Below are 226,944 nucleotides of genomic sequence, written 5' to 3' on the forward strand. Positions count from 1 at the left end.
CGTCGCCCATCAGCAGGCGGTTAAGGCGTTGCTTGGCGCGCTCCTGCAGGTAGCTTGAACGGAACGCGCGCCGCGCCTCGCTCTCGCCATGCCAGTGGTGGGTGGTGTAGGCCGTGCCCTCGCTCTTGTACAAGTGGTACACGGGAATGAGCAGTGGATGGAAAATGTCCCAGCCGCGGGTGAACGCACGCACCGCCAGGCTTTGCTCCTCGCCATGGAAGTACAGGTAAGGGTCGTACGGCACTTCCTCGACGAAGGCGCCGGCCGCGAACAGGAAGCCGGCCGACACGTGGCAGCCCAGCACCGGCTCGTCGGTGAACAGGTGGCGCGCCATGAAGCGCAGCACGGCGTCCTCGGCGGACGGGTTCTTTTCCGGGTGCGGACGCAGCACCAGCGCGGTGCGGCCTTCGTTTTTCATCGGCTGCGGCACGCCGTCCACGAAGTCGAAGCGGTACGGGTAGGTGCTGACCACCGGCTTGGCCGAGCGCATGCGCAGCTTGGCGTGCTGCGCCAGCAGTTTGCTGTCCCAGTCCTGCTCGAACAGCATGTGCGAATCGATCTGCAGCAGGTAGTCCTCGCCATCGTACAGCGAGAACGCCACGTTGCGTGCCCACGACACACCCAGCGTGTCCTCGGGGTGCAGGTGGACGTAGCGCACCTGGCGCGCGAACGGCAACGCCGCAATGGCCGCGCGCTGGTCCTCTGTGTTCTGGTCCACCACGGCGAATGCCAGCCGCTCGGGATGGCTGGCCTTGGCCACGGCATCGTTCAGGGTGAAAAACAGCATCGGGTCGAGGTAGGACGCGATGCTCAGGAAGATGGTCTCTTTCATGCTTGGTTCACTGCGTTGAAAGGGTCATGCAACATGCCGCTGGCCTCAGCCCAGCGACCTGGCCAGCGCCTCGTCCAGTTCGCGCGCGCGGGCAATGGCCGGGCGGCTGTTGACACGGCGGATGTATTCGTCGATTTCGGGCAGGTCCGGCACCAGTTTGAAGGCCGTGGTCCAGGCCAGTGCACCGCCCCACAGCACGTCGGCCGCGGTGAAGCGCTCGCCCAGCAGCCAGGGGCCGGCGCGCAATTGCCCGGTCAGCGCCGCCAGCATCGTGTCGTAGTCGCCGTACGGGCTGCTGCTGCGCTGGCCGCCCTCGCGCTGCATCGAACGGTCCATCACGGCCGGCTCGAAGCACGAGCCGTAGAACACCGTCCAGCGCAGGTAGGGGCCGCGCAGCGGGTCGCCGATGGCCGGCGCCAGGCCGGCGCTGGCGTACAGGTCGGCCAGGTACAGGAAGATCGCCGGCTGCTCGGTCACGATCGCGTCGCCGTGCCGGATCGCCGGCACCTTGCCCATCGGGTTGATCGCCAGGTAGGCCGGCTCGCGCTGCTGGTTCTTGTTCATGTCCAGCACGTGCAGGTCGTAGCTGGCGCCAAGCTCCTCGAGCAGGGCGCGTACGCCGCGGGAACGCGAACGGGGTGAATGGAACAGGGTGACATGTTGGTCCATCGGATGTCCTCCAGTGGCGGGTGGCCGGCCGCGGTGCAGCCCATCCGCGGATGGTAGCACGGCCGCTACCGCTGCGCGCACGGCTGCGCTAACTTCTAGTAAGGCATGCTCAAGGTGTGAGTTTCGGTGAGAAACGCAGGAGAGCGCGGCCGGCGGCGGCATGGCCACCGCAGGCGCTGCCACCGCGCCTAGTGCGCGGCGGACGGCGGCAGGGAGGTGAGCCGCACAGTCGCCACCGCGCCGCCCGCCGCCGGCGCCAGCTGGTACAGCCGGTCGTATTCGTCGTCCGCGATGTCGGCGCCCGGTGTGCCGCCGAACAGGCGCACCAGCTCGAGCACGGTGTTGGAATGCCCGACCACCAGCACCGCGCCGCTGAGCGCCCTGACCCTGTCCACCAGTGCCTTCGGCTCACGCGGGTCGTAGGTTTCCACTGCCAGGGCGTTGCGCTGCGCCAGCGGCTGGGCGGTCTGGCGTGTGCGCACGTAAGGCGTGCTGAACACGTGGGTGATGCCGGTGTGCTGCAGGATTGCCGCGATGTTGCGCGCCCGTGCCTGACCCTCGGCCGTCAGTTCCGGGTCCTTGCCGGTGGCCGCCTTTTCGGCGTGACGCACGAGGTAGATGGCGGACGGTTCGGCCAGCGCGGCCAGCGGCGCCAGCAGCGCGGCGGCCAGCGGAAGGGAGTGCAGCAAGCGTTTCATGACGGTCCTTTGCGGGTTCTCAAGCCGGCGATGCTACCACGGCCGAGCTGGGCCGCTGAATGCACGGCTCAGATCCCGGCGTACCACTCGTAGCCGAGATCTTCCCAGTACCCGCCCTTGCCGCCGCGGATGCCATCGAGCCGGTCCACCAGCACGATGCGCATCAGGTACTTGGCGTGCTTGTAGCCCAGCTGCCGCTCGACCCGCAGGCGCAGCGGGGCGCCGTTCGCGACCGGCAGGGGCTCGTCGTTCAGGCCGTAGGCGAGGATGGTTTGCGCATGCCGCGCCTCGCGCAGGTCCAGGCTTTCGTAGTAGGTGGACTGCGGCGCGGTGCGGTCCGAGCCATCCATCGGGTCGGCGCAGTGGAACACCACATAGCGCGCCTGCGGCAGCGGGGCGGCAAGGTCGAGCACGCGCGCCAGCGGCACGCCGGTCCACTTGGCGATTGCGCTCCAGCCCTCGACGCAGTCGTGCCGCGTGACTTGGGTGCGCGAGGGCAGCGTCTTCAATTGCGCCAGGCTGAGCTTGAGCGGCTGGCGCACCATCCCGCCCACTGCCAATGCCCAGTCGCGAAAGCCGCCGTTGGCCAGCTCGCGGTACAGCGCGCTGTCGGGCATCGATGTGCCGTTGCTGCGAAAGTCGGACGTGATGTCGTCCTCGGTAAACTCCTGCGCCAGCGCGTCCGGTCCAGTCAACAGATCTTGTGCCCAGCGGCTCAGGTACTGCGCCCGCCGCAGGAAGCCGGTGAAAGACGCGCTTTCGGACAAGCGGTCGCAGCCCGCCAGCGCGCCCGTCGCGAGCGTGCCGGCGGCCAGGCGCAGGAACTGGCGGCGCGGCGTGCTCACGGCGATGCCTCTTTGGGTAACTCGTAGGTGCCCGTGACCATCGAGCGCAGGTTGTTCCACAGCCCCGTGACGGCGACCTCGAAAAGGTGCACCACAAGGAAAGCCAGCAGCGTGAACGCGGCGATGAAATGCAGCGTGCGCGCCGACTGCCGCCCGCCCAGCAGGTCCACCCAGCCGGCGCCGACCAGCGTGTCTATGCGCGGCGACATCGCCAGTCCCGCCACCACGATCAACGGCAGCACCACGAAGATGACGAACAGGTAGGCCAGGTTCTGCAGCACGTTGTAGCGCCGCGCGGCCTCGCCGTGCGGATGGCGCAGGCGCAGGTGGTCGCGGATCGACGCGCCGATGCCGCGCAGCTCGCGCCGCGTGGGCAACAGGTCGCGCCGCAGGTGGCCGCTCGAGATCGCGTAGGTGACGTAGGCAATGCCATTGATAACGAAGACCCACGCGAAGAACAGGTGCCAGTTGCGCGCCGTGGCCAGGTACTGCGGCCCGGGGAGTGTGGCCCACGACGGGAATGCGCGCTCGACCTTGTTGCCGCTGCCGCCTACGCGCGAGGCGCCCAGCACGCCATCGGTGCCGAAGCGGTGGTCACCGACGAGCACCATGCCGTGCGGCTGGCCGTCCGCGCCGCGTTCGGCGGTAATCGAGAGCAGCGGCGCGTCGAAATCCGATTCTCGGCCCCAGTACAGGCTGGGATGCGCGTTGAAGATGCCCAGCCCGCTCATCAGCATGACGAAGAAGCAGATTGCGTTCGTCCAGTGCATGATCCGCACGGGCAGGCGATGGCGGTAAATCCGTTGCCTGCTGTCGGATGGGGGGCGTGACATAAAGACTCCGAATCGAGGTTCAGAGCCTTGGACTGCGAAAACTTGGGGATGTTGCGTTGCCCGGCCGAGGCCGGGCAGGGATCAGCGGCGCTGCAGCGAGATCGTATTGGTCTCCGGCGTTGAGCACGGCTCCTCGTCGAACGCGATGTCGCCGTTGGGATTGGCCACTCCGTCGGCCTTGATGTCGATAAAGCCGAACAGCGAGCGGTCCATCAGGTGCGACGGCACCACGGTGGACAGCGCCGAGAAGATGTTCTCCACGCGCCCCGGATGCTTCTTCTCCCACTCGCGCATCAGGTTCTTGATTTGCTTCCTCTGCAGGTTCTCCTGCGAGCCGCACAGGTCGCACGGGATGATCGGGAACTGCTTGACCTCGGCGTAGCGCGCGGTGTCCTCTTCCTTCACGTAGGCCATCGGGCGGATCACCATGTGCTTGCCGTCATCCGACACTAGTTTGGCCGGCATGCCCTTGAGCTTGCCGCCGAAGAACATGTTGAGGAAGAAGGTCTCGAGGATGTCGTCGCGGTGGTGGCCCAGCGCGATCTTGTTGCAGCCTAGTTCATCGGCCACGCGGTACAGGATGCCGCGGCGCAGGCGCGAGCACAGCGAGCAGGTGGTCTTGCCTTCCGGGATCAGGCGCTTGACGATGCTGTATGTGTCCTGGTTCTCGATGTGGAACGGGATGCCCAGCTTGCTCAGGTAGCCCGGCAGCACGTCGGCCGGAAAGCCCGGCTGCTTCTGGTCCAGGTTCACGGCCACGATGTCGAAGTGGATCGGCGCGCGCTCGCGCAGCGTCATCAAGATGTCGAGCAGGGCGTAGCTGTCCTTGCCGCCGGACAGGCACACCATCACCTTGTCGCCGTCCTCGATCATGTTGAAGTCGCCGATGGCCTGGCCCACCAGGCGGCACAGCCGCTTGTGCAGCTTGTTGTTCTCGTGCGCGATCTTGTCGATCTGCTTGGCGGACAGTTCCGCGCTCAGTGCTTCAGTCATGCTCAATCCTTGATCTGGAAAACTTCGACGCCCACGCCCTCGCAGTCGGGATACACGTCCGGCTTCATGGTCGACACGCGCACCGCGCGCACCAGCGGGTGCGACAGCATCGAGCGCGCGACGTCGTCGCACAAGGTCTCCTGCAGGTGCACGTGGCCCTGGGCCATGCGGCGCGCGATGGTCTCGCGCATGAAGTCGTAGTCCACCACTTCCGACAGCTGGTCGGCTTTCGGCGTGGACTGCGCCAGCGGGATGTACAGGTCGACGTTGATCAGCACGCGCTGCTCGCCTTTCTTTTCGAAGTCGTGCACGCCAATGTTGACCATGACTTCGTAATTGCGCAGGAACAGCCGGCGGCAATCGCGCAGGCTGGGGTGGAACAGGGCGGACATCATAAAAGGTGGTCTCTTGAGGTTGTGCCGGACAGCCGGCGCTTCAATTGGTCAGGAACATCACGTCACGCGCCAGCGGCACCAGGTGCTGGCCGCCATCGACCAGCAGGGTGGTGCCGGTCAGCGCGCGTGCCGTGGCCGCGTACACCACGGCGTCGGCGACGTCGTCAAGGGTCGAGGAACGGCCCAGCGGCGTTTGCTGGTGCGCCTTGGCGAAGCCTTCCTCGGTCTGGTCGCCCGACACCATCGTGATGCCGGGCGCCACGCCGACCACGCGCACCGTGGGCGCCAGCGCCTGGGCCAGCATCGTGGTGGCGGTGTGCAGCGCCGACTTCGACAGCGTGTACGACAGAAAATCGGGGTTGAGATTGTACAGTTTCTGGTCGAGCAGGTTAATCACCACGGCCTGGCTGCCCTGCGGCGTGGCCGCGTGCAGCGCCTGCGCCAGCAGCAGCGGCGCGGCCAGGTTGGCCTGCATGTGCGCGGCCAGCAGGGCGGGCGAGAAGGTGGTCGCGCTGTCGTACTCGAACAGCGATGCATTGTTGACCACGCAGGTGACCCGGCCCAGCGCCGCGGCCGCGCGCGCGGGCAGGGCGCGCACCTCGTCTTCCTGCGCAAGGTCGGCCGCCAGCAGGTGCGCGCGGCGGCCCAGCGCGCGGATCGCTTCGGCGGTTTCCTCGGCTTCGCGTGCCGAGGCGCGGTAGTGCACCGCCACGTCCCAGCCGGCGCGCGCCAGCGCGAGCGCGATCGCGCGCCCGATGCGCTTGCCGGCGCCCGTCACCAGCGCCACCTGCGGTTTGTCGTCGTGTTGGTTCATCAGCTGTGCATGCGTCATCTGTCGGCAGCAGTCGATTCTCGTTACAATGCCGGCATGTCCCTACCTGCACCAGATCCCGACGCGCTGGCCGCGTCCTCGGCCTTGCATCGCCTGATCGGCGAGGAAATCGAACAGCAAGGCGGCGCCATTGCCTTCTCGCGCTTCATGGAGCTGGCCCTGTACGCGCCGCGCCTGGGCTACTACAGCGGCGGCGCCGCCAAGCTTGGAGCCGAGGGCGACTTCACCACCGCGCCCGAGATCACGCCGCTGTTCGGCGCGGCCCTGGGGCGCGTGGCAGCCGCTATTATCGCCCAAAGCGCGCCCAACATCATCGAATTCGGCGCCGGCACCGGCAAGCTGGCGCGCGACGTGCTCACCAGCCTGGCACAGCAAGGCGTGCAGGTGGACAGCTACACCATCATCGACCTGTCCGGCGAACTGCGCGCGCGCCAGCAGGACCTGCTGCGCGACTTTCCGATGGTGGCATGGGCCGACACGCTGCCCGAGGGCTTTTCCGGCGTCGTGCTGGCCAACGAGGTGCTCGACGCGATGCCGGTGGAGCTGGTGGTCAAGGCGCAGCACGGCTGGCGCCGCCGCATGGTCACGCTGCAAGACGGCGCCTTCGCCTGGGTCGATGCCGAGCCCGACGGTGCGCTGGCCGCACAGGTCCTGCGCCAGGTGCCGGACGCGGACAGCCTGCCCGACGGCTACGTGACCGAGGTGCATCCGGTCGCGTGCGGCTTCATGGCCTCGCTCGCGCGGCTGTTCGAGGGCGGCCGCGGCGCCGCCATCCTCATCGACTACGGTTTCCCGGCCCACGAGTATTACCACCCGCAGCGCGACACCGGCACCGTGATGTGCCACTACCGCCACCACGCCCACCCCGAGCCGTTCTACCTGCCGGGCCTGCAGGACATCACGGCGCACGTGGACTTCACCGCCATGGCGCTGGCCGCCCAGGATGCGGGGCTGGATGTGCTGGCCTACATGCCGCAGGCCGCGTTCCTGCTTGCCGCCGGCATTGGCGAGCTGCTGCTGCAGACCGACCCGGCCGACGCGCTGCGCTACCTGCCGCAGGCGCGCGCGCTGCAAAAGCTGGTTGCCCCCAGCGAAATGGGCGAATTGTTCAAGGTGCTGGCGGTGGGCCGCGGGGTAAGCCTGCCCGACACAATCGTGCGCGCCGACCGCAGCTACAAGTTGTAGACTTGCCAACACATTGCGCAGCGGATAGCCGTCCGGCAGCGCTGGACGGTGGCGTGGGGATCAGGATCGGCTATCATAAAGTCAAGAATGATGGCGCACGCCCCCCGCACAGCTGGATAATCCATGGCCAAGATCCACACCCACTATGACAACCTGAAGGTGTCGCGCCAGGCGCCGCAGGAGGTCATTCGTGCGGCGTACAAGGCCCTGAGCCAGAAATACCATCCCGACAAGAATCCCGGCGACGAAAAGGCCGCGCGCATCATGGCCATCGTCAACACCGCCTACAACACGCTGTCCGACCCGGTGCGCCGCAAGGAGCACGACGAATGGATCGCGGCCGAGGAGTGGGAAGTCGAGTGGCTGGAAAGCACCAGAACCGAGGAGGGGCGCGAGCGCGCCAGGCACGAAGCCTGGGAAGCGCAGCCGGTGCCGAGCCACCCGCGCCGGCGCCTGCTGCGCGACGCGCGCTGGTGGCTGGGGATGTCGGTGTGCTTCGTGGCCGGCGCCGCGACTTCGCTGCTGCTGGCCCCTCCGTCGAGCCTGCTGCCGTCGGCCCTGGCCTGGGGCGGCAAGGCGATCGGGGTGCCGGTCCAGCGGCCCGACCCGGTGTCCGACCCGGGGCGCGACGGCTGGGCGATCCCCTACGGCGCCGACGCGCGCGACCCGGCGCCGGACATCAAGGCGCTGGCCGTGACCCAGCTGGTGGTGCCGGCGCGCGCGCCGGACTGCGAAACCGACCTGCAAAGCCTGGTCGCGCCCAACGGCGACCCCTGGCCGGTCCAGTCCGGCTACCTGACCGGCTACCCGGTGGGCAACATGGGCGACGAGATGCAGGTGGTGGTGGACAACAGCGCCAATCCGTCCCCGGTGTTCGTCAAGATCTACGACCTGGACCGGCGCGCCAACGTGCGCCATGCCTACGTGCAGGGCAGGGGGCGCCTCGTCATCGACAAGCTGGCCGCCGGCAAGTACGAAGTGCGCTACCAGAACATCCTTTCCGGCAGCGTCCACGGCGAGTGCGTCAACGGCCGCCGCACGGCCCAGCGCCAGGCTCCAGCCGCCTCCTGAACCGGTTTTCCGGCCCCGACTGTCGTTTTTCTCCACGGTTTTCGCTTAGTTTTGCGTTTTGTCCAGCCGGATTGAATATTTTCTTGTCTCCGTCGTAATATACTTGCTCCGAGACAAACAAACGCGGCTGCGGCCGCCCGAACGCCCCGGCAGGGGCGGCCTCACATCGGAATGAACTGGACATGAACCAACTGGACGGACTGTCGGCCCTGATCATCGATCCCAACGCTGGCATGCGCACCAGCGTCCAGAACATGCTGACCATGATTGGCCTGTCCACCATCACTGGGGTGGCCAGTTCCAACCAGGCGATCAAGCAGGTGGCCGCCAAGCCATATGACCTGATCCTGTGCGAGTATGAACTGGGCGGCGGGCAGGATGGCCAGCAGCTGCTGGAAGACCTGCGCCACCACCGCCTGATCCCGCTGTCGACCATGTTCTTCATGGTCACGGCCGAGGGCGATTACGGGCGCGTGGTCAGCGCCGCCGAGCTGGCGCCCACCGACTACATCCTCAAGCCGTTCAATGCCGACCGCCTGCTCGAGCGCATCACGCGCGCGCTGGAGCGCCGCCGCGCCTTCATGCCGGCGCACACCCTGATCGACGCCGGCCACCAGCGTGAGGCGATCGCCGCCTGCCTGGAGGCCGAGCAGGCGTTCCCGCGCTACGCGCTCGAGTTCCAGCGCCTGCGCGCCGAGCAGCTGATGCTGCAGGGCGAATTCGACCAGGCCGAGCCGATCTACCGCGCGCTGGCCGAGGAAAAGCAGATCCCGTGGGCGCGCCTTGGCCTGGCCAAGACCCTGTTCGAGCGCGCCCGCTACGACGAGGCGCAGGCCATCCTGGAGGAGCTGGTCGCCTCCAACAAGAACTTCGTCGACGCCTACGACTGGCTGGCGCGCACCCACGCCGCGCTGGGCGCGCTGGACAAGTCGCAGGGCGTGCTGGCCGACGCGGTCGCGGTGTCGCCGCACGTGGTGCGCCGCCTGCGCACGCTGGGCGAGACCGCGCTGGCCGCGGGCGACGCCGACACCGCCGAAAAGTCACTGCGCCAGGTCGTCACCAAGGCCAAGTATTCGGAATTCCGCGATCCCGAGGATCACGTCAAGCTGGTGCGCGCGCTGGTGACCAAGAACGAGCCCGACCAGGCCGCCGCCGTGATCCGCGACCTGGACCGTTCGCTCGGCGGACAGAAGAACGCCAGCGCCTGCAGCGCGATCTCTTCCATGATGCTGCACCAGCACACCGGCAACACCGACCGCCTGAACGAATCGCTCAAGGCCGCGATGGCCGCCTGCAAGGACGCGCCCGAGCTGTCGCCCGAGCTGAAGCTGGAGCTGGCGCGCACCTGCCTGGCCAACGGCATGGAGGAGGGTGCGGCCGAAGTAGTGCGCGACGTGATGCGCAACGCCAGCGGCGACGCGGCGATGGCCAAGGCGATGGACGTGCTGCAGCAGGCCGGCCACGGCGAGATGGCGGCGCGCCTGGCGCAGGAGACCCGCCAGCAGGTGGTCGACCTGGTCGCGTCCGGCGCGGCCAAGGCGCGTGCCGGCGACTACCTCGGCGCGGTCGAACTGATGCAGGAAGCGGCCGCCAAAATGCCGGGCAACCCGGCGGTGGCGTTCAACGCGGCGCTGGCCATCCTGCGCTGCCTCGAGCACGCCGGCTGGGACGACAAGCTCGCTGCCAGCGTGCCGGGCCTGGTGGACAGCGTGCGCCGCCTGGACGGGCGCAATCCCAAGCTGCCGGCGCTGGTCGCGTTGCACCAGCAGGTCCTCAGGAAGTACAACAAAGGCCCGCGCATCCGCAAAGCAGGGTAAGCATTCATGGCAGAGGGTATCCACAAGGAGCCGGCCGGCGGCGCACGCGACGTGCGGGGCAAGCTGCTGGCCAAAGTGAGCGGCGACGACGAGATGTTCGCGCTCGGCAGCTCGGTCGCGCGCGTGGTCCAGATGGCCACCTCGGACGACCAGGGCACGCACGACCTGGCCTACTACGTGCTGTCGGACGTGGCGCTGACCCAGCGTATCCTGCGCCTGTCGAACACGGTCACCTACCGCACCGCGTCCGGGCTGCCGGTGACCACGGTCTCGCGCGCCATTTCGCTGCTGGGCTTTGACACCGTCAAGACCGCCGCGCTGGCCATGATGCTGGTCGATGCGCTGGGCGCGAGCGCCCATGCCAACAGCGTGCGCGTCGAGCTCGAGGCCTCGCTGTGCGCCAGCCTGGTGGGCCGCGAGCTGGCCAAGAAGAGCCACTTCCAGGGCGCCGAGGAAGCCGCCATCGCGGCGCTGTTCAAGAACCTCGGCCCGCTGCTGGTGGCCTCGCACGCGCATGACAGCTACCGCGAGATCAACAAGCTGGCCGCGACCGGCAAGCACACCCTCGGCCAGGCCGCGCAGATGGTGCTGGGCTGCAGCTACGACGCGCTGTCCGAAGCGGTGCTGGGCGAATGGCAGATCCCCGACGTGATCGTGCGCGCGCTGACTGCGCCGCCGTCCGGCGTGCTCAAGGTGCCCGCCAACCGTGGCGACTGGATGCGCCAGGTGGCCGCGTTCGGCCTGGACGTGGCGCGCCTGGTCGCGCGCGCGGCCGAGCCGGGCGAGACCCCGGAGGCGCAGGCGCTGGTGGCGCGCTACGGCCAGGCGCTGGGCATCGGCAGGGGCGAACTGGAAGGGCTGTTCGCCACCGTGCGCGGCGAGATGGACAGCCTGCTCGAGAGCATGAACATGTCGCGCGCGCCCAAGGCCGACGAAGCGGCGCACGACGCGCCGGGCCTGCCCAGCGTGCTGCAGCAGGCCACGCTGGACGATGGCGGCGAACAGGAAGGCCGCCACGCCAGCGGCAAGCCGAAGAACGCGCGCGAGCAGCTGCTGTCCGGCCTGCAGGACGTGACCCAGATGCGCGCGGCCGGGAAGGCCAAGGTCAACGACGTCATCTTTGCGGTGCTCGAGACGCTGTACCTGTCGATGGGCTTTCGCTTTGCCACGGTGGTGCTCAAGGACCTGCGCCAGGGCCAGTACCGGGCGCGCGTTTCGTTCGGCGAGGAGCATGCGGCGCGCCAGGCCGGCTTTGCGTTCCCGCTCGAATCGCGGCGCGAGCTGTTCCACCTGGCGATGGAGAACGACGCCGACCTGATGATCGCCGACGCGGCCTCGCCCAAGATCCGCGAGCTGCTGCCGTCCTGGCACCGCGCGCTGCTGCCCGATGCCAGGAGCTTCATCGTGCTGCCGCTGGTGGTGAACAAGGTGCAGGTCGGCCTGTTCTACGGCGACCGCACGCGCACCGCGCCGGAAGGCGTGCCGCCCGACGAAACCGCGCTGATCAAGGCGCTCAAGAGCCAGGTACTGGCTGCGCTTGGGTCCTGAGGAACTCGCGGAACTCGCGCGCCGGCATCGGGCGCGCGAACAAAAAGCCCTGTCCCTCGTCACCGCGCTTGTCGCGTAAAAAGCCCCACTGCGCGTGGGTCTCGACCCCTTCCGCGATCACCGACAGCCCCAGCGAATGGGCCAGGCCAATGGTGGCCGCGACGATTACCGCGTCGTTCGGGTTGGTCTCGATGTCCTTGACGAAGCCGCGGTCGATCTTGATGCGGTCGATCGAGAACAGCTTCAGGTAGGCCAGCGACGAATAGCCGGTGCCGAAGTCGTCGATCGCCAGCTTGAAGCCGCGCGCGCGCAGCTGGCGCAGCAGGTGGCGCGTGCTTTCGGGGTCGCGCATCGCCGCCGTCTCGGTGATCTCCAGCTCCATGCGCGAGGGGTCGATGCGGTGCTGCGCCAGCAGCTGGTCCAGGCGGCTGAGCAGGGCGTCGCCCCCGAACTGGCGCGCCGACAGGTTCACCGCCAGGCGCATCCCGGCCAGGCCGTCGCGCTGCCAGTCGGCCAGCAGCTGCATCGAGCGCGACAGCACCCAGTCGCCCAGCGGCAGGATCAGGCCGCACTCCTCGGCGATCGGGATGAAGCGGCTCGGCTCGATCGCGCCCAGTTCCGGGTCGTGCCAGCGCAGCAGCGCTTCGGCGCCGATCACGCGGCCGGTGTCCAGCGCCACCTGGGCCTGCAGGTGCAGCTCGAAGCCTTCGCGCTCGAGCGCGGTCCACATGCGGTTTTCCAGCAGCAGGTGCTCATGGGTGGCGGCGTTCATCGCCTCGGAGAAGAACTGGAAGTTGCCGCGGCCCTCGCGCTTGGCCGCGTACATGGCGGTGTCGGCGTGGCGCAGCAGCGTGGCGCTGTCGTCGCCGTCGTCCGGGAACAGCGCCACGCCCACGCTGGCGCCGCTGTGCACCGTCACGCCATTGAGCTGGTAGGGCTCGGACAGTGACTGCACCACCCGCACCGCCACCAGCGACACGCTGTCCGGCGTCAGCGGTCCGCCCAGCACGATGACGAACTCGTCGCCGCCCAGGCGCCCGATCGCGTCCACGTTGCGCAGCAGGTCCTTCATGCGCGCGCTGGCCGCCACCAGCAGCTGGTCGCCGGCATGGTGGCCGTAGGAGTCGTTGATCTTCTTGAAGTGGTCCAGGTCGATGAACAGCAACGCCAGCGGCTCGCCGGAGCGGCGCGCGTGCGCGAGCTCTTCGTCCAGGCGCTTGCGCAGCGCGAAGCGATTCTCCAGTCCGGTCAGGCCATCGAAGTGGGCCAGCCGGTAGATCTTTTCCTGCGAGCGGTACTGCTCCGACAGGTCGTGCACGATGCACACGAACAGGTGCTCGGCCGCCAGCAGCACGCGCGACACCGAGATGGTGACCGGGAACGCTTCGCCGCGCGCGTTCACGGCCTTCAGGTCGCGCTCTTCCGGTGGCGCGCCGGCCAGCCGCGCCAGCAGCGCCGGGGCCGGTGCGCCTTCCGGCATCGCTACCAGCGCGCTGAACGGCAGGCCCGGCAGGTGCTGCGGCGGGTAGCCGAACAGCTTGGCGGTGGCGGCATTGCCGGATACCAGCCGCCCCTCGCGATCCACGGTGACAATGGCATCGCCCGCGTTGTCGAGGATCGCCTGCAGGCGCGCCTCGCGGTCGCGCAGGCGGGTGGTGCGGTCGCTGACGACGGCCTCGATGCGCGCGCGCTCGCCGCTGATGAGCAGCATCAGCGCGCCCAGCAGGCCGGTCATCAGGAGCCCCGCGGTGATCACGATCCAGCTGGCCACGCCGTACTGCGGCCCCGGCGTCAACTGGGTGAAGCGCAGCGCGTAGCGGCGCCCGGCAAACGACAGCGCGACCAGGAAGTCATCCGAGGTGGCGCGGCGCCCCACGCCCGTCACCGGCATGCTGACGCGATCGGTCACGTCGCGAAAGTCGAGCGCATAGCCGGACAGCCCGGCGGCGGCGGCGGCGCGCTGCTCCATGAACCGCGCATTAATGACCAGCACCAGCAAGCCGACCGGTGGCTCGCCCGGCTGGCCGACCGCCTTGAACAGGTCGATGCCGGGCATTGCGTTGATGACCAGTTTGATCGGCGCGGTGGCGGCAGGCGCGGGCGAGGCCAGCGCGCGGCGCACGGCCTGCGCCCGGTCCGGGTCGCTCAGGAAGTCGAGCCCGAGCGCCGACTTGTTGGACATCGGCGTGGTGTACAGGGCCGGGAAATACACCGGCCGGATGCCTGCCGGCCGGGTCGCGGTGCCAGGCCCGAGGTCGAGGATCGAGAAGCGCGGATCGACATTGTTGCGAGCCCAGTTCTCGAACACGGCGCGCTCGGACAGCTGCACCCGCACCGCCCAGTCGATGGCCTGCAGCTCGGGGCGGCCGTCCACGTAATTGCGGGCGATCACCAGGAATTTGTCGCGCGACAGCATGCGGCGCACGTCGCCGAGCGCCAGCGCGAAGGTCTGCACGAAGCGCACGTGCTCGTTGAACTCGGCCTGCAACAGGTCGGCCGTCTGCTGCGCGCGCAGGCGGAACGCGTGCTGGGCCTGGTCGTGCTCCCAGCGCACCGCCTGCTCGTAGGTGACCAGCACGGCGCAAGCGGCAACCACCAGCGGGAGCGCGACCACGCCCGAGCGCCGCCGCCACAGCGAGCGCGGCAGCGCGCACACGATCCACGTCAGCGGCGCGGCCAGCAGCACGCCCAGGGTGTCGCCGGCCCACCAGTTGACCCAGGTGGCCAGCCGCGCATTCGGGGCGACCAGGCCGATGGCAGCCAGCACGCCGACATTGACGGTGGCGCTGATGACGCACGAGAGCGGCGCCATCAGCAGGAAGCGCAGCACGTCGCGCCCGGAGTCGATCGCCGGATCGACCCAGTGCCGGAACGCGCGCGCTCCGGCCCATGCCTGCAGCGTGGCCCCGGCCATGGTGCCGCCCACCGCCAGCGCGGCGCTGGCCCCGGCGGTGGCGCTGCCGGGCCAGCCGTCGGCCAGGTAGTAGGCCAGCAGCGGCCCCAGCGCCACCCCGGGCAGCACGCGCCAGCCGGCCAGCACTGTCAGCGCCAGGCTGACCCCGGCCGGCGGGAACACCGGGCTCGGGTAGCTAGGCGCCAGCGCGATCAGGCTGCCGAGCAGGGCCGTGGCCAGGTACATCGCCGCCGCCGCGGCATTGGCCAGCAGCAGCTGCGGCCAGCGCCACTGCGGGTATTGCGCTGGGGTCATCCACGCCCTCCGAATGTTGCTAAATCGTTACACCCCGCGGCGGCCGTGAAAAAGCGTGAAAAATTCGCGGGCAAACAGTCCTTGCACTCTTGCAGGACGAGCGGTTACAATCACGCCCCGAAGCGCAGCAGCTGTTTGAGTTGGATCAGCACCGGCGAAAATAGTTGACAGCATTTTGTGCTTGCTTCATACTCTGCGGTTCTTCGCGGGTGGGGTGGCCGAGTGGTTAAAGGCAGCAGACTGTAAATCTGCCCTCTTACGAGTACGCTGGTTCGAATCCAGCCCCCACCACCAAGTTGATTGCGGAATTTGCAGTTGCGGTTGCAGGAGTTGGCCTCGCGGGTGTAGCTCAATGGTAGAGCAGAAGCCTTCCAAGCTTACGACGAGGGTTCGATTCCCTTCACCCGCTCCAGTTAATTCGTGCAATGCATGAATATCGCCCTTGTAGCTCAGTGGTAGAGCACTCCCTTGGTAAGGGAGAGGCCACGTGTTCAATCCACGTCAAGGGCACCAGAATTTTAGTAGTAACAAAAAACCGACGGCAGGGCGCGTGCCCGGCTTCTTCAAAATCGTTAGGATCGTTAGGAGTCTAAAATGGCAAAGGAAAAATTCGAACGGACCAAGCCGCACGTGAACGTCGGCACCATCGGCCACGTTGACCACGGCAAGACCACCCTGACGGCGGCGATTGCAACCGTTCTGTCGAAGAAATTCGGCGGCGAAGCAAAAGCGTACGACCAGATCGACGCTGCTCCGGAAGAGAAAGCACGCGGCATCACCATCAACACCGCGCACGTCGAGTACGAAACCGCAAACCGTCACTACGCCCACGTTGACTGCCCGGGCCACGCTGACTACATCAAGAACATGATCACCGGCGCAGCGCAGATGGACGGCGCGATCCTGGTTTGCTCCGCTGCTGACGGCCCGATGCCGCAGACCCGCGAGCACATCCTGCTGGCTCGCCAGGTGGGTGTTCCGTACATCATCGTGTTCCTGAACAAGTGCGACCTGGTTGACGACGCAGAACTGCTGGAACTGGTCGAAATGGAAGTGCGCGAGCTGCTGTCGAAGTACGAGTTCCCGGGCGACGACCTGCCGATCATCAAGGGTTCGGCACGTATGGCGCTGGAAGGCGACACCGGCGAGCTGGGCGAGCAGGCCATCATGAAGCTGGCCGACGCACTGGACACCTACATCCCGACCCCGGAACGTGCCGTTGACGGCGCCTTCCTGATGCCGGTGGAAGACGTGTTCTCGATTTCGGGCCGCGGTACCGTGGTGACCGGTCGTGTCGAGCGCGGCATCATCAAGGTCGGCGAAGAGATCGAAATCGTCGGTATCAAGGACACCGTGAAGACCACCGTGACCGGCGTCGAAATGTTCCGCAAGCTGCTGGACCAGGGTCAAGCTGGCGACAACGTCGGCCTGCTGCTGCGCGGCACCAAGCGTGAAGAAGTCGAGCGTGGCCAAGTGCTGGCCAAGCCGGGTTCGATCAAGCCGCACACCAACTTCACCGGCGAAGTGTACGTGCTGTCGAAGGAAGAGGGCGGTCGTCACACCCCGTTCTTCAACAACTACCGTCCGCAGTTCTACTTCCGTACCACTGACGTGACCGGTTCGATCGAACTGCCGGCCGACAAGGAAATGGTCATGCCGGGCGACAACGTGTCGATCACCGTCAAGCTGATCGCTCCGATCGCGATGGAAGAAGGCCTGCGCTTCGCAATCCGCGAAGGTGGCCGTACCGTCGGCGCCGGCGTGGTGGCCAAGATCCTCGCCTAAGACGGTCTGCAATACCGAGGCAGGACTCCAACCGGTCCTGCCTCGTCAACAAAGGCTTGCCACGAAGCGCGCGCTTGGTGGTAGAATTGCCGGTTCAACTGAGAAGTTTTCGTAGGGGCGTAGCTCAATTGGCAGAGCGTCGGTCTCCAAAACCGAAGGTTGGGGGTTCGATGCCCTCCGCCCCTGCCACCGAATCTGGTGCGGGGCACCGAAAGTAAAACTAGTATGTCTAATCAATCCGTGCAAACCGTCGGCAACCCGGGCGACAAGCTGAAGGTTGCGCTGGCGGTGGTTGCTACGATTGCAGGGCTCGTCGGGTTCTTTTACCTGAAAGGCCAAAACAAACCAGCCCTGGTCGCCGCAGGCGCCCTCGTGGCTGGTTTGGCTTTTGCCGTCCTGCTTTTGTGGACCTCCACCTCCGGCCGTGACTTCCTGGGCTTTGCCAAGGAAGCGGTCCGCGAGACCAAGAAGGTTGTTTGGCCGACCCGCAAGGAAGCCACCCAGATCACTGGCATCGTGTTTGCCTTTGTGCTGGTGATGGCGATTTTCCTGTGGGGCACGGATAAGATTCTCGAATTCACGCTGTACGACGTCATACTGGGCTGGAAACAATAATGAGCGAAAACGTGCAAGATAGCGTGCCGGGCGATGTCCCGGCATCTGACGCTGGCGCCACGCCGGCGGGCGCTCCCGTGAGTGTCCCGGTCAGCAACAAGCGCTGGTACGTCGTTCACGTCTATTCCGGCATGGAAAAGAGCGTGATGCGCGCGCTGATCGAGCGCATCGCCCGCGCCGGCATGACCGAACAGTTCGGCCAGATCCTGGTTCCGACCGAAGAAGTGGTCGAAGTCAAGAACGGCCAGAAATCCGTCTCCGAGCGCCGCTTCTTCCCTGGCTACGTGCTGGTCGAGATGGACATGACCGACGAGACCTGGCACCTGGTGAAGAACACCCCCAAGGTCACCGGCTTCATCGGCGGCAAGAGCAACAAGCCGACCCCGATCCCGGCGCGCGAAATCGACAAGATCATGCAGCAGGTGCAGGAGGGCGTCGAGAAGCCCCGGCCCAAGGTGCTGTACGAAGTGGGCGAGCAGGTCCGCATCAAGGACGGCCCGTTCACCGACTTCAACGGCAATGTCGAGGAAGTCAACTACGAGAAATCGAAAGTGCGCGTCTCGGTCACCATCTTCGGTCGCGCCACCCCAGTCGAGCTCGAGTTCGGGCAGGTCGAAAAAGTGTAATCGGCGCCACGCCGATTACATCTCCGCGAAGGCGGAGATCCAGGTTTTATTCAACGCCCGAATCGGAGCGTCGCAGCAATCAGGCGGAATCCGATAAGAGGAGCCCCGCCTGGCAAGTAGTAGCACGGCGGGGCGCTACTACTCAGATCCAACATAGGAGCCATCATGGCCAAGAAAATCGTTGGTTTTATCAAGCTGCAAGTGCCGGCTGGTAAAGCAAACCCGTCCCCCCCGATCGGCCCGGCGCTGGGTCAGCGCGGTCTGAACATCATGGAATTCTGCAAGGCGTTCAACGCCAAGACCCAGGGCATGGAACCTGGCATGCCGATTCCGGTGGTGATCACCGCCTTCGCGGACAAGTCGTTCACCTTCGAGATGAAGACCCCGCCGGCGACCTACCTGATCAAGAAATTCGCTGGCATCACCAAGGGCTCGGCCAAGCCGCACACCGACAAGGTGGGCTCGCTGACCCGCGCGCAAGCGGAAGAAATCGCCAAGCTCAAACAGCCTGACCTGACCGCCGCCGACATGGACGCTGCTGTGCGCGTCGTGGCTGGCTCGGCTCGTTCGATGGGCATCACGGTGGAGGGTATCTAATGGCTAAGCTGTCCAAACGCGTCAAGGCCATGAAGGCCGCTGTTGACCGCAACAAAGTGCACGGCTTCGACGAAGCAGTTGCCCTGATCAAGAAGTTCGCCACCGCCAAGTTTAACGAGTCGATCGACGTCGCCGTGCAACTGGGCGTGGATCCGAAGAAATCGGACCAGGTGGTGCGTGGTTCCGTGGTGCTGCCGGCTGGTACCGGCAAGACCGTGCGCGTGGCTGTGTTCGCCCAGGGCGAAAAAGCCGAGCAGGCCAAAGCCGCCGGCGCTGACATCGTCGGCATGGAAGACCTGGCAGAGCGCGTGAAGGCCGGCGACATGCCGTTCGACATCGTGATCGCTTCGCCGGACACCATGCGTATCGTCGGTACCCTGGGCCAGATCCTGGGCCCGCGCGGCCTGATGCCGAACCCGAAGGTTGGCACCGTGACCCCGGACGTGGCTGGCGCCGTCAAGAACGCCAAGGCCGGCCAGGTCCAGTACCGCACCGACAAGGCAGGTATCGTGCACGCGACCATCGGCCGCAAGTCGTTCAGCGACGAAGATCTGAAGAGCAACCTGGTTGCCCTGATCGACGCCCTGAACCGCGCCAAGCCGGCAACGTCGAAAGGCGTGTACCTGCGCAAAGTGGCAATCTCGTCGACCATGGGCGCTGGCGTGCGCGTTGACCACGCCACCCTGACCGGCGCTGCTGCTTAAGGCGACGCCGTCTTCCTCGGCACTGCCGAGGAAGACTCCCCGCGAAGGCGGGGATCCAGGTGTTGGTTTTGAATTGAATTAAGTCCCCGTCCGCAAGGATGGGGCGCATCTTTGGGCTGGCGGGATTTCCCGCCAGGTTATCAAAGACCGTTGGGCCGAATGCAGCAAGCAGGCAAGAGGTTAATAGACCACCCAACGCAGATGGCGAACCCGAACAAGTTTTGTAGCTCATGCCGCGTGAATTCATCCGCGTTGGTTTGACTTCTTAACTTCGGACGCCGTGTTCGAACCGATGGAAGGCGACTAGCCATCCATCATTTAAGGAGGTTGACCGTGGGTCTTAATCTGAATGACAAAAAGGCCGTCGTCGCCGAAGTTTCCGCAAAAGTAGCAACTGCGCAAACGATCGTCGTGGCCGAGTACCGTGGCATTCAGGTGTCTCACTTGACGCAACTCCGTGCAAAAGCGCGTGCCCAAGGCGTGTACCTGCGTGTTCTGAAGAACACCCTGGCGCGCCGTGCTGTCGAAGGTACGCAGTTTGCCCCGCTGGCTGACGCCATGACCGGCCCGCTGATCTACTCGATCTCGGACGACGCCGTTGCAGCAGCAAAAGTCATCAGTGACTTTGCTAAAACCAACGACAAGCTGGTCCTGAAAGCCGGTAACTACGCAGGCAAGCAACTTGACGTTGCTGGCGTGACTGCGTTGGCAAGCATTCCGAGCCGTGAAGTCCTCATCGCCCAGCTGCTGGGCGTCATGCAGGCACCGGTGTCGGGCTTTGCACGTGTTCTGGCTGCGGTTGCAGCGAAAAAAGGCGAAACCGAAGCCGCTTAAGGCTCGCGTCTTTTTCTCAAGTACACATCTGAACTACATTCAATAAAATCTGGAGTTACAAATGGCAATTAGCAAAGAAGAGTTCCTGGACGCAGTTGGCGCAATGTCGGTCATGGAACTGAACGACCTGGTCAAGGCATTCGAAGAGAAATTCGGCGTGTCGGCAGCTGCAATGGCAGCTCCGGCAGCTGGCGGCGCCGCTGCTGGTGGCGCAGCTGCTGCTGAAGAGCAGACCGAGTTCAACGTCGTGCTGGCTGAAGTCGGCGCGAACAAGGTCGGCGTCATCAAGGCCGTCCGCGAAATCACCGGCCTGGGCCTGAAAGAAGCCAAAGACCTGGTCGATGGCGCACCGAAGACCGTCAAGGAAGCCCTGCCGAAAGCCGACGCTGAAGCCGCTAAGAAGAAGCTGGAAGAAGCTGGCGCGAAAGCCGAGCTCAAGTAATAAAAATAAGCAATGGGTGCCAACCGGCACCCTGCGCCGGAGTCAAAGCCCGAAACCCCGCCGTGAAGGTGGGGTATGCGGCTTTGGCTCTTTTGTCGTCTCTGCTACCGCAACAACAGCAGGGCCGGTAGGGTGGGCACTCGTGCCCACGCGTTCAACCGGCGGTAAAGCAGTGGCAGCACCAGCAGTACCAAAAGTACCAGAGTCACCGGCAGTACGTAGCACGGTTGTCTAATTTACCTGGCGGGCAGTTCGAGACTTGAGGACTTGGTTGTGGGCCGCAAGGCCAGCACAGGCAAATCCTGAATTCTCATCCTTTCTGTCACTCACGGAGTGTCCATGCACTACTCATTCACTGAGAAGAAACGCATTCGCAAGTCGTTCGCGAAGCGCGCCAACGTTCACAACGTTCCCTATCTTCTGGCAACCCAGCTCGAGTCCTACGAGCAGTTCTTGCAAGCCGATACTCCTGTCACCGATCGCAAGAACGAAGGCCTGCAGTCGGCTTTTTCGTCGATTTTCCCGATCGTGTCGCACAACGGTTTCGCGCGCCTCGAGTTCCTGTCCTACGTGCTGGGCGACCCCGCCTTCGACGTCAAGGAATGCCAGCAGCGCGGCCTGACCTTTGCCTCGCCGCTGCGCGCCAAGGTGCGCCTGGTGATCCTGGACAAGGAATCGCCGACCAAGCCGGTCGTGAAAGAGATGAAAGAACAGGAAGTGTACATGGGCGAACTGCCGCTCATGACCGCCAACGGCTCGTTCGTCATCAACGGCACCGAGCGCGTGATCGTCTCGCAGCTGCACCGTTCGCCGGGCGTGTTCTTCGAGCACGACCGCGGCAAGACCCACTCGTCGGGCAAGCTGCTGTTCTCGGCACGCATCATTCCTTACCGCGGCTCGTGGCTGGACTTCGAGTTCGACCCGAAGGACATCCTGTTCTTCCGCGTCGACCGCCGCCGCAAGATGCCGGTGACGATCCTGCTGAAGGCAATCGGCATGACGCCGGAGCAGATCCTGGCCAACTTCTTTGTGTTCGACAACTTCATCCTGCGCCAGGATGGCGGCGAGATGGAATTCGTGCCGGAGCGCCTGCGCGGTGAAGTCGCGCGTTTCGACATCGTCGATCCGAAGTCGGGCAAGACCATCGTGACGAAGGACAAGCGCATCAATGCCAAGCATGTGCGCGACATCGAAAACGCCGGCATCAAGCACATCTCGGTGCCCGAGGACTACCTCGTGGGCCGCGTGCTGGCCAAGAACATCGTTGACCAGGAAACCGGCGAGATCATCGCCAACGCCAACGACGAGCTGACCGACGAGCTGCTGGGCAAACTGCGCGACGCCAACGTCAGCGAAATCCAGACCCTGTACACCAACGACCTGGACCAGGGCGCCTACATCTCGCAGACCCTGCGCACCGACGACACCGCCGACCAGATGGCTGCGCGCATCGCGATCTACCGCATGATGCGTCCGGGCGAACCGCCGACCGAAGAGTCGGTGGAAGCGCTGTTCAACGGCCTGTTCTACAGCCCGGAGCGCTATGACCTGTCGGCCGTGGGCCGCATGAAGTTCAACCGCCGCATCGGCCGCGACGAGCTGACCGGCGCGATGACGCTGTCGAACGAAGACATCCTGGCCGTGATCAAGATCCTGGTCGAACTGCGTAACGGCCGTGGCGAAGTGGACGACATCGACCACCTCGGCAACCGCCGCGTGCGCTGCGTGGGCGAGCTGGCCGAAAACCAGTTCCGCGCCGGCCTCGTGCGTGTCGAGCGCGCCGTCAAGGAACGCCTCGGCCAGGCCGAAGCGGACAACCTGATGCCGCATGACCTGATCAACAGCAAGCCGATCTCGGCCGCGATCCGCGAATTCTTCGGTTCGTCGCAGCTGTCGCAGTTCATGGACCAGACCAACCCGCTGTCGGAAATCACCCACAAGCGCCGCGTCTCGGCCCTTGGCCCGGGCGGCCTGACCCGCGAACGCGCCGGCTTCGAGGTGCGCGACGTGCACCCGACCCACTACGGCCGCGTGTGCCCGATCGAAACGCCTGAAGGCCCGAACATCGGCCTGATCAACTCGCTGGCACTGCACGCCCGCCTGAACGAGTACGGCTTCCTCGAGACCCCGTACCGCCGCGTGGAAGACGGCATTGCGACCGACAAGATCGACTACCTGTCGGCGATCGAAGAAGGCCGCTACATCATCGCCCAGGCGAACGCGACCCTGGACGAGAACGGCAAGCTGATCGACGAGCTGGTGTCGGCCCGTGAAGCTGGCGACCCGATCCTGGTCTCGCCGGAGCGCATCCAGTACATGGACGTGGCCCCGGGCCAGATCGTGTCGGTGGCGGCATCGCTGATCCCGTTCCTCGAGCACGACGACGCGAACCGCGCGCTGATGGGCGCCAACATGCAGCGCCAGGCCGTGCCTTGCCTGCGTCCGGAAAAGCCGTTCGTCGGCACCGGCATCGAGCGCACCGTGGCCGTTGACTCGGGCACCACCGTGCAGGCTTCGCGCGGCGGCGTGGTGGACTACGTCGACGCCGGCCGTGTGGTGATTCGCGTCAACGACGACGAGGCACAAGCGGGCGAGATCGGTGTGGACATCTACAACCTGATCAAGTACACCCGTTCGAACCAGAACACCAACATCAACCAGCGTCCGATCGTCAAAGTGGGCGACCGCGTGGCCCGTGGCGACGTGATCGCCGACGGCGCATCGACCGACCTGGGCGAACTGGCACTGGGCCAGAACATGCTGGTGGCGTTCATGCCGTGGAACGGCCTGAACTTCGAGGACTCGATCCTGATCTCGGAAAACGTCGTGAAAGACGACCGCTACACCTCGATCCACATCGAGGAACTGTCGGTGGTTGCGCGCGACACCAAGCTCGGGCCTGAGGAAATCACCCGCGACATCTCGAACCTGGCCGAAAACCAGCTGGCACGCCTGGACGAATCGGGCATCGTGTACATCGGCGCCGAAGTGCAAGCCGGCGACGTGCTGGTCGGTAAGGTGACCCCGAAGGGCGAGACCCAGCTGACCCCGGAAGAGAAGCTGCTGCGCGCGATCTTCGGCGAAAAAGCCTCGGACGTGAAGGACACCTCGCTGCGCGTGCCGTCGGGCATGGTCGGTACCGTGATCGACGTGCAAGTGTTCACCCGCGAAGGCATCCAGCGCGACAAGCGCGCCCAGCAGATCATCGACGATGAGCTCAAGCGCTTCCGCCTGGACCTGAACGACCAGCTGCGTATCGTGGAAGGCGACGCCTTCCAGCGTCTGGAGCGCATGCTCGTTGGCAAGACCGTCAATGGCGGTCCGAAGAAGCTGGCCAAGGGCGCGCAGATCACCAAGGAATACCTGGCCGACCTGGACAAGTTCCACTGGTTCGACATCCGTCCGGCCGACGACGAGACCGCCAACGCACTGGAAGCGATCAAGGAGTCGATCAACGAGAAGCGCCACCAGTTCGACCTGGCCTTCGAAGAGAAGCGCAAGAAGCTCACCCAGGGCGACGAGCTGCAGCCGGGCGTGCAGAAGATGGTCAAGGTCTACCTGGCCGTCAAGCGCCGCCTGCAGTCGGGCGACAAGATGGCAGGCCGCCACGGTAACAAGGGTGTGGTCTCGCGTATCGTGCCGGTGGAAGACATGCCGTTCATGGCCGATGGTACCCCGGCCGACGTCGTGCTGAACCCGCTGGGCGTGCCGTCGCGTATGAACGTCGGCCAGATCCTCGAAACCCACCTCGGTTGGGCAGCGAAGGGCCTGGGCCTGCGGATCGGCGAGATGCTGCGTGCCAAGGCGCAAGCCGACGAAGTGCGTGCCTTCCTGCAGAAGATCTACAACGAAACCGGCAAGTCGGAAGACCTGGACAGCTTCAGCGACAACGAGATCCTGGACCTGGCGAACAACCTGAAGAACGGCGTGCCGTTCGCGACCCCGGTGTTCGACGGTGCGCACGAGGAAGAAATCCGCCGCATGCTGGACCTGGCGTTCCCGGACAACATCGCCAAGCACCTGGGCATGACCCCGTCGAAGAACCAGGTGACGATGTTCGACGGCCGTACCGGCGAAGCGTTCGAGCGCAAGGTGACCGTGGGCTTCATGCACATGCTGAAACTGCACCACCTGGTCGACGACAAGATGCACGCCCGTTCGACCGGCCCGTACTCGCTGGTGACGCAGCAGCCGCTGGGTGGTAAAGCCCAGTTCGGTGGCCAGCGCTTCGGTGAGATGGAGGTGTGGGCACTGGAAGCGTACGGTGCCTCGTACGTGCTGCAGGAAATGCTGACCGTGAAGTCGGACGACGTGAACGGCCGTACCAAGGTGTACGAGAACCTGGTCAAGGGCGACCACGTGATCGACGCAGGCATGCCGGAATCGTTCAACGTGCTGGTGAAGGAAATCCGTTCGCTGGGTATCGATATCGACCTGGAACGCGGTTAATCCCGGCGCGTACCGCTAACGTATGCGCCGTCATCCCGGCGAAGGCCGGGATCCATGCTGAGGCTCCGAAGTAGCTTACTCAGTATGGGCCCCGGCCTTCGCCGGGGCGACGGCGCAAAGTGAGTGGTGAAGTAGTAAGTAAAGAATTCAATCACCTGGAGTGATCAATGAAAGCACTGCTCGATCTATTCAAGCAAGTTCAGCAAAACGAGAGCTTCGACGCCATCAAGATTGGCCTGGCGTCGCCTGAAAAAATCCGTTCGTGGTCGTACGGCGAAGTCAAGAAGCCCGAAACCATCAACTACCGCACCTTCAAGCCGGAGCGTGACGGCCTGTTCTGCGCCAAGATCTTCGGCCCGATCAAGGACTACGAGTGCCTGTGCGGCAAGTACAAGCGCCTGAAGCACCGCGGCGTGATCTGCGAGAAGTGCGGCGTGGAAGTGACCCTGGCCAAGGTGCGCCGTGAGCGCATGGGCCACATCGAGCTGGCTTCGCCGGTCGCCCACATCTGGTTCCTCAAATCGCTGCCGTCGCGCCTGGGCATGGTCCTGGACATGACGCTGCGCGACATCGAGCGCGTGCTGTACTTCGAAGCATACGTCGTGACCGATCCGGGCATGACCCCGCTGAAGAAGTGCCAGATCATGTCGGAAGACGACTACGCCGCCAAGTACGAAGAGTACGGCGACGACTTCACCGCATTCATGGGCGCCGAGGGCATCCGTGAACTGCTGCGCTCGATCGACATCAACCGCGAAGCCGAAGCGCTGCGCGTTGAACTGAAAGAGTCGAAGTCGGAAGCGAAGATCAAGAAATACGCCAAGCGCCTGAAAGTGCTCGAGGCGTTCCAGCGTTCGGGCATCAAGCCGGAGTGGATGATCATGGAAGTGCTGCCGGTGCTGCCGCCGGAACTGCGCCCGCTGGTCCCGCTGGACGGCGGCCGCTTTGCGACCTCCGACCTGAACGACCTGTATCGCCGCGTCATCAACCGTAACAACCGCCTGAAGCGCCTGATGGAACTGCGCGCTCCGGAGATCATCACGCGCAACGAAAAGCGCATGCTGCAAGAAGCAGTGGACTCGCTGCTGGACAACGGCCGTCGCGGCAAGGCGATGACCGGCGCCAACAAGCGTCCGCTGAAGTCGCTGGCAGAGATGATCAAGGGTAAAGGCGGCCGCTTCCGCCAGAACCTGCTGGGTAAGCGCGTGGACTACTCGGGCCGTTCGGTCATCGTGGTGGGCCCGCAGCTGAAACTGCACCAGTGCGGCCTGCCGAAGCTGATGGCCCTGGAACTGTTCAAGCCGTTCATCTTCAACAAGCTCGAACTGATGGGCCTGGCGACCACGATCAAGGCCGCCAAGAAACTCGTCGAGCAGCAAGAGCCGGTGGTGTGGGACATCCTGGAAGATGTGATCCGCGAACACCCGGTCATGCTGAACCGTGCGCCGACCCTGCACCGCCTTGGTATCCAGGCGTTCGAGCCGGTCCTGATCGAAGGCAAGGCCATCCAGCTGCACCCGCTGGTCTGCGCCGCGTTCAACGCCGACTTCGACGGTGACCAGATGGCAGTGCACGTCCCGCTGTCGATCGAGGCACAGATGGAAGCCCGCACCCTGATGCTGGCTTCGAACAACATCCTGTTCCCGTCGAACGGCGAGCCGTCGATCGTGCCGTCGCAGGACATCGTGCTGGGTCTGTACTACGCAACGCGCGAGGCGATCAACGCCAAGGGCGAGGGCATGATGTTCCCGGACGTGTCGGAAGTGATCCGCGCGTACGACAACAAGGAAGTCGAGCTGGCGACCCGCATCACGGTGCGTATTGTCGAGCATCCGAAGAACCTTGAGGGCGGCTTTGACCGTACCGTGACCCGCTACGAGACCACCGTCGGCCGCGCGATCCTGTCCGAGATCCTGCCGAATGGCCTGCCGTTCTCGGTGCTGAACCGCCCGCTGAAGAAGAAAGAGATCAGCAAGCTGATCAACACGTCGTTCCGCAAGTGCGGCCTGCGTGCCACCGTCGTGTTTGCCGACAAGCTGATGCAGTCGGGCTTCCGCCTGGCAACGCGCGCCGGTATCTCGATCGCCGTGGACGACATGCTGATCCCGGACGTGAAGAAGACCCTGATCTCGACCGCCGAATCGGAAGTCAAGCAGATCGAGCAGCAGTACGCATCGGGTCTGGTCACCGCCGGCGAGCGCTACAACAAGGTGGTGGACATCTGGGGCAAGACCTCGGACGAAGTCGGCAAGGCGATGATGGACCAGCTCAAGGTCGAGCCGGTGGTCAAGCGTGACGGCAGCAACGGCACCCAGGAATCGTTCAACGCGATTTACATGATGGCCGACTCGGGCGCCCGTGGTTCGGCAGCCCAGATTCGCCAGCTGGCCGGTATGCGCGGCCTGATGGCGAAACCGGACGGCTCGATCATTGAAACGCCGATTACCGCGAACTTCCGCGAAGGCCTGAACGTGCTGCAGTACTTCATCTCGACGCACGGCGCCCGTAAGGGTCTGGCCGACACCGCGCTGAAGACCGCAAACTCGGGTTACCTGACCCGCCGCCTGGTCGACGTGACCCAGGACCTGGTGGTGACCGAGGACGATTGCGGCACCAGCAACGGCACGCAGATGAAGGCGATGGTCGAGGGTGGTGAAGTGATCGAAGCCCTGCGCGACCGTATCCTGGGCCGCGTGGCAGGCACCGACATCGTCAACCCGGAAACCCAGGCGACGCTGTACGAAGCCGGCACGCTGCTCGACGAAGACATGGTCGAAGAGATCGAGCGCCTTGGCATCGACGAAGTGAAGGTCCGCACCCCGCTGAACTGCGAAACCCGCTACGGCCTGTGCGCCAAGTGCTACGGCCGTGACCTTGGCCGCGGCATGCTGGTGAACGCCGGCGAAGCAGTCGGTGTGGTGGCAGCGCAGTCGATCGGTGAGCCGGGTACCCAGCTGACCATGCGTACCTTCCACATCGGTGGTGCGGCATCGCGTGCGGCAGTGGCATCGTCGGTGGAAGCCAAGTCGAACGGCACCATCCGCTTTACCGCGACCATGCGTTACGTCACCAACGGCAAGGGCGCCCAGATCGTCATTTCGCGTTCCGGCGAAGTGCTGATCACGGACGACCACGGCCGCGAGCGCGAGCGCCACAAGGTGCCGTACGGCGCGACCCTGAGCGTCAAGGACGGCATGGCAGTCAAGGCCGGCACCGCCCTGGCAACCTGGGACCCGCTGACCCGTCCGATCATTACCGAGTACGCAGGTACGATCAAGTTCGAAAACGTGGAAGAGGGCGTGACCGTCGCTCGCCAGGTGGACGAAGTGACCGGCCTGTCGACCCTGGTGGCGATCGACGCCAAGCGCCGCGGTTCGGGCAAGGCCATGCGTCCGCAGGTCAAGCTGCTGAACGAAGCGAACGAAGAAGTGAAGATCGCCGGCACCGAGCACAGCGTGACCATCGGCTTCCAGGTCGGCGCGCTGATCATGGTGAAAGACGGCCAGCAAGTGTCGGTGGGTGAAGTGCTTGCACGTATCCCGACCGAGTCGCAGAAGACCCGTGACATTACCGGTGGTCTGCCGCGCGTTGCCGAGCTGTTCGAAGCCCGTTCGCCGAAAGATGCCGGCATGCTGGCGGAAGTCACCGGTACGGTCGCCTTCGGTAAAGAGACCAAGGGCAAGCAGCGCCTGGAAATCACCGACATGGACGGCAACAAGCACGAGTTCCTGATTACCAAGGACAAGCAAGTGCTGGTGCACGACGGCCAGGTGGTGAACAAGGGCGAGATGATCGTGGACGGCCCGGCCGATCCGCAAGACATCCTGCGCCTGTTGGGTATCGAAGCGCTGGCCCGCTACATCGTGGACGAAGTGCAGGACGTGTACCGTCTGCAGGGTGTGAAGATCAACGACAAGCACATCGAGGTGATCGTTCGCCAGATGCTGCGTCGTGTGCAGATCACCGATGCCGGCGACACCGACTACATCGTCGGCGAGCAGGTGGAGCGTTCGGAGCTGCTGGAAGAGAACGACCGCGTCACCGCCGTGGGCAAGCTGCCGGCCTCGTACGAGAACGTGCTGCTGGGTATTACCAAGGCATCGCTGTCGACCGACTCGTTCATCTCGGCCGCATCGTTCCAGGAAACCACCCGCGTGCTCACCGAAGCGGCGATCATGGGCAAGCGCGATGGTCTGCGCGGCCTGAAGGAAAACGTGATCGTCGGCCGCCTGATCCCGGGCGGTACGGGTCTGGCGTTCCACCGCGCCCGCAAGGAGAAAGAGCAGTGGGAGGCGGAAGAGCGCGCCCAGCTGCTGCAGCAGGAAAAGGCCAACATGGCCGCCGAGCTGCAAGCGATGGAAGACCAGGCCAACGCCGCCCAGCAGGAAGCGGAAACGCATCCGGGCGACGGCGAGTAATCCTCGTCAGCTCCAACGAAAACGGCACCTGCGGGTGCCGTTTTTTTTAAGAATCATTGTTGGCAGCCAGCTGCCGTTAGCGAAGCTCAACAACAAAAGCGCCTGAGCGGAGCACTTGGCGGAGATGGCTTTCTTGGTGGGCGAATGCGTCAAATAGCGCCGGACGTCGGCAGTTGCCGAGGCGTACCCACAGGACCTGAGGAGGTATCTGGGTCTGCCGTTGCGCAATCATTTGGAAGTCCTGATCCTTTGTTACGATGACGAGATTGTGGTCAGTCGCGTAACGCCAGATGACGCTGTCGGCTGAGCATTCGAGCCCAACATCGGAAACATGGATTGCGTCCCAGCCCCTGCTTTGGAGGTATCGGGCGAGCGCGGCTGGTAGCTGATTGTCGATCAGCAGCCTCAAGCGCGGCCTTGTACTGGCTGGTCAACGGTGAGGGCTGCATAGCCCAAGGCAGCGCGGATGTCGTCTTCCTCCAAGGCGGGAAAATCGGCGAGAATTTCTTCGTGTGAAGCGCCGGCCGCCAACAGCGAAATGATGTCTGAGACTCGAATTCGCATCCCGCGAATACAAGGCCTTCCTCCGCACTTGTCGGGCTCCGAGGTAATCCGTGGGATCAGAACGCTTTCCATGCTGAATCGGCCGAGTGGCAAATCGTTGGGGACTTAATGCTACATCATAAAAGCTAACGCCCCCATTGTTCCTCCGCGTTAGCTGATCGCGGCCAAAGAGCAGCATTGTGCAGGGCAGCTGCATTAGCCGCACGCTCCCGTTACCGTCGCCTGAAGACCGCCCAGAGCCGCTGAGCGCCCGGCGTACAGCGCAAAGCCATGTACCCGGCAAATCCTATCGCAGATCGACCAGCCGAGACCGCTGCCACTCTCGACGCTTCCGCTCTTCCGGTAAAACCGCAGGCCCAGATTGCCAAGCTCTTCGGTGCTCAGCCCTGCGCCGCTGTCATCAACCGACAAGGTAAAACGGTTGTCCGCTTCCACCAACCGGCAGACGATACGTGCGCCAGTGCCGGAATAACGGACCGCGTTGTCGACGAGATTTCGTACCAGCGCGCGGAGCAGGGGTTCATTTCCCGATACCTTGCAGTGGCTTGGCCCATCGAATTCCAGCTGCTGGTTGCGGCCTATTGTGGATGGCGCCAGTTCGGCCACGACGTCACGGCATATTGAGGCGAGGTCGGTCGGTGCGAGTTGTGGCGCTGTTCCCGATTCCAGCCGCGACAAGGTGAGGAGCTGATTGACCAGGTGGGTCGCGCGGTCGCAGCCCGCCAGCGTCTGGCGCAGCGCCTGATCACGCACGCTGCTGTCCGGTTCGCCAAGCGCCACCTGGGCCTGTGCGCGGATCGCAGCAATCGGGGTGCGCAATTCGTGGGCCGCATCCGAGGTGAAACGGCGTTCGCTTTCGATGAGCGTGGCGATCCTGTCGAACAAGCCGTTCAACGCGCTCACCATCGGCATCATTTCTTTTGGCAGATCCTGCACGGGCAAGGGTTCCAGTGCCGCCGGGCGCCGCTGCGCCAGCGCCTGGCCCAACCGTTGCAAGGGCAGGAGCCCGGTGCGGATGGCCCACCACAGCGCCAGGGCCAGCAGCGGCAGCATGACCGCAAGCGGCCACAGGGCGCTGCGCAAGACCGCCAGCGAGATGGCATAACGGGAGTCGAGCTGTTCGCCGACGTACACCTGCACGTCGTTTTCCGCTCCGTGCGTGGCAAACACGCGCCAGGTGGCACCCGCGAGCCGCACGGTCGTGAAGCCGTCGTTCCGATGCTCGCGCGAACCCGTCATGGGTTCTGCGGGAGCGTTGGCCGAGCGTGCCGCCAGGCGTCCTTCGTGATAAACCTGGAACGCCACTTTGGGCGCGTAGCGGTGCAGCAGTGGCGCGTCGGCTTGGTGACCTTCGTCGCCAAAGCTGGTGGACTGCTGCACCACCAGCAGCGCCGCTGCTTGCGCCAGGTGGCTGTCCAACAGTTCATCGAGTTCGTCCTGCGCGTCGCGCCAGGTGGCGGCCAGTGCGACCAGCCATGCGACTGCAACCACGCCAAGGACCAGCCGCAGCAGCCGGCCCTGGAGCGAGCCCTTTGCGTTCATGCGGCGCCGTCCTTGGCAAGCATGTAGCCCACGCCACGCACGGTGTGAATGAGCGTTGCCCCCAGCTTGCGGCGCAGGTTATGCACGTGCACCTCGACCGCGTTGCTGTCCACTTCCTGGCCCCAGCTGTACAGGTGCTGCTCCAGCTGGTCGCGCGTGAGCACGCGGCCGGCATTGAGCAGGAAGGTCTGGAGCAGGTCGAACTCCCTGCCGGACAGTGCGACCGGTGTGCCGCCTTTGGTGACCGTGCGGGCGGCCGGTTCAAGGACGATATCCTGCGCGGCCAGGCACTCCTGCGTCTGGCCATGCGCGCGTCGCACGAGTGCGCGCAGGCGTGCGGCCAGCTCGTCCAGGTCGATCGGCTTGACCACGTAGTCGTCGGCGCCGCTATCGAGGCCGCGAACCCGGTCCGGCACCGCATCGCGCGCGGTGAGCACCAGCACCGGCACCTTGACTCCCGCGCGCCGGATGGCCGCGAGCACGTCCATGCCGTCCTTGCCGGGCAGGCCCAGGTCCAGCACGGCGGCCCCGTACGGTTCGGCGCGCAATTCCTGTTCGGCGACATCCCCACTGCGCACCCAGTCCACCTGGAAGCCGCGCTGGCGAAGGCCCGCGCGCAGGCCGTCGCCGAGGAGTGCATCGTCTTCTGCAAGCAGTATTCGCATCAGGTCATTGTCGCACGAAGCGTGGCTCAGTCGTCATCGTCCTTGCCGCCGTGGTGCTGGGTCGCGACCGCATGCACCCCGATTTGCGCCGCAGGTTCGGCCTGCCACTGCCACCACCAGAATCCGAGCACCGCTGCCAGCACAACCGCTGCAATCCCGCGCCATGCCCTGCGGATGCCTTCGCCCGGCGTGCGCGGCTTGGTCCCGCTGATCATGCTGGCGACGAGGTTTTCGCGGTGCAGGACGCTGCTGAGCAGAACTGCGCCAACGTGCACTCCAACGAGGGCCACCATGGCGCCGGCAATCGCTTCGTGCACTTCTTCGGTCCAGTGGCCGGCGATGTCGTTATAGTTGGCCCAACCGCTCGCAACCAGCAGCACCGTGGTGCCGAGCAGGGCGATGATCGCCAGTGCGCCGGCCGGGTTGTGGCCGACGTGGTGCTCGGGATGGCGCGAGAACAATGAGCGCAGGTAGCGCAGCGCCGCGCCAGGCCCGCGTACGAATTGCGAAAAGCGCGCATAGCGGGTGCCCGCCAGGCCCCAGATCAGGCGAAAGCCGACCAGGCCCGCCATGGTGTAGCCCAGGGTGACGTGCACTGCGCGCAGCGAGTCGTTTTCGGCGGTGAGGTAAGCGCCGGCGAAGCACAGCGCCATCAGCCAGTGGACAACCCTGACCGGGGCGTCCCAGACCAGCATGCGGCTTTCCGCCGCGTCGCTGGCGGGAGCGTCAGCGTGGGAAACAGAGGTCGTGTTCATCGAAGACTCCTTGGTTGATTCGACAGAGAGCCAGCACTGTGTTGGCTCTTCTTGTCCACCATGCTCGGTTCGCGAGCTTAAGGAGTTCTTAACGATGGCTGCGTTACTTGTTCGATCTCAGTGGGCGCCGCATGTACACCGCCGTGCCGGGATAGGTTTGCAGGTTGGCCGCTTGCGTGGCGTCCGCCGCGTCGTGCAGGACGAAGCCGTGCTGCTCCCAGAATGGCTGCGAGCCCTGCACCGCGACCAGGGCCGCGTGCGTAAAGCCACGCGCGAGCGCGCTGGCGACGGCAAGCTCGACCAGGTTGGAACCCGCGCCAGACCGGGCGGCGCGCCGCGAGACGGCCAGGTCATGCAGGTAGAGCGTGTCGCCACCGGGCTGCACGTGGAACAGGCCGCCGAGCGGAGTGACTCGCCCAAGCGTGGACGGGTACGCGAACAGGTAAGCGAAGAGACCTTGTTCGTCATGCGCGACCCAGCAGAAATCGCGCGCGGCGGCGATGCGCTGCTCGACGGTCTGTCGGTCTTCGCGCAAGGCGGCGGGGTAGCATTCACGCTGGACGCCAAGGATCGCCGACACATCTGCCGGACCGGGGCTGCGATAGGCGCGCGTCATGGCGCAGCCCTTGTGGAGGTGAGGATGTCTGGTTTCATCTGTTCCCGTGGCCGCGCATGACGGCCGTTGAATTCGTGAAAAGGCGGCGTGCCGGTGCTTGCGCCGGCACCACCAATCCGTGTTTGGGAGGGGGCTCGGGAGTGCGGTCTCAGGCACTCGCCGAGCCTAGTGAAGCCAGGCGGAGCCTCGTGCGGACGAAGACGCGCGGCGCAGGTTCGATACGCGACCTTGACTGGACGCAGAACACTGCGGACGAGCGGGATGGACAGCTGCAATCGGGCGCATATCACCGTGCCGACGGGGCACGGGGGTGTTGTACGCGAGATCGAGGAACTTGGTCACCGGCATATGCAAAGCGTTAATGCAGTTGGGGCGAGTATAGGCCCTTGAAGCGCGGTGTCAACCTGCAGTGCCGCATGGATTTTCGAAACCCCGCTCGGGACCAACGGCGATTACTTGCCCTGCAAGCGGCGCGAAAACGAGACCGCATAAGCCGGCGAGCGGAAGGTCAGGATCGGGTCGCTGGTCGCCGCAATGCCGTCTGCCATCACCAACGGGTCGTAGTTGATCTTCTCGCAGGCGCCGCCTTTTTGCGGCATGGCGGACGACAAGGCCAATGTCCCGGCCTTGAATTCCTTGCGATCTTCCGGCCAGAGAACCGTGGGATCGGTTTCGGTGTCGCCGGGTTGGCCGATGGTCACCACCATGTCCCAGCGCACCGGGCCCTTTTTGATCCGCTCGATCAGCTCTTGCGCCAGGAAGTCACGCGGCATCGATCTGAGCTGCGCGTCGGTCAGGCGTTTTTCACCGTCCTGCGGCACAAAACGCCAGCGTACCAGCGTTGTCTTGTTGTTCTTGTCGATGTACTTGAAGGTGTGGACGCCGAAGTAGGCGCTGTTGGCAAAGCTGACCGGCGGGTGGTGCGTCGTGAGGAACTCGGACTGCGCGCGCGCATCGGGATGGCTGTCGAGGAAGGCCTTCACCTTTTTCGGGTCAGGCTTGCCGGTGGACGGATCGGGCTTGGTGGCGACCAGGTTGTCGAAGAAGGTTTTGGGCTGCGCCGCGCCGAACATCGGCGTGCTGATCATCGTGATGTGCTGCAGCTTGTCGTCCGGTAGCCGGAATTCGAGCGCCATGCCGCGCGCGTTCGGCGTTGTATCGGGCGCGTTCGGGTCGCCGCCTGCGATGGAGAAGCGCGCGACGACCGGAACGGGCTTGCCCGAAAAGAGGGCGGACCGGGAATAGGTGGCGGCCTGTTTGGTGCCGACGAATTCGCCGGCGGCGCACACGCCCTTGATGTGGTTGCGCCGCTCCCCGGCGTGCACGCCGAAGGTGTTTTCCAGCTGGTCCACCACTTGCGTTGCGTTGACCGCGGTTTGCGCGGACGCGGCTGCGCTCCATGCGAACAGGCCGAGCGCAAGCAGGAACAACCGCCGAACGGATCGTGTTTGAAAGCGCTGCATTGGTGCCTCCTCTTGGGTGCGCTGGCGCGCGGGCCGAACGTTCAGCGGCGGCGCCAGCATGACACACGGTCACGCGCCACGTATGAGCGCACGCAAAGGAAGCGCCGGTCTGGCTAGCGCGCCTTCGCCCGCAGCGTGTGGACGGTGTTGTGCACCAGTTCGCGCACCGGTGCGCATCCCAGCTTGGCCAGCTCCTGCACGCTGCGTGTCTTGCCCGCTTCCTGCGCGACGAGGTAGCCGAGGTAGTAGCCGCGCCGTGCCGGCAGAGCGGTCTTGTCGCCCGCGCGCAGGAACAGGCCGGAATAGCTTTCGCTGTCCTTGTTGTCCAGCACCTGCTCGAGCTGCTCCAGCGCGGCGGGCAGCACGGCCGCGGTGCGGTCTGCCATGTGGTCGGGGATCTCGAGCAGCAACTGGTCGTTGTCGGCGTCGGGGTTCAGCACCTTGGCCACGTACACCGCCAGCCCTTCGCGCCACAGCGACACCCAGTTCGCCTCATCGCATTCGGACATCGCGCTGTGATAGGTGTGGAACAGCTCATGGTGGAAGAACGGGCTGTCGCTGCCTGCGCCGTGGTACTTGACCATGCCGTCGATGCCGAAGATCAGGTAGTCCTTGCCGCCGATCTGGCGAATGCCGCCATCCATTTCGCCCAGCGAGTGCACGACATAGATTTCGTGGTTGGAAACGAAATCGGGGAAGGTGGCTTTGAAGCTGGCGATATTTTTCGGCAGCTCGGTTTCGAAATTGCGGGCCTTGACGAGGTAGCCCTCGCGAATCGCCGGGAAGTCGTCGATGGCGCGCTGGATCTTGGCGTCCTGCTTTTCCTGCGTGACGGAGCCGTTGAAACGCGCAATCTGGTAAAAGCCGGGAAAGCCGGGAGCGATACGGGCCTTGAATTGTGCCAGCTGCTCGGCTTTGGGCTTGTCCCTCACGGTGTCCCAGAACTGGACGAAATCCATCGACACGTTGTGCACGACCGGCTCGGCGGCGTGGGCAAGGGTGGACAGGGAGGCGGCAAGGGCAAGTAACGGACGGCGCATTCATTTCTCCGCAATGGTCAAGCCGGCAATGTTGCCATGCGCGAAGTCCGGGCCGCAAATGTGCGTTGCATGCATATTTGCTAATACGCCACACCGGCGCTGTCCTGGGCGTTTGGATAGCCGTTGCCCGCTGGCCAGATATCGCCGCCGTTGTGAAGTTTCAGCGCAGAAAAGTCGGCCAAATGTTTATTTAGCGGAAGATTGTGAATCGCCTGGGGCTATTCTTGCGGAAATGTTGACATTTCTACCGCTACCGATCAGTATGCCTCACTAACGTCGTTCAACTTCCCTACAAGTCGTGTCACGCAAAAAGAACAGTCGTCAATGGGCCAGGCTCCGGATCCTCTGCTCCACAGGGCTGCCGTTGATGACCATCGTGCCGGATGCGTTCGCGCTCGTGCGCGAGCTCATTCCCAACGCGGCCGCAACCTTGTTCCTGCGTGCCGAGGCGGGTGACGCGGCCAACGAGCCGCCGCTCGACGACGCGGCGACGACGGTCCTGCCGCCGCCCAACGGCTACTACTTCAGCGATGCCGTGAACTTTGGCCCGGTGCGGCGCCACGACTACGAGTTCGTGCTCGAACGCGCGCTCGACCGTGGCGGCGAGTCGCTGGGCTCGGTCACCCTGCTGCGCAACCAGGGGCCGGACTTCGACGCGCACGACGACGAAGACCTGGGACGCGTGGCCACCTATTTCGAGCATGCCCAACGCAATGCGCTGGCGCCTGCGACCGGCCTGTCCGGGGTCATCGAGGATGAGGCGATGCTGCTGGCCACGACCAGCGGCCAGATCCTGTTCCTGAGCGATTCGGCCGGTGCGCTGCTGGACCAGCTGGCGTCGCAGGAGCAGCAGGTCTTCGACCGCCGCATGCTGCCGCCGTTCTGCCAGCGGCTGGTGGAGTCGGTGGTGTACGGCGACCGCTACCCGTGGCGCCTGCCGTCCTGCACGCTGGCGCTGGCCGGCGGGGCGCTCGAGGCGCGCGCGCAGTGGATGGGGGCCGGCGGCGTGCCGCTGGCAACCGCGCTCGACCCGGCCCACAGCCGGACGGTCGGCATCTTCCTCAAGTTCGTCGTTCCCATGCCGCTGCGCATCTGGCGCGCCCTCAATACGGTCGAGCTGTCCCCGCAGCAGATGGAGGTCGCGTACTGGATGGGCGTAGGCGGCGGCCGCGAAGCCGCACGCGCGCGCATGGATGTGAGTGATGCCGTGCTGCGTGACTGTGTGAAAGCGGTCTACGAGAAATTCGGCTGCACATCGGAGGCAGGCTTGCTCGCCATCCTGCGCCCGGCCGTCTCGCGAATGTAAAACAAAGTCCCATTACTATCCCCCATTGATGGGGATAGATTACACAAAGTTAGAAAATTACTATTTCCTCTTCAATTGAGCGATGGAGGGGGATCTGATGAAGAAGCAATGGATTGCTGCTGCTACGGCATGGGTGTCGGCGCTGGCGGTGGCCGCATCGCCGGAGCTGCACGTGCCGATGTCCGTGCTGACCGACAGCGGCACCGGCGCCTCGGCCGGCAGCGTGACGATCACGGAAACGCCGCATGGCGTCGTGTTCACCCCGGCGCTGACCGGGCTGCCGCCGGGCATGCACGGCTTTCACGTGCACGAAGTGGGCAACTGCAGCGCTGGGATGAAGGATGGCAAGTCGGTGGCAGGCCTGGCCGCGGGCGGCCACTACGACCCGGCCGGCAGCAAGCACCACGGGTTGCCGTGGGGCGATGGCCACCTGGGTGACCTGCCGGCGCTGTACGTGGATGTATCGGGCAACGCCAACATGCCGGTGCTGGCGCCGCGCCTGAAGCTGGCGGACGTGAAGGGCCGCGCGCTGATGGTGCACGTGGGCGGCGACAACCACTCGGACCATCCGGCGGCGCTGGGCGGTGGCGGTGCGCGCCTGGTGTGCGGCGTGATCCAGTAAGCCTTCACCATCAGCTTCAACCCGTCGTCCCCGCGCAGGCGGGGACCCATAGGCCGCGTGAATGCACGCTCAGCATGGGTCCCCGCCTGCGCGGGGACGACGGGTTTAGGTTGCAGGCCGAAAGGACGCCGCGGGTCATGCGGGTGGCTTATTTGCCCTTGCACTCGTCCGTAATGGCCTGCTTGATTTCCTTGAGCATCACCGCCCGCTCTTCCGGGCCGCCGGCCGGTTGGCCCGACACGTAGGCCATCGGGCAGCCCATCTTGTCGGCATCGGCCACGTACTTCTCCAGCATCCTGATCGTCTGGCGCCACCCCGCGCATGCCTGCGGCGTGGCCTTCTCCGCCTTTTGCAGCTCGGCGGTCTTCGCCTCGATCGGCTTGGACAAGGCTTCGCATTGCGCCTGCTTCGGGGCAGCGGCGGCATAGGTCGAGGCGGTCATCATCAAGAGAGAAGCAATCAGCAGGCGCATCGGGAAACTCCAGTTCAGGTTGAAACCGCGATTTTCTCAGCCGGGAGTGGCGGAAAACAGCCCTCCCGAGGGGGGAACAACAAGCCCGGCACGGGGCCGGGCTGTGGATCAGTTCGAGCCGGCGCGCGCCTTCCCGAACGGGTCGCCCGCCTTCCAGGCCGGCATCTTCGGCGCATTGGCCACCGCCTGCCCCAGGTTCAGCGTGAACTGGGCCTGCTGCACCATGCCCGACAGGTCCCAGCTCGGGTCATACTCGTCGGTCACCTGGTGGTAGCGCGCGGCATAGGCCTTGGCCTTGGCGTTGTTCGCCTCCACGTCTTTCACCCAGGCGTGGCCGCCGCCCACCGAGAACGCCGGAATGCCCGCCTTGGCAAAGCTGAAGTGGTCGCTGCGGAAGTAGCCGCCCGACAGGTCCGGCTTGGCCGGCGCCGGCACCAGGCCCATCGCCTTGGCGGTGGCCGCTGCCATCGCGCCCAGGTCGGTGCGCTCGCTGCCCTGCACGCCGATGTCCTTGGCCGCGCCCACGAAATTCAGGCTGTCCAGGTTCAGGTTGGCCGCCGTCTTCGCGGCCGGCCACAGCGGGTTGGCCGCGTAGGCCGCGCTGCCCAACAGGCCCTGCTCTTCGGCCGCCACCCACAGGAACATCTGGCTGCGCTTGGCCGGCGTGCGCACGGCTTCTTGCGCCATCGCCAGCAGGCCGGCGGTGCCCGATGCGTTGTCCACCGCGCCGTTCCAGATGTTGTCCTTGGCGTCGCCGTATTTGCCCATGTGGTCCCAGTGCGCGCTGTAGATCACCACTTCGTTCTTGAGCTTGGGATCGGTGCCCGGCACGATGCCGGCCACGTTGTACTCGTCCAGCTTGCGCACTTCGGCGCGGGTCTCGCCCTTCACGCGCGCGCCCAGCGGCACGGGCTTGAACGACTTGTCTTCGGCTTGCGCGCGCAGCTTGTCCAGGTCGAAGCCGGAAGCGGCAAACAGCTTGCGCGCGGTGTCCTCGGTCATCCAGCCTTCCATGCCGGGCTCCGTCTCGCCCTCGGCCAGCTGGAAGCGCTCGGTCATCCAGCTGGTCTGCACCACGCTCCAGCCATACGAGGCCGATGCGGTGGTATGGATCAGCAGGACGCCTGCGCATTTGTGGCGCGCCGCTTCCTCGAACTTGTAGGTCCAGCGGCCGTAATAGGTCAGGCCCTTGCCATTGAAGCGGTTCGGCTCGGCGTCGGTTGGCTGCGGGTCGTTCACCATCACCACCAGCACCTTGTTGCTGCAGTCCAGACCCTTGAAATCGTCCCAGCCTTCTTCTTGGGCGGTGATGCCGTAGCCGGCGAACACCAGCTCGTGGTCCATCTGGTGCACCGGCTGCGTGTCGCCCGGCGCCCATACCCAGTCGGTGCCGAAGGTGAGCGGCAGCGCCTGGCCGCCCGCGACGATCGACACGTTGCTCTGCGCCGGCGACGATTTCACGCCCGCGATTTTCACCGGCTGGCGGTAGCTGCTGCCGTTGGCCGGTTGCAGCCCGATCGCCATCGCCTGCGCTTCCAGGTAGTTGACGGTCAGTTCGCCGCCGCGCTGGCCGGTGCCGCGGCCTTCGAGCGCGTCGGAAGCGAGGAAGGCGAGATGGGCGCGCAGCGGCGCTTCGTGGACGACCGGGCCGGCCGCGACCTTGGCGGCATGCGCCGGGAACGCCATCGCCAGGCTGGTGGCCAGGACGGCGGAGGTGAGCATCTTCTGCATGGGATCCTGCGGTAGTTGATGGTTGGTCTGGCGCACGGATGAGTGCGCCGGATCATTGTATTTCATTTCCCAATCGAAACCACAGGATGTCTCTCGTGACGGTTTGGCCCGTCATCGGGATGTAGGCTCGCTTCGGGCGCGCCGCCGGCAGCGCCTGTTCCGGCAGGCCGGGAATGCGTTCCTCCACGTGCACGCCCAGCAGTGGGTCGCCGATCAGGTCGAATGCGAAATGCAGGGTCTGGCCGCCCATGCCGTACATCGACAGTGACCAGCCGCGGATCTGGTCGTCGTTGGAGAGCTCGCGCCCGTTGACCAGCGCCCGCCACGGCTTGCCGCCCTGTAGCCGCATCTCGATGTTCGGCGCGCTGTTCTTCGAGGTGAGGTCGAACGCGATGTGCCGGGGCCTGGCTTCGTTCTTGAGCAGCAGCGCGTAGGGGAATTCGACGCTTGTGCGAGCCGCCCGCGCATACCACAGGTCGTCGCTGTCCCAGCCGAACACGTCGACCAGGCGCCGCGGTTTTGGCTGGTCCGGGAACATCCGGCGCGACCAGTCGTCGAGCTCGGGCACCGATGAGAGCCACCATTCGCTCCACGTCGGCATGTCTTTGTAATAGACCAGCGGGTTGGGGCGGGGCGGGTCGGGCGGCGGCGTGCTGGCACTGCCCGGCAGCGCGAGCGCGGCCGCACCCGCGAGCATGATCGCGCGCGCTGGCAGGCGCCGTGTGGCGACCGCAAGCAGCGGCAGCGCCAGGCCCAGGAAGATGGCGAGCAGCCACAGCGGAATGTGGACCCGGAATGGCGTGGGCATCGCATACGCGTCGCGCGCGGCGGGGACCAGCAGGGCTACCGCCGGCGCCAGCCCGGCCAGCAGCAACGCCACGCGCACCGAAGAGGGCAGGGCGCGCACCCAGGGCGCGTGCAGTGCGGCCAGCGCGAGTGCCGCGCCAATGACCGGCCACGCGAGCAGGTAGGTGGCGCCTGGCGCAGCCCAGCTGGCGACCACCAGCACGGCGGCCAGCCACGCGAGTGCGCCCAGCGAGGCAGCCATGGCGCCGATGCGTGCGCATAGCTTGCGCTGCAGTGCAATGAACACGGCCGCCGTCAGCGCCGCGGCAGCGCCCATGAAACGCAGAGCGCCGTTGCCCGGCCCCGCCAGCGCAACCATTTGGGCGAGCGCGCCGTGCAGGCCGTCCAGGTAGAACAGCGCGAGCGGGACACCAGCGGCGAGCGCATAGCCGAAGGCGCCCTTGACGATATCCACCGCCTCCACCTGCGACTGCTGCATCGCCAGCAGGCACACGCCGAACACCAGCAGGCAGGTGATGCGCGTGACCGGCCAGATGCTGCCCGCCGGGTAGTGCAGCATGCCCAGCAGGGGCAGCGAAAACCAGACCTGGTCCGGTTCGACCTTGGTGCTCGCCGGGCTGCCTGCCAGCGTGCGGACCAGTGCCAGCATGGTGTCGCCTTCGTGCTGCAGCGTGGCGCGGTCGAGCAATGCCGGTGTGTCGAACGTGCCGAGCTGTCCCGCCACAGCCGCGAACTGCAGGAGCGGCGCGGCGAGCGCGGCCAGCGAACTGGTGGCGGGCGCCATTGGCATCAGGCTGGATACCTCGCGCATGAACGACGATCCGCGCGAGTTCGGGCTCGCCGACCAGGCCGCGATGGCTACGCCAGCGTTGCCATGTACGTCCTGCAGGATGGCCGGGCCGAGGTTGCCAAGGTCGCGAAACCGCAGCGTCTGGCCCACCTGCCGCGCCAGCGGGTGCTGTTCGGCGAACGCCTGCTCGCCAAGCGCGCCGATATTGTCGCCATCGGCGAACAGGAACACGGTGTCGCCTGCCAGCGGCGGGCTGGCACGCAGTGCGCGCAAGGTCTCGAGCATGGCGGCACTCCCTGCCGCATCGGCCGCGCCGAAGGTATCGCCGGCGCTGTCGTAGTGCGACGCCACCAGCAGCGGCGCACGGCCGCGGGCCGCACCGGGCAGGCGCACGATGACGTTGTGGACGGTGGCAAGCGTGACGTGGACGTTGTGGTGGTTGTCCATGCTTTGCCGCTGGACGGTCGCGGTCTGCACTTGCGGGTCCAGGCCCATCGAGCGCAGTGTAGCGACGAGATAGGCGCGGGCACTGGCGTTCATGGCCGAGGCGACGGGGCGCGGGGTACGCGCCAGTTCGCGCACGTGGACGAAGGCGCGCTCCGCGGCAAAGCGTGCGGCTGGCGCGCTGGCGCTGGCGGGCGCTGGCAGGGCGGCCGTGACGAGGCACGACCAGGCGAGGGCGCACACGGCTGCCACGGCCGCAACGCACCCCGCCACGCCGGGGCATTCCGGCAGGGCTGAGTCGGTGGTCTCCAATTGTTTTTCTCTCTCTTTTTGTAGTGGTTCGGCTGGGACAGCGGGTGTTGGGTGTGCACCTCCTTCACGCAGGATTGGCTGCGCTATCACTGGTTGGAAGCGTGGGCAGGAAGACCTGCCCACCCTTCGGGGCAAACAAAAAAATGCCCGCCAGGCTGAGGGAGGGCGGGCAAAGAGGGGAAAGGTCGCGCGTTACACAGTTATTCGAGCTTCCAGTCGTAGGCGATCTGGGCCCAGCCGGCTTCGGCCTGGCCGCCGTTCATCGCCGCCTTGAATTTGCACAGGCTCAGCGCGTTCACCGCGGCGCGGTCCAGTTCACGGTGGCCGCTCGAATGTTCGATGCGCGACTGCTGCACCCGGCCGTCGGCGCCGATCAGCAGGGCCAGCGTGGTGGTGCCGGTGTCGCCGTTGCGCAGCGAGGTGGCGGGGTACTGCGGGGTGGCGCAACCGTCGGCCATCACCGCGGTGCGCATTGCGCCGGCGTTCTGCGACGGCTGGGCCGGCGGCGCTTCTGCCTGCTGGGCCGGGGCCGGCTCGGCTGGCACCGGGTCTGCCTGGGTGGTCGCCTGCATCGGTGGCGGGTCCTGCGGCGGTGGCGTCTCAACCTCCACGCGCGGCACCACCAGCTCCGGCGGCGCCACGCGCGGCATCGGCCGGGGCGGCTCGGGCGGCGGCGGCGGAGGTGGCACCTCCGGCTGGAGCATCACCATGATGTCCTCGGGGACGGTCGGCAGCTTGATGTGCCGCGTGTTGATGCTGTGGATGAAGACGGTCGCCACGAGGACGTGGAGGCCGGCGACAACGGCCATCTTGGTTGCCTTGCTGCCGGTACCGTTGTTCAGGTGCGAGAAGTGCATGGCGTTCTCCTTTTCTTGTTGTGCTCGGTGGCGGGCCTGGTGGGGCTTGAGCGTCTTTTTGTCGTCGGGGGAGCTACGTTTTCCTTTCGATGGAACCAATGTATTCCATGTCCTAGCAATTTGCAACTCCGATTCGTAGCAAATTTGTTTCTAATCGTAGTCGCCGCACGAGGAAATGGGGGCGGGAAACCCTGGGCCGGGCTACTCGCGCGCCAGCTCGTTGTATGAAATAATCACTCCAGGGCCGCCCTGGTTTCGGTGTGATGGCACACATAGCTTCCAGAGATTGGTAAGCGGATGTAACGGGCGGCGCGCCTCAGGAGAAAAACGTGCAAGCAGAGCAAAAACCGATCCGCGTGATGCTGGCGGACGACCATCCCATCGTCATGACCGGCTTTGCCATGTCGCTGTCCGGGCACGGCATGGACGTGGTCGGGCAGGCCAAAACGCCGGACGAGGCGGTGGCCATGTACGGCGAGCTCCAGCCGGACGTGCTGGTGCTCGACATTCGCTTTGGCACCGAGCTGACCGGGCTGGACGCGGCCCAGCAGATCCTGAAGGCGCACCCGGGCGCAAAGATCGTGTTCCTGTCGCAGTTCGACCAGGACAGCCTGATCAAGGAGACCTATCGCCTTGGCGCGCACGCCTTCGTCACCAAAGACTGCGACCCGGCCGACCTGGCCACGGCGGTGCGCCACGCGCATGAGGGCAAGCTGTACTTCCTGCCGCAGATCGCCGAACGGCTGGCCAGCCTGGCGGTGCGTGGCGACGTGTCGCCGCAGTCGCAGCTGGACGAGCGCGGGCTCGAGATCTTCAAGCTGATGGCCGAGGGCCTGACCAACGCCGAGATCGCGGAAAAACTGAACCTGTCCACCAAGACCATCAGCAACATCAGCCAGGCGGTCAAGGAAAAGCTGGGCGTGCACCGCCAGGCCTACATCACCAAGCTGGCCGTCAAGCACGGCCTGATCGAGCCGTAAGCGCCGATGGCCGGGGCGGCAGCCAGCGTGCGCAGCATCCTCGCCGCCTTCGCGCTGGCGCTGGCCGCCGGCGCGCAGGCCGCACCGCGTGATGAAGCCGTCAGCGGCTACCGCTTCCAGATCGTCACTGCCGACGACGGTGCGGTCACGCGGCGCATCGTGGATGACCTTTACAAGCGGCTGGTGCCTACCTTCGCCGTGTTTCGCACCGAGCTGGCTCAGCGGCGCCGCATGCTGGTCGTCACCGTGGGCCCGGCCGCGCTGCACGACATCGTCAAGCGCGACTGCGACTGCGCGGTGATCTCGGCGTTCACGTCGAGCCAGGTGTACCGCTCGGTGCTGTCCAGCGTGCCGGCCGCGCGCGCCGCCGCCATGACCGCCGTGTACGCCGAGCCGGCGCCGGCCGACCAGTTGCGCCTGGTCTCGCTGCTGTATGGCCGCCCGGTGCGCGTGTCTGCGATCCTCGGGCGCGACACCGGCTTTCTCAAGCCCGTTCTGGAAGGGCAGGCCGAGGTGCAGGACTTTGCGCCCGGCGACGACATCAACCGCATCCTGTCGCGCATCGCGCAGACCGAGGTGCTGCTGGCGCTGCCCGACAGCGAGGTGTACAACACCGAGAGCATCCGCAACATCCTGCTGTCGACCTATCGCCACAAGCAGGCGGTGATCGGTTTTTCGGCCGACATGGTCAAGGCCGGCGCGCTGGCCACCACGTATTCCGAGGTCGAAGACGTGAACGCGCAGGTGGCCGAGATGGCGGCGGCCTATGTGGCAACGGGCGTGCTGCCGCCGCCGCAGTTCCCGCGTTACTTCCGCACCGTCGTCAACGAGGGCGTGGCGCGCTCGCTCGACGTGCGCGTGTCCAGCGACGTGCGCAACTTCGCGCGCGCGGCGCCGCGCCAGCCATGAAGCTGATGTTCTGGCGCAGCTGGAGCATCGGCCGCCGCATGGCCGTCATCACCATGCTGCCGGTGGCGCTGCTGTTCACGTCGTTCGTGTGGTATTCGTGGTATTCGCACCGCGCCCAGGTGGCGGAGGAACTGGCCGAGCGCGGGCGCATCCTGGCAACGGCGCTGGCCGAAACCAGCGAGTACAACCTCATCTCGGGCAACCTGTCCGACCTGCGCCTGACCATCAACGGCCTGGTCCAGTCGGACAAAAGCGTGTACCGCATCGACGTGGTGGACGCCAGCGGCAAGCGCGCGGTGGGCGTGGTTTCGGAATCCGCGGCGGAAGCGGAACCGCGTTACTTTGAGGCGCCGATCAAGAAGCAGATCGTGTGGATCAACCTGTTCTCGGACAACGGCACGCCGCACGTGAGCGCGTCCAGCGATTCGCGCCCGCCCACGCTCACCACCGAAGTCGTTGGCTGGGTGCGGGTGACGATGTCGCCGTCGCTGATGATGGCCAAGCAGGCGCACCGCTTTCGCATCGAGCTGGCGATGGCGGCGCTCGGCCTGGCCGCGGCCGGTGCGCTCGCGTTCTTCCTGGCGCGCAGCCTGACCGTGCCGCTCAAGGAGGCGATCGGCACGCTGCGCCAGATCCGCGGCGGGAATTACCGTGTCAACCTGCCCGTCACCACGGGCGGCGAGGTGGGCGAGCTGCAGGCGTCGATCGGCGACATGTCGGTGGCGCTGGACGAATCGAAGAAGGACCTGGAAAATAAGGTGGCCGAGCGCACGCGCGACCTGGTCGCCTCGCGCAACGAGGCGCTGCGCGCCAACGACGAGAAGCGCAAGCTGATCCAGAAGGTCAATGCCATCATCGAGGAAGAGCGCAAGGGCATCGCGGTCGAGATCCACGACGAGCTCAATGCCTCGCTGATCGCTGTGCGGCTGGAAGCGCAGGCCATCGCAGCGGTGGCATCCAGGGCGCCTGCCGGCCCCGAGGTGGAGCAGATCAGGCACAAGGCGCAGGCGATCACCAAGCTGGCGCTGGACCTGTATGCCAACGGCCGGCGCATCGTGAGGCGCCTGCGGCCCGAGGTGCTGGACATGCTGGGCCTGCACGGCGCGGTGGAAGAGATGCTGCGTCATTACGACAGTTCGCACACCAGCTTCTCGTTCCACTCCGAAGGCGACTTTTCGCAACTGGGCAATGAGCTCGCGATCTCGGCCTACCGCATCGTGCAGGAGGCGCTGTCCAACGTGATGAAGCATTCGGGCGCGACCTCGGCGCAGGTGTCGCTCATCCTGTCCGAACCGAAGCATGAGCTGCACATCGAAGTGGCCGACAACGGCGCCGGCTTCGACACGAAGAGCGCGTCCGAGGGCATCGGCATCATCGGCATGCGCGAGCGCGTCGATGCGCTGGGCGGCAGCATCGTGGTGCATTCAAGCCCTGGCCAGGGCACCGTTGTTGCGATCTCGCTGCCACTGCAGGGCGCAACTGCGGTATCGTAGAGCCCTCGAAAATTTCCACCACCATCGACCATGTCCAACGCATTGACGACGCCTTTCGAGAAGGGCAACCAGAACCAGACCACCACCTGGGCCGATTGCATCGCCTGGTACGAGCAGCTGGCGCGCGACTACCCGCGCGTGCTGCGCTTTGGCGTGATCGGCACGTCGGACGCGGGCGTGCCGATCCACGCCGGCGTGGTGAGCAGCGACGGCGTGTTCGACCGCGACCAGATCAAAGAGGCCGGCCGCACGGTCTTCTTCAACAATAACGGCATCCACCCCGGCGAGCCGGAAGGCGTGGACGCCTGCATGGCGCTGGTGCGCGACTTCTGCACCCAGCCCGAGCGTCTGGCCGCGCTGGGCGAGACCGTGTTCCTGTTCGTCCCGCTGTACAACGTGGACGGCAGCCTGAATCGCAACAACACCTCGCGCGTGAACCAGGACGGGCCGGAGCAGTTCGGCTTTCGCGGCAACAGTCGCCACCTGGACCTGAACCGCGACTTCGTCAAGTGCGACACGCTGACCGCGCAGGTCTTCAACAAGTTCTTCACGTCGTGGGACCCGGACGTGATGGTCGACACCCACACCTCGAACGGCGCCGACTACTCGTACACCATGACCCTGATCCACACCCAGGCGGACAAGCTGGGCGGGGAGCTGGGCGGCTTTTTGCGCGATACCATGCTGCCTTTCATGTTCGGTGAAATGGAGCGCCGCGGCTGGCCGACCTGCCCGTATGTCAATCCGGTCAAGGACAGCCCCGACCACGGCATCGCCGAGTTCCTGGAGACGCCGCGCTTTTCGACCGGCTACGCGGCGCTGCACCACACGATCGGCTTCATGCCCGAAACGCACATGCTCAAGCCGTTCGCCGACCGCTACCACTCGATGCGTGCGCTGGTCGAAACCGCGCTCGACTTCACCGTTCGGAACGGCGCGCAGATCAAGGCGCTGCGCCGCGCCGCCAAGCAAGCGGGCCGCACGCGCGCCGAGTGGCCGGTGCACTGGTCGATGGACGAAGCCAATCCGTCCAGCTTCCGCTTCAAGGGGTACGAGGCGAAGTACAAGCCGAGCGTGCTCGGTGATTACACGCGCCTGTACTACGACCGCAGCAGCGCCTGGGAGCGCGACATCGCCTACTTCAACCGCTTCCCGGCCGACGTGACGGTGAAGGCACCGCGCGCCTACGTGGTGCCGCAGGCGTGGCGCGAGGCGATCGAGCGCCTGCAGTGGAATGGCGTGCAGATGGAGCGCGTGGACAGCGACCGGACCGTGGAAGCGTCGTACTACCACGTCGTGTCGGTGGGCTCGCGACCGAATGCGTACGAAGGCCACATGTTCCACGACGATGTGCAGCTCGAAAAGCGGCGCGGCACCGTCACGCTGCGCGCGGGCGACTACATCGTTCCGCTCGACCAGGACAACGCGCGCTATGCGGTCGAGACGCTCGAGCCGCTGGCACATGACAGCTTCTTCCGCTGGGGCTTCTTCAACAGCGTGCTGGAGAAGAAGGAAGCGTACTCGGACTATGTGTTCGAAGACCACGCCGAGGAGCTGCTGCGCGACGAGCCCGAACTCGCGGCCAAATTCGCGGACTGGAAGGCGGCCAATCCGTCGCTGCTCAAGGACCAGTCGGCGGTGCTCGACTTTATCTTTGCGAACTGCGCGCGCTACCGCGAGCCGGAATGGCGCCGCTATCCGGTGTTTATGGTGGAATAAGCAGTACCATCCCGGCCGGCTGATCACCGGCCGGACTACTAAATCTAGTGTGTTTTTGTCCTAGGTTAATATATTTAGTAGAAAAGCTTGATCCAGCCCAACCTCGCCTTCTATACTCGGTTCCGTTGTCGGTTCCTTTTTCTTGAGGGATTAAAAGGGAATCCGGTGCCGAGCCTGGCTCGAAATCCGGGGCTGCCCCCGCAACTGTCATCGGCGAGCGCTTCGCCGCCACATGCCACTGAACGTGTTCGGGAAGGCAGGTGAAGCGCGTTGATCCGAGAGCCAGGAGACCTGCCGCAACGCGATTTTTTCCTTTGAACGGGGCGGGGTGTCCCGGCGAGAAGTCGCGCCTGTTTTCCAGCTGCGTTCGCGTACCGATTGGCCGGCTTTGCCGCCGCTCGCCCGTGCGCGCCCGCTGGCGGCATGGCGCAGCGCCGATGCTCCACCCCCCAACGCGGAGCTCGGCCCATGCTGCACCCTCAGGTTTTGCCATCAACGCCCGCCAGTCCGGCGGCCGACAATAGCCGTACCCTGGTCGACGTTGTCGCCAGCGTCGACGAATACCTCGAGCGCGCCGACTGGCGCGTGCGCGCCAACGCCAACCAGGGCTATTCGCTCGGTGGCCTGATCCTCAACGTATCGGGCAAGGTGATCGCCAACTATTGGCTGTCGCAGGTGTACCCGCCCGAGATTGGCCAAGCGCACCGCGAAGCCGATTTCCACATCCATGACCTCGATATGCTGTCCGGCTACTGCGCGGGCTGGTCGCTGCGCCAGGTGCTGTACGAGGGCTTCAATGGCGTGCCGGGCAAGCCCGAGGCCGACCCGCCCAGGCACTTTTCCACCGCGCTGGGCCAGATGGTGAACTTCCTCGGCACCCTGCAGAACGAGTGGGCGGGGGCGCAGGCGTTCAGTTCGTTCGACACCTACCTGGCGCCGTTCGTGCGCAAGGACGCCCTGGCCTACGAGCAGGTGCGGCAGGGGATGCAGGAGTTCATCTACAACCTCAACGTGCCATCGCGCTGGGGCACGCAGACACCGTTCACCAACCTCACCTTCGACTGGGTGTGCCCGGAAGACCTGCGCGAGCAGGTGCCGGTCATCGGCGGCGCCGAGATGCCGTTCGCGTACGGCGACCTGCAAGAAGAGATGGACCTGATCAACCGCGCCTACATCGAGGTGATGAGCGCGGGCGACCGGCGCGGCCGCGCGTTCACCTTCCCGATCCCGACCTACAACATCACCAGCGACTTCCCGTGGGAGTCGCCCAACGCCGAGCGCCTGTTCGCGATGACGGCCAAGTACGGCCTGCCGTACTTCCAGAACTTCCTGAACTCGGACATGAAGCCGAACCAGATCCGCTCGATGTGCTGCCGCCTGCAGCTGGACCTGCGCGAGCTGCTCAAGCGCGGCAACGGGCTGTTCGGTTCGGCCGAGCAGACCGGGTCGATCGGGGTGGTGACGCTGAACTGCGCGCGCCTTGGCTACCTGTACGAAGGCGACGAGCAGGCCCTGATGGCGCAGGTGGACCGCCTGGCCGACCTTGCGCGCGACAGCCTGGAGATCAAGCGGCGCCTGGTGCAGCGCCTGATGGACGAGGGCCTGTTCCCGTACTCGAAGCGCTACCTGGGCACGCTGCGCAATCACTTCTCGACCATTGGCGTGAACGGCGTCAACGAGATGGTGCGCAACTTCAGCGGTGGCACGGCGGATATCAGCAGCGAACAAGGCCACGCGCTGGCGCTGCGCTTGCTGGAACGCCTGCGCGAGCGCATGCGTGCCTACCAGGAGGAGACGGGCAACCTGTACAACCTCGAAGCGACACCGGCCGAAGGCACCACCTACCGCTTCGCCAAGGAAGACCGCAAGCGCTGGGCCGACATCCTGCAGGCCGGCACCGCGGAACGCCCGTACTACACCAACTCGACCCAGCTGCCGGTCGGCTTCACCGACGATCCGTTCGAAGCGCTCGCGCGGCAGGACGAACTGCAGACCCGCTACACGGGCGGCACGGTGCTGCACCTGTACATGCGCGAGCGCATCTCATCGGTCGAGGCGTGCCGCAACCTGGTGCGCACCGCGCTGTCGCGCTTCCGTCTGCCGTACATCACGGTCACGCCGACGTTTTCGATTTGCCCGGTTCACGGCTACCTGGCCGGGGAACACGAGTTCTGCCCGCGCTGCGACGAGGAACTGCTCGCGCGCCGCGCTTCCTGATCACCCACCGAACCAAGAAAGGAAATCCCATGTCCGACAAACACCAACAACACCAGCTCGCCGAGAATGAACGCCAGCGCTGCGAGGTCTGGACCCGCGTGATGGGCTACCACCGCCCGGTATCGGAGTTCAACCCCGGCAAGCAGGGCGAGCACCACGAGCGCCGCCACTTCACCGAAGCGCGCGCGCTGCCGGCGATGGCGCATGCGTGAACAGAAGGAGGTGGCGGTCGGCGGACTGGCGCCGTTCACCACCATCGACTTCCCGGGACGGCTGGCCGCGGTCGTGTTCATGCAGGGCTGCCCGTGGCGCTGCGGCTACTGCCACAATCCGCACCTGCTGCCGCGCGCCCCGGCTGCGCCCGGCGCCCCGTCGTGGCAGCAGGTATTGGCGTGGCTGCACACAAGGCGTGGGCTGTTGGACGGCGTGGTGTTCAGCGGCGGCGAGCCGCTGTTGCAGCGCGGCCTGCCGGATGCGCTGGCCCAGGTGCGAGCGCTCGGTTTCGCCACCGCTCTGCACACGGGCGGCCCCTACCCTGAACGGCTGCAGGCCGCGCTGCCGCTGCTGGACTGGGTTGGTTTTGACGTGAAGGCGCCATTCGACCTTTACGAACGCATCACCGGCGTGGACAGCGGGGACGCCGCGCGCGAGTCGCTGCGGCTGTTGTTGGCCTCAGGCGTGCCGCATGAGGTGCGCTGCACGGTCGATCCGTCGATGCTGGATCCGGAAGAGGTGGAGAGGATGTCCCGGCAGGTGGCCGGGATGGGAGTGCGAAAGCTGGTATTACAGCCGGTCCGGCGCGACGGGCAGCGGATCAGTTTTCCCGCACGGACCATGACCGGGGCGGTGCAGGGTGCAGGGGTGCAGGTTGAACTGAGGGTTGGCTAACGTAGGGTGGGCACTTGTGCCCACGCGGTGATACGCAACGCGTGCGCCCTCTTGACGCGCCACGTGTCAAACGCGTGGGCTCGAGAGCCCACCCTACCGTCCCACCACTCCAGACTGCGCTTATTTGCTCGCTGCAATCCAGCGGTCCACCTTCGCCTCCAGCAGCGACAGCGGCAGCGTGCCCTCGTCCAGCACGATCTCGTGGAACTTCGGCAGGCTGAACTTCTGCCCAAGCGCCTTCTCCGCGCGCTGGCGCAGTTCCTGGATCTTGAGCGCGCCCACCTTGTAGCCCAGCGCTTGCGCCGGCCATGCCATGTAGCGTTCGGTCTCGCTGCGCGCCAGCGATTCCGGATAGCCCAGCGTCTCGCGCATGTACTTGATTGACTGCTCCCGCGTCCAGCCCTTGGCGTGCATGCCGGTGTCCACCACCAGCCGCACGGCGCGCAGCATCTCGTCGTTCAGGTGGCCGAACCAGTCCTCGGGCTTGTCGTACAGGCCCATCTCGGTGCCCAGCGTCTCGGCATACAGCGCCCAGCCTTCGGTGAACGCGTTGTTCCCGCCGAACTTGCGGAAGTTGGGCAGGTTCAGCTCCTGCATCAGCGCGATGTGGAAGTGGTGGCCTGGCTGGCCCTCGTGCAGGAACAGCGTCACCATGCCGGTGCTGCCGTACTGTTTTGGATCGTTCACCACCGACCAGAACACGCCGGGGCGCGTGCCGTCCACCGCCGGCGGCGTGTAGTGGTCGGAGGCGGTGGCGCGCGACAGCTCGGGCTCAAGGCGCAGGTCGAGCGGTGTCTTCGGCCGCAGTGAGAACAGCTTGGGCAGCTTCTGGCGCAGCTCGGCGTCGAGCTTGCGGTACACGTCGATCACTTCCTTGTCGGTCTTGAACGGCTTGTACTTGGCCTGCTCCGACACCCACCCCGGCAGGCCCGCGGCCGGGCCGTTGTAGCCCATCTTCGGCCCGATGCGCGCGTACTCACCCTGGATGCGCGCCACTTCGCGCAAGCCGGTCTGGTGGATCTGCTCGGGCGTGAGCGCGGTCGTGGTCTGGCTGGCCACGCGCGCCAGGTACCAGGCCTTCCCGTTCGGCAGGGCGCTCCAGCCGGTGCTGGTGCGGCAGTGCGGCAGGTATTCCTTTTCGATGAAGGTCGCAAGGCGCGCCAGTGCGGGGTTGAGCGTCTTGTCGATCGTGCCGCGATAGGCTTCGGTGAGCTCGCGCTTTTCCGCGTCCGTGAACTTGGCCGGGAAGTGCTTCACCGGCGTGTAGTAGATGTTCTCTTCCGGCTTGTTCGACACCAGCTGCTTGAACTGCGGCAGGGCCGACTTCATCAGCGCTTGCGGCTGCACGACCCCGGTCTTGATCCCTTCGCGCATGTTGGCAATCGCCTGGTCGATCCACGGACCGAGCTGGCGCAGGCGGTTCAGGTAGGCCTTGTAGTCGCGCACCGTGACCAGCGGCTGCGCGCCTTCGCCGCTGGCGTAGTTCGCGAGCATGACGGGCACGCTGTCCATCTGGCTGATCGGCAGCAGGTGCTCGGGGAAGGGCTCGAAGCGCAGCGCCGTCTTGAGCTCGTAATCGAGGATGTCGTAGCTGGTCCGGTCTGTGGCCGTCAGCTGCTCTCGGCGGATTGCGTGCAGCCGCTTGAGGTAGCCCTTGTACAGGCCGAATTGCTTCGCGCGCTCCGTGGGCGAGATCGACATGCCGATCTGGTCGTAGAAGCGGTTGTCGCCGCTTTCGCCCGCCGCCACAGGGTCGAAGCGCGCCAGCGCGTCATAGTATTCGTCGGCGAGCGCGCCAAGCTGCTTGGCCGCTTCGCTCACCTGGGCCGGATGCGCGGCGCTGGATGCGGCCGGTGCGGCCGTGTCGGCAGATGCGCCGGCGCATGCCAAGGCGGCGGCGATGGCGAGCGCGCCGAGTGCGAATTTGTTGTTCATGAATGGAGTCCTGAGATGGTGTTGGCTTCAAGCGGCGACAAGGATACCCCTTGCGCCGCCGAGCCGCCGGAACGCTTGCTGTTCAATAGCTCGCCAGTGGCGAAAGTGCGCCGTTCTTGAAGGTGTACACCGTGACGGTGGTCTTTTTCAGGTTGCCCGCCGGGTCGTAGGCATAGGTGCCCACCACGCCCTGGTAGCTGCCCGAACGCAGTGCCGCGTTCACCTTGGCCGGTTCGACCGAGTTGGCGGTCTTCATGGCCTGGGCGATGAACATGGTCTGGTCGTAGAACGAGGGTGCGTACACGTCCGGGTCGCGCTTGAAGCGCGCCTTGAATTTGGCGATGAAGGCCGGGCCGGCCGCTTGCTTCTCGAGGATCGCGCCGGCCTGCGCGCAGCGCACGTTGTCGGCCACGGCGTCGCCGCCCAGCTTGGCCATCTCGGGGCTGCACAGCGTGTCGCCGCCCAGGAGCTTGGCGCTCATGCCGAACTGCTTCATCTGGCGCGCCATCGGCGCGGCCTGCGGCGCGTAGCCGCCAAAGAAGATCGCGTCCACGCGCTTGGCCTTGAGCGCCGTGAGGATGGCCGAGAAGTCGCTCGCCTTGTCGTTGGTGAACTCGCGGCCCACCACGTTCATGCCGGCGGCCTTGGCGCGGCGCGTGAATTCGTCCGCGATGCCCTGGCCGAATGCGGTGCGGTCGTCGATCACGCCGATGTTCTTGATCTTCAGGTCCTTGGCCGCGTAGTTCGCCACCGAGCCGCCCACCTGGGTGTCGCTGGCGACGATGCGAAACACGGTGCCGTAGCCGCCCTGCGTGATCTTGGGATTGGTGCCGACCGTGGACATGAGCACGCCGGCGTCGTTGTAGATGCGCGAAGCGGGGATGGCCACGCCCGAGTTGTATGGCCCCAGCACGTACTTCACGCCCGCGTCCACGAATTTCTGCGCCACGTTCACGCCGGCCTTGGGGTCGCCCTGGTCGTCCTCGGACACGAGCTCGAAGCGCACCGTCTTGCCGCCCACCTTGAGCTTCTGCGCGTTGAGCTCCTCGACCGCGAGGCGCACGCCGTTTTCGTCGTCCTTGCCGGCGAAGGCGTTCGGGCCGGACAGCGGTCCGGACACGCCGATTTTCACTACCTGTTCATCCGCCGCAGTGGCGTGCGATGCGAGCAGCAGCGCGGCAAGCGCGAGCGGCGCCGCTTTCATGGTCGATGGCATTACGTTGTCTCCGTTGTTATCGAACGGCCGACATCATCGCAGATTTTTCGCCGATGCGGGTAGGCGCTCAGGCGGGCAGCCCGTGCGAGATCAGTTCGAGCGGCAGCGCGGTGGTGGACTTGATCTGCTCCATCGAGAACGCCGACGACACCCCGGTCAGCTGGGCGGTCTTGATCAGCTTCTTGTAGAAACGGTCGTAGCCGTCGATGTCGGTGGTGACGACCTTGAGCAGGTAGTCCACGTCGCCGCTCATGCGGTGGAACTCGAGCACCTCGGGCAGCGCCGTCACGGCCGAGGCGAAGCGCTCCAGCCATTTTTCGTCGTGCTCGCTGGTGCGCACGCTGACGAACACGGTCACCGGCAGCCCCACCTTCTGGCGGTTGACGATGCTGACGCGGCTTTCGATATAGCCCTCTTCCTCCAGCCGCTTGACCCTTTTCCAGCACGGGGTGCTGGACAGGCCGACCTTTTCGGACAGGCCGGAAATGGAAAGGGTGGCGTCGGCCTGGAGCGCAGCCAAAATCGCGCAATCAAACTTATCGAGTGAATTCATTTTCAATTTTTGTGATTATGAGAACACTTCTGCTTTATTTTGACCACAAATCAGAGATTTTGGAACGTCTTCTTCTGCGCAACTTTGTAACATATTACCCAACAATAACACGAACCGAGCCACTATTTTAGGTTTTTGGCAATTTTTTTATGAACAACGAGATTTACCTGGACGCGAACGCCACCTGTGCCACCCTGCCTGTCGCCATGGAGGCGGCCGTGGACGTGATGGCGGGGCGCTTCGGCAACCCGAGCAGCAGCCATGCGGCTGGCATACGCGCCCGCATGGTGCTGGACGAGGCGCGTGCCTGTGCCCGGCGCGTGATCGGCGCGGGCGGCGGCCGGCTGATGTTCACGAGCGGCGCAACCGAAGGCATCCAGACGGCGGTGGTGTCGGCCCTGGCGCAGGTGCGCGAACGGCAGCTGGCGGGCCAGCCCTGCGGCCGGCTGCTGGTGTACGGCGCGACCGACCACAAGGCGGTGCCGGAGAGCCTGGCGCACTGGAACCGGCTGCTCGGGACCAACCTGGAACTGGCCTGCCTGCCGGTCGATGGCAAGGGCCGCCACCGGCTGGACGTGCTGCGCGCGCTGGCGCCGGATGCCGCGCTGGTGTGCACCATGGCGGCGAACAACGAGACCGGCGTGGTCTCGGACCTGGCGGGCATCGAAGCGGTCATGCGCGAAGAAGGCCGCGAGGCGCTGTGGATGGTGGACTGCGTGCAGGCGCTCGGCAAGCTGCCGCTCGCGCTGGCGGACACCCGCATCGACTACGCGCCGTTTTCCGGCCATAAGCTGTCGGCCCCGAAGGGCATCGGCATGCTGTACGTGCGCGAAGGCGCGCCGTTCACACCGCTGATCGCCGGCGGCGGGCAGGAAGGGGCGCAGCGCTCGGGCACCGAGAACATGGCCGGCATTGCGGCCTTTGGCGCGGTGCTCAAGGCGCTGGAGCAGGGCGGCGTGTTCCGCAGCCACGGCGAGCTCGCGGCGTACCGCGAGCGCATCGTGCTGGCGCTGCGCGAAGCCTTTCCCGGCATCGTGTTCAATGCTCCTTTCGACCTGGCGCTGCCGACCACGATCAATTTTTCGGTGCCGGGGCTGGCCAGCCGCGAGGTGCTGGACTTGTTCGACGCGGCGGGCGTGCGCGTGAGCGCGGGCTCGGCCTGTTCGGCATCCAAGGCCCAGCCGAGCTACGTGCTGCAGGCCATGCAGCTGCCGGCGTGGCGCGCAACCTCCGCCGTGCGGCTGTCCTTTGGCCCGCAGGTGGACGACGCGTTCATCGACGCGGCCTGGGCGCGCATCGTCCGCTGCGGCGCTGCGCTGCGTGCCGACCCGCTTGCCTTGTCCGGCGAAGCGCGTGGCGCCGGCGTGCTGCAAATGAGCTGCAAGGGCCGCGCCGGCTGGCTGGTGTTCGAGCAGCGCGAAGAACTGTGCGTGGCGATCGACCCGCCTGCCGCGCTGGCGGCGCGCATCGCGGCGCTGGCGCGCTCGCGCGGCTATGCGGTGCGCGCGGTGCTGACGACGGAAGACGACGCGCAGGCGCGCGCCGGCTGCGACGCGCTGTGCAGCGCATTGGCCGAAAGCGGCGTGCTGTTCGAGGCCGGCTGGCCGCGCCAGGGCGCCAGCGTGCGGCTGGGCGACGGCAGCATCGCGCCGGCGATCAGGATCGGCGACCAGTGGCTGGCGCGCGTGGCACAGGGCGAGGACGCGTTTTACCTGCTCGGCGCCGCCAACGGCCCGGATCTTCCGGCATCCGATGTGCGCTTTGCCTTCATCGGCGGCGCCCAGGCGCCCGGTTGCGCCGAAGGTGTGCCGCTGGCGCGCATGCGCGGCGCGACCGAACGGCTTGCCTCGCTGGTGAACGCGGACACGGCCCTGTGCCGCAGCATCGAATCGGACACGCCTCCGTGGAGCACGCCGGCAGCACTGGCGCACGGCGGCGGCGTGCTCGGCTCGCTGCTGGCGGTGCAGCCGCTGCTGTGCCGTCCGGCGCTCGCTGGCGTGGCCGACGTCCTGCAGGTCGAGCAGCAGTCGCTGGAGCGCTTCCTGGCCACGCATCCGGATGCGGTGCTGGTCGACGTGCGCGAACCCGCCGAGCACGCCGCGGGCCCGGCAACGCTCTACGGCCGCGCGGCAGTGAACGTGCCGATGTCGCGGCTGGCCGAGCAGGCCGGACGCTGGCTGCGCGACGAATCGCGGCCGCTGGTGTTCGTCTGCCGCAGCGGCAACCGCAGCGCGCGCGCGGCCCTGCAGCTGCAGCGGATCGGCTATGCGCAGGCGTGGCACCTGTCCGGCGGGATGGCGCTGGCGTCGTAGCCGATGGGCTGGCGAACTATGGCGTAGATGAGACAGGGATGGGACGGATGGCACTGCTTGCGGCTACACTACGCGCGGGCACGCCGTCCAGCCAGGCTGGCGTGCGACAGGCCGCTTGCAGCGGGACATTACAAACAGCACCAACCCATCCATGAAAAAAACCATGAAACTCGCGGCTTGCGCCGCCCTCGCGCTGGTTTCCGGCATCAGCCAGGCCGCTGACTGGAGCGACACCGCCATCAGCTGGCGCCACGGCGAGACCTTCCGCGAACCGTTCAACCCCACCAACATCAGCAAGAACATCTTCGCGCTGACGCATTCGAGCGGCTACAAGTACGGCGTCAACTACTTCAACCTCGACCTGCTGCAGTCGGACCACAACGACCCGGGCTCGCTGACCCAGAAATCGGGCGCGCAGGAAGCCTACGTGGTGTACCGCCACACGCTCGACATCGGCAAGGTGATGGGCCAGGACCTGGCTTACGGCGCAGTCAAGGGCGTGGGCGCGACCGCCGGCTTCGACTGGAACACCAAGAACGACGTCGGCTACAACTCGCGCAAGCGCATGCTGGTGCTGGGCCCGACGCTGATGTGGGACGTGCCGGGCTACCTGAACACGAGCGTGCTGCTGCTGCGTGAAAGCAATGCCCCGTCCGGCGCCTTCCCGCCGATCTCGCAAGTGACCGACCGCTATACGTATGAGACCCACCCGATGCTGTCGGCCAACTGGGGCATCCCGGTGGCCGCGGTGGAGGGCCTGTCGTTCGAAGGCTACCTGAACTGGATCGCCGCCAAGGGCCGCGACGAAGTGGGCAATGGCACCGGCGCCGAAACCCACCTGGACATGCAGCTGATGTACGACGTGGGCCGCCACTTCAACCAGCCGAAGAACCGCTTCCGCGTGGGCTTCGAGTACGAACTGTGGAACAACAAGTTCGGCAATACCGAGCGGACCACCGGCAACAAGGGCCAGCGCGCCACCACCCCGATGGTGCGCGCCGAGTACCACTTCTGATCTCAGCGCCGCAGTAATTTCCGGCGGGAACACCAATTCCCGCCGGCTTGGCCTTTTGTCAATTTTAGTGATTGAAATGGCAACTTCGGCCCACGCCAGCGCAAGGTCTTCACTGATGTAATTGCAACAATTGCATCATGAAAACCTCAATCCTTTCCCCGATTCCCTTCGTCCTGTTCGCCGCTTGCGCCTGTGCCGTTGCCGCGCCCGCGCCGGTCGAACACGGCGAGTTCGAAGCCACGCTGTACGCGCCGTTCGCCGGTGACCCGGCCGCTCCGCCGGGCCATCGCGACGCGCGCAACTTCACGCTCACCTTCGACTTCCCCGGCCTGTCCCAGCCCAAGCAGGTGGACTGGCGGCTCGACCTGCTCGCGCCCGGCGGCAAGCCGGTCAAGTCCTGGCGCGGCATGCGTGTGATGCGCCACGTCCCGGTGAGCATCGACGTGCACTGGGACGGCACAGTGGCCGGCACGCGCGCCCGCGCCGGCGTGTACACGGCGCGCATGCGCGCCAGCGTGCGCGGCGCGCCGCCCGAGGAGGCGGTGGAGCAGGCCTGGCCGATGGAAGTGGGCCCGGTGGCGCCGCTGGCGATGCCGCGTTTCGACGCGCTGCCCTCGGCGCGCACCGTGCGCGAGCCGCAGGCCGCGCCGTCGACCGCATCGCTGCCGTACACGGTTTACCTGGGCAACCTGCACAGCCAGACCAACCACAGCGACGGCGGCGCCGACGTTGCCGCATGCAATGGCGCGCAGCAGCCGCAGGGCGGGCGCTACGGGCCGGCGGACGCCTATGCCTACGCGCGCGGCCGCGGGCTCGACATGTTGATGACGTCCGAGCACAACCACATGTACGACGGCTCCGACGGCAGCAACCCGAATGCCGACGCGGCCAAGGCCAGGGCGCTGTTCCATGGCGGGCTCGATGCGGCCAACGCGTTCTCGGGCGCGCATCCCGGCTTCCTCGCCATCTACGGGCTGGAGTGGGGTGTGATCAGCAACGGCGGCCACCTGAACATCTTCAATGCGACCGAGCTCCTGGGCTGGGAGAAGAACGCCGGCGGCGAGCTGGTGGGCGACACGTTCACCGCGCGCAGCGACTACGGCGCGCTGTACACGCTGATGAAGCAGCGCGGCTGGGTGGGGCAGTTCAATCATCCGTCGGTGAGCGGCCAGTTCGTCGTCAATGGCGTGGCGCTGGGTTACACGCCCGACGGCGACCAGGCGATGGCGTTGTGCGAGGTGTTGAACAGCACCGCGTTTTCGAACAACGACAGTGAAACCGAGACGCGCCGCAGCAGCTTCGAGATGGCCTGCAACAAGCTGCTGGAAGCGGGCTACCACGTCGCCTTCAGCAGCGACCAGGACAACCACTGTGCCAACTGGGGCGTCTCGTACACCAACCGTACCGGCGTGCTGGTGCCGGCCGGGACGCCGCTCACGCTGGACAGCTTTCTGGAGGCAGTGCGCGCGCGGCGCGTGTTTGCGACGATGGACAAGGGCTCGCAGCTGGTGCTGACCGCGAACGGGCACCTGATGGGCGAGCGCTTTGCGAGCAGCGGGCCGCTGACACTGGCCGCCAACTTCGCGAACGACGCCGGCAAGACGGTGGCGGCGGTGGCCATCATGGAGGGCGTCCCGGGCCGCAACGGGACGGTCACGCAGCTGTCCGCAACCGCCACCACCACGTTCACCCCAACGCCGGGCGAGCACTTCTACTATGCGAAGGTCACCCAATCCGACGGCAACGTGCTGTGGTCCGCGCCGGTCTGGGTGACACAGGCCGGACCGAAGCCCTAGCGTGCGATGCGCTCAAATACCAGCTGGTCGATCATGCGCCACGGCTTGTCGTCCGCGCGCACTTCGAAGACCATGCGAAAGCTGTTGTCCGACAGGCGGCTGAAGGTAAAGCGCTCTTCGCGCAGCGGTTCGCGCGACACGGTGCGCGCAAAGGCCAGCGCGCTGTCGGCCCAGCCGTCGCTGGTGAAGGTGCGCGCCGTGCCGCTGCTGTCGTTGAGCGTCATGACCAGCTTGTGCGAGGCCGTCTCGATCCCCCACATGCCGAGCGCCTTGTACTTGTTGGGCGCGCGGTCGGTGTGGCGGTACTGCAGCCACTGGCCGTCCAGCTCGGGGTGAAAGCTCACGTCGGCCTCGATCGGCCTGCCCGACGCGAACTGGCCGCGCCCGGACCACTCGCCGGTAAAGAAGCTTGCGATGTCGGCCGGTACGCGCACCGGCGGCTCGAACCTGGGCTGGGTGGCCGGGGCGGCGGCAGCCTGCGCAAGGCAGGCGCTCGTGGCGCCGGCCAGCAGGGCGGCCAGCAGCAGGCGGGGAAGGATCATGGGTTGCTCCCGTGAGATCAGAAACCGAACTGCGCGCCGGCCCCCAGCAGGGTAAGCACGCCCAGCACTGCGAAGATCAGCGCGGCCAGGCCGTGCACGAGCTTGAGCGGCACCTTGCCCGCGATACGCTCGCCGAAGTACACGGCAGGCACGTTCGCCAGCAGCATGCCGACCGTGGTGCCGGCCACCACCGCCGCCATGGACTGGAAGCGCGCTGCCAGCGCCACCGTCGCGATCTGGGTCTTGTCGCCCATCTCGGCCAGGAAGAACGCGATCAGCGTGGTCAGGAACACGCCGTAGCGCGCCAGCTTGGATTCCTCTTCGTCGATCTCGTCCGGCACCAGAATCCACGCCGCCATGGCGAGGAAGGACAGGCCCAGCACCCAGCGCATCACGTTCGGCCCGAGCAGCTCGCTGACCAGCGCGCCCACGGCCGCGGCGAACGCGTGGTTGGCGATGGTGGCCACCAAGATGCCGGCCACGATCGGCAGCGGGCGGCGAAAACGCGCGGCCAGCAGGAAGGCCAGCAGTTGGGTTTTGTCGCCGATTTCGGCAAGCGCGACGATGCCGGTTGAGATGAGGAACGCTTCCATGGAAGGTGGGGGCTGGAAAAGCCGCGATGATAGCAGAGGCGCCATGTGCGCGCTCGTCAATACCGGCGGCGGCTCGCTTTCGCGCGAAGGTTGAAAGTGCTATCCTGCCCGCGCCCGGCCGACTCAGCCATGCAGCCAACAACGCCAACAACGATAAGGAAGACCGCATGAAACGCCTCTCAGCAGCACTCATCCTCGCCTTTTCCGCCGCCGGCGTATTCGCACATGATGCGGCAACACCTAGCGCAGCACCCGTCGTCGCCAGCGCGTCGAGCCTGGAGGCCGACGTCAACCGCGTGATGAAAGCGTTCGACGTGCCAGGCATTGCGATCGCGGTGGTGAAGGACGGGCAGGTGGTGGCGGCGCAGGGCTTTGGCGTGCGCAAGCTGGGCGCGCCGGAAAAGGTCGATGCCAGGACGCTGTTCGAGATCGCCTCCAACTCCAAGGCATTCACCGCCGCCGCGCTGGCGATGCTGGTGGACGACGGCAAGCTGGCCTGGGACGACCCGGTGACCAAGCACCTGCCGGACTTCCAGATGTACGACGCCTACGTCACGCACGAGATGACGGTGCGCGACCTGCTCACCCACCGCAGCGGCCTGGGCCTGGGCGCGGGCGACCTGCTGTGGTGGCCGACCACCAACTTCAGCACCGACGAAATCATCCAGAAGCTGCGCTACATCCGTCCGTCGACGAGCTTTCGCAGCAGCTACGCGTATGACAACCTGCTGTACATCGTGGCCGGCAAGATCATCGCCGCCAAGTCGGGCAAGACCTGGGGCGAGACCGTGCGCGAGCGCATCCTCAAGCCGGTGGGCATGACCGGCACCACCACCAGCCTGGCCGAAAACGAAGGCAATCCGGACCTGGCCAACGCGCACAGCAAGATCGACGGCAAGATCGCCGCGGTCAAGTCGATGCCTGTGCCGAACGCGATCGGCGCCGTGGGCATCAACACCAACGCCGAGGACATCGCCAAGTGGATGAAGGTGCTGCTCGACGGCGGGCGCATCGGCGTGGACGCGAACGGCAAGGAGGTGCGCCTGTTCAGTGCCAAGCAGGCGCGCGAACTGTGGACTGCGCAAACGCCGATTCGCATTGGCGAGGCGCCGACCGCGATGGCGACCATCAAGCCGAACTTCTCGGCCTACGGCCTGGGCTTCCAGCTGCGCGACTATCGCGGCAAGCTGCTGGCCATGCACGGCGGAGCGCTGCAGGGCTTTTATTCCAAGGTGCTGCTGGTGCCGGAATCGAAGCTGGGGATTGCGATCCTGACCAACGCCGAAAGCGGCGGCTCGCTCAACGCGCTCACCTATGCGCTGCTGGACCGCTACCTGGGCGTGCAGGGCGGGCCTGACTGGATCAAGGTGGTGGCCGATCTGGACGAAGAGATGCACGCCAAGGAGATGGCGCGCCTGAAGAACGCCAGCGCCGCGCGCGCCGCCAAGTCGCAGCCGTCGCTGCCGCTGGCCGCGTACGACGGCGAGTACGAGGACGCATGGTATGGCAAGGCGCAGATCAGCCACGTGGGCAAGAAGCAGGTGCTCACCTTCACGCGCACGCCGGACCTGGTCGGCGAGCTAGAACACTTCCAGCACGACACCTTCATCGTGCGCTGGAAGGAGCGCAACTTCAATGCGGACGCCTACGTCACGTTCTCGCTCAACCCGGACGGCAGCATCGAGCGCATGAAGATGAAGCCGATCTCCACCGAGACCGACTTCAGCTACGACTTCCAGGACCTGACGTTCGTGCCGGTGAAAAAGGCCGGCTGAATGACGTAGGGTGGGCAGGTCTTCCTGCCCACGCGTTCAGCGATCGTGTGCATCACCACCATTGCGTCCAATGTCGCACTGGTTGAACGCGTGGGCAGGAAACCTGCCCACCCTACGTGACATCTTCGTTCAGGCCGACTTCCCGTTCCACACTTCCATCATGTCCGGCGAACCCTGCATACGGATCCCGTTGTCCTGCAGGATGCCGTCGGTCGCATCGAGCATGGCCTTGCGCGGCAGGACCATGGTCTCGCCGTAGCGCTGGTCAAAGCGCAGCACCACGTTCTCGTCCTTCAGGTCGCGCAGCACCTGCACCAGGTGGCGCAGGCTCTTCACGTGCACGCCGTTGACCGAATCGACCACCGACGCGAAGTGCGGTCCGTAGCCGTTCACCAGCTTGTGCGGGAAGAACGGCGCGGCGATCACGACCAGTTCATCGTGCTCGGCGTCGGGCTGGTCGCCGCGGCGCGTGACCAGCGGGTTGGCGTTGAAGCTGAACGCGTTCAGCGCCGGCGCATTCGCGCTCAGGAACGACAGGTACTCGGCCGTCGCGCGCGAGAACACGATCGGGCCGTACACGAAGTACGACGGGTAGCCGCCGTTCAGGTCCGGGATGAGCAGCTTGCGCGGGCCGCTCACCGGCACCTGCACCTGCATCGTCTTGCCGGCGCGGACGATCGTCAGCGGTACCTTGCCGTCCCTGGCCACGTGCTGCAGGTGGTACTGGAAGCGCACGCGCAGGTTCTGCCCCAGCTTGACCATGCCCTGGTTGTCGATCGGGTACTGGCCAATGTGCGTGACCACGTCCCATTCCTTCAGCGGATAGCCCGCGTCCTTGCCCGCCGGGTGGCTCACCACCAGGCCCTCGATGGACTTGTCGAGCTTGAGGAACTGGCGCAGCACCGGGTTTTCCAGCGTCTGCATGTCGTCGTGGATCGACAGCTTGTCGTTGGACTGGCCGGCGGCCACGTTCTTCAGGAACAGCTCGATCTCTTCGTTCGGGATGATGTAGCCGATGTTCTGTGCGTTCGTCACGCCCGAGAACGCAAGGCCGGCAAGCTTGTCGCCGACGACCACCGCGCCGCCGCTGTTGCCCGGGTTGATCGGCGCGTCCACCTGGATCCGCAGGCCCGAATTGCCATAGCCGTAGGGGACGAACTCGATGCGCGAAATGACGCCCTTGGTGGTGGACAGCGAGTTGCCGCCGATCGGGTAGCCGTACGCGAACACGGCCTCGCCCACGTCCGGCAGCGCTTTGGCGCGCGGCACGGGCGGGTGCGTGTCGAAGAACGATTCGTCATCGAGCTTGAGCAGCGCAAGGTCCATGCCGCGCGAGATCGCGACCACCGTGGCGGGCATCTTGTCGCCCGACTGGCTGGCCTGCACCTCGACCTGGCTGGCGTAGCCGACCACATGCGCGTTGGTGAGGATGCGCTTGCCCTCGATGACCACGCCCGAGCCGCTGACCGACGAGGGGGCGGCCTTGGTCCACGGCTTGAGCGGGTCCGGGCGGCGCAAGGTGCTGAAGACCTTGACCACCGAGTTGCTCACGACGGTTGCCAGTGCGGGCGGCTGGGCGGGCGGGATGTTTTCTGCGGCGTGCGCGCCAAGGCTGGCGGCGGCAAGGAGAGCAACGACGGTCAGGCGGACGAGGTTCATGGGCGGCATCGATGAGTTGGGGTCATGTTGTTGAGGAAATATACACGACCGTGTTTGCCTGCGGTATGCAAGGTCACGTTGCGCCTTTGCATATGCATACATACAAGAATTGTCCTTTTTGGATGTATTCCCCCAACTTGCTGCGGCGCGTCATCGAAAAACGATAAAAAAGTTGCGTGACCGCGACTCCGCTTGCCTATTCAAAATCTTGAGTTGCTGCTATGGTTCTTGGGTTTGCCGTTTCGCGCTGTAGGGCAAGCGGCACCCGTTGCGGATGTAAATACGAGAGCGGCCGACAAAGGCTGCTGCCAAGAAGAGATGGGTTGATTTCAGGAGACAGAATGGAACGTCGCACCTTCCTCAATATCAGCGGCCTGGCCTTCGGGTCGATGCTGGTCCCGGTCTTCGGTCGCGCGATTGCCGCCGAAGAGCTGCTTACCCCGATGGCCATCGGCCTGAAGAAAACGCTGGCCGACGTCGCGCTCAATGCCGCCACCAAGGCCGGCGCCAGCTACTGCGACGTGCGCATCGGCCGCTACCTCAACCAGTTCATCATCACGCGCGACCTGAACGTCGAAAACGTGGCCAACACCGAGTCGGCCGGCGTGGGCGTGCGCGTGGTGTGCAACGGCGCCTATGGCTTTGCCGCGACCTCGGACATGTCGCCGGACGGCGTGGCCGGCGCCGCGCGCCAGGCGGTGGCGATCGCCAAGGCCAACGCCAAGCTGCAATCGGAGCCGGTGCAGCTCGCGCCGGTCAAGGGTGTGGGCGAAGTGTCGTGGGCCACGCCGGTGAAGAAGGACTGGCGCGCCGTGCCGATCAAGGAAAAAGCCGAGCTGCTCATCGCCGCCAACAAGGCCGGCATGGATGGCGGCGCGAACTTCATGCAGTCGATGCTGTTCCAGGTGAACCAGCAGAAGTATTTCGCCTCGACCGACGGCTCCTACATCGACCAGGACATGCAGCGCCTGTGGGCGCCGCTCACCGCGACGGCGGTGGACAAATCGACCGGCAAGTTCCGTTCGCGCGCCGGACTGTCGGCGCCGGTGGGCATGGGCTACGAATACCTCGACGGCCGCCCCGAGGACAAGATCAAGGCTGCCGGCGGCGTGGCCACGCTGTACGGGAAATCGTACGACATCATCGAGGACGCGCGCGCCGCGGGCCGCGATGCCAGGGCCAAGCTGACCGCCAAGTCGGTCCTGCCGGGCAAATACGACCTGATGCTCTCGCCCGAGCACATCTGGCTGACCATCCACGAGTCGGTGGGCCACCCGACCGAGCTCGATCGCGTGCTCGGCTACGAGGCCAACTACGCGGGCACCAGCTTTGCCACGCTCGACAAGTGGAAGACCGGTAAATTCAACTACGGTTCGCCGCACGTGAACATCGTGGCCGACAAGACCACCCCGGGTTCGCTCGGCTGCGTGGGCTACGACGACGAAGGCGTGAAGACGAAGCGCTGGGACATCATCAAGGACGGCATCCTGGTCAGCTACCAGGCCACGCGCGACCAGGCCCACATCATCGGCAAGAAGGAGTCGGACGGCTGCTCGTACGCGGACAGCTGGAGCAGCGTGCAGTTCCAGCGCATGCCCAACGTGTCGCTCCAGGCGGGCAAGAAGAAGCTCACGCCGGACGAAATGGTCAAGGACATCAAGAAAGGCATCTACATCGTGGGCGACGGTTCGTTCTCGATCGACCAGCAGCGCTACAACTTCCAGTTCGGCGGCCAGCTGTTCTACGAGATCAAGGACGGCAAGATCGGCCAGATGCTCGAGGACGTGGCCTACCAGGCCAACACCCAGGAATTCTGGAACGCCTGCACGGCCGTGTGCGACGAGCGCGACTGGCGCATGGGCGGTTCCTTCTTCGACGGGAAGGGGCAGCCGCCGCAGATCTCGATCGTCTCGCATGGCGCATCGACCGCGCGCTTTAACGGCATCAACGTGATCAACACCGCCCGCAAGATCGGCTAAGGCAGGAACAGAACATGACCATTTTGACCCAGGACCAAACCAAACGTATCTGCGACCGCGTGCTGTCGTTCTCCAAGGCCGACGAGTGCACCGTGACTGTCAGCGGCGGCCGCAACGGCAATATCCGCTTCGCGCGCAATGCCGTGTCCACCGCGGGCCTTGCTGACGACACCAGCATCGCCGTGCAGGTCGCCTTCGGCAAGCGCCAGGGCACCGCCACCATCAACGAGTTCGACGACAAGTCGCTTGAAAAAGTGGTGCGCCGCGCCGAGGAGCTGGCACGCCTGGCGCCGGAGAACCCCGAGTTCATGCCGGCCGTGGGCAAGCAGGAGTACAAGGCTTCGCAAACCTTTGCCAAGCGTACCGCCGACATCGACCCGGAATACCGTGCGCAAGTGGCGGCGTACAGCATCGAGGCGTGCAAGAAGAATCACCTGGTGGCGGCCGGCTTCTTCACCGATAACGCCTCGTTCCAGGCAGTGGCCAACTCGAACGGCGTGTTCGGCCACCAGGAGACCACGCAACTGGACTACACCTGCACGGTGCGTACCGAAGACGGGCGCGGCTCGGGCTGGGTCAAGCGCAATGCGCGTGACGCCGCCAGGTTCGACGCGCGCGAAGCGATCGAAGTGGCGGTCGAAAAGGCGATGCGTTCGGTCGACGCCAAGGCGCTCGAGCCGGGCCGCTACACGGTCATCCTGGAGCCGGCCGCAACGTCCGACCTGCTCAGCTACATGTTCTTCGGCTTCGATGCGCGCAGCGCCGACGAAGGCCGCAGCTTCCTGTCCAAGAAGGGCGGCGCCAACCGCCTGGGCGACAAGCTGTTCGACGAGCAGGTGAACATCTGGTCCGACCCGTGGAACCCGGACGTGGCCGTGGTCCCGTGGGACAGCAACTCGATGCTGGCGCGCCAGCGCATGGACGTGATCAAGAACGGCAAGGTGGCCAACCTGGGCTACTCGCGCTACTGGGCCAAGAAGAAGGGCGTGGCCGCGACTGGCCTGCCGGGTAACTTCATCATGGCCGGCACCGACAAGTCCACCGCGGACCTGATCGCCAACACCAAGAAGGGCGTGCTGGTCACCCGCACCTGGTACATCCGCATGGTCGATCCGCAGTCGGTGCTGCTCACGGGCCTGACCCGCGACGGCACGTTCTATATCGAGAACGGCAAGATCAAGCATCCGATCAAGAACTTCCGCTTCAACGAGAGCCCTGTCACGATGCTCAACAATATCGAGGAGATCGGCAAGCCGGTCGTCATCGGTGGCGAAGAGTCGCCGTTCTCGATGATGCTGCCGGCGATGAAGGTGCGCGACTTTAACTTCACCTCGCTGTCGGATGCCGTGTAAGCCGTAGGGTGGGCTCTCGAGCCCACGCTGCGATACGAGGCACGTGAAGAACCGCGTGGGCACAAGTGCCCACCCTACGGAAGACAAGATGGAACGACGTACATTTTTGAAAATCGGCGCAGGCGCCGCCGGCTCCATGCTGGTGCCGGTGTTCGGCAATGCGATCGCGGCCGAAGAACTGCTCAACCCGATGGCCGCGAGCTTCAAGAAGTCGCTCGCGGACACCGCGATGAACGCTGCCACCAAGGCCGGCGCCAGCTACTGCGACGTGCGCATCGGCCGCTACCTGAACCAGTTCGTCACCACGCGCGACCTGCACGTGGAGAGCGTGACCAACACCGAGTCGAGCGGCGTGGGCGTGCGCGTGATCGCCAATGGCGCCTACGGCTTTGCGGCGACCAATTCGATGACGCCGGACGGCGTGGCCAACGCTGCGCGCCAGGCGGTGGCAATCGCCAAGGCCAACGCCAAGCTGCAGAGCGAACCGGTGCAACTGGCGCCGGTGAAGGGCGTGGGCGAGGTGAGCTGGGCGACGCCCTTTACGAAGGACTGGCGCGCGGTGCCGGTCAAGGACAAGGCCGAGATGCTGCTGGCCGCGAACAAGGCGGGCCTGGACGCGGGCGCGAGCTTCATGCGCTCGCAGCTGTTCCAGGTGAACCAGCAGAAGTACTTCGCGTCCACCGACGGCTCGTACATCGACCAGGACATCCACCGCCTGTGGGCGCCGCTGTCGGCCACCGCTGTGGACAAGGCCACCGGCAAGTTCCGCTCGCGTGACGGTCTGGGCGCGCCGGTGGGCATGGGCTACGAGTACTTCGACGCGCGCCCCGAGCACAAGGTGCAGGCGGCCGGCGGCGTCACCACGCTGTACACGAAGTCGTACGACCTGGTCGAGGAAGCCCGCGCGGCCGGCCGCCAGGCGCGCGAAAAGCTGTCGGCCAAGTCGGTCGAGCCGGGCAAGTACGACCTGGTGCTGGCGCCGGAAAACCTGTTCCTGACCATCCACGAGTCGGTGGGCCACCCGACCGAGCTCGATCGCGTGCTCGGCTACGAAGCCAACTACGCCGGCACCAGCTTCTGCACGCTGGACAAGTGGCAGTCGAAGAACTTCAAGTTCGGCTCCGAACACGTGAACATCATCGCCGACAAGACGCGCCCGGGCTCGCTCGGCTACGTGGCCTACGACGACGAAGGCGTCAAGTGCAAGGAGTGGGACATCATCAAGAACGGCGTCCTGGTCAACTACCAGGCCACGCGCGACCAGGCCCACATCATCGGCGAGAAGGAGTCGCACGGCTGCTCGTACGCGGACAGCTGGAGCCAGGTACAGTTCCAGCGCATGCCCAACGTGTCGCTCGCGCCGGGCAAGAAGCGCCTCACGCCGGACGAGATGGTCAAGGACGTCAAGAAGGGCATCTACATCCTCGGCCGCGGCTCGTACTCGATCGACCAGCAGCGCTACAACTTCCAGTTCGGCGGCCAGCTGTACTTCGAGATCAAGAACGGCAAGATCGTCGGCCCGCTCGAGGATGTGGCCTACCAGGCCAACACCCAGGAATTCTGGAACGCCTGCACTGCCACCTGCGATGAGCGCGACTGGCGCATGGGCGGTTCGTTCTTCGACGGGAAGGGCCAGCCGAGCCAGGTGAGCGCGGTGTCGCACGGATCGAGCACGACGCGCTTCAATGGCATCAACGTGATCAATACCGCCCGCAAGATCGGGTAAGGGAAGCCGCATGAAACAGCTTAACCAGGAAGAAGCAAAGCGCATCTGCGACCGCGTGATCGGGTTGTCCAAGGCCGACGAATGCAGCGTGCGCATCGACGGCAGGCGCGTGGGCAACGTGCGCTTTGCCCGCAACAGCGTGTCCACCGCCGGCCTTTCCGAAGACACCAGCATTGCCGTGACGGTCGCCTTCGGCAAGCGCCAGGGCACCGCCACGATCAACGAATTCGACGACAAATCGCTCGAACGCGCCGTGCGCCGCGCCGAGGACATTGCGCGCCTGGCGCCCGAAAACCCGGAGTTCATGCCGGCCCCCGGCAAGCAGGAGTTCAAGTCATCGCAAACCCTGGTGCGCGAGACCGCGGCCATCGACGCGGACTACCGCGCCGAGGTGGCGTCGCACGCGATCCTCGCCTGCCGCAAGAAGAACCTGGTCGCCGCCGGCTTTTTCACCGACACCACCGGCTTCGAGACCATCGCCAATTCCCAAGGCGTGTTCGGGCACCAGGAATATTCGGGCCTGGACTACACCTGCACCGTGCGCACAGAAGACGGGCGCGGCTCGGGCTGGGTGACCCGCTCGGCCAACGACGTGCGCCGCTTCGACGCGCGCGAGGCCTCCGACGTGGCGATCGAAAAGGCGCTGCGTTCGGTGGAAGCCAAGGCGCTGGAGCCGGGCCGCTACACCGTCATCCTGGAGCCGGCCGCGACTTCCGAACTGCTAGGCCGCATGTTCGGCGCGTTCGACGCACGCCGCGCGGACGAGGGCCGCAGCTTTTTGTCGAAGAAGGGCGGCGGCAACCGCCTGGGCGAGAAGCTGTTCGACGAACAGGTGAACGTGTGGACCGACCCGTGGAACCCGGACGTGCCGGTGCTGCCGTGGGATGCGGGCTCGATGCTGCCGCGCGAGCGCACCAACCTGATCAAGGACGGCAAGGTCGCCTCGCTCGAATACTCGCGCTACTGGGCCGAGAAGAAGGGCGCGCGCGCGATCGGCCGGCCGGGCAACATGATCATGTCGGGCGGGACCAAGTCGCTCGAGGAACTGATCGCCGATACCAAGAAGGGCGTGGTCGTCACGCGCACTTGGTACATCCGCATGGTGGACCCGCAGTCGCTGCTGCTGACGGGCCTCACCCGCGACGGCACCTTCTACGTCGAGAACGGCAAGATCAAGTACCCGATCAAGAACTTCCGCTTCAACGAAAGCCCGGTCGCGATGCTCAACAACGTCGAGGAGCTGGGCAAGCCGACCGTGATCGGCCCGGACGAGGTGCGGTACCAGATGGTGATTCCGCCCATGCGGCTCTCCGACTTTAACTTCACCTCGCTGTCCGACGCGGTGTAGATGGCGCATTACGATTTCTACTTCACGCGCCTGACCTACGAGTCGGGCGATTGGGATGTGGATATCCGCATGCCCAGCAACGTGCTCAATTCGCTGGTCGAATACACCACGTTGCGGGTCGATCCGGCCGAGCGCCTGGTCGCGCTGTCCGACCCGAAGATGCTCGAGGCGCCGTTCTGCTACCTGGCGGGCCACAAGCTGGTGCAGTTCACCCCAAGCGAGCGGCGCAACTTCGAGCGCTACGTCAAGGGCGGCGGCTTCGTGTTCGTCGATGACTGCAACCACGACATCGACGGACTGTTCGCCAAGTCGTTCGAGGCCGAGCTGGCGCGCATGTTCGGGCCAAAAGCTTTGAAGAAGATCCCGAATACGCACCCGCTGTATTCGTGCTTCTTCAAGTTCGACGGCCCGCCCAACACGGCAGTGGAGCTGAACGGCTGGGGCGACGACCTGGTGCACGAATACCTGCGCGCGATCGAGATCGACGGCCGCGTGCGGGTGCTGTACTCGAACAAGGACTACGGCTGCGAGTGGGACTATGACTTTCGCAACAAGCGCTGGCTTGCGGTGGACAATACCCGGTTCGCGGTCAACATCATTCAATACGCTTTGGGAGCTTGAGCTGTGTCGGAACGTGACGCGATAGCATGGAACGAAAACGAAGTCGCGGAGCTGGCGGCGAAAGTGGACGCGCTCAAGCGCAGCATGGCGCGCGTGATCATCGGCCAGGAGGACGTGGTCGATCTACTCATCACCTGCCTGCTGGGCGGGGGCCATGCCCTGGTTGAAGGCGTGCCGGGGCTGGGCAAGACGCTGCTGGTCAAGTCGCTGGCGCAGGCTACCGACATGGACTTCCGCCGCGTACAGTTTACGCCGGACCTCATGCCCTCCGATATCGTGGGCACCGAGATCCTGGAAGAAGACGTGGAAACGCACCAGCGCGTGTTCCGTTTCCAGCAGGGGCCGGTGTTCACGCAGGTGCTGCTGGCCGACGAAATCAACCGGGCGCCTCCCAAGACGCAGTCGGCGCTGCTGGAAGCGATGCAGGAGCGCGCAGTCACCTTCGCCGGCACCACGCACCGGCTGCCGCGACCGTTCTTCGTGCTCGCCACCCAGAACCCGATCGAGCAGGCCGGCACCTATCCGCTGCCCGAAGCCCAGCTCGACCGCTTCCTGCTGCGCATCGACGTCGGCTATCCGACCGAGGACGAAGAGGTGCTGATGGTCTCGCGCACCACGCACGCGGGCCTGGACGACGCCGAACCGGCGATGGACGTGGCCACGCTGCTGCGCCTGCAGCTTTTGGTGCGCGACATCGAGATCGGCGAGCACTTGCTGCGCTACGCCACGCGCCTGGTGCGCGCGACGCGTCCGCGCGAGAGCTCGGTCGAGGCGGTGCGCAAGCACATCGGCTGGGGCGCCGGCCCGCGTGCAGGGCAGGCGCTGGTGCTGGCCGCCAAGGCGCGCGCGCTGATGCACGCTCGCCTGGCGGTCACGCGCGAAGACATCGGCGCAATGCTGTTGCCAGTGCTGGCGCACCGCGTGCTGCGCAACTTCGAGGCCGAGGCGGATGGCATCGAGATTGCCGAGATCCTGCAGTCCCTGCGCCGCGAGATCAAGGTCGACTGAGTTGACGCTGGCAAGTTCGGCGCTGATCGCGCAAACGAAAGACCTCGACCTCGTGATCCGTCACGTGCTGGCGGGGCTCGGGCACGGCATTCACGCCGGGCGCGAGCGCGGCGCCGGCGTCGAGTTCTCGGAATACCGTGCGTACGCCCCGGGCGACGAATGGCGCCGCGTCGACTGGAAACTGCTCGCGCGCGCCGACCGCTATTACGTGCGCGAGGCCGAGCGCGACAGCCACGTGGCCGTGTGGCTGGTGCTCGATGCGACCGCATCGATGTCCGAGCCGAGCCGCAGCGTGGAAGGGCTGGACAAGATTGCATATGCGCGCGCGCTGCTCGGGTGCGTGGCGGCGATCGCCCAGCGGCAGGGAGACGCATTCGGCCTGGTCGTGCTGCGCGACGGCGCGGTGCAGTTCACGCCCGCCTCGCGCGGGCCGCGCCAGTTGCAGCGCGTGCTGGCGCAGCTCGCGCGTGCGGACGCTGCCGGTGCCCTGCCGGCTGCAGACGTGCTGCGCAGCTCGCTGCACTTTGCGCGCGCGCCCAGCGTGGTGTTCGCGGCCAGCGACTTGCTTGATTGGCCATCGCCCTTGTCCGAGGCATTGATTCGGCTTCGCCACATGCGCCACGACGTGCGCGTGCTGTGCCTGCAGACGCAGGCCGAATGCGAGGCCAGCTTCGAAGCCGGGCCGGCATACCGCGACCCGGAGCAGGAGGCCGGCGTGTTCGGCTTTGATGCCGTGGCGCGCGAGACCTACCGCCGCAACCGCGAGGCGCACTTTGCCAATGTGGCCGCGCAGTGCCGCCAGCACGACATTCTATTGACAGCAGCCCGGATCGAGCAGCCGCCGGGTGAAGTGCTGCGCATGTGGCTGCGCCGGCCGGGGCGGTCATGAACAGCTTGTGGTGGCTGGCACTTCCGGTATTGCTGCTGCCCGTGTGGTGGCATCGGCAGAAGCGCGAGCAGACGCGCACGCTGCCGCTGGCGAGCGCGCGCTTCGTGCCGCGCATCGAGCCCAACCAGGTACGCGTCTGGCGCTGGGTTGACGTGTTGCTGCTGGTGGTGCGCTGCCTGCTGCTCGCGGCCGTCGTCGCGTGGCTGGCCGATCCGGTGCTGCCGTGGCGGCCTGATACCGTGGTCGCGGTGCAGGGGACCGATGCGGCATGGGCACAACAGCAGGTCGCGGCCGCCGGCCTGAAGGACCCGCAGCGCATCGACTTGCCGGCTGCGCAGGTACTGGAGTGGGTGCGCACGCACCAGCGCGAGTGGCGGACCGATGCCCGTGTGCTCGTGCTGGGCGACGTGCCCATGCCCGCCAGCCTGCCCGCGTTCCGCCACCGCGTTCAACTGGTCACTGCCAGGGTAGCGCCGCAGGGCGCCGTACGCCATATCGTGATCGTGAGCGAGCGCGCGCAGGAATGGCGGCGGTTTTTCGCCGCGCTGGACGGCGCGGACCGTTACGTGATCGACACCGAGCCAGGCGCGAAGGCCGACCTGATCATCTGGGACGTGCCGCGAGCACCAAGCGCCGGCTTGCGCGCGCCGCTGTGGTGGGTGGCCGACGCCAGCGCATCCCCGGAGCTGCGCGATGCGCGCCAGGTGGACGGCATGCGCTACGCGGACAGCGCGTCGCGTGGCCGCCTGTGGAGCTCTGCGGCTTGGCCGCCGAAGGATGCGGACAGCGCGCGCCGCTTGTTCGAAACCTGGCAGCGCCTGCATTTTGCGCCGGCGCCGTACACCGCGCCCTCGCAAACGATCCAGACCCGCCGTGTGTGGCGGCCGGACGAAGCCGAAGGCGAGCTGCGCACCATGCTGGCGTGGCTGGTCGTGGCGCTGTTTGCTGTTGAAAGGATCCTGACCCATGCGCGCCGCCGCTGACATCGCATCGCGGATTCGCCGCGCGGCCCTGCTGCGACGCGCGCCAGTGTGGGCCGGGGGCCTGCTGCCATGGCTTGCGCTGCGCTCGGTGGCCGGTGCCGCGGTGTGGTCGGCATGGTGCGCGTGGGACGCATTCCGGCTGAACCGCGCGGCGGCAGCACACTGGCCGCGCTGGCTGGACGACGCGCTGCCCGAGCTGGAAGACAGCAGCGCCTTGCTCCTCGACGCGCAGACCCCGGTTGCGCGACTGCAGCGCGAACGGTTGCTGGCGCGGATCGACGCGGCGCTGACCGGATCCGCTGTGCGCGCGATCGCAAGCGAAAGGGTCAAGCCGGGCCTGCCCTGGCTCGGCCTGAGCGTGCTCGCTGCGGCTTCCTTGTGGCTTGCCGCCTCCCATCCCTTCGCCACGACCGCAAAGGTACCGGGCTTGCGCACGGTGCTGCCGCAAGCCGTGCCGCCGCGCCAGCAGCTGGTGCTGAAGGTCGTCCCGCCTGCCTACACCGGCGCCCCGGCCAGCGAAGGCGCGCCGCGTGACTTGCAGGTGCCGGAATCGAGCCAGGTGGAGTGGTGCGAGAAGGGCGGTGCGCCGCTGGATGCGCCGGTGGAACTGAGCTCGGGACAATCGCTCCCAACGGGCCAGCCGTGCGTGCGCTGGACGGCGAGCGAGTCCGTATTCTGGCGCTGGAAGGGCACGCGCTACAACCTGAAGGTGACGCTCGACCAGCCGCCGGAGATTGTCATCAGCGCGCCGTCCGAGATGGTGCACGAGCTGCGTGAAGGCGCGCAAACGGCGGCCATGGCGGTCAGCGTGCGCGACGACTACCGCGTCCAGCGCGCAACCGTGCACATGACGCTGGCGCGCGGCAGCGGCGAGAACATCCGTTTTTCCGACCGCGAGATGCCGCTGCCCGAGTCGCCGGACCCGCGCAAGCGCGACTGGTCCAGGACGTGGACGCTCAAGGACCTGGGCATGGAGCCGGGCGACGAGCTGTACTTCTTTGTGCGCGCCAGCGATAACGCGGCCAAACCCCACTCGGTGCAGTCGCCCACCTACACGCTGCGCCTGCCGGCGCCAAAGCAGGAAGCGGACACCGAAAGCGCCGCGCTGCCCACCCTGGTGAAACCGGAAAGCCTGCGCAGCCAGCGCCAGATCATCATCGACACCGAGCAGCTCATCGCCGACATGCGCGCCAGGCACATGGATGCGGACACGGTACGCGAGCGCAGCCAGACAATCGCGTCGGACCAGGGCGCGCTGCGGCGCCGCTACGGCCAGTTCCTGGGCGAGGAATCGACGCTGTTCGGCGGCGACGACCACGACGATGACCAGCCTGGCGCAAAGAAGGACGTGCTGCACGAATTTGGCCACGCCCACGACCAGGCCGAGAATGCCACGCTGTTCGACGACGCGACCAAGAAGGTCCTGCGGCGCGCGCTCTCGGCAATGTGGGATGCCGAAAAGGCGCTGCGCGCGATCTCGCCCAAGACCGCCCTGCCGCCGGAGTACAAGGCACTGGACGCGGTCAAGGAACTGCAGCAGGCCGACCGCATTTATCTTCACAAGACGGCCTTCGCGCCGCCGCCCATCAAGGAAGACAAGCGCATGACCGGCGATATGGCCGGCAGCGCGAGCAGCAAGCGGGTGCAGGACGAGGCGCCGGGCAAGGTGCCGCAGCAGTTGCGCGAACTGGTGCAGGCGCTGTCCACGGACGGGCCGCTGCCGGCGCTGTGGACGCGCACGGCGCAGGACTGGGTGCGTGAACGGATTACCGTTGACGAGCAGCGGCTGGCGGCGCAGCAAGCCATCCAGGACGTGGCCGACGGCTGCGCACCGTGCCGCGCAAACCTGCGCGCGTATCTGCGCGGCGGAATCGGCGCGCCCCAGCTGCTGCTGCAGGCAAAGCCGACGGTCGATACGCCATTCACCAGGGCCTGGCGCGCGGAGGAGAAGAAGTGATCTGGGCGATAGCATGCATTGGCCTGGCGGCGGTTGCTGCGAGCGTGTGGCGCCGCCAGTGGATCGACGCGGCGCTGGCCGCCGTTGCGGCGCTTGCGCTGGCACTGGTCTGCGGCGAGATTGCGCTGCCGGTCAAGCCAGCGGCAACGCTGGATATCGACGCCAAGAATCCGCCGCATTCGCTCGATGGCGTGGCCGCGCTGCGGCTGAAGGGCGATGGATTGCGTGCCGCGCAATGGGACGACCTGCCGGCGCGGCCGCTGGCATGGGACGGCGCCGGCGCAGGCGGCATCGCACTGGACTTCCCGCGCCAGCTCGCGCTTGGCCGCATGTTCGTGCTGACCGTACACCGGCCGCCCGGCACGCCGGCGCGCTTGCAGCTGGTGGCCGAGAACGGCTGGGTGCTGTCGGAGGCGAAGGGCGAGGGCGACCTCTCGGTGCAGTGGCTGCCGTCGGTCGCGGAACAGCTGGTGCTGCGCGCGCGCCTGCTTGCGAGCGATGGCAGCGTCATCGACGAGGGGCCGGTGCCGTTCCGGGTGAGCGAAACGCAGCCGCTGCGCGTGCAGGGCCGCTTTGGCGCGCCCTCGTTTGACCTGCGCGCGCTGGACGAACTGCTCGCGAGCAGCAACGCCTTGCTGGACTGGCAGATCTCGCTTGGCAAGGCGCTTACCCGCAGCGAAACCCCGCGCGAGGCGATCGGTGAGCCCAACCTGCTGCTGGTCGATGCCGCCTGGTTCGAGCATGCGACCCCGGCCCAGCGCAGCGCGATGCTGGCGCAGGCCGAGCACGGCGCGGCGCTGCTGATCCTCGGTGCGAACGCGGCCGATCCCGCCATCTGGTCGCGCACCCTGCAGCTGGACCTCAAGCCACAGCCGGACAAGGCCACCGAAGGCGCGCCGCTTGTCATGTCCGTGGCGCCGTTCAATCCATCGGAGCACGGCCCCTGGCAGGCGGCGGGCAATCTGCTTTGGACCCGCCAGTGGCACGCGGGCCGCATCGGCTGGCTAGGCGCGGCCGACTGGCACCGGTACGCGATCAGCGACCCGCATGCGCTTGCATTGTGGTGGCAGTCGACACTGGACGCGCTGGGCGTGGCGCGCGCGGAGCCGGTCGAGTGGCTGGCCCCGGACGAAATGCCCCTGCCACGCCAGCGGCTGGAGGTGTGCGCGCGCGGCGTGAAGGGCACGGCGGTGTTCCCCGGCCTGAGCCAGAAACTGGCCTGGCAGCGCCGGCCGGATCGCGTGGATGCCTCGTGCGTGGCAGTATGGCCTGAGAAGAGCGGCTGGCTCCAGGTCGAGAGCCCGGACAGCGACGCCAGCAGCGCCATCTATATTTTTGCGCCCACCGACTGGCAACAGTGGCAGGCGCAGGAGCGCCGCCACGCCACCGCACGCTATGCCGCGCGCACGCCGGTTGCGGCGCAGGGCCGGCCCGCAGCGCTGCCGCGCTGGCCCTTTGCCGTCGTGTTCGCGCTGGCGATGCTTGCGCTGTGGTGGCGCGAGCGCCGCTAGCCGGTCAGAAGCTGTAGTCGGCGCGCACGTACATGCTGCGGCCGTTGATGCCGAACGGGCAGCTCTCCCAGCAGTAGGTGAAGCCCAGCTGCGGGAACGGCGCCGCCTTCACCGGGTCCCAGCGCGTGGGATAGGTGTCGAACACGTTGTTGGCCCCGGCCGAGAAACTGAGCTGCCTGCTGAACGCGTAACGTGCCGACAGGTCCGCCAGCCATTTGCCTTCCCATGTCTGGATGTACGGCGCCGTGAAGCCCTGGCCCTCTACCTTCCCGTAGTAGTTGGCGCGCGCGTTCAGCTCCCACGGCCCGGTGCTGAAATCGGCCGCCACGACGTGGTGCTGGCGCGGCTGGCCGCGTTCGATCAGGGTCACCTGCGCGTCGTCGAACAGCTGCGCGCCGGAGAGCACGGGCGAGGACGAATGGCGTCCGGTCACCTCGGTGCGGTTCAGTCCCAGCTGGCCGGACAGCACCAGCTTGCCCGCGCTGCCGCGCAGCGTTTTCTCGAGCACGATGTCCAGCCCCCGCGTGGCGGTATCGATGGCGTTGGTGAAGAACTGCGCCTGGCCCACGCGCAGCGGCGCCAGGATCGCCTTGACCGGGCACGCCGCCGGCGTCAGGCAGGCGCCGGTCTCCGGTTCGATATTGCTGGAGAAGACGATGCGGTCGTAGATCAGCGTGCGATAGACGTCGGCGGTAAGCGTCAGGTCGCGCGCAGGCCGCAGCACGATGCCCGCGCTGTAGCTCCTCGATTGTTCCTGCTTGAGCGGCGCGATGCCGAACGCCCTGGTGACGGCGCTGCCTTCGCGCGCGGTGAGCGTATCGGTGAGCACACCCGCCGCGTTCAGGTTGGTCGATACCGAGCTGTAGAACTTCTGCTGCACGCCCGGCGCACGAAATCCCGTGGACGCGCTGCCGCGCAGGCCGAACTGCTGCAGCGGGTCCCAGCGCAGGGTCATCTTGCCGGTCGTGGTGTCGCCAAAATCGGAATAGCGCTCGCGCCGCAGCGCCGAGCCGATGGTCACGCTCTTGCCGAATTTCTGTTCCAGGTCGAGGTACAGCGCAACGTTGTGGCGCGACTCGTTCACTTCGGTGGACGGCGTGTAGCCGGGGAAGCCCTGGATGCCCGCCGCCGCGATGTGCCCGGTCTGGTCGAGGATCTTGATGGCGGTGTTGTTGGTGCGGCCGTACTGGTAGGACACCGGCTCGCCGGCGACGATCTGGTAGCCTTCGCGCCGGTACTCGGCGCCGATCGCGACGAATGTCTCGAAACCGAGCAGCATCATGGGCCCCTTGACGTCCAGGTTGACCGTGGTCTGCTTGAAGCGCAGCTTGCCGGTATCGGCCTCGCGCGGCGATTCGCCGTAGATGCTGCAGCTGCATTGGGGCTCGTACCAATAGCTCACGTTGATCGAGTTCCGCTCGTGGAAGGCGAGCTCGTTGCGGCCGTGGTTCACGCTCGCGTCGAAGTCCCACTGGCCGCCCAGGGCGTGCCGGTAACCCAGCGCGAGCGACGCGTCGCGCACGGTGGTCAGGATGTTCGGCAAAAAGCCATCCGGGTACACCGCAGGCACGTTGCGGCCGTCGCCCTTGGGACGGAAGAAGCCGCCCGCGTCACCACGGCGGCGCGAGACGCCGCCGAACGCATAGAACTCGCCCTCGGTGCTGGTCGGCAGCACGGAGTTCAGCCACAGGTAGGCATCCTTGGCCAGGCTGTCGCCGATGCGCTGGGTTACGCGCGGCGGCTGCACGCGCAGGCTGTCTGCGCCGGCCCGGTTGGTCTCGCCGCGCTTGCGTGCTTCCACGGCCAGGTCGATGTAGCCGTCGCCCAGCGCAAAGCCGCGCCATGCGCTGGCGCCGACCTGCTTGCCGTCGCCTTCGGACGTGGCGCCGCCGGTGGCGCTCAGCTGGCCCTTGCCGGCGCCCTTCTTCAGGACGATGTTGATCACGCCCGCAATCGCGTCCGACCCGTACTGGGCGGCCGCGCCGTCGCGCAGCACTTCGATGTGGTCGATGGCCGACAGCGGGATCGCGTTGATGTCGGTGCCCGCCGAGCCGCGCCCGATGGTCTGCTGCACGTTGACCAGCGCCTGCTGGTGCCGCCGCTTGCCGTTCACGAGCACCAGCAGCTGGTCCGGGCCGAGGCCGCGCAGCGTGGCCGGGCGGATGATGTCGGTGCCGTCGCTGATGAAGGTGGTGCTGAAGTTGAAGGACGGGTCAAGGTCCTGCAGCACCTTGCCCAGTTCGAGCATGCCGGTCGATTGCATGTCCTTCAGGCTCACCAGCCCCACCGGCACCGCCGTTTCGAGCGCGGTCTTGGCCGGCGCGCGCGAGCCCAGCACCACCACAGTAGGCGTAGCATCGCCCCCGGACTGGCCCCGCGCGGGGCCGAAGGCGGCAAGCAGCGCGGCGGCGATCAGCAAACGATGACAAGGTTTGGTCCGCATCATGGTCCCCCTTTAAGTGTTGTCATTGCCCGGCAATCTTGCTCGCCGTTACTGATCACTTATTGATGAGGGACAAATCTTGCGGAATTACAATGCTCCGCTGTGCTGTCCGGGCAACAGTCGGCCCTGCTAGCCCGCGTGGTCGCGCATCCAGTCCTTCAGGCCGTTGACCCACTGCTTGGCGGGCAGGTTGTAGCGGCGCTTGATCTCGCCGGCGCGCTCGTACAGCGCCGAAAAATCGACCTGGGGCGCGTCCTTGAACGCGATCGTCACGATGTTCGCGTCATGCACCTCGGGTAGCCACACGACGGCGTCGAACACCTGTTCCATCACCTGCAGGTTCTTGTCGTAGTTGGAAAAGTCGTCGCCGAACACGTTGGTGGTCATGATGCCGCCCGGCGCCAGGCAGTCCAGGCACGCCTGGTAGAACTCGGGGGTATCGAGCACCGGGCCGCGCGCCTCTTCGTCGTACAGGTCCACCTGCAGCACGTCGACCTTGCCGTGGTTGGCAGGGTCGAGCACGAAGTCGAGCGCGTTCATTTCGCGCACCGACAGGCGCGCGTCGTCCGGCGGCAGGCCGAACAGCGCGCGGCAGATCGCGATCACGTTCGGGTTCAGCTCGACCGCGGTGACGCGCGCATCGGGAAAGCGCAGGTAGCTGAACTTGGTCAGAGCGGCGCTGCCAAGGCCCAGCTGCACGATGTGGCGCGGCGATGGCTGGAACAGCATCCACGTCATCATCATCTGCACGTATTCGAGCTCGATCGCATCCGGGCGCGACAGGCGCATCGCGCCCTGCACCCAGGAAGTGCCGAGGTGAAGCGAGCGCACGCCCTCGAATTCGGTGATGGTGGCGGGCGGATGGCCGGGCTGGGAGAAGCGCGGGTCGGTGCGGGGATCGTTGGAAGACATGATGCGGTGATTCGGCGGTAAGGCGCCGATGTTACCAGATCGCGCGCGCGGGGCGGGTCAGGCGGGCACCGCGACCAGCGGCAGGACCAGGGTCACCGCCAGGCCGCCGCCTTCGCGGTTGGCGAGCGTGATGCGCCCGCCGTGCGCCTCGGCGATCTCGCGCGCGAGCGCCAGGCCCAGCCCCGTGCCGCTGCGCTTGGTGGAATAGAACGGCACCAGCGCGTTGGTCAGCACGGCGTCGCTCATGCCGCTGCCGCGATCCATCACGTCGATGCGCACCACGTCTTGCGCGCGCCGCACTTGCAGTTCCACCTGCTCGGGACGCGAACCCGATTCGTGCGCGTTCTTGAGCAGGTTGAGCAGCGCCTGCTCCAGCTGGGCCGGATCGAATTGCGCCGGATCGGCCGGCAGCGCGCCGACCAGCGAGAACCGCACCTGCGAGGCCAGCCGGGCCACGAACTCGCTCCACTCGCACGCTTCCAGCCTGGGCGTGGGCAGCTTGGCAAAGCGCGCGTAGCCGAGGATGAAACTCTCCAGGTGGCGCGTGCGCTCGCCGATCGTTTCGAGGATTTGCGGCAGGCGCTCGGGCTGGCCGCGCCGCACCAGCTCGGCCCCCGAATGCGCGAGCGACGCCAGCGGCGCCAGCGAGTTGTTCAGCTCATGGCTGATCACGCGTATCACCTTCTTCCAGGTCTGCACTTCCTGGCGCCGCAGTTCGGACGTCAGGTGGCGCAGCAGGAGCAGCTCGTGTTTGCGGCCGTTGAGGGTGAAGCTGCTGCGCGCAAGGTGATAGACCTCGTCCTCGCCGCCGTCGCTGCCGTCCACGCTGAACAGGCCGTCGCCGCCACGCGCGAGCGCATCGGACAAGGCCGGCGCCGCCGTCTGCAGCAGCTCGCCCAACTGCATGCCTTCGAGCTTGCGGCCCTTGGCCAGCAGCTGGCGCGCGGCCACGTTGGCGTACACGACCGGGCCCGAACGGCTGGCGTTGCCGGCCACCAGCAGCATTGCCACCGGCGTGTTCTGCACCATCGTGTCCAGCAACAGCTCGCGCTGCACCAGGTCCAGCCGCTGGTCGCGCAGCACGCTCCCAAGGTCGTTGTGCGAGGCCACCAGGTCCGCCAGCTCGTCGTTGTGCGGCCAGTGCAGGCTGAACGAAAAGTCGCCGTCGCGGTAGCTGGCCACCGTGCCTTCGAGCGCGCGGAACAGCGACAGGATCGGGCGGATCTCTGAGCGGATCGTGATGACTGCAATCGGCACCACGCACGCCAGGCAGATCGCCAGCACCAGCCAGGGCTGGCCCGGCAACAGCATGGTCAGGCCGAGCGCGGCGCCGATGCCCAGCGTGAGCAGGGTGCCGACCAGCGCCGACCAGCGCGTCACCAGCGAAAAGCGACGCCCGCGCGGCGGCCGGATGCCCTTGCGGCTCATGTGGTACGGGCGATGCCGAGGCGTTCCATGCGCCGGTACAGCGACTGGCGCGACAGGCCCAGCTCGGCGGCGGCTTGCGCCACCACGCCGCCCGCGCGCGCCAGCGCCTGCGCGATCGCGTCGCGGTCAGGTTCGTTGTCGGCGCTTGCCGCCGGCACCGGCGGCAAGCCCAGGTCCTCGGTCTTGATCACGTCGCCGCGCGCGAGCAGGCTGGCGCGCGCCATCACGTTCTTCAGTTCGCGCACGTTGCCGGGCCAGGCGTGGGCCTGCAGGGCCGCCTCGGCGCCCGGGTGCAGGGTCTTGCCGCTGGCAAGGAAGCTGTGCGCGAGCGGCACGATGTCGGCCGGGCGCGATGCCAGCGGCGGGATGCGCAGCTCGATCACGTTCAGGCGGTAGTACAGGTCTTCGCGGAAGGTGCCGGCCCGGATCATGGCCTGCAGGTCGGCGTTGGTGGCGCTGATCACGCGCACCTTGACCTGGCGTTCGCGGTTCGACCCCAGCCGCTCGAAGCGCCCGGTCTCGAGCACACGCAAGAGCTTCATCTGACCGGCCGGCGGCAGGTTGCCGATCTCGTCCAGGAACAGGGTGCCGCCGTCGGCCGCCTCGAACTTACCCTCGCGCGCCTTGGACGCGCCGGTGTAGGCGCCGGCCTCGGCGCCGAACAGCTCGGCCTCGATCAGCTCGGCGGGCAGGGCGCCGCAGTTGAGCACCACGAACGGGCCGCCGGCGACGGGCGAGTTGGCCTGGATGATCTCGGCGATGCGTTCCTTGCCGGTGCCGTTCGGCCCGGTGACCAGCACCGGCACGTCCGAGCGCGCGACCTGGCAGGCCAGGTGCAGCACGCGCTCGGTGGCCGGGTCGGCCCAGACCATGCCGCGCAGGTCGAAGCCCTGTTCCAGCTCGCGCCGCGCGCGCCGTTCCTGCTGCAGGCGCTGGCGCAGCGCGCGGTTGGCCTGCGACAGCTCGACCAGGTTGGTGACGGTGGCCAGCAGCCGGTCGTCATTCCACGGTTTGGACAGGTAGTCGGCCGCGCCGGACTTGACCAGCTCCACCGCCGCATCCAGGTGGGTCCACGCGGTCAAGAGGATCACCGGCAGGTCGGGGTGGCGCCGGCGGATCTCGCGAAACAGCGCGGTGCCTTCTTCGCCCGAAGTGGTGTCGGCACTGAAGTTCATGTCCTGGATGACCAGGTCGACCGGCTCGCGGTCGAGCAAGGCCAGCCCTTCCTCGGGCGAGGCCGCGCGCAGGGCCGCGATGTCGTGCAGGGAGAACAGCACTTCCAGCGCGATCGCGACCGCGGCGTTGTCGTCGATGATCAGTACGGTGGGCATGGCCGCTAGCATACCATCGTAAAGATGAGCTTACGCGGTGCGCGTGGCCATCGCCGGCGAGATCGACGCGGCGCGCCAGGCCGGCCCGTACACGGCCGCGATCCCGAGCGCCCAGAACAGGCCCCAGCCGGCCAGCAGGTAGCCGAATGGCAGGCGCGCCATCTCCAGCTTGGAGACCATCAGGTTGTTCAGGCCGATCGCCAGCAGCACCCCGGCCACCACGCCGGTGCTGGTGATCATCAGGTTCTCGGTGATGAAGTAGCGCAGGATGTCCACGCGCCGCGCGCCGAGCGCACGGCGCACGCCGATCTGCTTGCGGCGCTGCGTGACCCAGAGGCTCGCCATGCCGACGATGCCGCTGACGGTCACCAGCAGCAGCAGCGCGCACACGATGATCAGCATCCACGACAGGGTGCGGTCGCCCCGGTAGCAGTCGCGGCGCTCCGCCGACAGCTGCTTGCTGTCGATGATCTTCGGCACCGCCGAACCGCGCCGCAAGGCTTCCTCGGCCTCGCGCATCACGCGGTCGGCCTGGCCCGGTTCGACGCGCAGGGTGTACATCGCCGAGTTGGAGCCGACGAAGCGCAGCGGCCGGATTTCGGAGTACTCGACCGTGTCGTCGGTCTGCGCCCACGGCGTCTGCAGCCGCTCGACCACGCCGACCACGCGCATCTCGAACGCGCTTTCGCCGGTGCCGTTGTAGATCATCTTGCCGACCGCGTGCCCGTCGGGGAACAGCTTCTTGGCCATCGCCGAGGTGATGATGACGATGCGTGGTCCGTCGGTGTCCTTGTCCGGGTCGAAGTTCATGTATTCATCCGGGGTGAAGTCGCGGCCTTCGACCAGCTTCAGGCCCCAGGTCTTGATCAGCCCACCGGACGTATCGTAGGCGGCAGCACCGCCGGTCGGCTGCAGCTGGGTGCGGCTACCGGCGAAGGTGTTGCTGTTGCCGCTGTGGGAGAGCGGCACCTGGTTCACTTCGGCCACGCTGGTCACGCCCGGCACCGCGCGCAGCGTGGCCAGTTCGCGCTCGCGGTTGGCGATGATCTCTTCGGGGCCGCGCTTGTCCAGGTTACGCACCCGCATCGTGACCACCGACTGCTCGTCTTCGACGCCGCTCGGGCGCACGCTGATCTGCTGGCGCAGGTTCACCACGTGCAGGGCATTGGCCAGGATCGCCATCGACAGCGCGACCTGGATCGCCACCAGGACGGGGCCGGTCTTGTTGCGCATGAGCGCAGAGAGGATGGGACGGATTTCCATGTTGGCTTCCTTATTGGGATTTGAGTTGCAGCGCCGGGGTCACCTGGCAGGCGCGCCAGGTCGGCAACAGGCCCGCCACGATGGCCGCCGCGATCGACAGCACAAAGGTCAACGCAAGCATTTCCATGTCCATGTGCGCCAGGTTCTTCATCGATGGCGTGGACAGGCCCATCAGGGCGAGCGCGCCGTACGACAGCAAGAGGCCGAGCGTGCCGCCGACCAGGCCAACCACGGCGGTCTCGATCAGGAACTGGCTGAAAATCTCGCGGCGCGACGCGCCCAGCGCGCGGCGGATGCCCACTTCGGGGGCGCGCACCGAGAACTTCGCCAGCAGCAGGCCGATCGTGTTCACCAGGCACAGCGCCAGGAAGGCGAACGCCAGCCACACCGACAGCTTCTCGTCGCTGCCCACCACCTTGCGCTCTTCCAGCCATTCCATCACGTTGTACAGCTTGGCCGGCTGGTTGCGCTCCATGCGGCCCAGGCGGTGCTGTTCCTTCACGTAGCTGTCCAGGTAGGACTGGACGTCGGCGCGGTCGGCGGCCGACGCGGTCTCGAACCAGAACTGCAGCCAGGTGCAGTCGCCTTCCAGTCGGCCGGCAAAGCCCGGCTTGGGGTTACGCACGTTGCAGCTCATGCTGCCGGCATGGCCCATCTCGTGGCGGATCGCGGTGGCCAGCGGCAGGAAGAACGCTTCCTCGTCGCCGTACTCGCCGTTGCCCGAAATGATGTGGTAGTAGCGGGGCAGCGGCTTCCAGTGGTCGGCCACGCCCACCACCTGGTACGAATAGCGGCTCATGCGCACCTGCTTGCCGACCGGGTTGGTCTTGCCGAACAGGCGCTCGGCCAGGTCGGTGGACAGCACGATCACGTCGGCGGCCGCCTTGTCCTCGGCTTCGGTCCACGGCTGGCCGTACTTGAACGGCACTTCGAACATGGAGAAGAAATCGTGCGTCGCGGCCAGGCCCTGCTGCTGGAACGCGGCCAGGTCGGTGCGCGCCGGTTCCACCGCCAGGTTCACGCCGTACATGGCGGTGCGGCGCGCGCCCACCGGGGCCGCGAGGAGGTTCTTCACATCCGGGTAGGTGGACTGCACGTCGTCCGGCGGCGAGCCCGGGGTGTAGCCTTCCTTCGGGCCGACGTCGAGCACCGGCACCAGCAGCCGGTCGCTCTTGTGCGGGATCGGGTTCCCCGACATCATGTGCAGGATCGTGAGGGTGGACATCGACGCCGCCACGCCCACCGCGAGCGTGAGCACCATCAGCGCGGTCAGCGCCGGATTGCGGCGCAGGCTGCGCACGCCAAGCTTGAAGTAGTAGCCGAACATGGTCAGCTCCTTACGCGACCAGGGTCGGGGTGGTGCGCACCAGGTCCGACACACGGCCGTCGATGATGTGCACGTTGCGCTGGGTACGCACCGCCAGCTCGGGGTCGTGCGTGACCATCAGGATGGTGGTGCCCTGCGCGTTGATCTCTTCCAGCAGTTCCATCACGCCGCGCGCCATCTGGGTGTCCAGGTTGCCGGTCGGTTCGTCCGCCAGCAGCAGCTTGGGCGAGCCGGCCAGCGCGCGCGCGATCGCCACGCGCTGCTGCTGGCCGCCGGACAGCTCGGCCGGGTAGTGCTTCATGCGCGAGGCCAGGCCCACCTTGGACAGCGCGTCCTCGATGCGCTCGCGGCGCTCGGTGGCGTTAAAGCCGCGGTAGCGCAGCGGCACGTCGACGTTATCGAACAGGTTCAGGTCGGGGATCAGGTTAAAGCCCTGGAAGATGAAGCCGAGCTTTTCGTTGCGCAGCTTCGAGCGGGCGTTGTCGTCCATGCCTTTCACGTTCACGCCATCGAGGATGTACTCGCCGTCGTCGAAGGTCTCGAGCAGGCCGGCGATGTTCAGGAAGCTGGTCTTGCCCGAGCCGGACGGGCCGGTCACGGTCACGAACTCGCCCTGCTTGACGTCGATCTCGAAGCCACGCAGCGCATGGGTCTCGATCATGTGGGTACGGTACACCTTGGACAGGTTTTTCATGCGCAGCATGCTGGACTCCTTGTGTCGTTTTCGGTTAGTTGTTGATGGCCACACGTTGGGCGTTCTTGAAGGTGTCGGTGCCGGAGATGACGATCTTGTCGCCCGGCTTGGCGCCGGACAGGATCTCGACCGACGAGATCGAGGTCGCGCCGATCTGCACCGGCGTCCTCACCGCGATGCCGTCCTTGACGAGATAGGCGAAGCGCCCGCCTTCGCTTTCCACGAACGGGCCGCGCGCCACCATCACCACGTTCGGTTTTTCCTCGATCAACAGGCGCGCGCTCACGCGCTGGCTCTGGCGCAGGCCCTCGGGCTGCTTGCCCTCGAAGCGCACGCGCGCCAGCACGATGTTCTTGACCACCTCGGGCGAGAGCGCAGACAGCTTGCCCTTCACGGTGGCGTTGCCGATGGTGATCTCGGCGTTCATGCCGATGCCAAGGTCGGCGGCGAAGGTCTCGGGCACCTCGACCTCCACTTCCAGGCGCGACAGGTCCACCAGCGTCATGAGCGGCGCGTTGGCCGGCACCACCGCGCGGTCCTGCACGTTGAGGGTGCCGATGAAGCCGTCCACCGGCGCGCGCACGGTCAGCTCGTCCACGCGGCGCTGGGCCTCGGCCAGCGACAGCTTCTGCGTCTGCAGCTGGCTGGTCTTGGTCTTGAGCGCGAGCGCCACGTCGTCCTTTTCCAGCGCCGCGGCGGAGGCGGCGTGGCGGGCGCGGATCTCGGCCGAATTGAGCGCGTCCTTGGCCTTCTGGTAATCGATCTTGGCGATCACGCCCTCGTTGGCCACCGATTGGTAGCGCTCCAGCGTGCGCTGCGCGGACAGGCGCTCGATCTCGGCGGTGTCGGCCTCTTTTTGCGCCAGCAGCTTCTGCTTGCGCGACAGGATCTCCTGGCGCGCCACCTCGGCCTGCAGCTGCTCGTAGGCGGTCTGTTCGCGCTTGAGCGCGTCCGCCAGGTCGGGCGAGGTGAGCACTGCCAGCACCTGGCCCTTCTTGACCGTGTCGCCGGCCTGCACCTTGAGCGACACCGTGGCGGAGGCGGTGGAGAACAGGGTCGGACTGACCGCGGCCACGACCCGGCCGTTGACGGCGGCGTCGCGCACCAGCGTGCCGCGCGCGACTTCGGCAATGCGGATGCGCGCCGCGTTCACCGATTCGTCGCTGCTGCGGTAGGCCGACAGCAGCATGGCGCCGACGGCGGCGAGGGCGATCGCGCCGCCGATGACGAAGGCGCGTTTCTTGAATTTGCTCGCCGGATGCGAGGCGATCATGGCGTCCTGGGCTGAAGTATCGCGAATCATGGCTTTGCCTGTTGTATTGACCGCGATTCCTGTTGCACGAAGTGTGCCATGTGCTAAGTGACTGATTTGAAAGGAATGGCGGTGTGTCCGCGGCGTCCGGACAGCGTGCGGACGGACACTCGCGCGGACAGTGCCGCCACGCTTGCATATTCACGAGCAGGCTTTATATGATGGCAACGCATGCCGGCGCATGCGCCCAACCACCGAAAGGCGAGATGAGCCAAACCCTGACCGGCCTTGCCGGCCTTGCCCGCCACCTGTTCGCGTATGCGCGTGCCGTGGCCACGATTCCCGAGCCGGAACCGATCGACTATCCCTTCGCGCCCAGCGACGTCGCGCAGCTGCACCGCGTCACGCAGGCAGGCGGCGCGCCATCGCTGGACGACCAGACCTGGAACGACCTGCTGCTCGAGCGCTACCTGGGCGAGCTGTCGGCCGAGGCGAGCATCTTCGGCCGCCAGGAACTGTACCGGCGGCTGCGGGCGGGCGCGACGGACGACGCGCGGCACGCGCAGCGCGAGCGTGTCGAGGCACTGATGCGCGACCCGGCCGCGCTGCAGGACATCCACCGCCGCATGCGTTCGCAGCGCGCTGCCGAGACCGAGGTGGCCGAACTGCTGTTCGAGGGCGAGCGGCCGGCGATCCCGCGCTGGGCCGGGCGCACCTGGCCGCTGCCGCTGGGCCTTTTGGCCAGCCTGGCGGCGCTGGCGCTGTCGCCGCTCGCGTGGCTGGGCGTCGCCGCCGTCATGTACGTCCTGATCACGGCGCAGGTGCGTTACCACGAGCGCGTACAGGCATGGGAACGCAGCACCCACGCGTTGCAGCTGCTGCTGCGGTCCTGCACCGTGCTGGCCGACGTCCCCGGCCTGGCCGCGCGCGGCTTTCCGGGTTCGCGTGAACAGGCGGGGCGGATCAGCGGCGCCCTGTCGCGCTCCGCGCTGGCCAGGGTGATCCCCGGGGCGCAGGGGTATCGCGACTGGTTCATGCTCGCCAACCTGAACCATTATTTCAAGACCGTCGCGCTGGTGTTCGACAACCGCGCGTTCCTGCGCGACTGCCTGCTGCGCTGCGCGGCGCTCGAGGCCGATGTGGCGCTCGCGCGGCACTTACTGGGGCGCGGCGCCTGGTGCTGGGCGCAGGGCTGCGCCAGCCGTGAAACCGTGCTCGATGGCGCGCTGCACCCGCTGCTGCCGTCGCCCGCGCCGCTGTCGCTGGCGCTGGACGGGAAGGGCGCCTTCATCTCGGGGCAGAACGGGGTGGGCAAGAGTACCTTCCTGCGCACGCTCGGCGTGAACCTGGTGGCGGCCAATGCCTTCGGCTTTTGCTACGCCAGGCGCGCGCGCGTGCCGATGCTGCCGGTGTACGCCAGCATGCAGGGCGAGGATTCTCTCCTGGGCGGCGAAAGCCTGTACATGGCCGAGCTGCGGCGCGCGCGCGAACTGCTGGCCGCGCCGCAGTGCGCGATTTTCCTCGTTGACGAGATCTTCCGCGGCACCAACCACGTCGAGTCGGTGTCGGCCGCCGCCGCGGTGCTCGATACGCTGGCCGCTCGCTCGCTGGTCGTGGTGGCGTCGCATCACCTCGAGCTGGCCTCGCTGCTCGCGCAGCGGCTCGACCCGTACTGCATCAAGCGCGTGGGAACGGCGCTGGCGCTGGAGCGCGGCGTGCTGGCCGAAACGAACGGGATCGCGCTGCTGGCGGCGCAGGGCTTCGACGCTGGCGTGCAGCACAAGGCAGCGCGGGTTGCGCGCTGGCTGGAGCGCTACCTGGCCGAGCCGGAGGCGGGCAAGGCGGTGCTCGGGGTGGCCGGTGTTGTTTGAACCCGTGCCCGGCCGAACGAGCACCCTACGGGCCGGGCACCGGGTTTTCTGCGTCAGCGCTCAGCGCCGCGCCGGCTTTGTCCGGGCCACCACTTCGTGGCAGTCGCCCTTGATCACCGCGTTGTCGTAGTCGGTCCAGCCGTAGCTGTCCACGTAGCGCTTGTGCAGCTTGAAGCGGCTGTTCACGAAGCTCCACTCCAGCCGGTCGTTCGGGTAGCGGATGTCGCCCAGGTCCAGCAGCGTGTGGAACATGTTCTCGGTGGCCAGGTGGGCGCTGCGGTGGCGCAGCAGCTGCCCGATCTTGTCCGGAAAGCGCTCGCGGTAGCTGTCCGAGTACCAGACGAAGGCCGGCACATGGAATTCGTACTGGTGGTTATGGCCGTGGAACGCCACCTTGCAGCTGCCGTCGTATAGGGTCTGGCCGTGGTCGGCCACGTACACCATCGACGCCGCCGCGCCGCTGGCCTTGATGGTGCCGATCACGTGTGACAGGAACCAGTCGGTGTACAGGATCGAGCTGTCGTAGCTGTTGTTCAGCTGCTGCTTGATCTTCAGGTCGGTGTACACCGGCTTGTCCACGCCGTACAGCGATGGCAGCCACTTGTCGAAGCTGGCCGGGTAGCGGTGGCTGTAGTTCCAGTGGCTGCCCAGCGTGTGCAGCACCACCAGCTTCTTCGGCGCCGGGTCGGCCAGCGCGTTCTTCAAGGGATCGAGCATCACTTCGTCCAGGCTCGACTTGTCGTTGTAGCTGCCCAGGTTGAGGAACTCGATCACGTTCGCTTCCTTGGCGAACACCGACACGGGCGTATCGAATTTGCCGAACGAGATCTGGTTCGACAGCCAGAAGGTCTTGTAGCCGGCCTCCTTGAACGCGGTCAGCATCGACTTTTCGGCGAAGCCGTCCTTCAGGCTTTCGGTGGCGGGCTTTCTTGAGATGATGACCGGGACCGACAGGCGCGTGGCCGAGACCGAGGTGATCACGTCCGGCAGCATGACCAGGTTGGGCTCTTGCGCCAGCAGCGGGTTGGTGTCGCGCGCGTAGCCGTTCAGGCGCCAGCGGTCGTAGCGCGACGATTCGCCGATCACCAGCACCACCAGCTGCGGCGGGGCGTCGGCTTGCGCCGGGTGCGCGCCAAAGTGGAAGTTGGCGCTGGCCCGGTTCAGGTCGGCCAGGTACACCCGCTCGCGGTAGAAGTCCATCCCCCGCGCCACCAGCCCGAACGGCCAGGACTGGGCGAACGCTTCGCGGTCGAACGGCATCCTGGCCCAGTGCGGCAGGGCGGGCAGCGGCGTCGAGGCGCCCGGCGGTGGCGCGGCGGCCGGCTGGGCGCTCGCGGCCGCCGGGCCACTCGGCTTGAGCGCGACCATCCGCGCCGAGGCCTGCAGCGATGCCGCCGGCGCCACCACCGGCGGCGGGGCCACCCCGAATGCCGCGCCGTAACCCAGCAGCGCCGCGCCGAGCGCCAGCACCGCCGCCACCACCGGGCGCGATCCGTCGTGCCAGTCGAGGTCGCGCGTGACCCAGGCGGCGCGCCAGCTGCTCGCCCACCACGCCACCACGCCCACCAGCACGGCCAGCATCAGCCAGACCTTCTGCCCCAGGAATTCCATCGCCTCGACCGGGCTGGTCTCGAACATGATGCCCAGGTGGTGGGTCGAGATGCCCTTGCCGTAGAATTTGAACAGGTACACCTCGACCGGCAGCGCAAGGAAGGCCGGCAGCAGCAGCCAGTGGAAGCGCGCCGGGCGCCCGAACACGGCCCAGGCCGCGACCCAGCAGATGAATTCGATGCCGAGCACCTGCCCGGGCCGCTCGACCACGCCGCCGAACAGCTTCGGCACGAACGGCACCGCCGACAGCGCCAGGTAGGTGAGCGCGACATAGAGGTTGGCGGGGCGTAGCAAAAATCGCATCGGGCAGGGGCGGGACGGCAAAAAGTCAGCTATTATCCAACCATTGCCGTGAGAAAATCCATGGCGCCGGCGCTCCCTGCCGGCTGTCTCTCGTGCGCCACACCGCGGCCCGGTCAACCCGGCCGGAATGGCCGTCCGGGCCGGTCCGGGCAGCAAATCGGTTGACCGGTCCCTGCTTCGCGTCTATACTCGCGAGTTCTCGAATTTATTCTGCACATCGTATTGCCTTCGCAGCCGCTCCTTCGGAGAGTGGCTTTCGTCGCCTGTGTGCGTCCAAAGTCGGGACTAGGTTTCAGTCCCCGGATTCGCGTCCGGGTCATCAACGCAGTAATTTTGTTGGATTTATTTACGATGCCAACCATCAATCAACTGATTCGCAAGCCGCGCGTTGCCGCGGTTGTGAAGAGCAAGTCGCCGGCACTGGAGAACTGCCCGCAGAAGCGCGGCGTGTGCACCCGTGTCTACACGACGACCCCGAAGAAGCCGAACTCGGCACTGCGTAAGGTCGCCAAAGTTCGCCTGACCAACGGTTTCGAAGTCATTTCGTACATCGGCGGTGAAGGCCACAACCTGCAGGAACACTCGGTCGTGCTGCTGCGCGGCGGCCGTGTGAAGGACTTGCCGGGTGTGCGTTACCACATGGTTCGCGGCGCACTGGATACCCAGGGCGTGAAAGACCGTAAGCAGGCCCGTTCGAAGTACGGTGCCAAGCGCGCTAAAGCTGCCAAGAAGTAATCCCAAGCCGCTTTGGCTTTAATCTATTGAGTTGAGCCGGCCGGAAGGCCGAGTAAGTGAAGGGCTATGATGGCCTTTCGCGAGTGCGGAAAAAGCACTCAACTGAAGACAGGAAGGAATTGAAATGCCACGTCGTCGTGAAGTCCCCAAGCGCGAGATTCTGCCGGATCCGAAATTCGGCAACACCGATGTCGCCAAGTTCGTCAACGTTCTGATGCTGTCCGGCAAGAAGTCGGTCGCTGAGAACATCATCTATGGCGCGTTCGAGCACATCCAGCAAAAATCGGGCAAGGACCCGCTGGAAGTGTTCACGGCCGCGATCAACAACTGCAAGCCGATGGTCGAGGTGAAATCCCGCCGCGTCGGCGGCGCCAACTACCAGGTGCCAGTGGAAGTTCGTCCGGTCCGTCGCATGGCGCTGTCTATGCGTTGGTTGCGCGAAGCCGCAAACAAGCGCAGCGAAAAATCCATGCCGCAGCGCCTCGGTGGCGAGCTGATGGAAGCCGCGGAAGGCCGTGGCGGCGCAATGAAGCGCCGTGACGAGGTGCACCGCATGGCTGAAGCGAACAAGGCGTTCTCGCACTTCCGCTTCTAAGGCACGCGGCCGCCCCCGCGGGGGCGGTCCCAGTAGTATTCGTTGTTCAAGCCGGGCACATTTTGGCAATCAAAATGCTGCTCGGTTTTGTCCATTCAAAGATTTAGGAAAATTTATGGCACGCACTACCCCCATCGAGCGCTACCGTAACATCGGTATCTCCGCTCACATCGACGCCGGTAAGACGACCACCACCGAGCGTATCCTGTACTACACCGGCGTGAACCACAAGATTGGTGAAGTGCACGACGGCGCCGCTACCATGGACTGGATGGAGCAGGAGCAAGAGCGCGGCATCACCATTACCTCGGCAGCGACGACCTGCTTCTGGAAGGGCATGGCCAACAACTTCCAGCCGCACCGCTTCAACATCATCGACACCCCGGGCCACGTCGACTTCACCATCGAGGTGGAGCGTTCGATGCGCGTGCTGGACGGCGCCTGCATGGTCTACTGCGCCGTGGGCGGCGTGCAGCCGCAGTCGGAAACCGTGTGGCGCCAGGCTAACAAGTACAAGGTGCCGCGTCTGGCATTCGTGAACAAGATGGACCGTACCGGCGCCAACTTCTTCAAGGTGTACGAGCAGATGCGCGCCCGCCTGAAGGCCAACCCGGTGCCCATCCAGATCCCGATCGGCGCCGAAGACAACTTCGTCGGCGTGGTCGACCTGGTCAAGATGCAAGCCATCTACTGGGACGACGCGTCGCAGGGCATGAAGTTCGAGTACAAGGACGTGCCGGCCGAGCTGGCTGCAACCGCCGCCGAGTGGCGCGAGAAGCTGGTCGAGGCGGCTGCAGAGTCGTCCGAAGAGCTGATGAACAAGTACCTCGAAGAAGGCGACCTGCCGGAAGCGGACATGAAGAAGGCGCTGCGCGAGCGCACCATCAACGGCGAAATCGTGCCGATGATGTGCGGCACCGCGTTCAAGAACAAGGGTGTGCAGGCCATGCTCGACGCCGTGATCGAGTACCTGCCGTCGCCGGTCGACATTCCGCCGGTCAAGGGCACCACCGAAGAAGACGAGCCGACCGAGCGTAAAGCATCGGACGACGAGAAGTTCTCGGCGCTGGCATTCAAGATCATGACCGACCCGTTCGTCGGCCAGCTGATCTTCTTCCGCGTGTATTCGGGCGTGATCAACTCGGGCGACACCGTGTACAACCCGGTCAAGGGCAAGAAAGAGCGCGTCGGCCGTATCCTGCAGATGCACGCCAACCAGCGCGAAGAGATCAAGGAAGTGCGCGCAGGCGACATCGCCGCTGCCGTCGGCCTGAAGGAAGCGACCACCGGTGAAACCCTGTGCGACCCGGCCGCCCCGATCATCCTGGAAAAGATGGTGTTCCCGGAGCCGGTGATCCAGCAGGCAGTCGAGCCGAAGACCAAGGCCGACCAGGAGAAAATGGGCCTGGCGCTGAACCGCCTGGCACAGGAAGACCCGTCGTTCCGCGTGCGCACCGACGAAGAGTCGGGCCAGACCATCATCGGTGGTATGGGCGAGCTGCACCTGGAGATCATCGTTGACCGCATGAAGCGCGAATTCGGCGTGGAAGCGACCGTCGGCAAGCCGCAGGTGGCTTACCGCGAGACCATCCGCAAGGCCGTCACCGACGTCGAGGGCAAGTTCGTCAAGCAGTCGGGCGGCCGCGGCCAGTACGGCCACGCGGTGCTGTCGATCGAACCGCAGGAGCCGGGCAAAGGCTTCGAGTTCGTGGACGCCATCAAGGGCGGCGTGGTGCCGCGCGAGTACATCCCGGCAGTGGAAAAGGGTGTGCGCGAGACCCTGACCACCGGCGTGCTGGCTGGCTACCCGGTGGTGGACGTGAAGGTCACCCTGACCTTCGGTTCGTACCACGACGTGGACTCGAACGAGAACGCGTTCCGCATGGCTGGCTCGATGGCATTCAAGGAAGGCTGCCGTAAAGCCAACCCGGTCATCCTCGAGCCGATGATGGCCGTGGAAGTGGAAACGCCGGAAGACTACGCCGGTACCGTGATGGGCGACCTGTCGTCCCGCCGCGGCATGGTGCAGGGCATGGACGAAATCCCGGGCGGCGGCGGCAAGATCATCAAGGCCGAAGTCCCGCTGTCGGAAATGTTCGGCTACTCGACCTCGCTGCGTTCGGCGACCCAGGGCCGCGCGACCTACACGATGGAGTTCAAGCACTACGCCGAAGCTCCGAAGCACGTGATCGACGCGATCGTCACCGCGAAAGCCAAGTAATCAAATCGGGGGGCAGGACTGGCGTCCTGCCTCCTTTGAAAAACAACACCAAGTACATCGTCTTTTAAAGGAAGATCAAAATGGCAAAGGAAAAATTCGAGCGGACTAAGCCGCACGTCAACGTTGGCACCATCGGCCACGTCGACCACGGCAAGACCACGCTGACCGCAGCAATCGCAACCGTCCTGTCGAAGAAATTCGGCGGCGAAGCGAAAGCCTACGACCAGATCGACGCCGCTCCGGAAGAGAAGGCACGCGGCATCACCATCAACACCGCGCACGTCGAGTACGAAACCGCAAACCGTCACTACGCCCACGTTGACTGCCCGGGCCACGCTGACTACATCAAGAACATGATCACCGGTGCAGCGCAGATGGACGGCGCGATCCTGGTTTGCTCCGCTGCCGACGGCCCGATGCCGCAGACCCGCGAGCACATCCTGCTGGCTCGCCAGGTGGGTGTTCCGTACATCATCGTGTTCCTGAACAAGTGCGACCTGGTTGACGACGCAGAACTGCTGGAACTGGTCGAAATGGAAGTGCGCGAGCTGCTGTCGAAGTACGAGTTCCCGGGCGACGACCTGCCGATCATCAAGGGTTCGGCACGTATGGCGCTGGAAGGCGACACCGGCGAGCTGGGCGAGCAGGCCATCATGAAGCTGGCCGACGCACTGGACAGCTACATCCCGACCCCGGAGCGTGCTGTTGACGGCACCTTCCTGATGCCGGTGGAAGACGTGTTCTCGATCTCGGGCCGCGGTACCGTGGTCACCGGTCGTGTCGAGCGCGGCATCATCAAAGTCGGCGAAGAGATCGAAATCGTCGGTATCGTCGACACCGTGAAGACCACCGTGACCGGCGTCGAAATGTTCCGCAAGCTGCTGGACCAGGGCCAAGCTGGCGACAACGTCGGCCTGCTGCTGCGCGGCACCAAGCGTGAAGAAGTCCAGCGTGGCCAAGTGCTGGCCAAGCCGGGTTCGATCAAGCCGCACACCGAGTTCACCGGCGAAGTGTACGTGCTGTCGAAGGACGAGGGCGGCCGTCACACCCCGTTCTTCAACAACTACCGTCCGCAGTTCTACTTCCGTACCACTGACGTGACCGGTTCGATCGTGCTGCCGGCCGACAAGGAAATGGTCATGCCGGGCGACAACGTGTCGATCACCGTCAAGCTGATCGCTCCGATCGCAATGGAAGAAGGCCTGCGCTTCGCAATCCGCGAAGGTGGCCGTACCGTCGGCGCAGGTGTGGTCGCCAAGATCATCGCCTAAGACGATCCTGCACGGGCGGCGCACGCTGCCCGTTCTCTCAGCAAATGCCGGGCTTGCCCGGCATTTGTTTTTTGTGTTCCCCCCACCGGTGGGGCAAGTGTTCTCCCCACGGGCAAACGCCGTTGCCCGGCACAACCAAAAGCCCTATCCTTGGCGCCGACCTGTAGTTACAGCCGGACAAAGGAGGCTCTCTTGGCACACCGCTCGCTGACCCGCAACCGCATCGCCACGCTCGCCCTGGCGGGCGCGCTTGGCACGTTCGCCGCCTGTGGCGGACGCATCGCGCCGCCCATTTCGGTCGATGCCGGTGCCGCGGCCGGGCCGGAGATTCCGGTCGTGATCGCGCCAACCGTGTTGCGCCAGCGCTGGACCCCCTACGTCATTCCCGAGACCCAGGCCGAGCCCGTGCTGTTCGAGGCCCAGGTCAGCGGCAAGACCAGCGCGGCCACGCTGACCATCGATGGCAAGGTGTACCCGCTGCGCGACGACGGCGCCGGCGGCGACCTGGCGGCGGACGATGGCATCTGGACCGTGCAGCTGCCGGCCGCGACGGTGCTGGCGAAGAACAAGCCCGAGTGGGTCAACCGGCCGTATGTGGGCGCGCTGCGCGTGGCCGGGGCCGACGGCACCTACAACGTGTTCGCGGAGGTGTGGACCGCCGCGATCGGCAGCGCCCGGTTGTACCCGGTCGATCTGGGCCAGGAAACCGATTACGTGGTCAGCTACCTGGCGCGCGCCGACCAGCTGACCAGCCTGGACCCCGCGTTCTGGGCCAAGCGCTTCTACACCACCCATCCGGACCAGTTCGATTTCCTGAACATCGTGCTGGTGGACGGCGCGCGCGACAACCGCCACCACGGCACGGTCAGGAATGCGGTGTCGGGCATCGGCGCCCAGCGCATGGACGCGGGCGCCACGTTCGGCAGCGCCACCAGGCTGATGGGCTACAACGTGTTCCCGCTGTCCGCCTTCTTCGACCACGGCGGCGTCGGCTTCCTGCACGAAACCGGGCACCAGTGGATCAATTACCTGCCCATGGCGCCGCTGGCGGGCGGCACGCCGCACTGGCCGAAGGGCAGCGTGGCGATCAATGTGATGGGTTTCAGCATTCCGCCCAACGCGCAGGGTGGCCAGTACCCGTACAGTTTTGCGCCGGACAGCAAAGGCGGCTACGTCGTGGGAGAGCAGAACCCGGAGGACCTGACCACCTTCAACATGCTCGAGCTGTACCTGATGGGACTGGCAAGCGCTGCCGAGGTGCCCGAGTATTTCGCGCTGAAAGACCAGGCCATGGACCTGCGCGCAGGCCAGGTGCTGGGCGCCGCCGACATTGTGCCGGTCCGGGTGGCCGACATCGTCGCCGCCGCCGGCCCCAGGTTGCCGGACGCGGCCAGTTCCCAGAAGCAATTCCGCAGCGCGACCATCATCCTCTCGGAACGGCCGCTGGACGGCTACGCGATGGCGCTGTACGACTATTTCGCCCGCCGTGGCGAGGCCAGGACCGAGCTCGACTGTTCTGCCGGCATGGTCGCGGGGATGCGCTGCAAGCCGTGGTATCTGGCCACCGGCGGCCGTTCGACCATGAGCACCCGCATTCGCTGAGGCGGCGACCCGAACGCAACAGGGGCAGCGAGGCGGTATACCTCGGGCACAAAACTGTGTTACGATACTGACCCTGTTGCGCATCCGGTCCCCGGCTGCGTTTTTTTATTGCCGCGAGTCCCTGCTGCGCGGTTCGTTCTTTAAGGAATAGTAATGTCCGCTCCGAATCAAAAAATCCGCATCCGCCTGAAAGCGTTCGACTACAAGCTGATCGACCAGTCCGCCCTGGAAATCGTCGATACCGCCAAGCGCACCGGCGCAGTGGTCAAGGGCCCGGTCCCGCTGCCGACCCGCATCCAGCGTTTCGACGTGCTGCGTTCGCCGCACGTGAACAAGACCTCGCGCGACCAGTTCGAAATCCGTACGCACCAGCGCCTGATGGACATCGTGGACCCGACCGACAAGACCGTTGACGCGCTGATGAAGCTGGACCTGCCGGCTGGCGTGGACGTCGAAATCAAACTGCAGTAATCCGTCGCGGCCCAGCCGCCGACGCAAAAAAGCCGGATGCGCGTGAGCGATCCGGCTTTTTTCATGGTGGCGGGTGATGAGGCGCGGCCGCATCTGCAATTTCTTTCGTGCGGCAGTTGCGCAACCGGGCAATACCTATTTATAATGCCGGTCCCCGGGCGGTTAGTTCAGCTGGTTAGAATACTTGGTCGACATCCAAGGGGTCGCAGGTTCGAATCCTGCACCGCCCACCAGTTTCCTTCCTCATCGAGCACTTGCTCAGTTCCCCTGATGTTGTTGGCCATTCTTCCAGGCCTCGATCCTCGGTAGCAGCGCGGCCCTGCGCGCCAGGCTCTCGGCAGGCCAGTACTGGTCCCGGTCGTAATACTCGGCCATGACAGGGGCGCCTTGCGGCAGCACTACCCACGGCTGTTTCGACGCCGTATAGATGTGAATGTCCGGCGGCAGGGCGTCGGGGTTGTCGAGCGTTCCCACGCGCACGAAGCGCAGCAGCGGGCCGTTGCTCGAGTAATGGCTCCAGAGCGCAATCAGGCAGCGCGGGCAGCGTGAAATCATCTGGCCCTTGCCGCTGGCGGAAGGCGTGTTGACCTCCTGCGGCTCGCCGTGCAGCAACTCAACATGGTCGGCCTCGATCATGGCGTTGAGCACGAAGGCCGAGCCGGTCTCGCGCTGGCACCACCGGCAATGGCAGCAATGCACGAACAGTGGGCTTCGATGCATGCGGTAGCGGACATGGCCGCAATCGCAGCCGCCGTCGAGCGGGAAACCGGTATCGGAGCGCATGATCTTACTTGGCAAGCGGCAGCCCGAGCTTCTGGCGGCAGGCGTTGCGCATTGCCAGGTCGCGTTTGGTGGCCTCGTCGGCGGTGGGCGGCTTGGCTTTCGGGTCCACCTTCATGACGCCCTCGGCGAACTGGGCGCCGAAGCAGCCGCAGTAGGCATCCAGCTTGGGATTGCCCTTCAGGTCGTACTCGCCGTAGGGCTTAGGCATGCTGGCCGCCTGCATGCACATGTCCTTGTAGTCTTCGATTGCCTGTTTCTTGTCCTGGGCCTGGGCGGGCGCGGCCAGTGCGGCCGCGATGGTCAGCAGCGCTACGATGATCGGTTTCATTGGTGTGCGTGGGTGGTTGTGGGCAGGGGCCCGGGACTGTCAATCTAACACCATGCGTCCCCGCGATGGCGGACCCGGCCCCCGATTCCCCACCGGGTGGGGGGATTGCCCGGCCCGCTGTCGCCTGGCGCGCACGGCCGCCAGGCATTGCTGCGTTAACCCGACATACCTCCAAATTACTTGTTGCGTCAAGTCCTTCTGCGGGCTATACTAGCCGGCTTCGGTATGGATTCGTCTTTTTTTGGGTCCGTACGTTTTTAGTAGTTGAACTAGCCCCGCCCAATCGTAGGTGGGAATGGAGAAAAAATGAGCCTGGGCCTCCTCGGTCGCAAGGTTGGCATGATGCGCATCTTCACGGATGACGGGGATTCGATCCCTGTCACCGTGCTGGACGTGTCGAACAACCGTGTTGCGCAAGTAAAAACTCCTGAAACTGACGGCTACGCCGCTGTTCAGGTCGCATTCGGTCAGCGTCGCGCCTCGCGCGTGAACAAGGCCGCTGCGGGTCACTACGCCAAAGCTGGCGTCGAAGCCGGCACGATGCTGAAGGAATTCCGCGTCGACGCCGCTAAAGCTGCCGAACTCAAAACCGGCGACACCATCAACGTTTCGATGTTCGAAGTCGGCCAGAAAATCGACGTGCAAGGCACCTCGATCGGTAAAGGCTACGCCGGTACCATCAAGCGCTACAACTTCGCCTCCGGCCGTGCTACCCACGGTAACTCGCGTTCGCACAATGTGCCGGGCTCGATCGGTATGGCGCAGGATCCGGGCCGCGTGTTCCCGGGCAAGCGCATGACCGGTCACCTGGGTGACGTCACTGTCACCACCCAGAACCTGGAAATCGCTCGCATCGACGCCGAACGCCAGCTGCTGCTGGTCAAAGGCGCGGTCCCTGGCGCAAAGAACGGCCAAGTGGTCGTCAAGCCCGCCGTCAAAGCCAAAGCACAGAAAGGAGCGTAAACGATGGAACTGAAGCTCCTGAATGAGCAAGGCCAGGCTGGCGCCGCCGTCGCCGCCGCCGACACCGTGTTCGGCCGCGACTACAACGAAGCGCTGATCCACCAGATCGTGGTCGCCTACGCTGCCAACGCACGTAGCGGCAACCGCAAGCAGAAGGATCGCGAAGAAGTCTCGCACACCACCAAGAAGCCGTGGCGCCAAAAGGGCACCGGCCGTGCGCGTGCCGGTATGTCGAGCTCGCCGCTGTGGCGCGGCGGTGGCCGTATCTTCCCGAACTCGCCGGAAGAGAACTTCTCGCACAAGGTCAACAAGAAGATGTTCCGTGCAGGTATCTGCTCGATCCTCTCCCAGCTGGCCCGCGAAGACCGTCTGTCCGTGATCGAGAACCTGTCCGTGGAAGCCCCGAAGACCAAGCTGCTGTCGCAAAAGCTGCAGGGCATGGGCCTGGACTCGGTGCTGGTGATCACCGATAACCTCGACGAGAACCTGCTGCTGGCCTCGCGCAACCTGCCGAACGTGCTGGTTGTCGAGCCGAAGCACGCCGATCCGATGTCGCTGGTGTTCTACAAGAAAGTCCTGGTCACCAAGGGTGCGCTGGCCAAGATCGAGGAGATGTACGCATGAGCGCCGCAATCAAATTTAGCGAAGAGCGCCTGATGAAGGTGCTGCTGGCTCCGGTCATTTCCGAGAAGGCGACCTTCGTCGCTGAAAAGGCCGAGCAGATCGTGTTCAAGGTCCTGCCGGACGCGACCAAGCCGGAGATCAAAGCCGCCGTCGAACTGCTGTTCAAGGTGGAAGTGGAATCGGTGCAGACCGTGAACCGCGAAGGCAAGGTCAAGCGCTCGGGCCGTTTCATCGGCCGTCGCAACCACACCAAGCGTGCGTTCGTGTGCCTGAAGCCGGGCCAGGAAATCAATTTCGTCGAGGAGGCTAAATAATGGCACTCGTTAAGATGAAGCCGACCTCGCCAGGCCGCCGCGGCATGGTCAAGGTGGTCAACGCCGACCTGTACAAGGGTCGTCCGTTCGCCGCCCTGGTCGAGAAGAAATCGAAAACTGCTGGCCGTAACAACAACGGCCACATCACCACCCGCCACATCGGCGGTGGCCACAAGCAACACTATCGCGTGGTCGACTTCAAGCGCAACAAGGACGGGATCCCCGCCAAGGTCGAGCGCATCGAGTACGACCCGAACCGCAGCGCCCACATCGCGCTGGTGTGCTACGCCGACGGCGATCGCAAGTACATCATCGCCACCAAGGGCATGGCCGTCGGTGACGTGGTCCAGAACGGCTCGGAAGCGCCGATCAAGTCGGGCAACTGCCTGCCGATCCGCAACATCCCGGTCGGTACCACGATGCACTGCGTCGAAATGCTGCCTGGCAAGGGCGCGCAGATGGCGCGTACCGCCGGTGCCGGCGTCGTGCTGATGGCACGTGAAGGGACCTACGCCCAGGTGCGCCTGCGCTCGGGTGAAGTGCGCCGCGTGCACATCGAGTGCCGCGCCACGGTTGGCGAAGTCGGCAACGGCGAGCACAACCTGCGCAAGATTGGTAAGGCTGGTGCAATGCGCTGGCGCGGTGTCCGCCCGACCGTTCGCGGTGTGGTGATGAACCCGATCGACCACCCGCACGGTGGTGGTGAAGGTCGTACGGCTGCCGGTCGTCATCCTGTGTCGCCTTGGGGCCAGCAGACGAAGGGTAAGAAGACGCGTTCGAACAAGCGCACGTCTTCGATGATCGTCTCGCGCCGTGGTAAGAAATAAGGGGATCTAGATGACTCGTTCACTGAAAAAAGGGCCGTTCTGCGACGCCCACCTGATGAAAAAGGTCGAGACCGCTCAGGCTTCGAAAGACAAGAAGCCCATCAAGACCTGGTCGCGCCGTTCGACGATCATGCCGGACTTCATCGGCCTGACCATCGCTGTCCACAACGGCAAGGTGCACGTACCGGTGTACGTTTCCGAGAACATGGTTGGTCACAAGCTCGGCGAGTTCGCGCTGACCCGCACGTTCAAGGGCCACGCCGCTGACAAGAAGGCGAAGAAATAATGGAAACTAAAGCTATCCTCAAGGGCGTGCGCTTGTCGGAACAGAAGGGCCGCCTGGTTGCAGACCTGATCCGTGGCAAGAAAGTTGACGCTGCGCTCAACATTCTGCAGTTCAGCCCGAAGAAGGGCGCGGCCATCGTCAAGAAAGTGCTGGAGTCCGCCATCGCGAACGCCGAGCACAACGACGGCGCCGACATCGACGAGCTGAAAGTCACCCAGATCTACGTCGAAAAGGGTCCGATCCTGAAGCGCTTTACGGCACGTGCCAAAGGCCGCGGTGATCGCATTTCGAAACAATCCTGTCACATCTTCGTGACTGTCGGTAACTAAGGAGTCACACGATGGGACAGAAGATTCACCCGACTGGCTTTCGCCTGGCAGTAACCCGTAACTGGGCTTCGCGTTGGTACGCGGGCAACGGCAACTTCGCAGAAATGCTGAAGGAAGACCTGGAAGCCCGTGCCTTCCTGAAGAAGAAACTGAAGAACGCTTCGGTGGGCCGCATCGTCATCGAGCGTCCGGCCAAGAACGCGCGCTTCACCGTGTTCAGCTCGCGTCCGGGCGTCGTGATCGGCAAGAAAGGCGAGGACATCGAAGTTCTGAAGTCGTCGCTGACCAAGATCATGGGTGTTCCGGTGCACGTGAACATCGAAGAGATCCGCAAGCCGGAAATCGACGCGCAACTGATCGCCGACTCGATCTCGCAGCAGCTCGAGAAGCGCATCATGTTCCGCCGCGCCATGAAACGCGCGATGCAGAACGCGATGCGCCTGGGCGCCCAGGGCATCAAGATCATGTCGTCGGGCCGCCTGAACGGCATCGAGATCGCCCGTACCGAATGGTACCGCGAAGGCCGTGTGCCCCTGCACACCCTGCGCGCCGACATCGACTACGGCACCAGCGAAGCCTCGACCACCTACGGCATCATCGGCGTGAAGGTCTGGGTTTACAAGGGCGACCGCTCGGCCACCGGTGAAGCACCGGTGATCGAGACCCCGGCCGAAGAGAAGAAGCCGCGCGGCCCGCGCCGCGACGACGGCAAACCGGCTGGCCGTGGCCGCCCGGGCGCCAAGCCGGCAACCGCACCAGCAGGCCGCCGCGCTGCCAAGCCGGCTGCTGACAAAGCAGGAGAATAAAGATGCTGCAGCCATCCCGCAGAAAGTATCGTAAAGAGCAGAAAGGCCGTAACACTGGCATTTCGCACGACCGCGGCACCGCGGTCTCGTTCGGCGAGTTCGGCCTGAAGGCGACCGTCCGCGGCCGTATCACCGCACGCCAGATCGAGGCAGCGCGTCGCGCCATGACCCGTCACATCAAGCGTGGCGGCCGGATCTGGATCCGTATCTTCCCGGACAAGCCGATTTCGAACAAGCCGGCCGAAGTCCGTATGGGTAACGGTAAAGGTAACCCGGAGTACTACGTCGCCGAGATCCAGCCAGGCAAGGTCCTGTACGAGATGGACGGTGTCGCCGAAGAACTGGCGCGCGAAGCGTTCCGCCTGGCCGCTGCCAAACTGCCGCTGGCAACCACCTTCGTGGTGCGCCAGGTCGGCCAATAACAGGAGTTGAATATGAAAGCTAGTGAACTCCGCGGCAAAGGCGCAGACGAGCTGCAGAAAGAACTGAGCGACCTGCTCAAGGCCCAGTTCGGCCTGCGCATGCAGATCGCGACGCAGCAGCTGACCAACACCGCGCAGCTCAAGAAAGTCCGCCGCGACATCGCGCGTGTGAAGACTGTGATGAACCAGAAGGAAGCCAAATGAACGACACCACTAAAACGGCGCTGAAGCGCACGCTGGTCGGCAAGGTCGTGTCCGACAAGATGGACAAGACGGTGACCGTACTGGTTGAGCGTCACGTCAAGCACCCGCTGTACGGCAAGATCATCGTGCGCTCGAACAAGTACCACGCGCACGACGAGACCAACCAGGCCAAGACCGGCGACACGGTCGAGATCTCGGAAGGTCGCCCGATCTCGAAGACGAAGGCGTGGAGCGTGACCCGTGTTGTGCAGGTAGCACAGGTTATCTAAGCCGCCCAAAAATTAGTCTTGCGGGGCCCGCTGGTATGTGACATACTAGCGGGCTTCGTTCATGTGTTGCCGCAGTGGTCCCCGCGATCGCCGCGGCCTGCAACGAAGTTATTGGAAAGTCCAATCACCCAAACGGACGCGCTTGCAATGAGGGCGGACGGCGGGACCAAGACTGACCGCAGGCCCATGACGCTGTCGTGGGGTTTCTTCGGCTTAAGTTGGGAAAGAAAATACTATGATTCAAACTGAAAGCCGGCTCGAAGTGGCCGACAACACCGGTGCGAAAGAAGTTCTGTGCATCAAGGTGTTGGGCGGCTCCAAGCGCCGTTACGCGAGCATTGGCGACGTGATCAAGGTCACCGTGAAGGTGGCCCAGCCGCGCGGCCGTGTGAAAAAAGGTGAAATTTACAACGCCGTGGTTGTGCGTACCGCCAAGGGCGTGCGCCGCCAGGACGGCTCCCTGGTCAAGTTCGACGGCAACGCCGCTGTCCTGCTGAACAACAAGCTGGAGCCGATCGGTACCCGTATCTTTGGACCGGTCACGCGCGAACTGCGTACCGAGAAGTTCATGAAGATCGTGTCCCTGGCACCGGAAGTTCTGTAAGGGGATCGCAATGGATAAGATTCGTAAAAACGACGAAGTCGTCGTCCTGGCCGGCAAGGACAAGGGCAAGCGCGGTGTCGTGCAGCAGCGCGTGGACGCCGAGCACGTCATCGTCGAAGGCGTGAACGTGGCCAAGAAGGCCGTCAAGCCGAACCCGATGACCGGTGTTACTGGTGGTATCGTCGATAAGACCATGCCGATTCACGTGTCGAACGTTGCTCTGTTCAACGCTGCGACCGGCAAGGCAGACCGCGTGGGCTTCAAGATGGTGGACGGCAAGAAAGTCCGCGTCTTCAAGTCGAACGGCGAAGTAGTGAAAGGGTAATAAACAATGGCCCGTCTCCAACAACTGTATAAAGACAAAGTCGTCGGCGAACTGACCGAGAAATTCGGTTACAAGTCGATCATGGAAGTGCCGCGCCTGACCAAGATCACCCTGAACATGGGTCTGGGCGAAGCGGTGGCCGACAAGAAGGTCATCGAGCACGCCACCGGCGACCTGACCAAGATCGCTGGCCAGAAACCGGTCGTGACCAAGGCACGCAAGGCAATCGCCGGCTTCAAGATCCGTGAAGGCTACCCGATCGGTACGATGGTGACCCTGCGCGGCGCCCGTATGTACGAGTTCCTGGACCGCTTCATCACCGTGGCCCTGCCGCGCGTGCGTGACTTCCGTGGTGTCAACGGCCGTTCGTTCGATGGCCGCGGCAACTACAACATCGGCGTCAAAGAGCAGATCATCTTCCCGGAAATCGATTACGACAAAATCGATGCGCTGCGTGGCCTGAACATCTCGATCACCACGACCGCTAAGACCGACGAAGAAGCCAAAGCGCTGCTCGCCGCATTCAAATTCCCGTTCCGGAACTAAGAACATGGCAAAACTTGCACTGATTAACCGCGAACAGAAGCGTGCAGACCTGGTGGAGAAATTCGCCGCGAAGCGTGCCGCTCTGAAAGCGATCATCGACGACCAGACCAAGTCGGACGAAGAGCGTTACGAAGCCCGCCTGAAGCTGCAGGCGCTGCCGCGCAACGCCAACCCGACCCGCCAGCGCAACCGTTGCGCGCTGACCGGCCGTCCCCGTGGCACTTTCCGTAAATTCGGTCTGGCCCGTACCAAACTCCGTGAATTCGCTATGCGTGGCGAGATCCCGGGCATGACCAAAGCTAGCTGGTAATAGGAGAACAAGCAATGAGTATGAGCGATCCTATCGCCGATATGCTGACCCGTATCCGCAACGCACAAGGCGTGCAGAAGACCGCCGTGTCGATGCCGTCGTCGAAGCTGAAAGTTGCGATTGCCAACGTCCTGAAAGACGAGGGTTACATTGAAGATTTCGCCGTGTCCACCGAAGGTGGCAAGTCGGAACTGAAAATCGGTTTGAAATATTACGTTGGCCGTCCGGTCATCGAGCGCCTCGAGCGCGTGTCGCGTCCTGGCCTGCGCATCTACAAGGGCAAGGATGAGATCCCCTCGGTCATGAACGGCCTGGGCGTGGCAATCGTCTCGACCCCGCGTGGCGTGATGACCGACCGCAAAGCACGTGCTACCGGCGTCGGTGGCGAAGTGATTTGCTACGTGGCTTAAGGAGTAGACGATGTCTCGAGTAGCTAAGATGCCAATCGCCGTGCCGGCCGGTACGGACGTAGCGATCAGCGCCAGCGCGATCACGGTCAAGGGCCCGCTGGGCTCGCTGACCCAGCCGCTGAACGGCCTGGTCAAGGTGGAAAACAACAACGGCACGCTGACCTTCGACGTGGTCGACGAGTCGCGTGAATCGAACGCGATGAGCGGCACCCTGCGTGCCCTGGTCAGCAACATGGTGACCGGCGTGACCAAGGGCTTCGAGAAGAAGCTGACCCTGGTCGGCGTGGGCTACAAGGCAGCCGTGCAGGGCAACGCCCTGAACCTGTCGCTGGGCTTCTCGCACCCGGTGCTGCATGCGATGCCGGAAGGCGTGACCGCCGCTACCCCGACCCCGACCGAGATCGTGATCAAGGGTATCGACCGCCAGAAGGTGGGCCAGGTCGCCGCTGAAGTGCGCGCTTACCGCTCGCCTGAGCCTTACAAGGGCAAGGGTGTCCGCTATGCGGACGAAGTGGTGAAGCTGAAAGAAACCAAGAAGAAATAATCGGAGCTGACGATGGACAAGAAAGAATCGCGTCTGCGTCGTGGACGCCAAACCCGCATCAAGATTGCGCAGCTGGGCGTGAACCGCCTGCAGGTGCACCGCACCAACCTGCACATCTATGCGAACCTGATCAGCCCGGAAGCCAAGGTGCTGGTGTCGGCCTCGACGCTGGAAGCCGAAGTGCGTGCCGAGCTGGCTGGCCAGACCGGCAAGGGCGGCAACGCCGCTGCCGCTGCCCTGGTTGGCAAGCGCGTCGCAGAGAAAGCACTGAAAGCTGGAATCACCGAGGTAGCGTTCGACCGCTCCGGTTTCCGTTATCACGGCCGTGTCAAGGCGCTGGCGGAAGCCGCCCGTGAAGCCGGTCTGAAGTTCTAAGGAAGAATCGTCATGGCAAAAATGCAAGCGAAAATGGCAAGCGACAAGCCGGATGATGGCATGCGCGAAAAAATGATCGCGATCAACCGTGTGACCAAAGTGGTCAAGGGCGGTCGCATCATGGGTTTTGCAGCGCTGACCGTTGTCGGTGACGGCGATGGCCGCATCGGCATGGGCAAGGGCAAGTCGAAGGAAGTTCCGGTCGGCGTGCAGAAGGCAATGGAAGAAGCCCGCCGCAACCTGATCAAGGTGCCCCTGAAGAACGGCACCCTGCAGCACAGTGTCGAAGGCCGCCACGGCGCCTCGCGCGTGATGATGTCGCCGGCCAAGCCGGGTACCGGCGTGATCGCGGGCGGTGCAATGCGCGCGATCTTTGAAGTGATGGGCGTGACCGACGTGGTCGCCAAGTCGACCGGTTCGAGCAACCCGTACAACCTGGTGCGCGCAACCCTCGACGGCCTGTCGAAGATGAGCACCCCGGCCGACATCGCCGCCAAGCGTGGCAAGTCGGTCGAAGAGATCCTGGGCTAAGAGGAACCATCATGGCAAACACCGTCAAAGTTAAACTGGTCAAGGGCCTGATCGGCACCCGCCAGGACCACCGCGCTACCGTGCGTGGCCTGGGCCTGCGTCGCGTGAACTCGGTTTCCGAGCTGCAGGACACCCCGGCCGTGCGCGGCATGATCAACAAGGTCGCCTACCTGGTCAAGGTAATCGACTAAGCCGCGCGCATAAGGAGAAATCAATGGAACTGAATACCATTCAACCGGCAGAAGGCGCGAAGCACGCCAAGCGCCGCGTCGGCCGTGGCATCGGCTCGGGCCTGGGCAAGACCGCCGGCCGCGGCCACAAGGGCCAGAAGTCGCGTTCGGGCGGCTTCCACAAGGTCGGCTTCGAAGGCGGCCAGATGCCGCTGCAGCGTCGTCTGCCCAAGCGTGGCTTCAAGTCGCTCAACGCCACCTTCAAGGCCGAAGTGCGCCTGTCCGACCTGAACACCCTGGCCGTCGGCGACGTCGACATCCTGGTGCTCAAGCAAGCTGGCATCCTGTCGACCCTGGCACGTGACGTGCGCGTCATCCAGTCCGGCGAGATCACCCGTGCGGTGAACCTCAAGGGCCTGAAAGTGACCGCCGGCGCGAAAGCGGCGATCGAGGCAGCGGGCGGTTCGGTCGCGTAATTGCGACTAACCAGCCTGATCGGAGCACAAATTGGCGACTAATACACAACTTGGTAAAAGCGCCGCAGCCGGCTTCCCCTGGAACCGGCTGTGGTTCTTGCTTGGCGCGTTGGTCGTGTACCGCATCGGAGCTCACATCCCGGTCCCCGGGATTGACCCGGCAAGGCTTGCCGCTCTGTTCAAGCAGAACGAAGGCGGCCTCCTTGGCATGTTCAACATGTTCTCGGGCGGCGCCATGTCGCGCTTTGCCGTGTTCGCTCTTGGCATCACGCCTTACATTTCGGCTTCGATCATCATGCAGCTGGTGTCGATCGTCTCGCCGCAGATGGAAGCGCTGAAGAAGGAAGGCGAGGCAGGACGCCGGAAGATCACCCAGTACACCCGTTACTTCACGGTGGCACTGGCGCTGTTCCAGGCGTTCGGCATCGCGGTCGCGCTCGAGGCCCAGCAGGGCCTGGTGCTCGACCCCGGCTTCGGCTTCCGCTTCGTCACCGTCGTGACCCTGCTCACGGGCACGATGTTCCTGATGTGGCTGGGCGAGCAAATCACCGAGCGTGGCCTTGGAAACGGCATTTCGATCATCATCTTCGCCGGTATCGCGGCAGGTTTGCCGAGCGCCCTGGGTAGCCTGTTTACCCTGGTGTCGAACGGTTCGATCAGCTCGATCGCCGCAATCTTCATCGTGGCCCTGGTGGCCGTGGTGACCTACGCGGTGGTGTTTGTCGAGCGTGGCCAGCGCAAGATCCTCGTGAACTACGCCAAGCGCCAGGTCGGCAACAAGGTGTACGGTGGCCAAACCAGCCACCTGCCCCTGAAGCTGAACATGGCCGGCGTGATTCCGCCGATCTTTGCCTCGTCGATCATCCTGTTCCCGGCGACGATCGTCGACTGGTTCACCCGCGGCAAGGACACCACGAACCCGGTGATCGGGTTCCTGAAGGACCTGGCTGCGTCGCTGAGCCCTGGCGAGCCGATCAACATGCTGCTGTATGTGGTGGCGATCGTGTTTTTCTGCTTCTTCTATACCGCCCTGGTGTTCAACAGCCGGGAAACCGCGGACAACCTGAAGAAGAGCGGGGCGTTCGTGCCGGGCATCCGTCCGGGCGAGCAGACCGCGCGCTACATCGACAAGATCCTGATGCGCCTGACCCTAGCGGGTGCGGTGTACATCACCCTGGTGTGCCTGGTGCCGCAGTTCCTGCAAAGCCAGTGGAAAGTGCCTTTCTACTTTGGCGGCACGTCGCTGCTGATTATCGTGGTGGTGACGATGGACTTCATGGCCCAGGTTCAGAACTATGTGATGTCGCAGCAATATGAATCGCTGCTGCGCAAGGCAAACTTCAAGGGTGGTCTTCCGACCCGGTGATAGAGCGAATGGCAAAAGACGACGTCATCCAAATGCAGGGGGAGATTCTGGAGAATCTCCCGAACGCGACATTTCGCGTGAAGCTGGAAAACGGCCACGTGGTGCTGGGACATATCTCGGGTAAAATGCGGATGAACTACATCCGCATCCTCCCGGGCGACAAGGTGACGGTGGAGTTGACGCCGTACGATTTGTCGCGGGCCCGCATCGTGTTCCGCACCAAGTAAAACAATCAAGTAATCGAACCGAAAGAGAGTGCAAAATGAAAGTTAACGCTTCAGTTAAGCGCATCTGCCGCAACTGCAAGATCATCAAGCGCAAGGGTGTGGTCCGCGTCATCTGCGTGGAGCCGCGTCACAAGCAGCGTCAAGGTTAATTTCGAGGAAATAACGAATGGCACGTATTGCAGGGGTCAACATCCCCAACCATAAGCACGCCGTCATCGGCCTGACCGAGATCTACGGCATCGGCCGTCCGCGTTCGCAGAAGATCTGCGCTGCCGCTGGCGTCGCGACCGACAAGAAGGTCAAGGACCTGGACGACAACGAACTCGAGAAGCTGCGTGACGAAATCGCGAAGTTTGTCGTGGAAGGCGACCTGCGCCGCGAACTGTCCATGAACATCAAGCGCCTGATGGACCTGGGCTGCTACCGTGGCATGCGTCACCGCAAGGGCCTGCCGGTTCGTGGTCAGCGTACCCGTACCAATGCTCGTACCCGCAAGGGCCCGCGCAAGGCAGCACAAGCTCTCAAGAAATAATCTAGGAACCTGACATGGCCAAGCAACAAAGCAGCGCAGCAGCAGCTCGCGTACGCAAGAAAGTGAAGAAAAACGTGGCTGAGGGCATCGCCCACGTCCACGCTTCGTTCAACAACACCATCATCACCATCACCGACCGCCAGGGCAACGCCCTGTCGTGGGCGACCTCGGGTGGCGCAGGCTTCAAGGGCTCGCGCAAATCGACCCCGTTCGCCGCGCAGGTCGCTGCTGAAGCTGCCGGCAAGGTGGCCCAGGAGCAGGGCGTGAAGAACCTGGAAGTGCGTATCAAGGGCCCGGGCCCGGGCCGCGAGTCGGCTGTGCGCGCACTGAACAACCTCGGCATCAAGATCACCGAGATCCAGGACGTGACCCCGGTGCCGCACAACGGCTGCCGTCCGCCGAAGCGTCGCCGCATCTAAGTCGTTGCCGGCGCCCGTGCGCCGCGCATCGCCTGCGATGCATCACGGTTTCACAGCGAAACCGTCTTAATTGTGAGAGATCGCCGGTGCAGTGCCCTGCAAAATGGGTTATACTGCCCGGCTATTGTCGCCTGCGGGCCAACCGCGGGTGGTATTTTCAGCCACGTCCGGTCTCATCGAAGAACTGGACTAGCGCCTGTTATGGCTCGGCCATCTCTGGGGCGTGATTTTTAATTTATAAAGGTATCTAACGTGGCACGTTATATCGGACCAAAAGCAAAGCTGGCACGCCGTGAAGGCACCGACCTGTTCCTGAAGAGCGCACGCCGCTCGCTCGACTCCAAGTGCAAACTGGACGTCAAGCCGGGCCAGCACGGCGTCAAGTCGGGCGCCCGTACCTCGGACTACGGCAACCAGCTGCGCGAAAAGCAGAAAGTCAAGCGCATCTACGGCGTGCTCGAGCGCCAGTTCCGCCGCTACTTCGCAGAAGCCGCCCGCCGCAAGGGCAACACCGGTGAGACCCTGCTCAAGCTGCTGGAAGCTCGCCTGGACAACGTCGCCTACCGCATGGGCTTTGGCTCGACCCGCGCCGAAGCGCGCCAGCTGGTCAGCCACAAGGCCTTCACCGTGAACGGCAACGTCGTGAACATCGCTTCGTACTCGGTCAAGGCTGGCGACGTGGTCGCTGTGCGCGAAAAGGCCAAGAAGCAAACCCGTATCGTCGAGGCGCTGTCGCTGGCCGAGCAGGTTGGCTTCCCGAGCTGGGTCTCGGTCGATGCCAAGAAGATGGAAGGCACCTTCAAGTCGTTCCCGGAGCGTAACGAAATCGCTGCCGACGTCAACGAAGCCCTGATCGTCGAACTGTACTCGCGTTAATAGCTAGCAGTAACACGTCGTCCCCGCGCAGGCGGGGACCCATAGACAGCTGGCTAAGCCGGCTCAGCATGGGTTCCCGCCTCCGCGGGAACGACGGCGGTAGTCATGCCTGCCCCTGTGGCAGGCTTTATCACTTAATGCCATCAGCCTTATCGGTGTAACGAGCCGAGGGTATTGAAAAGGACATTTCATGCAAAATAGTTTGTTGAAGCCACGTATCATCGATGTAGAAGCCATCGGCCCCGGCCACGCCAAAGTCGTGATGGAGCCGTTCGAACGTGGTTATGGCCACACGCTGGGCAACGCGCTGCGCCGCGTGCTGCTGTCGTCGATGATCGGCTACGCGCCGACCGAAGTGACGATCGCCGGCGTCGTGCACGAGTATTCGTCGCTCGACGGCGTGCAGGAAGACGTCGTTGACCTGCTGCTGAACCTGAAGGGCGTGGTGTTCAAGGTGCACAACCGCGACTCCGTCACCCTGAGCCTGAAGAAGGAAGGCGAAGGCCCGGTGCTGGCATCGGACATCGACCTGCCGCATGATGTGGAACTGATCAACCCGGACCACGTGATCGCCCACCTGACCGCCGGTGGCAAGCTCGACATGCAGATCAAGGTCGAGAAGGGCCGCGGCTATGTGCCGGGCAACGTGCGCCGCCTGTCGGAAGACACCAACAAGACCATCGGCCGCATCATCCTGGACGCCTCGTTCTCGCCGGTGCGCCGTGTGTCGTACGCCGTGGAATCGGCCCGCGTCGAGCAGCGTACCGACCTGGACAAGCTGATCATCAACATCGAGACCAACGGCGTCATCACCCCGGAAGAGGCGATCCGCCAGTCGGCCCGCGTGCTGGTGGACCAGCTGAACGTGTTCGCCGCCCTGGAAGGCACCGAAGCGGCTGCGGAAGCCCCGTCGCGCGCTCCGCTGGTCGATCCGATCCTGCTGCGTCCGGTCGACGACCTGGAACTGACGGTACGTTCGGCCAACTGCCTGAAGGCCGAGAACATCTACTACATCGGCGACCTGATCCAGCGTTCGGAAAACGAGCTGCTCAAGACCCCGAACCTGGGCCGCAAGTCGCTCAACGAGATCAAGGAAGTGCTCGCTTCGCGCGGCCTGACCCTTGGCATGAAGCTCGAGAACTGGCCGCCGGCTGGTTTGGAAAAGTAAGACCGTTCACCCGAAAGTACAACCCTACTTTCGGGTGGGTACAGCCAAAAAGGACTGGCAGAGCCAGATCCTTTTTGGAGAAGTAAAAGCAGTAACTGCCCGCGCATGGTGCGCGGGCAGCTTCAACCCATAAAACCGGTCCGCGAGCTTATGCGTCTTGCATAAAATCGATCGAAGAACTGGATTGTAAACACTCGAAAGGAAGTACCATGCGTCACCGTCACGGCCTCCGTAAGCTGAACCGTACCTCGTCCCACCGTCTGGCCATGCTGCGCAACATGACCGTCTCGCTGCTGCGTCATGAAGCCATCAAGACCACGCTGCCGAAAGCCAAGGAACTGCGCCGCGTTGTCGAGCCGATCCTGACCCTGGGCAAGACCGACACCCTGGCCAACAAGCGCCTGGCATTCTCGCGCCTGCGCGACCGCGAAATGGTGCAAAAGCTGTTCGCCGAACTGGGCCCGCGCTACGCGACCCGCAACGGCGGCTACCTGCGCATCCTGAAGATGGGTTTCCGCGTCGGCGACAACGCTCCGATGGCCTTCGTCGAGCTGGTCGATCGTCCGGAAGTCACCACTGCCGAAGAAGCACCGACCGCTGAGTAATTGCTCAACGCTCTAAAGAAACCAGGCCTTTGCGCCTGGTTTTTTTTCGTGCCGAGCATTTGCTGTCAAAAAAGCAGGCCTTTGTGTGCGTCCCGACGGCCTGGTCCTCATGCTCGCTTAATGTTAATGCTCTACAGTCAGGCTTTGGGCGACCCTAACCCGGCTTGCCGCCACCGGTGTAAGATTCTATTAGGCAGTACAACCTCCCAGGAAGCCATGTCTCGATCGATGTCCAATTCCGCCTTCCGCTGGCTTGCCGGCGTGTTCCTGCTGCTTGCCGGGCTGATGCTCGCCGCAGGCGCCCGCGCTGACGACGACTTCCTCGATCCGCAGGTGGCCTTCAAGTTCTCGGCCCACATGGACGGCCCGAAGACGGCGGTGGTCAGCTACGTTATCGCGGATGGCTACTACATGTACCGCGAGCGCTTCAGCTTCAAGGCGCAAGGGGCCACGCTGGGTGCGCCGCAGATCCCGGCGGGCAAGGTCCACTTCGACGAGAACTTCGGCAAGGATGTCGAGACCTACCACCAGGGCGTGACGATCCGCATCCCGGTCGAGGGTAATGGTCCGTTCACCCTGACCGTCACGGGCCAGGGCTGCGCCGACAAGGGGCTGTGCTATCCGCCGCAGGAGGCGAGTGCACAACTGGTGGACGGCGGCGGTTCAGGCGGGGCTGCGCTGCAGACCACTCCGACCGCGCCCGGTAGCGCCAATGACAGCGCCGGCGGCGCAGCGCCCGTCTCGGCCGCGCCCCAGGCAAGCACGCCCGCGCCTTCCGCAGCGCTCGCACAGCCAGCCGCGCCAGCCGCCGCGCCGGCGCAGTCCGAGCTGTCGGGCATCTCGTCGATCCTGCAGGGCGGGCGCATGCTCGCCATTATCCCGGCCTTCATCCTGCTTGGCCTGGGCCTGGCGTTCACGCCCTGCGTGCTGCCGATGGTGCCGATCCTGTCGTCGATCATCGTGGGCGAGGGCGGCCAAATGCGCAAGGCGCGCGGCTTCGTCCTGTCGCTGTCGTATTCGCTGGGCATGGCGATCGTGTACACGCTGCTGGGCGTGGCGGCCGGCCTGGTCGGCGAAGGCCTGTCGGCCGCGCTGCAGAACCCGTGGGTGCTGGGTGGCTTTGCGCTGCTGATGGTCGCGATGGCGATGTCCATGTTCGGCTTTTACGAGCTGCAGATGCCTGCCGCGCTGCAGACCCGGCTGGCGGGCGCTTCCGGCCGCCAGAAGTCCGGCAAGCTGGCCGGCGTGTTCGCGATGGGCGCCATCTCCGCGCTGATCGTCGGCCCGTGCGTGGCCGCGCCGCTGGCCGGTGCGCTGGTGTACATCAGCCAGACCCGCGACGTGCTGATCGGCGGCGCCGCGCTGTTCTCGATGGCGATCGGCATGAGTATTCCGCTCATCCTGGTGGGCGTCTCGGCCGGTTCGCTGCTGCCGCGCGCCGGCATGTGGATGGAGTCGGTCAAGATCTTCTTTGGCGTGCTGATGCTTGCGATGGCGCTGTGGATGGTGACGCCCTTGCTGCCGGCCGTGGTGCAAATGCTGTTGTGGGCCGCGCTGCTGCTCGGCTACGGTTCCTGGCTGCTGCGCCGCAAGGGCAACTGGGCCAGCATTGCGGCGGGCCTGGTATTCGCGGTTCCGGGCGCGATGCAGGTTGTCGGCGTGGCCAGCGGCGGGCGGGATGCCCTCGACCCGCTCGCCGAGTTGCGCGGCAGCCATGTGCAGCGCCTGGTCTTCCAACGGGTTAAGTCCGTCGACCAGCTCGACACCATCCTCGCCAGCACTGGCGGCAAGACGGTCATGCTGGACTTTTACGCGGACTGGTGCGTGTCCTGCAAGGAAATGGAGCGCCTGACTTTCCCGGATGGGCGTGTGAAGGAAAAGCTGGCCAACACGATCCTGCTGCAGGCCGACGTGACGGCCAACGACGAGGCCGATAAGGCACTGCTCAAGCGCTTTGGCCTGTTCGGCCCGCCGGGCATCATCCTGTTCGACCACAACGGCAAGGAAATCGCCGACAGCCGCGTCATCGGCTACCAGGACGCCAACAAATTCCTGAGGTCGCTGCAAAAACTGAATTAAGACGACGATATGGGCCGTTCGCTTGACACCAACGATGGTCAGCCAGAAGATGGTCGCATGGAAGAGCGGCTGGACAAGGTTGAGCAACGACTCGCGGTGCTTGAGCGAGATGTGGCGGTTATTCGCTCAAACTACGTGACCCGAGAAGACCTGCATCGAGAAATCGGCACAGTACTGCGCGAAATGAACGCGCAGACATGGAAAATTCTTACGTTTGTCGCGGGCTTTGGAACAGTGCTGGTGAGCGCGACATATTTCATCGCCACCCACACGAAATAGGCGAGTTAGCCAGAAAAAAGGGACGCCGCAGCGTCCCTTTTTCGTTCGCGCAGGCGTTTCCGGTCAGCCGCGCATCATGCCCGGCCGGTGCTGGCCGTGCATGCCGTGGTGCTCGCCCATGGCGCGGCGAGTCTGCTCGTCGAATACCTTCTTCTGCTCCGGATTCAGGGTTGAGTAGAAGGTGTTCAGGGCCGCCTGGCGCGACTCCATGCGCGCGGTGCGCTGCTTCGAGAACTCGATCATTTTCTGCATGCGTTCCGGCGCCGACAGGTTGGCGAACGCGGCGCGGTCAGGATGCGCTGCCCGCTCGGCCGGCTTCATCGCAGCCACGAAGGTGTTCCAGGCCTGCTCCTGCGCGCTCGACAGCTTGAGCGCGTCGTGCAGCTGCTGCTGGCGCTGCGCGCGGTGCTCGGCCATCTTGGCCTGGAACTCGGCGCGCTTGGCCTGGCGCTGTTCCGGGCTCATTTGCTGGTGCTGGTGCGGGCCCTTGGGCGCCTGCGCCTGCTCTTCGGCAGCGAATGCGGCGCCACCCAGCGTCAGTGCCGCCAGCGCGATCAGGACGTTCTTGCGTACGTTGTTCATGGTGTTTCCTCTTTCAGTATGAGAGTCAGGTGGGTGTGCATCCAACAGCTCGCTGCACGGAACCTATGATTACTGAACGCTGTATCCGGGGCATTTCCGGTGTCCCATACTTTGTATCAATTTGTTTCGACCGCCACAGCATATACAAGCCGATACAAACCCGCTGTTCAGGCCCTTGTTTAATAAGGATAATTGAGGCTATGGACACTCCCTCTACCATCCTCATTGTCGACGACGACCGCGACATCCGCACGCTCCTGGCCGACTACCTGGAGTCGAACGGCTACCGCGCCCTGGCCGCTGCCGACGGTGGCGCGATGTGGAAGATCCTCGACGAGTCGCGCCCGGACCTGATCGTGCTCGACCTGAACCTGCCCGGCGACGACGGCCTGACCCTGTGCCGCAAGCTGCGCGCGCACTCGACCCTGCCGGTCATCATGCTCACCGCCCGTAACGAGCCGCTCGACCGCATCCTTGGCCTGGAAATGGGCGCGGACGACTACCTGCCCAAGCCGTTCGAGCCGCGCGAACTGCTGGCGCGCATCCGCAGCGTGTTGCGCCGCTCGCATGCGATGCCGCCCAACGCCGCCGCCGACAACGTGCAGCAAATGAAGTTTTCCGGCTGGACGCTCGACCTGACCGCGCGCCACCTGGTCAACCCGCAAGGCGTCGTCATCATGCTCTCGGGCGCCGAGTTCCGCCTGCTGCGTGTATTCCTCGAACATCCCAACCGCGTGCTCAACCGCGATCAATTGCTCAACCTCACCCAGGGCCGCGACGCCGACCCGTTCGACCGCTCGATCGACATCCAGATCAGCCGCTTGCGGCAGAAGCTGGGCGAAGACGCGCGCATGCCGCAGATTATCAAGACGGTGCGTAACGGCGGCTACGTGCTGGCCGGCCAGGTGACGGTGGAGCCGTCCGCGTGAAGGTGCGCGCGTTCTTCGGCTCGATGACGGGCCGGGTGTTCGCCACCTTGCTGCTGGGCGTGCTCAGTTCGGCCGCGCTGACCCAGCTCGCCGCCGACGCCGAGCGCCAGCGCGTGCTCGAGCAGCTGCGCTACAACAACCAGCTCGAACGGTCCGAGCAGCTGATCATGGCCACCGAGATCGTGCCGGCCTCCGCGCGCCGCGCCTATCTCGCCGTGGCCAACCGGCCCGGCCTGAAGCTGGACGTGGGCGGGCCGCTGCCGGCCGCGCCGCACCGCACCGAATTTGCCAGCACGCTCGCTTCGCGCCTGGGCAAGGGCTACCAGGTGGACTCGTCCACGACGCGCCCGCCCATGTGCGACCTGCCGCACCAGCAGCCGGCGCTGTATGGCCTCTTGAGCCTGGAGTGGCACGGCTCCTGCGAAAACATCAACGTGCGCCTGCGCGACGGCGAACAGCTGCGCCTGGCCGTGCTGCCGCCGCGCGCCCCGGCCGGGCCGCGCACCGAGTTCGGCTGGATCATCATCCTGTTCCTGGTGTCGATCGGCTTTCTCGCCTACCTCGTCGCGCGCATGACCACGCGCCCGCTCAAGCAGCTGGCGCAGGCCGCCAAGGACCTTGGCCAGGACATCAACCACGCTCCGCTCGAGCTAAGCGGCGCCAGCGAGATCCGCCAGGCCAGCGCCGCCTTCAACGCGATGCAGGCGCGCATTCGCCAGTACATCTTCCAGCGCACCCAGATGCTGGCGGCGATCACGCACGACCTGCAGACGCCGCTCACGCGCATGCGCCTGCGGCTGGAGAAGGTCGGCGACGCCGAGCTGCAGGAGCGCCTGATCGGCGACCTGTCGGCGATGCAGGAGATGGTGCGCGAGGGCCTGGTGCTCGCGCGCAGCATGGACACCACCGAGACCATGCAGATGCTCGACCTCGATTCGCTGCTCGATTCGGTGTGCTCGGACGCGGTCGACGCCAACCAGCGCGTCACCCTGTCCGGCCAGGCCGGCATGGCGCTCTTGGGCCGCCCGCTCGACCTGCGCCGCTGCCTGGTCAACCTGATCGACAACGCGGTCAAGTACGGCCAACAGGCCACCGTCACGGTCGACCGCGTGAAGGGCGCGGCGCGCATCCGCATCCGCGACAACGGTCCCGGCATCGATGCGGACCAGCTGGCGCGCGTGTTCGAGCCGTTCTACCGCATCGAAGGCTCGCGCTCGCGCGAGTCGGGCGGCACCGGCCTTGGGCTGACGATCGCCCGCAACATCGCCGAACAGCACGGCGGCAGCATCGCGCTGGCCAACGCCGCCGGCGGCGGGCTCGAGGCGACCCTCATGCTGCCGGAGTACTACCCCGGCAAATAACCAACAGAGAGAGCGGTGTGTGACAATGCCGGGCAGGCCCCGGTGTTGGCCGCACTGGACAGAAACATCAGAGAGAGACAAGGCAGGCATCCGCCGGCAGCGGCGGACCAGGGACAGGAATGAAAAAGAAAAACCTCGGACTCATCATCGGCGCCGCGTTTGTGGTCGGCTTCACCGGTTGGTACTTCAACCAGGGCTCGGGCGCGCATGCGCAGGGCGACATCCCGCCCAAAGGGGCGAAGGGCGTGCAGCCGCCGGTGACCGTCAACGTGGTCCCGGCACGGCGCCAGGACGTGGGCGTGGAGGTGGTCTCGAATGGCACCGTCACGCCGCTGCGCACCGTGGACCTGCACCCGCAGACCACCAGCACCATCCGCACCGTGCACATCAAGGAAGGCCAGTTCGTCAAGGGCGGCCAGCTGATGTTCTCGCTGGACGACCGCGCCGACCGCGCCAACGTCGACAAGGCGCAGGCCCAGGTCGCGCGCGACCAGGCATCGCTGGCCGACCTCGAGCGCCAGTACAAGCGCAGCCAGGAACTGTTCGCGCAGAAGTTCATCGCCCAGAGCGCGGTCGATTCGCTACACAGCCAGGTCGACGCGGCGCGCGCGCTGCTCAAGGCCGACATGGCCGCGGCCAAGGCCAGCCACGTGAGCGCCAGCTACACCGAGATCCGCGCGCCAATGGCCGGCCGCGTGGGCGCCATCAACGTGTTCCCGGGCAGCCTGGTGCAGCTGTCCACGTCGCTCACCACGGTCACCCAGCTCGACCCGATCACGGTCGCGTTCACGCTGCCGGAATCGAGCCTGGGCGCGCTGCTGGACGCGCAAAGGAACGGCAAGGTCGAGGTCGAGGCGCGCGCCGGCAGCGACGGCAAGCCGGTCAAGGGCCACCTGTCCTTCATCGACAACATGGTGGACCCGACTGCCGGCACGATCCGTGTGAAGGCGGAGTTCAGCAACGCCGACACCCAGCTTTGGCCGGGCCAGTACGTCAACACCCGCGTGACCGTGCGCACCCTGAAGGATGCGATCGTGGTGCCGCAAAACGCGATCATCACCAACGCCAAGGGCACGTTCGTGTACGTGGTCGAGCAGGACAGCACGGCGAAGATGGTCCCGGTGAGCCGCGTGTACGCGTTCGGCGTGAGTGCGGCGGTCACCGGCCTGGCCGGCACCGAGAAGGTCATCACCGAAGGCAAGCAGAACCTGCGCCCGGGCGGCAAGGTGCGCCTGGCAGGCGGCGCCGAGGGTGACGGCGGCGGCAAGGGCCGCGCGGCCAAACCGGCCGCCGGCAAGGGCGGGAAGGACCAGCAGGCATGAACCTGTCCGAACTGTGCATCCGGCGCCCGGTGATGGTGGTGCTGCTGTCGATCAGCCTGATCCTGGTCGGCATCCTGGCCTACGCCCACATCCCGGTCGCGGCGCTGCCGAGCTATAACACGCCGGTCATCAACGTCAACGCCAACCTCGCCGGCGCCAGCCCCGAGACCATGGCCTCGTCGGTCGCGCTGCCGCTGGAGAAGGCGTTTTCGACGATCGCCGGCATCAACATGATCACCTCCACCAGCACCCAGGGGAATACCTCGCTGACGCTGGAGTTCGACACCTCGATCGACGTCAACGCCGCCGCGGTGGACGTGCAGGCCGCGCTGCTCGGCGCGCAGCGCCAGCTGCCGCAGGAGATGACGGACGTGCCGTCCTACCGCAAGGTCAACCCGGCCGATGCGCCGGTGCTGTTCATGACGATGACCTCGCCGTCGATGAACCTGTCGGAGCTGGACGACTATGCCGAGAACCTGGTGGCGCCGGCCCTGTCCACGCTGCCCGGCGTGGCGCAGGTGTCGGTCAACGGCGGCAAGAAGTTCGCGGTGCGCGTGCGCGCCCGCACCGAGGAGATGAATGCCCGGAACATCACGATGGACGAGCTGGCCACCGCCCTGCGCTCGGCCAACTCGAACACGCCGCTGGGCATCCTCGACGGCCCCGAGCAGAGCCTGACCATCCAAGGCAACGCCCAGCTGCAGCACGCCGCCGACTTCGCCGACCTGATCATCGCCACCCGCAACGGCCAGCCGGTGCGCCTGAAGGACGTGGCCGACGTGCAGGACAGCTACCAGTCGGTGAAAGCGGCCGGCATGTACAACGGCGAGCGCTCGATCGTGTTGCTGCTGCAGCGCCAGCCCAACGCCAATACGGTGCAGGTGGTCGATGCGGTGCGCCAGCTCCTGCCGCGCTTCCAGTCGCAGCTGCCGTCGTCGATCAAGATCAACCTGGTCAACGACCGCTCGGTCTCGATCCGCGAGGCGATCCACGACGTGAACATGACGCTGGCGCTGACCGTGGCGCTGGTGGTGCTGGTGATCTTCCTGTTCCTGCACCGCGTGGCCGCGACCTTCATCCCGGCCATCACGATGCCGATTTCGCTGCTGGGCGCGCTGTCGCTGCTGTTCTGGCTCGGCTACAGCCTGGATAACATCTCGCTGCTGGGCATTACGCTGGCCGTGGGCCTGGTGGTGGACGACGCGATCGTGGTGCTGGAGAACATCGTGCGCCACATCGAGATGGGCAAGAAGCCGCTCAAGGCCGCGCTGGAAGGCTCGCGCGAGATGGGCTTTACCATCATCTCGATCTCGATCTCGCTGGTGGCGGTGTTCATCCCGATCTTCTTCATGCCGGGCGTGATCGGCCTGATGTTCCACGAGTTCGCCGTGATCGTCGGCCTGTCGATCCTGGTGTCGGCCGTGGTCTCGCTCACGCTGGTGCCAATGCTGGCCTCGCGCCTGCTGCCGGCGCACAGCGGGCACGAGGAGCAGCAGCTGTCCGTGGTCGGCCGCTGGTTCGAGGCTGCCTTCAACAAGCTGCGCGACGGCTACGCGCGCACGCTCGACGTGGCGCTCGCACACCGCAACGTGGTGCTGCTGCTGGCGCTGGGCACCTTTGCGCTGACGGTGGTGCTGTACACGACCATCCCGAAAGGTTTCTTCCCCGAGGAAGACCTTGGCCAGATCCGCGTGACCACCGAGGCCGCCGAGGATATCTCGTCGCGCGGCCTGCTGGCGCTGCAGGAGAAGGTGGCGGCCATCATCCAGGCCGACCCCGCGGTGCAGGACGTGACCTCGTTCACGGGCGGCGGCAACGGCGGGCGCATGTTCCTGGTGCTGAAGCCGCGCAGCCAGCGCGACAAGATGCCGCAGGTGCTCGACCGCCTGCGCAAGCAGACACGCAAGGTGGCCGGCATCTCGGTGTACCTGGCGCCGGTGCAGAACCTGCAGCTGGGCGGGCGCCCGTCCAAGAGCCGCTACCAGTACACGCTGCAGAGCGTGTCCGGCGGCGAGATCAGCGGCTGGGCCAACCAGTTCATGGAGCGCATGCGCAACAACCCGATCTTCCGCGACGTGACCAGCGACGCCCAGAACAAGGGCCTGCAGGCCTCGCTCGACATCGACCGCGACAAGGCCAACCTCCTGGGCGTGCAGATGTCCGACGTGCGCTCGGCGCTGTACGCCGCGTTCGGCGAGCGCCAGGTCTCGACCATCTACTCGACCGCGGCCAGCTACTACGTGATCCTGGAAGCGGCCGACGCCGACCGCCAGTTCGACGACGCGATCGCGCGCATCTCGGTGCGCTCGAAGAACGGCCAGCTGGTGCAGCTGTCGTCGCTGGCGACGATCAAGCGTACCGTCGGCCCGCTGGCGGTCAACCACCAGGGCCAGCTGCAGGCGATCACGCTGTCGTTCAACCTGGCGCCGGACGTGCCGCTGGGCGACGCGACGAAAGCGATCGAAGAGATGGGCCGCGACATGAAGCTGCCGGCCTCGATCATCACCAAGTACGGCGGCGACGCTGCGGTGTTCCAGGATTCGCAGTCGAGCCAGCTGATCCTGATCCTGGCCGCCGTCGGCGTCATCTACGTGCTGCTGGGCGTGCTGTACGAAAGCTTCATCCACCCGATCACGATCCTGGCCGGCCTGCCATCGGCCGCGGTGGGCGCGCTGCTTACCCTGCGCCTGTTCGGGCTGGACCTGACGATGATCGCCATCATCGGCATCCTGATGCTGATCGGGATCGTGAAGAAGAACGCGATCATGATGATCGACTTTGCGCTGGACGCGCAGCGTAACCAAGGGATGAAGCCGGCCGCGGCGATCCGCGAGGCCTGCGTGCTGCGCTTCAGGCCGATCCTGATGACGACCATGGCCGCGCTGATGGGCGCGCTGCCGATCGCGCTGGGCCTGGGCGCCGGCGCCGAGCTGCGCCAGCCGCTGGGCCTGGCCGTGTGCGGCGGCCTGATCTTCTCGCAGGTGATCACGCTGTACATCACGCCGGTGATCTACCTGTTCCTCGACCGCTACAGCGGGTCCGGCCCGATGACGGATGCGCAACTGGCAAAACTGGAACAGCCGGCGCCGCAGCCGCAGCCGGTCCTGCACGCGGCCGCGTGAGCCCGTGCCTGCCGCCCGTCCTTGTCGCGACGGGCGGCGCGCCGACACAAAACCGAAACAATCTGTAACAGTGGTCAAGACCGACTGCCGGTAAGCTTTGCGCTGCAACACAGCCGTGCACGTACGGTCTAAACCGTATAGACTGCCGCATTGGCCGTGGCACCTTGTTTTCCGGCCCTTTACAGACTGTAACCATTTTGCGCGATCATTCCCATTTCTCCGTCGATAACGGCGATGTCTGCTCGCATTGCGGCCAGCCGCTGCGCCCGGCGCAGCCCAGCTACGGGGAGCGCCGCACCAGCCGCACGGGCCTGATCGTCACCATCCTGTTGCACCTGCTGCTGGTCGTGATCTACCTGTACCAGCCCAAGACCTTCCTCAAGCGCGTGGGGTCGGCCGGCCAGCCCGAGATCATGTACATCACCCCGGCCAAGCCCAAGCCGCAAGAACAGGCGCCGCGCAAGACGCCGAAGGTCACCAAGCCCAAGTCCGCGCCCGAGCGCGTGCAGGTGCAGCGCCTGCCCAACACCATCACGCTGCCGCAGGAAAAGCCGAAGCCGGTGGAGACGCCCAAGCCCGAGGCCAAGCGCGAGCCGATCCCCGAGAACATGGACATGCAGGCCTTCATCGAAGCGCGCCGCAAGCAGCGCGGGGCGCAGGCGCCGAGCAATGCGACCGAGGAGAGCGACGACGCGCGCGGCATGCGCAATGCGCTGGCCAACATTGCCGCGGTCAACGGGCGTGGCTCGGACGACCGCAACGAGACCGGCGGGGTGTTCTCGGTCACCAACAAGACCTTTGCGAGCGCCACGGTCAAGTTCCGCGGCTGGAACCCCAACTTCAAGCGCCGCTGGCTGACGCAGGTGAACGTGGAGCTGGGCAGCGAGCGCGACATCGAGACGGCGATCGTCAAGAAGATGATCGAGCTGATCCGCAAGGAAAAGACCGGCGATTTCGAGTGGGACTCGCACCGCCTGAACCGGGTGGTGACGATGAGTGCACGGCCGCAGGATACCGAGGCGCTGATGGCCTTCCTGTACAAGGAAATGTTCCCGGATTACAAGCCGCCGAAGCAGAACTAGTACCGCTCACGCTTGATACGTCGTCCCCGCGAAGGCGGGGACCCATAGACCCGTTGAATAATCGCGCCGCATTCTGGGCCGCGGGCAAGGATAGTCAGCATGGGTTCCCGCCTTCGCGGGAACGACGTTTCGAAGGCTAACAATAAAAAAACCGCGCCTTGGCGCGGTTTTTTGTTGCATCAAACGGTCCGATCAGGCCGCTTTGAGCTTGCGCGCAATATCCAGCGCAAAGTAGGTCAACACGCCGTCCGCGCCGGCGCGCTTGAACGCCATCATGGACTCCATCATCACCTTGTCGTGATCGAGCCAGCCGTTCTGCGCGGCGGCCTTGAGCATCGCGTACTCGCCGCTGACCTGGTAGGCGTAGGTCGGCACCTTGAACTCGTCCTTCACGCGGCGCACCACGTCCAGGTAGGGCATGCCGGGCTTGACCATCACCATGTCCGCGCCTTCGGCCAGGTCCAGCGCCACTTCGCGCAGCGCTTCATTGCTGTTGGCCGGGTCCATCTGGTAGGTGTTCTTGTCGGCCTTGCCCAGGTTGGCCGCCGAGCCAACCGCATCGCGGAACGGGCCGTAGAAGGCCGACGCGTACTTGGCCGAGTAGGCCATGATGCGGGTGTGGATGAAGCCTTGCTGCTCCAGCGCGGTGCGGATGGTGCCGATGCGCCCGTCCATCATGTCCGACGGCGCCACCACGTCCACGCCGGCCTCGGCCTGCGCCAGCGCCTGGCGCGTCAGCATGGCCACGGTGCGCTCGTTCATGATGTAGCCGGTGGTCTCGTCCGGCAGGCCGTCCTGGCCGTGCGTGGTGTACGGGTCGAGCGCCACGTCGGTGAGGATGCCCAGCTCGGGGAAATTGCGCTTCAGTTCACGCACCGCGCGCGGCACCAGGCCGTTCGGGTTGGTGGCCTCGATGCCGTCGTAGGTCTTGAGCGACTGGTCGATGACCGGGAACAGCGCCAGCACCGGGATGCCCAGCGCCACGCATTCTTCTGCCACCTTCATCAACAGGTCCACCGACACGCGCTCCACGCCCGGCATCGAGGCAACCTGCTGGCGCTGGTTGGTGCCGTCGAGGATGAACACCGGATAAATCAGGTCGTGCGCGGTGACGACGTTCTCGCGCATCAGGTTGCGCGAGAAGGGATCGCGGCGCATGCGGCGCATGCGGGCAGCGGGAAAGGCGACTGGCGTGATGATGGTCATGTTCGTGTCCTGGAAAGTGATTAATTGGCCGGGTCAAGGTCCCCGCCCCGCGCAGCGGGCGGGGTGGCTTCGTCGGCCTCGTCGGCAGACAGGCCCAGCAGTTCGATGATCTTGTCGTTGGCTTGCTCCACCCCGATGCGCTTGAGCGAGGAGAACAGTTGCACGGTGAACGGAAAGCCTTCGCCTTCCTCGTCCACGTAGCTGTCGAGGATCTTTTGCGCCTGACGCAGCGTGTTGGCCTGTTCGTTGCGGTTGAGCTTGTCCGCCTTGGTCAGCAGGCAGTGGATCGGCTTGCCGGTGGGGGCGAACCATTCCAGCATCTGCACGTCCAGGTCGGTGAACGGGCGGCGCGAATCCATGATCAGCACCAGCGCGGCCAGCTGCTCGCGGCGCTGGACGTAGTCGCCCAGGAGCTTTTGCCAGTGCAGCTTGGCCGAGCCCGACACTTCGGCGTAGCCGTAGCCGGGCAGGTCCACCAGCATGGCCTCGATTTCGTCCACCCGCACCGGGTCGTGCCGGTGCTGGGCGACGTGGGCGCCGCCGATCGAGAAATAGTTGATGTGCTGGGTGCGGCCCGGCGTCTTGGACGCGAAGGCGAGGCGGTTTTGGTTGGTCAGGATGTTGATCGCCGTCGACTTGCCGGCGTTCGAGCGGCCCGCGAATGCAATCTCCGGCACATGCGTGTCCGGTAGGTCGCGCAGGTGGTTGACGGTGGTGAAAAAACGGGCTTGCCAGAGCTTGGACATGTGGGGACGAAAGAACAACAAAATGGAGCTACACGGAAACAAGCTATTGTACAATAAGGGGTTACTGACTGTTGCGACGCCTCGCGGGACGCCACGGCAAGGCCCATGCGCTGCTCAGGATTGCAGGTTTTTTGACTCTATTAGGGTGCTTGAATGAATCGTGTGTCGTTATCGTTTTTGAAATCGTTGGTGGTTGCATCCCTGGCTGTCTCCGGCTTTGCCTGCGCAGCAGACGCGCAGCATGCCGCCGCAGCCAAGGCCGACCCGGCCAAGGGTGCGACCCTGTTTGACTCGGGCGACGCGGCACGCGGCGTTCCGGCCTGCGCTTCCTGCCACGGCGCCGGCGGCAACTCGGCCATCGCCACCAATCCGAAGATCGGCGGCCAGTTCGAGCAGTACGTGTACAAGCAGCTGGTGGACTTCACCACGCCGAACCGCAACCAGGCCATCATGACGACCTACGCCAAGGCGCTGTCGGACGACGAGAAGAAAAACATCGCGGCCTACCTGGCAACCCAGAAGCCGACGGCCGGCGCAGCGCGCAACAAGGATAGCGTCGAGCTGGGCCGCAAGATCTACCGCGGCGGCATCGCCGACAAGGGCGTGGCCGCCTGCGCCAGCTGCCACGGCGCCACCGGCAGCGGCATCCCCGCCAAGTACCCGCGCCTGGCTGGCCAGCACCAGGACTACACCGTGGCCCAGCTCGAAGCATTCAAGGCTGGCGCCCGCAACAACAGCGTGGAAATGACCGCGCTGTCCAAGCGCCTGACCACCGACGAGATGAAGGCCGTGGCCGACTACGTCGCCGGCCTGAAGTAATAGCAACTCAGCGTAAATCGAGGGGCAGCAGCGTAAGCTGGCTGCCCTTTTTGCTGTATGCTCGCGTAGTCACGACGGGCAACTTGGATGTTTTAAAGAATGAGTACCACTGGGATTGAACTGAAAACGCGGCGCCGCGGCCTTGCCGAGACGGTCGAGCTGGTCTCGTCGATGCGTTTTGCGATCAGCCTGCTCGTGATCATCGCGATCGCGGCGATCATCGGCACCGTGATGAAGCAGAACGAGCCGATGCCCAACTACATCAACCAGTTTGGGCCATTCTGGTACGAAATCTTCGGCCGCCTGGGCCTGTACGCGCTGTACTCGGCCTGGTGGTTCCTGGCGATCATGGCGGTGCTGATCGTCTCGACCGGCCTGTGCGTGTTGCGCAATACGCCCAAGATGCTGCACGACATGCGCAGCTGGCGCGACAACGTGCGCGAGCAGTCGCTGCGCAACTTCCACCACAAGCTCGAGTGGAGCGCCGGGCAGGCGCCCGCCGCGCTGGCGCAGCAGGCGGCCGCGCGCCTGCAGCATGCCGGCTACGGCGTGAAGGTGGTGGAAAAGGATAACGGCCTGCTGGTCGCCGCCAAGAAGGGCGCGGGCAACAAGTTCGGCTATATCTTCGCGCACACCGCCATCATCATCATTTTGCTGGGCGGCATGCTCGACTCCGAACTGCCGATCCGCTTCCAGGAATGGTTCTTCGGCAAGACGCCGTTCAACGGGAGCGGCGTGCTGATCTCCGACGTGCCGGCCAAGCACCGCCTCGGGCTGTCGAACCCCACGTTCCGCGGCAACACCTTGATCGCCGAAGGGCAGTCGAGCCAGACCGCGATCATCCCGCAGGCGTCCGGCGTGCTGCTGCAGGACCTGCCGTTCACGATCCAGCTGAACAAGTTCATCATCGATTTCTACTCGACCGGCATGCCCAAGCTGTTCGCCAGCGAAGTGGTGATCCGCGATAACGAGACCGGCAAGACCTTCCCCGGCACGATCAAGGTCAACCAGCCGCTGATCTACAAGGGCGTGGCCATTTACCAGTCGAGCTTCGAGGACGGCGGCAGCAAGCTCAAGCTGACCGGCTACCCGATGGCGGGGCCGGATGCCAAGCCGTTCCAGCTGAACGGCGAAGTGGGCTCGTCCACCGACCTCAAGCGTGGCGACGTGTCGTATGCCGTGGAATGGTCGGGCTTCCGTCCGTTCAACGTCGAAAACATGGGCAGCAACGATGCCCGCGCCGTGTCCAAGGGCAAGTCGCTGGAGGAACAGCTCGCCGCCAGCCTGGACAAGCATTCCGGCTCGGCCGGCAAGAACGCCAACAACAAGGACCTGAAGAACGTGGGCCCGTCGGTGCAGTACAAGCTGCGCGACGCGACCGGGCAGGCGCGCGAGTTCATGAACTACATGCAGCCGGTCACGCTCGACGGCGCCGAGGTGTTCCTGTCCGGCGTGCGCGCCAACCCCGACGACAATTTCAGCTTCCTGCGCATCCCGGCCGACGACCAGCACACCGTGCACGAGTGGATGCTGCTGCGCGCCGCGCTGGCCGATCCGGCCCTGCGCGCCGAGGCAGCCCGGCGCTACGCCGCGCGCGCGATGTCCGGCGCCACGCCGGCCGGCCTGGCCGCGCAGCTGCAGGAATCGGCGCAGCGCTCGCTTGGCATCTTTGCCGGCGACGGCAGGCAGGGCGGTTTCGTGGCCGTCTCGCGCTTCCTGGAAAAGATTCCGCCGGCCGAGCAGGAGAAGGCCGCGACGATCTTCATGAAGATGCTCAACGGCACGATGTGGGAACTGTGGCAAGTTGCGCATGAGCACAACGGCCTGGCGCCGGTCGAGGCCAGCGAGCAGCACGGCCGCTTCCTGCAACTGGCCACCAATGCGCTGTCGGACAGCTTCTTTTACGGCGCCCCTGTCTACCTGCAGCTGGACGACTTCGTCGAGGTGAAGGCGTCGGTGCTGCAGGTGACGCGCTCGCCGGGCAAGAAAGTGGTGTACCTCGGCTGCCTGCTGCTGGTGGCCGGCGTGTTCGCGATGTTCTACATCCGCGAGCGCCGCCTGTGGATCTGGATCCGCGGCGACAATGGCGGCAGCACGGCCCTGATGGCGATGAGCACCCAGCGCAAGACGCTCGACTTTGAACGCGAGTTCGACGACCTGAAGACGAAGCTGCCACAATCGGCGTAAGCTGTCGGTCGCGGACCCAGGAGAACAAGATGGAAATTTCGCAAACCCAAGTGAGTACCTATACCCAGGAGCCGGGCTATTTCCGGCGCCTCAACGCCATTGACTGGCTCTACGGCATTGCGCTGCTCGCGGCGGCCGGCTTCGCGCTGCACCGCTACGGCGCCTACATGGACGTGTACGAGCAGGGCATCCTGCTGGCGGCCGCGCCCACGTTCGCCGCGCTGGGCTGGCACTGGAAGCCGGTGCGCTGGCTGATCCCGCTGGTGGCCCTGCTGGCGCTGGCCGCAATCGGCCTCTACGGCGGCGCGCTCGACGCTGCCAACCAGAAATTCCTCCTCAAGTACATGCTGTCGAGCCAGTCCGCGATCCTGTGGATGAGCGCGCTGTTCGTGTTCTCGACCGGCTTCTACTGGCTGGGCCTGGCCGCCCGCTCGCCGTTCGGCTTTGCGGTCGGCTCCAAGCTGTGCTGGGCCGCCGTCGTGATCGGCTTTACCGGCATGATGGTGCGCTGGTACGAGTCCTACCTGATCGGCAGCGACGTCGGCCACATCCCGGTCTCCAACCTGTACGAGGTGTTCATCCTGTTCTCGATGATCACCGCCATGTTCTACCTCTACTACGAGCAGCGCTACGGCACCGCCCAGCTCGGCCCGTTCGTGCTGCTGGTGATCGCGGCGGCGGTCGCATTCCTGCTCTGGTACACCGTCTCGCGCGATGCCGCCGAGATCCAGCCGCTGGTGCCTGCGCTGCAGAGCTGGTGGATGAAGATCCACGTGCCGGCCAACTTCATCGGCTACGGCACCTTTGCCCTGGCCGCCGGCGTGGGCGCGGCCTACCTGCTCAAGTCGCACGGCATCCTGGCCGACCGCCTGCCGTCGCTGGAGGTGCTGGACGACGTGATGTACAAGGCGATCTCGGTCGGCTTCGCGTTTTTCACCGTGGCCACCATCCTGGGCGCGCTGTGGGCGGCCGAGGCCTGGGGCGGCTACTGGTCGTGGGACCCGAAGGAGACCTGGGCCCTGATCGTCTGGCTCAACTACGCGGCCTGGCTGCACATGCGCCTGATGTCCGGGCTGCGCGGGCGCGCCGCGGCGTGGTGGGCGCTGGGCGGGCTGATCGTGACCACCTTCGCCTTCCTCGGCGTGAACATGTTCCTGTCGGGCCTGCATTCCTACGGCAAGCTCTGACGGGCCTGGCTGGCTTCCGGCACCACGGGCAAGAGTGGTGTAAAGTGAGCATTGTCCGTCCTGACAATGTTGCCGGAGCCAGCCATGCTGATCAAACCTAGCCCGGGCGCGAGTGAGCCGCCCGCCTCAAGCATCACGCCGCGCGAGGTGTACGAAGGCCGGCGCGAATTCATTGCCCGCGTGGCCGCCACCGCCGTGGCCGGGACCTCGATCTGGGAAATGGCCAACCGCCAGGCTTTCGCGCAAGGCGCTACGGCGCGGCTGGCGGCCAGGGCCAACCCGGCATTCTCGACGTCCGAAAAGCAGACCGCGTTCAAGGACGCGACCAGCTACAACAACTTCTACGAATTCGGCACCGACAAGGGCGACCCGGCGCAAAACGCGCACACCCTGCGCACCCGGCCATGGACGGTCGCCATCGAAGGCGAGGTCAAGAAACCTTTGACCATCGATATCGACAGCCTGCTCAAGCTGGCGCCGCTGGAAGAGCGCGTGTACCGGCTGCGCTGCGTGGAAGGCTGGTCGATGGTGATCCCGTGGATCGGCTATTCGCTGTCGAACCTTATCAAGCACGTCGAACCGCTGGGCAGCGCCAAGTACGTCGAATTCATCAGCCTGGCCGACCCCAAGCAGATGCCGGGCGTGCGCAGCGGCGTGCTCGACTGGCCGTACGTCGAGGGCCTGCGCATGGACGAGGCGATGCATCCGCTGGCCTTGCTGACCTTGGGCATGTACGGCCAGGTGCTGCCGAACCAGAACGGGGCGCCGGTGCGCGTGGTGCTGCCGTGGAAGTATGGCTTCAAGTCGGCCAAGTCGATCGTCAAGATCCGCTTCGTCAAGGAACAGCCGCGCACCTCGTGGATGGTGGCCGGGCCGAATGAGTACGGCTTTTATTCCAACGTGAACCCGAATGTGGACCACCCGCGCTGGTCGCAGGCGAGCGAGCGGCGCATTGGCGAGGATGGATTCTTCAAGCCCAAGCGCAAGACGCTGATGTTCAACGGTTACAACGAAGTCGCCTCGCTGTACACCGGCATGGACCTGCGCAAGTTCTTCTGACGATGGCTTTGAACCCCACGCCGAAGCAAACAACGCTGCTCAAGGCCGCCGTCTTCCTGCTGGCGCTGCTGCCCCTGGCGCGTATCGTGGTACAGGCAGGTGACCAGACCAATCCGCTGGAATTCATCACCCACGGCACCGGGGACTGGACTTTGTACCTGCTGTGCATCACGCTGGCGGTGACGCCGGTGCGACGCCTTACCGGGCTGAACTGGCTGGTAAAGCTGCGTCGCATGCTTGGCCTGTTTGCGTTTTTTTATGCCACGCTGCACTTCGTGACCTTCATCTGGTTCGACCATTTCTTCGACCTTGCCGCGATCTGGAAGGACGTGCGCAAGCGGCCGTTCATCACGGTCGGCTTTGCGGCCTTCGTGCTGCTGGTGCCGCTGGCGGCCACCAGCACCAACGCCATGGTGCGCCGGCTCGGCGGCAAGCGCTGGCAGGCGCTGCACCGGCTCATCTACCTGATCGCGCCGCTCGGCGTGCTGCACTACTGGTGGATGAAGGCGGCCAAGAATAATATCGGCAAGCCGATGCTGTTCGCGGTGATCGTCGCGTTGCTGCTGGCCGTGCGGCTGTACTGGAATCGCGCAAAAGTGCAGCCCGCGCGCGCTTGAGGGTTTGTAGGGTGGGCAGATTCTGCCCACGCGTTCAGACACACGCGAGGCTGCTGACACCGCGTGACAACATACGCCTGTTGAACGCGTGGGCGGGGAACCCGCCCACCCTGCGTCGCGGTCGCTCAACGCGTGTGATTGAGGTTTTTTAGGGTGGGCTCTCGAGCCCACGCGGCCGTTCACGCGGCGCGTGCCATCGCGTGGGCACAAGTGCCCACCCTACACGGCAAGCTATCGGATCATGGTCTCGAGCGCGTACAGTTCTTCCGGCTTCTCGCGGCGGCGCACCAGGTGCACCTTGTCGCCATCAACGATCACTTCGGCCGCGCGGCCGCGGGTGTTGTAGTTCGACGCCATCGACATGCCGTAGGCGCCGGCCGTCATCATCGCCAGCAGGTCGCCCGGCTGCACCGCCAGTTCGCGGCCGCGCGCCAGCCAGTCGCCGGATTCGCAGATCGGGCCGACCAGGTCGTAGCACAGCGCCTTGCCTTCGCGCGGGGTGACCGGCTGCACCGCCATCCAAGCTTCGTACAGGGTCGGGCGCATCATGTCGTTCATCGCCGCGTCCACCACGCAGAAGTTCTTTTCCTCGCCCGGCTTGAGGAACTCGATCGACATCAGCAGCGCGCCGGCGTTGGCCACGATCGAGCGGCCCGGCTCGAAGATCACCTTGATCGGCTTGCCGTCGTACTTGGCGGCGCGCCAGGCGTCGATGCGCTGGAACACGCGGCCGATGTACTCGCCCACCGGCACCGGCGGCTCGTCGCCCGCCGCGCCGTAGTTCACGCCGATGCCCCCGCCAATGTCCAGGTGGTGCAGATGGATGCCCTCGGCGGCGAGCGTGTCGATCAGGTCGATCAGCTTGTCCAGCGCTTCGAGCAGCGGGGCGTCGTCCAGCAGCTGCGAGCCGATGTGGCAGTCGATGCCCGCCACTTCCAGGTGCGGCAGGCGGGCGGCGGCGCGGTAGGTGTCCAGCGCATCCGAGAAGGCCACGCCGAACTTGTTCGCTTTCAGACCGGTGGAGATATAGGGGTGCGTCTTGGCGTCCACGTCCGGGTTCACGCGCAGCGACACCTTGGCGCGCTTGCCCATCTGGCCGGCGACCTCGTTCAGGCGATGCAACTCGGGGATCGACTCGACGTTAAAGCACAGGATGCCCTTGTCGAGCGCGAGCTTCATTTCCTCGACGGTTTTGCCCACGCCCGAGAAGATCACCTTGGCCGGGTCGGCCCCGGCGGCCAGCGCGCGCAGCAGTTCGCCGCCCGACACGATGTCAAAGCCCGCGCCTTCGCGCACCAAGAGGTCCAGCACCGCCAGGTTCGAGTTGGCCTTCATCGCATAGCACACCAGCGCATCGCGGCCACGGCAGGCGTCGGCGTAGGCGTGGAAGTTCTCCAGCAGCGCGGCCTTGGAGTAGACGTAGGTCGGGGTGCCAAACTGCTCGGCAATTTGGGACAAAGGGACGCTTTCGGCGTTCAGGACGCCGTTTTGGTACGAAAAGTGCGACATGGTTACTGTTGGGTGGGGGCAGGTGTCGAGGAAACAGGGGGCAGGGAACCGGACGGTGCCTGGCCGGTGGTGGTCACGGTCGCCGGCTGCGCGCTGCCCTGCGGCGCGGCGGTCGCCGGTGCGGTGGCGACGGGCGCGCTCTTGAGCGGCGGCGGCATGTACAGCGGACCGGGTTGGCCGCAACCGGCGAGCGCGGCGGCCAGCGCGGCGGCAAATGGGAGCGCAAATGCGGGCTTCACGATTGAATTAAAATCACGGTTTGATTAGCAGATCTTGGAGTGTAGCATGAGCGAAACCGAATTTTTGGACCTGGCCGATTCGACCCTGGATACGATCGAAACCGCGATGGACCGGCTGAACGACGAGGATGTGCTCGACGTCGAGTGCAAGCGCAGCGGCAATGTGCTTGAGATCGAATTCATCGCCAACGGTTCGAAAATCATCGTCAACAGCCAGGCGCCGCTGCAAGAGATGTGGGTTGCGGCGCGCGCCGGCGGCTACCACTACAAGCGCGTGGACGGCCAGTGGCGCAATACGCGCGACGATTCCGAGTTCTTTGCGTCGCTGTCGAAGCTGGCCAGCGAGCAGGGTGGGGCGCAGGTGACGATCGCCGGTTAAAACCTGTCGGCATCACACGTCGTCCCGGCGCAGGCGGGGACCCATGCTGAGCGAGCCGGACCCAGCCTCTTTGCAGTGATACCGGCTGTCTATGGGTCCCCGCCTGCGCGGGGACGACGTTTGGTGCTGCAGGACGCTCAGAACAGCTCGTTCCTCACCGCATCCTTCGCCTTCTGCTCGGCCTGCGTCGGCTGCGGGCCCACATCCAGCGACTGCACCCCCGACCCCGGCGGATTCTCGGCGTAGTAGTACTCGTCGCCCACCTGCACCAGCCCTTGCGGCACCGGCCGCTCTTCCACCGGCACCGTCTTGAGCGCCTTCTGCATGTAGCCGATCCAGATCGGCAGCGCCAGGCCGCCGCCGGTTTCCTTGTTGCCCAGGTTGCGCGGCTGGTCGTAGCCGATCCACGCGATCGCCACCAAATGCGGCTGGTAGCCGGCAAACCAGGCGTCGATCGAGTCGTTGGTGGTACCGGTCTTGCCCGCCAGGTCGGGGCGTTTGAGCACCTGGCCGGCCTTGGCCGCGGTGCCGTAGCGCACCACGTCACGCAGCATGCTGTCCATCAGGAAAGCGTTGCGCTCGTCGATCACGCGGTTCGACTCCACGCCCGCCTTTTCAGGCCGCGCCTCGGACAGCACCTTGCCGTCGGCATCCGTCACCTTGGCGATCAGGTAGGGGTTGACCCGGTAGCCGCCATTGGCGAACACCGAGTACGCGCCTGCCATCTGCAGCGGCGTGGTGGCGCCGGCACCCAGCGCCAGGGTCAGGTAGGCCGGGTTCTTGTCGGCCTCGAAGCCGAAGCGGGTCGCGTATTCCTGCCCGTAGCGCGCGCCGATCTTGTTCAGGATGCGGATCGAGACCATGTTCTTCGACTTGGTCAGCGCCCGGCGCATCGTCATCGGCCCTTCGTACTTGTTGTCGTAGTTCTTCGGCTCCCACGCCTGGCCGCCGGTCTGGCCTGCATCGAACGAGATCGGGGCGTCGTTGATGACGGTCGCCGGCGACAGGCCGCGCTCGAGCGAGGCCGAGTAGATGAACGGCTTGAACGACGAACCCGGCTGGCGCCAGGCCTGGGTCACGTGGTTGAACTTGCTGCGGTTGAAGTCGAAGCCGCCCACCAGCGCGCGGATCGCGCCGTCGTCCGGATCGGCGGCGATGAAGGCCGACTCGACTTCCGGCATCTGGGTGATGTTCCAGCTCGAGCCGCCGTCCTGCGTCACGCGGACCACCGCGCCACGGCGGATGCGCCGGTTCGGCTGGGCCTTGTCCGACAGCCAGCCCTGCGCGAACGCCAGCCCCGGCCCGCTGATCGTGATCTCCTCGCCCGAGGCGACCACCGCGCGCACCTGCTTGGGCGAGGCCTCGAGCACGACGGCGGCGATGATGTCGTCGCTGTCCGGGTGCTCGGCCAGCTCGGCTTCGATCGCTTCGTCCGCCTCGGCGCGTGACGAGGGCAGGTCGATGTAGGCTTCCGGCCCGCGGTACGGGTGGCGCCGCTCGTAGTCCATCACGCCGCGGCGCAGCGCCAGGTAGGCGGCATCCTGGTCGGCCTTGGTGATGGTGGTGAACACGTTCAGGCCGCGTGTGTAGGTGTCTTCCTTGAACTGCTCATAGACCAGCTGGCGCGCCATTTCGGCCACGTACTCGGCATGCACGCCGAACGCGGTGCTGTCGGACTTGATGTGCAGCTTCTCGTTCCTGGCCTGTTCGTACTGGGCGTCGGTGATGTAGCCGAGCGAGTGCATGCGCTGCAGGATGTACTGCTGGCGCGTCTTCGCGCGGGTCGGGTTGACCACCGGGTTATAGGCCGACGGCGCCTTGGGCAGGCCGGCCAGCATCGCCGCCTCGGCCACGCTGATGTCCTTCAGGTCCTTGCCGAAGTAGATCTGGGCCGCCGACTGGAAGCCGAAGGCGCGCTGGCCCAGGTAGATCTGGTTCATGTACAGCTCGAGGATCTGATCCTTGCTCAGGTTCTTCTCGATCTTCCATGCCAGCAGCGCCTCGTAGGCCTTGCGCTTCAGGGTTTGCTCGGACGACAGGAAGAAATTGCGCGCAACCTGCTGGGTGATGGTCGAGGCGCCCTGGCGCGCGCCGCCGGTGGCGTTGTGCAGCATGGCGCGCAGGATGCCCCAGTAATCGATGCCGCCGTGCTCGTAGAAGCGGTCGTCCTCGATCGCCAGCACGGCCTTCTTCATCACATCCGGAATGTCCTTGAAATGCACCAGGGTGCGGCGTTCCTCGCCGAATTCCCCGATCAGCACGTTGTCGGCAGTGAAGATGCGCAGCGGCATCTTGGGTCGGTAGTCGGTGATGGTGTCCAGCGCCGGCAGGTTGGGGTAGGCCATCGCCAGCGCGAACACGATCACCAGCGCGCCGACCACGCCCAGGCCGGCCAGGGCGGCGACGATCGACAGGATGATTCGTTTCGGCGTGTAACGTTTGGGCTGGCCCGGCTTGGGAGTCGGGGGCGTCGAAGCCGGTTCCGTTGATTTCATGCGTGAGGCTCTTTCGGCTTGTTGATGCGCTTCATTATAAGGCAGGGTTATCGCAGGCGGCGCGGGCTCAGCCGTTCAGGCGGCCGCGCCCGAGTGTTGTCCACAGCCTGCAATCGTAAAGTTCCAGTGAAGAAATTTCTTGTGCGCATACAACCTTATTGCTACGATCTCATGTAGTGCCTGATAAATGCGCACTAAATATCGGTTTTATAACGAACAAAATCCCGCGCGCGGGCGTTCAAAACAAGTCGTTCTGCGAAGAACAGATGTTGCTGGAGGAAATACGCTCGTGATCAATCTAGGTTCCTTGTTCGGCAAAGCCAACCCGCCGCTGGTCGGGGTGGACATCAGCACGTCCGGGGTGCGCCTGGTCGAGCTGGCCGACGCCGGCAAGGGCGAGCTGCGCCTGGAACGCTGCGCCAGCGAACCGCTCCCGCGCGGCGCCGTGGTTGACGGCAACATCGAGAACATCGAGGCGGTCACCGAGGCGGTGCGCCGCGTCGTCAAGAAGAGCGGCACCAAGGCCAGGAATGTGGCGCTGGGCATGCCGCCGGCCGCCGTGATCACCAAGAAAATCGTGCTCCCGGCCGGCATGACCGAAGACCAGCTCGAGGTCCAGGTGGAATCCGAGGCGAGCCAGTATATCCCGTTCGCGCTCGATGAGGTGAGCCTGGACTTTGACGTGATCGGCGTGGCGCCCAATGCACCGGACGACATCGAGGTGATGCTGGCCGCCGCGCGCCGCGAAAAGGTCGAGGACCGCGCTGCGATCGCCGAGGCGGCCGGCCTGGTGCCGACCGTGATGGACATCGAATCGTACGCCGCGCGCGCCGCGCTGGACCGCATCGTGGCGCAGATGCCGCAGGCGGGCAAGGACCAGATCGTGGCGCTGTTCCAGATCGGCGCCGGCGCCACCCACATCTCGGTGATGCTCGACGGCGAGACGATTTACGAGCGCGAGCAGCCGTTCGGCGGCAACCAGCTGACCCAGGACATCGTGCGCGCCTACGGCCTGTCGTTCGAGGAAGCCGACACCCGCAAGAAAAACGGCGACCTGCCCGAGAACTACCAGGCCGACCTGCTCGGCCCGTTCCTGGAGAACGCCGCGCTGGAAGTGACGCGCGCGATCCAGTTCTTCTACACCTCGACCCCGTACACCCGCATCGACCAGCTGTACCTGGCCGGCGGCTGCGCGCAGGTGCCGGGCCTCTTGGACATGATTGCCAGCCGCACCCGGATCGCCAGCGCGGTGATGTCGCCGTTCAAGGGCATGCAGCTGGGGCCGGAGGTGCGCGAGCAGCAGCTCAAGGCCGAGGCGCCGGCCTACCTGGTCGCGTGCGGGCTGGCGATGCGGAGGTTTGGCTGATGATCAGGATTAACCTGCTCCCGCACCGGGAAGCGAAGCGCAAGCAGAAACAGGCCGCGTTCATTGCGATGCTGGCCGCCGGCGGGGTTGCCGGCGTGGCGCTGGTGCTGCTGGTGGGCGGCTACAACGCCAGCCGCATCTCGATCCAGAACGAGCGCAACCTCGTGCTGGCCACCGCCAACGGCGAACTGGACAAGAAGATCGCGGCGATCGCCACCCTCAAGCAGGAAATCGAGGCGCTGCAGGCGCGCCAGCAGGCGGTCGAGGACCTGCAGGGCGACCGCAACCAGCCGGTGTACCTGCTCGACGAGCTGGTCAAGCAGACCCCGGAAGGGGTGTACCTGAAGATGCTCAAGCAGGACGGCCAGAAGGTGACGATCAACGGCATCGCCCAGTCGCAGGAGCGGGTGGCCGAGCTGCTGCGCAACCTGGCGTCCGGCTCGCCGTGGCTGGAACGGCCCGACCTGAACGAGGTGAAGGCGACCACCCTGGCCCAGAGCAAGGTGGGCAAGAAGGTGGTCGAGTTCACGCTGTCGGTCAACATCAAGCGCGCGCGTGACAAGGAAGAAGCCGCCAAGGCAGGCGGCAAGGGCGGCGCCGCCGGCGCCAAGGGCAACGGCAAAGCGGACGGGAAGATCGGATGAAAAGCGTGAATATCGATCTCAAACAACTTTCCGCCGACCTGTCCGCGCAATTCCAGGGACTGAAGGGGCGCCCGCCTGGCCTGTGGCCGCTGGCGCCGCGGCTCTTGTGCGCGGCCGGCGTCACCGTCGCGGTGGCGCTTGCCGGCTATTTCCTGTACTGGAGCGGCCAGTTCGAGGAGCAGGACCGCCTGGCCGCCGACGAGGTCCGGCTGCGCGGCGACTACCAGAGCAAGATGGCGCAGGCGATCAACCTGGACGCACTCAAGGCGCAGAAGGTGCAGGTGGACCAGTACGTCGAGCGCCTCGAGAAGCAGCTGCCGAGCAAGGCCGAGATGGCCGCGCTGCTGTCGGACATCAACCAGGCCGGCCTGGGGCGCGGCCTGCAGTTCGAGCTGTTCAAGCCGGGCCAGGTGGTGGTCAAGGACTACTACGCCGAACTGCCGATCGCGATCCGCGTCACCGGCAGCTACCACGACATCGGCTCGTTTGCGGCCGACATGGCGCACCTGCCGCGCATCGTCACACTGAACAACCTGGCGCTGGCAAGCCTGAAGGACAACCTGCTGTCGCTCGACGCGACCGCCAAGACCTTCCGCTACCTCGACCCGGATGAGGCGGCGGCGCAGCGCAAGGCGCGCGCCGACAAGAAGAAGGGCAAGGAGGACAAGAAATGAGCCGCAAACTCGTCCTTGCCTGTGCGCTCCTGCTGTCCGGCTGCGGCGACAGCGACGTGCGCGAGGTGCGCGACTGGATGGCGCAGGTGCAGAAGGACACCAAGCCGTCGGTCAAGCCGCTTTCGCCGCCCAAGGAATTCGTGCCATTCGCGTACAACGCGCGTGACGCGGTGGACCCGTTCTCCGCGCAAAAGCTGCTGGTTGAGCTGGCCAAGGCCGCCGAAACCTCGAACAACCCCAACCGGCCCGACATGAACCGGCCCAAGGAACTGCTCGAGAGCTATCCGCTGGACACCATGAAAATGGTCGGCTCGCTGCAAAAGAGCGGCATCGTGTACGCGCTGCTGCAGATCGACAAGAACGTGTACCAGGTGAAGAGCGGCATGCGCGTGGGCCAGAACTTTGGCCTGGTGACCCGCGTGACCGAAAACGCGATCGACATCCGCGAGGTGGTGCAGGACGCCGGTGGTGACTGGGTCGAGCGCATGGCGCGGCTGGAACTGCAGGAAAGTAAGTAAGGAGACTGGGAAGATGACCCGAGTTGCAAGGTATGGCCTGCCCGTGTGGCTGGCACAGTTCGCCGCGGCGCTGCTGCTGGCGCTGGCCGGCCCGGCCGCGCTGGCGCAGGACAACGCGATCGAATCGATCACCGCGAACCAGCAAGGTTCGAACGTGGTCGTCAACATCGCGATGAAGCATGCGCCGGCCAAGCTCCCGATCGGCTTTTCGATCACCAACCCGGCCCGCATCGCGCTCGACTTCGGCGCCACCGCCAACGCCACCGGCAAGAGCGCCCAGGACATCAACCTGGGCGACGTGCGCGGGGTGAACGTGGTGCAGGCCGGTGAACGCACCCGCCTGGTGCTGAACCTGAAACGCGCGCTCAACTACGCCACTGCGATCGACGGCAACTCGGTGATCGTGACGGTCGAAGGCTCGGGCGGGGTGGCGCAGGCGGTCAACGCTTCCGGCCTGCCGGTCGCCAAGCCGGATGCCGCGCAAGCGCCGCGCCAGGCCCTGCGCGACCTCGACTTTCGCCGTGGCGCCAATGGCGAAGGCCGCATCGTGGTCGACCTGCCCAACAGCCAGGTCGCAGTGGACGTGCGCCAGGTCGGCAACCAGGTGCTGGTCGACTTCCTGAACACCAGCCTGCCGCCGGCGCTGCGCCGCCGCCTGGACGTGACCGACTTCGGCACCCCGGTCACCCGCGTGACTACCGCGCCGCAGGGCGGGAACGTGCGCATGACGATCGACGCCCACGGCCTGTGGGAGCAGAGCGTGTACCAGAGCGACACCCAGCTGGTGGTGGACGTGCGCCCGGTCAAGGAAGACCCGAACAAGCTGGCCCAGGGCAGCGGCGGCTACCGCGGCGAGAAGGTGACCTTCAATTTCCAGAACGTCGAAGTGCGCGCGGTGCTGCAGGCGATCGCCGACATCTCCGGGATCAACATCATCACCAGCGACTCGGTCAGCGGCAACCTGACCCTGCGCCTGAAGGAAGTGCCGTGGGACCAGGCGCTCGACGTGGTGCTGCAGGCCAAGGGCCTGGACATGCGCAAGAACGGCAATGTGATGTGGATCGCGCCCAAGGATGAGCTGCTCACCAAGGAAAAGCTCGAGCTCGAGCAGCGCGCCCAGATTGCCGAACTGGAGCCGCTGCGCTCGGAGGTGTTCCAGCTGAACTACCAGAAAGTGGATGCGTTCCGCACCATGCTCGGGCTCGGCGCTGGCGGCGCGGCTGCCAACACCGGTACCGGCGGCAACAACAGCGTGCTGTCCAAGCGCGGCAGCGTGATCGCCGACGCGCGCACCAACCAGCTGTTCGTGACCGATATCGCGGCCAAGATCGAGGACCTGCGCAAGCTGATCCTGAAGGTGGACGTGCCGACCAAGCAGGTGCTGATCGAGGCGCGCCTGGTCGAGGCCAACGACGGCTTCTCGCGCACCCTTGGCGCCAAGCTTGGCTTTAATGACCTGCGCACGCTGCGCGGCGGCGACTCCGGCTACCAGCTCGGCAACACCAACAACCGCCTCGCCGTCGGCGGCAACTACGAGGGCGTGGGCCAGGTCACCGGCCAGGCCAAGGGCGCCGATTCCAATGGCTACACCAACGGCCAGTTCATCAACCTGCCCGCGGCCGGCATCAACGGCGTGGCCGCGCCCTCGCTCGCGTTCTCGCTGTTCTCGCCGAGCGCCAACCGGTTCCTGAACCTGGAACTGTCGGCGCTGGAGGCGGACGGCAAGGGCCAGATCATCTCCAGCCCGCGCGTGCTGACCGAGGACAAGCACGTGGCCACGATCGAGCAGGGCATCGAGCTGCCCTACCAGACCGCCACCAGCAGCGGCGCGACCGCGATCACGTTCAAGAAGGCCAACCTGCGGCTGGAAGTGACGCCGCAGATCACGCCTGACGGCAACGTGGTGCTGGACGTGGACGTGAGCAAGGATTCGAAGGGCGACCAGACCCCGGCCGGCTTTGCGATCAACAACCAGCACGTGAACACGCGCACCATGATCGAAAACGGCGGCACGGTGGTGCTGGGCGGCATCTACCAGCAGACCGACCGCAGTAACACCAACAAGGTGCCGCTGCTGGGCGACGTGCCGCTCCTGGGCTACCTGTTCAAGAACACCGGGCACGAAACGGCCAAAACCGAGCTGCTGATCTTCATCACGCCGAAGATCGTGGCGGACAAACTGGCGACGGCGCGCTGAACGGCGCTGTCGGACAAGAACCAACAAGAAACCTGTCAGACATGAATATTCACTTCCAACACAACGGCAAGCGCGCGGCGGTCCTCCTGCTGGCGCTGGTCCTGTCGGCATGCGGCGGCGGCGGCGGCAGCCCCGGCCTCACGGTCGGCACCGGCAACGGCGGCAGCGGCACCGGCAGCGGTGGCACGACAACCGCAGCGCCGACCGTTTCGGTCGCTTTCGTCAACAGCAGCGGCCAGGCCACCAACTCCTTGTCCGGCGCCAACCAGCTGACCGTCAATGCCACGGTGCGCGACAAGACCGGAAAGGCGGTGCCCAACGCCATCGTCACTTTCGGCACGGACGCCAACCTGGCCGTGTTCTCGCCGGCGATGGGGACTGCGCTGACGGATGCGAATGGCGTTGCTACGATCACCATGCGCGCGGCGAGCCTCGCGGCCGGTGGCGCGGGCACGGTGAAGGCAACCAGCACGGTGGCCGGCACCACGGCGAGCGGGGAAGCCAACTATTCGGTCGGCAGCACGGCCCTGTCGTTCGGCGCCCTGACCGCCAGCCCGACCAGCATCCAGGCCTATGGCTCGACCGTGCTGTCGGTCGATGTGCTCGCTGGCAGCAGCAAATACACCGACCAGCAGGTCAACGTCAGCTTCAGTTCCGCTTGCGTGACCGCGGGCAAGGCCACGCTGGCGTCGGTCGTCGCCACCAACAACGGCACCGCCCAGACCGTGTACCGCGACCAGGGCTGCGGCAACAACGACATGATCACCGTTTCCGCCGCAGGCGTGGTCAAGCCCGCAACCGTCCAGTTGTCGATCGCGCCGCCAGCCGCAGCGTCGGTGCAGTTCGTACTGGCGACCCCGACCGACCAGTCGATCGTCATCAAGGGACAGGGCGGCAGCGGGCGTACCGAGACCGCGGGCCTGAAATTCAAGGTGGTCGATATCTTCAACCACCCGCTCGCCGGCGCCGCCGTCGATTTCACCGCATCGACCGGCTCGGTCACCGTGAACAAGCTCAGCGACACGACCGACCAGAACGGCGAAGTGCTCACCACGGTCAACTCCGGCGCGGTCGCCACCAGTTTCCGCGTGAAGGCGGCCCTGCACAATAATCCCGCGGTCTATACCTGGTCCGATTCGATCGTGGTGACCAGCGGCCTGCCGGTCCAGCGCGCATTCTCGCTCAGCGCGGGAAAATACCAGGTCGACTCGACGATCGAAAGCAGCCCCACCGCGCCGGCGACCAACCTGAACGTGATGATCGCTGACGCGTTCGGCAACCCGGTCCCGGACGGCACCCCGGTCGTGTTCCAGACCAACATCGGTTCGGTCGGCTCCTCGGCCAAGGGCGGATGCCTCACGACCAACGGCGGCTGTTCGGTGGATTTCCGCATGCAGGATCCGCGCGTGGCGACCCCCGGCTTGCCGGCCACCCCATGCAATGCGGCCACACCGGATAACCCCCGCGTTGGCGTGGCGACCGTCTGCGCCAGCACGACCGACGGCACCAACACCGTGTTCTCCAAGATCGAGCTGTTCACCTCGTCCAGCCAGGTCGGCAATGTCTATCTGGATGGCGGCACCACGCCGCTTTCCGGCACCACCGACCTGGGTGTTGTGGCTTCCGACAAATCGAAAGTGTTCACGCTGCAGATCAATGACGTGAACAATAATCCGATGCCGACGGGAACGACCATCGCTGTCGTCAACGCCGTGAACGCAGCACCGGAAGCACCGCTCCCGGCCAAGGTGAGCAACATCACGCCTGCGGGCGTGACGTCGGCGGCTCCCATGGGCTCCTGGCACACGTTCACCATCGCCGGTAAGCAGGCGACCGGCTGCACCAAGGCGCAGGAGGCCACATTCAGCGTGGCGGTGACCACGCCGACTGTCACCGTGGGCACGGTCACCTTGGGCGGCCAGACGAGCTACATTCCGTTTAAACTAACGTTTAGCTGCCCGTAAAGGGTTTTGACGAACGTACAAGGGCGGCCAGTGATCGTACTGGCCGTTTTTCATTTTCAAACGTATCGCGTAACAAGTGCCGGACGCTAAGAACGACAATATTTTCCTGGTTGGCCTGATGGGGGCCGGCAAGACCACCATCGGGCGGCTGCTCGCGCGCAAGCTCGGCAAGCGCTTCGTCGATTCGGACCACGAGATCGAGGCGCGCACCGGGGCGTCGATCCCGTGGATCTTCGAGATCGAGGGCGAGGCCAGCTTCCGGCGGCGCGAGGCCGACATGATCCGCGAGCTCACCGGGCAGCACGGCATCGTGCTGGCCACCGGCGGCGGCGCGGTGCTGGACCCGGCCAACCGCAGGCTGCTGGCCGAGCGCGGCACCGTGATCTACCTGCGCGCCGGGATCAACAGCATCCTGCAGCGCACCGCCCACGACCGCAACCGGCCGCTGCTGCAGACGTCCGACCCGCGCAAGAAGCTCGAAGAACTGCTGGCCCAGCGCGAACCGCTGTACCGCGAAGTGGCCGACCTGGTGATCGACACCGGACGGCCTAACGTACAATCGATGGTTGGCACCATCCTCGAACAGATGGCCGCATGCGTGAAGGAGCGGCCAGGAACAGCAATGAACCAGACAAAACGCATCAACCTCGACGTGGCTCTCGGCAGCCGCAGCTATCCCATCGTGATCGGCAGCGCCGTGCTGGACGACGCCGCCCTCGTCGCGCGCCATCTCGGCAGCGGCAAGGCCGCCATCGTCACCAACGCCACCATCGCCCCCCTGTACCTGGAGCGCGTGGCCGCGCCGATCAGGGCCGCCGGGCACGAGGTGGTCGAGATCGTGCTGCCGGACGGCGAACAGTACAAGACCTGGGACTCGCTCAACCTGATCTTCGACGCGCTGCTGGCCAACAAGTGCGACCGCAAGACCACGCTGGTGGCGCTGGGCGGCGGCGTGATCGGCGACATGACCGGCTTTGCCGCCGCCACCTACATGCGCGGCGTCCCGTTCGTGCAGGTGCCGACCACGCTGCTGGCGCAGGTCGATTCCTCGGTGGGCGGCAAGACCGGCATCAACCACCCGCTGGGCAAGAACATGATCGGCGCGTTCTACCAGCCGCGCGCCGTGCTGGCCGATATCGGCACGCTGGACACGCTGCCGTCGCGCGAGCTGTCGGCGGGGCTGGCGGAGGTGATCAAGCATGGCGCGATCCTCGACGCCGGCTTCTTCGACTGGATCGAGCAGAACATCGGCAAGCTGGTCGCGCGCGACCCGGATGCGCTCGCCCACGCGATCGCGCGCTCGTGCGAGATCAAGGCCGAGGTGGTGCGCAAGGACGAGCGCGAAAGCGGCCTGCGCGCCGTGCTCAATTTCGGCCACACGTTCGGCCACGCGATCGAGGCTGGCCTTGGCTATGGCAACTGGCTGCACGGCGAGGCGGTGGGCTGCGGCATGGTGATGGCCGCCGATTTGTCGCAGCGCCTTGGCTACATCGACAGCGCCGCAGTGGAGCGCGTACGCGCGCTGGTCAAGGCCGCCGGGCTGCCGGTGGTCGCGCCCGACCTGGGCGCCGAGCGCTGGATCGAGCTCATGGAAGTGGACAAGAAAAACGAGGGCGGCCAGATCAAGTTCATCCTGCTCAAGCCGCTCGGCAGCCCGTGCGTGACCAGCGTGGCGCGCGAGACGCTGCTCGAGACGCTGGCCGCCTGCACCGCATGATCGACTTCGACGCCCACCTTGCGCCATACGCGGCGCATTCGTCCAGGTCGCGCGGGCGCCGTTACCAGGAGAGCGCGCCCGGCTCGCGCAGCGAATACCAGCGCGACCGCGACCGCATCATCCACTCGACCGCGTTCCGCCGGCTGGAATACAAGACGCAGGTGTTCCTCAACCACGAGGGTGACCTGTTCCGTACGCGCCTGACGCACTCGATCGAGGTGGCGCAGATCGGGCGCACGCTGGCGCGCAGCCTGCGCCTGAACGAAGACCTGGTGGAGGCGACCGCGCTCGCGCACGACCTGGGGCACACGCCGTTCGGCCACGTGGGCCAGGACGTGCTCAACGAGTGCATGAAGGACTACGGCGGTTTCGAGCACAACCTGCAGAGCCTGCGCGTGGTGGACGAGCTGGAAGAGCACTACGGCGCCTTCGACGGGCTGAACCTGACGTTCGAGACGCGCGAGGGCATCCTCAAGCACTGCTCGCTCACCAATGCCAGGGTGCTGGGCGAGCTGGGACAGCGCTTCATCGACCGTGCGCAGCCGAGCCTGGAGGCGCAGCTGACCAACCTGGCCGACGAGATCGCGTACAACAACCACGATATCGACGACGGCCTGCGTTCGGGCCTGCTGACGATGGCGCAAATGGAGGACGTGGCGTTCTTCGCGCGCCACCGGCACGAGGTGCGCGCGCAGTATCCGGGGCTGCAGGGACGGCGCGAACTGTACGAGACGATCCGCCTGATGATCACGACCATGACGGCCGACCTGGTGGAGACATCGGCACGGCTGATCGCGGACGCGGCGCCTGCCGACATTGACGCCGTGCGCAAGGCGCCGCCCTTGATCCGCTTTTCGGACAAGCTGCGCGCTGAGACGACCGAGCTCAAGAAATTCCTGTACGCGAACCTGTACCGCCACTTCCAGGTGAACCGCACGCGCGTGAAGGCAAGTCGCATCGTGCGCGAGCTGTTCGGCGCATTCATGGCCGATCCGGTGCTGCTGCCGCCGGACTACCAGGCGCCAGCGGGCGACACGCTCAGGCAGGCGCGCAAGATCGCCGACTACATCGCCGGCATGACCGACCGCTATGCGATCCGCGAGCACAAGCGGATCTATTCGATGGACGAGCTGTAGGGTGGGCACTTGTGCCCACGCGGTACCGTGTCTGGCAGCGTGGGCACGAGTGCCCACCCTACGTTAAAACAGCTTCGGTGCGGCCAGTTCGGCCAGCAGCTTTTTCACCGGCGCCGGTAGCGGCGCGTTTTCAATCTCCGACAGCTTCCACCACTGATAACCATCCGGCAGGCCAGCACGCGCCGACAGCGCGATGCGGTAGGGGATGATATGCAGCTTGTAGTGGGTGAACACATGCACCAGCGGCAGCAGTGCTTCCGTTTCCTCGACGTCGCCGAACGCTTTCGCTGCTGCCGCGACGGCGTCCGGTTGCGGCGCCGCTTCGTCAATCGGCAGGTGCCCATCCACCTCGGGCAGCGAACACAGGCCGCCCCAGATGCCGCTGGCCGGCCGCTGTTGCAGCACGACCTGCCCGCCGTCGATCACGGCCAGCATGACTGCGCGCTTTTCCGGTGTCGCCTTCTTCGGTTTGCGCACCGGGAGTTCGGCCGTGCGCCCGGTGGCAAAGGCTACGCAGCGCTCGCGCAAGGGGCAGCGCTCGCAGGCGGGACTCGCGCGCGTGCACAGCGTGGCGCCCAGGTCCATCAGCCCCTGCGTGTACGACTCGATGCCTTCGCCTTCCGGCAGCAGTGCCTGCGCACGCCGCCACAGCGCGTCTTCGGTGCGCTTTTCGCCCGGATAGCTGTCGATGCCGAACACGCGCGCAAAGACACGCTTGACGTTCCCGTCCAAAATGGCGGCACGCACGCCGCCGGAAAACGCCGCGATCGCCGCCGCGGTGGAGCGGCCGATGCCCGGCAGTTCAGCCAGTAGCAGAGGGTCGGGCGGGAATGCGCCGCCGTACTGGTCCACCACGCGCCGGGCGCAGGCGTGCAGGTTGCGCGCCCGGGTGTAGTAACCGAGCCCGCTCCAGTGCGCCATCACGTCCTCGATCGGCGCGGCCGCGAGCGCGTGCACGGTGGGGAAGCGTTCGAGGAAGCGCGCGTAGTAGCCGAGCACCGCCGCAACCTGGGTCTGCTGCAGCATGATCTCGGACAGCCACACGCGGTAGGCGTCGCGCGTGTTCTGCCACGGCAGGGCGTGGCGGCCGTGCGCGCGCTGCCACGCGATCACGGCACTGGAAAAGGACGGATCGGCAAGCTCGTCGAATTCGGTCAAGCGCTTCACGCCGCAGGCTCGGCCGACAGTTCGGCGGTCACGCCCTGCGCCAGCGCGACCAGGCGCGCGGCCAGCTGGTCGAGCTCTTCGCGCAGCGCTTCGAATGCGCGGATCTTCTGCTCCAGCGTGTCGGTGGCGTCGTGGATGCGCTGGATCGACGCCTGGCGGTGCTTGAGCTGCTCCTTGTGCTGGCGGATCTGCGCTTCCACCGGCGCCATGATCACTTTCAGCCAGGCGTCGGCGTCGGCGTTCGCGGCGCGGAAGGTGCGCCGCACGCGCGAGGCGATCGAGTCGAAGAAGCGCTGCAGCAGGGTGCCGCGGCTGGTGATGAGCAGGGTGGCGGTGCCGAACTGCTTGAGGTAGATGCCTTCGATGCGGTCGATCTCGGCCTGGTAGCGGTCGAGCGACAAGCCGATCGGCGGCGCCAGCGACAGGCCGTGTTCGTCCGCGAAGCGCTTGTACATCGTCTCGATCATCGCGGCGATCTCGGCGATCTTGGCGTTGGACGCGTACAGGTTGCCGCGCGCCTCTTCGAAGAATGCGCGCACCGGGGCGCGCGTGCCGGTGGCAAAGCGCGCGCTTTCCATCGCCGCGCGCACGGTGTCGATCTGGCGCTGCACCACCTCCATGCCCAGCGTGGTCTGCAGCTCGGCCGACAGGGTCGAGAACACGGCGCGCGTGCCCTGCAGCTTTTGCACGCTGGCGTCGAACTCCTTCTTTTCCTGTTCGATGCGCGCCATCATGTGGCCGATCACGCCCTGGTTCTTGCCGCGCAGGCTCACCAGCTCGTCGAGCTGCTCGACGATGCGGTGGCGGCGGGTGGCAATCGCGGCGTGGCGCGCTTGCCCGAGCGTGTCCAGCTCGGCGCCGAGCTGGCTGCGGATGATGCCGGTGCGCTGCGGGATCAGTTCGCCGTACAGCGCCGCCTCCAGTGCCGGCATGCGGCTCTTCGCGAGCAGCGCCTGGTTGCCGGTGACGCGCGCGACCAGCGCCTTCTTGGCCGAGACCGGGAACACCTTGCTCTCTTCCAGCCCGAGGTCGCGCGCCACGCTGGCCTGCTGGCGCGCGACGTCGGCGTCGTTGGCGGCGTCGCTCTTGAGCTCATCCCACATCGTGTCGATCTTGTTGAGCACGACCAGGCGTCCGCTGCCGGCGCCGATGTGGTTGCGCCAGACGTCGATGTCGCTCTTGGTCACGCCGGTCTCGGCGCCCAGCACGAACAGCACCGCGTGCGCGTTCGGGATCAGGTTCAGCGTCAGTTCGGGCTCGGTGCCGATCGCGTTCAGGCCCGGCGTGTCGAGGATCACGATGCCCTGCTTGAGCAGCGGGTGCGGGAAGTTGATGATCGCGTGGCGCCACAGCGGGATCTCGATCATCCCGTTTTCGACCGGGGCGCAGGCCAGGTCGGGGTCGTCGGGATCGTACAGGCCGTATGCCTGCGCCTGTTCCACCGGCACCTGGCGCGTCTTGCTGACCTGGCTGAAGGTCTCGAGCATTTTCTCGGGCGAAGACAGGTCGAGCGGGAACACGGTCCACGCGCCCTGGTCGTCGCGGAAGTCGCTGGTGGACAGGTGCTGGGCGCGCGTTTCGATCGGCAGCAGGCGGATGCAGGGCGCATAGCTGGCGTCGTACAGCAGCTCGGTCGGGCACATGGTGGTGCGGCCGGCGGAGGAGGGCAGGATGCGCTGGCCGTAGTCGGAAAAGAAGATCGCGTTGATCAGCTCCGATTTACCGCGCGAGAATTCGGCGACGAAGGCGATCGACAGCCGGTCGTCGGCCAGCCGCGCGAGCGCGCGCGCGAACTGCTGTTCGCTCGCCGGGTCGAGCAGGTCGGCCTGCCGCAAGCCGTCGCGGTACGCTGCGAGTGCTGCGGCGACGCGGGTGCGCCAGGCGCCATACTGTTGAAAATCGTGATCCATGTTTACCTGTGGGTTGCGTAGGGTGGGCTCTCGAGCCCACGCTGGTCCTCACGCTGCGCGTGCTCACGCGTGGGCTCAAGAGCCCACCCTACCTTCTACATTCTGTTCGTCACCGCTGGCAGTTCACGCAATAAAACGTGGAGCGCTGGCCCTGTTTGATCTGGCGAACCGGAGCGCCACAGTTGCGGCAAGGCACTCCTGCACGATCATAGACGAAATATGTCTGCTGGAAATAGCCCGACTGCCCGTTCACTGCAAGAAAATCACGCAAAGTGCTGCCTCCTTGCACAATCGCGGCCGCCAGGATCTCGCGGATCGCCGTTGCCAGCTTGTCATAGCGGGCGCGGCTGACGCGCGCGGCCGGGGTTTTGGGGTTGATCCCGGCCCGGAACAGGCTCTCGCAGGCGTAGATGTTGCCCACGCCGACCACGATGTCGCCGGCCAGCAGCACCTGCTTGATCGGCGCGCTGCGCCTGCGCGTTTCGCGGTGGAGCAGGGCGCCCGAGAAGGCCTCGCCGAGCGGCTCCACGCCGAGCCCGCGCAGCAGGATGTGCTGTTCCAGGTCGCCGTCGTCCAGGCCGTGCCACAGCACCGCGCCAAACCGGCGCGGGTCGTGCATGCGCAGCACTTGCTGGCCGCCGGGCCCCGCCACCACGAGGTCGAAATGGTCGTGCTTCTTCGGCTCGGTGCCGGGCGGCAGCACGCGCAGGTGGCCGGACATGCCCAGGTGGATGATCAGCGTGCCATGCTCGAAATGGATCAGCAGGTACTTGCCGCGCCGGCCGGTGCGCAGGATGCGGCGCCCGGCCAGCAGTTCGCCCAGCCGTGCGGGAAACGGCCAGCGCAGGCCGTCGCGGCGCAGCACGACGCCTTCCACCACCCGTCCTTCCAGGTGGGGCGCGACCCCGAGGCGAGTGACTTCGACTTCTGGAAGTTCAGGCATGAGTATTGATAATTTTGTAAATTCGTGTTGCAGTCGCGCACGCGCTCAAGAGCTTGGGCGTAGAATCGGTGCCATCTTCCGAGACCCTGGATTTGCCTTGAAAAACGCTTTCGCCATTGTAACCTTCTCCGGCCTGCTGACGGCGTGCGCCGTGACGCCCGGGCAGCATGCCGAGGCGCCGATGCAGGTCGCCGAACAGCATGCCGCCGCCGCGCCCGCCAAGGAGGGCGAGGACGCAGCCGCGCCTGCCGCGGAGAACCTGCCCAACGTCAACATGTCGAGCACGATGCTGTACCAGTTGATGAAGGCGGAGCTGGAGTTTCGCAAGGGCGACTGGCAGGGGCCGTACCTGACCATGCTGAGCCTGGCGCAGCAGACCAAGGACCCGCGCCTGGCGCGGCGTGCGGCCGAAATGGCGGTCGCGGCCAAGCAGGCCGATGACGCGCTGGCCGCCATCAAGCTGTGGCGCGAGCTCGACCCGAACTCGGAAGAGGCGAGCCAGTATTACCTGGGCCTGGTGGTCATGTCGGACAACATCGCGCCGGCCGAGGACATCCTCAAGCGCAAGATCGCCGAGGCCACGCCCGCGACGCGCCCGCTGATGCTGTTCCAGGCCGAGCAGCTGCTGCTGCGCGCGCCGGACAAGAAGGCCGGGGCCGACATGCTGCAGCGGCTGGTGGCGCCATACAGCAACATGATGGAAGCGCACGTGGTGCTGTCGCAGGCCGCCATGGCGCAGGGCGACAAGGCGGGCGCGCTGCGCGAGGCGCACGCCGCGCTGTCGATGAAGCCCGACTCCGAAATCGCCGCGCTGACGCTGGCCCAGGCGCTGGAAGACGACGACAAGGTGGCCGAGGTGCTGGAGCGCTTCTTGAGGGCGCATCCGGACGCGCGCGACGTGCGCATGGCGTATGCCCGCGTACTGGTCAACCGCAAGCAGTTCGATGCCGCGCGCGGCCAGTTCCTCACGCTGCTCAAGGCGCAGCCGGACAACCCGGCCACGCTGTATGCGCTGGGCATCCTGTCCACCCAGTTGAACGATTCGAAAGCGGCCGAGGGCTATTTCACCCGCTTCGTGGACCTGGTCGGCAACGACCCCGACGAAGAACGCGACCCCACGCGCGCGCTCTTGATCCTGTCGCAACTGGCCGAGGAGCGCGGCGACCTCAACGCCGCGCTGGGATGGCTCGACAAAGTGCAGACCGGCGAGCCGCAGGCGCAGCTGTCGGTGAGCTTGCGCCGCGCGCAGCTGTTGGGCAAGAAGGGCGACGTCGAGGGCGCGCGCAAGCTGCTCGCAACGCTCAAGCCCGAGGACCCGGCCGCGCAGGCGCAGGTGGTGATGACCGAATCGGAAGTGCTGCGCAACGCGGGCCGCGTGCTCGAGTCGTTCCAGTTGATGCAGGGCGCGGTGCAGCGCTTCCCGAAGAACACCGACCTGCTGTACGACTTTGCGCTGCTGGCCGAAAAGGTGGGCAAGCTGGACGTGATGGAAAAGTCCTTGCGCGCGGTGATTGCGCAGGCGCCGGACAACCATCACGCCTACAATGCGCTCGGCTATTCGCTGGCCGAACGCAACGTGCGCCTGCCGGAAGCGTACCAGCTGATCGACAAGGCGTTGAAGATGGCGCCAGGCGATCCGTTCATCATGGACAGCATGGGCTGGGTGCAGTATCGCATGGGCAACCTGAAGGAAGCGGAAGCGCAATTGCGCAAGGCGTATGCGCTGCGCAGTGATCCCGAGATTGCGGTGCACCTGGGCGAAGTGCTGTGGGCGCAGGGACGCAAGGCCGACGCGCAAACGTTGTGGCGCGAGGCCAAGGGCAAGGATCCGCAGAACGACACGCTCAAAAGCACGCTCGCGCGGCTGCACGTGGCGCTGTGAAATAATTCGCGCACTCTCTGCGTGCCGTCGTCCCGGCGAAGGCGGGGACCCATAGGCCGCGTGGGCGCACGCTCAGTATGGGTTCCCGCCTCCGCGGGAACGACGGTTTAATGCTAACGACTAGCGGTAACGCCGCATCTCGTGACAAGACCAATGCTACCAACCCGACACCTGACCATCCTCGCCTTCGCCGCCGCATTGAGCGGTTGCGCCACCAGCACCGCCAATCTCTCGCACGCGCCGGTCGCGGCTTACCGCGAGAGCATCGACCTGGACGGCCGCCTGTCCGTGAACTACCAGAAGGATGGCCAGCCGCAGTCGCTGACCGGCAACTTCAACTGGGTGCAGCGCCCCGGCCGCATCGACGTGAGCCTGGCGTCGCCGCTCGGGCAGACCATTGCGACCATCGCCGTGACACCGGGCGAAGCCACGCTGACCCAGGCCGGCCACGAGCCTGTGGTGGCCGCCGACATCGACGAGCTGACCGCGCGCACGCTGGGCTGGGAACTGCCGGTTTCCGGCCTGCGCGACTGGCTGCAGGGCTATGCCACAGATGCGCACGGCAAACGCTTCACCGCGTCGCCCGCCGCGAACACCGTGTTCACCAAGGACGGCTGGCGCCTGCGCTTTGTGTCGTGGCAGGACGAAAACGCGGCGCATCCGGTGCCCAGCCGCATCGACGCGCAGCGCAGCGCCTCGGCCACCAGCGACGAGCTGGAAATCCGCATCGTGATCTCGCCGGTGAGCTGATGGTCAAGCGTTCGTTGCACAACTGCCCGGCGCCGGCAAAACTGAACCTGTTCCTGCACGTGACCGGCCGCCGGCCGGACGGCTATCACCTGCTGCAAAGCGTGTTCCAGCTGATCGACCGCGCCGACACGCTGCATTTCGACCTGCGCGACGACGGCCGCATCGTGCGCACCACCGAGGTGCCGGGCGTGCCGCAGGAGCAGGACCTGATCGTGCGCGCGCTGCACCTGCTGGCCGATGAGTACCGGCGCCGCCACGGCCGCGCCGCGCCCGGCATGGACGTGGCGATCGACAAGATCCTGCCGATGGGCGGCGGCCTGGGCGGCGGTTCTTCCGACGCGGCCACGGCGCTGATGGTGGCCAACCACCTGTGGCAGGCCGGTTTGTCGCGCGACGAGCTGATGGCGCTGGGCCTGCCGCTTGGCGCAGACATTCCATTCTTCATCTTTGGCGAGACCGCATTTGCCGAGGGCGTGGGCGAGGCTTTGCAGAGCGTGCCGGGGCCGGATTGCTGGTACGTGGTGCTCGAGCCAGGGGTGTCGGTGCCGACCCCGGCGATTTTTGGTGCGGCAGATTTGACACGCGATTCAAAACCGGTCACAATATCGGACTTTTCCAGATGCCAGTCGGTCCACAACGAGCCCGTTGGTTTCGGAAAAAACGATCTGCAAGCAGTAGCAGCCCGCTTGTTCCCGCCGGTAGCCGAGGCGGTGGAATGGCTGGGTCGTTACGGGCGAGCCAGGATGACTGGCTCAGGGGCGTGTGTGTTCTGCGCGCTTTCCAGCGAAAGCAAAGCCGACGACGTGCTGGCGCAAGTGCCGGCAAAGTGGAAGGCATGGAAAGCGAAATCGCTGGCACAGCATCCGCTGAAATCGCTCTTGCAAGATCGGTGTGTTGTAGAATAAAATTTTGCCTGTCGTTGCAATCGACGAGAAATCTCACCGAAAGTAACGGCAAGCAGTTCAGTTGCGTAGGGGAATCGCCAAGTTGGTTAAGGCACCGGATTTTGATTCCGGCATTCCAAGGTTCGAATCCTTGTTCCCCTGCCATTCGTTTGGCCTGGCTGTCGATGCAGGATGCGTCCAACAGGCAAAACCCGGTGGAGCTACTCCCTGGTCCATCCTTTTAAATAGCATCAGCCGGTCCGCCGGCTGATGGCGTTTCAAGTGTCAACGAAATCTCTTAGGACTCCCCACATGGCTTACGAAAACCTGATGGTTTTTACCGGCAATGCCAATCCGGCGCTAGCAGAGGGGGTCGCAAAAAACCTCGGTATTCCTCTCGGTAAGGCAGTCGTCTCGAAGTTCTCGGACGGCGAAGTGATGGTCGAAATCAACGAGAACGTCCGCGGCAAGGACGTGTTCGTGCTGCAATCGACCTGCGCGCCGACCAACGACAACCTGATGGAAATCATGCTGATGGTCGACGCTCTCAAGCGCGCCTCGGCAGGGCGCATCACCGCCGCCATCCCTTACTTCGGCTACGCCCGCCAGGACCGCCGCCCGCGTTCGGCGCGTGTGGCGATCTCGGCCAAAGTCGTGGCCAACATGCTGGAAGAAGCCGGCGTCGAGCGCGTCCTGATCATGGACCTGCACGCCGACCAGATCCAGGGCTTCTTCGACATCCCGGTCGATAACATCTACGCTTCGCCGATCCTGCTGGGCGACCTGCAGCGCAAGAACTACGACGACCTGCTGGTGGTGTCGCCGGACGTCGGCGGCGTGGTGCGTGCCCGTGCGCTGGCCAAGCGCCTGGGCTGCGACCTGGCGATCATCGACAAGCGCCGCCCGAAGGCGAACGTGTCGGAAGTGATGAACATCATCGGTGAAGTCGAAGGCCGTAACTGCGTGATCATGGACGACATGGTCGACACCGCAGGCACGCTGACCAAGGCCGCCGAAGTGCTGAAAGAGCGCGGCGCCAAGAAGGTGGTGGCGTACTGCACGCATCCGGTGCTGTCGGGTCCGGCAATCGAGCGCATCTCGAACTCGCCGCTGGACGAGCTGGTCGTCACCGACACCATTCCGCTGACCGCTGCCGGCCAGGCCTGCAGCAAGATCCGCCAGCTGACCTGCGCACCGCTGCTGGCCGAAACCTTCAAGCGGATCGTGAAGGGCGACTCGGTGATGTCGCTGTTCTCCGAGTAAGCGGCACTGAAACAATCGCGCGGCGCGCAGGGTGTTGGCCTTGCGCGCCGTTGTAGTATCCGGATTTTCTTGAGCGCGTTGCGCTCGAGCCCTGGCAGTCCCTGGTCGCGGGGATTGCCGCAAACCCTGGGCCACGGGCCGCGGACACGGTGTCCCGGCAGTCGAGCCCGTTCATTTTTTTGGAGTGTTCCATGAAAGTAGTCGCATTTGCACGCACCCAGCAGGGCACCGGAGCGAGCCGCCGCCTGCGCAACGCCGGCCAGACCCCGGGCATCATCTACGGTGGCAAGGAAGCCCCGGAACTGATCACCCTGGATGGCAACGCGTTGTTCCACGCGCTCAAGAAAGAAGCTTTCCACGGTTCGATCCTGGACATGGAAGTTGATGGCAAGACCCAGCAAGTCCTGCTGCGCGACTTCCAGATGCACGCATTCAAGCCGATGGTCATGCACGCTGACTTCCAGCGCGTCGATGCATCGCAGAAGATCCACACCAAGGTCGCCCTGCACTTCGTCAACGCCGAAGCTTCGCCGGCCGTCAAGTTCGGTGGCGCGATCGTGTCGCACGTGCTGAACGAACTGGAAATCGAATGCCTGCCGGGCCAACTGCCGGAGTTCATCACCGTTGACCTGTCGAAGATGGAAGCCGGCGGCTCGATCCATACCGGCGACCTGGCACTGCCGACCGGCGTGAAAGCGCTGACCCACGGCCAGAACCTGACCGTCGCCACCGCATCGGTGCCGGCTGGTGCCGCTGCCGCGGAAGCTGCTGCTGCTGCCGAAGAGCAGAAGTAATCCTGCCGCCGCTTCGATGCGGCTTGCAGACGAAACCCGCCGCGCTGTGCCCGGCGGGTTTTTTTATGGTGCCCGTCGGCCTTTGCGATAATTACCTTTTTCAAGATTCATCTCGACCCATGTCCATTCGCCTGATCGTCGGCCTTGGCAATCCCGGCCCGGAATACGAACAAACCCGCCACAATGCCGGCTTCTGGCTGGTCGATAACCTGGCCAACACGCTGCCCGGCTGCCGCCTGCAGCGCGAAGCGCGCTTCAACGGCATGGTGGCCAAGACCTCGATTGCCGGCAACGAGGTGTGGCTGCTGGAGCCGCTGACCTTCATGAACCGCTCCGGCCAGTCGGTCGGCGCGCTGGCGCGCTTTTTCAAGATCAAGCCGGACGAAGTGCTGGTCGTGCACGACGAGCTCGACATTCCACCCGGCGTGGCCAAGCTCAAGAAGGGCGGCTCGTCGGGCGGACACAACGGCCTGAAGGACATCACGGCGGCGCTGGGCACGCAGGATTACTGGCGCCTGCGCCTGGGCATCGGGCATCCGCGCAGCATGAACCTGCAGCAGGCGGTCGCCGACTTCGTGCTGCACCGGCCGCGCCGCGAAGAGCAGGTGCTGATCGAGGAGTCGATCGACAAGAGCCTCTCCATCATTCCGCTCGCCGTGGAGGGCAAGTTCGACGTGGCGATGATGCAGTTGCATACCGCGTAGCGGGGCGCGGCATCGATCGGGCCAGTCTCGCGTAGGGTGGGCAGCTCGCTGCCCACGCGTTCAACTAACGGATGAACGTGCGGAAATGCGTGCGGGACTGAACGCGTGGGCAGGAAACCTGCCCACCCTACGAGTTCGGTTGGGGCGGCTTGTCAGGTGCCGGCCACCACGACCTGGCTGCGCAGGTCGCGCATCATGCGGTCCAGCAGGGGCTGCATGCGCTTGTATTCCGCCGCCGCGCAAACCAAGCCTTCGTGCGCGAAGCGCAGGCTGCGCTTGATGAGCACGGTGTTGCCCTTGCGGATGTAGGCGGCGCGGTAGGTGAAGTTGCGGTCGTTGATCGTCAGGTCCTTGGGCACGGCCACCACGCGCAAGCTTTTTGGAAAGCTGTAGCCCAGTTCGTCCTCGGCCTGCACCGGCGGGCACACGAAGTCCTGGCGCCGCTCTTTTTCCTGCGCCATCTCGAACAGCTTTTCGCCCAGCCCGCCCCAGAAGCTGAAACTGGTGGACAGCCCCACCGGACCCGGCAGGTTGATGAAGCTGTCGCTCTTGCCCGAGAACGACATGCTGTATTCGTCGGCGTTGCCGTCCGTAATGCCGGGATCGAACACGCCCGAACCCTTCTGGCCCAGACCCTGCAGCATGCGCTGCACGAACTGGTCGCGGTCGGCCTGGCGCGTGTCGCGCACCGCCTGCCGGTAGGGCTCGGCAATGGCGCCCGAGGTGGTCTTGCTGATCTTGAAGCGGCTGCCCCCGTCGGCCAGCACGTCGAACCAGGTGGCGGTGCGGTTGCTCTGCGGCTGGCGCGATGGCGTGCTGGCCAGCATGCCGCTGTGCACCAGCAGCACCGGCTTGCCAAGGTCGCTTGCTGGCAGGTAGCCGGCCGAGACCGATTCGGCCGTGGAATCGAGGTACAGGTCCAGGCCCGGCACGTAGTTGATCATGTGGTTGAAGATGCCCAGCGTGGGCGTGCGCGGCAGGCGATAGGCGTTGGCGCTGTTGATGAGCGCCGGTGTGCTGTCGATGCCGGCGGCGGCCAGCAGCGCCTGCAGCAGCACGGCGTGGTCCTTGCAGTCGCCGTAGCGGTTGCGCAGCACGGTGCTGGCGGGATGCGGCACGACGCCGCCGGGGCCGACATACACGCCCACGTAGCGGATGTTGTGGCGCACCCATTCGGACAGGGCGAGCGCTTTGGCGCGCGGGTCGGCCAGCCCTGCGGTGAGCTGGTGCGCAAGGGTGGTGATGCTGTCGTCGGCATCCGCCGTGCCGGCGGCCAGCTCGCGGAACGCCTGGGCAAAGGCTGCGTAGTCGCGGAAGGTGGAGACCGACAGCCGCTTGCCATAGTCGAAGTAGCTGACCGAGCTGGTTTCGATGCGCGCGTTCTCGCCGGGGACGTAACGCCAGCGGTAGCGCTTGCGGCCGGGCGGGTCTTCGGCGGGCAGCGGCACGAAGCCGACCGCGTCCGCGTACACCGGCATCGACGCCGGCATGTCGTAGATGAGCTCGAACTGTTCGTTCAGGTAGAACTCGGCCGCCGACAGGTCTTCGAACTGGCCGGGAAACAGGGGTGTGTGGCGGTGCACGACGTAGCGCACCACCAGCTGGTCGCCCTGCGCCACCTGCGGGAACACGACCACCTTGACCCGCGTGTCCTGGAACATGGGCGCGTCCGCCGATGCGCTCTCCTGCTGGTCGCGCACCTGTGACGGCTCGACCGCGATGCGCGAGCCGTCCGGCTTTTGCGTGTACGCCTGGACCGAGAGCACCTCGTCCAGCGTTTTGTTGTAGGTGATGTAGTACTGGCTGTGCGATTGCACCGCGCGCTGCTGCGCGATGGTGCGCGCATTGTCCACCGTGAGGGTGTAGCTGCCGTCCGGCTCGACCACGAAATGCTGGATGTATTGGTTGACGACCACCGCCGGGTCGGTGCCGGTGTCGTGCGCGAGCGCGCGGCCGCACAGTGCAAGGAGCACGAACAGCATCGCCGCCAGATGAGCTCGCATGGGACCCCCGGAACATGAACGGATGAGCAGAGCAAACCATGTTACGCAGCTCACGCATTTGACGCTTGAGCCGGCGCAAGCGCGGCCTTCCTGCGATAATTCCGGCCATGAGTGCCCTATCTTTCCACGCCGGGCCCGCCGCGCTGGCCCGGATTCGCGCGCATGGCTTGCGCGCGCAGGACGTCGCCATCATCCCGGCCGCCGCCGGCGGACCCAAGGGGCTGATCTTCCAGCACCTGGACCAGTGGGTGTTCGGCGACTGGCTGCCGTCCGCGCCGCGCGAGCGCATGCTGATCGGCTCGTCCATCGGCGCGTGGCGCATGGCCGCGGCCTGCCAGCGCGATCCGGCCAGGGCCTTCGCCCGGCTCGGCGAACTGTACAGCGGGCAGCGCTACAGCACCGCCAAGCCCACCCAGGACGAGATCGACAAGGTGGTGCAGGACCTGCTGCGCGAATTCGTCAGCGGCCACGAGGACGACATCGTCAACCACCCGCACCACCGGCTGCACCTCATCACCGTGCGCGGCAAGGGTTCGCTCGCCGCGGCCCGCCTTCCGCGCGCCCAGAAGCTGGGGTTCGCCGCAGCCGCCTTGCATAACCTGGCTTCGCGCGAACGGCTGGGCAACCTGCTCGAACGCGTCGTCATCGGCGACAAGCGCGCCCGCGCGCCGTGGCTGCGCGAGCGGTTCGACAGCTTCACCACCCATTTTCCGGACCTGACGCGGCAGAACCTCGCGTCCGCGCTGCTGGCTTCCGGCACGCTGCCGCTCATCATGAAACCGGTGAGCGACATCGCACAAGCGCCGCCGGGCTACTACTGGGACGGCGGCATCATCGACTACAACCTGGCCTTGCCCTACTCAAAAGCAGAGGAGGGCGCGATCGTGCTGTACCCGCACTTTAACGAGCACATCGTGCCTGGCTGGCTCGACAAGGCGATGCCCTGGCGCCGTGCCGCGCGCGGGCCCAACCGGGCCTGGCTGGACAACGTGCTGATCGTGGCGCCGTCGCCGGAATTCAAGCGCACGCTGCCGCGCGCCAAGCTGCCCGACAGGAGCGACTTCAAGTACTACGGCACCGACCAGGACGAGCGCATCCGCATCTGGCGCCAGGCGATCGGGCAGGGCGAGCGCCTGCGCGACGAGTTTGCCGCCTTCGTGGAAAAGCCGAACCTCTCCCTCATCCGGCGCATCTAAAGGTATTTCGCCGGTCGCGCCGTCATGCGACTCGCATGGCGCGCGCGACATTGCCATGAAGCGAATGAACACGGTCGTGCTTGCCGCGCTGCTGGCTTCCCTGCTGGCGGGATGCGGCACGGCGCGCCTGACGGTGGACGATGGGCGCCAGCTCGACCCGTACTTGCTGTCGGAGATGCGCACCTACGGCGCGGGCGCCCGGGCCGTCCGTCCCGCGATCGTGCGCTCCGCAGCCTTGCACGACAAGGGTTGCAGCCACCAGTACGAGTTGCCGTTCGAGGCGATGACCTCGTACGGGCTGGCGAACGAGGACCAGAAGGTGGCCTGGGCGCGCACGCTCGGCGTCAACGAGCGGCTGAGCGTGATTGCCGCCGACCGGTCGTCCGGGCTGGCCAGGGGCGACGTCATCGCCCAGGTGGATGGCTACACGAGCCGCAACTCGCTCAAGCTGCTGCAGGCCCTGCGCGACGCGCGCGACCAGGGCGATCCGTTCCGGCTGGTGCTGGCCGGCGGCAGGGCGGTGACGGTAGCGCCGCTGCGCGTGTGCCGTGGCCATGTCGTGCTGGCCTCGCCGTTCCGGCCGCAAGTGCAGAATTACCACTGGCGCTATGCAGTGCATCCGCTGGAAGTGTTCCAGCGCCCGCTCACCGGCGACGAAGCACAGTGGATCGTGCTCTGGACGCAAGGCTTGTCGGAGCGGGGCGGGGCGCGGATGAAGACGTATGCCTTCCTGATGGGCGGCCTGAAGTGGGCAACCGTGTTTGCCCTTGGCGCGACCGCCAGCAGCGCGGCGGCCTCGTCGCGCAGCGCCTCGGCCGCGGCCGGCAGTTCCTCGGCCGGGCAGGCCGCGGCGGCGCAGCTGGCGGGGCAGGCGGGCTCGATGGCGGCGCGCTCGGCGGCGGACCGGGCCACGCTGTCGGGCATCAGCCGGGTGGCGGCCGGGGTGTTCGACCGGGCCGACGCGTGGGCGTTCGAGAACATGATCAAGCTGGGCATGAATCCACGCGCGGGGCTGACCTTGCACGAAAAGCTGCTGGGCCAAGGGCTGTACGGCAACGCGTTCGTGCTCGATGACGAGCGCCTGGCGGCGATGCGCGTGCTGACCGAGCAGTTGCCCGAGGCGCCGCGCGCGGCGGCGGCGTCCCCTGGCCGGCGCTGACCGCTGCCTACGAGCGGGATCAGTTGCTATTTCGCGGCGAAAGCGGGTGGTTTTGCGGCGTTCGGCGCGGTCCCCGGTTACAATACGAGGTTTTCCAAATCGAGCCAGAAAGTCACCCATGAGTCTCAAATGCGGCATCGTCGGCCTGCCCAACGTCGGCAAGTCCACCCTGTTCAACGCCCTGACCAAGGCCGGCATCCCGGCTGAAAATTATCCGTTCTGCACCATCGAGCCGAACGTCGGCGTGGTCGAGGTGCCCGATCCGCGCATGGCCAAGCTGGCCGAGATCGTCAAGCCGGAGCGCATCGTCAACGCCATCGTCGAATTCGTCGACATCGCGGGCCTGGTGGCCGGCGCGTCCAAGGGCGAGGGCCTGGGCAACCAGTTCCTGTCGCACATCCGCGAAACCGACGCGATCGTCAACGTGGTGCGCTGCTTCGAAGACCCGAACGTGGTGCACGTGGCCGGCAAGGTCAGCCCGATCGACGACATCGAAGTGATCCAGACCGAGCTGGCGCTGGCCGACCTGGGCACCGTCGAGAAGGTGTACCACCGCGAGCTCAAGAAATCGCGTGCCGGCGACAAGGAGGCGATCAAGCTGTGCGCGCTGCTGGAGAAAATCACGCCGCACCTGAACGAAGGCAAGCCGGTGCGGACGCTGGGCCTGGACGCCGAACAGCTCGAACTGCTCAAGCCGCTGTGCCTGATCACCGCCAAGCCGGCCATGTACGTGGCCAACGTGTCGGACACGGGCTTTACCAACAACCCGCTGCTGGACCAGCTGACCGAGTACGCGAAGGCCCAGAACGCGCCGATCGTGGCGATCTGCGCGGCCATCGAGTCCGAAATCGCCGACCTCGAGGACGCCGACAAGGAAGCCTTCCTGGCCGACATGGGCATGGAAGAGCCGGGCCTGGACCGCCTGATCCGCGCGGCCTACAAGCTGCTGGGCCTGCAGACCTACTTCACCGCCGGCGTGAAGGAAGTGCGCGCCTGGACCATCCACATCGGCGACACCGCGCCCAAGGCCGCGGGCGTGATCCACACCGACTTCGAGCGCGGCTTCATCCGTGCACAGACGATTTCATATGAGGACTTCATCCAGTACAAGGGCGAGGCCGGCGCCAAGGAAGCGGGCAAGATGCGCGCGGAAGGCAAGGAGTATGTCGTCAAGGATGGCGACGTGCTGAACTTCCTGTTCAACGTCTAAGCGTCCGGGCCCGGCAGGGCCTGGCGAACCTCGCAAGCCCCGGCTGCCGCTTGGCGCCGGGGCTTGTTCGTTTCGGCCGGCGCCAAGGCTCACCGCGCTTTCGGGTTCCCCAGGCCATGGCCGCCGCTGCCGGCCAGCGCAGGCAGCTTGTCCTTCGGCTTGCCGGCCACCAGCAGGTGGCAGGCGCCGCGCGTCGTTGCGCTGTCCCACTCGATCGGCTCGGGCGCGTTCACCCATCGCGTCTGCGCCTGGAACGATGCGCTGGCCAGGCTGCGCGAGCGGTCCAGTTGCGGCGTGTCGATCTCGGCCAGGTCGAGCATGGTCGGCAGGATGGCTTCGGTGGTGATCGGCGCTGTCGCGTTCTTCGCCAGCCGTTCGAAGCGCCCGGGCCATTGTGCCTTGTATTGGCGCGAGACCCAGGCCATGGCCGCGACCGGGAACTCCTGCCGGCCTGAACTGCCATGGCCGGACCGCCCACAGGTGCCGTCGAACAGCGTCTCGCCGTGATCGGCAGCGTAGACCAGCGCCGAGACGGCATCCTGCCTGCCGAGGGTCTCGATGATGCTGGCCAGCACGTAGTCGGTGTAGTGCATCGCGTTGTCGTAGGAATTCTCGACAGCGAGCTTGTTGCGCCGGTCGTGGTGGTCCGGATCGTGCAGCGAACGCAGCGACGGCTGGAAGATGTCGAACGCGGCTGGATAGCGCCGTTGGTACGAGTCGTGCGAGCCGAGCATGTGCAGGACGAAGAACTGCTTCTGCTCATGCCGCGCGAGGAATTTGGCCAGCGGCGCGATCAAGTGTTCGTCGTACAAGCCGTCCATGTGCATCGTGCGGATCGACAGGTTCATGAAGACCGCTTCGTCGGCTTCGCGCGAAAAGTGCGAGACCTCGGTTTCGCGCATGCCGATCGGCTGCTGGTTCGAGATCCAGTAGGTCTTGAAGCCGGCTTCACGGAACGCGCTCACCAGCGACCTGGCGCGTTCGCGCTCCTGGTCTTGCGGCAGCGGCGGGGTGAGCATGGTGGGCACTGAGAGGTTGGTGTAGGTGAACGGCGTGATGATGTCGGGGATGGGGACGACGTTCTCCTGCCGGGCGAGGAAGGAAGGCAGGCCGCGGGTGTAGCCATTGAGCGCGAAGCGGTCGGCGCGCGCGGTTTCCCCAATCACGAGCACGTAGATCTGCCGCGCCGCCGGTGGTTGGAGCTGGCGCGCGTGGTAACGGAACAGCGCCCGGCTTTGCTCGGCGTGGCGCAGGTAGGTGCTCTCGCGGCAGAACTCGCCGAGCGAGACGAAGCGGCCAAGCGGGAAGATCGGGCGCACGTTGGCAAGCGGGGCAAGCAGGCCGTCGTCGGCCTTCTTGACTGCCGCGGCCAGCCCGGTGTGTCCGGCGTCGCGCAGCAGATGCTCCGCGGCCGGGGCAGTGGGAAACAGCACCACCAGTGCGGCCAGCAAGGCCAGGACGGCACGCGCGGGACGCCGTATGCCGCGCCGGTAGCAGCGCCAGTTTCGTCCCAGACCCCGGCGCGCGGCCCGTGCCGTCATCAGCCATATGCCGGCCGCAAACAACGTGCAGCACAGCAGGGTCGTGGCGCGCCCGCGCATGAAGTCCGCCGCTTCGATCATGTTGCTGTCGCCGATCGACAGCAACACCGGCGTGCCCGGGGGCTCCTGGTACACGAAAAAGAAAAACAGGTCGAACGGCAGCAGGACAAGGAGAAAGAAGGCCGAGTAGTACACGGCGCGCTCGAAACTGGCGAAGGCCAGGTGCCACACGCAGAAGAAGGCGAGCGCCAGCAGCACCTTTTCAACACTGATGAGCCTGAAGTCGGACAGCAGGAAGCAAATCGCCGGGGACAGCCACGCCAGCAGGTAGGCTGGAAGGACCTGCTTTGTCCACATGGCGGGCCAGGTCTTCATGATCGGTGCATGACACTCTCGGGCGACAGGGCGAAGCAAAGGTTATCCCTGTGCGGCCATGATCCGTTTGCGCGAGCCCAAGCTTGGTCCCGCTTGCCCGGGCTGCATATTCCCAGCTGCTGCAGACCGGCCTGGCGCCGTCGCTCAGGCGGCCAGGTGGCGGCGCAGCAAGCGCATCAGGGCGCCGATGCCGGGCAGTTTCTGGTAGAGCTCTTCGGCGGCGTCCCAGTAGTCGCGGTGGCTTGCCACCCTGCCGTCCGGCCTGAACACGAGGTGGGACATGCCACGTATCACTTCCTCCTTGCTGCTGCCCCATCCGCGCGTACGGTAGTGGAGCTCCCAGGCCAGCATTGCCTCGCCGGCGCCAGCCAGCGTACGTGTGACGATAAAGCGGGGTGCTTGCAGCTGCGTGAACATGTGCCTGAAAATGCGCTCGATCGCGGCCACGCCGCGCACCTCGTTGAAGGGATCCTTGAAGCAGGCATCGTCGCCGTAGAAGTCGGCGCAGCGGCCCACGCTGTCCGGGGACAGGGTTTCGTAGAATTCAATCAGGCCGGCAAGCTTCATGCGCCGGCCCCGGTGATGCGGCGAACCAGCGGAAAATACCAGCGGTAGGGCAGCAGCGCGAGCAGCTTGAGCACACGCGTGAAGCGTTGCGGGTAATGGATTTCGAAGTGCCCGCGGGCAAAGCCGTCCAGTGTTGCGGTCGCCGCCTGTTCGGGCGTGAGCAGGGCGGGCATCGGAAAGGTGTTGCCCGCCGTCAGGCGTGTGCGCACGAATCCGGGGTTGACGACCCACACCCCGACTTCCTGCGGCGCCAGCTCCAGGTGCAGGCATTCGGCAAAGTGGATCAGCGCCGCCTTGCCCGGTCCGTAGCACAGCGCGCGCGGCAGCCCGCGGTAGCCGGCAACGCTGGCGACAAAGGCGATGCCACCGCCCGGCGCCAGGCCAGGCAGCACGGTGGCGGCAAAGCGCAGCGCGCCATTGAAATTGACGTCGACGACTTGTTCGGCGCGGGCGAGATCGAAATCGGCAGCGCCCATCGGCGCGTAGTCGCCGGCGAGGTAGATCGCCACATCCACGCTCCCCCAGGCGGCGCACAGCGCGCGGTGGGCCATGGCGAGACTGGCGGCGTCGGCCACATCGCAGGGCAGCACCAGCGCGTCCGGCAGTGCCAGCGCGCGCAGTTGCCCGGCCGATCGCGCCGACAGCGCCAGCCGGGCGCCACGCCGGGCGAGCTCGGTGGCCAGGGCGGCGCCGATGCCACTGGATGCGCCGACCAGCCATACCTTGCGGCCGCGCCAGTCGCGTATGCGGGGATTCATCGCTTGACGAATGCCAGCGTGACCTCGCCCACCCGCACGCCCCACTTGGACATGGTGGAGCGGTTGAGCATGACCTGGTCGTCCATCAGGAACATCCAGTCGTCCACATCGACGTTATAGGTCCTGTCGCCCACCGGCAGCTGGAGCACGTAGCGCCAGTGCAGCGCGTTGCCCGCGAGCCGGCCGACCGCTTCGCCGGCGACATCGGCAGCGGTGCCCCGGTAGCTGCCGTCGGGCTGGCGGCGCAGGTTCCACACGCGGCGCGAGCGGGTTCCGTCGGACCATTCGAAGCGCTCGTCCAGCACGCCGGCATCGCCCTTCCAGCTGGCTTGCAGGGTGACGTGGAAGCGCTTCTTCACCCGGCCGAAGCGGTCCTGGAACATGCCCCACGCATCGAGCTTGCCATCGAGGTAGCGTTCCAGGTGCAGTGCCGGCTGCTCCTGCCGGTACTGGGCCAGGTCGTCCGAGGCGCACGCGGCCAGGCCGAGCGGGAGCAGGGCGCAAACCAGGCTTTTCATGGGCGTTCCTGGTCCAGGCTGGCGTGTTTCAGGCGGAACTGGACGACGTCGATGTTCCCGGCCAGGAAGCCCGCCTCGCAATAGCACAGGTACAGGCGCCACAGGCGGCGGAAGGTGTCGTCGAAGCCGAGCGCGGCGATCGCGGGCCAGTTGGCCTCGAAGCGGGTGCGCCAGGCCGCCAGCGTGCGCGCGTAATCGGCGCCGAAGGCGACTTCGCGCGTGACTTCCAGGCCCTGCCGGGCCGCCGCGCGCCGGAACGCCTCGCGCGAGGGCAGCATGCCGCCAGGGAAGATGTATTGCTGGATGAAGTCGGTGCCGCGCCGGTATTGCGGGAACAGGTGGTCGGCGATGGTAATGCTCTGCACGACCGCCTGCCCGCCCGGGCGCAGCACCCGGGCGAGGGTGGCGAAATAGGCGGGCCACCAGCGCTCGCCGACCGCCTCGAACATTTCGATCGACACCACGTGGTCGAAGCGCTGGCCGATGTCGCGGTAGTCCTGCAGGCGCAGGTCGGCCTGCGGCACGCGGCGTTGTGCCCAAGCGAGCTGGGACGGCGACAGCGTGACCCCGGTCAGCGCCAGTCCATGCTGGACCGCCAGCTCGGCAAAACCGCCCCATCCGCAACCGATCTCCAGCACGTGCTGGCCGGGGGCTGGCTGCAGCAGCGCGAGCACATGCTCGTACTTGGCGCGCTGGGCCTGTGCCAGGCTGGCGCCGGCCGCGCCCCACATGGCGGCCGAATAGCTCATGGTCTCGTCGAGCCACAGCGCGTAGAAGTCGTTGCCCAGGTCGTAATGGGCGAGGATGTTGCGGCGCGCGCCGGCCCGGCTGTTGCGGCGCAGCCAGTGGCGCAGGCGTGCGGCCAGCAGCTGCGGCCAGGAGCCGTAGACCGCGTCCGCCAGGGTGTCGCGGTTGCGCGCGAGCAGGGTGAGCAGGGCGGTGAGGTCGGGCGCATCCCACTGTCCGTCAAGGTAGGCTTCGGCCAGGCCGATGTCGCCGCGCGCGAGCACGCGGCCGAACACGGCCTCGTCATGCACGTGCATGCCAACGGCGGTGCTGCCGTGGCCGAACTGGCGGGTGGCGCCGTCCGGCAGGCGCACTTCGAGCAGGCCGCCGGCCAGCTTGTCGAGCAGCCCGAAGACGGTACGGGTATCGCGCCCCGGACGGGGGCAGCCGCCCAGGGACAGGGCGTCATCGATGGTGTGGGTCATGGGGAGGAATGGTTGGTGAAGCGCAGGCCGGGCTGGCCCCGTGGAACGGCACGCCCTTCAGCCAGAGCCTGAGTGCCTGCCAGTGGATACGTGCGGTCACGCCCAGGGTCAGGAAGGGCATGCGCAGGAACGCGGCGAGCAGCGCGCGGGCGGTCCACGGCCTGGCTGTGCCGGCGATGGCCGTGCGCAGCAGCTCGCCCGCGTTATCGTCGTAGTCGATGCGTACCAGCTGGCGCGCGGCGCCGGGCGCGAAGCGGAAGCGGTAGTGCCCTTCGACGCGGTTGAATGGCGATACGTGCAGGCGCTTTTCGGCAACCAGGGCGGCATCGGTGTCGAGCGCGGCGCCGCCCTGGTGCAGCAGGTAGTGGCAACGTTCGCCAAAGGTGTTGTTGACCTCGGCCAGCACGGCAACCAGGGTGCCGGCGCGGTCGTGGCAGTACCAGAAGCTGACCGGGTTGAACAGGTAGCCCAGCACACGCGGAAAGGTTTGCAGCAGCACCGGGCCGTCGCTGGGCAGCCCATGTTCTTGCAGGCGCGCTTCGATCCACGGCAGCAGCGCGCTGCCGTCGCGCGGGCCGTGGTCGCGGGAGTAAAAGCTGAGCAGGTTGGGGCGGTCGACCGAGAACACGCCGCAGGCCGCCGCCGCCAGGTCGCGCAGGGGCAGCAGCACGTAGAACACTGGATAGACGAAGCTGTTGGCGGCAGGACGCAGGCGCCGGTGCATGACGTGGCCGAGGTAGAGCCGGGGACGGGTGTCCATGCCGCCTCAGGCAACGAGTGCGCGCCGCATCGGCGCGGGCACCACGTCCTTTTGCCATGGCGCGCTCACGCCGAGGGCGTTGGCCACGTCCAGCGCGGCTTTCAGTCCGTCCTCGTGGAAGCCGTAGCCGCTCCAGGCGCCGGCCAGCCAGATGCCGCCATCCCCTTGCAGCGATGCGAGGCGCTGCTGGGCCGCGACGGCGGCGCCATCGAAGAGCGGGTGGGCGTAATCGAACTCGGCCAGCACGTGGGCCGGGTCGGGTTCGCGCGCAGGGTTCAGGCTGACCACGACCGGCGTTGAAAACGGCAGCGGCTGCAGCTTGTTGATCAGGTAGGACACGCCCACGGCCGTGTTGCCGGGACCGCCTTGCCCCGCCATGTAGTTCCAGGCCGACCACAGCTTGCGCGCGCGCGGCAGCAGGCGCGCGTCGGTGTGCAGCACGGCCCGGTTCTTCTGGTAACGGATCGACGACAGCAGCGCATGCTGGGCCGCGCTGGCCGAGCGGCCGAGAATCGTGCGCGCCTGGTCGGTATGGCAGGCCAGCACCACTTCGTCGAAGAGCTCGCTGCCGCCTTCGTAGTCCACCCGCACGCCGGCCAGCCCGCGCCGCACCGACCGTACCGGGCAGCGCAGGCGCACGTCGTCAAGCCAGGCGGCCAGCTTGTGCACGTAGCTGCGGCCGCCGTTGCGCACGGTGGACCATTGCGGGCGCTCGAGGACTTGCAGCAGGCCATGGTTGGCGCAAAAGCGCAGGAAGGTCGCGACCGGCATGTCGAGCACGGCGCCGGTCGGGCAGGACCAGATCGCGGCGGCCATCGGCAACAGGTACCAGTGCGCGAGCGCGGGGCCATAGCCGCCCTCGTCGAGGAAGTCGCGCAAGGTGCGGCCGCGGTCGCCAACCCGGGCCAGCTCGGCGGCGCTGGCCCGGTGGAAACGCAGGATATCGGCGAGCATGCCCCAGAAGGCGGGGCGCAGCAGGTTGCGCTTCTGGCCGAACAGCGTTGCCAGGCTGGTGCCGGCCCATTCCAGGTCGGGCTGCTCGAGGCTGACGGCAAAGCTCATCTCGGTCTCGACGGTCTCGACCCCGAGCAGGTCGAACAGGGCAGTCAGGTTGGGGTAGGTCCGCTCGTTGAACACCAGAAAGCCGGTGTCCACCGGATGGGTGTGGCCGTCGAGCGTCACGTCGACCGTGTTGGTGTGGCCGCCCAGATAATCGTTGGCTTCGAACAGCGTGACCCGGTAGTGCCGCGACAGCAGCCAGGCGCTGGCCAGGCCGGTGATGCCGGCGCCTACCACGGCAATGCGCGGCGTGGTCATGTCGTGCTTAATCATTGCTGCCCCACAGCTCAGCGTAGGCGGAATGATTGTGGATCGATTCGAAATTTTCCGAAGTCACCTTCCAGCTGCGGATGCGTGGCTCTTCCATGAGCTGCAGGGCGATGTCGCGCACCAGGTCTTCGACGAATTTCGGGTTGTCGTAGGCGCGCTCGGTCACCCACTTCTCGTCGGGCCGCTTGAGCAGGCCGAACACCTCGCATGAGGCTTGTTCCTCGGCCAGGCGCACCAATTCCTCGATGTCGAGCGGGGCGCGCAACACCGCTTCGATGGTGATGGTCGAGCGCTGGTTGTGGGCGCCGTAGGCCGAGATCTGCTTCGAGCACGGGCACAGGCTGGTGACCGGCGCGGCAACGCGCAGGGTGAGCTGCGGCTGGACACCGGGCAGGTGTTCGGCGATCATCGTGACCTCGACATCGAGCAGGCTGCCGATGCCGGACACCGGCGCGCTTTTGCGGATGAAGTAGGGAAATGCCACTTCGATCCGGCCGCTGTCGGCCTCCAGCCTGGCAAGCATCTGGCCGAGGCAGAGCAGCAGGCCGGAGTGTGTCAGCGCTTCTTCTTGCGCCTCCAGCAACTCAACAAAGCGTGACATGTGGGTGCCCTTGGCGTGGGGCGCCAGGCCGACCGTCAGTTGCAGGGTGCCGACGGTGCGCACGATCCCGCTGGCGCCAGCCACGGCAATCGGGTAGCGCAAGTCCTTGACGCCGACGCGCTGGATGGGCAGGCGGCGACCATCGGAAGACGATTGCACGTCGGGCAGGAGCAGGGATTCGCGAGCATTCATTGGGTAATGGTCCTCAAGGCGATGGGGGTGGGACGGCGAAGCGGCTTCCCGCTCCCTTGTTTTGTCATGGACAAACCGATGGGTTGCGCATAAGATACTTAGCGGAAACATGGTTGTCAAACGTTTTTTCGCATTTTGTCTAGGACATTTATGAGTGTGCCCAGCTTTACCATCGCCGCCGTCGAGCGCGATACCGGGTTATCGAAGGACGTGCTGCGCGTGTGGGAACGGCGCTACGGCTTTCCGGTGCCGACGCGCGACGCCAATGGCGAGCGCGTCTACACCACGGCCCAGGTGAACCACCTGCGACTGATCAAGCGCCTGATGGACCAGGGGCACCGGCCGGGCAAGCTGATGCAGCTCGACGCCGAGCAGCTGGCTGCGCTGGCGCCGCGCCGCGCGCTGCCCCCCGGCGCGACCGGGGAGGCCCATGATGCCGTGGCCGGGCTGCTGGAACTGGTGCGCCAACATGATGCCGACGGCTTGGTGCGGGCCTTGCAGCAACGTTTGGGACGGCAAGGCTTGCAGCGGTTTGTCATGGACACAGTTGCTCCCTTGACGCAGGCGGTGGGGCAGGCATGGGAGCGCGGCCAGCTCGAAGTGTTCGAGGAGCATTTGTTCAGCGAGCTGACGAAGCGGGTCCTGCGCCAGGCGATCGCCAGCTTGCCGCGCGGCACCACGCGGGCGCGGGTGCTGCTCACCACCGTGCCGGACGAGCAACATATTCTCGGGCTGCTGATGGTCGAGGCAGTGCTGGCGCTGGAGGGTGCCGAGTGCATCCCGCTCGGCACCCAGATGCCGCTGGGCGACATCGACCGTGCCGCGCGCGCGCATCAGGCCGACATCGTGGCCCTGTCGTTCTCGCAGGCCTTCGCCACGCGGCAGATACCCGAATTGCTGCGCCAGTTGCGCGCGCTGCTGCCCGAGAGCGTGGCCCTGTGGGTGGGCGGGGCCGGGGTGCTCGGGGCGACCGTTCCGGAAGGGGTGGTCCGCCTGGCCAGCCTGGACGACGCCCTGCGCGCCCTGGCCGCCTGGCGTCTACCGGGCGACCAGCAGCGGCCTGCGGCAGGCGCCGGGGCCGGGCCCGCGTGAGCAGCCAGACGGCACCCGCACTCGGGTGCTGCGTCAGGCGCATCGTGAAGATATCTTGAAGCAGTTTCGCGCGTTCGCAAATTCGTTCGAGGTTGCGTTTGCATTTCTGGTGCCTGTACAAGCGCGGGCGTACTATCGAGCCATGTAAAGGACAGGGCCGCCGGGCCGATGCATCACTTTGGAAGGATTGACGATGATTCAGGCATTTGACGAGCAGGCACCCATGCAATTCATCCAGCAGGCGCCGCGCCATCTCTTCTTCACCGGCAAAGGGGGTGTTGGCAAGACCTCGATCGCCTGCGCTACCGCGGTTCAATTCGCCGCGCAAGGCAAGCGGGTGCTGCTCGTCAGCACGGACCCGGCGTCGAATGTGGGGCAGGTGTTTGGGGAACAAATCGGCAACCGGATCACCGCGATTGCCGCCGTGCCAAACCTGTTCGCGCTCGAAATTGATCCGCAGGCGGCCGCGCAAGTTTATCGCGACCGCATCGTGGGTCCGGCGCGCGGGGTGCTGCCGGAGGACGTCGTCAAGGGCATGGAGGAGCAGCTGTCCGGCGCCTGTACCACGGAAATCGCGGCGTTCGACGAGTTCACCGCCCTGCTGATCGACTCGGCGCTGACCGCAGCATACGATCACATCATTTTCGACACCGCCCCGACCGGCCACACCATCCGCCTGCTCCAATTGCCCGGCGCGTGGAGCGGTTTTCTTGAGGAAGGCAAGGGCGACGCGTCTTGCCTTGGGCCTTTGGCCGGGCTGGAAAAGCAGCGTGCCCAATACAAGGCAGCCGTCGACGCCCTGGCAGATCCGCTCAGCACGCGACTGGTCCTGGTTGCCCGTGCCCAGCGCAGCGCACTGCGGGAGGTCGCGCGCACCCACGAAGAGCTGGCCGCCATCGGGATCTCACAGCAGTACCTCGTCATCAACGGCGTGCTCCCATCGCACGAGGCCGAGCACGATGAGCTGGCTGCCGCGATCCAACGGCAGGAGCAAGCGGCACTGGCCGCCATGCCGGATGTGCTCAAGGCATTGCCTCCGGACCAGATCCCTTTGAAGCCGTTCAACCTGGTTGGACTGGACGCCCTGCGCCACCTGCTGGTGGACAGCGCCAGTGCCGGCGCGCCCGCAGCCACCGAACTCCCAGCTAAACTCGACGCGCCGGACCTGGCATCCCTGGTGGATGACATCGCCGTCGATGGGCATGGCCTGGTCATGCTCATGGGTAAGGGCGGCGTGGGCAAGACGACCCTGGCAGCCGCGGTTGCCGTGGAGCTGGCCCAGCGTGGCCTGCCCGTGCACCTGACGACCTCCGACCCGGCGGCCCACCTGGCGGAAACCCTGGACGGTTCACTGCCCAACCTGACGGTCAGCCGCATCGACCCCCACGAGGAAACGGAGCGCTACCGCAAGCGGGTGATGGACACCAAGGGGGCCAAGCTCGACGCCGAAGGGCGCGCCTTGCTGGCAGAGGACTTGCGCTCCCCCTGCACCGAGGAAATCGCGGTCTTCCAGGCCTTCTCGCGCATCATCCGCGAGGCGGGCAGGACCTTCGTGGTGATGGATACCGCGCCCACCGGGCATACGCTGCTGCTGCTCGATGCCACGGGCGCGTATCACCGGGAAGTGACGCGCCAGATGGGCAATACGGGCGTGCACTACACCACCCCGATGATGCAGTTGCAAGACCCGCGGCAAACCAAGGTTCTCATCGTCACGCTCGCTGAAACCACGCCCGTACTGGAAGCTGCCAACCTGCAGTCGGACCTGCGGCGCGCGGGGATCGAGCCATGGGCCTGGATCGTCAATAACAGCGTCGCCGCCGCGCATCCGCAATCGCCGCTGCTGCGCCAGCGCGCGCACAACGAACTGCGGGAGATCGATGCGGTGGCGACGCATCATGCTCGCCGGTTCGCTGTCGTGCCGCTCCTGAAGCACGAGCCGGTCGGCGTGGATCGGCTGCGCGACCTGGCGCACCACTGAGCGCGTGATGCGTTGCGCGAAGGGGCGGCGACAGCCGTCATTTGTCCGGTGCGCGCGTTGCCAGCCACTCCTTGAGCTTGTCGTACACCTCGCTGCGGCTGAGCAGGTCGAGGTGATGGATACCGAACGCGATCCACTGCCGGGCGGCAGGAAAACGCAGGGTGCGCAGGGCGTCGGTGTGGCGGCCGAGCGCGGTGTCGAGCGGGATCACGCCGTCGCCTAGGAAGCGGTCGCGGATGTCGCCCAGCCGCCGTCCGGTGGTGCCGGCGATGGTGTAGCACTTTACCCCGCGCGGCAGCGGCACCGGCAGGCGCCGGTCGTCGGCCTGCTCGAAGCGGTCGCGGCCATGCCAGTCCTCGTCCACCAGGTTGCCGTAGCGTAGGTCGGTGATGCCGGCGCTGCGCAGGCGCGCCACCCGTGTCACCGGGGCGGCAAAGGCCGCGCGGCCGATCATTTCGACGAGCCAGTTGCCGTTGCGTTCGAGCGGGGCGCCGTGGTGCGGGGTGCCGAGGAACACCAGGTGCCTGAGCTTGCGGGGCCAGGCGTGGCGCGCCTTCTTGCCGTAGTGGCAGGCGCTGCGCGCGACCAGTCCGCCCATGCTGTGGCCGATGATCGCGATTTCCTCGACCTCGACCGGCCAGTTGGCCACGAGCTGTTCCAGCACCTGGGCCAACTCGCGCCCGTTGACCGAGATATGCCGGCCCGTGTTGTAGCTCAGGTAGAGCGCGGTGTAGCCGAGGTCGCGTTCGAGCGCCTCGCCGTGGTCGTGGTGGTTGCGGCGCCATTGCAGGTCGCAGCGGCACAGGCCATGCACCAGCACCAGCAGCTTGCCCGTGGCGCCCGGGATGTCGCGCGCCAGCGCTTGCCGCTGCAAATCGAGCGCCTGGCCGTGCCGGCGCAGGCGCATGGGAATGGCGAGCGGATTGGCGCCGTCGGCCAGCCGGTCGCCAAAGAAGCCGTTCAGCGCGGCCAGTACCGATTCGCGCTCGGGCGAGGACGGCCGGTGCCCCGGCAGCACGGCAGGCGCCAGCAAGCGGTCCACCCAGCGCCCGGCAACCGCGTGCGCCAGGCGTGCCCGCGCGTAGGCACTCGTGCCGAAGCTGCCGATCCGGCCGCGCGCCAGCCACCTGCCGGCCAGCGCCTTGTGCGTGTCTTCCACCAGGTCGAGCGCGGCGCCAAAGGCCGACAGGCCGATGCGGCCGATGCCGTGCAGGTCCGATCCGTGCAGGTGACGCCGCCAGCCGCCGTTATGGCCCGAGTTCCTTTCTTGCGCGTTCAATGTCCAGCTTCTCCATCGCGTCGTGCGGCTCGAGCGAAGCGGCCTGCTGGCATAGCAGCGCAGCTTCGGTCTCCTTGTCGCCGCCATCGAGCATGATGAGGGCATTCGCGTATTCGATGCGCGCGATTGCCGAGCGAACATTGATCTCAAGCGCGGTGCGGAAATGGCGCAAGGCCGCGTCGCGGCTGGCGCCGTAGGTCAGCTTGGCGACCAGCGCGCCGATCTTGTCGATGATCTCGGCATGGTAGACGCCGAGCGCGATGTGGGCGTCCGCATGGCGCGGCGCCAGTTCGAGCGTGCGCTCCAGGCTCTGGCGCACGCGGCCGGCAATGCCCTGCGCCAGTGCGGCCGCCACCGAGATGTCCTGCGCGTAGCGCCCCAGCGCGACCGCGTGCCAGTAGAAGCCGGCCGGGTTGCGCGGCTCCTGCTCCTGCTGCTCCTCGCAGCGTTCCGCCACTTCCAGCAAGCGGGCGCGCCGCTTCTGCACGCCGCCTTCGAGGTACACGGCATGGATGCAGGACGCCTTGTGCGCCGCCGCGTAGCCCTCGACCCCGGCGGCCAGCCCCTTGTGCGCCGCCTCTTCGAACTGGCCGGCGTGAAACGCGATCCACGCCTCGAGCACCTGCGGCAGCTGCGGGAACGGCTCGGCGTCGCCAAGGTGCAGTTGCGGCCACGCCCGTTTCAACCGGGCGGGCGTGTACACGTACGCCGGGTCGGGATAGGGAAACTTGGCCCAGGCCATCGCTTGCCTTTGTCGAGCCGGCTGGCGCTGTCAGTGCGAGGCCGGCCGTGCCTGGCGCTTGGCCGCCGCGCGCGCCCCGCCTTTCAGGGCCGCGCCCTTGGCCGCCAGCTTGGCCGCGGGTTTGCCGGGCGGCTTGGCGGCGCTTTTGGCGGCGGTCTTGCGCGCGGCCGGCTTGGGCGCCTGCATCTGCGTTGCCACCATTTGCTTGAGCTCCTCCACCTGGCGCTGCAGCGCTTGTACGTCATCGTGCGACGGCACGCCCAGGCTGCGCAGCGCGCGCGCCACCCGGTCCTCGAAGATCTTTTCGAGCTTGTCCCACGAGCCGCTCGCCTGGCGGCTCACGTTCTCGGCCAGCTTGGAGATCGTGCCGCCCGGGGAATAGCCCTTGTCGGGCTTGAGCCGTTCGGTCAGCTTTTGCAGCTCGCCGCCTTCCTGCACCAGCTTGTCGAACAGTTCGCTGCCTTCCTTCTGGGCGCGCGCAAACGCGCCAAGCCCGGCCACCCAGATTTGCTGGGCCGAGGTGAACACCGCGTCCACCAGCGCGTTCTGTTCCGGGTTTGCCGGTTCCTTCGCTTTCCTGACCATGTCGTTCCCCCCAAAAGTGCAATGCTGCGTGTGGATGATGTCCGCCTCATGCCACCGATGTTGCCGCCGGCGCCATGCGGGCCCGTTCTTCCTCGGCCACGACGCGCCGCAGGATCTTGCCGATGTTCGACTTGGGCAGCGGCTCGCTGCGAAACACCACGTACTTGGGCACCTTGTAGGGCGCCAGGTTGGCCTTGCAATGCTCGACAAGCTGCTCGGCGCTCAGGCTGGCGTCCTTGGGCACCACCACGATCTTGACCACCTCGTCGGAGTGCTCGTCCGCCGCCTTGATCGCCGCCACCTCGTACACGCCCGGATGCAGTGCCACCACGTCCTCCACCTCGCTCGGGAACACCTTGAAGCCGGAGACGATGATCATGTCCTTCTTGCGGTCCACCAGCTTGATGGTGCCGTCCGGGTTCATCACGCCCATGTCGCCGGTACGCAGCCAGCCGCCCGGCGCGAACACGTGGGCCGTTTCCTCGGGCATGTTCCAGTAGCCCTTCATGACCTGCGGGCCGCGCACGGCCAGCTCGCCCAGCTCGCCCAGCGCCAGCGCGCGGCCCTCGTCGTCCAGGATCGCGCATTCGGTTGACGGGATCGGCAGCCCGATAGTTCCGCTGTAATGCTTCAGGTCGAGCGGGTTGGCGCACACGATCGGCGAGGCTTCGGTGAGCCCGTAGCCTTCGATCAGCGGGATGCCGAAGCGCTGCTGCCAACGTTCGGCCACGGAGCGCTGCAGCGCCATGCCGCCGGCCACCGCCAGCCGCAGCGAGCTGGTATCCACATGCGCGAACGCGGGCGCGTTGAGGAGCGCGTTGAACAGGGTGTTCACGCCGATCAGGGCGGTGAAGCGTACGTGCTTGAGCTCGCGGATGAAACTGTGCAGGTCGCGCGGGTTGGTGACCAGGACGATGTGGGTGCCGATGCGGCACCAGGCCAGCATCGCGGTCAGTGCGAACACGTGGTACAGCGGCAGCGGGATGACGCCCACTTCCTTGCCCTCGGCCATGGCGGGCGCGACCCAGGCCGCGGTCTGCTCGACGTTGGCCACCATGTTGCCGTGCGTGAGCATGGCGCCCTTCGGCACGCCGGTGGTGCCGCCGGTGTACTGCAGGAAGGCCAGGTCGTGCAGGCCCGGCGCCGCCTCCTCCAGCTTCAGTTCGGCGCCGCGCTGGAGCGCCGCAGTGAACGGTACCGACCCCTTGATGTGCCACGGCGGCACCATGTGGCGCACGTGCTTGACCATCAGGTTGACGATCTGCGCCTTCGGGAACGGCAGCATGTCGCCCACGCGGGTGGTGATCACGTGGCGCACGTCGGTGTTCTCGATGACATCCTCGACCGTGTGGGCAAAATTGTCGAGCACCACGATCGCGCTCGCGCCGGAGTCCACCAGCTGGTACTGCAGCTCGCGCGCCGTGTACATGGGGTTGGTGTTGACGATCACGCAGCCGGCACGCAGCACGCCCAGGAGCGCGATCGGGTACTGCAGCAGGTTGGGCATCATGAGCGCGACGCGCTCGCCGCGGCCCAGGCCGAGCCCCTGCAGGAAGGCGGCGAAATTGCGCGACAGCGTATCCACGTCGTTCCAGCGGATCGTGGTGCCCTGGTTGGTGAAGGCCGGCAGGTGCCGGAAGCGCGCGCAGACCCAGCTGAACATCTCGTTGAGGGAGCCGAAGCGGTCCGCCTGCACGTCGGCCGGAATCCCGGGCGGGTAGCTGTCGAGCCAGAATTTGTGCATGCGAGCCTCTCGATGGATACCGGTGCGCGGTCAGGCGCCGTTGCGGCGCGCGCGAGCCGCGTGCAGCGGGCGGCTCGTCGAGAACGATGCGCCGCAGGCCCGTGGGCGGCTTTGATCTGGATCAGTGTCTCTCCCTTGCCGGCGAAGGGAGGCCGGCATGCGGGCGCTGTCTTAAGCACAGGCAGTCCGACATGACACGAGGAGATGACGATGGCAACGAGGCATACGAAAGCAGAGACGCAAGGAAGTAGCGCGCAGGCGCCGGCGCACAAAAAGGGCGATGGCGGCGCCACCGCGCGCGAGGTGCAGCAGGGCGTGGTGGTGAGCCTGTCGGCGCTGAACAACATCGAGGGCGACATCACTGCGCTGGTGCGCAAGGCGGTGTCCGATGCGCTGGGCACCGGTGGCGCGGCCGGCGGCGAGCTGGTGCAGGTGGTGCACGACGTGGTGGAGGGCACGATCCGCGCCAGCGAGCAGGTCGGCACCGGCCTGACGATCGCCGTGCGCAGCGTGGCCAAGGGCGTGATCGCCGGCGTGCATGACGTGGGCGGCGACGTGCTGGCGGCCTCGTTCGAAATGCTGCGCTCGCTGATCCGGGTGGCCGCCTCGCTGGGCGCGGACGTGGGCACGGTGGCGCGGCAGGCGATCGACGCGGCCGTCGAGGCGGCGCAGGAATCGGGCGGCAATGCCGCGCAGGTGGGCAAGCGCGGCATCGAGGGTGCGATCGAGTCGGCTGGCGAAATCGGCAACCTGGCGGTGCGCACGGTGCGCGATGTGCTGATCGGGATCGCCGGCAGCGTGGGGCAGACGATGGAGGCGGCCATGCCCATGCACCAGCCGGCCGGCGCGCAGGAGCAGGCGGGCAAGGCGCGACATCATTGACAGGGCGCTGGAGTGTTCGGCGATGTAGGGTGGGCAGGTCTCCTGCCCACGCGTTCAAACAGGGCACGCGTGACCTGAACGCGTGGCGGGAGACCGTACGACTTTTCAGGCCAGCGCATCAGTTCAGGCCCGGCATGCCGTATCTGAACGCGTGGGCAGGAAGACCTGCCCACCCTACGGTTTTGTCGGCCAGGGCATCAGCAGCACGGCCAGCACCAGGTGCTCGAATTCGGCGGCAAAGCGCTGTGCGAGCGCGGCCGGGTCGGGCACGCGCAGCGCATCGGCCACCAGCCCGAAACTGACCTGTCCGTTGTAGCTCAGGATGCTCGCGCCAACCCCGATGCCGCCCGCCTGCGGCACCCAGAACATTTGCTGCGCGACGCGTTTGCCGGCCAGGTAGCGCGCTTGGTCCTGGCCGTGCACGTTGGTCAGCACCAGGCTGGCGTTGGCCGCCAGCACGTCGAGCACGCGCTCGCGCACCGGCTGCGGGGCGACGCCCATCGCGGCCAGGATGCCAAGCGCAACCCATGGCTGGCGCGACTGCTTCAGTGCGTCCATGCGCCGGTGCACCTCGAGCACGCGCGCCACCGGATCGTCCACATCCACCGGCAGGTCGAGGAACACGAGGCCGAAGCGGTTGCCCAGTTCCACCAGCGGACCGGGCGGGCGCAGGTTCACCGGCACCAGCGCGCGGATACCGGCGCCGCCCAGCGCGTCGCCCGCGTCCAGCAGGTAGCCGCGCAGCGCGCCCGCCACGCAGGACACCAGCACGTCGTTCACCGAGCAGGCAAGCGCCGCCGCCACCGCCTTCACTTCCCGCAGCGCCAGCGGCGGCGCCCATGCCACGCGCTTGGCCACGCCGACCGTCCCCTTGAGCCGCGTGGCCGCGTCCGGCGTCATGGCGGCGATCAGGCCCGCCTGGACCAACAGGTCGGCGCCGGAGCGCGCCCGATCGAGCGCACGCAGCGGGTGTGCGAGCAGTGTGGCGCCGTCGCCGGCCAGCGCGAGCGTGGCGCGCACGGCGTCGCCCGCCGCCGACGTCACCGGGCCGAGCAGCCGCTCCAGCGCGCTGCGCTGTGGCGCTGGTGCGGACACGTCCCGCGGCGGCGCGCGCGGATGCGCGGGATCGGGGTCGAGCATGGTGTCGATCACGTGCAGCAGCGCGAAGCCGTCCGCATAGCAGTGGTGGATGCGCAGCACGATCGCGCTCCCATGCGGCAGGTCGACCAGGTGGAATTGCCACATGGGCTTGCCGGGGTCGAGCGGCCGGCTCACCAAGTTGCTCATCGCTTCCTGCAATCCGTCGCCCGCCGCGCCCGGCAGCGCCATGTGGCGCACATGCCAGCCAAGGTCGAAGTGGGGGTCCAGCTCCCAGCGCGGACTGGCATGCGCGCCGGCCACGCGCTGGCGCAGGCGATGGAAGCACAGCATGCGTTCGCGCACGAGTTGCCTGAAGGCGGACAGTCCGATGCGCTCGTCCAGCAGCATGACGCCGCAGATCATCATCCGGTTGGTCGGCCGGTCCATGCGCAGCCACGCGGCATCGACCGCCGTCAGCGCTTCGCCGGGCGCCGCCATGGGATTACAGGTGCACGCCGCGCAGCAGGTGCTGCATCGCGCGCAGCTCGGGCGAGGCTTCCTGCGCTGCCTCGGGCGCGCCGTCGGGCGACAGGCGGTACGCGGTGTTGAGCACGATGCGCGACAGCTGCGGCGTGGCCAGCTGCATCGCCATGCCCAGCGTGCCCACTTCGGTGGTGATGCGCACCGGCTTGCTGACGATGGCGCGCACCACGAACTGCGCCGCCTCGTCGGGCGTGAGCGCGGGCGCGTCGCGGTACACGCTGGTGGGGGCGATCATCGGCGTGCGCACCAGCGGCATGTTGATGGTCGTGAACTTGATGCCGAGGTCGGCATACTCGGCGGCGGCGCAGTCGGACCACGCCTCCAGCGCCGCCTTGGAGGCCACGTAGGCGGAAAAGCGCGGCGCGTTGGTCAGCACCCCGATCGAGGAGATGTTGATCACCTGTCCCGCGCCCTGCGCCACCATGCCCGGCAGCAGGCCCATGGTCACGCGCACCGCGCCGAAGTAGTTCAGCTGCATGGTGCGCTGCAGGTCGTGGAAGCGCTCGTAGCTGGCCTCCACCGGTCGCCGGATCGAGCGGCCGGCGTTGTTGACGAGGATGTCCACGTTGCCGTGATCGGCCAGCACCGCCTGCACGAAGCGCTCGCAGTCGGCGATGTCCGACAGGTCGGCTTGGTAGGTGTGCAGCTGCCAGCCTTTGGTGGCGAAGGCCTGGGCGGTTGCGGCCAGCTCGGCCGCGTCGCGCGCGCAGGTGAGGGTGACCGCGCCCGCGTCCGCGAGCTGGTGCAGGGTGGCCAGGCCAATGCCCGAGGTGCCGCCCGTGACCAGCACCACCTTGCCCTGCACCGCGCCACGCAGGCTGCGGTCGATGAACAGGTCGGGGTCGAGGTGGCGCTCCCAGTAGTCCCAGACGGCATTGGCATACTGTTCCAGCGGCGGGCAGGCGATGCCGCTGCCGGCCAGTGCCGCCTGCGCCTGGCGGTTGTCAAAACGCGTGGGCCAGTTGAGCAGCTGGGTGATGCCGTCGGGCAGGCCGAGGTCTTGCATGATCGCGTCGTGCGCGCGCTTGACCGGGCTGAGCGACGCCAGTCCCTTGCGCAGCCATTCGGGCAGCAGCGCGAGCAGGGCCGCGTTCACGCGCAGGCCCATTTGCGGCGCATGCGCGGCGCGCGCGAACACGTTGAGCGCGTCGCCCACCCGGCGCGGTGCGGGATCGGTGAGGTGGAAGGCCTTGCCGTCAAGCCCCGGCTGGTGCGCGATGTGGACCATGGCCTGCACCACGAAATCGACCGGCACGATGTTGATGCGCCCGCCCTCGATGCCGACCACCGGCACCCACGGCGGCAGCAGCGCGCGCACGCGCTGGATCAGCTTGAAGAAGTAGTAGGGGCCGTCGATCTTGTCGGTTTCGCCGGTGCGCGAGTCGCCCACCACCAGGCCGGGCCGGTACACGCGCCACGGTACCTTGCATTCGGCGCGCACCACCTGCTCGGATTCATGCTTGGTGGCGAAGTAGGGATGGCACAGGTTTTCTGCCTCGTCGAACATGTCTTCGCGAAAAACGCCTTCGAACATGCCGGCCACGGCGATGGAGCTCATGTGGTGAAAGCAGCCGGGCCGCAACGCATTGGCCAGCGCCACGGCATGGCGCGTGCCGCCCACGTTGGCCGCCACCTGCTCGGCCGCGCCGGCCCGCAAATCATAGATGGCGGCCAGGTGGAAGAAGTGGTCGAGGTGGCCCGCCAGCGCCTCGCGCTGCGCCGGCTCGATGCCCAGCCCGGGCTGGAGGATGTCGCCGAACACCGGCACCGCGCGCGCCGCATCGGCGTTCCAGAACGCGAACAGCGCAGGCAGCCGCTCGCGGCTTTGCGCGCGCACGAGGAACCAGACCTGGTTGCCGGGTGAGGCGAGCAGGGTGCGGATCAGGCGCTTGCCGATGAAGCCGGTGCCGCCGGTGACGAAGTAGCGCATTCCCCTATCGTTCCACTCGGCGTCTTGATCCGTCTGACCTGAATCAACGAGCGCGACACCAAGCGCACATTGTTGAATTATCATGGGCGCCTTACAACCTGAAACCTGGAGACGATCGATGAAAGCATGGGGTGTGCTGGTGTTGGGGCTGCTGGCGGCGGGAGCGGCGTGCGCGCAGGACGCGGTGCACTGCGGCTCGTGCGACGAATGGAACAAGCCGGTGGCGCCGTTCAAGGTGTACGGCAATACGTGGTACGTCGGCACGGCCGGGCTGTCGTCGCTGCTGGTGACCGGCCCGCAGGGCCATGTGCTGCTCGACGGCGCGCTGCCGCAGTCGGCCGCGCAGATCCGCAAGAACATCGAGTCGCTCGGCTTTCGCATCGAGGACGTCAAGCTGATCCTCAATTCGCATTCGCACTGGGACCACTCCGGCGGCATCGCCGCGCTGCAGCGTGCCAGCGGGGCGCAGGTGGCGGCCAGCGCCTGGAGCGCCAAGGAATTGGCCGTTGGAGCCAACGTGCCCGGCGATCCGCAGTACGATCCGCAGGACACGGTGCGCGTGGCGAAAATCGAGCACATCAGGGTGGTGGCGGACGGGGAAAGCGTGAAAGTGGGACCGCTCACGCTGACCGCGCACCTGACCCCGGGCCACACGCCCGGCTCCACGGCCTGGACCTGGCAGTCGTGCGAAGACAAGGTGTGCCGCAACATGGTGTACGCCGACAGCCTGACCGCCGTGTCCACCGACGGTTTCCATTTCACCGGCGACGCCAGCCACCCGGATATCTCGGCATCGTTCCGCGCCAGTATCGCCAAGCTTGGCGCGCTGCCGTGCGACGTGGTCGTGTCCACCCATCCGGGCTTTACCGACACCTTCGAAAAGCTGGCCGCGCGCACGCCCGGCCACAACACGTTCGTGCAAGGGGGCGGCTGCAAGGCGCTGGCGGAAGCGTCGGCACGCGCTTTCGACAAGCGCGTGGCGGCAGAACGCGCGGGGCGTTAGAACAGCGCTTGCAATGCCCTTGCCGCGGCGGCGGGATCCTCCGCAAGGTAGACGCTGCTGATGGCAGCCACCATGTCCGCGCCGCGCCGCACCAGCGGCGCCGCGTTCCCGGCAGTCATGCCGCCGATGACCACGACCGGCAGGTCCAGCGCCGCCTTGGCCTGCTCGACGATCGCCGGTTCGGTGGTCACCGGATACTTCTTGACCACCGACGGATAGAAACCGCCGAAGGCCACGTAGCTCGCGCCCGCCTGCCGTGCCGCCCGCGCCAGGCCAAGCTCCCCGTAGCACGAGGCGCCGACGATCTTGCCCGGCCCCAGCAGCGCGCGCACGTGCTCGACCTTGTCGTCGGTGCCGCCCACGTGCACGCCGTCGGCGCCGATCTGGCGGCACAGCGCCACGTGGTCATTGATCACGAGCGGCACGCCATGGCTGCGGCACAGTTCCAGCAGTGCCGCAGCCTGTTCCAGCCGCAGCGGCGCGTCCGCGTCCTTGTGGCGGTACTGCACCAGCGCAGCGCCGCCCTGCAGGGCACGGCCGGTGCACTCCAGCAGCCGCGCGGTGTCGTCCCAGTTCGGGGTGACGAGATAGAGGCCTCGCATCATGCGGTCCTTTCAGTCCATGGGTGTCGGTTGGGGATGAGCTGGCCGGGCGCGATGGCATAGGCCTGCTCGAGCGCCTGGTGGCAGTAGCGTTGCGCCAGGTCGAGCGCCGTTTCCATCGGCCGGCCCAGCGCCAGCTGGCCGGCGATCGCGGCGGCCAGCGTGCAGCCGCTGCCGTGGAACTGTCCCGGCAGGCGCGGCCACGACCATTCGCGCGTGCCATGCGGTCCGTGCCAGCGGTTGACGACGCGCGCGCCATCGGCATGGCCCCCGGTGACGAGGCGATGCGGGCACGCGACCGGCTCGAGCGCCTGCGCTTCCGGCAGGTTGGGCACGACCAGCGTCGCCAGTGCCAGCAGAGGGCGCAGCGCGGCCACGGCGTCGCCGCGGACCAGCGCGTCCCCGTGGCCGCTGGCCAGCACCGGGTCCAGCACCACCGGCAGCGACGGGTCTGCGGCGCGCAGCCGCGTGATCACTTGCGCGATCGCTGCGGCATTGGCGCCGCTGCCCGGAATGCCGAGCTTGACGGCCCCGATCGGCACCGCCTGCGCCAGCGCCTGCGCCTGGCGCAGCAGCAGCGCGGGGTCGACCGGCTCGACGCCGTGCACGCGGTTGTTGTCCTGCACGGTGAGCGCGGTCACGACCGGCAGCGCATGCGCGCCCTGGGCCGCGATGGCCTCGATGTCGGCCGCGATGCCCGCGCCGCCGGACGGATCGAGCCCGGCAAACACCAGTACCGACGGCCGCGCCGTGGCCGTCATGCCACGCGCCCGGCCATCGGCGAAGAGGGCGAGGCGGAGAAGCGGCGCGCCATGCGGCCGGCGAGGAAGGCCTCGCGCCCGGCCTCGACGGCAAGGCGCATGGCCCGCGCCATGCGCACCGGGTCCTGCGCCAGCGCGATCGCACTATTCATCAGCACGCCGTCGCAGCCCAGCTCCATGGCGATTGCGGCATCCGAGGCGGTGCCCACGCCGGCGTCGACCAGCACCGGCACCGTGGCCTGCTCGATGATCAGGGACAGGTTCCACGGGTTCAGGATGCCCATGCCCGAGCCGATCAGGGAGGCCAGCGGCATCACGGCCACGCAGCCGACCTGCTCGAGGATGCGCGCCTGGATCGGGTCGTCGCTGCAGTACACCATCACGTCGAAGCCGTCGCGCACCAGTGTTTCGGCGGCGGCGATGGTCTCGGGCATGTTGGGGAACAGCGTCTTCTCGTCGCCCAGCACCTCGAGCTTGACGAGCTTGTGCCCGCCCAGCAGTTCGCGCGCCAGCTGCAGCGTGTAGACGGCGTCCTTGGCGGTGTAGCAGCCGGCGGTGTTGGGCAGGATCGTGTAGCGGCTCGGCGGCACCACGTCGAGCAGGCTTGGCTCGTTCGGGTTCTGGCCGATGTTCACGCGGCGGATCGCCACCGTGATGATCTCGGCGCCGGCGGCCTCGGTGGCTTCGCGCGTCTGTTCCAGGTCGCGGTACTTGCCGCTGCCAACCAAGAGGCGCGAGCTGTACCGTTTGCCGGCGATGATGAGGGGCTTGTCTTCGCGGGTAGCGTGTTCCATGTGATCTCCATAATTTCGGTCATTGGTAGGGTGGGCTCTCGAGCCCACGCCGTGTCATGCGGCGCGTATCGCAGCGTGGGCATGAATGCCCACCCTACGGGCCGCGTGCCGTTTCAGCCGCCGCCGATGGCGCGCACCAGGTCGACCTTGTCGTGGTCCTGCAGCGTGCATGCGTGCCAGCGGCTGTGCGGCACCACGTTGCGGTTCACCGCCAGCGCCACCATCTGGCCGGCCACGCCGAGCGATTCGGCCAGGTCGAGCAGGGTGGCGCCGGCCAGCCGGTGCGGCGCGCCATTGAGTTCGATTTCCAGCATCGCCCGGCTCACTGCTTCTGGTACAGCTCGGCGCCGCGCTTGACGAATTCGACCGCCTTGACCTGCATCCCCTGCGCCAGCGCCGCGTCCTCGGCAATGCCCTGGCTGGCCGCAAAGTCGCGCACTTCCTGGGTGATCTTCATGGAGCAGAAGTGCGGGCCGCACATCGAGCAGAAGTGGGCCACCTTGGCCGACTCCTTGGGCAGCGTCTCGTCGTGGAATGCGCGCGCCTTGTCCGGGTCCAGGCCCAGGTTGAACTGGTCCTCCCAGCGGAACTCGAAGCGCGCCTTGGACAGCGCGTTGTCGCGGATCTGCGCGCCGGGGTGGCCCTTGGCCAGGTCGGCCGCGTGCGCAGCCAGCTTGTAGGTGATGATGCCGTCCTTGACGTCGTTCTTGTCCGGCAGGCCCAGGTGCTCTTTCGGCGTCACGTAGCACAGCATCGCGGTGCCGTACCAGCCGATGGTGGCCGCGCCGATGCCCGAGGTGATATGGTCATAGCCTGGCGCGATGTCGGTGGTGAGCGGCCCGAGCGTGTAGAACGGCGCTTCGTGGCACTGCTCCAGCTGCAGGTCCATGTTCTCCTTGATCATGTGCAGCGGCACGTGGCCCGGGCCCTCGATCATCACCTGCACGTCGTGCTTCCACGCGAGCTGGGTCAGCTCGCCCAGCGTCCTGAGCTCGGCCAGCTGGGCCTCGTCGTTGGCGTCGTAGATCGAGCCCGGGCGCAACCCGTCGCCCAGGCTGAACGCCACGTCGTAGGCCTTCATGATCTCGCAGATCTCTTCGAAGTGCGTGTACAAAAACGACTCCTTGTGGTGCGCCAGGCACCACTTGGCCATGATCGAGCCGCCGCGCGAGACGATACCGGTCATGCGGCTGGCCGTCATGGGAACGTAGCGCAGCAGCACGCCGGCGTGGATGGTGAAGTAGTCCACGCCCTGTTCGGCCTGCTCGACCAGCGTGTCACGGTAGATCTCCCAGGTCAGGTCCTCGGCCTTGCCGTTGACCTTTTCCAGCGCCTGGTACAGCGGCACGGTGCCGATCGGGACCGGGCTGTTGCGGATGATCCACTCGCGCGTTTCGTGGATGTGCTTGCCGAGGTGACCGCCGAATTGCCGATGTTCGCGTTCACCTTGACCAGGAAATTGCGGCCGATGATCATCGGCTCGCTCTCGGGATGGTTGATGTTGGCGGGGATGATGGCGCGCCCGCGTGCCAACTCCGAACGCACGAATTCGGGCGTGATCTCGGCCGGGATCGCGGCGCCGAACGACTGGCCCGGGTGCTGGCGCCCCAGCATCTGAGCCATGCGCTTGCCGGCCGGGCCGGCCGCTTCCAGGCTGGCCAGGTACTCCTTGCGGCGCAGGTTTTCGCGCAGCGCCACGTATTCCATCTCCGGCGTGATGATGCCCTGGCGCGCGTAGTGCATTTGCGTGACGTTGCGCCCGGCCCGGGCGCGGCGCGGCTTGCGCTGCAGGTCAAAGCGCAGCGCGGCCAGCTTCGGGTCGTTCAGGCGCTCGATGCCGTAGGCGGAACTGGGGCCGGGCAGCTCTTCGGTGTCGCCGCGCTCGGCGATCCACGGCGTGCGCGGGCAGCCCAGGCCGCGGCGGATGTCGATGCTGGCCGCCGGGTCGGTGTACGGGCCGGAGGTGTCGTACACGTAGATCGGCGGATTGGGCTCGCCGCCGAAGGCTGCGGCGGTGTCGGCCTGGCGGATCTGGCGCATCGGCACCCGCAGGTCGGGGCGGCTGCCTTCGATGTAGACCTTGCGCGAATTGGGCAGGGGCGTCACGGCCGCCGCATCGACGGCGGCGGTGGCGGACAGGAATTGAGGCTCGGCGTTCAATGTTCACTCCCAGTGTGGTGGCTGAACTGCACGGGCCAACGGGGGAGTGCGGGAACACAGGCGTGCGCGGACGGCACTGGTGCCCAGTAGCTTCCCTTCGCTGGCATTATCCAGATCAGGTTCGGAGGGTATTTCTCACCCGCGTGCCGCTGTCACGGCGCGCAGGACCCCTAGCGTTGTGTCACCTTGCGGTGATCGGGCCGGAGTGTACGCGCCTTTCGGGGGATTGGCAAAGCTTTCAGCGGGGCCGCTGGTTTGGTGCGATACTGTTGGCCCCAAATTCGAGAGACCTGCGATGGCGATCCTTTCCGAACTGACCCTGTATCCGATCAAGTCCTGCGCCGGCATGCCGGTGCAGGAGGCCGTGGTCACCGATGCCGGCCTGTTCGCGGCCGGCGTGCACGATCGCGAGTGGATGGTGGTGTCGCCCGATGGCCAGTTCATGACCCAGCGCGAGCATCCGCGCATGGCGCTGGTGGCGCCGCGGCCGGACGGCAGGCAGCTCTACGTGAGCGCACCCGGCGCGGCCCGGCTGGTGCTTGGCCTGGACGAGCCGGACGGCGCGCCGGTGCCGGTGCGGATCTGGGACGACACGGTCACGGCCGCCGACTGCGGCGACGCGGCCGCAGGCTGGTTCTCGCAGGTGCTGGGCAGCCCCTGCCGGCTGGTGCGCTTCCGGCGCGACGCAGTGCGCCTCACCAGCACCAAATGGACCGGCGGCGTACCGGCGCAAACCCGCTTCGCCGATGGCTACCCGCTGCTCCTGATCGGCGCCGCATCGCTGGCGGACCTGAACGAGCGCATGGTGGCAGCCGGGCGCGCGCCGCTGCCGATGAACCGTTTTCGTCCCAACCTCGTGGTCGATGGCATCGAGCCGTACGACGAGGACTTCCTGGCCTCGCTCGACGCCGGCGGCCTGGTCATCAAGCCGGTCAAGCCCTGCGCGCGCTGCCCGATCCCGTCGATCGACCAGGCCACCGGCGTCGCCGGGCCGGACCCGCTCGACATCCTGCTCACTTACCGCGCCAACCCGCGCATGGATGGCGCGGTCTGCCTTGGCATGAACTGCATCGTGGTCGCCGGCGCCCAGGGCGTGCTGCGGGTCGGCCAGCACCTGGAAGCCGAGCTCGACTTCTGAGCGCCGCGCAAGGCTCAGTTTGACAGCCGCGCCCTGAGCGGGGTACAAGCCCTGTCTCGACCTCTCGCAGGGCAGGCATATGAGCAGCGAGCAAACCGAAGTATCCACCAGCCAGGCGCGCCTGGCGCCGGTCGTCGGGCCGGCCTCGTTCGGCCTGGCGGTGATGGGCGGCGACCTGAAGATCCGTTCCGCCAACCAGGCGTTCCTGGCCCGCGCCGGGGCCAGCGCCGAGCAGGCGACCGGCATGCCGCTGGCGTCGTTCTTCGGTCCCGATACCGATCCGGCCTGCGTGCACGAACTGAACGAGGCGGTCCATTGCCGGCGCGAGTGTTCGGGCAAGGTCCGCTTCAAGGGGCCGGAGGGCGCCGACTTTCCGGCCGAGCTGTCGATCATCCCGGTGTGCGAGGATGGCCAGCTGCAGCACTACGTCGTGGTCCTGCGCGACCTGCACGACACCGAGGAAGCGCAGGCCCTGCTGGACGCGACCAGCAGGCGTTTCCAGGGCCTGCTCGAGCACCTGCCCGCCGGCGTGGTCGTGCACGGCAGCGATTCGCGCATACTGGCGGTCAATGCGCGCGGCGCCGCGCTGCTGGGCGCCAGCCAGAGCGACCTGGTCAAACGCAGCGCCTACGACGACTGGTCCCTGCTGCGCGAAGACGGCAGCCGCATGACGCCGCACGAATACCCGGTCTGCCGCACGCTGCAAGAGCGCCGCAATATGTCCGACCTGCTGGTGGGCATCGACCGTGACGGCAACGCCGAACCGGCATGGTTGATGTGCAACACCTACCTGGTGTGCGAGGACGGCAGCGAGCTGTCCGAGGTCGTGGTCTGCTTTACCGATTGCACCAAGCTCAAGCGAACCGAGCGCGCGCTGCACAAGTCCGAGGAGCGGCTGCGCCTGGTGCTGCAGGGATCCACCGACGCGCCGTGGGACTGGAACCTGCGCACCGGCGAGCTGTACTATTCGCCGCGCTGGTGGGAGATGGTCGGGCGCGTGCCCGGCGAGTTGCCGGAAGACGCGGCGCTGTGGCTGCGCCTGGCCCATCCGGACGATGCGCCGCGGGTGCGCGCCGAGTTCGACCAGGTGCTGGCCGGCACCGGCAGCTCGTACGAGATCGAGTTCCGCCTGCAGCACAAGGACGGGCACCACGTGCCGGTGCTCTCGCGCGGGATGATCTTGCGCGACCAGCAAGGCAGGCCGCTCCGGGTGTCGGGCACCAACACCGACCTCACCGAGCGCAAGCAGGCCGAGCACAACATCCACCAGCTGGCGTATTTCGACTTCCTGACCGGGTTGCCGAACCGACGCTTCCTGATGGACGAATTGCAGCGCCTGCTCAGCCGCAGCGCGCGCAGCGGCCAGCTGGGCGCGCTGCTGTTCCTCGACCTGGACAACTTCAAGATGCTCAACGACACGCTCGGCCACGAAACCGGCGACCTGTTGCTGCGCCAGGTCGCGTACCGGCTGCGCCACGCGGTGCGCGATTCGGACTGCGTGGCCCGGCTGGGCGGCGATGAGTTCGTGCTGCTGCTGGACTGCCTGGGGAAAAACCGGCAGGCGGCCGCCAACGAGGCTGGCACCGTGGCCGGCAAGGTGCTGGCGGCCTGCGACGAGGCGTATGCGCTGCCGGCGGGCGCCTACCGCAGCACGCCCAGCATCGGCATTGCGATGTTCGACGCGCGCAGCGCCAGCGCCGACGTGGTGCTGCGCCAGGCCGACCTGGCGATGTACCAGGCCAAGGCGGCCGGGCGCAACACGCTGCGCTTCTTCGACCCGGCCATGCAGTCCAGCATCGACCGTCGCTACAGCATGGAGCATGACCTGCGCCAGGGCATTCAACGCAACGAGTTCAGGCTCTATTGCCAGCCGCAGTTCGACGCGGCCGGCGAGCTGGCCGGCGGCGAGGTGCTGCTGCGCTGGCAGCGGGCCGGGCACGGGCTGGTCGGCCCGTCGGAGTTCATCGGCCTGGCCGAAGCCACCGGCCTGGTGCGCGCGCTGGGCCAGTGGGTGCTGCGCGAAACCTGCGCGCGCCTGGCGGCGTGGTCCGGCCATCCGCGGCTGGGCAAGGTGACGCTGGCCGTGAACGTGAGCGCGCAGCAGCTGCACATGCCCGACTTCCCCGCGCAGGTGCTGGCCACGGTGCGCGAGACCGGCGCCGATCCGGCCCGGCTGGGCCTGGAGCTGACCGAAAGCGTGCTGGCCGAAAACCTCGACGACGCGATCGCCAAGATGGAGTGCCTGGAGCGCGACGGCGTGCGCTTCTCGATCGACGACTTCGGCACCGGCTATTCCTCGCTCAGCTACCTGAAGCGCTTTCCGCTCGAAACGCTCAAGATCGACCGTTCGTTCGTCCACGACATCCATACCGACCCGGACGCCGCCGCCATCGTCGAAGTCATCATCACGCTGGCGCGCAAGCTGGGCCTGAAAGTGACAGCCGAAGGCGTGGAGCAGGAGGAGCAGCGCCAGTTCCTGGAGGCCGGCGGCTGCGACCGCTTCCAGGGCTTCCTGTTCGGCCAGCCGCTGGCAATGGACGAATTCGAGCGGGTGTTCAGCGCCTAGCGCGCCCGCTTCCGTTAAAAATGCGGAAGGCAACTTCACGAATTAACCAAAAGTTACCCCCTTCTTCTCCGTATGCAAGCCGGGAAACATGGCGTAATGTAATGCCCATTGCTTAAACGGAACCTTGGATATGCACGATGGCGCCGCGTCGCGCGAACTGATTGCCGAGAACGAAGCCCTGCGTGCGCGCATGGCGGACCTGATCCGGCAGGCGGAGCGCAACCATGAAATCATGTGCCGGCACCAGGCCTTCGATCTGGAGATCGTGGGCGCGTCCAGCTTCCCGCAACTGGTGGGCACGATCTTTCGCACGCTGCCGGCCATTTCCGAGCTCGACGTGGTCACGCTCACGCTGGTGGATCCGGACGCGGACATCTACACCGTCATGCTCAAGCTCGGGGTGGACTTCGAGGAGTTCCCCAACCTCATGTTCAGCGAAGCGGGCGACGAGCTCGGCTTCGATTTCTCGACCGGCGAGCCACCGCGCCCGCAGCTGGGGCCGTTCGACCGGCAGCGCCATGCGCCGATGTTCCCGGCCGCATGCGGCGAACCGCGCAGCGTGGCGCTGGTGCCGCTCTTGCGCAACAAGCGGCTGATCGGCTGCCTGAACCTGGGCAGCCTGGATGCCACCCGCTTTGCGCCGGAGATGGGCACCGACTTCATCGAACACATGGCGTCGATCATCGCGATCTGCCTGGAGAACGTGATCAGTAACGAGATGCTCAAGTACATCGGGCTGACCGATGCGCTGACGGGCGTGTACAACCGGCGCTACGTGGACCGGCGCCTGCTGGAGGAAATCTCGCGGGCGCGGCGCAACCAAAGCCGGCTGTCGGTGATGTACATCGACATCGACCACTTCAAGCAGATCAACGACAGCGTCGGGCACCAGGGCGGCGACGACGTGCTGCGCGAGGTGGCCAGCCGCATCAAGGCCGAGCTGCGCATCTCGGACGCGCTGGCGCGCTTTGGCGGCGAGGAATTCGTGGTGCTGCTGGTCGATGCCGACGGCCCCAGCGCGGCGGTGGTGGCGGGCCGGATCCGCGCCGGCGTGGCCGACACCCCGGTGGAGCTGGCGGGCGGCCAGGCGGTGCCGGTGACGGTATCGATCGGCGTGGCGACCCTGGACCTGGACGAGCGCAGCCTGCCGCTGGAGACGGTGGCGCAGCAGCTGCTGGCGCAGGCCGATGCCGCGCTGTACCGGGCCAAGCAGGCCGGGCGCAACCGCGTCATCGCCTGCGTGTGAACGGGCTGTCGCGCACCGACGCTTGTTTCTCGTAGGGTGGGCGGGTCTCCCGCCCACGCGTTCAGCAAGCGCGTGGGCGGATAGGGCACACGTTCGAGCCACACACGCCCGGGTTGAACGCGTGGGCGGGAAACCCGCCCACCCTACACCAGGCGTCCTTCTGCCCGCTCTACCGCATCGGCCGAGCCGCGCAGCACCACCACGTCGCCCGCCTGCAGCACCGTGTCGGCGCTGGCCTCGAGCCGGTCGCGCCCGCGCCGGATGATCGTGACTTCGGCCTTGACCTCGTCCAGCGCCAGTTCGCCCAGCGCGCGCCCGGCCGCAGCCGCATCGTCGGGCAGCAGCACCGAGTGCAGCCGCACGTAGTTGTGTTCCGGATCGTCCACCACGTCGCTGGCGCCATGGAAGTAGCCGCGCAGCGCCGCGTAGCGCTCGTCGCGCGCAGTCTGCACCCGGTGCACCACGCGCCGCAACGGCACGCCCATCACCACCAGCGCGTGCGAGGCGAGCATCAGGCTGCTCTCCAGCGCTTCCGGCACCACCTCGGCCGCGCCGGCCTTCTTGAGCGTGTCCAGGTCGCTGTCGTCGTGGCTGCGCACGATCACCGGCACGCTGGGGGCCAGCTCGTGCACCAGGTCGAGCACCCGCAGCGCCGCGCGCGTGTCGGCAAAGGTGATCACCAGCGCACTGGCGCGCTTGATGCCGGCGGCGATCAGCGCTTCGCGCCGCCCGGCGTCGCCGTACGACACGTTCGAGCCCGCCGCCTGCGCCTCCTGCACCCGCTCCGGGTCCAGGTCGAGCGCGTACCACGGCAGCTTTTCCTCGGTCAGCAGCGTGGCCAGGCTCTGGCCGCTGCGGCCGAACCCGGCCACGATCACGTGCTTCTGCGCGGCCATGGTGCGGCTGGCCAGCTGGGTCAGCTGCAGCGACTGCAGCATCCATTCATTGGACGCGATCTTCATCACCAGCTGGTCCGACTTGGCGATCACGAACGGCGCCACCAGCATCGACAGCACCATCGAGGCCAGCACCAGCTGGATCACGAACGGATCGATCAGGTTCGAGCCGGAGGCCAGGTTCAGCAGCACGAAGCCGAATTCGCCCGCCTGCGCCAGCGCCAGGCCGGTGCGCATGGCCACGCCGTCGGACGAGCCGAACGCCTTGGCCAGGAGCGCGATCAGCGCGAACTTGAGCAGCACCGGCACCGCCAGCAGGATCAACACCAGCCACCAGTTCTGCAGCACCAGCTGCACGTTGAGCAGCATGCCGATGGTGATGAAGAACAGGCCCAGCAACACGTCGCGGAACGGCTTGATGTCTTCTTCCACCTGGTGCTTGTACTGGGTCTCGGAGATCAGCATGCCGGCCACGAACGCGCCCAGCGCCATCGACAGCCCGGCGCGCTCGGTGATCCAGGCGGCGCCCAGCGTCACCAGGAGCAGGTTGAGCATGAACAGCTCCTGCGAGCGGCGCTTGACCACCACGGTGAACCACTTGCGCATCCATTTCTGGCCGAAGAACAGCAGCAGCGCGAGCACCGCGGCGGCCTTCACGCCGGCCCAGGCCAGGTTGGCGGCCAGGTGTTCCGGATTGGCCAGCGAGGGAATCAGGATCAAGAGCGGCACCACCGCCAGGTCCTGGAACAGCAGGATGCCGATGATCAGCCGCCCGTGCGGGCTTTCCAGCTCCAGCCGCTCGGTGAGCAGCTTGACGACAATGGCGGTGGACGACATCGCCAGCGCGCCGCCGAGGGCGAACGCGGCTTGCCAGCCGATGTGCAGGTGCGGCGCAAAGTGCGCGGCGACAAACCCGGCCACCACGGTGGCCACGATGGTCAGCACCACCTGCGCCAGCCCCAGCCCGAACACCAGCCGGCGCATGGCCTTGAGCTGGGCCAGGGAAAACTCCAGCCCGATCGAGAACATCAGGAACACCACGCCGAATTCGGCCAGCCCGTGCGTGGTGGGGCTGTTTTCTGCCAGGCCCAGCGCGTGCGGGCCGATCAGCACGCCGACGGCGAGGTAGCCCAGCATGGGCGGCAGGTGCAGCATGCGGAAGGCAACCACGCCCAGCACGGCACTTCCAAGGAGAAGGAGGGTCAGCTGGAGTCCTGATTCCATGCGGGGAGGTCACCTCATAGGGAAGAGTTGGTTTCTTATGTCTGGCAAGTTTCTTGCTTTCGCAATTCGGCTATACTTTCGGCATGAGTGTAACCCATGAAAAAACAATGCTGAAAGTTTTCGACAACATCCAGGCTCGGCGTGTCATGCAGCTGGCCCGCGAAACCCTCGAAATCGAGGCGGACGCGATCCGCGCCCTGCATGCCCGGCTCGAACACGACGACAGCGTCGCGCGCGCCGTCGCCGTCCTGTTCGCCTGCACGGGCCGCGTGGTGGTGTCGGGCATGGGCAAGTCCGGCCACATCGGCCGCAAGATCGCCGCCACGCTGGCCTCCACCGGCACGCCGGCCATGTTCGTCCACCCGGGCGAAGCCGCGCACGGCGACCTGGGCATGGTCACCGCGCAAGACGTGTTCATTGCAATCTCGAACTCGGGCGAGTCGTCCGAGCTGATGGAAATCCTGCCGGTGGTCAAGCGCATGGGCACGCCGCTCATCGCCATGACCGGCCGCCCGCAGTCGCGCCTGGCCCAGCTGGCCGACGTGCACCTCGATATTTCGGTGGCCAAGGAGGCCTGCCCGCTGAACCTGGCGCCCACCGCCAGCACCACCGTGACGCTGGCGCTGGGTGACGCGCTGGCGGTGGCGCTGCTGGATGCGCGCGGCTTCAAGGAAGAGGACTTCGCGCGCTCGCACCCCGGCGGCGCGCTCGGCCGGCGCCTGCTCACCCACGTGCGCGACGTGATGCGCACCGGTGACGCAATTCCCGCCGTGGCGCCCGACGTGCCGCTGGCGCAGGCGCTGGTGGAGGTGTCGCAGAAGGGCATGGGCATGACCGCCGTGGTCGACGAACAGCGGCGCCCGGTCGGCGTGTTCACCGACGGCGACCTGCGCCGCCTGATCGAGCGCGTGCAGGACTTTTCCAAACTGACCATCCGCGATGTGATGCATCCGAACCCGCGCAGCGTGCATCCCGACCAGCTGGCGGTGGACGCCGTCGCGGTGATGGAAGAATTCCGCATCAACCAGATGCTGGTGGTGGACGACGACGGCAAGCTCGTCGGCGCCCTGCACATCCACGACCTGACCCGCGCAAAGGTGATTTGATGACGCCACTGGAACACATGCAGCGCGCCGCGCGCGTCAAAGTGATGATCTTCGACGTCGACGGCGTGCTGACCGACGGCAGCCTCACTTACAACGCGGACGGCGAGGCCACCAAGACCTTCTACGTGCTCGATGGCCTGGGCATCCAGCTGCTGCAAAGGACCGGCGTGCAGACCGCGATCATCAGCGCGCGCCAGTCGCCGATCGTGGTCACGCGCGCGCGCGACCTGGGCATCAACCACGTGTACCAGGGCATCCACGACAAGCGCGTGGCGTTTTCCAAACTGCTGGAGGCGACCGGCGCGACGGTGGAGCAGTGCGGCTACATCGGTGACGACGTGATCGACCTGCCGCTCCTGATGCGGGTGGGCTTTGCCGTGACCGTGCCCACCGGCCACCCCGAGGTGCAGCACCGCGCCCATTACGTGACGAAGGCCCCGGGCGGGCGCGGCGCGGTGCGCGAGGTGTGCGACCTCGTGATGCGCGCCCAGGGCACCTACGAACAGGCGCTTGCGCCTTACTTTGCCTGATACGATGGCCACCTACGTGAACAAGCGCACCGCACACCGCTGGCGCCTGCTGGCGGTGATGCTGCTGGGGGTGTTCTGCGCCTTCGGCAGTTTCTGGCTGTTGCAGCTGGTCACGCAATCGAACCAGGGCGCCCAGCTGGGCGCACGCGGCAACGAACCGGACTACATCGTCGACAACTTCAGCTTCGTGCGCATGGGGCCCAATGGCAAGCCGCGCTACGTGGTGTCGGGCAATCGCCTGACGCACCGGCCGGTGGACGACGTGTCGTTCGTCGACAAGCCGGTGGTGCAGGGCATGACGGTCGAGCACCCGCGCATGACCATGACCGCCGACCGCGCGCGCATTTTGCATGGCCAGAACCAGGTTGATTTGATCGGCAACGTGGACGTCCAGCGGCCTGGCAACGCGACCTCGCAGCCGCTGTCGATCAAGACCGAGCAGATGACCGTGCTGCCGGACGAGGAACTGCTCAAGACCGACAAGCCGGTCGAGATGAAGCTGGGCGGCGCGATCGTGCGCGGCACCGGCATGCTGGCCAATAACGCGACCCAGCAGGTGCACCTGGCCAGACAGGGCCAGATCATTTACCCGCCGCGCGCCAACCGCTAACCCATGACAGGACGAGCTCCCATGAACAAACTTATCGCTGCCGCCATGCTTTCGCTGGTGACGCTGTGCGCCTCGGCCGAGCGCGCGGACTCGCTCAAGCAGGCGGTGATCAATTACGACTCGCTCGACGTGGACGAGGTCAACGGCACGCGCATCCTGACCGGGAACGTGGTGCTCACGCGCGGCACGCTGGTGCTCAAGTCGGACAAGGCGGTGCTGAAGGAGTCGCCGGAGGGCTACATGAGCCTGACCCTGACCTCCGCGCCCGGCCATGTGGCCACCTTCCGCCAGAAGCGCGACGGCGGGCCCGACCTGTGGGTCGAGGGCCAGGCCGAGCGCATCGAGTACGACGAGCGCACCGAACTGGTCAAGCTGTTCTCGAACGCGGTGGTCAAGCAGCTGGAAAACAGCAAGCTGACCAACGAGGTGGACGGCCCCTTCATCTCCTACGACAACCGCAAGGAGATCGTCGCCGTGCGCAACGACGTGAGCGGCGAGACCAAGCCTGGCAAGGGCCGCGGCACGCTGATCCTGGCGCCGCGCCGCAATGCGCAGGCCGCGCCGGCACCGGCGGCAGGGAAATGACGATGGACGGATGCACGAACGGCAGCACCCTGATCGTCAAGGGCCTGCAGAAAAGCTACGGCAAGCGGTTGGTGGTGCGCGACGTGTCGCTGCAGGTGGACTGCGGCGAGGTGGTCGGCCTGCTCGGCCCCAACGGTGCGGGCAAGACGACTTCGTTCTACATGATCGTGGGCCTGGTGCCGTCCGACGCGGGCGAGATCGACATCGACGGCGTGGACATCTCGAGCCTGCCGATCCATCGGCGCGCGGTGCTGGGCCTTTCCTACCTGCCGCAGGAAGCGTCGGTGTTCCGCAAGCTGACAGTGGAAGAGAACATCCGCGCCGTGCTCGAGCTGCAGCACGACGCCAAGGGCAAGCCGCTGTCCAAGGAAGAAATCAACCAGCGCCTGGACACGCTCCTGGCCGAGCTGCAGATCGAGAAGCTGCGCGAGAACCCGGCGCTGTCGCTGTCCGGCGGCGAGCGGCGCCGCGTGGAGATCGCGCGTGCGCTGGCCACCAACCCGCGCTTCGTGCTGCTGGACGAGCCGTTCGCCGGCGTGGACCCGATTGCCGTGATCGAGATCCAGCGCATCGTGCGCTTCCTGAAGGAGCGCGGGATCGGCGTCTTGATCACCGACCACAACGTGCGCGAGACGCTTGGCATCTGCGATCGCGCCTACATCATCAACCAGGGCGCGGTGCTTGCGTCCGGCCGGCCCGACGACATCATCGCCAACGAATCGGTGCGGCGCGTGTACCTGGGTGAACACTTCCGCATGTAGCGGCCCATGAAGCAATCACTGCAACTCCGGACTTCGCAGCACCTGGCGCTCACGCCGCAGCTCCAGCAGTCCATCCGCTTGCTGCAGCTGTCCACGCTCGAGCTGCACCAGGAGCTCGAGCAGATCCTGTCCGACAACCCGCTGCTGGAACGCCTGGACGATCCGCTTGACCATTCGGTGCGCCTGTTGGCCGACGGCGCCATCAACAACGCGCCCGCGCAGCAGGAAGCGCCGGCCGCACCGGGCGAGGGCGGCGAGGTCGAAGCGTTCGAGGCGGGCGCTGAGGAACCCTCGGCAGTGGAGGCCGATTCCGACTGGGGCGAAGGCGGCCCGGCGCGCACATCGGACGAAGGCGAGGATGGCCGCCCGCAGCTGGAAGCCGGCGGCCCCACGCTGCGCGAGCACCTGACCGAGCAGGTGCACCTGACCGCTTTGTCCGAGCGCGACCGCGCGCTGGCCGAGCTGGTGATCGATGCGCTCGACGACAACGGCTACCTGGAGGAGCCGCTGGAAGAGATCCAGGCGCGCCTGCCGGAAGAACTGGAAGTGGATCCGGACGAATTGCGCTGCGCGCTGGCGCTGGTGCAGAGCCTGGACCCGGCCGGCGTGGGCGCGCGCAACGCGTCCGAATGCCTGGCGCTGCAGATCCGGCGCCTGCCGCGCGTGCCGCTGGTGGCGCGGCGCCTGGCGCTGACCATCGTCGAACACCACCTGGCATGGTTCGCCCAGCGCGAATTCAACAAGCTCAAGAAAGCGCTCGATTGCGACGACGAGGACCTGCGCGAGGCGCAGGCCGTGATCCGCCGCTGCAACCCGCACCCGGGCGCCGCGTTCGCGTCCTCGGCATCGGACTACGTGGTGCCCGACGTGATCGTGCGCCGCTCCAAGAACGGCTGGACCGTGAGCCTGAACCAGGAGGTCATGCCGCGACTTCGTGTAAACAGTTTATACGCTTCCATGCTCAAGCAATCGAAGGGCGAGGCCGGCATGGCCAGCCAGCTGCAGGAAGCGAAATGGCTGATCAAAAACATGCGCCAGCGCTTCGACACGATCCTGCGCGTATCGCAGGCAATTGTGGAACGTCAGCGCAACTTTTTTTCACATGGCGCTGTTGCCATGCGGCCCCTTGTTTTGCGCGAGATTGCTGATACACTAGGACTACACGAGAGCACAATTTCTCGTGTCACAACGCAGAAGTTCATGCTGACCCCGCACGGCATGTTCGAGCTGAAGTACTTTTTCGGTAGCCACGTCGCGACGGAAGCGGGAGGTGAGGCCTCGTCGACGGCGATCAGGGCACTGATAGCGCAACTGACAGGAGCAGAAGACCCTAAGAATCCATTATCCGACAGCAAGATCGCGGAAATGCTAGGGGAACAAGGGATGGTGGTTGCGCGACGTACGGTAGCCAAATACCGCGAAGCACTGAAAATCCCGCCCGTAAGCCTCCGCAAATCCTTGTAACAGCACCGTTCCCCTCCGCGCTGCGTGCGAACGGCTCGCAATTGATCAAAGGAGTGTGTATGAATCTCACAATCAGTGGACACCATCTCGATGTGACTCCCGCCATCCGTGACTACGTACAGAACAAACTCGAGCGCATTACCCGCCATTTCGATCAAGTGATCGACACCCACGTCATCCTCGCCATCGACAATCTCACCGAAAAAGAAAAGCGCCAAAAGGCTGAGATCAACATGCGCCTGTCGGGCAAGACGGTTCACGTGGAAAGCGTTGCGCAAGACCTGTACGCGGCCATCGACCTGCTGATGGACCGTCTGGATCGCCAGGTTGTGAAGCACAAAACGATTCTCCAGAATCACGCACACGAGGCGCCCAAGCGCATGCCGGAAGGCGGCGCGGAAGCCACCGCATAAAAGGCCTTCAAGGCCTGTCAACTCTGGGGCGCTGCGGCGCCCTTTTGCTTTCCCGGGCGCGGTAGAATGGATGTCTTTTCAACCACATCGATGACCATGAGCGAATACGTCCAGACCCGGGTTGCCAACCGTACCGGCATCATCACTCTCGACCGCCCGAAAGCCCTCAATTCCCTGTCGCTGGACATGGTGCGTGCGCTGACCCAGGCACTCCTGGCATGGCGCGCGGACGCCGCCGTGGACGCCGTGGTCATCACCAGCACCAGCGAAAAAGCGCTGTGCGCGGGCGGCGACATCCGCTTCTTCTACGACGTCGGCCGCGCCACGCCCACGGGCGGCAGTGCGCTGCTGGAGGACTTCTTCACCGAGGAATATGCGCTCAACCACCTGATCCACTTCTACCCCAAGCCCTACATTGCGCTGATGGACGGCGTGGTGATGGGCGGCGGCATGGGCATTGCGCAGGGCGGCCCGGACTGCGGCCTGCGCGTGGTCACCGAGCGCACCAAGATGGCGATGCCCGAGGTGAACATCGGCCTGTTCCCGGATGTGGGCGGCAGCTACTTCCTGTCGCACGCGCCGGGGCGGCTGGGACGCTACCTGGGGCTCACGGGCCTGACCATCGGCGCGGCCGATGCGCTGTACGTGGGGCTGGCGGACGCGTTCGTGCCGTCGGCGCAGTTGTCGGCGCTGCGCAAGACGATCGAATCCACGCCCGCCGCGCTCTTGCCCGAGGCGATCCAGGAACTGGCTGCGCCGTTTGCCGAGCAGGTGGGACCGAGCGAGCTGGCATCGCACCGCGACTTGATCGACCGGCACTTTGCCGCGGAGTCGGTCAGCGCGGTGTTGGCGTCGCTGGCGAGCGATGACACGCCGTTCGCGCAAAAGGCGCTGGCAGCCATGCGCCAGCGTTCGCCGTTGATGATGTGCGTGACGGACGAACTGCTCGCGCGCGGCGCAAAAATGGACGTGGCCGGTTGCCTGCGCATGGAGCGTTCGGTGGTGCGCCGCAATTTCGAGAACGGCGAAGTGATCGAAGGCGTGCGCGCGCTCGTGATCGACAAGGACAACCAGCCGAAGTGGAATCCGCCGACGCTGGAAGAGGTGACGGCTCAGATGGTGGCGAAGTTCTTCGAGCCAGTGTGGCCGGACTACGCGCACCCGCTGCGACACTTGTAATCGTTGGCTGCACCTCGTAGGGTGGGCGGGTGTCCCGCCCACGCGTTCGACTACGGTTGGCATCCAGGCACGGCCAAGAAGAGTTGGACGCGTGGGCAGGAAACCTGCCCACCCTACGGCTTCACGACTGCTCGCGGTGCCGCACCACGACCCGCTCGGTCGCGCTGAAATAGGCGCCCAATCGCTCGGCCATGTACACCGAACGGTGCTGCCCCCCGGTGCAGCCGACGGCCACGGTCAGGTAGCTGCGGTTGTCGGTCTTGAACGACGGTAGCCACTTCTCGATGAACTTGCGGATATCCTCTAGCATCTCGTTCGCGCTCGGCTGGGCCTCGAGGAAGGCGATCACCGGCGCGTCCTTGCCGGTGAGCGGGCGCAGGGTCAGGTCGTAGTAGGGGTTGGGGACGGCGCGCACGTCGAACACGAAGTCCGCATCCAGCGGCACCCCCACCTTGAACGCGAACGACTCGAAGAACAGCGTCAGCGGGGCGCGCTCGATCTGCGCCAGCTCGCGCACCCAGGCGCGCAGCTTGTTGGCCGACAGCTCGGAGGTGTCGATCACATGCCCGAGCTGCTCGATGGCGGACAGGCGTTCGCGCTCCTCGGCGATGCATTCGATCAGGGTGCGGCGCGAGGCGGGATTTTCGCCGGGCCGCAATTCGTGCGACAGCGGGTGGCTGCGGCGCGTCTCCGAGAAGCGCGCGACCAGTGAATGGGTGCTCGCGGTCAGGAACATCACCCGCACATCGTGCCCGTCGTCCTTCAGCTTGCGCACGTTGGCCGGCAGTTCCACCAGCGACTCCGCGCTGCGCGCATCGACGGCCACGGCCAGCTTGCTTTCGTGGTTCACCGTTTCGACCAGCGCCGGCAACAGCGGCGGTGGCAGGTTGTCGACGCAATAGTAGCCGGCGTCTTCCAGCACGTTGAGCGCCACGGATTTGCCGGAGCCGGAGATGCCTGTGATCAGAACGATGTGCATGCGGCGATGATACCGCAACAACAAGCCTTTTGTCCCCGTAGGGTGGGCGGGACCGCCGAGGGGATTCTGCCCACGCGTCCAAGCAGTCCGGGTGCAGCGGTGCGGCTGTTCATGTTCTGACCGAACGCGTGGGCAGGATCTGCCCACCCTACGCTCAGTCGCCGCTCATGGCCTGGCGTTGGCGTTCGGTGAATTCTTGCAGCGTATCGATGCCGCGCAACTGGAGGATGGTGTTGCGTACCGCGGCTTCCAGCAGCACCGCGATGTTGCGGCCGGCGGCGACCGGGATGACGACCTTGCGGATCGGCAGGCCCAGCACTTCCTGGGTCGGCACGTGGAACGGCAGGCGCTCCACTTCCTCTTCCAGTGCCCCGCGGCGCACCAGGTGCACGATGAGTTTCAGCCGCATCTTGCGGCGCACGGCGGTCTCGCCGAAGATCGCCTTGATGTCCAGCAGGCCCAGGCCGCGTACTTCCAGCAGGTTTTGCAGCAGCGGCGGGCAGCGGCCCTCGACCATGTTGGGCGCGATGCGCGAGAACTCGACCGCGTCGTCGGCCACCAGGCCGTGCGAGCGCGAGATCAGCTCCAGGCCCAGCTCGCTCTTGCCCAGGCCCGAGTCGCCGGTGATGAGCACGCCGACCCCCAGCACGTCCATGAACACGCCATGCATGATGACGCGCTGCGCCAGCTTCTTGGACAGGTACACGCGCAGGAAGTCGATCACCTGCGCCGCCGGCAGCGGGGTCGAGAACAGGGGGATGTTCTGCTCGTCGCAGATGGCCAGGATGTCCGGCGGCGTCTCCAGCCCCTGCGCGATGATCAGCGCCGGTGGGCCGCCCGCGATCAGCTCGGCGACCATGTGGCTGCGCGAGCTCGATTTGAGGCGGTGGTAGTAGTTCAGCTCCTGGTGCCCGAACACCTGGATGCGGCCCGGGTGGATCAGGTTCAGGTGGCCCACCTGGTCGGCGGCCGAGACGGCGTCGCCCGAGATCAGGCGCTCACCGCCCGGAAAGCCCGCAAACCAGCCCAGTTGCAGGCTTTCGCGGTTGTCGTCGAACAGGCGTTGGATGGTGAGCGGGGTTTGCAGCATGGACGTCTTCTGAAAGAGGGCGCCGCAAAGCCGGCGGATGCAACAAGTTTAACCCAAGGCTTGCAGGCTGGGTTGCCAGTTGATGATGCGCTCGTGGACCGAGGCCGGGTCGGGATCGGTGGCCAGCGCCTGGCGGATCGCTTCGTCCGAGAACAGTTCCGCGATCTCGGACAGGATCTCCAGGTGTTGCTGGGTCACGTGGTCGGGAATGAGCAGGAACAGCAGCAGGCTGACCGGCTGGCCGTCCGGCGACTCGAACGGGATCGGGTCCTTCAGGCGCATGAAGGCGGCCAGCGGCGCCTTCAGGTTCTTGTTGCCCTTGATGCGGCCGTGCGGCAGTGCCACGCCTTTGCCCAGGCCCGTCGAACCAAGACGCTCGCGCGCGAACAGGTTGTCCGACACGGTCGAACGCGCGATGCCGTAGTTGTTCTCGAACAGCAGCCCGGCCTGTTCAAAGGCGCGCTTCTTGCTCGACACTTCGATGTCCAGCAGGATGTTCTCGAGCGGCAGGATTTTGCTTAGGTTAGTCATAACACGTTATGGTGCGGTGCACAATGGTGCTTGCGAGCCAGAATTATAGGCTGGTTTTTCGGCCGTGTAATACGATTTCGTGCCCGTCCGCGGGCGCTGGCAAAAGTGCCTTGCGCGACGGGCGAAACTGTCTTTCGCGTTCATCATTTCCCTCCACTGCCGAGTGCGCAATTTCCTCGATGAAAATGCCGAGGTGGCGCACGAAAGCCCGTCAGGCGCAGGCTTTTTCCACGTTTTCGGGCTGGCCTGCCTAAATTTTAATCATAGTGGCCGCTGCCGCGCCGTGTTGTTTTCATGTCCGTAGCGGCCTTGGCGCCATGTCGCTGAAAACGCACACCTTTTCTGTCGCCGCGCCCACAGTATTCCCGTGCGGAAATGCGGTCAAGCGTCATCGCAGCAAAGGTTGCTCGTCGTCAATGCGCTTACTGCCGGGCTGTGCGCAGGTTGAGCGGGCGTGCGGTGCTGAAGTTGGTCCGCCACGGGTTGATGTCCAGGCCGCCGCGGCGGGTGTAGCGGGCATAGACGGCGAGCTTGGTCGGTTTGCACTGGCGCATGATGTCGATGAAGATGCGCTCGACGCATTGCTCGTGGAATTCGTTGTGCTCCCGAAAGCCGATCAGGTAACGCAGCAGGCCCTCCTGGTCGATTTGCGGGCCCACGTAATGGATCTGCACGCTGGCCCAGTCGGGCTGGCCGGTCACCAGGCAGTTCGACTTGAGCAGGTGCGAGGTCAGGGTTTCCTCGACCATGGCCTCGGCGAAGTTGGCGGTCAGCAGCGCCGGGGCGGGCGTGTACTGGTCGATCTCGATGTCGAGGCGGTCCAGCAGCAGGCCGTCGAGCTCGCCCATTTTCACGCTCGGGAACGCGTCGGGCGTGGACAGCGCGATGTGCACCGGCGAACCCACCGCGGCCGACAGGTCGGCGCGCAGCAGCGTGAGCAGGGCGTCGGTGTTGGCCAGGCGGGTCTGGTTGAACGAGTTCAGGTAGAGCTTGAACGACTTCGATTCGATGATGTTGGGCGAATCGGCCGGCACGGTGATCGTCGCGATCGCCACCTGGGGCTTGCCGCGCATGTTCAGCCACGAGATCTCGTAGGCATTCCAGATGTCCACGCCGAAGAACGGCAGCGTGCCGGTAATGCCGAGCTCGTCGCGTTTTTGCTGGCGCGGGATCGGGAACAGCAGCTCGGGCGCGTACTCGGTCTGGTAGGCGGAGGTTTTGCCGAGGGGCGATTGATCAGGCGTGTTGGTCATAGTTGTCGTTAAAAAAATCTGCAGCACCAAATACGTCGTCCCCGCGCAGGCGGGGACCCATGCCGAGCCAGCAGTGTCGCGGCTTCGATGAGCGGCGTGACTTGCAAGCGTTCCATGGGTCCCCGCCTGCGCGGGGACGACGTGTTGCGGTCTGTAGGCTTAGACCGCGAAACGGCTGCGCGAACTCTAACCCAAAAACAGTTTGTACACCGGGTTCGCGCTCTCGTCCCAGTGCCGGTAGCCCAGGCCGTCGAGGAAGCTGCGGAACTCGTCCATTTCCTCGCGCGGCACCTGCAGGCCCACCAAGATGCGGCCCACGTCGCCGCCCTGGTTCCGGTAGTGGAACAGCGAAATGTTCCAGTTCGGCGCCATGCTGTCCAAGAAGCGCATCAGCGCGCCCGGGCGCTCGGGGAACTCGAAACGATACAGCAATTCGTCGTGCGCCAGCGAGCTCTTGCCGCCCACCAGGTGGCGGATGTGCAGCTTGGCCAGCTCGTCGTGGGTCAGGTCGAGGGCGGCAAAGCCGTTCTCGGCGAATGCGCGCACCAGCCGGGCCGGCTCGTCGCGGTTGCCCACCTGCACGCCAACGAACACGTGGGCCTGCTTTTCGTCGCTGACGCGGTAGTTAAACTCGGTCACGTTGCGCGGCCCCACCAGCGCGCAGAAGCGCTTGAAGCTGCCGCGCTGCTCGGGAATCGTCACCGCGAACACCGCCTCGCGCGATTCGCCCACCTCGGCGCGTTCGGCCACGAAGCGCAGGCGGTCAAAGTTCATGTTGGCGCCGCAGGCCACCGCCACCAGCGTCTCGTCCTTGACCGGGTTGCGCGTCATCTGCGAGCGCTCGACATAGGCCTTGGCGCCTGCCACCGCCAGCGCGCCGGCCGGCTCGAGGATGCTGCGGGTATCCTGGAACACGTCCTGGATCGCGGCGCAGATCGCATCCGTGTCCACGATCACGATCTCGTCCACCACTTCCTTGGCCAGGCGGAAGGTTTCCTCGCCCACCAGCTTGACCGCGGTGCCGTCCGAGAACAGGCCCACGTCCGGCAGGGTGATGCGATGGCCCGCCTTCAGGCTCTTGGCCATCGCGTCCGAATCGACGGTCTGCACGCCGATCACCTTGATGTCCGGCCGCACCGCCTTGACGTAGGCGCCGATGCCCGCCACCAGCCCGCCGCCGCCGATCGCGACAAAAATCGCATGGATCGGGCCGGAATGCTGGTGCAGGATCTCCATCGCGATCGTGCCCTGGCCGGCGATCACGTCCGGGTCGTCGAACGGGTGCACGAAGGTCAGGCGCTGCTCCTTTTCGAGTGTGAGCGCGTGGTTGTAGGCGTCGGTGTACGACTCGCCATGCAGCACCACCTCCACGCTCGCGCCCCCGCGCGCCTTGACCGCATCGATCTTCACCTGCGGCGTGGTGGTCGGCATCACGATCAGCGCGCGGCAGCCCAGGCGGCTGGCCGAGAGGGCAACGCCCTGTGCGTGGTTGCCGGCCGAGGCGCAAATGACGCCGCGCTGCAGCTGTTCGGGCGACAGGTTCGCCATCTTGTTGTAGGCGCCGCGCAGCTTGAAGCTGAAGACGCTTTGCATGTCCTCGCGCTTGAAGTAGATGCGGTTGTTCATCCGTTGGGACAGCGTGGGGGCCAGTTCGAGCGGGGTTTCCTGCGCCACGTCGTAGACGCGGGCAGTCAGGATTTTCTTGAGGTAGTCGGTAGTCATAGTCTGCAAGCAAGGTATGCTGGACAGCAGTCCAGGAATTTTGCGGTGACGACGCGAGACTGTCCTGCTTGGCTGGTGGCCGAGTTGTGCAGTTCGGTACGGGGGCTGGGTTGCAGCGCGGAGGTACCGTGTCGAGGCCGATGGGTTTCGTCATTATAATGGACGCTCGTCGTACCTGCCCGCCTCAGCTTCTCATGATCGAAACCGCCGTCGTCTGGCTGCTCAAAGTCCTCGCCGCGCCCGCCGTTGGCCTTACTTCCGTATTCCTCGTCAGCTTCGTCTCCGCGACCTTGCTGCCGCTCGGTTCCGAGCCGGCCGTGTTCGCCGTGGTCAAGGCCAACCCGGCCATGTTCTGGCCAGCCATCCTGGTCGGCACGCTGGGCAACACGCTCGGCGGGGCCTTCGACTACCTGCTGGGGCACCGGGCCAAGACCACGTTTGCCAAGGAGCGCAAGACGCGCTGGTTCAAGTGGCTGGAGCATTACGGCCCCAAGACCATGCTGATGTCGTGGGTCCCGGGCATTGGCGATCCGCTGTGCACGCTGGCGGGCTGGCTGCACCTGCCGTTCTGGCCGAGTGTTATCTATATGGCAATCGGCAAGTTCGTGCGCTACGTCACCATGACCGCCGCGCTGCTGTACGTGCCGGACGGGATCTGGCACCGGCTCGGGGAACTGCTGATTCAGGTGACCGGCTAACCGGCAGCCCGTCTTCCCCGCGCATCCTCGGCGGCCCCGCCGGTACGACGGTTGGCGGGTGCAGAAATGCAGGGTGTATAGTCTTTGCTCGCTGTTAACAAAAGCAAGATAAAAGTTGCACCTCGCCACCCGCGTGCAAACGTCGTTTGCACAAACCGCCCCGTTTCGCAATTTTGTTGCGGAAACCCTTTCGAAAACCAAGGGCAAGCCAGCGTGGTGCAACGCAATAAGCTAGAATGGCTGGTCTGAAAACGGGCCAGTCCGAAAGTCGATTCCATTCATGAACGCCCCAGCAAACATCCAAGCCCTGCTCGAAGACACCGCCAACCCGGCGCGCCTGCGTGAGATTCCCTACAACTACACATCGTTCTCCGACCGCGAGATAGTGATCCGCCTGCTCGGCGAACCGGCCTGGCGCCTGCTGGACGAGCTGCGCGGCGCGCGCCAGACCGGCCGCTCCGCCCGCATGCTGTACGAGGTGCTGGGCGACATCTGGGTGGTGCGGCGCAATCCGTACCTGCAGGATGACATGCTGGACAACCCCAAGCGCCGCCAGGGCCTGATCGATGCGCTGCATCACCGCCTGGCCGAAGTGGACAAGCGCCGCGTGATGGTCGATGCCGGCGAGGCCGACGTGGAAGCGGCAAGCGCGCGCAGCAACGCGGTCGCACAGCTGCTGGCCGCGGCGCGCAAGGCAGTCGATGACTTCGCGCGCGAGTTCCAGCAGATGTACGATTTGCGCCGCCGCGCCATCAAGGTGCTGGGCCGCTACACCGACAAGCGCAACATCCACTTCGACGGCATGCACCGCGTCTCGCACGTGACCGACGCGACCGACTGGCGCGTCGAGTACCCGTTCCTGGTCCTGCTGCCGGACACCGAGGACGAGATGGCGGGCCTGGTCAAGGGCTGCATCGAGCTGGGGCTGACCATCATCCCGCGCGGCGGCGGCACCGGCTACACCGGCGGCGCGATCCCGCTCACGCCGATGTCGGCCGTGATCAATACCGAAAAGCTGATCGACCTGGGCGACGTGGAGATGAGCCGCCTGCCGGGCGTGGACCGCGATTACGCGACCATCTACACCGGCGCCGGCGTGGTGACGCAGCGCGTCTCGCAAGCCGCGGAAAAAGCCGGCTTCGTGTTCGCGGTGGACCCGACCTCGGCCCACGCGTCCTGCATCGGCGGGAATATTGCCATGAACGCCGGCGGCAAGAAGGCCGTGTTGTGGGGCACCGCGCTCGACAACCTGGCCTCGTGGCGCATGGTGGACCCGAACGGTGACTGGCTCGAAGTGACCCGCGTCGGCCACAACCTGTCCAAGATCCACGACGCGCCCACCGCCGTCTTCAAGCTCGAATGGACCCACCCGAGCGCGAAGGGCGAAGCGAAGGACGCACCGTTCCGCACCGAGACCCTGACCATCGAAGGCCGGCGCTTCCGCAAGGAGGGCCTGGGCAAGGACGTGACCGACAAGTTCCTGGCCGGCCTGCCGGGCATCCAGAAAGAGGGCACGGACGGCCTGATCACGTCCGCGCGCTGGATCCTGCACAAGATGCCCAAGCATACCCGCACGGTGGCGCTGGAATTCTTTGGCCAGGCGCGCGACGCGATCCCTTCGATCGTCGAAATCAAGGATTACCTGGACAACCTGCCCAAGACCGGCAAGCCCGAATTTGCGAGCGTGCGCCTGGCGGGCCTGGAGCACCTGGACGAGCGCTACCTGCGCGCGGTGGGCTACGCCACCAAATCCAAGCGCGGCACGCTGCCCAAGATGGCGCTGTTCGGCGACATCGTGGGCGACGACGAGAACGCCGTGGCGCAGGCCGCGTCCGAAGTGGTGCGTCTTGCGAACACGCGCGTGGGCGAGGGCTTCATCGCCGTCTCGGCCGAGGCGCGCAAGAAGTTCTGGCTCGACCGCGCCCGTACCGCCGCCATCGCCAAGCACACCAACGCCTTCAAGATCAATGAAGACGTGGTGATCCCGCTTAACCGCATGGGCGAGTACACCGACGGCATCGAGCGCATCAACATCGAACTGTCGATCAAGAACAAGCTGGCGCTGGTCGAAGAGCTGCACGCCTACTTCACGGCCGGCGGCCTGCCGATCGAGAAGAGCGACGACGCCACCGGCGAAGGCGTGGACGCGAACGAAATCCTGGGCGACCGCCCGCAGCAAGCCGACGACCTGCTGGCGCGCGTGGCTGCCCGCTGGCGCTGGATCCGCGACAGCCTGGACCTGCCGCTGGGCGACGCACGCGCGCGGCTGGCCGAATTCGGCCTGGAGCAGCTCGATCCGGTGTTCGCCGCGCGCCTGGCGCAGCAGCCGCACGCGCGCTTGTTCGACGTCGTGCAGGACCACACGGTGCGCGTATCGTGGAAGCAGGAGCTGCGCGCGCCGTTGCGCCAGCTGTTCTACGGCGCGGCCTTCAAGCCGATCCTGGACGACTGCACCGAGATCCACAAGACCGTGCTGCGCTCGCGCGTGTTCGTCGCGCTGCACATGCACGCGGGCGACGGCAACGTGCACACCAACATTCCGGTGAACTCGGACGACTACGACATGCTGCAGGACGCGCACCGCGCGGTCGAGCGCATCATGAAGCTGGCGCGTTCGCTGGACGGCGTGATCTCGGGCGAGCACGGCATCGGCATCACCAAGCTCGAATTCCTGGCGGACGACGAGATCCGCGACTTCCGCGACTACAAGCTGCGCATCGATCCGGAAGGGCGCTTCAACAAGGGCAAGCTGCTCAACTCCGAGACCGCTTACGCCGACCTGCGCAACGCCTACACGCCGTCGTTCGGCCTGATGGGGCACGAGTCGCTGATCATGCAGCAGAGCGACATCGGCGCCATCGCCAACAGCGTCAAGGACTGCCTGCGCTGCGGGAAGTGCAAGCCGGTGTGCACCACGCACGTGCCGCGCGCGAACCTGCTGTATTCGCCGCGCGACAAGATCCTGGCCACCTCGGCGCTGATCGAAGCCTTCCTGTACGAAGAGCAGACCCGCCGCGGCGTGTCGATCCGCCACTGGGAAGAGTTCGAGGACGTCTCGGACCACTGCACCGTGTGCCACAAGTGCGTAACGCCGTGCCCGGTCAACATCGACTTCGGCGACGTGTCGATGAACATGCGTAACCTGCTGCGCAAGATGGACAAGCGCAGCTTCAAGCCGATGAACCGGGCGTCGATGTTCTTCCTGAACGCGACCGACCCGACCACCATCAACGCCACCCGCAAGGCGATGATCGACTGGGGCTTCAAGGCCCAGCGCCTGGGCGCGAGCGTGCTCAAGAAGCTGGCCGCGCCGAGCAAGAAGGCTCCGCCGCCGACCACCGGCAAGGCGCCCGTGCGCGAGCAGGTGATCCATTTTGTGAACCGCAAGATGCCGGGCAACCTGCCCAAGAAGACGGCGCGCGCGCTGCTGGACATCGAGGACGACAAGATCATCCCGATCATCCGCAATCCCAAGACCACGACCGCCGACACCGAGGCCGTGTTCTACTTCCCGGGCTGCGGTTCGGAGCGCCTGTTCTCGCAAGTGGGCCTGGCCACGCAGGCGATGCTGTGGGAAGTGGGCGTGCAGACCGTGCTGCCGCCGGGCTACCTGTGCTGCGGCTATCCGCAGCGCGGCGCCGGCCAGTACGACAAGGCCGACAAGATGATGACGGATAACCGCGTGCTGTTCCACCGCATGGCCAACACGCTGAACTACCTCGACATCAAGACCGTGCTGGTCTCGTGCGGCACCTGCTACGACCAGCTGGCCACCTACGAGTTCGAGAAGATCTTCCCGGGCTGCCGCATCATGGACATCCACGAGTACCTGCTGGAGAAGGGCGTCAAGCTCGAAGGCGTGACCGGCACCCGCTACATGTACCACGAGCCGTGCCACAACCCGATGAAGCTGCAGGACTCGGTCAAGACCGTCAACGCGCTGGTGTCCACCGTGGACAACGTGAAGATCGAGAAGAACGACCGTTGCTGCGGCGAGTCGGGCACCTTCGCCGTGTCGCGGCCGGATATCGCCACCCAGGTCAAGTTCCGCAAGGCCGACGAGATGGTCAAGGGCGCCGACAAGCTGCGCGCCGACGGCTTCAATGGCGACGTCAAGATCCTGACCAGCTGCCCATCCTGCCTGCAGGGCCTGCACCGCTATAATGACGACGCGGGCACCGACGCCGACTACATCGTGGTGGAGATCGCGCGGCATTTGCTGGGCGAGGACTGGATGCCCGACTACGTTGCGCGCGCCAACAATGGCGGTATCGAGAGGGTTCTTGTATGACGAAAGTAGCAGGTTGCGAGTTGTGCCAGCCGGTGGTTCCTCCGCTGTACCGGGATGAGAAGCTGTCGGTGATCCAGGTGGATGATCCGAACTACCCGGGCTTTTGCCGGGTCATCTGGAACGAGCACGTCAAGGAAATGAGCGACCTGCCGCCCGCCGACCGCATCCTGATCAACGACGTCGTCTGGCACGTCGAGACCGCGGTGCGCGAGGTGATGGACCCGGACAAGATCAACGTGGCCAGCCTGGGCAACGTGGTGCCGCACCTGCACTGGCACGTGATCCCGCGCTACGTGGATGACGCGCACTTCCCGAACCCGGTGTGGGCGAACGCCGTGCGCAAACCGGACGAAAAGCTGCTGGCTGCGCGCCGCGCGCTGCTGCCCCGGCTGGCGGCCGCGATCAAGGACCGCCTGAACAAACGCTAATCCTGCTCGCACCGCCACCGTTTGAACCGTCGTCCCGGCGCAGGCCGGGACCCATGCTGAGCCAACCGGCCACGCGGCCCTGGCAGAAGGGTAGAACAAGATGCCTAACCCCACCTCCCTCACCGTCCACCAGAAATCGGGCCTGCTCGACATCGCCTTCGACGACGGCGCCGCCTTCGCGATCCCGTTCGAACTGATGCGCGTGTATTCGCCGTCGGCCGAAGTGAAGGGCCACGGCCCTGGCCAGGAAGTGCTGCAGGTCGGCAAGCGCGACGTGCGCATCGACGGCATCGAGCCGGTCGGCAACTACGCGGTGCGCCCACTGTTCACCGACGGCCACAACACTGGCATCTACACCTGGGACTACCTGTACAAGCTGGGCAACGAACAGCAGCAGCTGTGGCAGGCGTACCTGGATCGCCTGCACGACGCCGGCTTTGCGGGCGACAGCGGCCGCGAACCGGGTACCGTGGTGCCGGGCGCCCCCGTGCAGCACGGCTGCGGCCACCACCACTAAAATCCCATGGACACCACCGCCATCGTCATCGTGGTCGTCACCGCCGTGGTGCCGGTCATCGCCATGGCCTGGGTGCGGCGCTGGATGCGCTCGCAGCAGCCGCCAAATGCCGCCCTCTCGGAAGACCCAAAAAAACGCGACAAAAGCCGAGGCTGATCAGTGCCTACAGCTAACCCCTAGGTTGATTTTTTGGTTTAGTTTGCTAAACTTGCGGTTAAGTGGACTGGGAGGCCCCGGTCGGCGTTATAGCCTCGGTGAGTTTCATCGGGGCTTTTCGCTTTCTTGGGCAGGGTAAACCTTCAGGCCCCAGCTCTCGAACCCTTCGCCGACGCTATCACGGCCACCGCTGCAGTAGAACTTCCTCTTCAAAACTTCAAAGGCCCGGTTCTCTTGGGTTGGTCGAATAACGCTCAGTCCGATCGGACGGGCTACCAGGTCAGCTAGTTGGAGTCCGGCCGAGTTCACCTTCTTGTCCGCAAAAATCACGTCGAACGGAAGGGCCATGCCGAGCCTGTTAGCGCCATCACAAATTCGCCGGAACTCCAGTTCGAGGTCGTTGTCTTCCTTCTTGCCACGGCACTCAACAATCACATGAGTAGTCAGCGCTTCTTGGTGCTTCTCCTGCAAGAATTCATACAGCGTCTCCAGACAGAAGCCCAGTGCAACATGATATGGGTTGGGCGGGTCGATCGATTTCGCTTTCAACTGAATCTTATCGATCACGCAACTAATCAGGACAAAATTGCTGGCTTCTATGATTGTGGTCAGTTCCGCTAAAAATGACTCTTTGTGTTCGCGGTTCTGGAAGAAGGTAAAGCTGCCTTTTTCTTTGCGTATTTCGAGTTCGTGCAGTACCACCAAGTCATGGCCGAAATGGTTGAACTTAAACTTTTGCAGCGCTGGGGCGACCTTTTCACTGTAGTGGCGTTTGTGGAACACGCAGAATGCAAGGACGAAGACAGGATAGTTGCCATCTACGTTCTGCATTCCGTGATCACCGCTTTCGTCCACGTAAACCACATAGTTACTGTACTTGCACGGTGTGGCGGAGCCGATATCAGGCGCCTCCGATGCAGGGGCTTCGCCTCGCTGCTCTTCACTCTCGAATAATGAAAACTGGCGTGGGTCCATGTCCATTTTTCTACCAAGTGCATTTTTTCGATTCTATCCTATCAGTTGGGCCCGAAAGGATGGGGCAGGGACCGCTCCCCCCCGGCCTTGATGTGGTCACGTAAGTCTCACATCCGATAGGGGCCGGCAGGTTCCCCCTTGTATAATGCGGCAAGATCAATCCGTCTTGCCATCATGACCAACACCACCCATTTCGGCTACAAGACCGTCTCCGAAGACGAGAAGGTCCACGAGGTCGCCAAGGTTTTCCACTCCGTCGCCGCGAAGTACGACATCATGAACGACCTGATGTCCGCCGGCCTGCACCGCATCTGGAAAGCGTTTACCATCGCCCAGGCCGGCATCCGCCCGGGCTTCAAGGTGCTCGATATTGCCGGCGGCACCGGCGACTTGGCCAAGGCCTTTGCCAAGCAGGCCGGGCCGAGCGGGGAAGTGTGGCTCACCGACATCAACGAGTCGATGCTGCGCGTCGGCCGTGATCGCCTCTTGAACAAAGGGCTTGTCACCCCAACATTGCTATGTGACGCGGAAAAATTGCCGTTCCCGGACAATTATTTCGACCGGGTCAGCGTGGCCTTTGGCCTGCGCAATATGACGCACAAGGACCAGGCACTGGCGGAAATGCGCCGCGTGCTCAAGCCGGGCGGCAAGTTGCTGGTGCTGGAGTTTTCGAAGGTGGCCGCGCCGCTGCAAAAGCCGTATGACGTGTATTCGTTCTCGGTGCTGCCGTGGCTGGGCCAGCAAATTGCGAACGATTCGGAAAGCTACCGCTACCTGGCCGAGTCGATCCGCATGCACCCCGACCAGGAAACGCTGAAGGGCATGATGGAGGACGCGGGACTGGAACGCGTGCAGTACTTTAACCTGACTGCTGGTGTGGCTGCGCTGCACACCGGCATCAAATTTTAGGATGCGTAGAGCATGAAAAAATTCTTGGTCACCATGATGCTGGCGATCACCGCACTGTCGATGATCGCGGAAGCCACCGCGCGCCCGATGGGCGGCGGCCGCTCGTTCGGCCGCCAGTCGCAGCCGGTGCGCCAGATGCAGCGACCGGCACCCGCGCCGGCGCCGACTCCGGCCCAGCAGCCGCAATACGGCAACCAGGCCCGTCCGGCGCCGGTGCCGCAGCCGATGCCGGCACAGCGCCCGAGCATGTGGAAGGGCGTGCTGGGCGGCGCGCTGCTCGGCCTGGGCCTGGGCGCGCTGTTCAGCCACTTCGGCATTGGCGGCGCCGCCGCCAGCATGATCTCGTCGCTGCTGATGCTGGCGCTGCTGGCCTTTGCCGTGATCTTCATCGTGCGCATGTTCCGCCGCAAGGACACCCCGGCCAACCCGACACCGTTCCAGGGTTTCAACCGCGACCCGATGCCGGCGTCGGCGACCCCGGAAATCGGCTCGGGCATGAACCAGCAGCCGTGGCAGCCCAGCTCCTACAGCACCACCCCGGAAATCGGGTCCGGCCTGAACCAGGGCGTCGCGTTGGACAAGCCTGCCGCCCACGTGCCGTGGGGCGTGCCGGCTGATTTCGATACCCCGTCGTTCCTGCGCGAAGCGAAGTCCATGTTCATCCGCATGCAGGCCGCCTGGGACAAGGGCGACGTGCAGGACCTGCGCGAGTTCACTGCGCCGGAAGTGTTTGCTGAGCTCAAGACCCAGATCCTCGAGCGCAACGCCAACGACTTCACCGACGTGGTCTCGATCGACGCCCAGCTGCTGGGCATCGAGAAGTCCGACCGCGACTACCTGGCCAGCGTGCAGTTCAACGGCATGATCCGCACTGCGCCGGGCGCCGCGCCGGAGCCCTTCGTCGAGGTGTGGAACCTGGCCAAGCCGCTGTCCGGCACGAGCGGATGGGTGCTGGCGGGTATCCAGCAGGTTCAGTAATATTTTTAACTAAACAACCCGTGCGGACGGAATTGCGTCCAGCAAACTGGTAAGATCAAAACCGCCCGCTTGAACCGGGCGGTTTTTCTTTGCTCCGAGCGTATTGCCATGGTCCCGAATCCTTCACTCCTGTCGCCCCAGCGTGCGCTGATGGCCCCCGCGATTGCTGCAATTAACCACCTGCTGGCCCAGGAGGCGTGGGCGCGCGATGCGCTGGCGCTGCATGCCGGCAAGGAAGCCTGCATCGACACCGGCCACCTGCAACTGCGCCTGCGCGTAACGCGCGACGGCATGGTCGAGGGCAGCAACAGCGAGGACGCGGCCAACGTCACCATCCACGTCAAGCTGTCGGACCTGCCCTTGATCGCGCAGAACCGCGACCGCGCGTTCTCGTACGTGAAGATCGAGGGCGATGCCGAGTTCGCGAACACGATCTCGCAGCTGTCCAAGGGCCTGCGCTGGGACGCCGAGCACGACCTGGAGCGCCTGTTCGGGCCGATCGGCGCCACCCGGCTGGTGGGCGGCGCCAAGAGCGTCATCGCCGGGGCGGGCGCCACCGGCCGCCGCCTGGCCGAGAACGTGGCCGAGTACCTGCTGGAGGAAAACCCGGTGCTGGTGCGCCCCGCCGCGGTGGCCGAGTTCACCGAGGATGTGGTCCGCACGCGCGACGACGTCGAGCGCCTGGACAAGCGCATCGCCCGGCTGGAGCAGAAGCTCGCGCAGCGCAGCGCGGCCACAGCCGTCACCGCCGTGGGCGGAAACACCACCACGGACCGCTGATGATCCTGAAATTCCTGCGCCTGCTGAAAATCCTCTCGGTCGCCACCCGTTACGGGCTCGACGAGATCATCGTCTCGGAGTTGCCGGTCCCGCGGACCGCCAAGCTGCTCGACAAGATCTTTTTCTGGCGCAAGATCAGCGCCCCGCGCGGCGTACGCCTGCGCATGGCGCTGGAGGAACTGGGCCCGATTTTCGTCAAGTTTGGCCAGGTGCTGTCCACCCGCCGCGACCTGGTGCCGCCCGATATTGCCGACGAGCTGGCACTGCTGCAGGACCGGGTGCCGCCGTTCGACTCCGACATTGCGATTGCCCAGATCACGCGCTCGCTCGGCGCCCACCCGGACCAGCTGTTCGCCAGCTTCGACCGCACCCCGGTGGCGTCGGCCTCCATCGCCCAGGTGCACTTTGCCACGCTCAAGAACGGCAGGGAGGTCGCGGTCAAGGTGCTGCGGCCGGGCATGAAGAAGTCGATCGACGAGGACGTGGCGCTGATGCACCTGGCCGCCGGCCTGGTCGAGAAACTGTGGACCGACAGCCGGCGCCTGAAGCCGCGCGAGGTGGTGGCCGAATTCGATAAATACCTGCACGATGAGCTGGACCTGATGCGCGAAGCCGCCAACGCCAGCCAGCTGCGCCGCAACTTTGCCAACTCGCAGCTGCTGCTGGTGCCGGAGATGTTCTGGGACTATTGCTCCAGCAGCGTGATCGTGATGGAGCGCATGCGCGGCATCCCGGTGTCGCAGATCGACCGGCTGGAAGCGGCGGGCGTGGACCTGAAGAAGCTGTCCAGCGACGGCGTCGAAATCTTCTTCACCCAGGTGTTCCGTGACGGCTTCTTCCATGCGGACATGCACCCCGGCAACATCCTGGTCTCGGTCGATCCGGCCACCTTCGGGCGCTACATTGCGCTGGACTTCGGCATCGTCGGCACGCTGAACGATTTCGACAAGGACTACCTGGCGCAGAACTTCATCGCCTTCTTCCGCCGCGACTACAAGCGCGTGGCCGAGGCGCACATCGAATCGGGCTGGGCCCCGCGCGACACCCGCGTGGACGAGCTGGAATCGGCGGTGCGCGCCTGCTGCGAGCCGATCTTTGACCGGCCGCTGAAAGACATCTCGTTCGGCCAGGTGCTGCTGCGCCTGTTCCAGACCTCGCGCCGCTTCAACGTCGAGGTGCAGCCGCAGCTGGTGCTGCTGCAAAAGACCATGCTCAACATCGAAGGCCTGGGCCGCCAGCTGGACCCTGACCTGGACCTGTGGAAGACCGCCAAGCCGTACCTGGAGCGCTGGATGAACGAGCAGGTCGGCTGGCGCGGCATGGTGGATCGCCTGAAAGCCGAGGCGCCGCGCTACGCCCACATCTTCCCGCAGCTGCCGCGCCTGATCTACCAGGCGCTGGAGAAGACCACTGACCTGGAAGTGAACGACTCGGCCCTGCTGCGCGAGCTGATGCACCACCAGCGGCGCACCAACCGCGTGCTGATGCTGGTGGCGGGCCTGCTCGGGCTGCTGTTCTCGGCGGTCGCCGTCACCTACCTGTACGGCCATTGGTGGATGCGGTCGTGAGCGCGGCCCCATTCGGTACGCGCGACCCGAAGAGCGCGGCGTTCTGGGACGAGCGTTTCGAGCGCGGTTTCAAGCCATGGGAGCGGCCCGGGGTGCCCGAGGCGCTGCGCCGCTTCGTGGCCGCGGCGCCAAGGCCGCTCACAACCCTGATTCCCGGCTGCGGCAGCGCCCACGAGCTGGCCTGGCTGAGCGAGGCCGGCTGGGACGCCATCGCGATCGACTTTTCGGCGGCGGCCGTGGCCAGCGCGATGACGGTGGCCGGCAAATGGGCCGAGCGCGTGGTGCAGGCGGATTTTTTCACCTACGAACCGCCGCGGCCGCTCGAGCTGATTTACGAGCGCGCGTTCTTCTGCGCCATGCCGCGCGAAATGCTGCCCAGGCTGGTAGAGCGTTGGGCGCAGTTGCTGCCGCCGGACGGCATGCTGGCTGGGTATTTTTACTTCGACGATTCCCCGAAGGGCCCGCCGTTCGGCACCAGCCGCGAGGCGTTGGACGCCTTGCTCACGCCGTATTTCGAGTGCATCGCTGACGAGGCGGTGGTCGATTCGATTCCCATGTTCCAGGACAAGGAACGCTGGATGGTCTGGCGGCGTTTGCCGATGTGACCATCGCGTAAAAAAGGACTTACGCACGTCGTCCCGGCGAAAGCCGGGACCCATGCTGAGTATCCGGATTCGGCGAGGCCGCGTAACTGCAAACTCAGCATGGGTCCCGGCCTGCGCCGGGACGACGGCGTACAGACGAAAAAAAGCCCGCTGTGCGCGGGCCCCCAATGCGGTCGTTTTTTTGCGGAAATGCGGCGATGTCGCCATCGCGCATAGCTTCTGTTTCTAGAACCTTCCGGGCGGCGGTTCCGTTGCTCGCCGCTAACAAGCGTGTTATTTAAGCACGCAAGTTATTGCTGGGCAAACGAAACCGGGCCGCGGGGACCGAAAAACAACAGCGCGCCCGCAAACAGGCGGGTCTGGAGAACGGCGCCCATCACCCCCATATCGGCAAAAGCGCCCATAAACGCTTTATAATGTGGGGTTTTGAAGATTTTTGCGGAGTACAGCTATGCCGATTTACGCCTACCGCTGCGCCGAATGCGGTTTTTCCAAAGATGTGCTGCAAAAAATTTCAGACGCGCCTTTGACCACTTGCCTGTCCTGCGGCAAGCCTGCGTTCCAAAAGCAGGTGACCGCCGCCGGCTTCCAGCTCAAGGGCACCGGTTGGTACGTCACCGACTTCCGTGGGGGCAGCTCCTCGTCGTCCGGCGGCAGTTCCGGCTCGTCCGAGCAGTCCGCGCCAGCCACGACGTCCACCGGCAGCAACTAACACCGCCGGCCGCGCCCTTCGTGGGCAAGGCCGCGGGATAACAACGAGAACACGATGCGTAAATACTTCATCACGGGCCTGTTGGTCGTGGTTCCCCTGGCGATCACCGCCTGGGTGCTCAACCTCGTCATCGGCACGCTGGACCAGTCGCTGCTGCTGGTGCCGGAGGCCTGGCAGCCGCGCCACCTGATCGGCTTCGACCTGCCTGGTGTGGGCGCGGTGCTGACGATTGCGATCGTGTTCCTGATCGGCCTGTTCACCAACAACCTGGTCGGCAACTTCGTGGTGCGCCAGTGGGAACGGCTGCTGGGCCGCATCCCCGTCATCAGCTCGTTGTATGGCAGCGTCAAGCAGGTGTCCGACACGCTGTTCTCGTCGAACGGCAATGCGTTTCGCAAGGCGGTGCTGGTGCCGTACCCGCACGCCGACTCGCATACGATCGCGTTCCTGACCGGCGCCCCCGGCGGCGACGTGAAGAACCACCTGCAGGGCGACTACGTCAGCGTGTACGTGCCAACCACCCCCAACCCGACCTCGGGCTTCTTCCTGATGATGGAGCGCAGCAAGGTCGTGGAACTGGACATGACGGTGGATGCGGCGCTCAAGTACATCGTCTCCATGGGCGTCGTGGCCCCCGAATAAGCAACCGAAATACCAACCTGGAATAGAGAAAAATATGTCCTCCATGCGTACCAACTACTGCGGCCTCGTCACCGAAGAACTGCTGGGCCAAACCGTCAGCCTGTGCGGCTGGGTGCACCGCCGCCGCGACCACGGCGGGGTGATCTTCATCGACCTGCGCGACCGTGAAGGCATCGTGCAGGTGGTCTGCCACCCGGACAACGCCGAGGTGTTCAAGGTCGCCGAGCATATCCGCAACGAGTACTGCCTGCGCGTGACCGGTACCGTGAACCCGCGCCTGGAGGGCACCGTCAACCCGAACCTCAAGTCGGGCAAGATCGAAGTCGTGGCAACCAGCCTGGAAGTGCTCAACGCATCGGTGCCGGTGCCGTTCCAGCTGGACGACGACAACCTGTCCGAGACCACCCGCCTGACCCACCGCGTGCTCGACCTGCGCCGCCAGCAGATGCAGGACAACCTGCGCCTGCGCTACAAGGTGTCGATGGCCGTGCGTAACTACCTGGACGCGCTCGGTTTCGTGGACATCGAGACCCCGATGCTGACCAAGTCGACCCCGGAAGGCGCGCGCGACTACCTGGTGCCGTCGCGCGTGAACGCCGGCCACTTCTTCGCGCTGCCGCAGTCGCCGCAGCTGTTCAAGCAGATGCTGATGGTGTCGGGCTTTGACCGCTACTACCAGATCACCAAGTGCTTCCGCGACGAAGACCTGCGCGCCGACCGCCAGCCGGAATTCACCCAGATCGACTGCGAGACCTCGTTCCTGACCGAGCAGGAGATCCGCGACCTGTTCGAAGACATGATGCGCCACGTCTTCAAGACCACGCGCGGCATCGACCTGCCGAACCCGTTCCCGGTGATGGACTACGCCACCGCGATGGGCAAGTACGGCTCGGACAAGCCGGACATGCGCGTCAAGCTGGAATTCACCGAACTGACCGACGTGATGAAGACCGTCGAGTTCAAGGTCTTCAACAGCGCCGCCAACATGGCTGGCGGCCGCGTGGTCGGCCTGCGCGTGCCGCAGGGCGGTTCGATGCCGCGTTCGGAGATCGACGCGTACACCCAGTTCGTTGCGATCTACGGCGCCAAGGGCCTGGCATACATCAAGGTCAACGAGAAGGCCAAGGGCCGCGACGGGCTGCAGTCGCCGATCGTGAAGAACCTGTCCGATGAAGCGCTGGCCAAGGTGCTGGAGCTGACGGGCGCCGAAGACGGCGACCTGATCTTCTTTGGCGCGGACAAGGCCAAGGTGGTCAACGACGCGATCGGCGCGCTGCGCGTGAAGATCGGCCACTCCGAGTTCGGCAAGAAGGCCGGCCTGTTCGACGACGTCTGGGCGCCGCTGTGGGTGATCGACTTCCCGATGTTCGAGTACGACGACGAAGACAATCGCTGGACCGCGACCCACCACCCGTTCACCGCGCCGAAAGACGGCCACGAGGACATGCTCGAGACCAACCCGGGCGCCTGCATTGCCAAGGCCTACGACATGGTGCTCAATGGCTGGGAACTGGGTGGCGGCTCGATCCGTATCCACCGCGAGGAAGTGCAGAGCAAGGTGTTCCGCGCGCTGAAGATCAATGCCGAAGAAGCGCAGGCCAAGTTCGGCTTCCTGCTCGACGCGCTGCAGTACGGCGCGCCGCCGCACGGTGGCCTGGCGTTCGGCCTGGACCGCCTGATCACGCTGATGACCGGCTCCGAGTCGATCCGCGACGTGATCGCGTTCCCGAAGACCCAGCGCGCCCAGTGCCTGCTGACCAACGCGCCGTCGGAAGTGGACGAGAAGCAGCTGCGCGAACTGCACATCCGCCTGCGCAACGCCGAGCCGAAGGTCGCGTAACCAGGCTTGCCGGCCACTATTCCTATCTTGCTTGAGCCGGATGGGATGGTGGCCGACTCCTTAGGGATGTCGGCACGAGCTTCGAAAGCTGGTACGCGATGGTTTGCCAAGGGAAGGACCATTTTCATGAATAAGCCGCTGGCCCAGAAACTGGGGTTCGACGAAGATACGATGTGGGTCCATCTCGTTGACGGGCGCACCCTTGGCGTCCCGCTTGCGTACTTCCCGCGGCTGCTGGCGGCCAGCGCCGAACAGCGCAACCGTTACGTCATTAGCGGTGGCGGAACGGGGCTGCACTGGGATGAGCTCGACGAAGACATCAGCGTCGAACACCTGCTGCTGGGTCATGGGGACCGCACCTCGTCGCCAATCGCTGCGAAATAAGCCTTGCACAAGATCCCCGAGTCCGTCCTTGTCGTGATCCACACTTCGGACCTCGAAGTGCTGCTGATCGAGCGTGCCGACAAGCCTGGCTTCTGGCAGTCGGTGACCGGCTCGCTGGACCGCCTGGACGAGCCGCTGCTGGAAACCGCGGCCCGCGAGCTGTTCGAGGAAACCGGCATCGTCGCCGACGGCGAGACGATCCGGCTGCACGACTGGCACCTGTCTAACGTGTACGAGATCTACCAGACCTGGCGCCACCGTTATGCGCCCGGCGTCACCCACAACACCGAACACGTGTTCTCGGTGTGCGTGCCGCGCGATATCCCTGTCATCCTGAGCCCGCGCGAGCATCTCCAGTTCGCCTGGCTGCCTTACCTCGAGGCGGCTGACCGCTGCTTTTCTTCCTCCAACGCCGAAGCAATCCTGCAACTGCCCCGGCACTACCCGGTGCGGTGAACATCGTCGTTACCTTGGGAACCGTCATCCCGGCGCAGGCCGAAATCCATGGACCAGCCGCGTTGCCGCACACTCAGCATGGATCACGGCGGGGCCGCCGAGGATGCGCCGGGATGACGGTGTTGAGGTAGTTGGTGCTTTCGGCGCCGCCCCCTTGGCCGCTATCGCCCACGCACGATTGCCCCATGTTCCCGTTCGACACTGACTGATGGGGTTAGAATGTTCGCATGAAAATTCGTGTCGCGACTTACAACATCCACAAGGGCGTTTCCGCGCTGCGCAGCCGGCCGCGGGTGCTGGCGCTGAAGAAGGCGATCGCCCAGTTCCACGCTGACATTGTTTTCCTGCAGGAAGTGCAGGGCCGCCACGACCGCTACCAGGCCCGCTACGGCAGCGAAGACCTGGACCACCACCACGCCTGGCCCGAGGCCGCGCAGCACGAATTTTTCGCCGGCGAGTCACACCATTCCGCCTACGGCATGAACGCGGTGTATGACCACGGACACCACGGCAATGCGCTACTGAGCAAGTTCCGCATCGAAAACAGCCGCAACACCGACATTTCCGACCATGCCTACGAGCAGCGCGGCATCTTGCACTGCCGCCTGGACACCCCGGCCGGCACGGTCCACTGCTATGTGGTGCACCTGGGCCTGTTCGAGGGCAGCCGCGGGCGCCAGAGCGAGGCGCTGATCGAGGCGGTCAACGAATCGGCACCCCACGGGCAGCCGGTCATCATCGCGGGCGACTTCAACGACTGGCGCAACACGCTGTCGGACCGGCTGCGCAACGCGCTCGGCGTGACCGAGGTGTTCGACGAACTCGGCCCGCGCACGGCGCTGGGCGACCTGGTGCGCAACCTGGCGGGGCGGCAGGCGCCGATCCGGCCGGCGCGCACCTTCCCGGCCGCGCTGCCATGGTTTCGCCTCGACCGCATTTACGTGCGCGGCTTCAAGGTCGAGAACGCCGAAGTGATGCACGGTACGCTGTGGGCGCGCCTGTCGGACCACGCACCAATCCTGGCCAACCTCGAGCTGGCGTAAGCGCATGCGCTCGCTGACGTATGTAGCCGCGAACGACGTCACCCTCCTGGAAAGCGGCACCGCTTTCTTCCCTGCGTTGCTGGCCGCAGTGGATGCGGCGCGCTACGACATCCTGTTCGAAACCTACATCTGGGCCGAGGACAAGATGGGCGACGAGGTCAAGGCCGCGCTGATCCGGGCCGCCCAGCGCGGCGTGAAGGTGCGCGTGGTGGTGGACTGGTTCGGCACCGGGCATCGCGTGGCCGATCGCCTGCACGACGCTTTGCACCAGGGCGGCGTGCATTGCCGGATCTTCAACCCGTGGTTTCGCCGTGGGATCGCGCGCAGCCACCGCAAGATCGCTGTCATCGATCGCGAGGTGGCGTTCGTGGGCGGCATCAACGTCAATGACGATTGGGTCTGCGACTATGACCCGCGCAAGTCGCTGCCGGCGCCGCGCTGGGATTTCGCGGTGGAGGTGAGGGGGCCGCTGGTGGCCCAGATCCACCACGAGGCGCAGGGCCAGTGGGCGCGGGTGGGTCACATGAACATCGTGCGCCGGCTGGGATTGTTCCGCGAGATGCGCAGGCAGCCGCCGGGGCTGGGCGATCAGCCGATGCAGGCCGCCTTCGTGGTGCGCGACAACCTGCGCAACCGCCGTACGATCCAGCGCGCCTACCTGCAGGCGCTCGGCCGCGCGCGGCGCAGCGCGCTGGTCGCCAATCCCTACTTTGCCCCGGGGCGCAAGCTGCGCGAGGCGCTGGCCCAGGCCGCGCAGCGCGGAGTCGATGTGCGGCTCCTGATCGGCGTGGGTGAATTCCGCCTGCAGGACATGGTCGCGCACTCGTACTACCCGAAGCTGCTTGCCGCCGGCGTGAAGATCTACGAGTATCACAAGACGCAGCTGCACGGGAAGGTCGCGGTGGTGGACGAGGACTGGGCCACGGTTGGGTCGAGCAATTGCGACGGCCTGTCGCTGTTCGTGAACCAGGAGGCCAACGTGGTGGTGCGCGACCCGGTGTTCGCGGCCACGGTGCGCCGGCACGTGGAGCA

Annotated in this window: 206 protein-coding genes, 6 tRNA genes, 1 pseudogene and 2 riboswitches (2 of these 215 running past the window's edge); of the genes and pseudogenes, 139 read left to right on the top strand and 74 right to left on the bottom strand. The window is 65.9% G+C overall.

Annotated features, from left to right (window positions below):
- The 8 genes from NX774_RS15130 to NX774_RS15165 form a co-directional block, all read right to left on the bottom strand.
- A protein-coding gene (locus NX774_RS15130; protein WP_258823070.1) for a GlcNAc-transferase family protein crosses the window boundary here: on the bottom strand, window positions 1-832 show its 5' portion. It extends 119 nt beyond the left edge of the window; 832 of the gene's 951 nt are visible here — the first part of the coding sequence; it begins with the start codon at window positions 830-832; the stop codon falls past the left edge of the window.
- Window positions 833-877: 45 nt separating this feature from the next.
- On the bottom strand, window positions 878-1,501 hold the full coding sequence (locus tag NX774_RS15135) for a glutathione S-transferase family protein (protein ID WP_258823071.1): 624 nt from the start codon (window positions 1,499-1,501) through the stop codon (window positions 878-880).
- Window positions 1,502-1,689: 188 nt separating this feature from the next.
- Window positions 1,690-2,199 (bottom strand): SixA phosphatase family protein, encoded by a 510-nt coding sequence (locus tag NX774_RS15140; protein ID WP_258823072.1) that lies wholly within the window; start codon window positions 2,197-2,199, stop codon window positions 1,690-1,692.
- Between the two features lie 68 nt (window positions 2,200-2,267).
- Entirely contained in the window at window positions 2,268-3,044 is a 777-nt protein-coding gene (locus NX774_RS15145; RefSeq protein ID WP_258823073.1) for a molybdopterin-binding protein, read from the bottom strand.
- Window positions 3,041-3,877, bottom strand: coding sequence for a cytochrome b/b6 domain-containing protein (locus tag NX774_RS15150; protein ID WP_258823074.1), 837 nt, complete (start codon window positions 3,875-3,877; stop codon window positions 3,041-3,043). Before NX774_RS15150 ends, NX774_RS15145 begins: the two co-directional genes overlap by 4 nt.
- Window positions 3,878-3,958: 81 nt before the next feature.
- Complete coding sequence (gene ttcA, locus NX774_RS15155) at window positions 3,959-4,870, bottom strand: tRNA 2-thiocytidine(32) synthetase TtcA (RefSeq protein ID WP_258823075.1); 912 nt, start codon at window positions 4,868-4,870, stop codon at window positions 3,959-3,961.
- Window positions 4,871-4,872: 2 nt separating this feature from the next.
- Window positions 4,873-5,265: a dihydroneopterin aldolase gene (locus NX774_RS15160; RefSeq protein WP_258823076.1), complete on the bottom strand. Its 393-nt coding sequence runs from the start codon at window positions 5,263-5,265 to the stop codon at window positions 4,873-4,875.
- 40 nt (window positions 5,266-5,305) lie between these two features.
- Window positions 5,306-6,079: an SDR family oxidoreductase gene (locus NX774_RS15165; RefSeq protein ID WP_258823077.1), complete on the bottom strand. Its 774-nt coding sequence runs from the start codon at window positions 6,077-6,079 to the stop codon at window positions 5,306-5,308.
- Between the two features lie 54 nt (window positions 6,080-6,133).
- On the opposite strand from NX774_RS15165, the gene NX774_RS15170 reads away from it, so the two are divergent.
- From NX774_RS15170 to NX774_RS15185, 4 genes are all read left to right on the top strand, one after another.
- Window positions 6,134-7,282: a class I SAM-dependent methyltransferase gene (locus tag NX774_RS15170; RefSeq protein WP_258823078.1), complete on the top strand. Its 1,149-nt coding sequence runs from the start codon at window positions 6,134-6,136 to the stop codon at window positions 7,280-7,282.
- A 123-nt stretch (window positions 7,283-7,405) separates the two neighbouring features.
- Window positions 7,406-8,353 (top strand): J domain-containing protein, encoded by a 948-nt coding sequence (locus NX774_RS15175; protein WP_258823079.1) that lies wholly within the window; start codon window positions 7,406-7,408, stop codon window positions 8,351-8,353.
- Window positions 8,354-8,535: 182 nt separating this feature from the next.
- Window positions 8,536-10,170: a tetratricopeptide repeat-containing response regulator gene (locus NX774_RS15180; RefSeq protein ID WP_258823080.1), complete on the top strand. Its 1,635-nt coding sequence runs from the start codon at window positions 8,536-8,538 to the stop codon at window positions 10,168-10,170.
- A gap of 6 nt (window positions 10,171-10,176) precedes the next feature.
- A complete protein-coding gene (locus tag NX774_RS15185) occupies window positions 10,177-11,718 on the top strand; it encodes an HDOD domain-containing protein (RefSeq protein WP_258823081.1) in 1,542 nt (513 codons plus the stop codon).
- Here NX774_RS15185 and NX774_RS15190 read toward each other — a convergent pair.
- Window positions 11,684-14,926, bottom strand: a complete 3,243-nt coding sequence (locus NX774_RS15190; RefSeq protein WP_258823082.1) for an EAL domain-containing protein — start codon at window positions 14,924-14,926, stop codon at window positions 11,684-11,686. The two genes, NX774_RS15185 and NX774_RS15190, sit on opposite strands and share 35 nt — an antisense overlap.
- Before the next feature lie 208 nt (window positions 14,927-15,134).
- Here NX774_RS15190 and NX774_RS15195 point away from each other — a divergent pair.
- From NX774_RS15195 to rpoC, 13 genes are all read left to right on the top strand, one after another.
- Window positions 15,135-15,220 (top strand) — tRNA-Tyr (locus NX774_RS15195).
- A gap of 44 nt (window positions 15,221-15,264) precedes the next feature.
- Window positions 15,265-15,338: transfer RNA gene (locus NX774_RS15200), tRNA-Gly, on the top strand.
- Window positions 15,339-15,364: 26 nt separating this feature from the next.
- Window positions 15,365-15,439, top strand: a tRNA-Thr gene (locus NX774_RS15205).
- An 81-nt stretch (window positions 15,440-15,520) separates the two neighbouring features.
- Window positions 15,521-16,711, top strand: coding sequence for an elongation factor Tu (gene tuf / locus NX774_RS15210; RefSeq protein ID WP_258823083.1), 1,191 nt, complete (start codon window positions 15,521-15,523; stop codon window positions 16,709-16,711).
- 113 nt (window positions 16,712-16,824) lie between these two features.
- Window positions 16,825-16,900 (top strand) — tRNA-Trp (locus NX774_RS15215).
- 36 nt (window positions 16,901-16,936) lie between these two features.
- Window positions 16,937-17,326, top strand: a complete 390-nt coding sequence (secE, locus tag NX774_RS15220) for a preprotein translocase subunit SecE (protein WP_258823084.1) — start codon at window positions 16,937-16,939, stop codon at window positions 17,324-17,326.
- Window positions 17,326-17,952, top strand: a complete 627-nt coding sequence (gene nusG / locus NX774_RS15225) for a transcription termination/antitermination protein NusG (protein WP_258823085.1) — start codon at window positions 17,326-17,328, stop codon at window positions 17,950-17,952. The genes secE and nusG overlap by 1 nt, the downstream gene beginning before the upstream one ends.
- Before the next feature lie 165 nt (window positions 17,953-18,117).
- The gene (gene rplK / locus NX774_RS15230; protein ID WP_258823086.1) at window positions 18,118-18,549 is read left to right on the top strand and encodes a 50S ribosomal protein L11; all 432 of its coding nucleotides are present in this window, start codon (window positions 18,118-18,120) and stop codon (window positions 18,547-18,549) included.
- Window positions 18,549-19,253: a 50S ribosomal protein L1 gene (rplA, locus tag NX774_RS15235; protein ID WP_258823087.1), complete on the top strand. Its 705-nt coding sequence runs from the start codon at window positions 18,549-18,551 to the stop codon at window positions 19,251-19,253. Before rplK ends, rplA begins: the two co-directional genes overlap by 1 nt.
- Before the next feature lie 333 nt (window positions 19,254-19,586).
- The gene (rplJ, locus tag NX774_RS15240) at window positions 19,587-20,087 is read left to right on the top strand and encodes a 50S ribosomal protein L10 (RefSeq protein WP_258823089.1); all 501 of its coding nucleotides are present in this window, start codon (window positions 19,587-19,589) and stop codon (window positions 20,085-20,087) included.
- Window positions 20,088-20,148: 61 nt separating this feature from the next.
- The gene (rplL, locus tag NX774_RS15245) at window positions 20,149-20,529 is read left to right on the top strand and encodes a 50S ribosomal protein L7/L12 (protein WP_258823090.1); all 381 of its coding nucleotides are present in this window, start codon (window positions 20,149-20,151) and stop codon (window positions 20,527-20,529) included.
- A 339-nt stretch (window positions 20,530-20,868) separates the two neighbouring features.
- Window positions 20,869-24,978, top strand: coding sequence for a DNA-directed RNA polymerase subunit beta (gene rpoB / locus NX774_RS15250; protein WP_258823091.1), 4,110 nt, complete (start codon window positions 20,869-20,871; stop codon window positions 24,976-24,978).
- Window positions 24,979-25,145: 167 nt separating this feature from the next.
- Complete coding sequence (rpoC, locus tag NX774_RS15255) at window positions 25,146-29,396, top strand: DNA-directed RNA polymerase subunit beta' (protein ID WP_258823092.1); 4,251 nt, start codon at window positions 25,146-25,148, stop codon at window positions 29,394-29,396.
- Between the two features lie 76 nt (window positions 29,397-29,472).
- On the opposite strand, the gene NX774_RS23500 is transcribed toward rpoC, so the two are convergent.
- The 8 genes from NX774_RS23500 to NX774_RS15290 all read right to left on the bottom strand — a co-directional run bounded on the left by NX774_RS23500 (window position 29,473) and on the right by NX774_RS15290 (window position 36,041).
- Window positions 29,473-29,805, bottom strand: a complete 333-nt coding sequence (locus NX774_RS23500) for a DUF5615 family PIN-like protein (protein ID WP_370660438.1) — start codon at window positions 29,803-29,805, stop codon at window positions 29,473-29,475.
- Window positions 29,802-30,032 (bottom strand): DUF433 domain-containing protein, encoded by a 231-nt coding sequence (locus NX774_RS15260; RefSeq protein ID WP_258823093.1) that lies wholly within the window; start codon window positions 30,030-30,032, stop codon window positions 29,802-29,804. The genes NX774_RS23500 and NX774_RS15260 overlap by 4 nt, the downstream gene beginning before the upstream one ends.
- A gap of 123 nt (window positions 30,033-30,155) precedes the next feature.
- Window positions 30,156-31,502 carry an ATP-binding protein gene (locus NX774_RS15265; protein ID WP_258823094.1) on the bottom strand — a complete coding sequence of 449 codons (1,347 nt, stop codon included), beginning with the start codon at window positions 31,500-31,502 and terminating at the stop codon, window positions 30,156-30,158.
- Entirely contained in the window at window positions 31,499-32,167 is a 669-nt protein-coding gene (locus NX774_RS15270; RefSeq protein WP_258823095.1) for a response regulator, read from the bottom strand. Before NX774_RS15270 ends, NX774_RS15265 begins: the two co-directional genes overlap by 4 nt.
- 26 nt (window positions 32,168-32,193) lie before the next feature.
- A complete protein-coding gene (locus NX774_RS15275) occupies window positions 32,194-32,922 on the bottom strand; it encodes a cytochrome b/b6 domain-containing protein (RefSeq protein ID WP_258823096.1) in 729 nt (242 codons plus the stop codon).
- A 103-nt stretch (window positions 32,923-33,025) separates the two neighbouring features.
- The gene (locus tag NX774_RS15280; protein ID WP_258823097.1) at window positions 33,026-33,538 is read right to left on the bottom strand and encodes a GNAT family N-acetyltransferase; all 513 of its coding nucleotides are present in this window, start codon (window positions 33,536-33,538) and stop codon (window positions 33,026-33,028) included.
- A 452-nt stretch (window positions 33,539-33,990) separates the two neighbouring features.
- On the bottom strand, window positions 33,991-35,001 hold the full coding sequence (locus NX774_RS15285) for a catalase family peroxidase (RefSeq protein WP_258823098.1): 1,011 nt from the start codon (window positions 34,999-35,001) through the stop codon (window positions 33,991-33,993).
- Window positions 35,002-35,114: 113 nt separating this feature from the next.
- Window positions 35,115-36,041, bottom strand: coding sequence for a hypothetical protein (locus tag NX774_RS15290; protein ID WP_258823099.1), 927 nt, complete (start codon window positions 36,039-36,041; stop codon window positions 35,115-35,117).
- A gap of 367 nt (window positions 36,042-36,408) precedes the next feature.
- Here NX774_RS15290 and NX774_RS15295 point away from each other — a divergent pair, with 367 nt between their 5' ends.
- Complete coding sequence (locus tag NX774_RS15295; RefSeq protein ID WP_258823100.1) at window positions 36,409-37,347, top strand: helix-turn-helix transcriptional regulator; 939 nt, start codon at window positions 36,409-36,411, stop codon at window positions 37,345-37,347.
- A 97-nt stretch (window positions 37,348-37,444) separates the two neighbouring features.
- On the top strand, window positions 37,445-37,969 hold the full coding sequence (gene sodC / locus NX774_RS15300) for a superoxide dismutase [Cu-Zn] SodC (protein ID WP_258823101.1): 525 nt from the start codon (window positions 37,445-37,447) through the stop codon (window positions 37,967-37,969).
- Window positions 37,970-38,117: 148 nt separating this feature from the next.
- Here the strand turns inward: sodC and NX774_RS15305 are convergent, their stop codons facing one another.
- The 4 genes from NX774_RS15305 to NX774_RS15320 all read right to left on the bottom strand — a co-directional run bounded on the left by NX774_RS15305 (window position 38,118) and on the right by NX774_RS15320 (window position 43,382).
- Window positions 38,118-38,441 carry a hypothetical protein gene (locus NX774_RS15305; RefSeq protein WP_258823102.1) on the bottom strand — a complete coding sequence of 108 codons (324 nt, stop codon included), beginning with the start codon at window positions 38,439-38,441 and terminating at the stop codon, window positions 38,118-38,120.
- 108 nt (window positions 38,442-38,549) lie between these two features.
- Window positions 38,550-40,172, bottom strand: coding sequence for a M28 family peptidase (locus NX774_RS15310; RefSeq protein WP_258823370.1), 1,623 nt, complete (start codon window positions 40,170-40,172; stop codon window positions 38,550-38,552).
- 52 nt (window positions 40,173-40,224) lie between these two features.
- Window positions 40,225-42,525 carry a M28 family peptidase gene (locus NX774_RS15315; RefSeq protein ID WP_258823103.1) on the bottom strand — a complete coding sequence of 767 codons (2,301 nt, stop codon included), beginning with the start codon at window positions 42,523-42,525 and terminating at the stop codon, window positions 40,225-40,227.
- A 200-nt stretch (window positions 42,526-42,725) separates the two neighbouring features.
- On the bottom strand, window positions 42,726-43,382 hold the full coding sequence (locus NX774_RS15320; RefSeq protein WP_258823104.1) for an energy transducer TonB: 657 nt from the start codon (window positions 43,380-43,382) through the stop codon (window positions 42,726-42,728).
- Between the two features lie 329 nt (window positions 43,383-43,711).
- On the opposite strand from NX774_RS15320, the gene NX774_RS15325 reads away from it, so the two are divergent.
- The 7 genes from NX774_RS15325 (at window position 43,712) to NX774_RS15355 (ending at window position 51,588) form a co-directional block, all read left to right on the top strand.
- Entirely contained in the window at window positions 43,712-44,362 is a 651-nt protein-coding gene (locus tag NX774_RS15325) for a response regulator transcription factor (protein WP_258823105.1), read from the top strand.
- 27 nt (window positions 44,363-44,389) lie between these two features.
- Window positions 44,390-45,271, top strand: a complete 882-nt coding sequence (locus NX774_RS15330) for a hypothetical protein (RefSeq protein ID WP_258823106.1) — start codon at window positions 44,390-44,392, stop codon at window positions 45,269-45,271.
- Complete coding sequence (locus tag NX774_RS15335) at window positions 45,268-46,764, top strand: sensor histidine kinase (protein ID WP_258823107.1); 1,497 nt, start codon at window positions 45,268-45,270, stop codon at window positions 46,762-46,764. Before NX774_RS15330 ends, NX774_RS15335 begins: the two co-directional genes overlap by 4 nt.
- Before the next feature lie 30 nt (window positions 46,765-46,794).
- Complete coding sequence (locus NX774_RS15340; protein WP_258823108.1) at window positions 46,795-48,483, top strand: M14 family zinc carboxypeptidase; 1,689 nt, start codon at window positions 46,795-46,797, stop codon at window positions 48,481-48,483.
- Between the two features lie 111 nt (window positions 48,484-48,594).
- Window positions 48,595-48,796, top strand: a riboswitch (cobalamin riboswitch).
- Window positions 48,797-48,954: 158 nt separating this feature from the next.
- The gene (locus NX774_RS15345; RefSeq protein ID WP_370660443.1) at window positions 48,955-50,700 is read left to right on the top strand and encodes a ribonucleoside triphosphate reductase; all 1,746 of its coding nucleotides are present in this window, start codon (window positions 48,955-48,957) and stop codon (window positions 50,698-50,700) included.
- Window positions 50,701-50,729: 29 nt separating this feature from the next.
- On the top strand, window positions 50,730-50,912 hold the full coding sequence (gene nrdD / locus NX774_RS15350) for an anaerobic ribonucleoside-triphosphate reductase (RefSeq protein WP_258823110.1): 183 nt from the start codon (window positions 50,730-50,732) through the stop codon (window positions 50,910-50,912).
- Window positions 50,905-51,588 (top strand): anaerobic ribonucleoside-triphosphate reductase activating protein, encoded by a 684-nt coding sequence (locus tag NX774_RS15355; RefSeq protein ID WP_258823111.1) that lies wholly within the window; start codon window positions 50,905-50,907, stop codon window positions 51,586-51,588. The genes nrdD and NX774_RS15355 overlap by 8 nt, the downstream gene beginning before the upstream one ends.
- A 120-nt stretch (window positions 51,589-51,708) precedes the next feature.
- On the opposite strand, the gene NX774_RS15360 is transcribed toward NX774_RS15355, so the two are convergent.
- The 3 genes from NX774_RS15360 to NX774_RS15370 form a co-directional block, all read right to left on the bottom strand.
- The gene (locus NX774_RS15360) at window positions 51,709-53,523 is read right to left on the bottom strand and encodes a DUF885 domain-containing protein (RefSeq protein ID WP_258823112.1); all 1,815 of its coding nucleotides are present in this window, start codon (window positions 53,521-53,523) and stop codon (window positions 51,709-51,711) included.
- Window positions 53,524-53,605: 82 nt separating this feature from the next.
- Window positions 53,606-54,739, bottom strand: coding sequence for a branched-chain amino acid ABC transporter substrate-binding protein (locus NX774_RS15365; RefSeq protein WP_258823113.1), 1,134 nt, complete (start codon window positions 54,737-54,739; stop codon window positions 53,606-53,608).
- Window positions 54,740-54,806: 67 nt separating this feature from the next.
- Window positions 54,807-55,292, bottom strand: a complete 486-nt coding sequence (locus NX774_RS15370; protein ID WP_258823114.1) for an Lrp/AsnC family transcriptional regulator — start codon at window positions 55,290-55,292, stop codon at window positions 54,807-54,809.
- 149 nt (window positions 55,293-55,441) lie between these two features.
- Between NX774_RS15370 and NX774_RS15375 the strand changes: the two genes are divergently transcribed.
- The 3 genes from NX774_RS15375 to NX774_RS15385 all read left to right on the top strand — a co-directional run bounded on the left by NX774_RS15375 (window position 55,442) and on the right by NX774_RS15385 (window position 60,415).
- Complete coding sequence (locus NX774_RS15375) at window positions 55,442-57,604, top strand: aminotransferase class V-fold PLP-dependent enzyme (RefSeq protein WP_258823115.1); 2,163 nt, start codon at window positions 55,442-55,444, stop codon at window positions 57,602-57,604.
- Between the two features lie 163 nt (window positions 57,605-57,767).
- Window positions 57,768-58,619 carry an outer envelope protein gene (locus NX774_RS15380; RefSeq protein ID WP_258823116.1) on the top strand — a complete coding sequence of 284 codons (852 nt, stop codon included), beginning with the start codon at window positions 57,768-57,770 and terminating at the stop codon, window positions 58,617-58,619.
- Between the two features lie 137 nt (window positions 58,620-58,756).
- Window positions 58,757-60,415, top strand: coding sequence for a CehA/McbA family metallohydrolase (locus NX774_RS15385; RefSeq protein WP_258823117.1), 1,659 nt, complete (start codon window positions 58,757-58,759; stop codon window positions 60,413-60,415).
- Here NX774_RS15385 and NX774_RS15390 read toward each other — a convergent pair.
- Window positions 60,412-60,957 carry a hypothetical protein gene (locus tag NX774_RS15390; protein ID WP_258823118.1) on the bottom strand — a complete coding sequence of 182 codons (546 nt, stop codon included), beginning with the start codon at window positions 60,955-60,957 and terminating at the stop codon, window positions 60,412-60,414. The two genes, NX774_RS15385 and NX774_RS15390, sit on opposite strands and share 4 nt — an antisense overlap.
- 17 nt (window positions 60,958-60,974) lie before the next feature.
- Window positions 60,975-61,550, bottom strand: a complete 576-nt coding sequence (locus NX774_RS15395) for a TMEM165/GDT1 family protein (RefSeq protein WP_258823119.1) — start codon at window positions 61,548-61,550, stop codon at window positions 60,975-60,977.
- 167 nt (window positions 61,551-61,717) lie between these two features.
- On the opposite strand from NX774_RS15395, the gene NX774_RS15400 reads away from it, so the two are divergent.
- Complete coding sequence (locus tag NX774_RS15400; RefSeq protein WP_258823120.1) at window positions 61,718-63,325, top strand: serine hydrolase; 1,608 nt, start codon at window positions 61,718-61,720, stop codon at window positions 63,323-63,325.
- A 129-nt stretch (window positions 63,326-63,454) separates the two neighbouring features.
- Here the strand turns inward: NX774_RS15400 and NX774_RS15405 are convergent, their stop codons facing one another.
- A complete protein-coding gene (locus NX774_RS15405) occupies window positions 63,455-64,984 on the bottom strand; it encodes a S1C family serine protease (RefSeq protein ID WP_258823121.1) in 1,530 nt (509 codons plus the stop codon).
- 341 nt (window positions 64,985-65,325) lie between these two features.
- Between NX774_RS15405 and NX774_RS15410 the strand changes: the two genes are divergently transcribed.
- From NX774_RS15410 to NX774_RS15455, 10 genes are all read left to right on the top strand, one after another.
- Window positions 65,326-66,963: a TldD/PmbA family protein gene (locus tag NX774_RS15410; protein ID WP_258823122.1), complete on the top strand. Its 1,638-nt coding sequence runs from the start codon at window positions 65,326-65,328 to the stop codon at window positions 66,961-66,963.
- A 14-nt stretch (window positions 66,964-66,977) separates the two neighbouring features.
- Window positions 66,978-68,315 (top strand): TldD/PmbA family protein, encoded by a 1,338-nt coding sequence (locus NX774_RS15415; protein WP_258823123.1) that lies wholly within the window; start codon window positions 66,978-66,980, stop codon window positions 68,313-68,315.
- A gap of 88 nt (window positions 68,316-68,403) precedes the next feature.
- The gene (locus tag NX774_RS15420) at window positions 68,404-70,041 is read left to right on the top strand and encodes a TldD/PmbA family protein (RefSeq protein WP_258823124.1); all 1,638 of its coding nucleotides are present in this window, start codon (window positions 68,404-68,406) and stop codon (window positions 70,039-70,041) included.
- Between the two features lie 10 nt (window positions 70,042-70,051).
- Window positions 70,052-71,389 (top strand): TldD/PmbA family protein, encoded by a 1,338-nt coding sequence (locus NX774_RS15425; RefSeq protein WP_258823125.1) that lies wholly within the window; start codon window positions 70,052-70,054, stop codon window positions 71,387-71,389.
- Window positions 71,390-72,010, top strand: coding sequence for a DUF4159 domain-containing protein (locus NX774_RS15430; protein WP_258823126.1), 621 nt, complete (start codon window positions 71,390-71,392; stop codon window positions 72,008-72,010).
- Window positions 72,011-72,013: 3 nt separating this feature from the next.
- Entirely contained in the window at window positions 72,014-73,018 is a 1,005-nt protein-coding gene (locus NX774_RS15435) for an AAA family ATPase (RefSeq protein ID WP_258823127.1), read from the top strand.
- Between the two features lies 1 nt (window position 73,019).
- Window positions 73,020-73,907, top strand: a complete 888-nt coding sequence (locus tag NX774_RS15440; protein WP_258823128.1) for a DUF58 domain-containing protein — start codon at window positions 73,020-73,022, stop codon at window positions 73,905-73,907.
- Window positions 73,904-74,890 (top strand): BatA domain-containing protein, encoded by a 987-nt coding sequence (locus NX774_RS15445; RefSeq protein WP_258823129.1) that lies wholly within the window; start codon window positions 73,904-73,906, stop codon window positions 74,888-74,890. The genes NX774_RS15440 and NX774_RS15445 overlap by 4 nt, the downstream gene beginning before the upstream one ends.
- Window positions 74,874-76,847, top strand: coding sequence for a DUF4175 domain-containing protein (locus NX774_RS15450; protein WP_258823130.1), 1,974 nt, complete (start codon window positions 74,874-74,876; stop codon window positions 76,845-76,847). Before NX774_RS15445 ends, NX774_RS15450 begins: the two co-directional genes overlap by 17 nt.
- Window positions 76,844-78,358 (top strand): hypothetical protein, encoded by a 1,515-nt coding sequence (locus NX774_RS15455; RefSeq protein WP_258823131.1) that lies wholly within the window; start codon window positions 76,844-76,846, stop codon window positions 78,356-78,358. The genes NX774_RS15450 and NX774_RS15455 overlap by 4 nt, the downstream gene beginning before the upstream one ends.
- A gap of 4 nt (window positions 78,359-78,362) precedes the next feature.
- On the opposite strand, the gene NX774_RS15460 is transcribed toward NX774_RS15455, so the two are convergent.
- The 8 genes from NX774_RS15460 to NX774_RS15495 form a co-directional block, all read right to left on the bottom strand.
- Window positions 78,363-80,804 carry a TonB-dependent receptor plug domain-containing protein gene (locus NX774_RS15460; protein WP_258823132.1) on the bottom strand — a complete coding sequence of 814 codons (2,442 nt, stop codon included), beginning with the start codon at window positions 80,802-80,804 and terminating at the stop codon, window positions 78,363-78,365.
- A gap of 126 nt (window positions 80,805-80,930) precedes the next feature.
- Window positions 80,931-81,713 (bottom strand): spermine/spermidine synthase domain-containing protein, encoded by a 783-nt coding sequence (locus NX774_RS15465; RefSeq protein ID WP_258823133.1) that lies wholly within the window; start codon window positions 81,711-81,713, stop codon window positions 80,931-80,933.
- A gap of 57 nt (window positions 81,714-81,770) precedes the next feature.
- Window positions 81,771-83,141, bottom strand: a complete 1,371-nt coding sequence (locus NX774_RS15470; protein ID WP_258823134.1) for a sensor histidine kinase — start codon at window positions 83,139-83,141, stop codon at window positions 81,771-81,773.
- Complete coding sequence (locus tag NX774_RS15475) at window positions 83,138-84,472, bottom strand: sigma-54-dependent transcriptional regulator (RefSeq protein ID WP_258823135.1); 1,335 nt, start codon at window positions 84,470-84,472, stop codon at window positions 83,138-83,140. The genes NX774_RS15470 and NX774_RS15475 overlap by 4 nt, the downstream gene beginning before the upstream one ends.
- A gap of 30 nt (window positions 84,473-84,502) precedes the next feature.
- Window positions 84,503-85,735, bottom strand: a complete 1,233-nt coding sequence (locus NX774_RS15480; protein WP_258823136.1) for an ABC transporter permease — start codon at window positions 85,733-85,735, stop codon at window positions 84,503-84,505.
- Window positions 85,736-85,745: 10 nt separating this feature from the next.
- Window positions 85,746-87,062, bottom strand: a complete 1,317-nt coding sequence (locus tag NX774_RS15485; protein ID WP_258823137.1) for an ABC transporter permease — start codon at window positions 87,060-87,062, stop codon at window positions 85,746-85,748.
- A 10-nt stretch (window positions 87,063-87,072) separates the two neighbouring features.
- Complete coding sequence (locus NX774_RS15490) at window positions 87,073-87,765, bottom strand: ABC transporter ATP-binding protein (RefSeq protein WP_258823138.1); 693 nt, start codon at window positions 87,763-87,765, stop codon at window positions 87,073-87,075.
- Between the two features lie 25 nt (window positions 87,766-87,790).
- Window positions 87,791-89,059 carry an efflux RND transporter periplasmic adaptor subunit gene (locus NX774_RS15495; RefSeq protein ID WP_258823139.1) on the bottom strand — a complete coding sequence of 423 codons (1,269 nt, stop codon included), beginning with the start codon at window positions 89,057-89,059 and terminating at the stop codon, window positions 87,791-87,793.
- A gap of 215 nt (window positions 89,060-89,274) precedes the next feature.
- Here NX774_RS15495 and NX774_RS15500 point away from each other — a divergent pair, with 215 nt between their 5' ends.
- Window positions 89,275-90,879, top strand: coding sequence for a MutS-related protein (locus NX774_RS15500; protein WP_258823140.1), 1,605 nt, complete (start codon window positions 89,275-89,277; stop codon window positions 90,877-90,879).
- 60 nt (window positions 90,880-90,939) lie between these two features.
- On the opposite strand, the gene NX774_RS15505 is transcribed toward NX774_RS15500, so the two are convergent.
- A complete protein-coding gene (locus NX774_RS15505; RefSeq protein WP_258823141.1) occupies window positions 90,940-92,793 on the bottom strand; it encodes a phosphoethanolamine transferase in 1,854 nt (617 codons plus the stop codon).
- A 351-nt stretch (window positions 92,794-93,144) separates the two neighbouring features.
- Here NX774_RS15505 and rpsL point away from each other — a divergent pair, with 351 nt between their 5' ends.
- The 7 genes from rpsL to NX774_RS15540 all read left to right on the top strand — a co-directional run bounded on the left by rpsL (window position 93,145) and on the right by NX774_RS15540 (window position 99,921).
- Entirely contained in the window at window positions 93,145-93,528 is a 384-nt protein-coding gene (rpsL, locus tag NX774_RS15510; protein ID WP_091877422.1) for a 30S ribosomal protein S12, read from the top strand.
- A 124-nt stretch (window positions 93,529-93,652) separates the two neighbouring features.
- A complete protein-coding gene (rpsG, locus tag NX774_RS15515; protein WP_258823142.1) occupies window positions 93,653-94,123 on the top strand; it encodes a 30S ribosomal protein S7 in 471 nt (156 codons plus the stop codon).
- Between the two features lie 115 nt (window positions 94,124-94,238).
- Window positions 94,239-96,344 (top strand): elongation factor G, encoded by a 2,106-nt coding sequence (gene fusA / locus NX774_RS15520; protein ID WP_258823143.1) that lies wholly within the window; start codon window positions 94,239-94,241, stop codon window positions 96,342-96,344.
- A gap of 80 nt (window positions 96,345-96,424) precedes the next feature.
- Window positions 96,425-97,615: an elongation factor Tu gene (gene tuf, locus NX774_RS15525; protein ID WP_258823144.1), complete on the top strand. Its 1,191-nt coding sequence runs from the start codon at window positions 96,425-96,427 to the stop codon at window positions 97,613-97,615.
- A gap of 192 nt (window positions 97,616-97,807) precedes the next feature.
- Window positions 97,808-99,217 (top strand): choice-of-anchor X domain-containing protein, encoded by a 1,410-nt coding sequence (locus tag NX774_RS15530; protein WP_258823145.1) that lies wholly within the window; start codon window positions 97,808-97,810, stop codon window positions 99,215-99,217.
- A gap of 153 nt (window positions 99,218-99,370) precedes the next feature.
- Complete coding sequence (rpsJ, locus tag NX774_RS15535) at window positions 99,371-99,688, top strand: 30S ribosomal protein S10 (RefSeq protein ID WP_005663509.1); 318 nt, start codon at window positions 99,371-99,373, stop codon at window positions 99,686-99,688.
- Between the two features lie 156 nt (window positions 99,689-99,844).
- A tRNA-Val gene (locus NX774_RS15540) sits at window positions 99,845-99,921 on the top strand.
- A gap of 25 nt (window positions 99,922-99,946) precedes the next feature.
- Here NX774_RS15540 and NX774_RS15545 read toward each other — a convergent pair.
- Window positions 99,947-100,471: a GFA family protein gene (locus NX774_RS15545; RefSeq protein ID WP_258823146.1), complete on the bottom strand. Its 525-nt coding sequence runs from the start codon at window positions 100,469-100,471 to the stop codon at window positions 99,947-99,949.
- A gap of 4 nt (window positions 100,472-100,475) precedes the next feature.
- A complete protein-coding gene (locus tag NX774_RS15550; RefSeq protein ID WP_258823147.1) occupies window positions 100,476-100,799 on the bottom strand; it encodes a hypothetical protein in 324 nt (107 codons plus the stop codon).
- 306 nt (window positions 100,800-101,105) lie between these two features.
- On the opposite strand from NX774_RS15550, the gene rplC reads away from it, so the two are divergent.
- From rplC to NX774_RS15700, 30 genes are all read left to right on the top strand, one after another.
- On the top strand, window positions 101,106-101,762 hold the full coding sequence (rplC, locus tag NX774_RS15555; protein WP_258823148.1) for a 50S ribosomal protein L3: 657 nt from the start codon (window positions 101,106-101,108) through the stop codon (window positions 101,760-101,762).
- A 3-nt stretch (window positions 101,763-101,765) separates the two neighbouring features.
- Window positions 101,766-102,386: a 50S ribosomal protein L4 gene (gene rplD, locus NX774_RS15560; RefSeq protein ID WP_258823149.1), complete on the top strand. Its 621-nt coding sequence runs from the start codon at window positions 101,766-101,768 to the stop codon at window positions 102,384-102,386.
- Window positions 102,383-102,700 carry a 50S ribosomal protein L23 gene (rplW, locus tag NX774_RS15565; protein WP_258823150.1) on the top strand — a complete coding sequence of 106 codons (318 nt, stop codon included), beginning with the start codon at window positions 102,383-102,385 and terminating at the stop codon, window positions 102,698-102,700. Before rplD ends, rplW begins: the two co-directional genes overlap by 4 nt.
- Window positions 102,700-103,527, top strand: a complete 828-nt coding sequence (rplB, locus tag NX774_RS15570; protein ID WP_258823151.1) for a 50S ribosomal protein L2 — start codon at window positions 102,700-102,702, stop codon at window positions 103,525-103,527. The genes rplW and rplB overlap by 1 nt, the downstream gene beginning before the upstream one ends.
- A gap of 10 nt (window positions 103,528-103,537) precedes the next feature.
- Window positions 103,538-103,813: a 30S ribosomal protein S19 gene (gene rpsS / locus NX774_RS15575; RefSeq protein ID WP_258823152.1), complete on the top strand. Its 276-nt coding sequence runs from the start codon at window positions 103,538-103,540 to the stop codon at window positions 103,811-103,813.
- Window positions 103,810-104,142 (top strand): 50S ribosomal protein L22, encoded by a 333-nt coding sequence (rplV, locus tag NX774_RS15580; RefSeq protein WP_258823371.1) that lies wholly within the window; start codon window positions 103,810-103,812, stop codon window positions 104,140-104,142. Before rpsS ends, rplV begins: the two co-directional genes overlap by 4 nt.
- Before the next feature lie 11 nt (window positions 104,143-104,153).
- Window positions 104,154-104,948 carry a 30S ribosomal protein S3 gene (gene rpsC / locus NX774_RS15585; RefSeq protein WP_258823153.1) on the top strand — a complete coding sequence of 265 codons (795 nt, stop codon included), beginning with the start codon at window positions 104,154-104,156 and terminating at the stop codon, window positions 104,946-104,948.
- Window positions 104,949-104,950: 2 nt separating this feature from the next.
- Window positions 104,951-105,370, top strand: a complete 420-nt coding sequence (rplP, locus tag NX774_RS15590) for a 50S ribosomal protein L16 (RefSeq protein ID WP_258811905.1) — start codon at window positions 104,951-104,953, stop codon at window positions 105,368-105,370.
- A 12-nt stretch (window positions 105,371-105,382) separates the two neighbouring features.
- Complete coding sequence (gene rpmC, locus NX774_RS15595) at window positions 105,383-105,574, top strand: 50S ribosomal protein L29 (protein WP_258823154.1); 192 nt, start codon at window positions 105,383-105,385, stop codon at window positions 105,572-105,574.
- Entirely contained in the window at window positions 105,571-105,843 is a 273-nt protein-coding gene (gene rpsQ, locus NX774_RS15600; RefSeq protein WP_258823155.1) for a 30S ribosomal protein S17, read from the top strand. Before rpmC ends, rpsQ begins: the two co-directional genes overlap by 4 nt.
- A 235-nt stretch (window positions 105,844-106,078) precedes the next feature.
- Window positions 106,079-106,447 (top strand): 50S ribosomal protein L14, encoded by a 369-nt coding sequence (gene rplN, locus NX774_RS15605; protein ID WP_258823156.1) that lies wholly within the window; start codon window positions 106,079-106,081, stop codon window positions 106,445-106,447.
- 10 nt (window positions 106,448-106,457) lie between these two features.
- On the top strand, window positions 106,458-106,772 hold the full coding sequence (rplX, locus tag NX774_RS15610; RefSeq protein ID WP_258823157.1) for a 50S ribosomal protein L24: 315 nt from the start codon (window positions 106,458-106,460) through the stop codon (window positions 106,770-106,772).
- Between the two features lie 6 nt (window positions 106,773-106,778).
- On the top strand, window positions 106,779-107,318 hold the full coding sequence (gene rplE / locus NX774_RS15615) for a 50S ribosomal protein L5 (protein WP_258823158.1): 540 nt from the start codon (window positions 106,779-106,781) through the stop codon (window positions 107,316-107,318).
- 4 nt (window positions 107,319-107,322) lie between these two features.
- Window positions 107,323-107,628 carry a 30S ribosomal protein S14 gene (gene rpsN, locus NX774_RS15620; protein ID WP_258823159.1) on the top strand — a complete coding sequence of 102 codons (306 nt, stop codon included), beginning with the start codon at window positions 107,323-107,325 and terminating at the stop codon, window positions 107,626-107,628.
- A gap of 14 nt (window positions 107,629-107,642) precedes the next feature.
- Entirely contained in the window at window positions 107,643-108,038 is a 396-nt protein-coding gene (rpsH, locus tag NX774_RS15625) for a 30S ribosomal protein S8 (protein ID WP_258823160.1), read from the top strand.
- A 10-nt stretch (window positions 108,039-108,048) separates the two neighbouring features.
- Entirely contained in the window at window positions 108,049-108,582 is a 534-nt protein-coding gene (rplF, locus tag NX774_RS15630) for a 50S ribosomal protein L6 (protein WP_258823161.1), read from the top strand.
- 12 nt (window positions 108,583-108,594) lie between these two features.
- A complete protein-coding gene (gene rplR, locus NX774_RS15635; RefSeq protein ID WP_135191940.1) occupies window positions 108,595-108,957 on the top strand; it encodes a 50S ribosomal protein L18 in 363 nt (120 codons plus the stop codon).
- 12 nt (window positions 108,958-108,969) lie between these two features.
- A complete protein-coding gene (rpsE, locus tag NX774_RS15640) occupies window positions 108,970-109,488 on the top strand; it encodes a 30S ribosomal protein S5 (protein WP_258823162.1) in 519 nt (172 codons plus the stop codon).
- Window positions 109,489-109,499: 11 nt separating this feature from the next.
- Window positions 109,500-109,679, top strand: coding sequence for a 50S ribosomal protein L30 (rpmD, locus tag NX774_RS15645; RefSeq protein WP_258823163.1), 180 nt, complete (start codon window positions 109,500-109,502; stop codon window positions 109,677-109,679).
- 23 nt (window positions 109,680-109,702) lie between these two features.
- Window positions 109,703-110,134: a 50S ribosomal protein L15 gene (rplO, locus tag NX774_RS15650; RefSeq protein WP_258823164.1), complete on the top strand. Its 432-nt coding sequence runs from the start codon at window positions 109,703-109,705 to the stop codon at window positions 110,132-110,134.
- Window positions 110,135-110,165: 31 nt separating this feature from the next.
- Complete coding sequence (gene secY, locus NX774_RS15655) at window positions 110,166-111,500, top strand: preprotein translocase subunit SecY (protein ID WP_258823165.1); 1,335 nt, start codon at window positions 110,166-110,168, stop codon at window positions 111,498-111,500.
- 8 nt (window positions 111,501-111,508) lie between these two features.
- The gene (infA, locus tag NX774_RS15660) at window positions 111,509-111,727 is read left to right on the top strand and encodes a translation initiation factor IF-1 (protein WP_005663428.1); all 219 of its coding nucleotides are present in this window, start codon (window positions 111,509-111,511) and stop codon (window positions 111,725-111,727) included.
- 35 nt (window positions 111,728-111,762) lie between these two features.
- Complete coding sequence (gene rpmJ / locus NX774_RS15665) at window positions 111,763-111,876, top strand: 50S ribosomal protein L36 (RefSeq protein ID WP_005663407.1); 114 nt, start codon at window positions 111,763-111,765, stop codon at window positions 111,874-111,876.
- A gap of 17 nt (window positions 111,877-111,893) precedes the next feature.
- A complete protein-coding gene (gene rpsM, locus NX774_RS15670) occupies window positions 111,894-112,259 on the top strand; it encodes a 30S ribosomal protein S13 (RefSeq protein WP_258823166.1) in 366 nt (121 codons plus the stop codon).
- 14 nt (window positions 112,260-112,273) lie between these two features.
- Window positions 112,274-112,678, top strand: coding sequence for a 30S ribosomal protein S11 (gene rpsK, locus NX774_RS15675; protein WP_258811892.1), 405 nt, complete (start codon window positions 112,274-112,276; stop codon window positions 112,676-112,678).
- A gap of 252 nt (window positions 112,679-112,930) precedes the next feature.
- A complete protein-coding gene (gene rpsD / locus NX774_RS15680) occupies window positions 112,931-113,554 on the top strand; it encodes a 30S ribosomal protein S4 (protein ID WP_258823167.1) in 624 nt (207 codons plus the stop codon).
- 190 nt (window positions 113,555-113,744) lie between these two features.
- Entirely contained in the window at window positions 113,745-114,722 is a 978-nt protein-coding gene (locus tag NX774_RS15685; protein WP_258823168.1) for a DNA-directed RNA polymerase subunit alpha, read from the top strand.
- A gap of 209 nt (window positions 114,723-114,931) precedes the next feature.
- The gene (gene rplQ, locus NX774_RS15690) at window positions 114,932-115,327 is read left to right on the top strand and encodes a 50S ribosomal protein L17 (RefSeq protein WP_258823169.1); all 396 of its coding nucleotides are present in this window, start codon (window positions 114,932-114,934) and stop codon (window positions 115,325-115,327) included.
- Between the two features lie 216 nt (window positions 115,328-115,543).
- Window positions 115,544-117,406 (top strand): protein-disulfide reductase DsbD, encoded by a 1,863-nt coding sequence (gene dsbD, locus NX774_RS15695; protein WP_258823170.1) that lies wholly within the window; start codon window positions 115,544-115,546, stop codon window positions 117,404-117,406.
- A 9-nt stretch (window positions 117,407-117,415) separates the two neighbouring features.
- Window positions 117,416-117,685 carry a hypothetical protein gene (locus NX774_RS15700; RefSeq protein ID WP_258823171.1) on the top strand — a complete coding sequence of 90 codons (270 nt, stop codon included), beginning with the start codon at window positions 117,416-117,418 and terminating at the stop codon, window positions 117,683-117,685.
- 63 nt (window positions 117,686-117,748) lie between these two features.
- On the opposite strand, the gene NX774_RS15705 is transcribed toward NX774_RS15700, so the two are convergent.
- Complete coding sequence (locus NX774_RS15705) at window positions 117,749-118,267, bottom strand: Spy/CpxP family protein refolding chaperone (protein WP_258823172.1); 519 nt, start codon at window positions 118,265-118,267, stop codon at window positions 117,749-117,751.
- 200 nt (window positions 118,268-118,467) lie between these two features.
- On the opposite strand from NX774_RS15705, the gene NX774_RS15710 reads away from it, so the two are divergent.
- The 5 genes from NX774_RS15710 (at window position 118,468) to NX774_RS15730 (ending at window position 126,083) form a co-directional block, all read left to right on the top strand.
- A complete protein-coding gene (locus tag NX774_RS15710) occupies window positions 118,468-119,196 on the top strand; it encodes a response regulator (RefSeq protein ID WP_258823173.1) in 729 nt (242 codons plus the stop codon).
- 2 nt (window positions 119,197-119,198) lie between these two features.
- Window positions 119,199-120,557 (top strand): ATP-binding protein, encoded by a 1,359-nt coding sequence (locus NX774_RS15715; protein WP_258823372.1) that lies wholly within the window; start codon window positions 119,199-119,201, stop codon window positions 120,555-120,557.
- A gap of 119 nt (window positions 120,558-120,676) precedes the next feature.
- Complete coding sequence (locus tag NX774_RS15720) at window positions 120,677-121,879, top strand: efflux RND transporter periplasmic adaptor subunit (RefSeq protein ID WP_258823174.1); 1,203 nt, start codon at window positions 120,677-120,679, stop codon at window positions 121,877-121,879.
- The gene (locus NX774_RS15725; RefSeq protein ID WP_258823175.1) at window positions 121,876-125,001 is read left to right on the top strand and encodes an efflux RND transporter permease subunit; all 3,126 of its coding nucleotides are present in this window, start codon (window positions 121,876-121,878) and stop codon (window positions 124,999-125,001) included. The genes NX774_RS15720 and NX774_RS15725 overlap by 4 nt, the downstream gene beginning before the upstream one ends.
- A 197-nt stretch (window positions 125,002-125,198) precedes the next feature.
- Window positions 125,199-126,083 carry a hypothetical protein gene (locus NX774_RS15730; protein WP_258823176.1) on the top strand — a complete coding sequence of 295 codons (885 nt, stop codon included), beginning with the start codon at window positions 125,199-125,201 and terminating at the stop codon, window positions 126,081-126,083.
- Between the two features lie 192 nt (window positions 126,084-126,275).
- Here the strand turns inward: NX774_RS15730 and hemB are convergent, their stop codons facing one another.
- A complete protein-coding gene (gene hemB, locus NX774_RS15735; RefSeq protein ID WP_258823177.1) occupies window positions 126,276-127,289 on the bottom strand; it encodes a porphobilinogen synthase in 1,014 nt (337 codons plus the stop codon).
- 20 nt (window positions 127,290-127,309) lie between these two features.
- A complete protein-coding gene (yihA, locus tag NX774_RS15740) occupies window positions 127,310-128,035 on the bottom strand; it encodes a ribosome biogenesis GTP-binding protein YihA/YsxC (protein ID WP_258823178.1) in 726 nt (241 codons plus the stop codon).
- Window positions 128,036-128,188: 153 nt separating this feature from the next.
- Between yihA and NX774_RS15745 the strand changes: the two genes are divergently transcribed.
- The 5 genes from NX774_RS15745 to msrQ all read left to right on the top strand — a co-directional run bounded on the left by NX774_RS15745 (window position 128,189) and on the right by msrQ (window position 133,904).
- Entirely contained in the window at window positions 128,189-128,854 is a 666-nt protein-coding gene (locus NX774_RS15745) for a c-type cytochrome (RefSeq protein WP_258823179.1), read from the top strand.
- Between the two features lie 99 nt (window positions 128,855-128,953).
- Window positions 128,954-131,041, top strand: a complete 2,088-nt coding sequence (locus tag NX774_RS15750; protein ID WP_258823180.1) for a cytochrome c biogenesis protein ResB — start codon at window positions 128,954-128,956, stop codon at window positions 131,039-131,041.
- A gap of 29 nt (window positions 131,042-131,070) precedes the next feature.
- Window positions 131,071-132,228, top strand: a complete 1,158-nt coding sequence (gene ccsB / locus NX774_RS15755) for a c-type cytochrome biogenesis protein CcsB (RefSeq protein WP_258823181.1) — start codon at window positions 131,071-131,073, stop codon at window positions 132,226-132,228.
- Between the two features lie 84 nt (window positions 132,229-132,312).
- Entirely contained in the window at window positions 132,313-133,287 is a 975-nt protein-coding gene (gene msrP, locus NX774_RS15760; protein WP_258823182.1) for a protein-methionine-sulfoxide reductase catalytic subunit MsrP, read from the top strand.
- Between the two features lie 2 nt (window positions 133,288-133,289).
- On the top strand, window positions 133,290-133,904 hold the full coding sequence (gene msrQ / locus NX774_RS15765) for a protein-methionine-sulfoxide reductase heme-binding subunit MsrQ (RefSeq protein WP_258823183.1): 615 nt from the start codon (window positions 133,290-133,292) through the stop codon (window positions 133,902-133,904).
- A 231-nt stretch (window positions 133,905-134,135) separates the two neighbouring features.
- On the opposite strand, the gene lysA is transcribed toward msrQ, so the two are convergent.
- On the bottom strand, window positions 134,136-135,413 hold the full coding sequence (gene lysA, locus NX774_RS15770) for a diaminopimelate decarboxylase (protein WP_258823184.1): 1,278 nt from the start codon (window positions 135,411-135,413) through the stop codon (window positions 134,136-134,138).
- Between the two features lie 2 nt (window positions 135,414-135,415).
- Window positions 135,416-135,652 (bottom strand): LPS translocon maturation chaperone LptM, encoded by a 237-nt coding sequence (lptM, locus tag NX774_RS15775; protein ID WP_258823185.1) that lies wholly within the window; start codon window positions 135,650-135,652, stop codon window positions 135,416-135,418.
- A 46-nt stretch (window positions 135,653-135,698) separates the two neighbouring features.
- Between lptM and cyaY the strand changes: the two genes are divergently transcribed.
- Window positions 135,699-136,031, top strand: a complete 333-nt coding sequence (cyaY, locus tag NX774_RS15780; RefSeq protein ID WP_258823186.1) for an iron donor protein CyaY — start codon at window positions 135,699-135,701, stop codon at window positions 136,029-136,031.
- A gap of 137 nt (window positions 136,032-136,168) precedes the next feature.
- Here cyaY and NX774_RS15785 read toward each other — a convergent pair whose 3' ends face one another.
- Window positions 136,169-138,526 carry a penicillin-binding protein 1A gene (locus tag NX774_RS15785; RefSeq protein WP_258823187.1) on the bottom strand — a complete coding sequence of 786 codons (2,358 nt, stop codon included), beginning with the start codon at window positions 138,524-138,526 and terminating at the stop codon, window positions 136,169-136,171.
- 289 nt (window positions 138,527-138,815) lie between these two features.
- Here NX774_RS15785 and NX774_RS15790 point away from each other — a divergent pair, with 289 nt between their 5' ends.
- The 8 genes from NX774_RS15790 (at window position 138,816) to NX774_RS15825 (ending at window position 148,742) form a co-directional block, all read left to right on the top strand.
- Entirely contained in the window at window positions 138,816-139,892 is a 1,077-nt protein-coding gene (locus NX774_RS15790; RefSeq protein WP_258823188.1) for a pilus assembly protein PilM, read from the top strand.
- Entirely contained in the window at window positions 139,892-140,536 is a 645-nt protein-coding gene (locus NX774_RS15795; RefSeq protein WP_258823189.1) for a PilN domain-containing protein, read from the top strand. Before NX774_RS15790 ends, NX774_RS15795 begins: the two co-directional genes overlap by 1 nt.
- Window positions 140,533-141,210 (top strand): type IV pilus inner membrane component PilO, encoded by a 678-nt coding sequence (locus tag NX774_RS15800; protein ID WP_258823190.1) that lies wholly within the window; start codon window positions 140,533-140,535, stop codon window positions 141,208-141,210. The genes NX774_RS15795 and NX774_RS15800 overlap by 4 nt, the downstream gene beginning before the upstream one ends.
- Window positions 141,207-141,728, top strand: coding sequence for a pilus assembly protein PilP (locus tag NX774_RS15805; protein WP_258823191.1), 522 nt, complete (start codon window positions 141,207-141,209; stop codon window positions 141,726-141,728). Before NX774_RS15800 ends, NX774_RS15805 begins: the two co-directional genes overlap by 4 nt.
- A 13-nt stretch (window positions 141,729-141,741) precedes the next feature.
- A complete protein-coding gene (locus NX774_RS15810) occupies window positions 141,742-143,925 on the top strand; it encodes a type IV pilus secretin PilQ (RefSeq protein ID WP_258823192.1) in 2,184 nt (727 codons plus the stop codon).
- Between the two features lie 41 nt (window positions 143,926-143,966).
- Window positions 143,967-145,889, top strand: coding sequence for an Ig-like domain-containing protein (locus NX774_RS15815; protein WP_258823193.1), 1,923 nt, complete (start codon window positions 143,967-143,969; stop codon window positions 145,887-145,889).
- A gap of 118 nt (window positions 145,890-146,007) precedes the next feature.
- Entirely contained in the window at window positions 146,008-147,606 is a 1,599-nt protein-coding gene (aroKB, locus tag NX774_RS15820) for a bifunctional shikimate kinase/3-dehydroquinate synthase AroKB (RefSeq protein WP_370660444.1), read from the top strand.
- Window positions 147,603-148,742 (top strand): deoxyguanosinetriphosphate triphosphohydrolase, encoded by a 1,140-nt coding sequence (locus NX774_RS15825; protein ID WP_258823195.1) that lies wholly within the window; start codon window positions 147,603-147,605, stop codon window positions 148,740-148,742. Before aroKB ends, NX774_RS15825 begins: the two co-directional genes overlap by 4 nt.
- Before the next feature lie 63 nt (window positions 148,743-148,805).
- Here the strand turns inward: NX774_RS15825 and mutY are convergent, their stop codons facing one another.
- From mutY to mutM, 3 genes are all read right to left on the bottom strand, one after another.
- Window positions 148,806-149,909: an A/G-specific adenine glycosylase gene (gene mutY, locus NX774_RS15830; RefSeq protein WP_258823196.1), complete on the bottom strand. Its 1,104-nt coding sequence runs from the start codon at window positions 149,907-149,909 to the stop codon at window positions 148,806-148,808.
- The gene (locus NX774_RS15835) at window positions 149,906-151,819 is read right to left on the bottom strand and encodes a dynamin family protein (protein ID WP_258823197.1); all 1,914 of its coding nucleotides are present in this window, start codon (window positions 151,817-151,819) and stop codon (window positions 149,906-149,908) included. The genes mutY and NX774_RS15835 overlap by 4 nt, the downstream gene beginning before the upstream one ends.
- 109 nt (window positions 151,820-151,928) lie before the next feature.
- A complete protein-coding gene (mutM, locus tag NX774_RS15840; RefSeq protein ID WP_258823198.1) occupies window positions 151,929-152,762 on the bottom strand; it encodes a bifunctional DNA-formamidopyrimidine glycosylase/DNA-(apurinic or apyrimidinic site) lyase in 834 nt (277 codons plus the stop codon).
- Window positions 152,763-152,859: 97 nt separating this feature from the next.
- Here mutM and NX774_RS15845 point away from each other — a divergent pair, with 97 nt between their 5' ends.
- The 7 genes from NX774_RS15845 to pth all read left to right on the top strand — a co-directional run bounded on the left by NX774_RS15845 (window position 152,860) and on the right by pth (window position 159,039).
- Window positions 152,860-154,644, top strand: a complete 1,785-nt coding sequence (locus NX774_RS15845; RefSeq protein WP_258823199.1) for a tetratricopeptide repeat protein — start codon at window positions 152,860-152,862, stop codon at window positions 154,642-154,644.
- A gap of 153 nt (window positions 154,645-154,797) precedes the next feature.
- A complete protein-coding gene (gene lolB / locus NX774_RS15850; protein WP_258823200.1) occupies window positions 154,798-155,394 on the top strand; it encodes a lipoprotein insertase outer membrane protein LolB in 597 nt (198 codons plus the stop codon).
- Window positions 155,394-156,299, top strand: coding sequence for a 4-(cytidine 5'-diphospho)-2-C-methyl-D-erythritol kinase (gene ispE, locus NX774_RS15855; RefSeq protein ID WP_258823201.1), 906 nt, complete (start codon window positions 155,394-155,396; stop codon window positions 156,297-156,299). The genes lolB and ispE overlap by 1 nt, the downstream gene beginning before the upstream one ends.
- A gap of 67 nt (window positions 156,300-156,366) precedes the next feature.
- Window positions 156,367-156,443, top strand: a tRNA-Gln gene (locus NX774_RS15860).
- A 147-nt stretch (window positions 156,444-156,590) separates the two neighbouring features.
- On the top strand, window positions 156,591-157,541 hold the full coding sequence (locus NX774_RS15865; RefSeq protein ID WP_258823202.1) for a ribose-phosphate pyrophosphokinase: 951 nt from the start codon (window positions 156,591-156,593) through the stop codon (window positions 157,539-157,541).
- 191 nt (window positions 157,542-157,732) lie between these two features.
- The gene (locus tag NX774_RS15870) at window positions 157,733-158,335 is read left to right on the top strand and encodes a 50S ribosomal protein L25/general stress protein Ctc (protein WP_258823203.1); all 603 of its coding nucleotides are present in this window, start codon (window positions 157,733-157,735) and stop codon (window positions 158,333-158,335) included.
- A 119-nt stretch (window positions 158,336-158,454) separates the two neighbouring features.
- Window positions 158,455-159,039, top strand: coding sequence for an aminoacyl-tRNA hydrolase (gene pth / locus NX774_RS15875; protein ID WP_258823204.1), 585 nt, complete (start codon window positions 158,455-158,457; stop codon window positions 159,037-159,039).
- A gap of 152 nt (window positions 159,040-159,191) precedes the next feature.
- On the opposite strand, the gene NX774_RS15880 is transcribed toward pth, so the two are convergent.
- On the bottom strand, window positions 159,192-161,042 hold the full coding sequence (locus NX774_RS15880) for a DUF3857 domain-containing transglutaminase family protein (RefSeq protein ID WP_258823205.1): 1,851 nt from the start codon (window positions 161,040-161,042) through the stop codon (window positions 159,192-159,194).
- A gap of 107 nt (window positions 161,043-161,149) precedes the next feature.
- Here NX774_RS15880 and NX774_RS15885 point away from each other — a divergent pair, with 107 nt between their 5' ends.
- From NX774_RS15885 to ychF, 3 genes are all read left to right on the top strand, one after another.
- Complete coding sequence (locus NX774_RS15885; RefSeq protein ID WP_258823206.1) at window positions 161,150-162,238, top strand: patatin-like phospholipase family protein; 1,089 nt, start codon at window positions 161,150-161,152, stop codon at window positions 162,236-162,238.
- A gap of 55 nt (window positions 162,239-162,293) precedes the next feature.
- Window positions 162,294-163,397, top strand: coding sequence for a hypothetical protein (locus NX774_RS15890; protein ID WP_258823207.1), 1,104 nt, complete (start codon window positions 162,294-162,296; stop codon window positions 163,395-163,397).
- 118 nt (window positions 163,398-163,515) lie between these two features.
- Window positions 163,516-164,607, top strand: coding sequence for a redox-regulated ATPase YchF (gene ychF, locus NX774_RS15895; protein ID WP_258823208.1), 1,092 nt, complete (start codon window positions 163,516-163,518; stop codon window positions 164,605-164,607).
- An 89-nt stretch (window positions 164,608-164,696) separates the two neighbouring features.
- On the opposite strand, the gene NX774_RS15900 is transcribed toward ychF, so the two are convergent.
- From NX774_RS15900 to folE2, 8 genes are all read right to left on the bottom strand, one after another.
- On the bottom strand, window positions 164,697-166,523 hold the full coding sequence (locus tag NX774_RS15900; RefSeq protein WP_258823209.1) for a phosphoethanolamine transferase: 1,827 nt from the start codon (window positions 166,521-166,523) through the stop codon (window positions 164,697-164,699).
- 144 nt (window positions 166,524-166,667) lie between these two features.
- On the bottom strand, window positions 166,668-167,090 hold the full coding sequence (locus NX774_RS15905; RefSeq protein ID WP_258823210.1) for a nuclear transport factor 2 family protein: 423 nt from the start codon (window positions 167,088-167,090) through the stop codon (window positions 166,668-166,670).
- On the bottom strand, window positions 167,087-167,848 hold the full coding sequence (locus NX774_RS15910) for an SDR family NAD(P)-dependent oxidoreductase (RefSeq protein WP_258823211.1): 762 nt from the start codon (window positions 167,846-167,848) through the stop codon (window positions 167,087-167,089). The genes NX774_RS15905 and NX774_RS15910 overlap by 4 nt, the downstream gene beginning before the upstream one ends.
- Complete coding sequence (locus NX774_RS15915; protein WP_258823212.1) at window positions 167,845-168,366, bottom strand: DUF3833 domain-containing protein; 522 nt, start codon at window positions 168,364-168,366, stop codon at window positions 167,845-167,847. Before NX774_RS15915 ends, NX774_RS15910 begins: the two co-directional genes overlap by 4 nt.
- Window positions 168,363-169,577, bottom strand: coding sequence for an SAM-dependent methyltransferase (locus NX774_RS15920; protein ID WP_258823213.1), 1,215 nt, complete (start codon window positions 169,575-169,577; stop codon window positions 168,363-168,365). The genes NX774_RS15915 and NX774_RS15920 overlap by 4 nt, the downstream gene beginning before the upstream one ends.
- Window positions 169,558-170,337: a DUF1365 domain-containing protein gene (locus NX774_RS15925; RefSeq protein ID WP_258823214.1), complete on the bottom strand. Its 780-nt coding sequence runs from the start codon at window positions 170,335-170,337 to the stop codon at window positions 169,558-169,560. The genes NX774_RS15920 and NX774_RS15925 overlap by 20 nt, the downstream gene beginning before the upstream one ends.
- A gap of 6 nt (window positions 170,338-170,343) precedes the next feature.
- A complete protein-coding gene (locus NX774_RS15930; protein ID WP_258823215.1) occupies window positions 170,344-171,669 on the bottom strand; it encodes an NAD(P)/FAD-dependent oxidoreductase in 1,326 nt (441 codons plus the stop codon).
- Complete coding sequence (gene folE2, locus NX774_RS15935; protein WP_258823216.1) at window positions 171,662-172,459, bottom strand: GTP cyclohydrolase FolE2; 798 nt, start codon at window positions 172,457-172,459, stop codon at window positions 171,662-171,664. Before folE2 ends, NX774_RS15930 begins: the two co-directional genes overlap by 8 nt.
- Before the next feature lie 135 nt (window positions 172,460-172,594).
- Here folE2 and NX774_RS15940 point away from each other — a divergent pair, with 135 nt between their 5' ends.
- Both NX774_RS15940 and arsA read left to right on the top strand, forming a co-directional pair.
- The gene (locus NX774_RS15940) at window positions 172,595-173,551 is read left to right on the top strand and encodes a MerR family transcriptional regulator (RefSeq protein WP_258823217.1); all 957 of its coding nucleotides are present in this window, start codon (window positions 172,595-172,597) and stop codon (window positions 173,549-173,551) included.
- 223 nt (window positions 173,552-173,774) lie between these two features.
- Window positions 173,775-175,532, top strand: a complete 1,758-nt coding sequence (arsA, locus tag NX774_RS15945) for an arsenical pump-driving ATPase (protein WP_258823373.1) — start codon at window positions 173,775-173,777, stop codon at window positions 175,530-175,532.
- 37 nt (window positions 175,533-175,569) lie between these two features.
- Here the strand turns inward: arsA and NX774_RS15950 are convergent, their stop codons facing one another.
- From NX774_RS15950 to NX774_RS15965, 4 genes are read right to left on the bottom strand one after another with little or no spacing between them, the layout of a single operon-like run.
- Window positions 175,570-176,811, bottom strand: a complete 1,242-nt coding sequence (locus NX774_RS15950; protein ID WP_258823218.1) for a PGAP1-like alpha/beta domain-containing protein — start codon at window positions 176,809-176,811, stop codon at window positions 175,570-175,572.
- Window positions 176,780-177,553 carry a tetratricopeptide repeat protein gene (locus NX774_RS15955; RefSeq protein WP_258823219.1) on the bottom strand — a complete coding sequence of 258 codons (774 nt, stop codon included), beginning with the start codon at window positions 177,551-177,553 and terminating at the stop codon, window positions 176,780-176,782. The genes NX774_RS15950 and NX774_RS15955 overlap by 32 nt, the downstream gene beginning before the upstream one ends.
- Before the next feature lie 30 nt (window positions 177,554-177,583).
- On the bottom strand, window positions 177,584-178,138 hold the full coding sequence (locus NX774_RS15960; RefSeq protein WP_258823220.1) for a phasin family protein: 555 nt from the start codon (window positions 178,136-178,138) through the stop codon (window positions 177,584-177,586).
- A 46-nt stretch (window positions 178,139-178,184) separates the two neighbouring features.
- Window positions 178,185-179,882, bottom strand: coding sequence for an AMP-binding protein (locus NX774_RS15965; protein ID WP_258823221.1), 1,698 nt, complete (start codon window positions 179,880-179,882; stop codon window positions 178,185-178,187).
- A gap of 210 nt (window positions 179,883-180,092) precedes the next feature.
- Between NX774_RS15965 and NX774_RS15970 the strand changes: the two genes are divergently transcribed.
- Window positions 180,093-180,764, top strand: a complete 672-nt coding sequence (locus NX774_RS15970; protein WP_258823222.1) for a hypothetical protein — start codon at window positions 180,093-180,095, stop codon at window positions 180,762-180,764.
- 174 nt (window positions 180,765-180,938) lie between these two features.
- Here the strand turns inward: NX774_RS15970 and NX774_RS15975 are convergent, their stop codons facing one another.
- Both NX774_RS15975 and NX774_RS15980 read right to left on the bottom strand, forming a co-directional pair.
- Entirely contained in the window at window positions 180,939-182,342 is a 1,404-nt protein-coding gene (locus NX774_RS15975) for a wax ester/triacylglycerol synthase family O-acyltransferase (RefSeq protein WP_258823223.1), read from the bottom strand.
- 4 nt (window positions 182,343-182,346) lie between these two features.
- Window positions 182,347-184,317, bottom strand: a complete 1,971-nt coding sequence (locus NX774_RS15980; RefSeq protein WP_258823224.1) for an SDR family oxidoreductase — start codon at window positions 184,315-184,317, stop codon at window positions 182,347-182,349.
- A gap of 118 nt (window positions 184,318-184,435) precedes the next feature.
- Between NX774_RS15980 and bla the strand changes: the two genes are divergently transcribed.
- Entirely contained in the window at window positions 184,436-185,320 is an 885-nt protein-coding gene (gene bla / locus NX774_RS15985) for a subclass B3 metallo-beta-lactamase (protein ID WP_258823225.1), read from the top strand.
- Here bla and thiE read toward each other — a convergent pair.
- The 5 genes and pseudogenes from thiE to thiC form a co-directional block, all read right to left on the bottom strand.
- The gene (gene thiE / locus NX774_RS15990) at window positions 185,317-185,922 is read right to left on the bottom strand and encodes a thiamine phosphate synthase (protein WP_258823374.1); all 606 of its coding nucleotides are present in this window, start codon (window positions 185,920-185,922) and stop codon (window positions 185,317-185,319) included. The two genes, bla and thiE, sit on opposite strands and share 4 nt — an antisense overlap.
- Complete coding sequence (gene thiD / locus NX774_RS15995; RefSeq protein ID WP_258823226.1) at window positions 185,922-186,683, bottom strand: bifunctional hydroxymethylpyrimidine kinase/phosphomethylpyrimidine kinase; 762 nt, start codon at window positions 186,681-186,683, stop codon at window positions 185,922-185,924. Before thiD ends, thiE begins: the two co-directional genes overlap by 1 nt.
- Window positions 186,680-187,477 (bottom strand): thiazole synthase, encoded by a 798-nt coding sequence (locus tag NX774_RS16000; protein WP_258823227.1) that lies wholly within the window; start codon window positions 187,475-187,477, stop codon window positions 186,680-186,682. Before NX774_RS16000 ends, thiD begins: the two co-directional genes overlap by 4 nt.
- Window positions 187,478-187,590: 113 nt before the next feature.
- Window positions 187,591-187,791: a sulfur carrier protein ThiS gene (thiS, locus tag NX774_RS16005; RefSeq protein ID WP_258823228.1), complete on the bottom strand. Its 201-nt coding sequence runs from the start codon at window positions 187,789-187,791 to the stop codon at window positions 187,591-187,593.
- Between the two features lie 8 nt (window positions 187,792-187,799).
- Window positions 187,800-189,637, bottom strand: a pseudogene (gene thiC / locus NX774_RS16010) (phosphomethylpyrimidine synthase ThiC).
- Between the two features lie 75 nt (window positions 189,638-189,712).
- Window positions 189,713-189,819, bottom strand: a riboswitch (TPP riboswitch).
- A 113-nt stretch (window positions 189,820-189,932) separates the two neighbouring features.
- Here thiC and NX774_RS16015 point away from each other — a divergent pair.
- The 3 genes from NX774_RS16015 to NX774_RS16025 all read left to right on the top strand — a co-directional run bounded on the left by NX774_RS16015 (window position 189,933) and on the right by NX774_RS16025 (window position 194,587).
- Window positions 189,933-190,775: an MOSC domain-containing protein gene (locus NX774_RS16015; protein WP_258823229.1), complete on the top strand. Its 843-nt coding sequence runs from the start codon at window positions 189,933-189,935 to the stop codon at window positions 190,773-190,775.
- Window positions 190,776-190,854: 79 nt separating this feature from the next.
- Complete coding sequence (locus NX774_RS16020) at window positions 190,855-193,341, top strand: sensor domain-containing protein (RefSeq protein ID WP_258823230.1); 2,487 nt, start codon at window positions 190,855-190,857, stop codon at window positions 193,339-193,341.
- A gap of 130 nt (window positions 193,342-193,471) precedes the next feature.
- The gene (locus NX774_RS16025) at window positions 193,472-194,587 is read left to right on the top strand and encodes a sensor domain-containing diguanylate cyclase (protein ID WP_258823231.1); all 1,116 of its coding nucleotides are present in this window, start codon (window positions 193,472-193,474) and stop codon (window positions 194,585-194,587) included.
- Between the two features lie 143 nt (window positions 194,588-194,730).
- On the opposite strand, the gene NX774_RS16030 is transcribed toward NX774_RS16025, so the two are convergent.
- Entirely contained in the window at window positions 194,731-196,707 is a 1,977-nt protein-coding gene (locus NX774_RS16030) for a monovalent cation:proton antiporter family protein (RefSeq protein ID WP_258823232.1), read from the bottom strand.
- An 83-nt stretch (window positions 196,708-196,790) separates the two neighbouring features.
- Between NX774_RS16030 and NX774_RS16035 the strand changes: the two genes are divergently transcribed.
- The 8 genes from NX774_RS16035 (at window position 196,791) to NX774_RS16070 (ending at window position 203,355) form a co-directional block, all read left to right on the top strand.
- The gene (locus NX774_RS16035; protein ID WP_370660439.1) at window positions 196,791-197,813 is read left to right on the top strand and encodes a KpsF/GutQ family sugar-phosphate isomerase; all 1,023 of its coding nucleotides are present in this window, start codon (window positions 196,791-196,793) and stop codon (window positions 197,811-197,813) included.
- Window positions 197,813-198,343 (top strand): KdsC family phosphatase, encoded by a 531-nt coding sequence (locus tag NX774_RS16040; RefSeq protein ID WP_258823234.1) that lies wholly within the window; start codon window positions 197,813-197,815, stop codon window positions 198,341-198,343. Before NX774_RS16035 ends, NX774_RS16040 begins: the two co-directional genes overlap by 1 nt.
- Window positions 198,324-198,953 carry an LPS export ABC transporter periplasmic protein LptC gene (lptC, locus tag NX774_RS16045; protein WP_258823235.1) on the top strand — a complete coding sequence of 210 codons (630 nt, stop codon included), beginning with the start codon at window positions 198,324-198,326 and terminating at the stop codon, window positions 198,951-198,953. The genes NX774_RS16040 and lptC overlap by 20 nt, the downstream gene beginning before the upstream one ends.
- Window positions 198,954-198,974: 21 nt before the next feature.
- Window positions 198,975-199,538 (top strand): lipopolysaccharide transport periplasmic protein LptA, encoded by a 564-nt coding sequence (lptA, locus tag NX774_RS16050; protein WP_258823236.1) that lies wholly within the window; start codon window positions 198,975-198,977, stop codon window positions 199,536-199,538.
- Between the two features lie 2 nt (window positions 199,539-199,540).
- Window positions 199,541-200,299 carry an LPS export ABC transporter ATP-binding protein gene (gene lptB / locus NX774_RS16055; RefSeq protein ID WP_258823237.1) on the top strand — a complete coding sequence of 253 codons (759 nt, stop codon included), beginning with the start codon at window positions 199,541-199,543 and terminating at the stop codon, window positions 200,297-200,299.
- A 6-nt stretch (window positions 200,300-200,305) separates the two neighbouring features.
- A complete protein-coding gene (locus tag NX774_RS16060; protein WP_258823238.1) occupies window positions 200,306-201,763 on the top strand; it encodes an RNA polymerase factor sigma-54 in 1,458 nt (485 codons plus the stop codon).
- Between the two features lie 59 nt (window positions 201,764-201,822).
- Window positions 201,823-202,176, top strand: a complete 354-nt coding sequence (gene hpf / locus NX774_RS16065) for a ribosome hibernation-promoting factor, HPF/YfiA family (protein WP_258823239.1) — start codon at window positions 201,823-201,825, stop codon at window positions 202,174-202,176.
- 96 nt (window positions 202,177-202,272) lie between these two features.
- Complete coding sequence (locus NX774_RS16070; protein ID WP_258823240.1) at window positions 202,273-203,355, top strand: enoyl-CoA hydratase/isomerase family protein; 1,083 nt, start codon at window positions 202,273-202,275, stop codon at window positions 203,353-203,355.
- Window positions 203,356-203,476: 121 nt separating this feature from the next.
- On the opposite strand, the gene rapZ is transcribed toward NX774_RS16070, so the two are convergent.
- From rapZ to ilvA, 5 genes are all read right to left on the bottom strand, one after another.
- Window positions 203,477-204,334: an RNase adapter RapZ gene (rapZ, locus tag NX774_RS16075; RefSeq protein ID WP_258823241.1), complete on the bottom strand. Its 858-nt coding sequence runs from the start codon at window positions 204,332-204,334 to the stop codon at window positions 203,477-203,479.
- Window positions 204,335-204,488: 154 nt separating this feature from the next.
- Complete coding sequence (gene hprK, locus NX774_RS16080) at window positions 204,489-205,424, bottom strand: HPr(Ser) kinase/phosphatase (protein ID WP_258823242.1); 936 nt, start codon at window positions 205,422-205,424, stop codon at window positions 204,489-204,491.
- Window positions 205,425-205,472: 48 nt separating this feature from the next.
- Window positions 205,473-205,955, bottom strand: coding sequence for a PTS sugar transporter subunit IIA (locus NX774_RS16085; protein WP_258823243.1), 483 nt, complete (start codon window positions 205,953-205,955; stop codon window positions 205,473-205,475).
- Window positions 205,956-206,377: 422 nt separating this feature from the next.
- Window positions 206,378-207,208: an NADPH-dependent 7-cyano-7-deazaguanine reductase QueF gene (gene queF / locus NX774_RS16090; RefSeq protein WP_258823244.1), complete on the bottom strand. Its 831-nt coding sequence runs from the start codon at window positions 207,206-207,208 to the stop codon at window positions 206,378-206,380.
- Between the two features lie 186 nt (window positions 207,209-207,394).
- Complete coding sequence (ilvA, locus tag NX774_RS16095; RefSeq protein WP_258823245.1) at window positions 207,395-208,930, bottom strand: threonine ammonia-lyase, biosynthetic; 1,536 nt, start codon at window positions 208,928-208,930, stop codon at window positions 207,395-207,397.
- A gap of 194 nt (window positions 208,931-209,124) precedes the next feature.
- Between ilvA and NX774_RS16100 the strand changes: the two genes are divergently transcribed.
- From NX774_RS16100 to NX774_RS16120, 5 genes are all read left to right on the top strand, one after another.
- Window positions 209,125-209,628 (top strand): YqaA family protein, encoded by a 504-nt coding sequence (locus NX774_RS16100; RefSeq protein ID WP_258823246.1) that lies wholly within the window; start codon window positions 209,125-209,127, stop codon window positions 209,626-209,628.
- Between the two features lie 280 nt (window positions 209,629-209,908).
- A complete protein-coding gene (locus NX774_RS16105; RefSeq protein WP_258823247.1) occupies window positions 209,909-213,919 on the top strand; it encodes a DUF3683 domain-containing protein in 4,011 nt (1,336 codons plus the stop codon).
- Window positions 213,916-214,347, top strand: coding sequence for an HIT family protein (locus tag NX774_RS16110; RefSeq protein WP_258823248.1), 432 nt, complete (start codon window positions 213,916-213,918; stop codon window positions 214,345-214,347). Before NX774_RS16105 ends, NX774_RS16110 begins: the two co-directional genes overlap by 4 nt.
- A 100-nt stretch (window positions 214,348-214,447) precedes the next feature.
- Window positions 214,448-214,864 (top strand): gamma-butyrobetaine hydroxylase family protein, encoded by a 417-nt coding sequence (locus NX774_RS16115; protein WP_258823249.1) that lies wholly within the window; start codon window positions 214,448-214,450, stop codon window positions 214,862-214,864.
- A 6-nt stretch (window positions 214,865-214,870) separates the two neighbouring features.
- Window positions 214,871-215,020: a hypothetical protein gene (locus NX774_RS16120; protein WP_258823250.1), complete on the top strand. Its 150-nt coding sequence runs from the start codon at window positions 214,871-214,873 to the stop codon at window positions 215,018-215,020.
- A gap of 105 nt (window positions 215,021-215,125) precedes the next feature.
- On the opposite strand, the gene NX774_RS16125 is transcribed toward NX774_RS16120, so the two are convergent.
- Window positions 215,126-215,995 carry a DUF3800 domain-containing protein gene (locus NX774_RS16125; RefSeq protein WP_258823251.1) on the bottom strand — a complete coding sequence of 290 codons (870 nt, stop codon included), beginning with the start codon at window positions 215,993-215,995 and terminating at the stop codon, window positions 215,126-215,128.
- 174 nt (window positions 215,996-216,169) lie between these two features.
- Between NX774_RS16125 and ubiE the strand changes: the two genes are divergently transcribed.
- From ubiE to clsB, 12 genes are all read left to right on the top strand, one after another.
- Window positions 216,170-216,904, top strand: a complete 735-nt coding sequence (gene ubiE / locus NX774_RS16130; RefSeq protein ID WP_258823252.1) for a bifunctional demethylmenaquinone methyltransferase/2-methoxy-6-polyprenyl-1,4-benzoquinol methylase UbiE — start codon at window positions 216,170-216,172, stop codon at window positions 216,902-216,904.
- A gap of 12 nt (window positions 216,905-216,916) precedes the next feature.
- Window positions 216,917-217,882: a Tim44 domain-containing protein gene (locus tag NX774_RS16135; RefSeq protein WP_258823253.1), complete on the top strand. Its 966-nt coding sequence runs from the start codon at window positions 216,917-216,919 to the stop codon at window positions 217,880-217,882.
- Window positions 217,883-217,990: 108 nt separating this feature from the next.
- Window positions 217,991-218,662, top strand: coding sequence for a ubiquinone biosynthesis accessory factor UbiJ (locus NX774_RS16140; RefSeq protein ID WP_258823254.1), 672 nt, complete (start codon window positions 217,991-217,993; stop codon window positions 218,660-218,662).
- The gene (gene ubiB / locus NX774_RS16145) at window positions 218,662-220,230 is read left to right on the top strand and encodes a ubiquinone biosynthesis regulatory protein kinase UbiB (RefSeq protein WP_258823255.1); all 1,569 of its coding nucleotides are present in this window, start codon (window positions 218,662-218,664) and stop codon (window positions 220,228-220,230) included. Before NX774_RS16140 ends, ubiB begins: the two co-directional genes overlap by 1 nt.
- A complete protein-coding gene (locus NX774_RS16150) occupies window positions 220,227-220,835 on the top strand; it encodes a methyltransferase domain-containing protein (protein ID WP_258823256.1) in 609 nt (202 codons plus the stop codon). Before ubiB ends, NX774_RS16150 begins: the two co-directional genes overlap by 4 nt.
- 451 nt (window positions 220,836-221,286) lie before the next feature.
- The gene (locus NX774_RS16155; protein ID WP_258823257.1) at window positions 221,287-221,547 is read left to right on the top strand and encodes an FmdB family zinc ribbon protein; all 261 of its coding nucleotides are present in this window, start codon (window positions 221,287-221,289) and stop codon (window positions 221,545-221,547) included.
- Window positions 221,548-221,601: 54 nt separating this feature from the next.
- Entirely contained in the window at window positions 221,602-222,189 is a 588-nt protein-coding gene (locus tag NX774_RS16160) for a DUF502 domain-containing protein (protein WP_258823258.1), read from the top strand.
- A gap of 43 nt (window positions 222,190-222,232) precedes the next feature.
- Window positions 222,233-224,029: an aspartate--tRNA ligase gene (gene aspS / locus NX774_RS16165; RefSeq protein WP_258823375.1), complete on the top strand. Its 1,797-nt coding sequence runs from the start codon at window positions 222,233-222,235 to the stop codon at window positions 224,027-224,029.
- A gap of 126 nt (window positions 224,030-224,155) precedes the next feature.
- A complete protein-coding gene (locus NX774_RS16170) occupies window positions 224,156-224,413 on the top strand; it encodes a DUF2442 domain-containing protein (RefSeq protein WP_258823259.1) in 258 nt (85 codons plus the stop codon).
- Between the two features lie 3 nt (window positions 224,414-224,416).
- The gene (nudB, locus tag NX774_RS16175; RefSeq protein ID WP_258823260.1) at window positions 224,417-224,869 is read left to right on the top strand and encodes a dihydroneopterin triphosphate diphosphatase; all 453 of its coding nucleotides are present in this window, start codon (window positions 224,417-224,419) and stop codon (window positions 224,867-224,869) included.
- 227 nt (window positions 224,870-225,096) lie between these two features.
- Complete coding sequence (locus NX774_RS16180) at window positions 225,097-225,912, top strand: endonuclease/exonuclease/phosphatase family protein (RefSeq protein ID WP_258823261.1); 816 nt, start codon at window positions 225,097-225,099, stop codon at window positions 225,910-225,912.
- A 4-nt stretch (window positions 225,913-225,916) separates the two neighbouring features.
- A protein-coding gene (gene clsB, locus NX774_RS16185) for a cardiolipin synthase ClsB (protein ID WP_258823262.1) crosses the window boundary here: on the top strand, window positions 225,917-226,944 show its 5' portion. The gene runs 133 nt beyond the window's last position; 1,028 of the gene's 1,161 nt are visible here — the first part of the coding sequence; the start codon lies at window positions 225,917-225,919; its stop codon lies beyond the right edge, outside the window.

The sequence above is a fragment of the Massilia agilis genome, assembly GCF_024756255.1.
In the GTDB taxonomy this organism is placed as follows: Bacteria; Pseudomonadota; Gammaproteobacteria; order Burkholderiales; family Burkholderiaceae_D; genus Telluria; species Telluria agilis.

Excerpts from the sequence above, each read along its gene's own strand:
- NX774_RS15135 (WP_258823071.1), bottom strand. The coding sequence starts at position 1,501 with ATGGACCAACATGTCACCCTGTTCCATTCACCCCGTTCGCGTTCCCGC.
- NX774_RS15140 (WP_258823072.1), bottom strand. The coding sequence starts at position 2,199 with ATGAAACGCTTGCTGCACTCCCTTCCGCTGGCCGCCGCGCTGCTGGCG.
- NX774_RS15150 (WP_258823074.1), bottom strand. The coding sequence starts at position 3,877 with ATGTCACGCCCCCCATCCGACAGCAGGCAACGGATTTACCGCCATCGC.
- ttcA (WP_258823075.1), bottom strand. The coding sequence starts at position 4,870 with ATGACTGAAGCACTGAGCGCGGAACTGTCCGCCAAGCAGATCGACAAG.
- NX774_RS15160 (WP_258823076.1), bottom strand. The coding sequence starts at position 5,265 with ATGATGTCCGCCCTGTTCCACCCCAGCCTGCGCGATTGCCGCCGGCTG.
- NX774_RS15165 (WP_258823077.1), bottom strand. The coding sequence starts at position 6,079 with ATGAACCAACACGACGACAAACCGCAGGTGGCGCTGGTGACGGGCGCC.
- NX774_RS15170 (WP_258823078.1), top strand. The coding sequence starts at position 6,134 with ATGTCCCTACCTGCACCAGATCCCGACGCGCTGGCCGCGTCCTCGGCC.
- NX774_RS15175 (WP_258823079.1), top strand. The coding sequence starts at position 7,406 with ATGGCCAAGATCCACACCCACTATGACAACCTGAAGGTGTCGCGCCAG.
- NX774_RS15180 (WP_258823080.1), top strand. The coding sequence starts at position 8,536 with ATGAACCAACTGGACGGACTGTCGGCCCTGATCATCGATCCCAACGCT.
- NX774_RS15185 (WP_258823081.1), top strand. The coding sequence starts at position 10,177 with ATGGCAGAGGGTATCCACAAGGAGCCGGCCGGCGGCGCACGCGACGTG.
- NX774_RS15190 (WP_258823082.1), bottom strand. The coding sequence starts at position 14,926 with ATGACCCCAGCGCAATACCCGCAGTGGCGCTGGCCGCAGCTGCTGCTG.
- tuf (WP_258823083.1), top strand. The coding sequence starts at position 15,521 with ATGGCAAAGGAAAAATTCGAACGGACCAAGCCGCACGTGAACGTCGGC.
- secE (WP_258823084.1), top strand. The coding sequence starts at position 16,937 with ATGTCTAATCAATCCGTGCAAACCGTCGGCAACCCGGGCGACAAGCTG.
- nusG (WP_258823085.1), top strand. The coding sequence starts at position 17,326 with ATGAGCGAAAACGTGCAAGATAGCGTGCCGGGCGATGTCCCGGCATCT.
- rplK (WP_258823086.1), top strand. The coding sequence starts at position 18,118 with ATGGCCAAGAAAATCGTTGGTTTTATCAAGCTGCAAGTGCCGGCTGGT.
- rplA (WP_258823087.1), top strand. The coding sequence starts at position 18,549 with ATGGCTAAGCTGTCCAAACGCGTCAAGGCCATGAAGGCCGCTGTTGAC.
- rplL (WP_258823090.1), top strand. The coding sequence starts at position 20,149 with ATGGCAATTAGCAAAGAAGAGTTCCTGGACGCAGTTGGCGCAATGTCG.
- rpoB (WP_258823091.1), top strand. The coding sequence starts at position 20,869 with ATGCACTACTCATTCACTGAGAAGAAACGCATTCGCAAGTCGTTCGCG.
- rpoC (WP_258823092.1), top strand. The coding sequence starts at position 25,146 with ATGAAAGCACTGCTCGATCTATTCAAGCAAGTTCAGCAAAACGAGAGC.
- NX774_RS15260 (WP_258823093.1), bottom strand. The coding sequence starts at position 30,032 with ATGGAAAGCGTTCTGATCCCACGGATTACCTCGGAGCCCGACAAGTGC.
- NX774_RS15265 (WP_258823094.1), bottom strand. The coding sequence starts at position 31,502 with ATGAACGCAAAGGGCTCGCTCCAGGGCCGGCTGCTGCGGCTGGTCCTT.
- NX774_RS15270 (WP_258823095.1), bottom strand. The coding sequence starts at position 32,167 with ATGCGAATACTGCTTGCAGAAGACGATGCACTCCTCGGCGACGGCCTG.
- NX774_RS15275 (WP_258823096.1), bottom strand. The coding sequence starts at position 32,922 with ATGAACACGACCTCTGTTTCCCACGCTGACGCTCCCGCCAGCGACGCG.
- NX774_RS15280 (WP_258823097.1), bottom strand. The coding sequence starts at position 33,538 with ATGACGCGCGCCTATCGCAGCCCCGGTCCGGCAGATGTGTCGGCGATC.
- NX774_RS15285 (WP_258823098.1), bottom strand. The coding sequence starts at position 35,001 with ATGCAGCGCTTTCAAACACGATCCGTTCGGCGGTTGTTCCTGCTTGCG.
- NX774_RS15290 (WP_258823099.1), bottom strand. The coding sequence starts at position 36,041 with ATGCGCCGTCCGTTACTTGCCCTTGCCGCCTCCCTGTCCACCCTTGCC.
- NX774_RS15295 (WP_258823100.1), top strand. The coding sequence starts at position 36,409 with ATGACCATCGTGCCGGATGCGTTCGCGCTCGTGCGCGAGCTCATTCCC.
- sodC (WP_258823101.1), top strand. The coding sequence starts at position 37,445 with ATGAAGAAGCAATGGATTGCTGCTGCTACGGCATGGGTGTCGGCGCTG.
- NX774_RS15305 (WP_258823102.1), bottom strand. The coding sequence starts at position 38,441 with ATGCGCCTGCTGATTGCTTCTCTCTTGATGATGACCGCCTCGACCTAT.
- NX774_RS15310 (WP_258823370.1), bottom strand. The coding sequence starts at position 40,172 with ATGCAGAAGATGCTCACCTCCGCCGTCCTGGCCACCAGCCTGGCGATG.
- NX774_RS15320 (WP_258823104.1), bottom strand. The coding sequence starts at position 43,382 with ATGCACTTCTCGCACCTGAACAACGGTACCGGCAGCAAGGCAACCAAG.
- NX774_RS15335 (WP_258823107.1), top strand. The coding sequence starts at position 45,268 with ATGAAGCTGATGTTCTGGCGCAGCTGGAGCATCGGCCGCCGCATGGCC.
- NX774_RS15340 (WP_258823108.1), top strand. The coding sequence starts at position 46,795 with ATGTCCAACGCATTGACGACGCCTTTCGAGAAGGGCAACCAGAACCAG.
- nrdD (WP_258823110.1), top strand. The coding sequence starts at position 50,730 with ATGTCCGACAAACACCAACAACACCAGCTCGCCGAGAATGAACGCCAG.
- NX774_RS15355 (WP_258823111.1), top strand. The coding sequence starts at position 50,905 with ATGCGTGAACAGAAGGAGGTGGCGGTCGGCGGACTGGCGCCGTTCACC.
- NX774_RS15360 (WP_258823112.1), bottom strand. The coding sequence starts at position 53,523 with ATGAACAACAAATTCGCACTCGGCGCGCTCGCCATCGCCGCCGCCTTG.
- NX774_RS15365 (WP_258823113.1), bottom strand. The coding sequence starts at position 54,739 with ATGCCATCGACCATGAAAGCGGCGCCGCTCGCGCTTGCCGCGCTGCTG.
- NX774_RS15370 (WP_258823114.1), bottom strand. The coding sequence starts at position 55,292 with ATGAATTCACTCGATAAGTTTGATTGCGCGATTTTGGCTGCGCTCCAG.
- NX774_RS15375 (WP_258823115.1), top strand. The coding sequence starts at position 55,442 with ATGAACAACGAGATTTACCTGGACGCGAACGCCACCTGTGCCACCCTG.
- NX774_RS15380 (WP_258823116.1), top strand. The coding sequence starts at position 57,768 with ATGAAACTCGCGGCTTGCGCCGCCCTCGCGCTGGTTTCCGGCATCAGC.
- NX774_RS15385 (WP_258823117.1), top strand. The coding sequence starts at position 58,757 with ATGAAAACCTCAATCCTTTCCCCGATTCCCTTCGTCCTGTTCGCCGCT.
- NX774_RS15390 (WP_258823118.1), bottom strand. The coding sequence starts at position 60,957 with ATGATCCTTCCCCGCCTGCTGCTGGCCGCCCTGCTGGCCGGCGCCACG.
- NX774_RS15395 (WP_258823119.1), bottom strand. The coding sequence starts at position 61,550 with ATGGAAGCGTTCCTCATCTCAACCGGCATCGTCGCGCTTGCCGAAATC.
- NX774_RS15400 (WP_258823120.1), top strand. The coding sequence starts at position 61,718 with ATGAAACGCCTCTCAGCAGCACTCATCCTCGCCTTTTCCGCCGCCGGC.
- NX774_RS15405 (WP_258823121.1), bottom strand. The coding sequence starts at position 64,984 with ATGAACCTCGTCCGCCTGACCGTCGTTGCTCTCCTTGCCGCCGCCAGC.
- NX774_RS15410 (WP_258823122.1), top strand. The coding sequence starts at position 65,326 with ATGGAACGTCGCACCTTCCTCAATATCAGCGGCCTGGCCTTCGGGTCG.
- NX774_RS15415 (WP_258823123.1), top strand. The coding sequence starts at position 66,978 with ATGACCATTTTGACCCAGGACCAAACCAAACGTATCTGCGACCGCGTG.
- NX774_RS15420 (WP_258823124.1), top strand. The coding sequence starts at position 68,404 with ATGGAACGACGTACATTTTTGAAAATCGGCGCAGGCGCCGCCGGCTCC.
- NX774_RS15425 (WP_258823125.1), top strand. The coding sequence starts at position 70,052 with ATGAAACAGCTTAACCAGGAAGAAGCAAAGCGCATCTGCGACCGCGTG.
- NX774_RS15430 (WP_258823126.1), top strand. The coding sequence starts at position 71,390 with ATGGCGCATTACGATTTCTACTTCACGCGCCTGACCTACGAGTCGGGC.
- NX774_RS15445 (WP_258823129.1), top strand. The coding sequence starts at position 73,904 with ATGAACAGCTTGTGGTGGCTGGCACTTCCGGTATTGCTGCTGCCCGTG.
- NX774_RS15450 (WP_258823130.1), top strand. The coding sequence starts at position 74,874 with ATGCGCGCCGCCGCTGACATCGCATCGCGGATTCGCCGCGCGGCCCTG.
- NX774_RS15460 (WP_258823132.1), bottom strand. The coding sequence starts at position 80,804 with ATGATGCGGACCAAACCTTGTCATCGTTTGCTGATCGCCGCCGCGCTG.
- NX774_RS15465 (WP_258823133.1), bottom strand. The coding sequence starts at position 81,713 with ATGTCTTCCAACGATCCCCGCACCGACCCGCGCTTCTCCCAGCCCGGC.
- NX774_RS15470 (WP_258823134.1), bottom strand. The coding sequence starts at position 83,141 with ATGAGCCGCAAGGGCATCCGGCCGCCGCGCGGGCGTCGCTTTTCGCTG.
- NX774_RS15475 (WP_258823135.1), bottom strand. The coding sequence starts at position 84,472 with ATGCCCACCGTACTGATCATCGACGACAACGCCGCGGTCGCGATCGCG.
- NX774_RS15480 (WP_258823136.1), bottom strand. The coding sequence starts at position 85,735 with ATGGAAATCCGTCCCATCCTCTCTGCGCTCATGCGCAACAAGACCGGC.
- NX774_RS15485 (WP_258823137.1), bottom strand. The coding sequence starts at position 87,062 with ATGTTCGGCTACTACTTCAAGCTTGGCGTGCGCAGCCTGCGCCGCAAT.
- NX774_RS15490 (WP_258823138.1), bottom strand. The coding sequence starts at position 87,765 with ATGCTGCGCATGAAAAACCTGTCCAAGGTGTACCGTACCCACATGATC.
- NX774_RS15495 (WP_258823139.1), bottom strand. The coding sequence starts at position 89,059 with ATGATTCGCGATACTTCAGCCCAGGACGCCATGATCGCCTCGCATCCG.
- NX774_RS15500 (WP_258823140.1), top strand. The coding sequence starts at position 89,275 with ATGAGCCAAACCCTGACCGGCCTTGCCGGCCTTGCCCGCCACCTGTTC.
- NX774_RS15505 (WP_258823141.1), bottom strand. The coding sequence starts at position 92,793 with ATGCGATTTTTGCTACGCCCCGCCAACCTCTATGTCGCGCTCACCTAC.
- rpsL (WP_091877422.1), top strand. The coding sequence starts at position 93,145 with ATGCCAACCATCAATCAACTGATTCGCAAGCCGCGCGTTGCCGCGGTT.
- rpsG (WP_258823142.1), top strand. The coding sequence starts at position 93,653 with ATGCCACGTCGTCGTGAAGTCCCCAAGCGCGAGATTCTGCCGGATCCG.
- fusA (WP_258823143.1), top strand. The coding sequence starts at position 94,239 with ATGGCACGCACTACCCCCATCGAGCGCTACCGTAACATCGGTATCTCC.
- tuf (WP_258823144.1), top strand. The coding sequence starts at position 96,425 with ATGGCAAAGGAAAAATTCGAGCGGACTAAGCCGCACGTCAACGTTGGC.
- rpsJ (WP_005663509.1), top strand. The coding sequence starts at position 99,371 with ATGTCCGCTCCGAATCAAAAAATCCGCATCCGCCTGAAAGCGTTCGAC.
- NX774_RS15545 (WP_258823146.1), bottom strand. The coding sequence starts at position 100,471 with ATGCGCTCCGATACCGGTTTCCCGCTCGACGGCGGCTGCGATTGCGGC.
- NX774_RS15550 (WP_258823147.1), bottom strand. The coding sequence starts at position 100,799 with ATGAAACCGATCATCGTAGCGCTGCTGACCATCGCGGCCGCACTGGCC.
- rplC (WP_258823148.1), top strand. The coding sequence starts at position 101,106 with ATGAGCCTGGGCCTCCTCGGTCGCAAGGTTGGCATGATGCGCATCTTC.
- rplD (WP_258823149.1), top strand. The coding sequence starts at position 101,766 with ATGGAACTGAAGCTCCTGAATGAGCAAGGCCAGGCTGGCGCCGCCGTC.
- rplW (WP_258823150.1), top strand. The coding sequence starts at position 102,383 with ATGAGCGCCGCAATCAAATTTAGCGAAGAGCGCCTGATGAAGGTGCTG.
- rplB (WP_258823151.1), top strand. The coding sequence starts at position 102,700 with ATGGCACTCGTTAAGATGAAGCCGACCTCGCCAGGCCGCCGCGGCATG.
- rpsS (WP_258823152.1), top strand. The coding sequence starts at position 103,538 with ATGACTCGTTCACTGAAAAAAGGGCCGTTCTGCGACGCCCACCTGATG.
- rpsC (WP_258823153.1), top strand. The coding sequence starts at position 104,154 with ATGGGACAGAAGATTCACCCGACTGGCTTTCGCCTGGCAGTAACCCGT.
- rplP (WP_258811905.1), top strand. The coding sequence starts at position 104,951 with ATGCTGCAGCCATCCCGCAGAAAGTATCGTAAAGAGCAGAAAGGCCGT.
- rpmC (WP_258823154.1), top strand. The coding sequence starts at position 105,383 with ATGAAAGCTAGTGAACTCCGCGGCAAAGGCGCAGACGAGCTGCAGAAA.
- rpsQ (WP_258823155.1), top strand. The coding sequence starts at position 105,571 with ATGAACGACACCACTAAAACGGCGCTGAAGCGCACGCTGGTCGGCAAG.
- rplN (WP_258823156.1), top strand. The coding sequence starts at position 106,079 with ATGATTCAAACTGAAAGCCGGCTCGAAGTGGCCGACAACACCGGTGCG.
- rplX (WP_258823157.1), top strand. The coding sequence starts at position 106,458 with ATGGATAAGATTCGTAAAAACGACGAAGTCGTCGTCCTGGCCGGCAAG.
- rplE (WP_258823158.1), top strand. The coding sequence starts at position 106,779 with ATGGCCCGTCTCCAACAACTGTATAAAGACAAAGTCGTCGGCGAACTG.
- rpsN (WP_258823159.1), top strand. The coding sequence starts at position 107,323 with ATGGCAAAACTTGCACTGATTAACCGCGAACAGAAGCGTGCAGACCTG.
- rpsH (WP_258823160.1), top strand. The coding sequence starts at position 107,643 with ATGAGTATGAGCGATCCTATCGCCGATATGCTGACCCGTATCCGCAAC.
- rplF (WP_258823161.1), top strand. The coding sequence starts at position 108,049 with ATGTCTCGAGTAGCTAAGATGCCAATCGCCGTGCCGGCCGGTACGGAC.
- rplR (WP_135191940.1), top strand. The coding sequence starts at position 108,595 with ATGGACAAGAAAGAATCGCGTCTGCGTCGTGGACGCCAAACCCGCATC.
- rpsE (WP_258823162.1), top strand. The coding sequence starts at position 108,970 with ATGGCAAAAATGCAAGCGAAAATGGCAAGCGACAAGCCGGATGATGGC.
- rpmD (WP_258823163.1), top strand. The coding sequence starts at position 109,500 with ATGGCAAACACCGTCAAAGTTAAACTGGTCAAGGGCCTGATCGGCACC.
- rplO (WP_258823164.1), top strand. The coding sequence starts at position 109,703 with ATGGAACTGAATACCATTCAACCGGCAGAAGGCGCGAAGCACGCCAAG.
- infA (WP_005663428.1), top strand. The coding sequence starts at position 111,509 with ATGGCAAAAGACGACGTCATCCAAATGCAGGGGGAGATTCTGGAGAAT.
- rpmJ (WP_005663407.1), top strand. The coding sequence starts at position 111,763 with ATGAAAGTTAACGCTTCAGTTAAGCGCATCTGCCGCAACTGCAAGATC.
- rpsM (WP_258823166.1), top strand. The coding sequence starts at position 111,894 with ATGGCACGTATTGCAGGGGTCAACATCCCCAACCATAAGCACGCCGTC.
- rpsK (WP_258811892.1), top strand. The coding sequence starts at position 112,274 with ATGGCCAAGCAACAAAGCAGCGCAGCAGCAGCTCGCGTACGCAAGAAA.
- NX774_RS15685 (WP_258823168.1), top strand. The coding sequence starts at position 113,745 with ATGCAAAATAGTTTGTTGAAGCCACGTATCATCGATGTAGAAGCCATC.
- rplQ (WP_258823169.1), top strand. The coding sequence starts at position 114,932 with ATGCGTCACCGTCACGGCCTCCGTAAGCTGAACCGTACCTCGTCCCAC.
- dsbD (WP_258823170.1), top strand. The coding sequence starts at position 115,544 with ATGTCTCGATCGATGTCCAATTCCGCCTTCCGCTGGCTTGCCGGCGTG.
- NX774_RS15700 (WP_258823171.1), top strand. The coding sequence starts at position 117,416 with ATGGGCCGTTCGCTTGACACCAACGATGGTCAGCCAGAAGATGGTCGC.
- NX774_RS15705 (WP_258823172.1), bottom strand. The coding sequence starts at position 118,267 with ATGAACAACGTACGCAAGAACGTCCTGATCGCGCTGGCGGCACTGACG.
- NX774_RS15710 (WP_258823173.1), top strand. The coding sequence starts at position 118,468 with ATGGACACTCCCTCTACCATCCTCATTGTCGACGACGACCGCGACATC.
- NX774_RS15720 (WP_258823174.1), top strand. The coding sequence starts at position 120,677 with ATGAAAAAGAAAAACCTCGGACTCATCATCGGCGCCGCGTTTGTGGTC.
- NX774_RS15725 (WP_258823175.1), top strand. The coding sequence starts at position 121,876 with ATGAACCTGTCCGAACTGTGCATCCGGCGCCCGGTGATGGTGGTGCTG.
- hemB (WP_258823177.1), bottom strand. The coding sequence starts at position 127,289 with ATGACCATCATCACGCCAGTCGCCTTTCCCGCTGCCCGCATGCGCCGC.
- yihA (WP_258823178.1), bottom strand. The coding sequence starts at position 128,035 with ATGTCCAAGCTCTGGCAAGCCCGTTTTTTCACCACCGTCAACCACCTG.
- NX774_RS15745 (WP_258823179.1), top strand. The coding sequence starts at position 128,189 with ATGAATCGTGTGTCGTTATCGTTTTTGAAATCGTTGGTGGTTGCATCC.
- NX774_RS15750 (WP_258823180.1), top strand. The coding sequence starts at position 128,954 with ATGAGTACCACTGGGATTGAACTGAAAACGCGGCGCCGCGGCCTTGCC.
- ccsB (WP_258823181.1), top strand. The coding sequence starts at position 131,071 with ATGGAAATTTCGCAAACCCAAGTGAGTACCTATACCCAGGAGCCGGGC.
- msrP (WP_258823182.1), top strand. The coding sequence starts at position 132,313 with ATGCTGATCAAACCTAGCCCGGGCGCGAGTGAGCCGCCCGCCTCAAGC.
- msrQ (WP_258823183.1), top strand. The coding sequence starts at position 133,290 with ATGGCTTTGAACCCCACGCCGAAGCAAACAACGCTGCTCAAGGCCGCC.
- lysA (WP_258823184.1), bottom strand. The coding sequence starts at position 135,413 with ATGTCGCACTTTTCGTACCAAAACGGCGTCCTGAACGCCGAAAGCGTC.
- cyaY (WP_258823186.1), top strand. The coding sequence starts at position 135,699 with ATGAGCGAAACCGAATTTTTGGACCTGGCCGATTCGACCCTGGATACG.
- NX774_RS15785 (WP_258823187.1), bottom strand. The coding sequence starts at position 138,526 with ATGAAATCAACGGAACCGGCTTCGACGCCCCCGACTCCCAAGCCGGGC.
- NX774_RS15795 (WP_258823189.1), top strand. The coding sequence starts at position 139,892 with ATGATCAGGATTAACCTGCTCCCGCACCGGGAAGCGAAGCGCAAGCAG.
- NX774_RS15800 (WP_258823190.1), top strand. The coding sequence starts at position 140,533 with ATGAAAAGCGTGAATATCGATCTCAAACAACTTTCCGCCGACCTGTCC.
- NX774_RS15805 (WP_258823191.1), top strand. The coding sequence starts at position 141,207 with ATGAGCCGCAAACTCGTCCTTGCCTGTGCGCTCCTGCTGTCCGGCTGC.
- NX774_RS15810 (WP_258823192.1), top strand. The coding sequence starts at position 141,742 with ATGACCCGAGTTGCAAGGTATGGCCTGCCCGTGTGGCTGGCACAGTTC.
- NX774_RS15815 (WP_258823193.1), top strand. The coding sequence starts at position 143,967 with ATGAATATTCACTTCCAACACAACGGCAAGCGCGCGGCGGTCCTCCTG.
- aroKB (WP_370660444.1), top strand. The coding sequence starts at position 146,008 with ATGGGGGCCGGCAAGACCACCATCGGGCGGCTGCTCGCGCGCAAGCTC.
- NX774_RS15825 (WP_258823195.1), top strand. The coding sequence starts at position 147,603 with ATGATCGACTTCGACGCCCACCTTGCGCCATACGCGGCGCATTCGTCC.
- NX774_RS15835 (WP_258823197.1), bottom strand. The coding sequence starts at position 151,819 with ATGGATCACGATTTTCAACAGTATGGCGCCTGGCGCACCCGCGTCGCC.
- mutM (WP_258823198.1), bottom strand. The coding sequence starts at position 152,762 with ATGCCTGAACTTCCAGAAGTCGAAGTCACTCGCCTCGGGGTCGCGCCC.
- lolB (WP_258823200.1), top strand. The coding sequence starts at position 154,798 with ATGCTACCAACCCGACACCTGACCATCCTCGCCTTCGCCGCCGCATTG.
- ispE (WP_258823201.1), top strand. The coding sequence starts at position 155,394 with ATGGTCAAGCGTTCGTTGCACAACTGCCCGGCGCCGGCAAAACTGAAC.
- NX774_RS15865 (WP_258823202.1), top strand. The coding sequence starts at position 156,591 with ATGGCTTACGAAAACCTGATGGTTTTTACCGGCAATGCCAATCCGGCG.
- NX774_RS15870 (WP_258823203.1), top strand. The coding sequence starts at position 157,733 with ATGAAAGTAGTCGCATTTGCACGCACCCAGCAGGGCACCGGAGCGAGC.
- pth (WP_258823204.1), top strand. The coding sequence starts at position 158,455 with ATGTCCATTCGCCTGATCGTCGGCCTTGGCAATCCCGGCCCGGAATAC.
- NX774_RS15880 (WP_258823205.1), bottom strand. The coding sequence starts at position 161,042 with ATGCGAGCTCATCTGGCGGCGATGCTGTTCGTGCTCCTTGCACTGTGC.
- NX774_RS15885 (WP_258823206.1), top strand. The coding sequence starts at position 161,150 with ATGAGTGCCCTATCTTTCCACGCCGGGCCCGCCGCGCTGGCCCGGATT.
- NX774_RS15890 (WP_258823207.1), top strand. The coding sequence starts at position 162,294 with ATGAAGCGAATGAACACGGTCGTGCTTGCCGCGCTGCTGGCTTCCCTG.
- ychF (WP_258823208.1), top strand. The coding sequence starts at position 163,516 with ATGAGTCTCAAATGCGGCATCGTCGGCCTGCCCAACGTCGGCAAGTCC.
- NX774_RS15900 (WP_258823209.1), bottom strand. The coding sequence starts at position 166,523 with ATGAAGACCTGGCCCGCCATGTGGACAAAGCAGGTCCTTCCAGCCTAC.
- NX774_RS15905 (WP_258823210.1), bottom strand. The coding sequence starts at position 167,090 with ATGAAGCTTGCCGGCCTGATTGAATTCTACGAAACCCTGTCCCCGGAC.
- NX774_RS15910 (WP_258823211.1), bottom strand. The coding sequence starts at position 167,848 with ATGAATCCCCGCATACGCGACTGGCGCGGCCGCAAGGTATGGCTGGTC.
- NX774_RS15915 (WP_258823212.1), bottom strand. The coding sequence starts at position 168,366 with ATGAAAAGCCTGGTTTGCGCCCTGCTCCCGCTCGGCCTGGCCGCGTGC.
- NX774_RS15920 (WP_258823213.1), bottom strand. The coding sequence starts at position 169,577 with ATGACCCACACCATCGATGACGCCCTGTCCCTGGGCGGCTGCCCCCGT.
- NX774_RS15925 (WP_258823214.1), bottom strand. The coding sequence starts at position 170,337 with ATGGACACCCGTCCCCGGCTCTACCTCGGCCACGTCATGCACCGGCGC.
- NX774_RS15930 (WP_258823215.1), bottom strand. The coding sequence starts at position 171,669 with ATGATTAAGCACGACATGACCACGCCGCGCATTGCCGTGGTAGGCGCC.
- folE2 (WP_258823216.1), bottom strand. The coding sequence starts at position 172,459 with ATGAATGCTCGCGAATCCCTGCTCCTGCCCGACGTGCAATCGTCTTCC.
- arsA (WP_258823373.1), top strand. The coding sequence starts at position 173,775 with ATGCAATTCATCCAGCAGGCGCCGCGCCATCTCTTCTTCACCGGCAAA.
- NX774_RS15955 (WP_258823219.1), bottom strand. The coding sequence starts at position 177,553 with ATGGCCTGGGCCAAGTTTCCCTATCCCGACCCGGCGTACGTGTACACG.
- NX774_RS15960 (WP_258823220.1), bottom strand. The coding sequence starts at position 178,138 with ATGGTCAGGAAAGCGAAGGAACCGGCAAACCCGGAACAGAACGCGCTG.
- NX774_RS15965 (WP_258823221.1), bottom strand. The coding sequence starts at position 179,882 with ATGCACAAATTCTGGCTCGACAGCTACCCGCCCGGGATTCCGGCCGAC.
- NX774_RS15970 (WP_258823222.1), top strand. The coding sequence starts at position 180,093 with ATGGCAACGAGGCATACGAAAGCAGAGACGCAAGGAAGTAGCGCGCAG.
- NX774_RS15975 (WP_258823223.1), bottom strand. The coding sequence starts at position 182,342 with ATGGCGGCGCCCGGCGAAGCGCTGACGGCGGTCGATGCCGCGTGGCTG.
- NX774_RS15980 (WP_258823224.1), bottom strand. The coding sequence starts at position 184,317 with ATGCGCTACTTCGTCACCGGCGGCACCGGCTTCATCGGCAAGCGCCTG.
- bla (WP_258823225.1), top strand. The coding sequence starts at position 184,436 with ATGAAAGCATGGGGTGTGCTGGTGTTGGGGCTGCTGGCGGCGGGAGCG.
- thiE (WP_258823374.1), bottom strand. The coding sequence starts at position 185,922 with ATGCGAGGCCTCTATCTCGTCACCCCGAACTGGGACGACACCGCGCGG.
- thiD (WP_258823226.1), bottom strand. The coding sequence starts at position 186,683 with ATGACGGCCACGGCGCGGCCGTCGGTACTGGTGTTTGCCGGGCTCGAT.
- NX774_RS16000 (WP_258823227.1), bottom strand. The coding sequence starts at position 187,477 with ATGGAACACGCTACCCGCGAAGACAAGCCCCTCATCATCGCCGGCAAA.
- thiS (WP_258823228.1), bottom strand. The coding sequence starts at position 187,791 with ATGCTGGAAATCGAACTCAATGGCGCGCCGCACCGGCTGGCCGGCGCC.
- NX774_RS16015 (WP_258823229.1), top strand. The coding sequence starts at position 189,933 with ATGGCGATCCTTTCCGAACTGACCCTGTATCCGATCAAGTCCTGCGCC.
- NX774_RS16020 (WP_258823230.1), top strand. The coding sequence starts at position 190,855 with ATGAGCAGCGAGCAAACCGAAGTATCCACCAGCCAGGCGCGCCTGGCG.
- NX774_RS16025 (WP_258823231.1), top strand. The coding sequence starts at position 193,472 with ATGCACGATGGCGCCGCGTCGCGCGAACTGATTGCCGAGAACGAAGCC.
- NX774_RS16030 (WP_258823232.1), bottom strand. The coding sequence starts at position 196,707 with ATGGAATCAGGACTCCAGCTGACCCTCCTTCTCCTTGGAAGTGCCGTG.
- NX774_RS16035 (WP_370660439.1), top strand. The coding sequence starts at position 196,791 with ATGAGTGTAACCCATGAAAAAACAATGCTGAAAGTTTTCGACAACATC.
- NX774_RS16040 (WP_258823234.1), top strand. The coding sequence starts at position 197,813 with ATGACGCCACTGGAACACATGCAGCGCGCCGCGCGCGTCAAAGTGATG.
- lptA (WP_258823236.1), top strand. The coding sequence starts at position 198,975 with ATGAACAAACTTATCGCTGCCGCCATGCTTTCGCTGGTGACGCTGTGC.
- lptB (WP_258823237.1), top strand. The coding sequence starts at position 199,541 with ATGGACGGATGCACGAACGGCAGCACCCTGATCGTCAAGGGCCTGCAG.
- NX774_RS16060 (WP_258823238.1), top strand. The coding sequence starts at position 200,306 with ATGAAGCAATCACTGCAACTCCGGACTTCGCAGCACCTGGCGCTCACG.
- hpf (WP_258823239.1), top strand. The coding sequence starts at position 201,823 with ATGAATCTCACAATCAGTGGACACCATCTCGATGTGACTCCCGCCATC.
- NX774_RS16070 (WP_258823240.1), top strand. The coding sequence starts at position 202,273 with ATGAGCGAATACGTCCAGACCCGGGTTGCCAACCGTACCGGCATCATC.
- rapZ (WP_258823241.1), bottom strand. The coding sequence starts at position 204,334 with ATGCACATCGTTCTGATCACAGGCATCTCCGGCTCCGGCAAATCCGTG.
- hprK (WP_258823242.1), bottom strand. The coding sequence starts at position 205,424 with ATGCTGCAAACCCCGCTCACCATCCAACGCCTGTTCGACGACAACCGC.
- NX774_RS16085 (WP_258823243.1), bottom strand. The coding sequence starts at position 205,955 with ATGACTAACCTAAGCAAAATCCTGCCGCTCGAGAACATCCTGCTGGAC.
- queF (WP_258823244.1), bottom strand. The coding sequence starts at position 207,208 with ATGACCAACACGCCTGATCAATCGCCCCTCGGCAAAACCTCCGCCTAC.
- ilvA (WP_258823245.1), bottom strand. The coding sequence starts at position 208,930 with ATGACTACCGACTACCTCAAGAAAATCCTGACTGCCCGCGTCTACGAC.
- NX774_RS16100 (WP_258823246.1), top strand. The coding sequence starts at position 209,125 with ATGATCGAAACCGCCGTCGTCTGGCTGCTCAAAGTCCTCGCCGCGCCC.
- NX774_RS16105 (WP_258823247.1), top strand. The coding sequence starts at position 209,909 with ATGAACGCCCCAGCAAACATCCAAGCCCTGCTCGAAGACACCGCCAAC.
- NX774_RS16110 (WP_258823248.1), top strand. The coding sequence starts at position 213,916 with ATGACGAAAGTAGCAGGTTGCGAGTTGTGCCAGCCGGTGGTTCCTCCG.
- NX774_RS16115 (WP_258823249.1), top strand. The coding sequence starts at position 214,448 with ATGCCTAACCCCACCTCCCTCACCGTCCACCAGAAATCGGGCCTGCTC.
- NX774_RS16120 (WP_258823250.1), top strand. The coding sequence starts at position 214,871 with ATGGACACCACCGCCATCGTCATCGTGGTCGTCACCGCCGTGGTGCCG.
- NX774_RS16125 (WP_258823251.1), bottom strand. The coding sequence starts at position 215,995 with ATGGACCCACGCCAGTTTTCATTATTCGAGAGTGAAGAGCAGCGAGGC.
- ubiE (WP_258823252.1), top strand. The coding sequence starts at position 216,170 with ATGACCAACACCACCCATTTCGGCTACAAGACCGTCTCCGAAGACGAG.
- NX774_RS16135 (WP_258823253.1), top strand. The coding sequence starts at position 216,917 with ATGAAAAAATTCTTGGTCACCATGATGCTGGCGATCACCGCACTGTCG.
- NX774_RS16140 (WP_258823254.1), top strand. The coding sequence starts at position 217,991 with ATGGTCCCGAATCCTTCACTCCTGTCGCCCCAGCGTGCGCTGATGGCC.
- ubiB (WP_258823255.1), top strand. The coding sequence starts at position 218,662 with ATGATCCTGAAATTCCTGCGCCTGCTGAAAATCCTCTCGGTCGCCACC.
- NX774_RS16155 (WP_258823257.1), top strand. The coding sequence starts at position 221,287 with ATGCCGATTTACGCCTACCGCTGCGCCGAATGCGGTTTTTCCAAAGAT.
- NX774_RS16160 (WP_258823258.1), top strand. The coding sequence starts at position 221,602 with ATGCGTAAATACTTCATCACGGGCCTGTTGGTCGTGGTTCCCCTGGCG.
- aspS (WP_258823375.1), top strand. The coding sequence starts at position 222,233 with ATGCGTACCAACTACTGCGGCCTCGTCACCGAAGAACTGCTGGGCCAA.
- NX774_RS16170 (WP_258823259.1), top strand. The coding sequence starts at position 224,156 with ATGAATAAGCCGCTGGCCCAGAAACTGGGGTTCGACGAAGATACGATG.
- NX774_RS16180 (WP_258823261.1), top strand. The coding sequence starts at position 225,097 with ATGAAAATTCGTGTCGCGACTTACAACATCCACAAGGGCGTTTCCGCG.